The sequence below is a fragment of the Mesorhizobium sp. M8A.F.Ca.ET.208.01.1.1 genome (assembly GCF_004791315.1).
GTDB lineage: Bacteria > Pseudomonadota > Alphaproteobacteria > Rhizobiales > Rhizobiaceae > Mesorhizobium.
On sequence record NZ_SRUT01000004.1, the window covers coordinates 71,526 to 302,211 of the forward strand.

Genomic DNA, 230,686 nt, shown 5'->3' on the forward strand with positions numbered 1-230,686 from the left:
CTCAAGCAGCTAGATACGACAGGTGACCTCAAATGAGGCGTCTTGCATGGCTTCTACACCTGCCTGAATGCCAGAACTGCGTTCGTACCGCCCATGGCGAAGGCGTTGCTCATGGCGACGCGCACCTTGCGCTCGCGCGGCACATTGGGTGTGATGTCGAGGTCGCAAGCGGGATCTGGCTCGCGATAGTTGGCGGTCGGCGGCACGACGTCCTCTTGGATTGCCATCACGCAGGCGATCATTTCAAGCGCGCTCGCTGCGCCGAGGCAATGCGCGTGCGTGGACTTGGTGGAAGAGATGGACATCGAATAAGCGTGGTTTCCAAACACACGCTTGATCGCCGCCGTTTCAGTCTGATCATTGCTTTTGGTACCGGTGCCGTGCGCGTTGAGGTAGTCGACGTCCTCGGCATTCAGCCCGGCATCGGCAAGGCAGGCGCGCATCGCCGACGCTGGCCCCTCGACAGATGGCGCGGCAATGTGGAAGGCATCGGCGGAAAGGCCGACGCCGGCGATCTCGGCAAGAATTGTGGCACCACGCCTCGTGGCATGCTCGTAGCTTTCCAGCACGGCCATGCCCGCACCCTCGCCCAGCACCAGGCCCTTCCTATCGGCGGAGAAGGGCCGGCAGGTATCGGGTGAAAGCACGCGCATTGCTTCCCATGCTTTCAGCACGCCCCATGCGAAGGGTGCGTCGCTGCCTCCGGAAACCATTACGTCGGCCCGGCCCAGCTTGATCTGGTCCACCGCCGAGGCGATCGCATGGTTGGCCGAGGCACATGCGGAGGTCACCCCGAAGACCGGCCCGCGCAAGCCGAGGCTCAAGCTCACCTGGCCGGCGGCGGCGCTTGGCATCGTTTTGGGTACAGCGAGGATGCCAACTCGCCTCGCGCCGTCCAAAAGGAGGGCCCGGTAAGTTTCCTCCATCACATCCCAGCCCAAGCCGCCGACGCCCACTGTCGCGCCGAAGCGATGGGCATTCCCCTCGTCGCAGGAAAGTCCGGCCTGCCGCATGGCTTCGCGCGCTGCAAGCACGGCGAGCAAGCTGAAGCGGGCCATGGAGACGAACTGCTTGCGATTGATGTCGTGCTGGGGCAGCGCCTTGATCTCAGCGCCGGTCATGCCCTCCAGGTCATGAAGCTCGGAATTGGCGATCGGGCCGATGGCGGAGCGGCCTTCGCGCATCTCTTTCCACATAGAGGCGGCGTCGGTGCCCAGTCCGCACAGGCCGCCCACTCCGGTGATAACGACGCGCCTGTCCATTCAAGCCTCCTTCGCAAGCAAGCCGCGGACGGCTTCCACGACGTCGCCGACATTCTTGAGATTGGACCAGGCATCGGCCGTGTTCATGTCGATCTTGATGCCGTAGGCCTGCTCCACATCCCAGAGGACGTCCGCCAAACCCAGCGAATCAAACCCGAGCGCGTCCAGTTCCGTGGCGATTGTTATCTCGCCGACGAATGACGTAGGCATTCCCTCACCGCTCTCCGACTCGGCGCGTTTCTTGATCAGGGCAATGACGTCCGTTGCGAATTGATCGGCCATTCTGTTTCCTGTCTTTCTTTCCCGCGTTTCGACCTGGACGCGGCTCAGTTCCTGAGGCGCGCCGCGTCGCGAAAGCCATCACGCTTGGGCAACTGACAAAGCCCAATGCTCATAAAGCCGGATCAGGTCCGGCCGGTGTGTGGCGTAGGTGCAGTATGACGATGTGAGCCGCTACACCGTGCGCGTCTCCCAGTCTGTCCATAGGCTCGGAAGAAGTCGGACCCGGTCAGTTGCAACTCCCTTTCCCAGCACTCCACTGCCCGGTAGAGCGCATGAAAAATCTCCTTTCGGGCGGTTTCTTAAGACGCTCGCCACGCCATGAGGCAGTGGGGGCATCGGTGTGCGTCAGGTGCTTCTGCCCATGCAGGATTCCAGAACATTGATGAAATCGTTTGTTTCGATGAAAGGCATCCACACTTTGGATAGTTGACCACGCGTTTCAAAGATCGTGAACTACATCTCGTCGTTGTGCTCGACGCACTCCCGACAGAGCGCAACCTCATGGGCGCGGCATGCAGGATTAACCGAGCCCAGCCGGTCATGAGTGCGGCCGGCGCTCGGCTGCTCGATTATTTGCGCGATAAGCTCGCGACCATGTCCGCGGAGGTATTCAAACTTAACGCTGCGTCCGGGAGCTCTTGCCCTCCAGTTCGCGACGCTCTCCCGCCCATCCAGTGCTCGTTTATTTCGTCGGATAGTTTGACCCGGCTCTACCGAATCGCCGCTTCAGGATCATTCTTCCCGATTTCGTCACGCTCGTATTTTCTGCCGCGTCCTACACCGATTGGGCGCGAACAAAACTGAGCGCCTTGGAACCCGAACCCGTGCGTCGTGACCGGGAGCATCCGGGGCGAACTCATCCGCTCGGGGGCATCGCATCACCGGACGGCGACAGGCACGGTCGACCGGCATCTCGGCATCGGCTGGGAATTCGTCCATGGTCTGCATTGGCGACGACGCTTCCTGAGGCCACGTAGCCCTTATGCCAAGCTGGGCGCCCGGTTTGCGGCATCCGTGCCTACCCTCTTCGGACCTCGTGGGTTCCAACCGGCGACGAGGCGTGCATAGGCGCCCTCGGCCTGCTCCACCCAGCGGCGCTCTTCTTCCCGGTGGCTCTTTATGTTGTAGGCGTGCGCTCCCTTTTGGCCGCGCACAGCCTTGCTCCCGGCCTTGAGTTCCACATCGCGCAAGCTTCTTGGCATGCAGGGAGGGTCGAGCCTACGCGTAACTCTCGCCCTTCTCAACAGATGACAGATCACGACAGAGAGTTTGCGTGCGGTTGCCACGGCCGCGACATGCTGTCCGCGCCGGGCTCGCACGCCGCAGGGAGAAGGCTCGCAACGGTCCGGGAGCACGAGCGGCCGCCCAGGCCGCCTCGACGAGCATGCCGCGCGCATGACCACGGCCCTGCTTGGTGATCCGCCCATGGTAGGCCGGACCTGGCCGGACTGCTGGACGCTTGGGTTCAACCCGAGATAGGTCACGAGCTTCTGCGGATCGTCGAAGCGCGACACGTCGCCGATCGCCGCCCTTCATCGCCAGCGCGACGGTGATGTCGACGCCGGGAATGGTCATCAGCCGCTTCACGCCTTCATCCTCGAGAGCCGAGCGGACAAGATCGCGTTCGATGACCTGGAGGTCTTCGCCCAATCGGTCGAACTCGCGCAGATGCCCATCGATCGCGAGGCGCTCGTCCTGCGGTACGACCTGCTCGATTACCAGGTCCGACCCTTGGCGCCGCACAGGTCGGCATGCGGGCAGGACGGATCAGGTGGCTATGAAGGATCGACTGGATGACGCTCTTCAATCGAGATCTCTGTCGGACAATCTGATTGCGCCGTGTCACCTGTCGACGCAGAGCCTGCGTCGGCTCGTCCGCAATCCAGACTTCTGGCAAGAAGCCGCTGGCATAGAGCTGCGCAAGAACGTCGGCGTCGATCGTCGTTTTGATCTTGGCATAGGCAACGATAAACACCTGTTTCGGCTTGGCGATCCCCACCTTCTTCACATGCGGCGCAATCACAGCTGCAGCGGACGTCGCGCTGCCGGTGGCCTCGATCACCCCGACATCGTTCGGCGACAGCTTCGCGGCGAACGCCGCCAGCAGATCGCGCCGCATGTCGACGCGGCCGAGTCGCCTGAGCCTGCCCTCCTCCCATGCCACTGCTTCGGCGAAGGCGCGGTGAATATCCAGTCCGATGATAAGCATGCCCGTTCCTCCTTCTTGGCTCGGTCAAAGACGGGAGCTGGCGGGCAACACGACATCTACTGATCCGCGCTCGCAGCGCATCCGGGAAAGTCGCCAGGGGCGGCCATGTAACGAGCTCGGGCTCTCAGCCCACGGTCTATTGACGGCCTGCCTGCACCTTTGTGCTCCCGGTGCCCCACGTCCCGGATGGGCTCACCATAAGGGCGTTCCAAAACAAGAACAGCAGGACGAGAAGACACCACAGATCACATACCGGATAGCGGCAAGGCCAAGCGCTTCGTTCAGATAGGCTTGCGCCAATGGGCTTAGGCCGAGCCTACAACAGCTCTCAAAAACGCTGCCGGACTGCTGCATTGGCTCGCCGATACAATTGGCACAGGCCTCACGGCAGCTTAGGATCAAACCGCCCATCAGTCGCCTCGGACTGGAAAGGTGCACCCTATTAGATTCCACGCCCAGCTAGGTCGGGGCCGCCGAAGACGCTGGTTGATAGCCCGGCGCCATCGGCCCGGCGTTTCAAACTGCCAATCTCTGACCTGCACAGTACGAACGATTGCTCGCTTCGGCAGATCACGCGGCTCATATGTCGGACCTTAACGTCATCCATCATAAACTTTTTGCGACAAAAGATTGCAAGAATGCTAAATTGTTAAAGTCGTTTGTTTCGGTTAAAGGCATCCATCCCATGGATGGCTGATGACATGCGTTTCAAAGGACTTGATCTAAATCTCCTCGTTGTGCTCGACGCACTCCTGACGGAGCGTAATCTCTCGGCGGCGGCACGCAGGATCAACCTGAGTCAGCCCGCCATGAGTGCGGCCGTCGCCCGACTGCGCGATTATTTCCGCGATGAACTGTTTACGATAAGAGGTCGCGAACGATTTCTAACCCCGCGTGCGGCAGCATTTGCCCCCGCAGTTCGCGACGCTCTCCAGCACATCCAGTGCTCGATTATTTCTTCGGATCCGTTTGACCCAGCTCGAGCCGATCGCCTCTTCAGGATCATTCTTTCCGATTTCGTCACGCTCGTGTTTTTCGAAAAGCTTGTGGAGCGTATTTCACGGGAAGCCCCCGCCGTCAGCTTCGAACTGCTGCCTGTCGACGATAGCCCCGATGAGCTTCTCCGGCGCGGTGACGTCGATTTTCTAATTCTACCGGATATGTTCACGTCGAGTGTGCATTCAAGCATTGCGCTGTTTGACGAGAAGCTCGTGTGCGTAGGCTGTCCCACAAACAAGCAGCTGCCACAGCAGCTTACATTCGAGAGATACATGTCGATGAGGCACGTCGCGGTCAGGTTCGGGCGTACGATGAAGCCGTCTATCGAGGAATGGTTTTTGCTTGAGCATGGCCTTAAGAGACGTGTCGAGGTCGCCGTGCAGGGCTTCAGCATGATTCCACCTATGGTGTCCGGCACAGCTCGTATAGCGACCATGCCCTTACGGCTGGTCAGGCATTTCGAAAAAACGTTCCCCCTGCGGGTTATCGAACTTCCGCTGCCATTTCCCACATTCACCGAGACCCTCCAATGGCCGGCCCTCCACAATAGCGATCCGGCAAGCATCTGGATGCGGGAGATAATGATACAGGAGGCATCTCGGATGGCTGCCCCGCTGTGAACCCTCGGAAAATTCAGGCGCACCTATAGTCACTACACCTGTCACCATCTACTTTGACGACAATAGCCCTCGCCGGATAAAGTCGATGCTGGCGGCAAGTGCGCCTGCGAGATCGTCCAGAGAATGGACTTCCTCGATCAGCTCGAACGAGAAAGGTCCCGCGTAGCCGCCATCCAGCAGCGCCTGAATCTGGCTGCCATTGTCGGAACCTGCAAGAAAGCGATCGGGGTAAATCCAGAAGGTCGGGTCGTTTACGCTTGAAATGTGCACCAGGCCGGTAAGCTCGCAGAACAGGCATGTCTCCCCGGCCAGGGTGTGGTGGAACGTGTCGTGCACGAGGCGAAAGACGGACTGGCCATCAACCGCGGCAACGGCCTCGGCCGCTTCCTTCTTTGATCGAAGCGAGCAGGTTCGGAAACCCAGCGGCTCGATGAGACCGATCAGACCCCGCGACTGGAGGATTGGCTTGATCTCGTTTAGAGCGAAACGAAGATTGTCCTGGCGCTCGCTATTGGTGGGCCACGAGCTGCGGTTGGCCGGCACCAACACGAGCGTCTCTGCCCCGCACGCCGTCGCATAATCGGCGAGGTTGCTTGCCTCGGCCTGACGCGTTGGAGTCCAGTCGTTGAACCGCTGCAAGGCGTTGACAGAGATGATCGTGACGCCCGCTTCGGTAGCGGCAAACCGAACGTCCGCAGCCGGAATGCCGCGTGCGACAGGATTGCTGAAATGAGGGTAACGGATTTGGACGTCGGTCAGGCCTTGGTCACGGGCAAGCGCGAAAAGCGCACTGACGTCAAGGCGGGGCGCCGCCATGTGATCGAGTGCAAAGCGGGGCGATACCTGGCGCATTGCTTGACTTTCCTTCCATGAAGCGCGGCTGCCATTTCGGCATCCGGCTTCTTTCAAGACGGAACCACGCCGGTTCACAGATCGGACAGAGACGGCCGAGTCAATCGAGCTTTCCTTTCATCGGTGAAAGGAAAATGGGCGCTCATGATAGAAATCCATCAAGGTCAAATATTTTCCGGAAGATAAATGTCGAACGGCAGAAATGTCTGCCCCGGGCTCTCCGCGACGCCGGCTTTGATGGCCCGCTCCATTGCCATTATCAGCTCCTGGCAAAGTCGGCGCATTGGCGTGCCGACCGCCATCGTCAAGATGTCATCCGCAAGCGCCCCACGTGACTGCGGCGTCATTTCACTCACGATCGCGACGAGATCCTGACCGCTCCCCTCTTCTCGGAGCGCGGAAATTGCTCCCTCTATACCCCCGCCGGCCATATAGAAGCCGACGAGCTCTGGTTCCCGCTGCATAAGATCCAGCAATTTTTCGTAAGTGAGCTGCCGTTCATCAAGGTTCACGAGCGGATCAAGCACCTCGAATTTGGGCGCGTTCTCACGAAAATAGGCACGAAAGGCCGTTTCCCGCGTCGCATGCGCCTGGAAGCGATGGCTTCCGACAAACACCGCCACCTTGCCGGGCCGTTTTGCGGCCTTGGAAAACACCCAAGCGGCAGTCCGTCCGACCTTGCTGTTGTTGAGGCCGATGTAGCCCTCGCGCACGCCATCGGCGAAGTCGGATAACAGCGAAAATACCGGGATACCTTTCGCCTTGAGCTCCTCGACTGATGCTGTGATTTTCGGGTGATCGGCCGCCACCATGGCGATCGCCTGGCAGCGGCTTCCAAGGTCCTTAAGAAGCGGGAGCAGGTCACGCGGCAAATGTGACTGCGCGAACTCGATGATCGGAAGGCCGTGGAAGGATTTAGCCATACTGACCGACTCTTCAATATTGCGAGCGAAATCTTGGTAAAAATCGTGGGCAGGTTTTCTCAAGATGAAGCCCAGCTTGTAGTGCGGCAGGTGCTGCTGCAAGCGCTGTTTGATGAGACCGGCAGCATGATAGCCGATCGCGTGCGCGGCCGCATGGACCCGCTGGGCGGTCTCCTCTCGCACCGGAAGGCGGACGTTCAGAACCCGATCGACTGTTGCTACGCTGACTCCGGCTTCGCGGGCGAGATCGGCAATTGTGACGCGCTTTCCCCTAGCGATTCTGATCGGCCGGTCCTCCGTCATCCGGTGCGATCCCGCGACGGCTTGGGGCGGCAAGCTGAAATAGTTACCACACCCCACGGTTGATAACGCATTCGACGAACAGCGCTCCATGCGGACCCAGATGAGTTTCCGTGAACCGTTCGTTTGCTTAGGGGCTTCATGGTGTTGTATTACTCTCCGCGTTAGTACACTATTTCCAGCGCTCTTTGGAGGCCGGCAATTCGACTGCTGTGAAGGCCGTGACTTACACGTCGCGCTATTGCTTGCTTGCGGGGAGCCCGTTTGATGTAACCCTAACCGCGGAAAGCGGCTTCCATCCGGGACTGGTCCAATTCGCCTTCCCAGCGAGCGACAACGAGCGATGCCACCGCATTACCGACTAAATTCGTCAGCGCGCGGCATTCCGACATGAAGCGGTCCACGCCAAGAATTAGAGCCATTCCGGCAACGGGAACACTCGGCACGACAGACAGAGTAGCGGCCAATGTGATGAAGCCGGCGCCGGTGACGCCTGCCGCACCCTTCGAGGAAAGCATCGCAATTAGCAGCAGGAGGATCTGATCGGCAATTGACAAATCTGTGTTCGTCGCCTGCGCGATGAAGAGGGCGGCGATCGTCATGTAGATATTGGTGCCGTCCAGATTGAATGAGTATCCAGTAGGGATGACGAGACTTACGACCGAACGCGCGGCGCCGGCCTTCTCCATCTTCTCCATGAGCGAGGGCAGCGCGGCCTCCGAGGAGGACGTTGCCAGGACAAGCAGCAGCTCGTCCTTGATGTAGCGGACAAGAGAAAAGATCGAGAAGCCGTTGCAGCGGCAGACCACGCCGAGAACCCCGAACACGAAGAGGAAGGCGGTCAGATAGAACGTCGCGACCAGTATCGCGAGGTTGGCCACCGAACCGATTCCGTATTTGCCGATCGTAAAGGCCATAGCGCCGAAGGCGCCGATGGGTGCAGCCTTCATCAGAATGCCGACGAGCTTAAAAATGGGGGCGGTGAGCGCCTGGAGAAAGGTAACGACCGGCCTGCTCGTCTCTCCGGTCATCGCCAGAGCAATGCCGAACAAGACCGAGAAGAACAAGACTTGCAGGATGTCGCCTTCCGCGAAGGCACTGGCAATCGTTGACGGGATGATGTTCATCAGGAAGCTGGTCACGGACTGCTCGTGAGCCGTGGCCACATAGCCCTTAACGGCTTCGACATCGAGCGAGGCCGGATCGATGTTGAGGCCGGCGCCAGGCTGAACGATATTCGCGACAATCAGCCCGACAACGAGTGCAAGCGTCGAGAAGGTAAGGAAATAAACCATCGCCTTGGCGGCAACTCGGCCGACCTTCTGCAGATCGCTCATGCCGGCAATGCCGGTCGCAATTGTCAGGAAGATGACAGGTGCGATAATCATCTTGATGACTTTGATGAAGGCATCGCCGAGCGGCTTCAGGCTTTGGCCGGTTTCCGGATAGAGGTAGCCAATTGCGGCTCCAAGGACCATGGCGGCAAGTACCTGCACGTAGGTCCGGGCAAAATGGCGCTTGCGGGGCGCTGCGATCGCGCGGGGGACTCTTGGAACCAACATCGTTTCTCTCTCCCTGACCGGATCGGGGTGGGGGCTCCTCCTTCTCCCATGCTGCGCTCCGGTCGAGCGCTGCTGTCATCTCGGAGCAAGCGCCGTGCCAACTGGACGCCTGTCCCGTCCAGCGAGATTGGTGCAGTTGCGCACTGGAACCCTCCACCTTGCCGGAATTCTGCACTCGAGGCTCGCCAAAGATCGCGTCTGAGGAAGTGCTTCATCAGAGAGGGAATTGACCAGGTCGCCTTGCGCCCGTGCCCTTTGATGTTCGCCGCAGATCGACTGCCGGTTGCCTTGGTGACTTTGGTTTGTCAGTTTTGGAACGGAATGCGCGCAAACTGCAGGATATCCTACACGCCCATCAGAGCACGCGGTACAAGCGATTAAGCGTAGGAGCGCATTGAATCTCCGAGGTCAAAAAATCTTGAATAAGGTCCGCGTGCGAAGTGAATCCGCAACTCGTCAAAGTTCTCCACCGTTTGATCAAGCGGTCGCGTTTCCTGGCGCTGCAAGATGGCGTTATCTGATGGCTCAAGCGCTGGAACGCCCAGGAAATCCCAAACCGCTCCCAAGCATTGGGCAGGTTCGTGAAGTAGGCTCTCGTATTCCATTACAAGCAGGTTGGTCGACGTGAAGGAGTCCATAACGCGAGCGTGAAAATCGTCGGCGGCTTTGAAATAAGCCTCACAGTCGGCGATTGACAACCTGACGCTCGGTGGCCGAGCGGTATCGTTGTCCGAGCTGAACTTCAGCCACTGACCGCTTTCCCTGGCCTGCACAAAGGATCGGAGCGATTCCAATACGTTTCGGCGAACAACGAGGATGACCTTGAGTGCTGGCCAACGAGCTAATTCCGCAAAGAATGCTGGACGCTCGCGAAACTGAGGTTCATTGATCTTGCAGCCAAGATGCGTCACATTCTTGTAGTCGCGCATAGGGCAGCGCACATAGGCAAGCTCAAGAAGCTCGCGATCCGTGCCTAGCAGGCGATCCGTGCTGGGCCAATTGGGATCATATTCGTTTAGCAACTCACCGTTACTCAGAACGGTCGGATGCTCGTTTAGCAATTCTTCTAAATAGTGTGTTCCGGTCCTTGGCATAGCAAGGATCACAAAAGGCTCAGGAGTTGGTTCGTTGTGGGTCATTGCATGTGTATCCAACTAAATAATGGCCGCGACGGTCTGGGGACGCGCACAAGAAGCTTGGCTGCTATCGCTTGAACGCTCCGGGTGGGTCCGCGCGCCTCACCACCCAGCCTGTACTCCGAGGTGTGGTCGCGAAGATGGGCGCGTGCCTGCAGCGGCTGGGTGGCGCCCGGCTTCGGCGTTGTTGTACCACTCGCGATTCCTGGCACACGCATGCCTCCGGGCCGCTGGGGGCAGTTTGCAATCCGGCATTGCGGACCTCCTTCTCGTTGATGGGCGTAGGTAAGCGTCAACGCATTAGTCGTCGATGAAACAGTCCAGCCGACAGAAAAAAAGGCAATACAGCGAACATGCAAAGTGCGCCTATATGCAGCCCTACATTGTCGCCCAGGCGGCCGAGCATCACCGGACGGATTAGATCGATAGAATTCGCCAGCGGCGAGAAGGCCGCAATCTGCTGAAACACTCCTGGCAATTGGCCGACTGGAAAAACCGCGCCCGAAAGGAACAGCATGGGTGTGATGACAAGCGTCTGATAGAAAATAAAATAGTGATAACTGGGCGCGAGCGCGATGACGAGCATGGCCAGGCTCGCAAAGGCGAACCCGGTGAGAGCGATGACCGGCAGCACGTAGAGAACCGACGTCCACGCGGCATAACCTAGCGCGGCGGCAACAATCGCAATTGTCGTACCGGCCAGAAAGGCCTTTGTGGCTGCCCAGGTCAATTCACCGAGAACGATGTCGCCGAGGGTAAGTTGTGTGTGCAGGATTGCTTCCCAAGTGCCCTGATCGCGCATTCGACCGAAAACCGCGTAAATTGTTTCGAAGGTTGATGCTGTCATCGCGCTCGTCGCAACCATGCCGGCTGCCAGAAAGGCGATGTAGGATGCACCTTCGATGCGGCCTACCAACAGTCCAAGGCCAGTGCCGAGCCCGAAAAGGTAAATCATCGGATCAGCAAGGGTGCCGAGCATTGAAGCAAATGCCACCTTCTTCCATGCCAGATGATTGCGGCGCCACACCGCGATCCAGTTCCAGGCGTTGGCGGGTAGAGCGGCCGCAAAACGTTCACCCATTGCTCACTTCTCCATCTCACGTCCGGTTAACCTCAAGAAAACGTCCTCCAGACTGGGTGGACGCTCTAGAATACGCAGACCCGCTCGACCGCGAAGCTGGATGCGCACATCCTCCGGCTCAGGCGCATAGCAAAAGAGCGTCTCGCCGCTTACCTCGACACGCTGAACGTACGGTCTGATCAGCGAAATCAGCTCCTGTGGATTGCCGCCGAAGATCTCGATCACGTTGCACCCAATGTACTCGTCGATCAGCGCATGAGGACTGCCCTCGGCGATCTTGCGTCCCCGCTCGAGAACACACAGCCGATCACAAAGCCGCTCAGCCTCTTCCATGAAATGGGTGGTCAAAATGATCGTTTTTCCGCTCGCCAGCAGGAAACGAAGTCGCTCCCAGATCAGATGGCGGGCATGCGGGTCGAGGCCGGTCGTGGGCTCATCCATCACAAGCAACTGGGGGTCGTTGATCAGAGCACGTGCCAGCGTCAGGCGCCGCTTCATCCCGCCGGATAGCAGGCCGACACGTGAATCCGCCTTGCTCTCAAGGCGAGCGAACTCGAGGAGCCGTGGGATGACGGCGTTGATCTCTCTTGTACTCATGCCGAAGTAGCGCCCGAACACCAACAGGTTCTCGCGTACCGTAAATTCCAGGTCGAGATTGTCGAACTGCGGGACCACGCCTATGCCCTTGCGGGCCAAGCGGCTGCGTGCCGGCACTGGTAGACCGAGGACTGTTATATCACCCGCGTCAGGCCGGGTCATACCGAGGAGCATACGCGCAATCGTGCTCTTGCCTGCGCCGTTCGGCCCCAGCAGACCGAAGCACTCTCCCGATGCAACGGTGAAGGACAGCCCGTCCACAACGAGCTTGTTTCCGAATAATTTGGTTACGCCGGTAAGGTCGATTGCTACATTGGACATGCGTCTATCTCAAGCGGAATGAGTCCGATTGGCCACCGGCAGCTTACTTGCGAATTCTGGTTCAGAGCAGGCCACCGCCTTGAGATGGCACCTTTGGAAAGTCGCGGCCGGAGCGACGCGTGTATCGCTTCCGCCAAAGAATAACGTCAAGATGCCACGTGTCGCTTCCAGATAGTTCCCGTTCTGACCATAGGTAACTCGAAAGCTTCACCCCGTGTCGACTGACACAACTTACTCGGTCACTCGGCGCTGCAAGGCCGTCAGACTTCACCAGCTGTGAGCGAAAGATCTGCAGTATGAAGTGACTCCGCAATTCCAGAATTGCCCGCAGCATTTGCTCCGGCAAGCGGCATCGCGCTTGTGATTTCCTTTGTGCTCCTGTTGGGCAGGGGAACACTTTTACGCGACAGCCAATCGCTATTGCTCAATGTACACAGGGCGTAAGCCTTCAAGGGGATCAACAGGAATATCCTGATTAACGCGTGCATTGAATAGCCGATGAATCGAAGCTGCCGAGTGCGGAAAGATAACACCGTAGATCTGATTATGGTCATCGTGACAATAGCCAGCACCGTCCACCAATTTACTGTATGTGAAAATAGTAGCTCACCGAGCGCCGTTACTACCGCGATGCCGAGCAACAATGGGCCGAGATTCTCTCCCATCACATCCAAAGTTAGATAGCGATCCAGGCCACGCAGTAGACCTCGCGCAAGCATCGTGTCCCGGAAGGTGCTTCGTGCCCAGCGGAGTTGTTGGCGCAAATAAGGTCCCATCTTGTCCGGAACGACTGTCGCCGCGACGGCACCTGGAACGTACTCGGTTCGAAAGCCTGCTTTCAGCATGAGGATCGTAAGATGACGGTCTTCACCGAAGTCGCTTGGTTTCCCCCTGAACAGCTGCGTCTCGTATTGATCCAGCAGAGAAAGGAGACAAGACCGGCGGTACATTGCACATGGGCCGCAGCAGCACATGACCGCACCAAAGCGACCTTGCGCCGCGCGCTCCTCATTGCAAGCCAGCCAGTATTCCATATCGATCAATCGGGTCAACCAAGTGTCGCTGCGGTTGTATGCCGTCAGCTGGCCCATGGCCGCTCCGACCATGGAATCCCGCATTTTTACTGCAAGCTTTGTGATGACGTCGGACGCAAGTGTCGTGTCAGAGTCGACGCTGAGCACGAAATCTCCAGATGAGCGGCGGATGGCGGCGATCTGCGCCTTGCGTTTGCCAACATTCTCGCGGAGCAGAATGAAATTGAATCTCGGGTCGCCCTCGTAGGCGTGATGTACCGGGATGACGGCATTACGATTTCCAGAACCGTCGTCAACCAGATAGACCTGAAATGTTCCGGCGTAATCTTGATTTGCAATGGAAGCTAAACACGCCGCGAGTGTGCGCGGGTCCTCATTGTAGCAGGGGATAATGACATCCACGCTCGGCCAACGGTCGGATCCGAACAAGCTTTCCGACGGCGGCGTAACATTTTCCGGTTGGGAGTAGACCGCTTGCATGCCTCTGTAAACAGTCGAGAGCACCGCATAAGACGAAACGGCAACAGTACTGGCTGTGGTGAGAAGGTCCATAGGATCTCTGTTTGTTCAGGGGTGTTGAGGAAGTGATCGGATTACAAATCCGCGGCCGTGCAATTCTGGAATTAGGCGTGACAACGCTGTCACCGTCTGGTCGCGCAGACTGGCTTGATTGCCTGGTTGCAATTCGTCGGGAGCGCACCCGTCGTGCAACAGCACGATTGCGCCCGGCCGGATATCGGCGAGCACTCTGTCGACGATGGCGTCAACGCCGGGGCGAGACCAGTCGCGTGGATCAATGGACCAATGGACGGGCGCCAATGCCGCACCCGCTGATGCAGCGATTACTTCTTCGGTCCAGATGCCATACGGTGCACGAAAGTACCGAACCATGGCCTGCGGGCAAGCCATCCCTATGACTCTGTTTGCCTCAACTATCTGGCAGTCGACTTCGACGGACCCGCATTTGGCCAGGTCCGGATGAGTCATCGTGTGGTTGGCTATACCGTGCCCGTCTGTAATAATTCGGCGAACGAGTTCCGGCTCGTCGGCCGCGTAGGCCCCAACAACGAAGAAGGTCGCCGTCACCTGATGTTGCGCCAGCACATTGAGTATCTGCGGTGTGAAAAATGAATTGGGACCATCGTCAAACGTCAGATAGACGCTGCGCTCTGCAGTGCCATCGGCATTGTCACTCTGCCCTTCGCATATGTAGTCCAGAGGCTTCATAGTTCCGGACCGTTCCGGTCGATCAGGGTACCGGACGGCCACTCGTCCATCGAGCGTCCGATCGGCGAAACCAACACGAGTACGTCTTCCAGGCGCGTGGGCGGCAGGTCGGGATGCACATCTGGACGGGTCGATCGTACGCGAACGCCCGACACAATGTTCGCGAGGCCGGCTCTGCAGAATCTTTCGACATGGTTTCGCAGCGCGTGCCGAACCGTGCCGAAAGCGAATGGAACACCCAACTGATGGAGCACTGGGTACGCCACGCGCATCGAAAAACCGATTCCGAGCCCTTCAAGATCCGGACGAACCGCGTACAGGCCCAATTCAGCGACGATCAAGTCGACCTCGCCAACTTTGATGAAGCGCCGCAGCATGCCGATGTGAGCCGCTACCCCATGCGCGTCGTAGCCGATTGCGCGGAATTCCGGCCTCGCGCCGGCCCAACTGCGGCCGCCTTCGAATGGCTCCGCGTTGAAGGCGCCAGTCCGTCCATAGGTCTTTCGAAAAAAGTCGGAGAGTTCGACATGGTCGGCCAGTTGCAGCTCATTTTCCCAGCACAACTTCCAATCGACATTCGGGCGCATGGAAGACCTCACCTTGGAGCTGTCTGGTTGAGATAAATGTCCAAGCATTGGTTAAATAATTGGCATCGCACCAACGGGGCGTAACTTGTGGAGACCGCCGAAAGACCAAGCCGTAATGCAGATGCGACTGACTTTGTGCGCCCCGCACACCAGATGATGCTCCTCGGATCCAACGCAACCATGGGAACTACCTATCTTTCCAACTTGAAGCGCCTCTATGGGACCTGCAGCAAAAACGGTAAAATCCTTTGTTTAGATGAAAGGTATCCACGCTTTGGATAACTGGGCGAATGCGTTCCATATGGCTGGTCAATTATCGTCGTCACGCTCGAGGCACTTCTGACGAAGCGCAAAGCTCACGCCCGCGGCACGCGCGGCCGTTGCCGGGCCGCGCGATTATCTCCGTAAGAGCCGAGCGGAGCTCAGACACGACGATTGATCAGAATCTGATTCGCGGGTTCAGTATCTCTTTCGTGTATCCAGCTCTGGGCTGTCCTTTGGCGGGAGTTAGGTTCGCCCAGGTTCTGAGCCTGGGGCGTCGGCCCGTTCGCCGCACAGGCTCCTTCGCACATCGTCGAGGCCGAGAAAGAGGGGGCCACACAGCTCCCCCTGTACTTTCCACCACCCGACACCAGCGCTCACCCAGGGCGCCGGCCTTGCTCACCTCAACGGATAGCGCACTCGCGCCGCTTCACGATTAAAAGAATTCTACAAGCAGATGCCTGTTTGATCGTGAGACGTCCGCTGCCAATTCCCGCATCGCAGAGGCAGCCAATAGCGCTCGCTTCACATAGTGGTCCGGCAAGCAGCTAGATACGACAGGTGACCTCAAATGAGGCGTCTTGCATGGCTTCTACACCTGCCTGAATGCCAGAACTGCGTTCGTACCGCCCATGGCGAAGGCGTTGCTCATGGCGACGCGCACCTTGCGCTCGCGCGGCACATTGGGTGTGATGTCGAGGTCGCAAGCGGGATCTGGCTCGCGATAGTTGGCGGTCGGCGGCACGACGTCCTCTTGGATTGCCATCACGCAGGCGATCATTTCAAGCGCGCTCGCTGCGCCGAGGCAATGCGCGTGCGTGGACTTGGTGGAAGAGATGGACATCAAATAAGCGTGGTTTCCAAACACACGCTTGATCGCCGCCGTTTCAGTCTGATCATTGCTTTTGGTACCGGTGCCGTGCGCGTTGAGGTAGTCGACGTCCTCGGCATTCAGCCCGGCATCGGCAAGGCAGGCGCGCATCGCCGACGCTGGCCCCTCGACAGATGGCGCGGCAATGTGGAAGGCATCGGCGGAAAGGCCGACGCCGGCGATCTCGGCAAGAATTGTGGCACCACGCCTCGTGGCATGCTCGTAGCTTTCCAGCACGGCCATGCCCGCACCCTCGCCCAGCACCAGGCCCTTCCTATCGGCGGAGAAGGGCCGGCAGGTATCGGGTGAAAGCACGCGCATTGCTTCCCATGCTTTCAGCACGCCCCATGCGAAGGGTGCGTCGCTGCCTCCGGAAACCATTACGTCGGCCCGGCCCAGCTTGATCTGGTCCACCGCCGAGGCGATCGCATGGTTGGCCGAGGCACATGCGGAGGTCACCCCGAAGACCGGCCCGCGCAAGCCGAGGCTCAAGCTCACCTGGCCGGCGGCGGCGCTTGGCATCGTTTTGGGTACAGCGAGGATGCCAACTCGCCTCGCGCCGTCCAAAAGGAGGGCCCGGTAAGTTTCCTCCATCACATCCCAGCCCAAGCCGCCGACGCCCACTGTCGCGCCGAAGCGATGGGCATTCCCCTCGTCGCAGGAAAGTCCGGCCTGCCGCATGGCTTCGCGCGCTGCAAGCACGGCGAGCAAGCTGAAGCGGGCCATGGAGACGAACTGCTTGCGATTGATGTCGTGCTGGGGCAGCGCCTTGATCTCAGCGCCGGTCATGCCCTCCAGGTCATGAAGCTCGGAATTGGCGATCGGGCCGATGGCGGAGCGGCCTTCGCGCATCTCTTTCCACATAGAGGCGGCGTCGGTGCCCAGTCCGCACAGGCCGCCCACTCCGGTGATAACGACGCGCCTGTCCATTCAAGCCTCCTTCGCAAGCAAGCCGCGGACGGCTTCCACGACGTCGCCGACATTCTTGAGATTGGACCAGGCATCGGCCGTGTTCATGTCGATCTTGATGCCGTAGGCCTGCTCCACATCCCAGAGGACGTCCGCCAAACCCAGCGAATCAAACCCGAGCGCGTCCAGTTCCGTGGCGATTGTTATCTCGCCGACGAATGACGCAGGCATTCCCTCACCGCTCTCCGACTCGGCGCGTTTCTTGATCAGGGCAATGACGTCCGTTGCGAATTGATCGGCCATTCTGTTTCCTGTCTTTCTTTCCCGCGTTTCGACCTGGACGCGGCTCAGTTCCTGAGGCGCGCCGCGTCGCGAAAGCCATCACGCTTGGGCAACTGACAAAGCCCAATGCTCATAAAGCCGGATCAGGTCCGGCCGGTGTGTGGCGTAGGTGCAGTATGACGATGTGAGCCGCTACACCGTGCGCGTCTCCCAGTCTGTCCATAGACTCGGAAGAAGTCGGACCCGGTCAGTTGCAACTCCCTTTCCCAGCACTCCACTGCCCGGTAGAGCGCATGAAAAATCTCCTTTCGGGCGGTTTCTGTTCTGCCCATGCAGGATTCCAGAACATTGATGAAATCGTTTGTTTCGATGAAAGGCATCCACACTTTGGATGGTTGACACGCGTTTCAAAGATCGTGAACTACATCTCGTCGTTGTGCTCGACGCACTCCCGACAGAGCGCAACCTCATGGGCGCGGCATGCAGGATTAACCGAGCCCAGCCGGTCATGAGTGCGGCCGGCCGGGTCGGGCGATAGGCAGTCATGCCCTGCCCTTCCTGCGGGTCAAGCACTCCGAAAAAACATTTCCCCCATAAATGCTAGATCTTCCGTTGCCTTTTCGCGGGCTTCTGCGTGAGGTGAGGCACGCCATCCATGGCATGTGGCACACGCACGCGATGCCAGTGCACGGTCGTTTTCTCGGCAAGGCCGTTCTCTACCTCGACCCGCACGCGCTCGCCCTGACGGACCCGGATTTCCGGGCCTGGAACGGGCCTTCGGCGCGCAATCGAGCCCGGTTCACCCGGCCCAATGGCGTCCACTTTGGGGGCGCATGCACTGCAGACCCGCTGGACCTGATCCGGGAGAGGATGGGCGCGGCGATTGGAATAGCTATGAAAGCGCATCGGACCGTGGAACTGCGCGCGCAGACTTTCGGAGGAAGGCTCGCTTTTAAACGTTATCGTGCAACTCTGACCGTTCTTCGCCTTGGCGGGTGCCGCGGAAGAATCCCGGGTTCTGCGAGCGCTGCGAGAACACCTGCGGTCGATCCTGTACCACAATCTCGCGAAGCTCGATGCTCTCTACAAACGATGTCTTGGATTCTCACGCCCTTATTTCAGCACTTCGCTCGCTTGCCCGACTCGGCCGCGGTCAGCCTTCACCGCCAATTTTATTGGCGCAGCGACGTTCCTATCGGTTCAGGCGAAGCTTCTTGAACCTGCCGCTCTCTCGTTGCCCTGGCACGATTAATCGTCCTCTCAGTCTGTCATTGGCGGAGTCGCTCCTGAGGCGCGCGCCGGCGAGTTCGAGGAGCGCGTGGCTATCTCCTCGGTCCAGCCGGATTCCGCTGCGCGCTCAGCCAATTCCTGGAAGGCCGATTCCAAGGCGAGCTGGCATTGAAGGCCGCGGTCCGGATGGTCGACTAGCTTGGTTCCACGATCGCAATGCTTGATCGCTTCATTGCAGGCCATGGGCTCTCGCCCTCTCCTTTTGCCACACGAGGCGCCAGCTCACGTGTTGTGCGCCCCGGCAACCGCTTTCACCAGCCGCTCCAGCGATCCCGCGCGCTCCAGCTCCGCAAAGAATGATGCGGCGTGACGCTACCCAGCCGGTGCTTCTCGGCCATTTGCACACATAGGGATAGTCGACCATGAAATCGGACCGAGGCGAGGCGTTGGACGTTTCAGTCTTGGTCTGAATGCGCCGCCCACGAGCCGATCGGCCTTCTCGATGATTTGGCGCACCCTCGTTGTCGACAAGCCATGTTCCTGAGCCAGGTCGGCGAAACTCTTGCCCTTCAGAAAGCCGTCGACCAGGGCTATGTTCCTATCGACGGTCGGCTAAATCCCAGCAGGCGCGCGCAGTTTTCCGGCATCATTCCGTTTGTTCATCCGCTTGTCCGCGCCCCCTGCAAATCCTACCGGGCCAAATCGGTGCTTGGAAGACCCACTCATGTCATGGCCTCGGGAAAGTACAAGGCCGACGGTTATGTGAATACGAAAGATGCTGGCGATCACCATGATCGTTGGTGACCGCTGACCTCCCCAATGTCGGCTTCGACGGCACACCGGGAGCTCTCGGCAATGTTGAATAATTCCGTTTGAAGATGGTTGACTTCGTCGTCGAGGCTCGATCCATCAGGATCGGTATCGACGATTCTATATTTGAGAAACCCAAATTCGTTTGACTCGCGCAATTCGCTGTACGGCGTATCATCGCAAGCGCGGGATTCCGACATCCTGCGAAGTGCCCGCGTTGCTGGAATCGATTTTGCGGAAGTAAAAAGGCCCCGGCGCTGGGTCGGCGCGCAGGGCCTTCAGGCATGTACGAGCTACCAGCATGTCCAGTTATGATCGTGCGCTATCATAATGAACAAACGGTGAATGATCGCTATCCGAGGTGCAGGGCGGGCGAGATGGTGGGGCGGTGGGGGACCTGTACCGCTGCAGCGGGGCCACGAGCAGCGACTCGAGCCATGCGCCACGCTGCAGGACCTCGATTTCGGGCCAAGCCTCGAGCCCGCAACTCGCCTTGCTTCTCGGAAATCATAAGGCTTTGTGGGGCGGTTAAGCAGCGCGATATGGCCGCGGCGATACGAAGTTTTCATCTTTACCCTGTTCAGACGGTCAGGCTGCCTTCGCCGCCGGCTTGGCTGCCTTGACATGGGTTATACTGCGGCGACCGTCGACGCCGATCGGAACGTCACCGTCAACCGTAGCGCGACGCACAACCCGGTGCTGGTCGCCATAGTCGTTGACCGCATAATGCTGGTTAGCACGGTTGTCCCAGATAGCGACGTCGCCTACTTGCCAGCGCCACCGCACGGTATTTTCCGGGGCAGTGACGTAGGACTGGAACACCTCGTAGAGTTTGGCGGAATCGCTCTTGGAAAGGCCGACGAGGCGCTGCACGAAATTGCCGAGCAGCAGCGACTTCTCCCCGGTTTCCGGATGGACGCGCACGACCGGATGCTCGGTCTCGTAGATCGTCGATGTGAAAACTTCCTCGAAGTGCTTCTTCTCTTCGGCTGTGGCGCGCGGGCGCACGGCTGCGTAGTCGTAGGCATTGCTATGAATAGCCCACAGATTGTCCGCCAATATTTTGAGCGGCGCCGGCAGATTCTCGTACGCGGCGTGCGTGTTGGACCAGATCGTGTCGCCCCCCGCCGCCGGAATGACGACGCCACGTAGGACCGAGAATTTCGGATAGGCATCGACGAAAGTCACATCGGTATGCCACTGGTCTGCCCTGCCACCGCCACGGCCGGAATCGAGATTGAGGATTGAGGCCGTGCCGGCTGCCGGCCCCTGCGTGGGATGAGGTACAAGGTTACCCAGACGCCGCGCGAACAATTCCTGCTCCGCATCGTCGAGATGCTCCTGGCCGCGGAAGAAGATCACCTTGTGTTTTAGAAGAAGCTGGTTGATGGCTGCTATCGCTGCGTCCGAAAGGTCTCCACCAAGGCGAACTCCTCTGATTTCAGCTCCAACACGGCTGGTCAGCGGTACAACGTCGGAGTCAGGAATTCTCTTCGTCAAGCTCGAAAGCCAAAATCCCGGCGGATCGATCAAGGATCGCATTGCGTTGTCGATGATCGTTAATGCCGAACAGCGTGGCCAGCTCGCGCCGGGCGGTACAATCATCGAAGCGACCGCTGGCAACACAGGGCTCGGCCTGGCCTGGCGGCACGAAGCGCGTGATCGCGTGTCCAAAAGCTGACAGCGTCAGACAAATGTCAGGTTCATTACAACCAACATCTGGGCACTGACGAGGTTTTTCGAAGCAATGGGCGCTAACTGCGCGCTGAGCGCGTTGGCATGGCTTTTGAGACTGAGTGACTGTGACTGCACTTAATGGGGCAAGACGAGCGATGCGCTCCTCCCTGAACCCGTGTGCCGTCTCTGAGAGGAAACCAGCTCGTGCAGAAACCTTTGGAAATAGCTTTGGACCGCAACGTGGTATTGCAGATGGAGTCCCCGGCTCCTTCGATTAGAGTCGAGAACTGGCTGCATGGCGAGCCCCTCACGAGCTTTGAGCCCGGCAAGTGTACATAGTCGAATTTTGGGCAACTTGGTGCGGCCCATGTGTGGACGGGATGCCCCATCTGATCCAGCTGCAGGGCGTCGCCAGGCGCGCCATCTGGACAGCAGGAGCTGGACTATGGGCAAGGTAACAGGCTTTCTCGAAATCGACCGGCAGGTGCACAAGTACCAGCCGGCCTCCGACCGCATCCGGCATTTCCGTGAATTCACGCTGCCGATGTCGGACAAGGAGGTCGAGAAACAGGCCGCGCGCTGCATGGATTGCGGCATTCCGTTCTGCCACGGGCCAACGGGCTGTCCCATCCACAACCAGATCCCGGACTGGAACGACCTCGTCTACAATGGCGACTGGGACAATGCGATCCGCAACCTGCATTCGACCAACAATTTCCCGGAATTCACCGGCCGCATCTGCCCCGCACCTTGCGAGGAAGCCTGCACGCTGAACCTCGAGGACATTCCCGTCGCCATCAAGACGGTCGAGCAGGCGATCGCCGACAAGGCTTACGAGACCGGCCATATCAGGCCCTATCCGCCGGAGAAGAAGACCGGCAAGCGCGTCGCCGTCATCGGCTCCGGCCCGGCCGGCATGTCGGCTGCCCAGCAGCTCGGCCGCGCCGGCCACGACGTCCATGTCTATGAGCGCGAGAGCCGGCCCGGCGGGCTGATGCGTTACGGCATTCCCGACTTCAAGATCGAGAAGCACTATATCGACCGGCGCATCGAGCAGATGCAGGGCGAGGGCGTCACCTTCCATTGCGGCGTCAATGTCGGCGTCGACAAGCCGGTTGCCGAGCTGCTCGCCGAACATGACGCGGTGCTTTATTGCGGCGGTTCCGAAACGCCGCGCGCGGCCGGCATTCCCGGCGACGATCTCGGCGGCGTGCATGACGCGATGCCCTATCTGGTGCAGCAGAACAGGCGTGTCGGCGGCGAACCGATCCAGTCGGTGGCGTGGCCGTCGCATCCGATCCTCGCCGGCGGCCAGCATGTGGTCGTCGTCGGCGGCGGCGATACCGCGTCCGACTGCGTCGGCACCGCCTTCCGCCAGGGCGCGGTCCGCGTCACCCAGCTCGACATCCGTCCGCAGCCGCCGGAAAAGGAAGACAAGCTTTCGGTCTGGCCCTACTGGGCGACCAAGATGCGCACCTCGTCCTCGCAGGCCGAAGGCGCCGAGCGCGAGTTTCAGGTGGCGACGCTCGAGTTCATCGGCGAAGACGGCCAGCTGACCGGGGTCAAATGCTGCGAGGTCGACGAAAAGCGCAAGCCGATCGCCGGCAGCGAATTCGTCATTCGTGCCGATCTCGCGTTCATCGCCATCGGCTTTGCCGGGCCAGCCGCTCGCGGGCCGGTGTCGGAACTGGCCGGCCAGATGAAGATCGCCATTGACAGCCGCCGCTCGAAGAATGTCGAGGCCAATGACCGGGACTACAGGACCAGCGTCGAAAAGCTCTATGCGGCGGGCGACGTGCGGCGCGGCCAGTCGCTGGTCGTCTGGGCGATCCGCGAGGGCCGCCAGGCGGCGCGCGCCATCGATGAGGCGCTGATGGGATCGAGCGTGCTGCCGCGCTGAGTCCGTCTCGAGACCCTACTTGTGCGGCCACCTGAAGGCGCTTTCCGCCCTTCCGCTGCCCCGGGCAGCTTACGGACTGATCGCCGTGGTCGTTTCGGTTGTGGCCCCGGCCGCAGGCTGCCGCCTTGGCGGCCAAGAAAAATCGTCGGCGCGGCCGGGCGAAGCAGCGCTGGGTTTAAGTGCTTGGGGTGACACGGCGTGATCTCCGCCGTTGGCGGGAACAGGGCAGTGCAATAGTACTGCCCTGTTCCTTTTGATCAGAGGCCAGTGCGGATTTCTTCGGCAAGCGCCCTCAACGTCGTCTCGACGTCATCGCCGTTTGCCATCTTCTGCATCGCCACGGCCCATGCGTTCATGGCTTCGCCGAAGCCGACACGCGGTGTGAAAGCCAGCGCGGCTTGATCCTGTATCTTTTTGAAGCTGTCAACGAAGTTGTTGAACTCGGGCTGCGAAGCGTACTTAGTCTAGGTATCGTCCTGCCAGGTCGACGTGCGCGGCGGATTGACGAGCTGGCCAGCAAGGGCACCCTTGAGCGCCACCTGCTTGGAGGTGGCCCACGGGATGAACAGCCAGGCCGTGCCCTTCTTTTCGGAAGCCGCGTTCATGGCGAGAGCCCAGATCCAGATGTCAGAATCCAAGCTCGTGGCGCTCGGTGCGTGCAGCGGCGGAGCGAAGGCGATCTTGCCGGATGCCGGCTTCCCCGCAACATCGTTCCAGAAGCCGAACATTTTTGAGTCGATCGTCATCGCGGTGCGGCCGGACGAGATGCCGTCCACGACCTGGTTCCAGTTATCATTGGCGAAGGAAGGAGCCGCGCACTTCTTGATCATGTCCGAATGTAGTCGTATCCAGCATCGGTAAGCTTCGGATCACTCAGGTATTTGTCCAGCAGGCGCCACTCGGAGCGAGGTCCTACGCGGGCTGAATGCCAGTGCCGAACACATCCCATGCTGGCGACTTCGTCGTCAGTTGGATCGTCATCTTGTTCCAGTAAGAATCGTCTGGGTAGAGTTCCGGCGTGACCTTGATGCCGGGTCAGCTTCTCGAACTCCGGAAAGTTGCGCAGCGAGAGCATCCGCATAGGGGTGGATGTCGTAGGCCCAAGTTATGCTGGTCCCTTCGAATTGACGCCAGTTCACGGTGTCGGCAGCGGCCGAATTAGTGAGCGATGCCGAAACGGCAAGAAACGCCAAGTCAAAAGCAAGCTGTTTGCGTAGCGACGCGCACCTGTAACGAGTACGGGGAATGAGCGACCCATGTAATCCTCCCTGGGGCATTTTGCCAATTTTTGGGTCCACTCCTCCATCCCGAGTTTGCTCATAGCCACAATAAGCGGTTTCCAACGACCTCGCTCTGAATGCACCAGGCCAACTGGGTAAAAACGGGTAACCGGCACTTAAAGGCGATGTAGTATCGCCACCAGAAATACTGCTCCGTGGTGCTGGCCTTTGCCTGGGGGCGCAACACGGCAACTACCCGCTCAAAACGGTTGGTCCTCTACCTCTTATTCACCGTCGCTTTCCTCGCGGCCTAACCCGGCCGGAATATCCGTTGCCAGAAAAAGGCCTCGCGGCCGGTTCGAGGCGCATCCCTCCTCCGAAGCAGCACGCTCAAGTATCGTCACAAGCCCCGAGCGCTTCGCGTTCGGCGATGTCCAAATTCCGACAATGTCGGATACAGTCAGATCTACTGGATTGCGTTTGAATGGTTTTCTCATTTGGCACAGTACATGCGGGTCATCCGCAAAACACGTGACCGACCAACAAGAGTTCGCATGATCACCTTACCACAACATACAGCCGCCGCGGAACAATCACTTGGCCCCTGATCGCCCGCCCCGGCACCACAACCGGAGTCATCGATGTTCTGACAGGCTGCCCAAGGATACCTGCTGCAACAGGGCTTGCCCTGGTGACGACCACTCCGGCTCCGCCGGTTACCGACGAGGGCAAAGTGACGGATTTCCTGCTTTTCAACGGCATGGAGGTGGCTGTCATTCCCGACCACCGCGCCGCTCGTCACCGATATGGTCTGGTGCAGGATCGGCAGCGCGGATGAGCCGCCGGGGATATCTGCATGTCTTCGAGCATCTGATGCTCAAGGCGCCTCATGACGAGCACGGCTCCGTCGCCTGGAGAGATTGAACCCAAAGGGAGATTCAGATGTCTGAAGCGAATCAGGAAAAGTTGGACGCATTCTTGGGGAAAATGGTCGGCGATCTCGGTGCGATCGCAACGGGCGCGGGAGTCCTGCTGGGGGACAGACTCGGCCTGTTTAAGGCATTGCGCGAAGGCGGCAAGATGACGGCCGCCGAACTTTCGACACGCACCGGCACCCAGGAACGCCTCGTAAGGGAATGGCTTTCCGGGCAGGCGGCGGCGGGTTACGTCGACTACGATGAAGCGAGCGACAAATTCTATCTCAACGCCGAGCAAGAGCTGGTGTTCGCTGATGAAGACAGCCCGGCCTTCATGGCAGGCGCATTCGAGTTCCTGTCCGCGCTGTGGCTCGATGAAGAAAAGGTGAGGCAGGCATTCCAGTCCGGCAAGGGCGTCGGGTGGCACGATCATAGCGCGTGTCGTTTCGCGGTACGGAACGGTTCTTCCGTCCAGGCTACAATGCCAATCTGATCGACTCCTGGCTGCCGGCCTTGGAGGGCGTCGTCGAGAAGCTCGAACGCGGCGTGGACGTCGCGGATGTTGGATGCGGTCATGGTGCATCGACCGTGCTCATGGCACAGGCCTTCCCCAATTCGCGCTTCGTCGGCTTCGACTATCATGCCCCCTCGATTGAGCGCGCCCGCAAGGCGGCCGAGGTAGCCGGCGTCGGCGTTAACACGCGGTTCGACGTGGCGGCCGCCAAGAGCTATCCCGGAACGTATGACCTCGTCACATTCTTCGATTGCCTTCACGACATGGGCGACCCGACGGGCGCCGCCACCCATGTCCACGGATCGCTCAAGCCGGACGGCACGTGGATGATCGTCGAGCCGTTCGCGCATGATCATCTGGCGGCGAACCTCAATCCCGTCGGCCGCGTTTACTATGCCGCTTCCACTTTCGTGTGCACGCCCGCATCCGTGTCGCAGGAAGTCGGGCTCGCGCTTGGAGCCCAGGCCGGTGAGGCGAGGCTGCGCAAGGTTGTGACCGGCGGCGGCTTCAAGCGATTGCGTCGCGCCGCGGAGACACCGTTCAACATGGTGCTGGAGGCCCGCCCTTAGCGTGGCCGTCGCCAGAAATTGCAGCTCATCGCATTTGATTGAAGATCACCGCCAAAAATCCGGACGCATCGGGGACATTTTCAAGGCGCCTGGGTTCACGCAGAGGTCGCTGCCGAGTTGTGTGCCAAGAGTCCCATACGTTGCGGCTCAGAAAGGACCCGACGCACGGCTACGAACATGCCCATAGTGATGGCCGCTATAATCACATATGCCCACCATGGCGCGTTCACAAAGCTGGTAAGCCACGTCGCACCGAACGCGCTTACGACAAAAACGAGAGCCTCGATAAAATGACTGAGCCTGTACACATTCAGTCGTCTCATCCTCATACCACCCATCCAAAGACTGAGCTTGTTGCGCTACTGCGACAGAGCCTAACATATTGGAGAGCGCTCACTATTTCTATGCTAAACAGTCTCGCCTGAGTATATGTTTTGAGTCGCTAATTATGGAATTCTGCCAGTCTGCATTTCCCCTGATCTGATGTAGAGCAGCTTCTAAGTGGGAATTAGTCCCCCATCGACCGGATCGGGCGACACGAACATGCGCTGAAGGCTTGGCGGAACGGCTACTGGGACCATGATGCTACTCGAATGCAAGATCGTGTCAGAACGTCCCGGGAAGGCTGCAGGCAGGGGATGTCAGGTCAATCAGCCTATAGATATGATACCGCCCATTCGCTGAGACTTCACGATGGGCATAGGAGGTGGGAATTCGTGCCTTGAGATGGACGCGGCTGTCGGAGCAGGCGAGCACGGCAGCAGCGATGGCCTGAACCTTCGGGCCGCTGACAAAAACGTTCACCACCGCACGCGAGCCGAACCCGTCGAGATACGTCTCGAAAGCATCGAGGTGGGCCATCAGCCCGAAAGCCTGGATGTCGCGAACTTCGCCATCTTCGAGCCGGTGGGTTTCACGTACCTTGGCCACCTGTTGATCGAGCAAAGCATCGATATGCGCATTCTTCTCGCTTCTTGGGACGAGGAGCGAGATCCGTTCCGGACTGACGATATCGATCAATCCGTAGAATACGTCGGCATCTCCTCCGATCCCCACGAGCAGGACTTTCTCTTCGCCCATTCCTCCGCTGCCTTGAAGATGAGGGACGGTGACGTATCGGTCCAAGCCGCTGGAAAAATCCTCTTTGCCGATCGCGTTCCCGTAGATACCTTCGGCGTACCCGAATTCGAGAGACTGAATCGACATTTTCTTGAATGCCACCGCAATCAGCCATTGGATGTAGATTCGCGGCATCGTCGAGCACTCGACGAAAACCTTCCGCAGGCTTCCTTCGTATGAGCCACATGAAGCGGCCATCTGAGTGAGCAGGTGATCGAGGAGATTGATGTTCTTCTGATACTCGATGGAAGGCTCGAGGGTGATCGCAGTCACTTCGACGCCCCATCGGGTACCCATAGCGATGAGCTTTCGCCGGTTTTCTTCGACGGCTGGGACGTTCGCTTCCTTCAGAGCAAAGTCCAGAACCACGATTTTGCCGACCTTCAGGTCAAGATGGTTTTCGAACGCGGCGAAACGCGTTTCCCATCCAAGCGCGACGATCGCGATATCTGCCTCCATCGTTTCGCAGGTACCTGCATCTCTCGCCTTCTCAGTGACGGCCAGATGGCCGAAGACTCGATACTCGACAGTTGAAGCGGTCATTCGAGATCGCTCTCGAAAAGCGAGTGCTGGAATTCGGTCTTGAGTGCGGGCCGCGCGACGAGCTCCTTAAACACCGAGTCGGCCCAGTCTTCTGGGAGCCGATGCCTGGTAAAAAGCAGGTCGACCATCTGCGCCGCAGGGATTGTGTTGATTTCGTACGGGCCGCGATAGGAGAACCCGAAGTAAGGTGCAAATCGCCGATGCAATCTGATCAGCATCTCCTTCGATGCGGGGTCGGCGCGGTCCACCTCAAAGTTGCCGGCGGCGGAGACCTCCCGGATAAACCCATCCCTTTCCGCCCGACGCAGGACCTCGTCCAGTTTTCCGCTGGGTTGCTCCAGTCGGTTCACCAGCGAGCGCATTTCCTTTAGATCAACCCTGAAAATGCCTCTCTCTGTCGTTCCTAGAGCATTTTCTTCGGCAAACTCTGTCTGGAGGCGAGCGGTCAGGTAACCCAACGCCCGCACCATGCGCACGCTCTCTTCTTCGTACGGATGTGAAAGCGCCTGAAGTCCATCAAGCTTCCGTTGAGAGGCGGCGTTCACAGCCTGTCTCTGCTGTTCGAGATGAATCTGTAAATCCGAGTTGATGAATTCCACCAGTTTTCGTGGATCACTGGAACTCGGAACACTGCGGCGGAAGATCTCTCCCATTATATCAAGGAAATCGCGTATACAGACGTCGCTCAATGATGTGATGATCTGGTGCCCTACGTACGGGTAGTCATGCAGACGCAGCATCTGGCACGCTTTCAGAAAAGCCCATCCCTGTTTCCGGGCGATCGACCTCTTCAGATTTGAAGCATCCGCCTTGCTCATGGGCCGGCGCTTGATTTCCGGGTTCATGAGCGCGAGCGCCAGCCCTTCGGCATAAGGGCGCGCTTTTCGATCAAGAAGGAATTGCTGCTGATCCGCCGTCCTCAAATTCACGGAGAGGAATTCACGTGCTGCATCAGCGAGTGCCACAAGCTCTTCTCTGCCCTCGGAATGACCCGATATGATAACCCGCTCGATGATGTCATTGACGGAAAGCCGCCCCAGCCGGTTTTTGAGCGAAAACGCGCTGAGCGCATCGTTGCGCTTGAGATCACTCCGCAGATGGTCAGGAAGCGCATAGTAGAGCCGAAGCGACGACACGTTCTCGCACAGCGTGGCGAACTCCCTCGGATCGACTGAATCAAGATTCTCGACGTCCCGGTCAGCATTCGAGAGCGACTGGCCGGGTATGATCGTCCGGATCGTGTCGTAAAGGCCGCCGATGTAGGCGAGGACCCATTTCACATTGCCGCGCGTCTTCCTCACCAAGGTGTTCAGGAACTGCTGTTGGAGCGGTGTCAGTGCCTCACAGTCGTCAATCAGGATCTTGAAGAAGGGCGCCCTGTCACCGGCGAAAGATGGGCCATTTAAAAGTGGGGTGATCGCGGTCGCGACCTTGTTAATGATCGCGCCAGGGTCTGTCGCTCTGAAGCCGGTCGCTCCCTCATCGGCGGCAAAGAAGAACGCGTTGAAGCATTCGTCGACGTACCGGGTTATCCCACCCCGCAGCTCATCTATGCTGAAGAAGTCGAGACGGGCAGGTTGGGGTATGAAGTGCAGCACTTCGCGATGCAGTGCCAAGGCGACGTCCCTATCTTCAGAGGCCCGGTATTTCAAGTGGCTGTCGCGTCTGAGCTGGCTGATGCTCTCGAGCAGGCGTTCGACTATCTTCAGCTCCAGATAGTGAGAGAAGATTACGAATTGCCGCGGGATCACGGCGGCCGTGTCGAAGCGTATCCGCTCCGGAATGAGGTTCAGAACCGCGTTGTCGATTAGGGGCGAAAATGTCTCATTGAGCTGGAAGAAGACGCCATACCAGCCGAGCTTGCCGACTTGGTCCGCGAGACTTTTGTCTTCGAGGATATGAACTGTGGAAAGCGAGCGAAGAATACTGGTCTTGCCGCTGCCTCTCGTCCCTGCGACGAAGACCGGCTTGGCGGCGGCAGAAATCAAGGCCGACTTCTGACTGAACCACAGTATCGGGCGACTTTCGTACTCGATCCTGTTGGGGCCGAACGGATTCTCCATCTCTATTCGTCCCTTACCTTAATGCGCCAAGCCGAGTTTGCCTTCGTGAGGCCGTCTATCTCGACGAAGCGCGCCGCTTGGAGCATCAGAAGAGAGTCTTCCAAATCTAGCCCGAGCTCGGCGGAGGCGGCAATCTCAGTGATCTCGTCCCAGAAGAGTAACCCATTCCCGCGCCTGGTGGCATGGTCGCGCAGTCGGCGCATCAGGTCAAACGTGTCGTTGTTCAGAAAGGCCTTGCCGTTGGACATAGTCGAGATGAAGCAATGTTCGCCTTCCATGACCGTCCCGTCGGCGACATTGGTGCGGTAGGGTATAAGTCGGATGCCGACGAGCTCTCCCTGATCGGTCGTGAAGAAGACGAGCTCATTGAAACCTGACTGTATCTCTGGTGCTGAGATGCAGATCAATTTGCCGTCCGGAAACCTTGGATCGTTGACGATCTCGACCGGATCGGCATGTATGTGTCCATGCAGGTAGACGATAGGCTTGTTGCCCTGCAGCAGCTGAGTTCTGACAAATCCGCTGTTGAGCATCTCCGCGTATGGCGTAATGCGCGGAGTCTTTTGTGGCAGCAGATTGTGATGGCCGATCATGATGCCGTAACGCATGTCGGGCTGCTGGAGCAATTCCTGTAGGCCTGCAAGCATCTCACGCGAGATGTATGGCGTGTCCATCTGACCGTAATACTCGTCGTCGGACGCCTCCTTGTCTGGATCGCTGGGAGGTGTCGCGGGCGAATGTCCCGAGGTGTCCGGCGAGCCGAGATCTACAGGTTCTGTAGAAGGACCGAGTGCCTCGAGACGATCACGAAGGAACGCGGGAAGGTTCTGAAGCTCCCAACTGCCTATCGCTGTGTTGACGAGGATGAAGTTTGCGCCTGCGGATCCTGTCGGAAGTCTGAAGTGCACGGGTTGGTCCACGGGAACGGTCTGCCAACCCAAGCGGGCGGCTAAACTCGCCATTTCGCTGAATTTCTCAGTCGGTCCAAGTTCGCGCGCGTCATCACGGTTCACATCGTGATTTCCCGGTACGAATATCAACGGAAGCGCCTTTGAACTGCGCCCCTGTGCGCGGCAGAGCAACGTGAAATGCTGGAATGCCGAAGCAATGAAAGTCTTGTCGCCACGGCTCGTGAAATCCCCCATGAAGGCGATCGAATCCAAGGGCTTCGAAGTCGTCAGCCGCCGAAGCTTCGTCAAGACGGCACGCAGCGAAGACGCGCGTAGCTTCTGCGTTATTTTCGGAGCGAACTTGCTATCCTTGGCATCGATGTTGCTAGAGGAAGGATGCCAATCCGGATAGTGAATATCGCCTACTTGAAGGATTCGCACCCGTCGCATAACTCGCCCCCCCGCCGAGAGCCATAGACTAATCCGTTCGCTTTTGCCAAGCGCGAAACGATCATCCGACCGCATCGCCTGGAAAGCGCGTTTATCTTTTTGTTGGTAATGGAGAGGCACGACGCAATTGTGCCCCCGGTTGCTTGTCTGCCCACCAAATGGGCACTCAATCTGGGCGCATGGCTTATGATTTCTCGAGTTTGTCCCATAACGAGTTTGAGGATTTGGCCCGCGACCTCGTAGGTCGCGAGATCGACAAGCGTTTCGAGGCCTTTCCCGAGGGACCGGACGACGCGATGGATGGTCGACATGCCCTTGCCGGCGGCGACATTGTGCAGGCGAAGCACTACCAGCGGTCAGGCTTCTCGGCGCTGAAATCCAAGATGAAGAGCGAGCGCACAGCCATTGATGGCTTGGCGCCCTCGCGATACTTCCTCGTCACGTCGGCTTCGCCCGCGGCAGGCGGACACCGGCATGCGCAGCAGGATGAAGCCAGTGAGGGCCAGTAATACACGACAATAGTCATTAGGCTAGAGTACAGTCGCCTTGGGAGGCTGTTCGAATTCAATCCGGCGCTTTTCGGCATCCTTTTTTCGTTTGGTGGTGTCGATACGATATTGGTCAATTCCATCAAGATCGCTCTTCATATCGTTTGGTGTTGGAACTGGAATGGCCTTGGCGGACGCCATGTCATGTCCAGAACGCTCCGAAACTCGCTTCATGGCCCAATAGATTCGCTTGTGGTCTTCGTCCTCGACCACCACACCCTTCAGGCTCTGTGTCTTGACATCGCTGTTAAATCGCTCGACGACTTTACCGAGCAGGATTTCTTCAACGAGCCTCTCCCAGGTTTCCCGAAGATCGCTGTAGAAATCCTTCGCTGACCTTCGCCAAGCATCGGTGGTGAAATCAGTGGCGCCGTCGAAGCTCTTCAGGCGCGTCTTGAGAGTCTCGATGCGCTTCGTGACAGACTGTGCGATCCACGGCTCGTCAGTTTCGCTAATCAAGCCAAAACCGGCAGATTCGGACTTGTTGATGTAGTTTCGAACAAGGGGAATCGGCGGATTGGCCTGCGCAGCTGCGTCAACCACCTCGTTGAAGAACAGAAGATTATGGGTGAAAATAATAATCTGACGTCCTGTGGCCGCTTCTTTTACGAGCCTTGCCGCGACCCGCCTGATCCGAACATGGTCGAGAGATGACACGGGGTCGTCGATGATCATGCCTTGACGCGATGTGTCTCCTCCGACCTCGGCTAAGAAACAGGCCAGGGCAAGCGCGCGCTGCTCTCCTTCGCTTAAGACCTTGCTGTTTGAGATCGCTTTTGCCGCGTTGAGCCCGACCTCGAAATAGCTCTGCCCATCTTGACTACGATCATTAACTGCGAACGGGATGTGCGTTAACGCCAGAGTCTCAATCTCGGCGACGACGCGCTTTTCGAGATCCTGCATGACGAGGCTTCGTCGAAGCGACGTCATCTGCCGTGACACCGAGCCTGTTTCGACAGCATCGCAGCATGAGAGAAGCTTGCGCCGCTCTTCGAGATTCGCCAAGCGCGCGAGAACGATGGTGAGATCGTCGCCCAGTTTTTTCCGATCCTTGAGTGTATCGCGACGAGCTCGATCGGTAGCGCGGTTCCCGTCGTCGGCCGCTGCCTTGTCGTCCGTCAGCGCTTCGGCCTCTAGCGCCTCCGCCTCCGTTCGGAGTTTCGATGCAACTGGCGCCGCAAGTTGCGGGAACGCAGCGTACTCGGACAGCGCAGCCGCAACGACAATTGCATCACGCCTTTTACCTGCCTCGACATAATATGCCGAGATCAGGGCCACCATCGCCTTGCGTGCGGCGGACAGATCGCCAAACTCTCCGAGAGCCGCCTCAACCGCCTCCCCGGTCGCAATGGTGAGTCCTTTGATTTGGCGCAGGGCCTCTTCATGGGCAATAGATGCGACTTGCGCCGCCTTATTTGCGGCGCCCGTTACGAAGTCATTGAAGGATTGGATCCGCCCCGCGGCGTCCGCCGTCATCGGCTCCTGGCAGAGCATGCAACGATCGCCTTCCTGATCTGGCAAGTGCTGATGATCGATGCCAGTGACGCTCGCTAAATAGGCTCGTGCATGGTCGAACATATACCGCCAGGGAGAAAGCCCAACGCCGCTCAACGGCATAGTCGCGAACGCTCCTGAGGCGGCAAGTTGTGCAGCCTGCGCTGTAGAATCGGCTGTTGCATATAGATTGCGATAAATCTCGAGGGCCGCCGCTGAGAGAGCCGCGTCGATCTGTTCAGATGCAGTCAGCAGTTTTTCCAAGGCCGCCTTGGCACGCCGACGCTTTGTCGCCATCGTTGAAGGGTCGCTTGCCAGAGCCTGTTCGAGGCCAGCGAGATCAGCCATGTCCTGCTCTGAGAGGGCAGCGAGGTTTTTGATTTCGGCTGCGGAAGGCATCACGTCCTTTGACTTGATTTCGAGACGAGCCAGCAGCTTTACGACCGCGCCGGCAGCTGTGTACCCACTCGGCAATGGTGTCTTTAGGTTCTTTTCGATCGCTTTGATTTCTTCCCGGAAGTCGGCTTCGAGCTCGGTGCGGTGACGTCCATGGCTTTCGAGAAGCGCGATGGCTGCGGGCAGAAAACCGATACGGTTTTGCTTATCGACGTAGAGGCGAGCGTTCGCGGAGTCGAAAACGGAGATCCGTGCAATTGACGCGGGGGGCAGCGTTCCGTCCTTCCAGGTTATGGGGGTCGGTTCCGTAGCACCCTCTTCGAGAAACCGGACAAGCACTTCGGCTGGCGGTTTGGTGCCGATCTCGAACACGTTGCCAAGAAGATCATCCGCCGTCAGACTACGGCAAAGCTTCTTCGCGATCCGGCAATAGCCGCTCTTTCCGCTTCCATTGTCGCCGTAGATAATGGTGATGCCATCGGTGGCGAAACGCAGTTGCTGCTCTTCGGCGAGGCGGTTCAAATGCTTGACGGGGCCGAGTGAGCAAAGCACCGCGCGCGGCTCGTTCGAACTGTTGGCCCTCAAATGCTCCGCCGAGAGCGGAGAGCATTCGGGCAGATCAGCGGTAAATCCACCGACGTGGCGGACCCGAGCTGTTACACCGGCCTTATCCTCCTGCTCGAGGTTGAAGCCCGGCCGCGCGGCGTGTCTTCTTAAGGCATCCCTAATCCAGTCGGGCTGCTTATCCGCCCATTCCAAAAGTCCAACCTCGGCCATTCCTGCCCCCCGAATCTTACCATCATTATACTTATTGATTAGTCCAGATTCGATGAATTCGCTTGTCTGGACAAATTTTCCTCGCGATCGCACATAGAGTGCTGGAGATGTACCCAATAAATGACCTCCCCCCGCGCCGCTAGGTCAGCAAACAAATGCTTCAGCGATCAAACGTCTCCACAACGACATCAGCAATCAAAGGCATTGGACCGCGCGCACGAATTTAGGTAGCCGGCAACGCGTACGAGGAGATAGAGCTGGAAGTGCGTGCCTTTCGATAGTCTATGGGCGGAATTCGACCGCCTCACCGATAGGCCGATCGAGGTTCGCCGTCACTGTCGGGCTGGGTCCGAGTCCGCGATAGGCGCCACGACAGCGCTCGCGATAGGCGCGCAACGCTTGGTCCATGGCGCCCGGACCGCCACACATTTGCGGATGACGTCCTGCCCGTCTTGGGTTTCAGCAGCGTGCGCCGGCGCTCCGATTTCCGCGACTTTTGGATCCCCTCCAATCGTGACGACCGATTATCGCCTGTCTCCATTTCGACCGTTATCTGGGCGGTAACACTTTTAGAAATCTATGCTGCTGGACATAAGCGGCGACCATACCGAGAATTTACTTTCAAATTCTGGCGGCAAAGTTCTATCGTAAATGAAAATAGGGGATGGGGTATGGAAACGAGTTCGGAGACTGGCGATGCTGCCGGTATATCAGCCGCGCCCGTAATAGAAGTCGTGGCGGACATCGCCGCCAGCTTTACATATGCGTCCTTCCAAAATGCTATTCCGGTGATCCGGTCTATCGCGCTCAACAACCCGACCCAGCAGGGTTTCGAAAAATGCACTCTCGAGCTGACATCGAACCCCCCTTTTTTGCGCGCCAAAAGCTGGACAATTGATCGGATCGTTGCTGGCGACCGGCTTCCCTTAAGCGATCGAAAAATCGATCTCGACGCCGGCTATCTGGCCGGTCTCAACGAGGCTGAGCGCGGGGAGATAACGTTGCGCCTAACCTCAGGAGGCGCAGTGCTGGCCGAGCAGCGCGTTGCGGTGCGCCTGCTTGCCCGCGACGAATGGGGTGGCGTCGTCGATATGGCGCAATTGCTCGCCGCATTCGTCATGCCGAACGACCCGGCGATCGCAGGACTGCTGCGTTCCGCAGCGGAGCTGCTCGCAGCGCATGGTCATCCTTCCAGCCTCGATGGCTATCAAAGCGGCAATCCGCAACGCGCATTCATGCTGGCGGCCGCAATTTATTCGGCCATTGCTGGCCTATCGCTGCATTATGCAGAGCCACCTGCGAGCTTCGAAAGCCGCGGCCAAAAAATTCGACGTCCCTCAATTATTACGGCAGAAAAGCTGGCAACCTGTCTCGATACCAGTCTGTTATTCGCGTCCGCCCTGGAGGCGACGGGCTTGCATCCCGTCGTTTTGATGTTTCAGGGACACGCGGCCGTCGGCGTCTGGATGACACAAAGGACGCTCGCCAACGCCATTGAACCCGATGCCATGGAGGTCCGCAAGGCGCTGGCATCGCGCGAACTCATCGTGTTTGAGACGACAGGCGTGACGCATCGGCCGGCGATGACGTTGGAGGCTGCCCAACACGCAATCGAACAGCGGCTCGACGAAACGCAGGTAGCCACCTTTGTCGCAGCCATCGATATACGCCGCTCGCGCAGCGGCGGCATCACACCGCTTGCTTCGCACGAACCGACGCGCCGCAGCGTGGATGCAGAGGCGGCAACCGAAATCGCGTTGCCGTTGCCAGCCGCACCGGCCGTGGTAGCCCTGCCGGTCGAGATCGTCGAGGTAAAGCCGACGACAGCGGCCGGACGGATCGACCGCTGGCAGAAAAAGCTCCTCGATTTGACACTGCGGAACCGCCTGCTCAATTTTCCGGACTCCAAGAAGACAATTCCGTTTCTTTGTACTGACGTCGGCTACCTCGAGGACCGTCTGATGGCAGGCGCTTCGATCCGGCTGATTTCGCTCCCCGAACAGAATCCACTGGGCGAGCGGGATGCTGTCCTCTATCGCGAGGTGCACGGACGTGACCTCCAGCGTGGCTTTGCCGCGGAAGCGCTTCTGCGCGACGAGCTCCCGTCGACGCTCGATGGGCGTCAATTGGAATCCCGGCTGATCGATCTTTACCGGCAAGTGCGCAACGATTTTGCCGAGGGCGGCGCGAATACGCTCTTCCTGGCGGTCGGCTTCCTGCGCTGGAAGAAGAAGGCCGAGGACGAGCGCAGCTATCGCGCGCCATTGCTGCTCGTACCGGTCAAAATCGAGCGCCGCAGCGCAACATCGCATTTTACCTTGCGCTTCCATGAAGATGAACCGCGATTCAACGCAACCTTGTTGCAGTTTCTCGAACGCGACTTCGAGCTCAAACTGCCACAGTTTTCCGGTGAGCTGCCCGAGGACGAAAGCGGCGTTGATGTGCCGAGGCTGCTCGGTCTTATGCGCCAGGCAGTGCGCGACGTCCCCGGCATGGAGGTGGTGGACGAGACGGCGCTGTCGACCTTTTCCTTCGCCAAGTTTCTCATGTGGAAGGATCTGGTCGAGCGTACCGATGCGCTGCGCGAAAACCGTGTCGTGCGCCATCTGATCGACACGCCGGAGATAGCTTTCGAGGGCAATGGCGCATCATTCCGCGACGAGCGCGAACTCGACCGGCACTATGCCCCGTCCGACATGGTTTTGCTGCTGCCGGCCGACTCCTCACAGACCGCCGCAAGTCTTGCCGCCGCTGAGGGTCGCGATTTTGTCATCATCGGTCCTCCCGGCACTGGCAAGAGCCAGACCATTGCCAACATGATTGCCAACTGTCTTTCAGTTGGCAAAACCGTGCTGTTTGTGGCCGAGAAGACGGCGGCGCTCGATGTGGTGTATCGCCGCCTGCGCGAACATGGCCTGGGCGCGCATTGTCTCGAACTCCATTCCAGCAAGGCGGACCGACGCAACTTTCTCACCCAGCTCAGGATCAGCTGGGAAAGCGGCGTGCGCGTGGACGCAGCGGAGTGGATTGCGATCAACGAGCGGCTTCGCGTCCGTCGCGACGAACTGAATGCCTATGTCGAAGCGCTGCATCGGCACCATGTCAATGGTCTGACGCCTTATCTGGCGCTCGGCATCGCTCTCAAGAACAAGCGGCAGCACGCTCCGAGATTGTCCTGGCCATCGCGCGATTCCCATGACGAGGCAAACCGGCTGGCGCTGGAGCATATTGCCGCCGAAACAGGTCTCGCATTTCAGTCGGTGGAGATGCGGTCGGTCTTGCGTCTTATAGATGTCACCGAGTGGACGTCAGGCTGGCAGGACAATTTGCTCGAAGGGGCAAAGACCCTCAAGAATGCGTCCGAGGTTCTAGCGACCGCACTCGACGCCTTCCTGGTGAGCATCGGCCTGCGCGCCAAAGGCGACGCGTCAAAAGCGGAGCTCGAAGCGCTGCGAAAACTAGCAGCGGCACTCCAGGACAGTGCCGGCTATGACGTCAGCATTGTCTTTGATCGAGATTTCGCCCAGTTGCGGGGAGCCCTCGCCACTCTCAATGAGGCAATCGGAGACTATCGCAAGTCTCGCAAGGACCTGTCGGCCCGCTATGACGAGGCTGCCGTTGCGCGCATACGGGTGGAGGACATAGAGCAGCAATGGCAGCAGGCCGCTTCTGCATTCTGGCCAAACAGTCAGTTGGGCAAACGCAAAGTCCAGAAGCTGCTTCAAGGCTATGTCACAGAGGGGGTAGCCGATCCTCAGCACGACTTGCTGCTGTTGCGCCTGATGCAGGACCGCCGGGCCACTGTCGAAGCCAACATCCTATCTGGGAAGCCGATCGGATTTGCCGCACTTGATACCGACACCCACCGTATCGATCAGATACTCTCGATGGCCGAAAGGCTTCGACAGACGCTACGCCTGCCCGGCCTCGGCACGGAGGATTTCAAAGCGCTCCTGCAAGCAACCGCCCCGAGCCTGCGAAGCGGTGCAGCAGATAGCACGATGCGCTATGGGGCAGCCCGCTTCCTTGCGGCTTCTGCAGCATTCGAGGCTGCCAAGACCCAATTTGCGATCCCTGCTGGAAAGACGCCTTCTTGGGCAGAACATGATAACCCGCTGACCGAATTGACGACTGCGATGGGAGACTTGCTCGACGCCCGTCATCTTCTCCGGGACTGGACTTCGTGGTGCGGCATTCGTCGCAGGGCTGTCAGTCACAATCTGGGAGCGTTGGTCGACGATATCGAGGCGGGTCTAGTGCGACCAGCTGAAGCTCAATCCGCGTTCCGCCTGGCCTATGTACGCTGGTGGCTGCCGGCCACGCTGGATGCCGATCCGGTGCTGCGGAATTTCCGTCGCTTCCAGCACGAGCACGCCATCGAAGATTTCCGGGAAATCGACGATCTTGTCCGCGCTCAAGCAAGCCTTCGCGTCATCAGTGCCATCGCTCATGGTTTGCCGGCTGTGCAAGGCGTCCCGCGCAATTCCGAGTTGGGCCTGTTGCGCCATCAGATGGAATTGCAGCGGCCCAGCCGGTCAATCCGCGAGATGATTGGCGCGATGCCGACGAGCTTTGCCAAGCTCGCGCCGTGCATGCTGATGTCCCCTCTTTCAATCGCTCAATATCTACCGCCCGACCAAGCCCTGTTCGACGTGGTGATTTTCGACGAAGCATCGCAGATCACCACCTGGGACGCCGTCGGTGCCATCGCGCGAGCCCATCAAACCATAATCGTAGGCGATCCCAAGCAGTTGCCGCCCACCAATTTCTTTGGCCGCAACGAGGAGGACGAGGAAGTCGTCGAACACGAAAAGGATCTTGAGAGCATTCTCGACGAAGCCAAAGCGGCCGGCATCCCGGTACGTGACCTGCGCTGGCATTATCGTAGCCGCAATGAGTCGCTGATCGCCTTTTCCAACCATCACTACTATCAGAACCGGCTCATCACATTCCCTTCGCCAACGGTGGAAGATCGGGCAGTTCAGCTGCGAAAAATCACGACCGGCATCTATGACCGTGGCAAAAGCCGCACCAATCGAATCGAAGCCCAAGCGGTAACCGACGAGGCGGTCAGCAGGATGCGGCGTTGGCTGGCCCTACCGGAAAAGGACCGACCCACGCTCGGAGTCATCACTTTCAACGCGCAACAGCAGTCGCTCATCCTCGACCTTTTCGACAAGGCACGCCAGACAGAGCCGGAGCTTGAATGGTTCTTTGCCGACGAGCGTATTGAGCCCGCCATCGTCAAGAATCTGGAAAATGTCCAAGGGGACGAGCGTGACATAATCCTGTTTTCGATCACCTTTTCGCAAGATAATGCCGGCAAGCGCAGCATGGATTTCGGCGCGCTGAATCGGGACGGCGGCGAACGCCGGCTGAATGTCGCGGTGACGCGTGCGCGGCAGGAACTGATCGTATTTTCAGGTTTTGCCGCCGACCAGATCGACCCCAACCGAACCAAAGCGATCGGCGTACAGCATCTCAAAGCCTTTCTCGATTTTGCCGAACGCGGCGCTGTGGCATTGCCAGCGCAGGAACGCGGATCGGTCGGAGCCCTGGAATCCCCTTTCGAGGAGGCCGTCGCTGCCGAGCTTGAGAAGCGCGGATGGACCATCGTTCCTCAAGTCGGCATTTCGGGCTTTCGAGTGGATATAGGGATCCGGCATCCCGATCTCGCCGGCGCCTATCTGGCTGGGGTCGAATGCGACGGCGCGACCTATCACAGTTCTGCCACGGCGCGAGATCGAGACAAGGTCCGCGAGCAGGTCCTGCGCGGCCTCGGGTGGAACATTGTCCGGGTATGGTCAACCGATTGGTGGTTTGATCTCGAAGGTTGCACCGAGAGGCTTCATGCCAGCCTGGCCGCGCTGCTCGAGGAAAGCCGTCGCAAACAGGCTGAACAACAGGAAAGTGAAGCCGCGATCCATTGGGACATGGGACATAAGGTCGACCCCATGGACCCATTGCCAGCCGAAGACCTAGCATCGGCCGGCGAACCGGAACATCCGTCGATAAAATCAGAGCCAGAACTTGTCGCCGCTCCCCTCGCGACGGGAGAGCGCCCATCGGCATCTGCAGGAATTTTGCCTGCGGCCGCGCATTCGACGCATGATACCGTACCGACGGGCGGCCGTTATCGCCTGACTGATCTAACCGGATTTTCCACCAGCCCGGATCAGTTTTATGACTTCGTCTACCGAGGCACGCTGCGGTCCATGGTCGACGCGGTGATCGAGCAGGAAGGACCTCTGCGAGATGACGTCCTTGCGCAGCGCATCGCACGGGCGCATGGCTGGCTCAGAACGGGCAACAAGATTCGGGAGCGGATCGACCTGCATCTGCGCGAGTTCGATAGAACTGAAGAATCCAGCGGCAGCTTCCTATGGAAGAGAGGGACGGTGGTCGACCTGCTTGATTATCGCATGCCGTTCGATGCCGATGCCCGCCGGTCCATTGCCGACATTCCAATCGCCGAGCTGGCCGCTGTCGTCGTTGCGAACGAGGACATTCTGGAACAGTCCGACCCCGCTCTCGACCTTGCACGTCTGCTCGGTGTCGAGCGACTTGCGGCGATTTCACGCTCCCGGCTGGATGAAGCCATCGATCGCGCCCAGCGCAACCTGGCATCGACATAGTCTCGGAGACTCCATGTTTCGATTCATCCACAGCTCCGATCTTCATATCGGCAAGCGGTTCGGCAACATGCCAGAGGATCTGCGCGGGCGGCTCCGTGAAGCGCGCCATGGCGCGATCAGCCGGCTGGCAGAGCAGGCACGCGTCCATGGTGCATCCACCATACTTCTGGCCGGCGATACGTTCGATACCGAAACGCCCACTCCAGCGATGTTGCGGCAGGCCATGGCCGAGATGAGCCAGAGCGCGCCTCTGCGCTGGATATTGCTGCCTGGCAACCATGATTCCCTGTTGGCTGATCAATTGTGGAGTGCAGCGGACAGCGTTGTGCCGGACAATGTCCTGCTGGCGACGCGGCCCGAAACCCTGACCATTGGCGCGGACGTGGCGCTGCTGCCTGCACCTTGCACCACCCGCAGACCCGGTCGCGACCTTACCGAGTGGATGAACAGCGCCGCGACGCCGCAAGGCGCCATCCGGCTCGGCCTTGCTCATGGCGCTATTCAGAACTTTTCCGAAGATTCAGCAGCGTCCGATGTCATTGCACCAGATCGCGCGACTAAGGCCGGCCTCGATTATCTGGCACTTGGCGACTGGCACGGACCCGTCACCATCAATGAGCGCAGCCGTTATAGCGGTGCGCCCGAACCTGACCGTTTCAAGCATGATACACCCGGTCAGGCCCTTGTCGTTTCCATTGCCGGGCCTGGCGCCGTGCCCGAGATCGTGGCCGTTGAAACAGCTAGCTTTTCCTGGAAAACCGCTCCCCTGCATCTGCTGTCTGGCGACGACAGCGCCGCGGCATTTGAAGCGTTGCTTCCACCGGCTCATCTGCGGCGTCAGACTTTGCTGCGAATTGCCGCGTCTGGCCGGGTGCGGTTAAGTGGGCGAACGATCCTTCAAGCGGCGATCGCGGTAGCCGCGCCCGACTTCGCCTATCTGGAACTGGACGGGGACGGGCTCGCGACCGACTGCGAAAGTGGCGATTTGGATCGGATCGACCGCTCTGGTGCCCTTCGCGAGGCAGCGCAGGCACTGTTGGATGAAAGCAGCGACGAAACCCGGTCGGCTGTCGAACGCGACATATCGCGAGAAGCACTGGTTCGGTTGTTCAGCTATTGCGAGGCGATGGGATCATGAAACTTACGGCCCTTCGGCTCCACAACGTCAAACGGTTCGCCGGGCAAGGCGTCGCCATCGAAAACATCGGCGACGGCGTCAACGTGCTTTGCGCGGTCAATGAGTTCGGCAAATCAACCTTCTTCGAAGCGCTGCACGCACTCTTTTTCCAGCCTCACACGGGCACACCCGAAGGCGTGCGACTGTTGCGGCCTTACAGTGGGGGCAATCCGGTGGTGGAGGCCGACATCACCACTTCAGAAGGACGCTATCGACTTGCCAAGCAGTTTTATGGCGGCAGGCTGGCCAGCGTTATTGACCTCGACGGCGGGCGACTGTTGGCTCAAGCCGATGAGGCCGAAGCCTTTATCGGCAAACTAATCCATGGCGGAAGCGCAGGACCGGCAGGATTGCTCTGGGTTCGCCAAGGGGTCACCGGCATCGAAAGGCGCAGCAAAAGCGAGGAGGACGGCGAAAAACGCGTGCGCGAAAGCCTACTGTCCTCGGTTCAGGGGGAAGTTGAAGCCCTGACCGGCGGGCGACGCATGGCCGAAATCGCCGCGGCATGTGAAGAAGAACTCTATAGCCTGGTTACGTCAACGCTGCGTCCCAAGAGCGGCGGTCTCTATGCGGCAGCGCTCGACGAGCGTGACAAGCTGGTGAAAGACGAGCAGCGTCTCAGCGCCGAAGTCACCGGTCTGCGCGATTCGCTCGACAAGCGGCGCATGGCGTTGGCGCGTCTGTCTGAGCTTGAAAACCCCGAAGAAGGCGCCACTCGGCGGGAAGCCATCTCGGCCGCGGAAGCCGCAGTCGAGGCCGCCAAATCGCACAGCGAAGCCTTGAAAGCCGCCGAGGCGGAAGCTGCCCTTGCCGCAATTCACCACGACGCGGCGCAGCAGGCCCTCGATAGTTTTCGGACCGCGCTCAAACGAGCCACGGATTTGCGCCAGCAGTCGACGATTGCGCAGCTTCGCCGCAGTGAGGTTCTCGATCGGCGCGCTTCTGCCATTGCCGAAAACGAACAAGCGATGGGCGAAGTTCAAGCAGCCGAACTGGAAGAGCGCGAAGCACGCGAATTGCTCGCGCGGCTGGATGCGACTCTTTTGGCGCGTGACGCTGCCGAACAACTGGCCGGCTCGGACAACCGGTTGAAACAAGCCGAAGTCGCCAGAACCCAGATCGAAGATGGAGAGGCAGCACTGGCGATGCTGGCGGTGCCGGAACAAGCTGTCGAGCAACTCCAGGCGCTCGAAATCGAGATCGCCAGCCTTCGTGCAGCTCACCTGGCAACCCTGCCGACGCTATGCATGGAATACCGGGACGGCGCCGCCGATTTGGTGACCATCGATGCCAAGCCCTTGCCCCATGCAGAAGACCAAAGCTTTGCTGGCACCGTACGCCTGGATATTGCCGGCATCGGAGCCTTGACCCTGCGATCGAATCGGCCGCAGCAGGCCGACCGGACCATCGAAGACGCCGAAGCGAAGCACCGCAGCCTGCTTGCGTCCCTCGGTGTCGATAGCCTCAGGACGGCACGCCAGCGCCTAGTGGAAGCGCGCGACAAAGCTACCGAACTGGGCTTGGCGCGTCAGCGACTTGCCGATCTCGCGCCCAAGGGGATACAGCAATTACACGAGGAGCTTGCTCGTCTGAGTGCCCTCGGGGCCGGGGACCTCGAACTCAAAGTCGATCCAGAACAGATCCGGCAACATCATGCCGCAGCCGAGCAGCGTGTGGCGACAACACGCAACAGCGTGCGCGAGGCCTTGCCTTTGCGCAGCCATGCCGACGAGGCTGTCATGGCTGCGGAGACGGCTTATGTCACCATCCAGGCGGAACTGACCAGCCTCGAGGTCATATTGGGACCCGATGCAGCGCGCGAGGAAAAGGGGCGCTTGCTGCTCACCGAGGCCACCGCACGACAAAAGCTGCGCGAAGCGGCCGAAATGCGCGCTGCTCCCCTGCGCGACGGCGCTCGCGATCTCACCAGCGCTGAAGCCGTTCTGCGCCGCGCCCGTTCGGTTCAGGATGCCGCCACACAGGAAGCAAGTCAGTTGCGTGTAACCCTGGCCGATCTCAATGGCCATATTCGCACTCGGTCCGACGACGCGGTGGAAGAAGCTTTGCGCGAGGCCACAGAAAAATTGGAAATCGCTGGAGAGCGAGCGAGACGCTTCGAATTCGAAAAAGCCGTCCTCGACCGGCTGCGCACGACGCTGGTCGCTGCGCGCTCGACGGCACGCGATCTTTATCTGAAGCCGGTCATGTCCGAGCTGCGACCGCTGCTTGGATTGCTATTCGATGACATCTCCATAGTGTTCGACGAGAACACACTGTTGCCACAGACCGTTCGCCGCAATGGTCAGGATGAGGATGTCGATAGGTTGAGTGGCGGCATGCGAGAACAGCTTTCGGTTCTGACACGTCTGGCCTTCGCCCGTTTGCTTGCCCGCGACGGCCGACCCACACCGGTTATCCTGGATGACGCTTTGGTTTATTCCGATGACGACCGCATCGAGCGCATGTTCGACGCTTTGCATCGTCAATCACACGATCAGCAGATTCTCGTTTTCTCCTGCCGCCAACGCGCGTTTGCAAAACTCGGCGGTAACATTTTGCAGATGAGCGACTGGCAACCGGGTCGGTCATAAGCGGAGATCGCGCAGCCTCAGCTAGGGCGACGGCAGATCGTATCGTGTTACGATTGCAATGCCGTTTTCGATCTCGATTTCGATAACTTCATTAATCAGGAATTCCTCTGGGCCAAGATCCTCGAGGAGAGCATCGAAGAGCTCTCTCTGTTTTTCAGGCCCGACCTGAGGGACGACGATAATCAGGCCGGCGTGAACCGGTTCTTTGGCATAGAGCTTCCTGAAGTCCTTAGCATTGTTGGTGACGAAGGTGAAATCCTCATCGATAATGAGCGGCATGAGGTCCCAGTCGGTTTCGCCGCTTAGCCCAAGCCAGTTGACGTGGTTTGCTTCATGTCCGCGTTCTTGGGCTACCGCAACCAGAGACGTGTGCAGGCACTCATCGATCAGAAACCTCACGAGGTCACACGCGTCTCGACCTGGCCGACGGACCTGGGTCGCCCTTCAAAACCACGCGCTTCGACGACTTTATTTTCACGCCCTGCTCGACCAGCTTCTTAGGCCGCCCACGAACCGGGTGCGCGGCGACCCACATTCTGGCGAGCTCAATCACGCGCGGCGTTAGCTTCGGATATCCCTCCAGAACCTCCGCTTCATCTGCGCCCTGCGCTAGCATCGTCGTGATCATACGAACAGGGATGCGGGTTCCTTTGAAGACAGGCTCTCCGCCCATCACCCCTTTAACGCGGCCGATGGCGGCCTCCGCTTCATCAAGATCCACGATGCGCGCTTTGAGCTGTTTACGTGCCTCGGCGACGTCGACGATCAGCAGGTCGTCGGCCCTTACGGTCTTGGCCCTTGGGGCAGCTTTGATTTCCTCGAACAGGCGGTAGCGACGATCAGCGGGCAATGTCGCACCCACGCCATACCAAAGCTTGAGCCGCAGCAAATCCTCGCCGGTCAATGCCCGTCGGACGACCCCACCGATGCGCCGAGCAGTGCTTGGCACAGTATCGACAATGCGTTTGTCGATCGCATTGTGCACGGCCTTGATTCCTATCCCGCTGACGGCGGCTGCCTCTGCGGGGGTGTAGATGCGAGCAAGTGTGCCCATTATTCTTCTCCTTATAAAGAATAATATAGGCCGTTTGACCCCCTCCGTAAAGGCACGCGTCTTTGGAATCACGGCGGTTAGCAAAGGCGGTGGTGAGCCGAGAGGCCTCACAAACCCTTGGGGCTCGAGATGGCAGACTCGGCGCAGTATAATTGCGCTAACTATCGAATTTGCAGTTGGCGACAAACGACACACGAGTTCGTCGCGGACTTTTAACTCTGCGAAGGCGCGTCTTCGAGCGCTTTGAAACCCTACACCCATCTGCAGGCCATCTGTATCAAGCTTTGGACCAAAACCGTTTCCATCGCTCACGAGCGTTCTCTCTGGGGGTCTCAAGTGGGGCTTGCCCATGGCCACGAATTTTTGGGCGACAGCGGTGCAGAGGCCGCATACCGCTGCCTGCTTGACGTCGCTGACCGTGTCCATGTCCGAAATTTGCCTACAAATTTCGGACGCCCTTGGGCGCGCTAGATTCGCTATGGAAAGCTGGAAGCACTCGCAAGCCCGGTGGCCACAGCGTCTGCAGCGCCAAGCTATTCCTCCGTATCCAAACCCGCATCCTCATGGCCACTAGCCAACTCTGGCATAATTTCACCAGCAAGCAGCTCATCTCTGCTCAGCAGCCCGGCATCCTCGAGCGCCTCGCAGTCCGGGAGATCGCGAAGCGTGTCGAGGCCGAACTCGAGCAGGACGCTTTTGTCGTCACATAGGTGTAGGGAGCGCCGGGCGTCGGACTGCGCGGGTTCGACGCGATCAGGCCGGTGCCGCAGATGGCCGATCAGGTCGCGACTGATTACTTCCCGAAAACCGACGACAATTCGGCGCGGGTAATCGGCTGGAAGTGCCGATGCACATCAGCATCAGCACGTCCGACCACGTCAGGTCCACGGCACGCCCGCTGCTTCCGCAGGCGCGGATGGCATCGGCATAGGCCGGCCGTGTCAGGTGCTTCCAGCCGCCGGCGACAGCGACGAGGTCATAGGGCCGTCCGCGCAGCTCTCGGATGTCGTCGATGAGAAGGTCACGGGCGAGCTCGCGGGAGAGACTGCACCGCAAGCGCGTCCCGCGCGCGCGAACTGCTCGATCAACTGATCTCAGACGACGACGAATCTCGTCCAGATTCCAAAAGCGGTGGCCGCAGCGGCGCTTTGCGGGCTCGCGTTACCACAGATCGCAGAACTGTGATCTCGCCTTGTGCCCGAGACCGCAATCTGGGCTCGCGACGAAGCATATCGCTTGCGATCATCAAAGGACGCGTCGACGCCGTCGGTTGCCTTTTCCACCGCCGCCTCACACATCGTGTTGGGGCTGAAGAGCTACCTGCAAATCCTCGCAACGGGCGCGGCCGCATCCTTGATTTTACAAATTGACACGTCTTGGTTTTTAGAAAATGCCACGTGCGATGATGGCGCCAAAAAAAAATGTCACGCGAGATGATCATGCCTGAGGTAAATGGTCCGCCAAAGTTGGGAAAGGTATACCGGTTGAATGGTGGATAGGTACGCCGGATAAAAAGGGCTTCGGGTTCCGGAAGACGAACTAATCGACGGATAGGCGCTGCTCGTGAGGGAAACTGCATGCGCATTACGGTTATGACCATCCAGGGATGTCGGATATGATCTTGAATAGTGACATTGCAGGCCAAAGAGCGGCCGAGAAGCTAGCAGAGGGCCTGAAATCGCAGGGCAAGCAGCAATACGAAGAAAGGTCGAGGGAACGCGAACGAGATGTGTCTCGTTAGGTCGCACGTTGCACCAGGGGTGCGTCGGAAGGCACTCCGCCGTGTCCTGAAGAGGTAGCCTGCACTTGAGAATAGCCACGGTGGTACCTTATTTTCGGCTGTGAAGCACACGAGACCCGCGACGTGAGACCCAGTTGCTCAATACCCAGTTGCTGGGTGAGCGTGCATGACTGCCAACGGAAGGTCTTGCACGCACCCTCGCGATCTTGAGCAATGGTCGCCATGACTTTCTTCTTGCAGGCTTTTGAGTGGCCCAGCCTGCAATCACCAGACCCCACCGACTCTAAAGAGCGTGGCAGACGGGATAGTCGAGGTTGCCCGGCACAATTACGCTCAAGGCTTGCGCCGCCCAGAGGACACGCTGAAAAGGCAGCATGGGCGCGCAAGCACGCCATTCACGAGAGGTTCGACATGAAGACTATGCAAGAAAAAGACATTCCGGCATTCGTGCAAGCAGTTGTGGAGGCCGGCTGCAACATTTGCGCGATTGGCAACTTGGGATATGTCTTTGGCGATGCTGATTTGACGCCGGCGCAACGGAGGTCCGTCGAGCCACAGCTGCGCAGGATTGCTGAGATCTACGGCGAACGCGATCATCTCATGGACGAGATAGCTGTATATCTGCGGTCGATCGGACGCCATGTCGAGGTTGAGCCGAAGACAGGTGTTTCCTGATGGCCGCGATCGATCGCGTTCCGTAGTCGCCATTTCTATTGGGTAACGAGCAGCCGTCTTCCAACCTCTGAAACAAAAAAGAGGTGACCCCCAAAGGCCGCTCTCGAGACCGCAAGTCTGAGCCGCTAACGCATTGCGATAACCAGGCTGTCCGAACTGGGCGTCGATGCCTTCCTCGACCAGGTCGCGGTAGGCGGCGATCTCATCTACCGCATGCATAGCCAAGCCAGAGAAGTTTTCGGCAGCGGAATTCTCGGTCGCTTCCCCTTTTATGACTAGAGGGTGCGGCCGATCCGGCCGCGACGATCTCGCAGGGATTGCCATATACGGCAACACGAACACCGGCGGATCAATACTCGGATAATGGCGGCCGGCTATGTAGCGATCGATCGCGCACCAACATATCAATGCAATAGCTTAGTTGCTTTCAAAGGCGGGTCTCTACGAACTGCAAGCAAGCTAAACGATTGCGTCAACTCTTCCTCGCAGAGCGAAAACTCCGCGCCCACGCGATTTCTCTGCTGGAACAGCGGCACATCCTCAGCGCCAGGACACGGCCGCCGCCGTCGGGTTTTACGAAGCCGGTGATTGCATAAGTTGCCCGCAAGATATCATTGGTATCGGGAACGCCGCCGATGCCGCATCCTGAATAGAGCGGCCGCTTGCACCTGCCAGCCCGACGACCAGATCATATCTGCAACTCCATCTACCTGGACGTGGTGCAAATCACCTCGCTGAAGCCGCAAATCGTCGCCTTCGACCAGGATAACCACATCCGTGACCGCCTGAGCTACTCGGTCGATCTCGACGCACATGGCCGATACAGTTTTTCCATCCTTCACGAAGCGAATGAGACTTTGGCCATTCCAGCCCTGGTCTACGGGGCGTGACTTGTCCCCGATGCATGCGCGAGCTCTCCGCTCGGCCGGCCGCCGGACGTCGCCACCGGCCGAAGGCGCCCGAAGGCGCCCGAAGGCGCTTGACAAAGCAGCACCGGCCCATTCAACTTGAGGCATTCACCAGGGGAGTCCCGGTAAGGGGCTGAGATACTGCTGGCTTTCGCGGCGCAGTGACCCGTTGAACCTGATCCAGTTCATACTGGCGTAGGGACGGTGCAAGCGCTTTGCGGGAGTTTACGCCCGAGGTCCTGCTGCAGCAGGTCTACAGAAGCGTCTTTTCATCCTTCCGGCACAGAACTGGGTCTCCAATGCATGAGCAAAGGAGCCTCACGATGAATGCCCTCACCCCCGCCGTGTCGACGGGACCACTGCCCGCCTCGCGGAAAATCCACAAGCCCGGCGTCCTCTACCCGCAGATCAGGGTGCCGATGCGCGAGATTTCCGTCCATCCGACGGCCGGCGAACCGCCCGTCACCGTCTACGATCCGTCCGGCCCCTACACCGATCCATCAGTCCAAACCAGCATCGAAAAAGGCCTTGCCCGGCTTCGCCACGAATGGGTCACGGCGCGTTGCGATGTCGAAGCCTATGACGGCCGCCACGTCCGGCCGGAAGACAATGGATTCGCCACCGGCGAGCGCCTGACACCGGAATTTCCGATACGCAATCGGCCGCTCAAGGCCAAGCAGGGCAAGGCGGTGACCCAACTTGCCTATGCGCGCGCCGGCATCATCACGCCAGAAATGGAGTTCGTAGCCATCCGCGAGAATCTCGGCCGCGAGGTGATGCGCGGCAAGCTGCAACGCGACGGCGAAGCCTTCGGCGCGGCGATCCCAGATTTCGTCACACCCGAATTCGTGCGCGACGAGGTGGCGCGCGGACGCGCAATCATTCCCGCCAACATCAATCATCCCGAGAGCGAACCGATGATCATCGGGCGAAATTTCCTGGTGAAGATCAACGCCAACATCGGTAACTCGGCTGTCACATCGTCGATGGCCGAAGAGGTCGAAAAGATGGTGTGGGCGATCCGCTGGGGCGCCGATACGGTGATGGACCTGTCGACCGGCCGCAACATCCACAACATCCGCGACTGGATCGTGCGCAATGCACCGGTGCCGATCGGCACGGTGCCGCTCTATCAGGCGCTCGAAAAGGTCGGCGGCATCGCCGAGGACCTCAACTGGGAGGTCTATCGCGACACGCTGATCGAGCAGGCCGAGCAAGGCGTCGACTATTTCACCATCCACGCCGGCGTGCGGCTGCACTACATACCGCTGACCGTCGACCGGGTCACGGGCATCGTCTCGCGCGGCGGCTCGATCATGGCCAAATGGTGCCTGCACCATCACCGGGAGAGCTTCCTCTACGAGCATTTCGAGGAGATCTGCGACATCGCCAGAGCCTATGACGTTTCCTTCTCGCTCGGCGACGGCCTTCGTCCCGGTTCAATCGCCGATGCGAACGACGCGGCGCAATTCGCCGAACTGGAAACACTTGGAGAACTCACCAAGATTGCCTGGGCAAAGGACTGCCAGGTGATGATCGAAGGCCCGGGCCATGTCCCCATGCACAAGATCAGGCAGAACATGGACAAGCAGCTCGCAGTGTGCGGTGAGGCGCCGTTCTACACGTTGGGGCCGCTGACGACCGACATCGCGCCGGGCTATGACCACATCACCTCAGGGATAGGTGCCGCCATGATAGGCTGGTTCGGCACCGCAATGCTTTGCTACGTCACGCCGAAAGAGCATCTCGGCCTTCCCGACCGCAACGACGTCAAGATTGGGGTGATCACTTACAAGATAGCCGCCCATGCAGCCGATCTGGCGAAGGGCCATCCGGCAGCGAAAACCAGGGATGATGCCCTTTCGCGCGCGCGCTTCGAGTTCCGCTGGGAGGACCAGTTCAACCTGTCGCTCGACCCCGAAACCGCACGGTCCTTCCACGACCAGACCTTGCCCAAGGAGGCGCACAAGCTGGCACATTTCTGTTCGATGTGCGGGCCGAAATTCTGCTCCATGCGCATTTCCCACGACATCCGTGCCGAGGCTCAGAAGGAAGGCATGGCGGCAATGGCGGCAAAATACCGGGAGGGCGGCGATCTCTACATGCCGGCGGACGAGACTGGCGTACCGGTCGTGCCGGAGGCTCCCAAACCATCATGAGGGTGCTCGTCAAAGGGGCCGGCGTTGCCGGCCTCACCGTCGCTTTCGAACTCGCCGCCCGCGGCGCGACGGTCACAGTCGCCGAGATGCGGCATGGCCTTGGCGGCAACGCGTCGTGGTTCGCCGGCGGCATGCTGGCGCCATGGTGCGAGCGCGAAAGCGCGGAGCAGCCGGTGCTGGATCTCGGACGCGACGCTGCCGACTGGTGGGATGCGGTGCTGTCGGGTCAGGTGACACGGGCCGGGACATTGGTCGTGGCCGCGCCGCGTGATGCCGGTGAGCTTGACCGGTTCGCCAGTCGCACGTCAGGGCATAGGCGCGTCGATGAAAACGAAATTGCGCTCCTGGAACCCGACCTCGCCGGCCGCTTCCGGCGTGGATTGCTCTTCCCCAACGAGGCTCACCTCGACCCACGCCAGGCGATGGCGGCACTTCATGACAACCTTGCGACCATGGGTGTCAAATTCCACTTCGGCTGCGACGCCCGGCCTGTTTCGGGTTTCGCCCGTCAGATAGACTGCATGGGAATGGCAGCGGCCGATGACAGGCTGCGCGGTGTTCGCGGCGAAATGCTGATCCTTCGCACGCCTGATGTCTCGCTGTCGCGGCCGGTCCGTTTGCTTCATCCACGCTTTCCGCTTTATGCCGTGCCGCGCACCGATCACCGTTTCATGATCGGAGCGACGATGATTGAAAGCCAGAGCGCCGGACCGGTGACGGCGCGTTCCATGATGGAGCTGCTGGGCGCCGCCCATGCCCTCCATCCGGCCTTTGGTGAGGCCGAGATCGTTGAAACCGGTGTGGGTGTCCGTCCGGCATTTCCCGACAATTTGCCACGCGTCGAAACAGACGGTGAGATCATCGCGATCAACGGTCTTTATCGTCACGGTTTTCTCCTCGCCCCCGCCATGGCGCGCCAGGCTGCCGGCCTGGTTTTCAGTCAAGACAGAACCAAGGAGCATGCTCATGAAACTGATGGTCAACGGCGAGGCGCGTGAGATTGCCGCCACCACGCTGGCCGAGTTGCTTGCCGCGCTCGACTATGAGGGCGATTGGCTCGCCACCGCCGTCAACGGCGACCTCGTGCACAAAGCCAACCGCACGGAGTTCCAGTTGAGCGACGGCGACCGGATCGAAATCCTCTCGCCCATGCAGGGCGGCTAGCATGTTGGAGCTTTATGGAACCGAGCTTTCGTCGCGCCTGCTTCTCGGCACCGCTCAATATCCTTCGCCGGCCATCCTTGCCGATGCAGTCAAGGCGTCGGGCACGTCGGTGGTGACCGTCTCGTTGCGGCGTGAGATGGCGGGCGGTAGAGCCGGCGAACAATTCTGGTCGTTGATCCGCTCGCTGGGCGCCAGAATCCTGCCCAATACCGCCGGCTGCCTCTCCGTCAAGGAAGCCGTCACCACCGCGAAAATGGCGCGCGAGGTCTTCGGCACCAACTGGATCAAGCTCGAAGTGATCGGCAATCACGACACGCTACAGCCGGATGTGTTCGGTCTGGTTGAAGCCGCCCGCATCCTGTGCGAGGACGGCTTTGCGGTATTCCCCTATACCACCGACGATCTCGTTGTCGCCGAGCGGCTGCTGGAAACGGGCTGCAAGGTCCTGATGCCGTGGTGCGCACCGATCGGTTCCGCCTTGGGACCGGTCAACATGACGGCGCTGCGCTCGATGCGCGGATATTTCCCTGGCGTCCCGCTGATTGTGGATGCGGGGCTCGGACGGCCGTCGCACGCGGCCACCGTCATGGAACTCGGCTTTGACGCCGTGCTCCTGAACACAGCGGTCGCCAAGGCGGCATATCCGGTCGGCATGGCGCGTGCTTTCGGTAAGGCGGTCGACGCCGGTCGTGAGGCGTTAAGTTCGGGAATGCTCGAACCGCGCGACGTCGCCGTGCCATCGACACCGATGGTCGGCAGGGCCGTTTTTTCATGAAGCTCGATCCCTTTTATCTGATCGTCGACAGCGCTGCCTGGATCGAACGGCTGGTCCCACTCGGAGTCCGGCTTCTGCAACTGCGCATCAAGACCGTGGATGAGGCTGGGTTGCGCGCGGAGATCCGCACCGCGAAGGCCTTGTGTGCTCGATACCAGTGCCAACTCATCGTCAACGACCACTGGCGCCTGGCAATCGAGGAAGGCTGCGACTTCATACATCTCGGCCAGGAGGATTTGCAGACCGCTGACCTCTTGGCGATACGGGCAGCCGGCGTAAGGCTCGGACTGAGCACACATGATCATCAGGAGCTGGAAACGGCGATGGCCGCCGAGCCTGACTACATAGCGCTTGGACCCATCTATCCGACCATCCTGAAGAAGATGAAATGGGCGCCGCAAGGGGTCGAACGGATCAGCGAATGGAAGCGCCAGGTCGCGCCGTTTCAATTGGTCGCCATTGGTGGCCTCAACCCTGAGCGGCTCGACGGTGTCTTTGCGGCTGGCGCGGACAGCGCGGCGGTGGTGACCGACATCACGCTCAACGACGACCCCGAGGCGCGCACGCGAGAATGGATCGAAAAGACGGACCAATGGCGCTGAGGCGAGAACCACATGTGCTTGTCGTCGGTGGATCGGACTCCAGTGGCGGTGCTGGAATTGCACGCGATATCGAGACGATCTCTGCCATTGGCGTGCGCACCTGTCTCGCCGTCACAGCGCTAACGGTGCAAACGCATGACGCCGTGATCGAAATCTATTATTCGCCACCTAGCCTGGTGGCCAATCAGATGTGCGCCGCGCTGCAGGCCAACGACGTGGCCACAATCAAGATCGGCATGCTGGCGACTGCCAAGATCATTGTTGCCGTTGCCGCAGTGCTGCGCAAATTTCCGCATGTCCCCGCAGTACTCGACCCTGTGCTGGCCTCCACCTCAGGCCGCGCACTTCTGCAAGCAGGCGCTATCGCTGCCATGAAGCGCGATCTTATGCCGCTTTGCTGCATTGTCACGCCCAACCTCCCTGAACTGGCGCTCCTTAGTGGCTCCGAACTGGCAGTGGATGAGGACGGAGCGCTCCAACAAGGAAAAAGACTGCTGGCCGCCGGCCCTCAAGCCCTGCTGATCAAGGGTGGGCATGCGTCGGGAACCCGGTCGACCGATATTCTGTTACGCTCCGGGCACGAACCCATCCGCTTCGATGCACCGCGCCTTGCCACATCGATGCGCGGGACAGGTTGCATGCTGGCCAGCGCGATTGCGGCGCATCTGGCGAAGCCGAAGCCGCTCGAAGACAGCGTGCGCGAAGGCAAGCTGTTTGTCTTGGAGAGGCTTCAGAAATGCCGGCTGAATAACCACAGCGTTCTGCGTCCAGCCAAGCAGACCCATTTTCCAGAATTTTTCCCGTAGCGAGACTAGAGAAGGGGCTACTGCTTCTCTATGCCATCCTCACAACGCGTTGAGTTTCTCACTGCCAATTATGCGACTTTCGAGGTGCAAATAGCGAATATCGAGTTCTTAGTGACAGAAACGACCGGAATTGGTTGCGTGGATCACCAGGTCGCTACCGATTGGGTCAGCGACTCAATAGAACGTCACATCTCTGTCCACACTCGAGCTTATTTGCCGCAAACGCGTCGAGCCCCGCGTCAATCGGTCTTATAATAGTATCCGGGGCAGCTCCAAAGCTGTGGCATCGGCTACCCGCCGGCCGTGGCGCTTGCTGTTCGAGCGTCGGACGCCGCCTGCCATTGAACATCTGATGGGCTATTGGGTGGCGGCGACACACTCATCCAGGTGCAACTGGCTTTTTCAACTCGGGAACCAGCAGAAGCCTTCGCTGCGTCGCAACATTTGGATTATGTCGTACAGCCCGATCTTCCAGAGAAAACAAGACCTAACGTTCGAAACCTGTCACGCAACCAACCACCGAATGAAAGATCCAGCGTGCGATCGCAGGGAGGTAAGAATAACCGGTCTGGCTTTCCTATCGCCGGTCCAGGTTAAGACCAACGACGTCGTCACGACATCAACACAGTGCGCGAAGCGCTCGTATTCCTGAATCAGTGGCCAAAAGCGCGTCGGGGACCGGTATTCAGTTGCGCGGTGAGAAGCAGCAACGCAGCGATCGCCGGACAGATGACACCCGAGCAGGCGCGGCAAGCATTGTGGGATTTGCCAGGATTGCCGGCGTGCTGGCCAAATCTGATTTCGTCGTTGGTGGCGACTGATTTAAAGCTGCAGGAAGATCACCGCCGGTAACGCGTTGGCCCGCTGCTCGCCAAGACGGAAAGAACGCCGCCTTGTGAGTTCCAATAATGGGCGATGCGGGAATTGCACATGTCTGTGCCCATCTGTCCGGCCGAAATGCAAATGGCGTCACTGGCGAAGGTCAGCGAACGCGGCACGCAGGGCTGGATTCTTTTGACTTGCGGCAAGCCGACATAGGTGCTGGCTTGATGTCTCGGTCACTGCGACGTGTCATGCCGATTCATTCGTCAGCTACCATGACGATGCGGCGCGTCGCCTGCGATCAGTTGATCGAACCGCGGTGCAATTCGGGACGCTTCGTCGATCCCGACAGTTGCGCAAAGGGAAGCCAAATCAGCGACTAGAGGCAACGTGGCTACGGATTCGAAGGGACCCCGCTGTTGCCGAAGAGGTGACTGGTGGAATGTCAAAGATCACCTCGTGAAAGGCCATTTGGGGCCACCTAATGATAAAGCCGGATGCCGCTATCGGGTCCTGGCACGGGAATGACGGTCCGGCCCTACGGTGGATCGAGTTCGGTTCATGTCGCTTCGCAAGGAGGATGTGTTCCGGCGTCTGCCCGAACCCCTCTTTCTCGCATTCTGCGAGGTTGCGCGATCGGGCCGCTCGGTCTCTGTGCTGATCGCCCCTCCTGTTGCCATCGATCGATTCCGCTTCCGGTGCGCACGCACGTGTCGCGCGTGGCAATCATGCAAGGTCGTGAATCATAGGAGGATGTACATGCTTTTGTCGGATTTCGGCCGCATCGGGTTCGATCCGTTTGTGGAAATGCGGCGCATGCAACAGGAAGTAAACCAGCGTTTGGCCGGGCTGACCGCCAGCGCCGCTCAGGAGTTTCCGCCGATCAATCTTTGGACTGGCGAGGACAGCGTGGCGGTGGCCGCGGAACTGCCGGGGATATCACCTGACGAAATCGGCCTCACGGTGCGCGAGAACATTCTGACATTGAAGGGAACGCGCGAGCCTCGAACGGAGGACGAGAAATCCGTCTGGCACCGCCGTGAGCGCGCCTATGGGACCTTCTCCCGGACAGTGCAATTGCCATTCCGCGTCGACCCGGAACGGGTCGAGGCGCGTTTCGCCAACGGGCTGCTCGAAGTCGAGTTGCACCGGCCGGAGGCGGATCGGCCGAAGAAGATCCAGATCAAGGGATAGAGGGAGGCAAGCATGGCTCAGGAACGCGGATCGGCCGTCGCACCATGCTGCTCAATGCCCGCAAGGTGCTTTACGACCATAGTTCGGCCATCACCATCCTTCTCGCCTTCAATGACATAACGGCCCGTCGTATCATCGAGCGGGAGAAGGAAGAACTGCTCGGTCGCACCGAAGACCTGCTTCGGCAGAAAGACGTCCTGCTGCGCGAGATGGAGCATCGGGTTGCCAACAGCCTGCAGATCATTGCCTCGATCCTGTTGCTGAAGGCACGCTCGGTGACGTCGGAAGAGACGCGCCAGCATCTCAAGGACGCCCATCAGCGCGTTCTGTCCGTGGCCGAGGTGCAACGCCATCTCCACACCTCCGCCGGCGTCGACGAGATCGATGTCGGCTCTTACCTACCGAAATTGTGCAGCAGCCTCGCCTCGTCGATGGTCGGCGAAGCCCAGCCGATCACGGTCACCGTAATGGCCGAAGGCGGCAGGATAGATTCGCAAAGGGCAGTCAGTCTGGGACTAATTGTCACCGAACTCGTGCTCAACGCCATCAAATATGCTTTCCCCAAGAAGAGAACCGGCGCTCGCATCCAGGTGAGCTACGAGACCGCGGGCAGTGACTGGAAACTGACGGTTTCGGACAATGGCGTCGGCAAGATCGCCAACGACGTACCGGCTACCGGACTTGGAACAGCCATCGTCGAAGCACTGGTGAAACAACTGGAGGCCAGGGTGGAGATTATCAGCGATATTGACGGCACCAGCGTGTCGGTCACCCGGGCGACGTTCACCTCGCGCGTGCCGCGAGCGGCGTAAAAACCGTTACTACGATGCTGCCTTCCGGACATCGCCTGATGTCCAGGGGATCTTCTGCCGCCACGGCCTTGTCCCCGGAGCGCAGGACTGCCAGTCGCATCGCATAAGCCGAAACCTCTCAGTCGGTTGAGGGCGCTTCCGATGGCCAAGATCCGCTTTTTTGGCGTTCAGCCGGTGGGACCAAGCTCTGAAGCTGACGCTGCGCAGGTCTTTGCGTGGATGACTCGGTGCGGTCGGTAAACTCGAAGTGGCGGTTGTGTGCGTCAAGTTCTGCAAAATGGGGCGGCCACGATGCTGGTCATGCGGCTTGGCGTAGAGCGAGCTTCTTGTGCTCGCGCAGGTCGTCAATGTTGATGTAGGGCCTCCATCCAGTTTTCGTTGGTTTCGACAGCCGGCGCCCTGACGAGGCGCAGGCAGCTTTCGGCGTTGGGGAAGATGCGCACGACATAGGTGCGCCGGCGGATTTCCTCATTGAGCCGTTCAAGCATGTTGGTGCTCTTGAGATGCTTGTGATGCTGGCGCGGCAGGCAAAAGAAGGTCAGCGTGCGCTCGATGGTCTCCTCCACCGTCGTCCATCTCGGCCTCGAGCACCTCCTGCATCACCGCACGGATCATTTCGTGAAGTCCGTCCGGGTCTGAAAGCAGAATGTCTTTGACGGCAGCGCTGGCGGTCTTACTTTCAATCTTGGTCATGGTGGCGTTCCTTCGCGGGAATCGGCGACATGAACAATCACCAGATCCCATGGCGACGGATGGATAGCGGCGCGTGCTCTGGCAGAGTGACGCTGCTAACAAACACCCCGCGGAGGAACACCATGCATGTAGTGGCCGACCGATCCGAAACTCTGACTGCTATCCGGACTGGTCTGGGCGCAATCTTCGTATCGCTGGAGCTCAGCCGTTCAACCTGGCTGATCTCGTCGTTGTCGCCAGGTGGCGGCGAGAAGTTGTCGAAACACAGTGTCCCCAGTGGTGATTTATCCGCCTTGTTCCGTCGCTTCGATAGCGTGCGAGAGAAGGCAAGAGCACGCATGGGGCCAGACTTCCCCGTCGTCGCTATCCAGGAAGCCGGGCTCGATGGCTCCTGGATCCATCGGGTTCTGAGCAAGGCGGGGATCGAGAGCTACGTCGTTGATCCCGCTTCTATCGCAGTGTCTCGTCGCAGTCGCCGAGCCAAAACCGATAAGATCGATGGTGAAACGCTCGTCTCTCCTTGCCTTCAAGCGAGGCGAACCGCGCATATGTGCAATGGTCAAAGAGCCAACACCGGAGCAGGAGGATCGCCGGCGTATCTGTCGTGAACGCAAGGTACTGACGACCGAACGGGTATATAAAACGCCGCTCACTCAGAATGGTCTCGTCGCCCGAGCCCAGCGGCCGTAGGCGGGATGTTGGTGCAGCCGTGAAGAGCAGCGACCGAATGTGAGGTTGATCTGCTCGGTTACGAGCAGAGTCCTGCAAGTCGGGTTCAACCTGGATCCCATAATCGATATGACAAGCTAATCCCACTTTGACCGGCGCTCAGCACACCTAATTTCGAGCCGCGCCGACCTACACACCCGCTATCGACATGATCCGAGTGGCGGCCTGAACTAGGCCGGCAAACTCATGTTCGTTGGCACTGTTTTTCGCTTGCATCCCGGTTAGGCGGGGACAGACGCCCTACTGCGACGCCTGCCCGGCTTGTCCGTGTCTCGCTCGCCTGACGTTTCGGGTTCGGTCTCAATGATCTCGCCCGCCACCACGGCGCGGGTCCGCTCCAGCATCGCGGGGATGTCCCGCGCGGGCAGCGGGCGGCTGAGCAGGAAGCCCTGCGCCTCGGTGCAGCCTTCTCTTCGGACCCGTTCCAGCTGCTCCACGGTCTCGACGCCCTCGGCGGTGGTCTGCATCCCGAGGCTGTTGCCGAGGCTCGTGACCGCTCGAATGATGGCGACGGAACTGTCGATATCTCCGGCGTCCGTGATGAAGGATTGATCGATCTTGATCTTGTCGAATGGGAACGAGCGCAGATAGCTCAAGCTCGAATATCCGGTTCCGAAGTCGTCCATCGCGATATGAACGCCGAGCATGTGGATATGTTGCAGCATCGAGAGAGTCGCCTGGCTGTTGGCCAGCAGCACTGTCTCGGTGATCTCAAGCTCAAGCCGGCTGGGGGGCAGTCCCGAGATATCCAATGCCTCGACGATGGTGGAGAGCAAGCGCGCGTTGCGAAATTGCGCCGGGCACAGATTGACGGCGACCTTGATGCTACCGGGCCAGCTTGCCGCGTCGAGACAGGCTTGCTTGATAACCCATTCACCGATCGGGACGATGAGGCCGATGTCCTCGGCCAGCGGGATGAATTCTCCCGGGGATACGATGCCGCGCGTCGGGTGATGCCAGCGCAGCAGCGCCTCGAAGCAGCTGACCTCGCCGCGGTCGAGATTGAGGAGCGGTTGGTAGTAGATTTCGAACTGCTGCCGCACCACCGCTTCGCGCAGGTCGAGTTCGAGAAACCGCCGCGCCTGCATGCGCGCATCCATTTCCGGTTCGAAGAACCTGTAGGTTCCGCGGCCTTCCGCCTTCGCCCGGTAGAGCGCCATGTCGCCGGTCTTGAGAAGTTGGTCGGCGTCAATGCCATCGTCCGGCGCGATCGAGATGCCGATGCTGGCGCTGATCATAACCCCGTGGCCATCGACGACATAAGGTGCGCTCAGCCCATCAATGACCCGTTGGGCAAGAGCTGTCGCCTCGACCGGCTGATCAACCGCGGTTTGAATGATCACGAACTCATCGCCGCCGAGCCTTGCCACGGTGTCGCCTTCACGGGCCACCTGTTTCAGTCTGGCGGCGACCTCCTTCAGCAAGGCGTCGCCAACCGGGTGCCCCAGCGTGTCGTTGACCATCTTGAAATGATCGAGATCGAGGCAGTGGAAAGCAATCTTGCTACCATCACGCCGCATCTCGACCAAAGCCTCCTCGGCGCGTTCGCGGAACAATATGCGATTTGGAAGCTCGGTAAGTCCGTCGTGGCGCGCCATGTATGAAATCTTGGCTTCGCTCCGCCGCAAGTCGGTCACGTCATGGTGAGTGGCAAGCCACCCGCCGCCCGGCAGTGGCTGATGGATGAGGTCGATGGTGCGTCCGTCCCTGAGTTCCACCAGGCTCACCGTCCGCTCTGCGCGATCGATGGTCTCCGTCAGCTGCTGCACATACTTTTCCGGGTCATGGCCGGCATAGAGGCCCGCCGCGATCCGGAACCGCATCAAATCGATCCACGGCGTGCCGGGACGAGTCAGGGGCTCCGGCACATGGTAGAGATCGGCGTAGCTTTGGTTGCACAGAACCAGCCGCCTCTCCGCATCGAACATGCAAAGCCCTACGGGCATATTGGCGGCGGCCGCGGCCAATTGCTGCCGCTCCAGCTCGGCTTCTCGGGCCAAGGCATCGCTGCGCTCCAGGCTGGCCCGGTAGCCGGCAAAGGCCGAGAACAGCACTCCAACCTCGTCCTGCCGATCCCTTTTCAGCGCAATGAGACTCGAACGGCGCTCGCCCTGCGCCAAGCAACGCATCGCCTCGGTCACGGCGAGGATCGGCTTGCTGACATTGTGGCGTATCCAGGCGACAAGCCCACCAAGACACCCGGCGGCAAAAAGAACTGCCAGCCAAGTCAATCTTTGCGCAACGGTGTAGGTCCTGTCCGCCATCACCGCCGCGGCCGTGCTGCGCTCGTTGGTGAGGGCCAGCAGGTCGTCCAATCGCTGCGTGGCGGCGGCAACGGTCGGGAGCGATACCGTCTCGAACTCCTTGACAGCCATTGTTCGCCCTCCTGTTTCGAGGAGCGGGAAAATCGATGTCAGGGAATCTTCGTAGGCCGTCCATAGGTTGACGAACTGGTCGAACAGCTGCTGCTCGGCCAGCGATCCGGCACTCCGGCGATAGGCGCGCCGACCTTGCAGTATTTCGTCGCTTTCCCTCGCCATCTCCTTCTCAATGCCGGCTATCTGCGCAGCCTCGGCAGTGCGCACGCGCAACGTCGCATAGAGCTGGTGTTCCGCGAGGTTGCGCTTCATCTCGCCGACGATCTGGACCTGGGGCAACCAAACGCTGGTGATCTCGCTCGTGACCTTGTTGAGTGATCGCAGTTGCGCGACCCCAAATACTCCCACGGCCACGACGCACAGCAGCGCCAGCCCAAAGCCCAACGAGAGCTTGGTCCCGACGCTAATGTCCTTTAGCCCTCTCATCTAGAAAACTGCAAACGCAAGACCAGTCCTCGTCAAATAGCATCGAGCTTTAGCGAATAGTAAAAGTATTCCTAGTGTCGCGTCTAAGGTATTAATGCTGGCTTAAGACTGCGTAATCCCCTAGAGGATCGACCAAACCACGTTGTAAAAGGCCGGCGGATGAAGCTCACCGATTTCCATATGATCCGATGACGGGCCTACAATGAGATCGAGGTGCTCGCACCTAGTCTTGGAAGCCGCTTGCAGCTTCTTTCACCGCACCGTGGGATCGGCCTTCGATCCCCTTCGAATGTAGCGAGGCCAGCCCATATTATGCACGACGATGGGGCTTTGAGGCTGGCAGTCGAATCTATGATCGGCAGTGTTCATCAGCCGAGGAAGGAGCGCCGCGGCGCGCGCCGAGGCGGTGCGCGAACTCGAGCGTGATCGCCGAGATCGAGGCGAAGGAGCCGCTCGAAGCGCTCGACACCTTCATGGCGCAGAACGCATCGATGATCCAGGCCCAGCATGCAGCCTCCAGCTTCGATGTCCATCGGGTCCTTCAGGCCATGGACCACGAGCCGAGACCGCCGCAAGGCGATGCCGGACTGATGCGGCTGCCGGTGGTCGACATGCAAGGCCGGCCGCTGGCCAGCGAAGCCGAGTTGCGCTATTCCATTTTCCACCGCTTGACCTCGGGCGCGGTGAAGGTGGTGGCGGTGCAGCTAAAGGGAACTCCGACTGGAGCCATGCTGACACGCACGTTCACCGTGGAGGGCGTGCCCTACCGCATGGACCTGTTCGGCGGCAGCAAACTGAAGCCGCCGCAAAAGAGCCTGAACCAGCTTGCCTCTCACCTGCCTTTCACGGCCGCAGAGGCCCCAAGCGGCAAGCTTTTGGCGATCCCCTATGCCGAGACGGCTCCGGGTACGGCCTTTGAGCAGCTGTCGCGGGCCTGGGCGCCGTTCAAGGAAGCCTATTACTATACCCAGCGCCGCGGATTTGCCGCGCCGCCGGGCATCCCCGACATTGGCCCCCATGATTATGCGCTGGAAGGGTGCTTCAAGCTGTCCCTTCTGCCCGACCATCCCGCAGGCGCAGTGCATCCCTTCCGGTTCGAGGGGCGAGACGGCGAGATCGCCTTGCGGCCGCATGACGGCTGCGGCTTCATTAGGGCCTCACTGGCCGAGCGCATGCCGTCCATTGCCCGGGCTCGCCACGACGCTCCCGAGCGGATGCCTGCCTATGCCGATAAAAGGCAATCGGCGGTACCGCCCTCGGCGCTGCAACATTATCCGCGTAGCGTCGAGGTAGCACAGGAGACCCGCGAGAAGGCTCAGGCTTGGCTCGAAACCCATCAAAGCCTCACCGCCGAGGAGCTGTTCCGGACGGTCACGGGCGGGCATATCGAGGGTTCGAGCGCTATCGCCGTGCCGTCCAGCGACGAATGCCTGCATGTGCCGACGGGCAAGAGCAAGACCTTGACCCGTGACGCTGGCGTGCTTGTCGGACGCTCCCCCTATGACAAGCCCAACCTGCGCCCGTTCGCCGCCGACCGGGTCAGGTCGGCGCGCGATGGCGACCGGACCGCGGCGTTCCTGGATCGGTGCGTGGCCTTCCAATATAGCTTCAACTTCGCGCACAGGTCGGGGGCTGGGCTTGCCGCCGACGATCCGACCTTCTTTGCCAAAGGCATCTTGATCGTTGTGCCCGACGAAATGTGGCCGGCGGACTTCGCCGAGCGCGGGGTCGTGATGTCTGCCGAGGACGTAAAGTGCCATTCGTACTGGCTGGAGGAAAAGGACCGGGTCAAGGCCGACACCGCGCTCGAGTGCGTCGGCATCCTGCAGGCGACGGAGGTGTTCGCGCCCGGCTCTTTGGTTGCGGTTCCAAGCGTCGAACAAAAAATGCTCGACGGCGATTTTGATGGCGACACCGTCGTCATCATTGGCGACCAGCCTCGCCTTTACGAGCATGTGCGCCAGTTCGACGCGCAGCTGCAGGCGCGCGGCATCGCCTCGATGAAGCCGCCGAAGTCGCACACGCCGGCCATTGAGAAAAGCGGCTACCAGTTCACCCGGTCCAAGCAGATCCTGTCGGCCACCGGGCTGGTGCTGGAGACCTACAGCTGCCTGCAGCGCAACGTGCTGGCGCAGCCGCTGGAGGCGCAACGCTGGTTTGCCGAGCGTGCCATCTTCGGCACCTACGAGGGCATTCATAATGAGCTCAAGGCCGACATCCGCGCACTGTTGCAGGAAGATCGGCCGGATGGCCAGGCCCTCCATGAGCTCATCGCCAGGGCGAGGGAAGACAGCAAGGCCGCCAGGCATCCGGTGGCCTGCGAACTGGCCGCGTTGTTAGTGGCCGAGCTCCAGGACTGGAACCTGCAGCTCAATAGCGAGCCGGCTCATGAGCAGTCGGAAGTCAAGCTGCATGAAAGCGCCATCAATCTGTTGAGCGTCGGCATCAAGGTCGGCACTGACGCCTACAAGTCCGATACCGGTGCGCGGGTGTTCATGCAAAAAACCACCGAATTGCAGCGGCTCTTGGAGCAGAGGCCGGGCTTCAAGTCGGCGCCATATGTCAAGGCGCAGGCGGCAAAGCTCCACCAGGGCCGGTTCGACGTCGATGGCAGCCTGGCGGATCTGAAGGACAACCCCACGCTGGCGGCATCGGTCATGGAGGCCTCGATCAGACTCGCCGTCGAAAAGCGCATTCTGCTCAGCGCCTTAGCAATCTCGGCCGAAGACGACCGCGCCAGCACGATAACGCTGAGCAGCGAACAGGCCCTTGAGCGGGCCAGGCTCGAAGCCGCCCCCGCCGAAGCGCAAGAAAGCGCGATTACCAAAAATTGTGCATGCGGTTGCCGAGCTTTTGCGGCAGGACGGCATCGAGGTGAAGGTGCCGCATCTTGACCAACGGTCGGGCGGGCAGGTCTGGATAGCCGACGAGTTGACCGGCCAGAGCGTGAGCACGGCGCCGGAGGCCCAACTGGTCACCAATGCCGTGCGCCATGTCTTCGAGATCCCGGACGAGGCTTTTACGCGCGCCTTCAGGAAGGCGGCACTGGCCTTCGAGGAGCGGGACTGCAGCGAGGTCGAGACCACCAACTGGGTCATCAGGATGGACAGGCCGCGGTTACGCGGCGTTCACACGGCGTTCAGAACCGCGCAGAACTATCGCTTCGAGGTCGAGTTCCCTACGCCGGCCAGTTATCGGGCCGAGCTCGCGCACCGCGCGCAGAGCTCACAGCTAGTCCCCATTCCCCGTGGTGCCTGGGAGATATTACACTGGGACTCGTCAGGAGAAAGCAGGTCGAGGGCGGCAGGGACCTCCAGGTCGCCCATCGTCGCAAGACAACAGATTGCGGTCGCTCGCTCGCCGCAAGCCGGCGAGATCCTCGCGGCCCTCGGTACGCGGCCGGTCGTGCTCGTCGGCATGCCGGCGAGCGGCAAGTCGACCATCGGCGCCCAGCTTGCCAAGGAGTTGGGGGTGGAGTTTGTCGACATCGATAAGCATATCGTCGCCGATCACGGCAATCTGATGGAGATGTTCGCCGACCCTGGCCGTGGCGAGGCGCACTTCAGGGACCTGGAGACCAAAGAGCTCGCCAAGCAGCTGGAGAGAGGCCCCATCGTCATCGCAACCGGCGGCGGCTGCTTTGGCAAGGAGTCCAATCAAGCCCTGATTCTTAATAAGGCGAGGTCGATCTGGCTCGACACCCGAGCTGAAAGAGCTCCGCAGGCGCCTCGAGAGGGACACCAGCCGGCCGCTGCTGCAAGGCGCCGACATCGAGCAGAAGGTTGACCAGCTGTACGAAGAGCGCAGTCCGTTCTACCAAAAGGCCGATATCAGGTTGCCCCTCGTCCCGCCCTTTCAAAAAGACAAGAAGGACGCCCGCATTTGCGTGAAGGAACTCTACGCTTTCCTGTGCAGCGACAGAGAAGCCGCTCTGCCCGCTGCCGAGATATCACATGTCTCCGGTGCTTCCGGCACCGCCATCAGCATGTCCCCAACAGCTCAGCGCATGCACGATGATCATCACAACGGCTACGATTGCGGGGGCGGCGTCGTGGAAACCATCCAGGCGCCGGCGGCACTATTGAGTGAAAGGGAACGGCCGCCGCTCCTCGACACCCTCACCGCCGACCCGCAGCCTTTGCTGGCCGGCAATAACGCACGAGCGAATTTAGCGTCTTCCACGAGAAGCAGGGAACGCTCAAGTCGAGGACGATAGCTTAGGCGTCGCAGGTTTGGTGCAGGGTGCGGGTTCGCACCGAATGCTAATAAAAGTGGGAAACGCATGCATAAGTCGTGAGAAGCCTGATGGCCGAGTTGATCCGGCCTGGATGACACAAACGTACAAAGACGAACCGCCGGTGCCGGGTCGCGCGCCAAATCCTGGTGATCGACCGGAAAGGATCAGCTCCGAGTCTAAACGGCATCGTCAACTTAATGAAGCGCGGATACTATGACAGAGTGACCCAATCCACCGCCGCGCCATTGCGTCGGTTTCGACAGATAAGATGGATTGGGCAGGCGAGCTCAAAAGAGCGATTGTAAATCGCAGTTGTAGCAGTGTAACAAACTGCGTAACAAAAAGCGCGAAAAGATTAGCATTTTCAGCAGGATAGGCGTGAAACCGAATCCCTCCCTCTCCGCCACATCATTCCCTTAAGTTGCTGGTCTTGCGGCCTAAATTCGGGCGCGAATAGTTCTTCCCCACGCGCTTCCCCATTATGAGGCTGTGCGGCCGAGCTGGACCCGGCCGCACAGCAGGGAGCCTCTACCCGAACTTTGAGTTCTCAGGATCCCATTCGTCGATCAGGTCGAAGAGCGGACTGAAGTCGAGATAGCGCTCGCGCAGCCTGTCCGCCAGATCGGCGTCACCGCCGTCGGATATGGCAGTCACAATCGCCTCAAGGCTGACTGCGCCAAAGGGCAGCGCATCGGTACCTGACGGTGCCAGATGCCCTTTGTAAGCATCGATCGCCGTTGACATTTCATAATTGAGCGACGGCGACACGATGACGAAAGCTCCTCGATCGAAATGACGACGCTCGTGAACCATCGTAAAGCAAAGCGCATGCTCGGCGAAAAATTGGCGGAGTGGTGCTTGATGCAGAGCGGGGTTCTCTGGATCAATGAACAGCTTCGAGCGGCGGGCCACTTCGAGGTGCCGTTCTTTGACGGGAGTCGACGTTCCGGGCCGGCACTCCGAGTACTTGACCTCAACGCCGACGAAGCACGACTTTCCGTCGTCACCGGTGTACGCGATCAGCACGTCCAGGGCAGTATGATCGCCGATGTAGGCCTCGTCGCCTCGCCCTGGCGAGGTCTCGAAATATATCCCATCCACCTGTTTGGCCTTGATCCCGAAGGCCTGCTTCAGAACCTTTTTCGATAGGGCTGTGTCCAACTTCAGAGCGCCGAACAGGTTGAAGACGAGAGCTGAACTACTCAGCAGATTTTCCCAGGCGCGGGCCTCGTCGATCAGCGCGCCGCGCTCCCGATAGGCGATTTCTCGCCTGGTTAGCTTGGCGATATCTGGTCGAAGGTAGTTGACGCCCGCACGTGCGGCGGCAGGCTCCAGTCGGCTTCCGAGCAGCCGAGAGATTTGCTGGCCATTTGTATAGCTCCCGACTCCGAAGCCCCTGCGCGCCCGCCAGACGGATTGGAGCAGGCGTGCGCAGGACTGGAAACGCGTGTCCAAGGGCTCATGACACTCAAAGCGCTCAAGGACTTCACGGGGAGGGATGGGCAGGGTAGCCTTTTGATAAGGTAGCATTTTTTCTCCTTCTCGCCATTTGGCGAGAAGGGATTCGCCGATGTCCCCAATAAGTACACAGCGGGGTATTCATTTAGGCCAAGGTTATCTGCCCAACGGTCTGGCCTTTATACATGCAAGTGCGACCGTTCGCACGCCAACCCGAACGGAGATAATCATGAACGATCAGGATAACGAGGATAGCGACTGCGAGCTTAACGGGGATGAGCGAGCCTGGGCAGACCTTGAAGGAGGCACTCCTGCTTATGGCAAGGGCTATGGGTCCGGTTTTCGGAGCCAGCTGCAGCGCGCGATTTGGGGAGATAACGAAGATGATCTTCTTTATGACGCGCCGTCTGCCAAGCGGCGGCGAGAAACGAAACGCGAGAAGCTCAGGTACATAACTAAGGACCAGTTTTACGAACTCTTCGACGCGGTCTGCTTTGCAAATTTAAGCGGCCGGGTCATGAATGTCGAGTTTACTCTCCAGCTTGGCAACCTAGGTATCCTTGGCGAAAGCGCGGCGTTTGGGGCTCTCGGAATTTGGATGAAACGTTATCGCGACTGGTGCTCACAGCGTGACATTGAGCGCGTGTACATCTACGTTTGGGAGCGCCCCCCGGGCAGAAGCCTACATCTGCACATGCAGTTTCATATACCGGCTGAATATCTGACTGACTTCAAAGGCTGGGCGCGTGGCTCTGTTCAATCGTTGTGCAAACCAGCGGCCTATGCATCTCATACGCAACCCCAGATCGAACTCCGGCGAACAGCCAGAGTGAAAAGCCAATGGAAGTGGTTTGAGTACCTGATAAAGGGCTTGTCGCCTGAGATATGTCTGCCCGGAACCGGACCCAGAAAGACTCTCGTCGATCAACTCGGCATTCGCGCAGAGCCTCAAGGCGAAATCGCTGGAAAGCGGGTCGGGTCTTCTCGCTCCATATCTTGGCAGGCCAGGAACGACGCGCAAATTGCCGGCACGTTCGCTCCGTGGCGCCCCGACCGGGATGCCCCGGCCGAAGCGTTCTGGACCGACGTCTACTTGAAGATGTGGCAATCTCGCACGGAGGACCCTTTGTTCTGACAGCGGCCCTGCGTTTTTGAAAAACACAGACAAGGATCGGCGCAAACGCAGAATGGGTCTGTTCAACCCGTTGAAATCGCGAACTAAAACAAGTGCCACTTCGGTAAAGAAGGCCGATCTTGCTTAACGGACTATCCTGATTTTGAGTGGCGGAGGTAGCGACTGGACCGCCGGGACGCTTGTCAGCTTAGGTGAAGTCACGACCTCGGGAGCCAAGGTAAGTGGCTTGCCGCGTTCAGTCGCGACCAGTTTGATAAACGCCTCCGCCCCCTTATCGGGCTCGGCTGACTTCGCACCATCGCGGGTTATCTTGCCGCCTGAGGGATAGAAATTCAGGCTTCCAATTTTCAGGTGATGCCCGTCGTTTAACCTATCGCATCTCAGCGCGACCTGAGCTGCCCACGATAAAACTCGGTCACGCTCATTGTTGATCCGTTCTTGGCGGGACAGTGGTCGGCTGCCGGACATCAGATTCCCTTTTTGGCCATATCTTCTCTGCGATCGTCCCCGATGGTCCAAAGGCGAAAAGGAGTTGATAGAGAGGATTGAGAAGAGAGGGATAAGGAGAGAGGGATTCGACAGAGGTCTCTTTTTATCGCCCCGTGAACTTAGGGTGATAACCCTGGGTCGAAAACGAAGCTCCACCCACCTACCGATCGGCCGTTGCCTCCGGCAGGGAATGCAGCCAATCCACAGCACTGTCGAAAATGACGAGACGCCGCTTCCCTACCTTCACGCTACGCAATCGCCCGGAGCTTATTTCCTTGTATGCGAGGCTTCGACCGATGCCGGCCCATTCGCAGAATTGCTGTAACGTCATAGCGCCCCGCTGGGCTTGAACTGCTTGATTTGACATAGGTTGCTCCGCCGTCGATTGACGATGGCTATGGAGCCGCTACGCCCGCCACGATAATCCGCCCGAGCCATACTCTCACCGATTTAGTGGACTGAACGTCGACGATCATCATGTTGGAATGCATAGCCATGAAACCAGGATAAGCGGCAGAGTTGAGGACCCCGCCCCGGCATGCTGGCCAGCAACGCAAGGGCCCCGACCAGCGTGGCATTGTAGCCACACACCATGTTTTTCGCGGCCAGGTGTAAATTCCTCGACGGTTCCAACGTATCTATAGAGGCGAGCGAACTCGCCGCGACTTCGAGACGAGGGCTTCCCGTTGGAACCGAGCAACTGCTTCACCAGCCAGATCGGCATCTTCTGGTGCGTAAGATGGAAAGCCGAACTCAGGCTTTTGGCTGCATCATGTCTTGTTGCTGACGGGGAGCCATATGGCGAGATGATAACCTATGGCTCCGGGCACTACACCACATGGAATAGATGGCGGAAGTCCGGGACCGCGCACCTGGAGCGCGTCATCGCGAATGCTTTCGAATACGAGGAATGGCCGCGAGGGCGCGTTTCCTTTGACACCAACAGGAAAAGGCCTCTTCTGCTTTGCGATGCAAAGGTGATGAAGGGCGGTCCCATCGGCCTCGTTTTGTCACGATTCAGTTTATCATTTCCCAATCTGACGACGGGTACAGATCCCCATTACAAGAGCACCCTGAACCTCGAAAATGTTTAAGCCACGGGGTCGGCGTAAATGAGCTCAAAATCGGCCAAGCGGTGAGCTGCAGGAGGCGGGAATACCGAGCGCGGTCATGGGGACCCAGGAAGCGGAAACGAGCTCTGGCGGGCTCTATTTTTCTCAGGCGTGGGGCGGCCGCTATTCCGGTGCGATCTCTACAAAAGGCTGAAACCCCAGGTATGATGATCCGCCCTTGAGGTAGTCGCCGTACCAAGCCTCACACGGCAGCTCGTCCATAAGCTTGTTATTGTCGTCAAACCTCAAGCCACTCTCCTCTGAAGCGTATTGCGCGTCAAAAAGGTGAGGGTTCGCCTTGTACGTTTTGGCGAGAAACCTCTTGCCGGCTGGCGTCAGCGTCAGGTGGCAGTAATCAGCGACGAACTTCAGTTCACCGCCAGCGACAGGGCCACCCTTTTCCGCAGGGAAAGCCGGCGTCGCCAAAGCGATCGCGAAAACGAGTCCGCAAACCAGTTTCATATCCATATCCCAACATAGAGTCGCTAGAGGCTGATCCTGGCCACGCCGGGGCTAAGGCTGGCGCCACAGGCTGGGCTCACAGGGAGCACCGATAGCTGCCCTCGCTCCCTTGAGGGTGAATTTGACCGGATCGATGTTGGGGACAACGACACTCACCGATCGAGAGCTACGCAGTTGCTTCATAACCTCTTGGTACCAAGAGATGCCGGCTCGGTTGTCGGTGGTGATAACGCCCGTGTACGGGCTGAGCGATTTTGAACCGTCAAAGATAAGCGTAAGCGGCTCGTTGATTTCCTGATCGGCGATTTTAATCGTGATTCCGGTGCCGCCGGGATTGGTAGCCCCACGATTGCATGTCACCATTATCTCATTGCCTGGACCGTGGGTAATAATCGCCTCATCGAAACCCTGCCCTGAGCCAGAGACCCAATGATCATCGTTGCCAAAGGCGAACGCCTGGTTGGCGATCATTAACAGCATGGCAGCGCTCATAAGAGCACGTGCAAACGTCCCAATTTCTACACTCAAGCTCAGTCCTCGCCTCTCGCCTGAATAATAGGTCAGCCTAGACACATCTGTTGTCGCACGAGGGCAGAATGCAATTCAACGATCGTTGCGGGACATCATGGCCCCAAACAGCACCAGCAAGAGAAGAAGGACCAGCGAGAACGCTAGCTGGACCGCTGTCAGGAATAAGCCAAACACAACGTTTGTTTTGATGACACTCATCCCCAGGGCGGCGATTCCGAATATAGCAGCGAGAACCGCCACAAGCACCTCACCGTTCCCAGGAGCGCCCTGTGCGTGGTGATTGATCCAAACTAGAAGAACTAGACAAATAACCGCTAAGGACGACAGAACAACGCCACCAAACATATGGCCCAAGCTAAGGCCGTATCTGCCGCAAAGGCTGATTGTCCATGCCAAACTAACAGTCAGCGAGACAATCGTGGCAACCCAATACGCGGCCTTCCACATCGGCACGAAGTCGTTCGTGGCGCTTTCATAAAGAAGATACACGCCGAGAGACAGGGTCGCCATCAGGAACAGCGAGCTTATGGTGCCGCCGAATGGCACCCCACCAGAAGATTCGTTGTCCAGAGTGTCTTCAACCTGGTTAGGCATCCGCCCCCCCTTTTTACTGGCCCGCCTCAATCATGATGCTCAATTGAACCCTTGTCCGCCTAGCCAGATATCCGGCGAACAAACTTTTCGAGCCAAAGGTTGCCGTTATGTCCACCACCACCTGAACTCAGAACGGTAGCTCTTCGAACTGCACCCAATACTGGCCGTCACGGAAGGTTTTGGAATAGCTGATGCGACTATTTCGCCCCGTACTCCAAGTCGCTCTCCCGATACAAGAAACCGTCGTTGGCGATTGGGATGACGTCGACATGTAAACTATGTCTTTGATGGCAATGCCATCATTTTGTGCAGCACTGTTTACAGAGACAGAGATGACATCGTCGTGGATGCTTTGACAGTCCAAATTCCCTACCGGAACACCAGCCTGCCGGAGTAAATCTACAACCATATAGACGGGATGAGGCGGTTTACCGTGCGCCAACCAGTTAAGACCATACGTGAGAATGTAGGACCCAACAGCTATACTAACCACCGCCTTGAAAAGGCCAACGAAGAATCCAGGACCTCCAGTTTGGGGATCGGCCTTATGATGGACCGCTCCGCAGTTAGGACAGCTCGGCGCTTTGTTAGAAATCTCTTTTCCGCATTCAGAACAAATCACAAGTGCCATGCGCCATCCAATAATTTCAGTCGTTTGATCTCGCGTGCACCGTCGTTCAAGTCGGAGCCCGGTAGCCGTCCGCCTGGCATTTCGTGTTACGCCGCGACGATGATGATATTGTCAGCCAAGAAGCCCCTGCCCCTGGTGTTGCGAGGCCCCGCCGGTTAGTGAAGCGCAACATACATACTATAGTTGATAACGTTAAGCAGCAAATTCCGCAACGCAGAAGCGCATGGACATGCGCGCGCTCGTGGGAGAGAACTTCGCCCGTCTTCGGCGGGAAAAAGGCCTGACTCAGGAAGAGGTCGCAGCGCGCTCTGGCTTTAGCCAGCAATATCTGAGCGGACTGGAGAAGGGTAAGAGGAACCCCACTGTCATCACACTGTTCGAGCTTGCTCAGGCCATTGGAGTGAGTCACCTTGATCTGCTAAGGCCCAGTGATGAGAAGTGTCGTCGATAGTTCTCATCCTGGCAGCATCTTTATCTGGGCCAAATGGCAGTCGAAGAACGCAAATATCCCGGTGAGCTTGCATCCCCGCAGCAGGTTTACGAGCTGGCGGAGCAGTACCGCAAGGCGGCCGACCTGCTCGTTAAGCTTGGCCGACCCGGCAAGCCGCTCACCAGAGCGCCGTTCCGACTATCGGCCATCCATGCGATCGAACTCTATCTGACCGCACTTTTGCTCGATCGTGGGCACAGTCCCAATCAGATACGCAAAATGCAGCACGACTTGTCGGCGCGGACGGAACAGGCGCTTGAGGCAGGTCTTCGCCTTCGCGCGAAAACCGCCAAGCACCTCCAGTCCCTCAGTCAGAACCGGGAATATCTCATCACACGCTACGGCCCGGAACTGGCAGCAACCGCGTCGCAGATTAATCGCCTCACCGCCACCCTTGAAGAGGTGGCGGCAAAGGTCACGCTCTTGATCGGACCGGCCCCCAGGTTACAGCAGGTGGACCCAGCCGCCGCCCGCGAAGTTCAAGGCCGCGATTCGGCGGCCTCGCTGTCGGCGGCGACTGCCAAATCAACAACATGATGCAATACGAAGACATCAACAAGGTACGCGGCCTCGTCTCGTGAAATCGGCAACATGTCTGCGGTGATTTCACTGTCGATATAGGCTTCCGGGTCCCAGAGGGTTCGAGTCAGCTTCTCGTTGGCCGGCTCAATTCGCTCTATAACCCTTTCAAACGCCGAGTTTGCGGCATCGATAAGCACGGCACGGTCAGCACCAGTGAGTGGCAGGGAGGCAATCACGGCATGGGTATCCATGACGGTTTTCCTTATGGAATGGCGACCTCTTGCCTCAGCATATCCGGCTCGCCATGCCGATGCTGGTTCTTGAAAAGTGGCTAATCGAAGCGCCAGGCGCCACCTTATGCTCACATGCGCGGAACCATGATACGCCGGAATTTGGCACATGCAATCCAAAGCGAGCAAACCATACCGCAAGGCTGCACAACAAAATGGCGGCGATTTATTGAGCCCATTCCTACTTGGTCATCGTCGGATTGCAGCCATTTGCGTCAAAGCGACCTCGGCGCAGGTGAACATCCCCTAGGTGGTTAGCGCCCCTTAACCTTCGCTAGATCTAGGGAGATGGTCGCCTGGGAAACACCTATCAGATTGGCGATCGCAGTTTGCCGCATACCCTGCCTATCGAGCTGATTTACCAGCCGGCGGCGGGCAGATGGGGACATTTCCGGTTCGAAAGCGGTCATCTGCCGAAATTGTCCATCCAACATCATGGAAGCCGACTGCACACGGCCGTTAGCCCTCTTCACGTGAGCGGTGGCGAACCCGGCTTGGATGGTAAGCTTTACGCTGTCGCGCCGTCCGATATTAAGGTCTTCGAGAAGCGTGGAGACCGCGCTATAGTCGAGCTTCTTTGGCTTCAGAACGAGGTTCGGCATGAGCGCTCCTTCATAATAGAATTCATAACAATCTTATAAATGAGGATGATGAGCCGGTCAATGACAGCCGAGCACAAACCAAACCTCGCGCGTGAGGAGTCCCAGCTGACCGAGGAGGAGAGGAATGCAAAGTGGCAGGCCATGTGCGACGCTGTTACCGACCGAATGAAGGTCTTTACCCGGCCCTATGTGTGTATCCTGGCGGGCGGCACCCTCGGTGAGGCAACCGAAATAGGCACAGGCACTTTCATCGACAGCTGCGGCGTGGAATTACTCACTTGTGAGCACGTGGCTCAGTTCAATCCCACCGCCATTTACGTCGACGCTAACGGTAGCTCAAAACTTGATCCCGGCGCCTGGCGCTCGGAGTCCAATCCAAATAGGGATGTGGCTCTTGCACCCGTCCCTGCTACGAAATGGAGCGATATCTCCACAAGCGCGCGGGCACTGCCGATGTCGAAGTTCGCGCCACTTCATGCACCCGTGGAGCACGAAGTTCTGTTCTTTCGAGGGGTCGCCGGAGAGAACGCTTATATTAGCAACTTCGGAGCCGACGCAATTCTCACCGGATACTGCTCCCAGGAAGAAATTGGTACAGGTGACGCGGACATATTTGAAATTATGTGGGAACCACCAAATACCATCGTGACCGCTGGCACAAGTGATGAAGTCCGAGCGCGCGTCAAGTACGACAACCCAGCAGGCTTCAGTGGTTCGCTTGTCTGGAACACTCGCTTCGTCGAACTCGGCTGCGACTTGAGAAGGTGGAGCCCCAACCAAGCGGTCGTTACTGGGTTACTGCGCCGCTTCGACAGCACTAGCAAGACCCTGCTCGCGTGGCGCGTGGAGCACTTACGTGGGTGGCTGTGATTGACCGCGTGCGCACGTTCTCTCGAACAGAACCGAGTCTAGGACGAGGGCTTGGGCAGAAACGCCGACTCCCATCGGGTTTGTACGCCGGTCGAGATGAGTTGCAGACCAATAGGAAGGCGTCATGAAAGAGCTCATGGAGGCGGTCCCCGACGTGGAGGTCCTGCTGGCCCTTGAGCTAAAATGATGTCGGCAGTCAGGCTAAGGGCATGAACTAGCCGATTGTCCAGTCCTCGGCGTCGAACAGCTGCATGAGGTTGCACCACGGGATCTTCATATCGTTGCAGACACCCGGAATCTTGCGCAGGCTATCAGGGCCGGTTTCCTCGGTAACGAGCGTGTGGCCGTGGACCTTCGATGTGGCGATCACAAAGCTGTCGGCCGCGAACTTCTGTTTTCCAGCCATGACGAGACCGGTGTAGGTATTGAGGACATGCTGCACGCCTTGCTGGATAGCCTGGTCAGGCGCGAGGAACATGTGCTCCCGGTCTTTCAGCCATTCATGCAGCTCGGGTGAGCGCTTGGCGCATTCGGCCAGCACCAGCTGGCTGGACACCAAGCGACCCTGGCCTATGAACTTGTCGAATTCGTCCCACAGCTTCGGGAAGCGCTTCGGCTTATAGCGTTCGTACCAGGCAGCAATCAGCGCCGATGTATCGATGCAATAGACCGTTGCCACTCGGCGCTACCCTGCCATTCCAAAGGCAGCGCGTTCGATGCTGGGAACGGCGGTGACTTGCATGTTGAGGTGGTTGGCGACGTCGCGCAGCGTAAGCTGGCGGTCGTAATACCCTTGGAACACGAGCCGCGTGAAGCCGCGGCCGAGTTGGCTGAGAACCGTCAAATGATGCGGCGGCCCACCGGTGCTGGTGCGATCCTCAAGAGCGGCATATTCGGCAAGGAAGCTGGCGCGGCGGCTGTCATAGAACGCTTTGGTAGTGCGGCCGAGAGACAGAAGCCGGCGCAAGACAACTTCGCGGCTGACGCCGAAACGGGTGGCGAGGGCGGCCAGCTCGTCCTCGGCCCAAGTCTTCACCTGGCCCTTGGCGCGCACAAGGTACTCGCTGAGGAGCCAGTCGGCTGGCACAAGTGCGGCGCCGGCGACCGCATTACAGAACTGCTCGACCACGGCGCTGGCCGGCTCTGGAGCCTCGAAATCGAGCCCGCTGATACCGCTGGCACGCACAACCAGGTGGCTGAACTCGTGCAGCAAGGTGAAAGTGCGGCCGTTGGTGCGGTCCTTGGAGTTGATGAGGATGAGCGGTAGCTTGGAATCGGCAATGGCAACGCCGCGCATTTCCACAAGCGGGAGGCGCGGGACCATGAACACCAGGACATCCGTAGCCTCGATCGCACTGCGCCAGTTATCGAAGGCTTTCGCTCGCCAGCCCTGCTGATCGGCTTGGGTGACGCCAAGATACTTGCGGATGGCGGTGCCGACGGCTTCGGGGTCGTCCTTGATGCTGGCCTGCAGCCTGAAATCATGGATAGGCTCGCCCAGGTCGGCGCGAAGCTCCAATGCCAGCTCACGGCGCTCTCTGGCTTGGCGGATCGCCCATTCCAGCCCGGATTTGAAAGCCTCTTCGGGGCTTTCCGGCAGGCGCCGAAAATCCTGAATCGGCTGAAACTCGTGCGGCGGCTCGTTAAGGTAGAAAATGGCGGGCGCCCGCTTGTAGAAGTTGGCCGCCCTCAGGAATTGCGGAAAGGTCAGGTGGTTGTCACCGGCTTCGCACTCACTCAGCTTGTCGACAGACACGCCGATACCCTCGGCCGCAGCGTCGATGCTGAGGCGTGCCTGTTCCCTGGCCCATCTGAGAACAGCCGGGTTGATGTAGGCGAGAATGCTCTTGCTCATGTCCGGATCACTCTAACACGGCTGTCAATATGGCCGCTGCAACTCTTTCATCGGGTTAACGCGCTCCTGACAGGGCGGGGTTGCATGTCGGCCACGCTTTTTCGAGCCGCCCTGCCTAGTGTCGCGGAGGGCTCAAGCCTCCCTGGCGCTGTCCTCCTTCAAGCTCTCCTCCTGGGTATCTGGGGCTGACGAGACCCATTCTGGGGGCGGACCGCTAGGGAAGATCCATTCGCGACCCGTTTTCTCCCTCAATTTCTCGAGTTGGGCGTGGAGCCGCTCGAACATCAAGCCGTCAAGGAATTCAACAAGAGGCTTCCATTCAAGCGCGCCTCCCACGTGGACGCCCATATTGAATTTGACGCCGATATCGAACTTCCCGTCTTCGAAGCCGATCTCGAGGATGCCGGTTATCGAGTCATGACCAGCGTTGTGGGCATAGCGTTTGTTGCGGAGCTCGATGATCTTGTCATGCACGGGGCGCAGCTCGGCAGGCAGCGCGCTGCGGGCGACGCCACTGCCATGGCCCCCGCCGATAAGACGAGCGTATGTCGTCACGAACGCCAACGTCAGCATGTCGTTCTCCAATGCCCATTCCGTGGTGGCGGCGAACTTGGTGGACGAAAGCCGATGATGGATGTAGCGAAGGCTAGCCATGGTCGGAAACGCCTGGACAAGCCGGTTTAACATTTTCAGATTTTTATCGGCCGCCTCCAGAACTCCCTGTCCCTCTTCCTTTAGGGCAAGGATATGTTCCTGCCATTCCTCGGGCAGGTATTGGATGGCTTCCTCAGGAAAGACCACGTATTCCGGCGGCTCTTCTTTCTTTGCCATGGTGCCCCGCTTCTGATTACTCATACCGCACCGATAAAGAGGTCACCGATCGCCCGGCGCTTCTTATAGGTCCAATCCCGCTAGCGCAGATGTTCGGGCTTGTCATGCAACATATGGCAGCGCTGACAGAACGCCCGCAGGTTCTTCGGCCGGCAGTCGCTGGCGTCATGATCAGATGTGCCGCACCGATAAAGACCTGGTGAGGTGCAGCGTGCAGCCGATGCATTGGGGCAAGGGGGGGGAAGGTTTTTGATCGCCCGGCCATCGCCATCGCGTCAGTGGCACTCCTCCTGATCCCACCAGACGTCGCTGGACAAACGGGAGCTAGACCGTTTGGCCAAACAGTACACAAACCAATTCAAAACGTTTGACATCTAGTTTGGAATACCGTATATACCGTCACAGAGGATGCTCATGGGGAGTATGCCAAATGCACGGAGAACGTAAAAATGACTAATTTGTTGAGCGAACTTTCTGAATCGGTACGCTGGCGCCTGATGGTGGACGCCGCCAAGAAGGGTATGGGTGGTCAGGGCTACTCCCTCACGCGTGTGCCGGGGCGCGGTCTGTCCAACATCTGGACCGTCTCCAAAGACGGCAAGAGCAAGCTCGCGTCGATCCGTACCACGCGCGACCGTTACATCGCCTTTCCGCCGCTTGAGGGTGGCGCAAAGTGGAAGACGTTGGACGATGTTGAGCTGGTCGTGGTGGCCACGGTCGATTCCAAGGACGATCCGGGGAACGTCGAGGTCTATTTGTTTCCGGCCGACGACGTGCGCAAGCGCTTCACCGCCCACTTTATCGCCCGGTCCAAGGACGGCCAGACCATCAAGGACAATTTCGGCATGTGGGTGGCGCTCGACCATGACGATCGCGGCATCGCCGCCAGCGTCGGGACCGGCATCATCGACCATTATAAGCCGATCGCTATCTACCCGATCGCCGATCTGCTCGCCGACAACCCGCATGCCGAAGCAGGCGACGAGGAGCCTGAGGAGGGGGCAGGGGAGACGGCTGCGGCGCCGAGCCTGTCCACGATCGCTGAAGTGATGGCCTGGGCGCGCGATCGGGTAGCGCAGCTCGCCGGGGTGCAGACCGAAGCGGTCAAGCTCGACCTCAAGATCGAGTACTAGCAAGACGACGACGAACAGCGGGGGCGCAACGCCCCCGCTTTCCTTCGTGCGCCATATCGCGGCCGAGCAAAAATCTGCGAAGGAATTCCCGAATTCTTGTCCGGGCGCTAAGCGGTCTCGAACAAGGCAAACGAAACCCGACCGTGATAACGCTTTTCGAACTCGCCGAAGCAATCGGGGTGAGTCACCTCGACCTTTTGGCTCCTCACGATTAGGCCGAGCAACAATCGCGTAAATCCTGACCAGGCCTGGCTCGCTAATTCCCTGTCCATCGTAGACAGAATCCTCGCCACCTAGGTTGTCTTTTCGACGCCAGTCGTCGATCAATCTGTTAGAGGGGCCGCATGAGCACGTTCGAAGACATTAAGCCAGGTGCGCGTATCAAGGGGCTCGACCCCACAGGCATTGCTGAGGTCGTTTCGGTTTCGCGCTTTGGAGCCGATGCTCTAAATCTGGTTTTCCGAGTTGGCGGAAGAGTCGCCGAGCGGCTTGTTTACCGGGGCGAAGAAACTGGTTTTGACTTTGCAAGTGGCGGGCGGACCTATGCATTCGACGCAGATGGCGGCCTCCTGCGACTCGCGTCCGAGGCTTATCGCATTCGGCTCGCCCATTTGTTCGATCCCTACCTGGCCGTGAGCGCCTCACAGATCGAAGCGCTGCCGCATCAGATTACCGCAGTTTATGGGGAGATGTTGCCGCGCCAGCCGCTCCGCTTTCTGCTGGCAGACGATCCAGGCGCAGGCAAGACGGTCATGGCAGGCCTACTAATCAAGGAACTCCAGATTCGAGGCGATCTTGAACGTTGCCTGATCGTCGCGCCAGGAAGCCTGGTCGAACAATGGCAAGAGGAAATGGCCGAAAAGTTCGGCCTCAATTTCGATCTCCTCACCCGCGATCAGATTGAGGCGTCTGTCACTGGCAATCCATTCGTCGAAAAGAATCGCCTCATCGTTCGTCTGGATATGGCGGCACGTTCCGAAGAACTGAAGGCTAAGCTCGACGCCGCAGGCGATTGGGATTTGATCATCTGCGACGAGGCACATCGCATGGCCGCGTCCTATTTCGGCGGCGAGGTGAAGGAAACCCGGCGCCACAAGCTCGGCAAACTGCTGGGCACGCGCACCCGGAATTTCCTTCTGATGTCCGCGACTCCGCACAACGGCAAGGAAGCCGACTTCCAGCTGTTCATGGGATTGCTTGACGCAGACCGGTTCGAGGGTCGGTTCCGCGAAGGTGTTCACAAGGCCGATGTATCGGACATGATGCGTCGGTTGACGAAAGAAGAACTCTACCGCTTCGATGGGACACCGCTATTTCCCGAGCGTCGGGCCTATACAGCCAGCTTCGCTTTGTCGCCGGTCGAGGCCGATCTTTATCAGGCTGTGACGACCTATGTGCGCGAGGAAATGAACCGCGCGGATCGGACTGGCGACGATAAACGTCGGTCGAACGTTGGCTTCGCGTTGCAGATCCTTCAGCGCCGCCTTGCCTCTTCGCCGGCCGCGATCCATCGCTCGCTGGAACGGCGTCGCAAGCGCCTGGAAGACCGCCTGCATGAAGAAAGGCTGATGCGCCAGACCGGTTCGGCGCCACTGACCCATACGCCTGTTCTGCCGAGCTATGATCCTGACGACATCGATGAGGTGCCGGGCGCGGAGGCTGAAGCCGCAGAAGAACAGATCGTCGACCAAGCAACAGCCGCTGCCACGCTTGCTGAGCTTGAGGCTGAAATCTTCATTCTGAAGGATCTCGAAGAGCGAGCGCTACGGCTCAAGCTCTCCGGCCAGGACGCCAAATGGCGCGAGCTGGAATCCATTCTCGATGAGCCGCTGATGCTCGACGCCACAACCGGCCTGCGCCGCAAGGTGCTGATCTTCACCGAGCCGAAGGACACACTCGAATATCTGCAACAGAAAATCGCAGCACTTGTGGGCGATCCTTCCGCTGTGGTCGTGATCCACGGCGGGATCGCGCGCGAAGCACGGCGCGGCGCTATCGCCGCCTTTAATTCCGACCCGCAAGTGCGTGTGATGATCGCGAACGACGCTGCAGGTGAGGGCGTGAACCTTCAGCGCGGTGCGCATCTGATGGTCAACTACGATCTGCCCTGGAACCCGAACCGCCTCGAACAACGTTTCGGCCGCATCCATCGCATCGGGCAGACAGAGGTTTGCCACCTTTGGAACCTCTGTGCTGCGAATACGCGCGAAGGCGAAGTCTATCGCCGCCTGCTTGAGAAGCTGGAAGAGGCCCGTGCCGCACTTGGCGGTAAAGTCTATGACGTGCTCGGCGAATTGTTCGAAGGCCATGCGCTGCGCGACCTCCTTGTCGATGCAATTCGCTATGGTGACCAGCCAGAAAAGAAGGCCGAGCTTTTCCGAAAGGTCGATGGCGCGGTCGATGTCTATGCCATCGAACAGTTGGTCGCCGAACGCAAGCTAACCTCCGAAGGCATGAGCCCGAGTTCGGTCGCCGAAATTCGCGAGCAGATGGAGCGCGCGGCAGCTCGTCGCCTGCAACCGCATTTCATCGGCTCGTTCTTCTATGAAGCCTTCACAATGCTAGGCGGGAGGATTGCCGAACGCGAAAAAGGCCGATTCGAAATCCTACGGGTTCCGTCGATCCTGAAAGAACGTGACAGGCTGATCGGGCGTTCCGATCCGGTGCTTGATCGCTATGCGCGGATCACCTTTGAAAAATCTTTGATCGTCGGCCAACCGCAGGCCGAACTTGTGGCCCCAGGGCATCCGCTGCTCGAATCTTTGGTCGACGTCATCCTCGAACGTTTTCATCCGCTCCTCAGCCAAGGCGGCGTGCTTGTGGACGATGCAGATGAAGGCGTCGACCCGAAGCTCCTCGTTTATCTCGAACACGCGATCTGCGATGCGCGGGTCGGTCGATCAGGTGAACCGCGCGCTATTTCCCAGCGGCTTCAGTTCCTATTCCTGAAGGAAGACGGTTCGGCGACCGAAGGTGGACCCGCACCTTATCTGGATTGCCGCCCGATCACCCCCGAGGAGCGGGTAGCAGTTGCCGACGCTATCATCGCGCCCTGGCTTTCGGACAACGTTGAGGTGCAAGCGCTCAGTTATGCCGTGCGGTCTTTGGTTCCTAATCATCTTAACGAGGTACGGGAACGCCGAATCGCCGAGGTCGATAAGGTCGAGCGCGAGGTGCGCGCGCGCCTCAATCGCGAGATTAACTATTGGGACGCTCGCGCCGCCCGACTTCGCGAAGAAGAGCGCGCAGGCAAGGAACAACGTATCAACGCCCAGAACGCGGAAGCAACAGCCGCGCGTCTAGTGGAGCGGCTTCATCGGCGCCAATCGGAGCTGGACCGCGAGCGGCAGATTTCCGCGTTGCCGCCGGTGCTGAAGGGCGCCGCCCTCGTGATCCCGGGCGGGCTCTTAAAGGCGAGGACTACAGCTATCCCTGCCCCCAGGCCAAACGTATTCGAAGAAGACCCTATCCTGCGCGCCGAAACCGAATGCCTTGCTATGGAAGCCGTGTTTGCGGCCGAACGCGCGCTCGGCCATGAGCCTCGGGATGTCTCGGCCGAGAAGAAGGGCTGGGATATCGAAAGCCGCGATCTCAAGGCCGGCCATTTGCGCTTCATTGAGGTCAAGGGTCGGCAGGCAGACGGGCGCGACATCATCCTAACCAAGAATGAGATCCTGGCCTCCCTGAATGCGGCCGAAGCCTTTATTCTTGCGATCGTTCAAATCGACGCCGGTTTCGTGCGTGAGCCCGTCTATGTGCGCCGTTTCTTCAACAGGGAATTGGGTTTTGCGGAAACGGCGGTAGTGTTCGACGTGCGTGATCTGCTATCGCTAGGTTCCGGGCCGGCTTGAGGCGCTGATTCCCTCGGAGGCCTTCCGTGTCGTGCCGGCCCATGTAGGGAAAAAATAAGGTTTGGCATGACGATAGCTGTCCCGCGCAAGAAACTCATAGAGGTATCGATCCCGCTCGAAGCGATCAATGTTGCCTCCGCCCGGGAAAAGTCGATCCGGCACGGGCACCCTTCGACGCTGCATCTCTGGTGGGCGCGAAGACCTTTGGCAGCGTGCCGGGCCGTCTTGTTCGCGCAGCTGGTAGACGATCCCTCCGGCTGGCCCGAACGTTACCCGACCGAAGAAGCCCAAGACATCGAACGCCGGCGCCTTCATCGCGTCATCGAGGATATGGTGCCTTGGGAAGCCTCGAACAACGAAACGATTCTGAACGCCGCCCGCTGGGAAATTGCGCGATCGGTCGCTTGGGGAATCGGCGAAGAGCCGCCTGCAAAGGGGAACGGCAAAGCGATCCTCGACTACCTTCAAGCCAAGGCTCCGCCGATTTACGATCCTTTCTCCGGCGGCGGATCTATCCCGCTCGAAGCCCAGAGACTGGGTTTGCGCGCCTACGGATCTGACCTGAATCCAGTTGCGGTGCTAATCGGCAAAGCGTTGGTGGAGATTCCTCCGAAGTTTGCGGGTTTACCCCCCGTGAACCCCAACTCTCGGTCCGAACTTGAGCGCGGCGGCAAGTGGAATGGCAAGGCTGCCCAGGGCCTGGCTGAGGATATTCGCTACTACGGTCAGTGGATGCGCGACGAAGCTGAGAGACGGATCGGTCATCTCTATCCGAAAGCCAAGTTGCCGGACAAATCGGAAGCAACAGTCATCGCGTGGCTCTGGGCTCGAACAGTGCGATCTCCCGATCCTGCAGCCAAAGGTGCGATGGTGCCACTCGCTTCCTCGTTTATGCTTTCAAGTAAGGCTGGTCAGAAGACATGGGTACAGCCGATTATTGATCCTGCCGCACCCGAGGGCTACCGATTTGAAATTCAGACTGGTAACCCTTCGAAAGCGGAAGAGGAGAAACTCAAACAGGGCACGAAGACCGGTCGAGGCACGCATTTTTATTGCCTAATTACGGGAGCAGCGATCTCGCCGGAATATGTCCGAGAGCGAGGTCTGGCCAAAGAACTTGGCGTCCGTCTAATGGCGATTGTTGCAGAGAGCGACCGTGGGCGTGTTTACCTATCTCCAACGCCTGAACAAAGCGCAATCGCACTTTCAGCTACACCAGGCGACACTTCAGGCATTGAAGTGGAAATGCCCAAGAATCCACGCTGGTTTTCGCCCCCGGGATACGGTTTTTTGAGGTATGTTGATCTTTTTACGTCTCGGCAGCTAACAGCTCTGACAACTTTTTCCGATCTTGTCAGCGAAGTTCGAGAATTGATTGTTTCCCACGCCATTGCAACTGGCATCTCTGGAAAGGGATTGCCACTTCATGGTGGAGGAAGTGGGTATGTCGCATATGCCGATGCCGTGGCGACTTATTTGGCGTTTGGGGTTGATCGGTTAGCAGATCGGGCCTCTACCGTATGCTCGTGGGATACGGGTGCCGAAGGTAAATCTAGTACTGGTTCGCCAGGTAGAAGCGCTGCGATCCGAGGTACTTTTTCCAGGCAAGCAATCCCTATGATGTGGGACTACGCTGAGGGTAATGTTTTCAGCGAGTCGGCAGCTAACTTCAGCGACGCAATTGGCTGGGTTTTAAAGCCATTTGATTTTGGACGTATCCCCGCTGCAGGCGTTGGCCGTGTAGAGAATCTAGACGCAGCGAAAAACGGATATCCTGTCAAACCTATAGTTATTTCGACGGATCCTCCATATTACGATAACATTGGCTACGCAGATTTATCGGACTACTTTTACGTTTGGATGCGACGCTCGCTAATCAATGTTTGGCCAGATTTGTTTAGAAGGCTTACAACGCCGAAGGACGAGGAGCTTGTAGCTACTCCCTATCGGCACGGGGGCAAAGCAGAAGCTGAAAAGTTCTTTATGGAAGGTATGGCAGAGGCGCTCACGGCTATGCGCAAGGCATCGACCGACAATGATCCTTTAGCGATCTATTACGCGTTCAAGCAAGCAGAGGCGTCGGTTGAGGGCGTTACGTCAGCGGGATGGGCTTCCTTCCTACAAGCCACAGTCGACTCCGGCTTAACGATAGACGGAACGTGGCCCCTTCGGACTGAGCTGGCGAGTCGAATGATTGGAAGTGGAACTAACGCGCTTGCGTCGTCGATCGTTCTGGTGTGTCGCAAAAGGCAAAGCAATGCTGACGTTATCGCTCGAGCGGATTTCGTTAGAGCCCTCAAGCGAGAAATGCCCGACGCTATCGAAGACATCCGCAAAGCGGGTGTTGGCCCTGTTGATATGCAGCAGTCGGTAATCGGTCCGGGGATGGGCGTGTTTTCCCGCTACGCCAAAGTCCTAGAAGACGACGACAGCCCGATGACCGTGAAGACGGCCCTCTCTCTCATTAATAGGGTGTGGGAAGAAATCGACCAGGAACTCGATGCTGCATTCGACGCCTCAACCCAAGTTGCACTCGCCTGGTTCGCATCCTTCGGTTTTGACGCAAAGCCGTCTGGCGATCTGATCACTGTTGCAAACGCCAAAAACGTCCCATTGGGCGCACTTTTCAATTCTGGAGTATTTCAGGATCTGCGCGGCAGAGCTGCACTTATGCCAAGAGGAGAACTTCCGCCTAGTTGGAGCCCTCTAGACGACACAACGCTCACCGTTTGGGAATGCGTGCAGCACACAGCCCGCGTTTTAAGCGCTCCCGATGGCGGTAGCGAATCTGCTGCAAGGCTAATAGCCCAGATGGGAACAAAAAGCTCGGATGCCAGAACGCTTGCTTATCGTCTCTTCGAGATTGCAACTCAGAAGGGTTGGGCGGCGGAGGCGCTCGTTTACAACGAGCTCGCTCAGGAATGGCCGAAACTTGAGGACCTCGCCCTAAGCGTTGCCAACGGCACGGGTCCAGGTCGCAAAACGCAGCTCGATCTTCTGTGAGGATTTAGAACGTGCTTAGTGCTTTGGATCTTCGGAACTTCAAGGCTTGGCGCGAGGCCAAAATCGACTTCGCTGGCATCACTGGGCTGTTTGGAACCAACTCATCGGGCAAGTCGAGCCTCGTCCAATTTCTACTAATGTTGAAGCAGACCCGTGAAGAACGAGACAGAGCCACGGTGTTACAGCTCAATGGCCCTTATGCCGAGCTCGGGCAATTTTCCGACGTCATCAATGACGGTGACATCAGCAAGCGCTTGCAGTGGGATATTCGATTCACTCGCCAGAATAACATTACGCTCCAAGATGCAGCGGAATCGAAGGCGGCAATAGCAGCGAGCAGCAAGGTTTTTAGCATCAGTTCTGAGGTCGCGGCTGAGCGATTGTCGAGGACGCACACGTTCTCAATGCGCACCATCTTTCTTGAGTATTCGCTGAGCGGCATTAGCTTTCGCCTCGCAACCAAGGGCGACAGTTCTTCAGAATACGAGCTCATTTCGGCGGGGGGCAATTTCAAATTCGTGCGCAACCAGGGTCGAGCCTGGACCTTGCCAGGCCCGGTCAGGTCCTATGCGTTTCCCGATCAGGCTCGTACCTATTTCCAGAATGCGCAGTTCCTTGCGGACCTTGAGACAGCCTACGAAGAGGAGTTCGACCATCTCTATTATCTCGGACCACTGCGAGTACGTCCCTCGCGCGACTATGTATGGACCGGGACACGGCCAGTTGACGTCGGGACAGTTGGCGAACGCACGATTGAGGCGCTTGTAGCTGCCACTGCTGTTGAAGAAATGCGAAGTCTCGGGCCTAAAAAGAAACGCCGACCGCTGCAGGAGGTAGTCGCTCACTGGCTGAAGCATCTGGGTCTAATTGACAGCTTTTCAATCGACGAGGTCGCACCAGGGTCAAATCGTTGGATGGCAAGGGTACGTGTGCACAACGGCGGGCCGTCCGTGCCTTTGACCGATGTCGGAACTGGTGTTTCCCAGGTGCTTCCGGTCATCACGTTGCTTCAGTACGTCCCGGAGGGGTCAACTGTGATGCTGGAGCAGCCAGAAATACATTTGCATCCGTTAGCGCAGGCCGGATTAGCTGACGTCATAATCCAAGCCGCGAGCCATCGGCGCGTTCAAGTCATCCTAGAAAGCCATTCCGAACACCTGCTACTGAGGTTGCAGCGCCGAATAGCCGAAGCCGTAATTTCCTCGGATAGAGTGAAATTGTACTTTGCGGAGGGGAAAACGGGAGCTTCCTCTCTCGTGCCTTTGGATGTCGACCTATTGGGAAACATACGAAATTGGCCAGATAAGTTCATGGGGGATGCCTTTAACGAAGTCGCGGCAGCAGAATTGAAACGCATTCAGAGACGAACAGAGAAAGTCTCTGATGCCTGAGGTCATAATCGACACCAATGTAGCGGTGATTGCCAACCGCCAGAATAGCAATGTGATTACATCCTGCGTCGATGCTTGCGTCGTTTTCCTAGCTGCGGCCCGGAATAATCATGTCATACTGATCGACGCCGGTGACGAGATAAGAGCTGAATATGCTGGCGCCTTGAAAATGCGCCGACCTTATGAGTTAGGCGCTCAATTCTTGATATATGTCCTGCAACAGCAACATAATCCCGATCGCGTAAAGCGCGTCCAGTTAGACAAAACGGCGGGGGGCGCTTTCTCTGACTTTCCGACTGCCGTCGAATTAGCGACTTTCGATCAATCAGACCGGAAATTTGCAGCCCTATCCGCTAAGACGAAAGTCGCGGTTACAAACGCAACAGACAGCGATTGGTCCGATCATGCGGCCGCGCTCGGCGCGAACGGAATTGTTGTGGACTTTCTCTGCGGCTGCGACAAGACGAAGTGGTTTACGGCATGAGCGCGGAAAAAGAGACATTAGAACGTGTTCAAGGCGGACTCTTCCATCTGCACAAGGGCCTCACGCCATTCGTCGAAGCGCGAATGAAGGCGGTCCATGGTGCAACTTGGCTGCAGTATGCCAGCCGAGCCTCCGGTGGAGCACCGAATGCACCACTCGACACCTATGGCCTCGTGAAGACAATGATCGATCGCTGGCGTGAGGTGTTCGATGATGCTTTCGCCCGTGCCGACAAGCACAAGGCGCGCAATTTCGTCTCTATGGCGCTTGAAGCCCGAAATGCCATCTCGCATCTCGCTCTCGGCTTGCAGGACGACGAGGCGCTTCGGTACCTCGACGCTATGCACCAGCTTTCGAAATTGGTGAAAGCTCCAGAAGGGGAAGTCGCAGAGTTAAGGAAGTTATATGACGTTCAGCGCCAGTCGGGGCTGACACGCGCGCCTGACGAAGAAACTGCACCTGCGCTGACGCCGTCCCAGTCGACATTAACACTGTCGCGAAACGTTGATGAGGATCCTCAACCCGGCAAAGCCTTGAAACCCTGGATCGAAGTCGCGCTACCGCACCCCGATGTTATCGCAAACCGTTTCAAGGAAGCTGAATTCGCCGCAGATCTGTTCGCCGTCGACGCCGGTTATGCCGGCGAGGGCTATGCAACGCCGAGCGCATTCTACGGCATAACCTTTCTCACTGAAGGCTTGAGGCGTGTCCTGACTACGGCGGCGCAAAGGCTTGGAGGCAGCGGTGGCGATCCGGTGATTGGCCTGCAAACCGCCTTCGGCGGCGGCAAGACGCACACAATGTTGGCGATATTCCATCTCGTAAGACATCTCGGGGACGGCGGCGATCCGCGCGGACTCCCCGGCCTGGCGGAGGTTCTTGATCGGGCGGGCGTGAAGTCGCTGGCGAAGCCGAAGATTGCGGTGTTTGTTGGCTCTTCCAAGGGCGCTGACGTTTCGCTGAACCTCAAGGATGGTCCACGCGTCAAAACGCTCTGGGGTTATATCGCGTGGCGAATTGCTGGCGATGCTGGTCTTCAGCTTGTCGCCGAGGCCGAAGCCGCACGAACAAGCCCCGGCTCGGAGCTGATGGTCGAAGTGTTCAAGCTCGCCGGGCCGAGTGTGATTCTCCTCGACGAACTGACCATGTTCGCTCGCCAACTTGACGACGATCGCTTCGAGGCTTTCCTGTCCTTCATCCAGTCGCTCACCGAAGCGGCAAAGATGGTGCCAGGCATCTTGATTGTCGGTTCACTGCCTGAAAGCCATGCGGAAGCCGGCGGGCCGCGCGGCGAGGCGGCGCTGCTTCGGCTTGAAAAAATCTTCGGCCGCGTGCAATCGGCTTGGCTTCCAGCATCCGGGGACGAAACATATGAGATCATCCGGCGACGTCTGTTCCAGCCTCTTGATTCGGAAGGCGAGAAGGCACGCGACGAAACCGTTAAAGCTTTCCATGATCTTTACAAAAAGAACCCTGCCGAGTTCCCACCGGAGGCCAAGGAACCGCGCTATCTCGAATTGCTACGCCTCTCCTATCCGATCCATCCGGAGCTCTTCGATCGCTTATCGAAGGATTGGGCTAGCCTCGAAAAGTTCCAGCGTACACGCGGCGTATTGCGCTTCATGGCGAACGTCATCGGTGTCCTCTGGCACGGCCAGATGCGTGATCCGCTAATCACGCCGGCGCGGGTGCCGGTTGCGCACGAGCGCGTGCGGGTGAGCGTCCTGTATCCGCTCGATCCAGCGTTCGGCTCAGTCGTCGATAAGGAAGTCGATGGAGACGGCTCTCTGCCGAACCGGATGGAAGCAAATCCATCGCGACGGATCTCTCAGCTGCGCGCGGCTACCCGCGCCGCGCGGTCTGTGTTCATTTGCTCGGCCCCATTGGTTGGCCAACCAAATGCCGGTCTCACCGGCCAGGGTTTGCGTCTCGCCTGTGCTGAACCCGGCGATCAGTTGGCGATCTTCGGTGAAGCACTTCGCGAACTGACGGAAAGGGCTACCTACCTCTATGAAGAGGCCGGCCGATATTGGTTTTCGACACAGCCCACACTGAACCGGCTGGCCGATGACCGTGCAAAAGCGCTGCCGGATCACGAAGTCGACGCTGCAATCACTGACGTGCTGCGCGAAGACGCTAGCAGCAAGGCTGGCTTCCATCGCGTCTTTGCATCGCCGGACGATCCTGTGGCGATTGATGAGGCGCAGTCGCTTTCGCTGGTAATCCTGAGCCCGGCCATGGCCCATGCCGGGAGAGGTGCCGTAAAGTCGCCGGCGACAGGCGCCGTGGTCGATGCGCTAATGCGGTGCCGCGCATCCCAGCGGCGCCTGCGGAACACGCTCATCTTCGTCGCTCCTGATGAGGTGAACCTAGACACCGCACGCGAAGTGATGCGCAAGGCGATTGCCTGGACATCCATCGATAGGGACGAACGCCTTCAGCAGCAAATGACGCAGGCGCAAGCCGCCGACGCGAAGGACAAAGCTAAGACGAACCGCGAGTCGGCGTTGAAAGCAATCCGCACGGCCTGGAGCCATATTCTCTATCCGGTGAAAAGCGAAACAGCGGGAAGACCTTTCGATCTCGAACACAACCTAATCTCGTCTCGCGACAGGGCCGCGATCCCACATGTCGTCTACGACAAGGCAAAGGCCGATGGCATTGTCCTTGAGAAGCTCGGCACTGAGCGCCTCTGGCTTGCGCTGAGGCCGATCTGGCCAGAAGATCGCCCGCACCTATCGATCGCCGAGATCGCTGATTGGTTTGCGGCTTATGTCTATCTGCCAAAGGTGCGCGATGGAGTCGTACTGGAGGGCTCGATTCGCGATGCTGTTGCGAAATTCGATCCCCAGTTCGGTTACGCCGATGGCTTCGACGAGGCGACAGGAAAGTACCATAAGCTCATCTGGGCAAGAAACCCTCCCGAATTCCTCCCCCCTATGGCGATGATCGTCCGTGAAGCCGAGGCACAGAAGCAACTAAAGGACGAAGGCGCGGCGGCGGCCCAGCCAAAGCCGGGGTCATTCCCTGGTTCAACGCCTCAGCCGGGCACCTCCCACCTCGGCGTGACGCCATCCTCTGCGCCGGGCAAACCTCGACGTTTCTATGGCTCTGTCGAGCTTGACATGGTTCGTCCTGTCAAATCGTTCGACGCGATCCTCAACGCCGTGGTGATGGAGCTTCAGCGAACCCGGGGTGCGAAGGTAAAACTGACACTGGAGATCGAAGCCGAAGCCAGCGACGGCTTTGCCGACGGCGAAGTTAGCGTCGTCCGCGACAACGCCCGGCAGCTCAAGTTTAAATCTGAATCGACTGGGTTCGAGGATTAATTCTCGTGGCTTGCCAATGCCTTTTTAGGCAGTCGTCTCCCGTAGTTCAGGCCGACCGAGGTAACCTTACGCATAAATCAACGGGAGCTGTGCCGAAAAAGACGTTTGTGTACCTTACGGTCTGCATTCGATAAACCGCACGAAAGTTGTCATGGCAAAGCTCCCTCCACACTTTAGCGACGTCATCAGTTTGGCTATCCTAGATATGGAGGTCGATGAAGTTCGACACGCATATTCGGCTGCGACGAATTCGCTCAAAAACGAGAAAAAAACCTCGGAGGAATCAATCCGTCGCGCATTGCGACTAGGGCCGAACGATCCGCTTCCAGAACCAGAAACTGATGAGGAAGGTGACTATCTGGACGACGTTTACGACAGGGTCGCAGAGCAGGTAGCGAAAGCCCAGAACGTTTTGCCGTTTGTGAGGAAGGCATTTGTGATTGCTCTCTTTCATCTCTGGGAAAGACACTGCAATCAACGAATGAGTGTTGGACATTATGATCATCAAAAGGCGATGGCTTGGATGGCAGCCAAAGGGCTCAACCTTCAAAGCTCGACGCTAAGCCAGCTGCAGTTGGCATGCAATTGCGCAAAGCACGACCGTGGCCGCTCTTGCTCCGATCTCTGGAAACTACGTCCTGATTTCTTCAACGGGGTCCAAAGCGAGGATAAGGCCAGTGAACCCCGGCTCATTATCACCGATGAGACCTTTGACCTGTTCTTGCGTGCTGTCGAGAGGCGATAAACGTCGCCAGAGCGGCGATGCTGCGCGAGAGACTATTGAAGCATGGCTCTCGCAATCAATAGGTTCGCAAACTCGTTCGCTTGTCGCGCGATCTGGGCGTGAATGGCCTTATCCGACACTCGGACTGGATTCTCTATCCATAGCCGCTCATCCCAATCTAGAAGTGAGATTTCTGCGGCTTCATTGGTATACGCGTTGCTGAAAAAGACAGCAGCGACGTTGTAAGCGCGTAGCCTTAACTCCCGAATCATGTCACGCAAATGGGTCGCAGCCGGCTCATGTGCGTGAGACGACAGAATGGAAACGTCGCCTTCCTGGAAGTAGTTTTCAAAGAAACTCGTCACGTCGCCATACTCTGCAATCTTCCCCTGATAACTGCGATTCATGGTCGAAAGTGTAGCGACTCCACGAGGCATTCGAGGATGGCTTATATCGGTCAGAAGGTTTCGGGGAAGCCGTCGGTATTGTCGATTGCTGAGTTCGGACACGAGGTACTTCTGGAAGCTAGTCTTTCCAGAGTCGTTGTTGCCGATGAGGATGTAAGCCCAGTACGAAAACACGTTCTCTCCCACGCGGTGCTGCTCGTATCGAATTTCTCGAATCCATTTAGCACATTGGAACCAATTTTATGATCAGTTCCAAAGTTGCGAATATAAAACGCCTGCATATCTCTCAGCGACGCACGCAGTCCGCAGCCAATCTTCGGAGGGTATCATCGGCAAACTAGTTGAGGGGGACGACGGCCTAGCCGCTGAGGATGTTGGCTCGTGGGCAAAGCAGAAGCATGACTATCTCTGCCGCTATATAGACATTTCGCGAAATGTTCGTGCCCGTTGGACAGGGCCTGGCAAGGCCGGAGCTACTTTCATAGATCCATTTTGTGGCCCCGGCCGATCGCGGGTCCGTGTAACCGGGGAATTCATAGACGGAGGAGCCGTTGCGGCGTGGAAGCAGAGTGTTGCCAGTGGGTCGCCTTTTACCAAAGTCTACATCGGGGATCTCGATCCAATTCGGGTAGAGGCAGCAGAGGAGCGTCTTATACGGTTAGGTGCCCCCGTAGAAACGTTCGTCGGACCGGCCGTGGACGCTACTGAAAGCCTTATAGGAAAGCTCCATCCGCTTGGGTTGCATTTCGCTTTCATCGATCCCTACAACTTAGAAGCACTCGATTTCAGAATCGTCGCAGCCCTTTCTGAACTGAAGCGCATCGACATGTTGGTGCACGTCAGCAAGATGGATCTCCAGAGGAACCTGGGTTTCAATTTGACAGGCCAGCAGCGGGCCTTCGACGTGTTTGCCCCAGGCTGGCGAGATGCGGTCCAGCTAAACCAATCTCAGAAGCGCATTCGCGGTGAAGTCTTTGAATACTGGCAAGGCCTGATCATTGCCCTGGGCGTGTGGCCGTCCACCGAAATGCGCCTGATCGTGGGCAAGAACAATCAGCCCCTGTACTGGCTTCTCATGGCAGCCAAACACAACCTCCCTCAACAGTTTTGGAAAGTCGCATCGCAGCCTAAACAGCAGTCATTTATCTAGAAATGCAACGACGCAGGCATCTCGTCGTAGGTCCGACCATTGAGCTTACGCCCGGTGAGCTTCTTGTTTCTGCCGCCCCACTGTTTGAAAAAGAACGCCGTTCCGGCGCGGCGGCACATAACCTCAATCTCGTCGACCCAGCGCGGGTCCATATCGCGCGCGCCCGGTCCGCTTTCGCCTCCGACGATTGCCCAGTGAATATCTGACAAATCGGCACCTTCCACGGAGCCGATCAGAGGCTCCAGCGAAACGAAGCGGATGGCGGCTGGCACCCTGCGAAGGTCGTCCAGCCGGTCAAGAACTCGACTGTCTTCTACGCTCGTTCCCAGCCAGACATTCGACAATACCGGAAAGCCGCCTTGAGTCAGGACTTCGGCCATGACTTTGGGACGCTTGGTCAAAATTTGATAGGTGTGGCGCGGCGTCTCTTCCATGACCGTCCAAACTTTGCGGATAAAGTCAGTGCGAACATCGACATGGAAAAGGTCGGACATCGAATTCACGAACACGCGACGCGGTTTCGACCACGTTGCGGGGATCAAAAGCGCCTGCGGATCGGCAACGACCTTGCCGGTCCATTTCGCGCGGCCGGCGGTCTTCCGTGTGAGGCCACGGTATTTTTCCATGCCCATCGCTTCAAGGCGGGCAGCCATTCGCATTGCATAGCAATTCGTGCAGCCGGCGGTGAGGATTGTGCAACCCGCCACGGGATTCCACGTCGCATCGGTCCATTCAATTGATGTTTCGGCCATGAATGATTCTCCATCGGAACAATGGTGAATCGTCGGTCATTAAGCTTCCGTTTCACATGACACCGCCCCAACAAGCCGTCTATCTGAAACGATAACCCAAGCTTCAAGATTTGTACTCGGAAGTCTCATCTGCGGCACAGCATTGCCATCGGCGCTCAAGCCCGTCGTGATCCATCGAGCTTTGCGACGTTGCCTGACTTGGTGGCCGCAAGATAATCGGACCAAGCCTGCATCAGCTTTCGACGCTTCTCGATGGCGTCGGCCCGGCGATAAGCCCGCTCCACAGCGTTGCCAACCTCGTGCGCCAGAGCCGCCTCCGCCACCTCACGGGGGAAGTGCGTCTTGTCACCCGCCCAGTCTCTGAATGAAGAACGGAAGCCATGAACTGTCACGTCCACGTCCAATCGCCGCAGCAGCATTTCCATCGCTGATGTCGATAGTGGGTGATCTTTTTTCTGCCCAGGGAAGACGTAGTCGGACACTCTCAGGTCATAAAGACTCTTCACGAGGCTCAACGCACGATCCGACAATGGCACTCGGTGTTCCTTGGCAGCCTTCATTCGCTCAGCGGGGACCGTCCAAAGACCTGCGATCAGATCAATCTCGGCCCATTTTGCGCCGTAGACCTCCCCCGATCTGGTGGCAGTCAGGATAAGGAACTCCAAAGCTCGCGCTGCCATTGCTTCAGCGGACCTCAGTCGCACGACGAACGCTGGAACCTCATGGAAAGACATCGCAGCATGATGACCTCGGGTCAGCTTCCTCCTTGCCGGCAGTACATTCTTTAGATGACCGCGCCACAGGGCGGGATTTTCCCCTGCCCTCCAGCCTTTGGTCTTTGCGAAATCCAAGACACGCTCAATGCGCCCTCGCAGCCGAGAAGCTGTCTCCGGTTTAGTCGTCCAGATCGGCTTCAGCACCTGCAAGACCTCCTCGGTGCCAATTGTCGAAACCCTCTTGGAGCGGATAGGCTTGCAATACTCCTCAAGTGTCATCTTCCACTGCGCGCGATGCTTCTCGTTCCGCCAAGAGGCCTCCATCGACGCTAAGAATTTATCCGCGCAGTCCCCGAAGGTCGGCTCGGCTTCTTTGGCCCGTTCGGCGATAGGGTCCCGGCCCTCCGCAACAGCTACGCGACATTCACCGGCTTTCGCTCTCGCTTTCGCCAGTGACACCGCCGGGTAGGCGCCCAGGCCCATTTCCCGCCGCTTGCCGCCGGCTGGCGTCCACATGAAGAGCCACGACTTGGTGCCGACGTCAGACACGTTGAGATATAGGCCGCCGCCGTCGCTATGACGGCCGGGGTTCCACTTATCTGACTTAACTTTCACGTCCGTCAGTTTTTGAAGCGAACGAGCCATTGTCCCCACTTTCTTCCCCACTTTATATTGCGGATAATAGGGAACATCGGCGGACGGTGGAAGACACATGCCGCCGAAAAGCGTTTCGAATCTTGGGCTTCTGAGAACGTTGAGGAACATCGGAGGACATTAGTATGGCGGACTCCCTCTCCGCCACAACATCAATAACAACCGTCGCATGCCCACAAAAAGTCCGGAAGCCGAGGCCGCCGGGCTAATTCGTTTCGCTAGCATAATGATATTACTTCGCTTAACCGGATTTTGATTAACCAGTTGTGGTCCGCGAGATCACTGCTAAAACCGTCTTGACCGCCCCGTCCGGGTTCGATGACGCCATATCGAGGGGATTCACAGATTCCCGGTTTCGATCTATGTTGCTCGGCATGGAACGCAGTTTCGACATTCCTGCTGTCCTGAGAGCCCCGCCAGCGTGTTTGCGCGAGCGCTACGGCGCCTTTGTCATCCGCATTGCCGAAAGCCTCGCCACGGGCCTTGCGATCGGCGTGGGCTTCGCCATCGTGCGCGCCTTGGCGGGTTAGAAAGTGGTGCGGGTATTGCCGGTCTACACCGCGGAAGATTACCCACTTATCCGGCAACTTCCTGGTGCCGATGATATGCCCCCGACTTGGGAAGAGTGGCACGCGAATTTCGATGCGACGCATATGGAGAGCTTGGAGGGGCTAAGCTACGCTACCATGCGCATCAAGCCCGACTTGTTCAAAGTTTGGTTGGACACCAATTCGCAGGTCGCTTCGGAAGACTCCAGACAACTCTACGCCCATGAGTTGCTTGATGCGTGCAAGGCGAAATCTGAAACTCGCCAAGAGGACGAACGTGCCCGACGGTTGATCGCTCGCATGGCGAACGACCCGCTCCCCACTGACCCCCTGATGTATAAATTGGCTGAGGTCGGTGCGCTGTTCATGATCGTGATGGCGATCGTTTCAGCCGCGTTGATCATACTGGCGAGGCGCTGACGTGGTCGCGCTAAGGATACCTCCTATTTCATTCATTCGGATAACTTCGCTTCTATTGGAGGAAGGCGCATGATCATCCTGGCCAGCGGGATGCCGTGCCCCCTACCAGTCTCTCGCCGGTTAGGCTCGGCGCCATCAGGCAACTCTTGCAAGGACGCCGAGCCGCTGCATCGCTATCGGGCCGGCGCTGCTCTGGTGGACGAGGCCACGTAGCCGTTCGCGCCTTCATAATCCTCTGCCGGACTAACCTGAGCATCTAATTTAGCCGATACCTGCGCTCGCGCCTTGATTACGCGATGCTGAGTTGGCGCAATAATGAGGGGCGGGTTTTGCGTAGATTCCGACACGTCGCTGCGGCGGCGCATGATCACTAACCTATTGGCGTCGCCGCCTTGGCAATCCTCATCCCGCTCTACATCATCCTCAAATGACAATCCCATAGAAACGCCTCAGATCCCGTCTGCCGAAGACGCATGTCGTCGTCTGGGAGAAGAGAGCGGGTGGGTAAGTTCGATCCGCAAACAATCGGTACACCGTCGGAAGTATGGCGGTGGCCGTCGTTTCGGCGGAGGCGGGGTAGCCTAACAGCAGCTGAAGGCAGTCCCATCGCCAAGCCTGATCCTCAGCCTGCCCCGTCGGGCCGATGCCCCGCAATCGCGGCCAGAAAAACCGCCCCGAACTCCTTGAGTTTCGCCCCGCCCACGCCATTCACCTCGGTGAAGGCGTCGAGGTCGCGCGGGCGGCGGGCGGCCATGTCGATCAGCGTGCGGTCGGAAAACACCACATAGGCCGGCACCTGACGCTCCTTGGCGAGCCGCAGCCGCAGCGCCTTCAGCGCCGCCAGCAGCGAGGCATCCACGCCCTCGGCATCGGCGGGAGAGCCTTCCCCGGAACGCTTCCTGCCGCGCACGAGAGGGTCCCGCGTCTCGACGCGATACCGGAATTCAATCTCGCCGCGGTCGAGCGCGCGGCCGCTTTCGGAGATGGCGAGACCGCCATGGCCCTCGGGATCCGGCATCAGGAACCCGCCGGCGACAAGTTGCCGGATCAGCGACAGCCACACGGTCTTCCTGTGCGCGGCGCCGGCGCCAAAACTGCTCAGCGCCTGATGGCCTCGCGCCAGCACCTTCTCGGTCTCATGGCCAAGCAGGATGTCGATGACATGGGCCGCGCCGAAGCGCTCGCCGCTCTGCGCGACCGCCGCGAGAATTTTCCGCGCCTCGTCACTGCCATCGGCGCGCGGCGCCTGATCGAGGCAGTTGTCGCAATTGCCGCAGGCTTGAGCCTCTTCGCCGAAATAGCCGAGCAGCACCTGGCGGCGGCATTGCGCCGTTTCGCAATAACCGATCAGCGTGTCGAGCCGGCGATGCGACCGTCTCTTGTGCTCGGGCGAGGCGTCCTCGTCATCGATGAACAGCCGCCGCATGCGGATGTCGCCAAGACCGTAGAGCATATGCGCCTCGGCCTCGCGTCCGTCGCGGCCGGCACGACCGATTTCCTGATAATAGGCCTCCAGGCTGCCCGGCATATCGGTGTGGAAGACATAGGCGACATCGGGCTTGTCGATGCCCATGCCGAAGGCGATGGTCGCCACCATGACGACGCCGGACAAGGTCATGAAGGCGTTTTGATTCGCCTCGCGCGCCTCCTTGCTCATGCCGGCGTGATAGGCAAGCGCTCTGACGCCGTTCCTCTCGAGGAAGGCCGCCATCTCCTCGGTCTTCCTGCGCGACAGGCAATAGATGATGCCGCTCTTGCCCGCATGGCGCTCGATGAACCGCAGCAATTGCCGCTTGCTGTCCTGCTTGGACTCGATGGCCAGCTTGATGTTGGGCCGGTCGAAACCCAGCACCAGCGTCTCGACCCGCTCGGCGAACAGCCGGGCGGCGATGTCGGTGCGCGTGCTCTCGTCGGCCGTCGCCGTCACCGCGATGATCGGCACATTGGCAAAGATGCCGCGCAACCGAGACAGATCTTCATACTCGGGCCGGAATGCCGGCCCCCATTGCGAGATGCAGTGCGCCTCGTCTATGGCGATCAGGCTGACGTCGAGCCTGGAGAGCGCCTCGAGCATGCGCTCGGTCATCAGCCGCTCCGGCGCCAGATAGAGCAGCCGCGTCTGGCCCGAAGCGACGCGACGCCAAGCCGCGACATTGGCCTCGCGATCGAGCGAGGAATTGATCGTATCGGCCGCTACCCCGGCAAGCCGCAGCGCCGCCACCTGATCCTGCATCAGCGCCACCAGCGGCGAGACGACGAGGGTGAGCCCGCCCAGCACCAGCGCCGGAACCTGGTAGCAGAGCGATTTTCCGGCCCCCGTCGGCATGACGGCCAGCACATGGCGCCCGCCGAGCAGCGCGTCCATCACGTCGGCCTGGCCGGGGCGGAAATCGTCGAAGCCGAACACGTCCTTCAGCACGCGCCGCTTGGGATCCTCGGCGCGGATGCTCGCTGCCATTACCTGCATCAGGCGGCCGCCGGACTGGGAACGGCTTTTCGTGGATTGGAGGATAGGCAAACCGGTCAAAGCGACCTCCGGGTGAGGGCCTGGAGTAGCGCAGCCCTCATCCGATCACAACGGTCGATATCGCCGATCTGCACCAGTGCCGCGCACGACCGCCTGACAGGTCAGACTAAGGTGATACAGGGATATAGCTCCCTCCCAGGCATCACTCGCCGCTGCCGCCTTGCTCCAATTCGTCATAATAGCGCTGGGCGGCCTTGCCCTTCTCCAACCGATATGTCTCGGACCGGCGATCGAATTCGGCCTTGAGAGCCTTCGACAGTTGCAGCGCATGGAAGCAATAGCCGGTAAGGACCGCCAGCAGCATGATAAACAGGCCTATCGGCACCTGGCCATCGCTCAGCATGAGGATGCCGATGACGGCTTCCAGCAGCGTGGCGAGAGCCGCCATGACCGTCAGGAAAATCTTCGCCGGCCTTGACCCTTTCAGGAAGTAGTAGCCACCGATGACGTAGGCCACGCTTGAGGCGGAACCCACAATATTCGGCGAATGTCCAAAGGCCAGCAGGACGATCGCGGACAGGATGCCGATCGCGCCGGTTACTAAGAAAATGCCGGCCACTGCCAGCATGTGGTGTTTTCCGCTCATTCGAACCCCCTTGGTGTCGAACTCTTGCCCGTCCAGCATTGCAGCAAGCAACCAAGGATTGCACAAGGCCTGCCGCACCACCTTCTGCAAAATCGCCAACGCCGCTTATGGCATCGGGGCATCATCGCGCCTCCTTCCCCAACGACACCATCGCTCCCGCTGGATTCCTTCGCTCTGCGATGTAAACTTGGCCAATCAGGCCGGGAGGGCACGATGCTGCAGGTAAGACAGGATGCTCTCGACGAGCGGTTCCGGCTACAGCGCGCCGCTTTCGAGAAGCAACCCTTTGCGGACCTTGGCCTGAGGAAAGACCGTCTCAAACGCCTGCTGGCGCTGACCGAGCGGCATGAGAGCGAAATCTGCGCCACGATCGACGCTGACTTCGGCGGCCGCTCGGCGCATGAGACCCGTCTTGCGGAACTGTTCGTCGTGCGCGCCGGCATTCGCCATGCGCTTGCGCATGTCGGCGGCTGGATGCGGGAGCGTCGTGTCGCCACCACCTTGCCCTTCCTGCCAGGCAAAAACCGCCTTCTGCCGCAGCCACTTGGGGTGGTCGGCGTCGTATCGCCGTGGAACTACCCCTTTCAGCTCGCCGTGGCGCCGGTCACGGCGGCCCTCGCCGCCGGCAACCGCGTCCTGGTAAAGCCTTCCGAATTGACGCCTGCTTTCTCCGAACTGCTGGCCAGATTGGCCGGCGAGCACTTCGCCCCGGATGAACTCAGCGTCATCACCGGCGATGCCGAGATGGGCAAGGCCTTCGTCTCGATGCCCTTCGACCACCTGCTGTTCACCGGCTCGACCGCGGTCGGACGCCAGGTCGCCATCGCCGCCGCCGCCAACCTGACCCCGGTCACGCTCGAACTCGGCGGCAAGTCGCCGGCGATCCTCGACCCTTCCTGCGATCTCGACGCGGCAACAGCCAGCGTCGCCTATGGCAAGCTGCTGAATGCCGGGCAGACCTGCATCGCGCCGGATTATCTGCTGGTGCCCAAGGGACAGGCAGCCACGGTCGCTGCCAAGCTCGCAATCGCGGTGGCGCGGCTCTATCCCTCGCTGCGCGACAACCCCGACTATACCGCCATCATCAGCGACCGGCATTACCAGCGCCTGCGCGCCATGATCGCGGAAGCCCGCGAGGCCGGCGCCGATATCACCGAGATCAACCCGGCCGGCGAAGACCTCGGCACCACGGGGCGGAAGCTTTTGCCGACCCTGGTCAGCAACGCCGGGCCGGACCTGCGGCTGATGCGCGAGGAGATTTTCGGCCCGGTGCTGCCGATCGTCGAATACGCCACGGTCGACGACGCCATCGACTATGTGAACCGGGCCGACCGGCCGCTGGCGCTCTACTGGTTCGGGCGCGACAGCGGCAACCGCCGGCGCATCCTGCGCGAGACCGTCGCCGGCGGCGTCACCATCAACGACTGCATGCTGCATCTGGTGCAGGAGAACCAGCCCTTCGGCGGTGTCGGCGCCAGCGGCATGGGTGCCTATCACGGCGAGTGGGGCTTCCGCACCTTCAGCAAGGAGAAGCCGGTCTTCCAGCAGTCGCGCTTGAGCGCGGGAGCCCTTCTGCGCCCGCCCTATGGCAGGACGTTCGAACGGCTTTTCGGCCTGCTCAGGCGCATCACCTGACACGCATTAAGTTTATATTCACCATGATCCGGCAGGTTTCCGGTCCTGCGGTGATGTTTTGAGTACCGCGGCGCCATTGGCGCCCAGGCAACAAACCCGCGCTTCCTTGGAAGTGCGGGTTTTTTCATTGGCCGGGAAATCGCCGGCGGCCCGGTCAGGCGAGAAAATCGGCGCGGTGTGGCGTGAAAATGTCGACCAGCCGTCCCGCCTCCAGCGCCCTGACGCCGTGCACCAGGCCGGACGGCACGATGAAGCTGCCGCCGGTCTCGAGGATTGCGGTCCGTCCGTCGATGGTCACCTCGAAACGGCCTTCGGCGACGTAGCTTGCCTGGACGTGCGGGTGCGAATGCAGCGCGCCGACGCCTCCCTTGTCGAAGCCGAATTCGACCATCATCAGTTCGTCGGTGGACAGCAGCACGCGCCGGCGATTGCCGTCTGGCGTCGGCATCCAGGCACCCTCGCCGGCTTGCGCGAAAGTCTTAGGCTCGGTCATTTTCATCTCCTCATCGCGCCAGCCAGCCGCCGTCCACTGGCACCACCGCGCCATGCATGTAGTTCGAGGCCGGCGCCAGCAGGAAGACGGCGGCATCGCCAATGTCTCCCGGCTCGCCCCAGCGCCCGGCGGGAATGCGCCCGAGGATGGCGGCACTGCGGTCGGGATCGGCGCGCAGCGCCTGCGTGTTGTTGGTCTCGATATAACCCGGCGCTATGCCGTTGACGTTGATGCCTTTCGCCGCCCATTCGCAGGCGAGCAGACGGGTGATGCCGAGCACGCCATGCTTTGACGCCGTATAAGACGCGACGCGGATGCCGCCCTGGAAACTCAGCACCGAGGCGATGTTGACGATCTTGCCCCGGCCCCCGTCGGCAAGGACGCGCCGGGCAAAGGACTGGCTGAGCAGGAAGACCGTCTTCAAATTGACGTCGATGACATCGTCCCAATCGGTCTCCGTCAGGTCGACGGCATCGGCGCGCCGGATGATGCCGGCATTGTTGACCAGCCCGTCGAGCGGCCCGCTTTCGTCCCAGACACGATCGAGCATCGGTCCGGCCGCTCCGGTGTTGGCAAGGTCGGCGGCGACCGCCTTGAATTCGCCGTCCAGAGCCGCGACCTTGCTCGCCGTATCGGCCATCGACGAGCGGCCGACGCCGATCACCGCGCCGCCGGCGCGCGCGATGGAGACCGCGATGCCTTGGCCGATGCCGGTGTTGGCGCCGGTGACCAGGATGCGCTTGCCGGCCAGGCTGAAAGCTGTGAGGTCGCTCACCGCAGCGCGTCCATCGCCACGGGATCGACATCGGTGTAGTCGACATTGTCGCCGGCCATCGCCCAGATGAAGGCGTAGTTGGACGTGCCGGCGCCCGAATGGATCGACCAGCTTGGCGACAGCACCGCCTCTTCATTGCGCATGACGATATGGCGCGTCTCGTCCGGCTCGCCCATGAAATGGAAAACGCGCGCCGCCTCGGGCAGGTCGAAATAAAGATAGGCCTCCATGCGCCGGTCATGCACATGGCACGGCATGGTGTTCCAGATAGAGCCCGGCGCCAGCTGCGTCATGCCGACGACGAGCTGGCAGGTCTTTGTTCCCCCGGCATGGATAAACTGGAAGATCGAGCGCTCGTTGCAGGCCTCCTTGCTGCCGAGATCGAGGCGCTTGGCGTCATCGAGGCGGATCAGCCGGCCGGGATGAGCCTGATGCGCCGGGGCGCTGAGCAGATAGAACTTGGCGGGGTCGTCTTTATCTGCCGAAGCGAATGCCACATCGCTGGAGCCCATGCCGAGATAGAGCATGTCGCGCGCCCGCAGGTCGAAGGACTGGCCGCCGGCTTCGATCGAGCCGGCGCCGCCGATATTGACGGCGATCAGTTCGCGCCGATCGAGAAAACCTTTGGTGCCGGTCGGCTTGATCGCTTCCAACGGCAATGCCGTCGCCACCGGCACGGCACCGCCGACGATCATCCGGTCGTAGTGGGTGTAGGTCAGGCTGATCCGGCCAAGCTGGAAGAGATCGTCGATATGGAAATTATGGCGCAGTTCGTCCGTTCCCATGGCGGCGGCGGCCGCCGGATCGATGGCGAAGCGCGATGTGTAGTCTGTGTGGTTCTGGCTCATCTCTGTCCTGACTTCCGGTGGATCATTCGCCGGCGGCGGCCCTGGTCGAACTGGCGTAATAGGCCTGCCGCGCCTGCAGGCGTTCGCGGTAGCGCTGCTGGCTGGCGCCGAGATGGGCACGCATCGCCTCGCGCGCGGCCTCGGCATCGCCCGCCGTGATCGCGTTCAGGATCACCAGATGCTCTCGCTGCAGCCCGCGCTGGTAGCTGTCGGACTGCACCAGCTCGGTCGACCAGGGCGAGGTCACGTCGCACGGAATGGCGCGCCGGCCGAGCACGTCGAGCATCTCGACATAGAACGGATTGTTGGTGGCGCTGGCGATGGCGCGATGGAAGGCGAGATCGGCGGGTCCGGTCGGCTGGCCGTCGAGTAGCAGCCGCTCGAACTCGAAGAAGGCTTCCTGGATCGCCGCTTCCTGCGCGGCGTTGCGGCGGATGGCGGCGAGCCCGGCCGATTCGATCTCGATCGCCAGCCGCACCTCGAGCACGTTGAGCGCGATCGAATCCTTGGCCCCCATGTCGGCAGCCAGCGCCCCGAACATGGTCGAGATGTGCTCGGTGACGAAGACACCCGCCCCCTGCCGCGGCTCGACAAGGCCGTCAGCGGCAAGCTTGGCCATCGCCTCGCGGATGACGGTGCGACTGACGCCGAAGGTCTCGGTCAGCTGGCCCTCGGTCGGCAGCTTGTGGCCGGGCAGGATTTCACCCGCATGCAACTGCTTGCGGATCGCCGCCACGACGGTTTCCGACAGTTTGGGTTTTCTCTCGACCCTGAGGTCGTTTGCGATATCGGACACCTGTGTGATCTCCTAATGGAACAGGCTCGGCAGCCACAATGAGATTTCCGGTATGTAGGTGACAAGCATCAGCACCACGAAGGCGGCGCCATAGAATGGCCAGATCGAGCGCATCGCCGTCCAGATCGGAATGCGGCCAATGGCGCAGCTGACGAACAGGACCGCGCCAACCGGTGGCGTGCAAAGGCCGATGCCGAGATTGAGGATGAGGATCACGCCGAAATGCACAGGATCGACGCCATAGGCCATGACCACCGGCAGGAAGATCGGCGTCGTGATGATGATCAGCGGCGACATGTCCATGAAGGTGCCGAGAATGAGCAGCACGATGTTGATCAACAGCAGGATGACCAGCTTGTTGTCGGATACCGACTGCAGAAAGGCGACTAGCGCCGCCGGCACTCTGAGATAGGCGAGCAGCCAGCCGAAGGCCGCCGCGCAGCCGATAATCATCAGCACCATGGCGGTGGTCCGTACCGAGGCCGTCGTCGCCGCGACGAAGTCACCCCAACTCATCGAGCGGTAGATGATCAGCGTGACCAGGAAGGCGTAAACGATAGCGATGCAGGAGCTCTCGGTCGCGGTGAAGATGCCGGACCTGACGCCGCCGAAGATGATGGCGATCAGGATAAGGCCCGGAATGGCGGCGACAAGCAGCTGCAAGGCCCGACCGAAGCCCGCGAAGGGCTCCGTCGGGTAGCCGCGGCGGCTGGCGACCCAATAGGCCGTTATCATCAGCGACAGCGCCAGCAGCAGACCCGGCAACACGCCAGCCGTGAACAGATCCGCGATCGAGATACGGCCGCCGGCCGAAATCGAGTAGATGATCATGTTGTGCGAGGGCGGGATCAAAAGCGCGATGATGGCGCCGACCGAGGTGATGTTGACGGCGTAGTCGATGCCGTAGCCGCGCGCCTTCATCTGCGGGATCATCAGCCCGCCGACTGCCGACGCATCCGCCACCGCCGAGCCGGAAATGCCGCCGAACATGGTCGACGCCGCGATGTTGACCTGCCCCAGACCGCCACGCAAATGGCCGACCAGTGAGCCTGCCAGCGCGACCAGCCGCGCGGCGATGCCGCCACGCACCATGAGGTCGCCGGCGAAGATGAAGAAGGGTATGGCCATCAGCGAAAAAACGCTGACGCCGGAATTGAGCCGCTGGAACACCACGACCGGCGGAAGGCCTAGCGTGAGGATCGTCGCGAAGCTGGCGACGCCCAGACAGAACGCGATCGGCGTGCCGATGACCAGCAGGAACACGAAGGTGCCGAAAAGGACCATCAAGGCCATGGTTCAGACCTCCTCGCCGGTTGCATGGATGTCGGCGTCGACGGGCAGGCCGGCAAAACGCCCGGCCAGCCGTTCCAGTGAAAACAGGCAGACCAACGCGCCTCCCAGAATGACCGGCAGGAAGCTGACGCCGCCCGGCAGGGCGAGCGAAGGCATCACCGTATTCCAGGTCAGCCTCGCCAGTTGCACGCCGTAGACGATCATGCCGGCGCCGAAGGCCAGCACGACAAGATCGGAAATGCTGCGCAGCACCGCCTTGGCCGAAACAGGCAGGACATAGAGCAATACGTCGAAGCCCAGATGCGTGCGCTCGCGCACGCCGACGGCCGCACCCAGGAAGATGAACCAGCCCATCAGCAGCACCGAGAAGGATTCCGTCCAGCTCGGCGAGCGGTTCAGCATGTAGCGCGAGAAGACCTGCCAGAAGATGATGATCGTCATCAGCGTCAGGCCGGCGCCGCTGACCCACAACGCCAGCCGGGCAAGCCCGGAGAGAACGCGCTCGGCAGCGAGCCAGAAGCCTCTCGTGGCAGGGGCGTCCGAAGGCAGCGCAGGAGTCCTCGCGCTGCCTGACCTGTTAGCCCCGTTCATTTCTCGGCCTGTATCTTCGCCGCCAGATCCTTCAGTTCCGGCGTCGACAAATATTTGTCGTAGACCGGCTTCATTGCGTCGATCAGCGGCTGCTTGTCGATCTCGCTGACCTTGACGCCGGCCTTCTCGACGATGTCGCGAGACTTCTTCTCCTGCGCGTCCCAGAGCTCGCGCATCTTCACGACGCTGTCCTTGGCCGCCTGCCGCACGATCGCCTGGTCTTCCGGCGACAGCTTCTCCCAGCTTGCCTTCGACATGACCAGCACTTCCGGCACGATCTGGTGCTGGTCCATGGTGTAGTGCTTGGCCACTTCGTAGTGCTTGGCGGATTCGAAACTCGGCCAGTTGTTCTCGGCGCCGTCGATGACGCCGGTCTGCAGCGCCGAGTAGACCTCGCCATAGGCCATCGGCGTGGCATTGGCGCCAAGCGCGTTGACCATGTCGACGAACACGTCGGACTGGATGACGCGGAACTTCATGCCTTTCATGTCCGCCAACGAGGTGATGTCCTTCTTGGTGTTGTAGAAGGAACGCGCGCCGGAATCGTAGAAGGCGAGGCCGACGAGGTCATGCGCCTCGAACGCCTTGAGTATCTGGTCGCCGATCGGCCCGTCCATGACATGGCGCATGTGCTCGACCGAGCGGAACATGTAGGGCAGCGACGGCACGGCGGTTTCCGGCACGATACCGTTGAACGGTCCCATCGAGACACGGTCGAGGTCGATGACCCCGGCCTGGGTCTGCTCGATCGTGTCCTTCTCCTCACCGAGCTGCGCCGAGTGATAGACCTCGATCGAATAGCGGCCGGCGGTGCGCTGCTTGATGAGGTCGCCCATGTACTTGACCGCTTCGACGGTCGGATAGCCGTCCGGATGGGTATCCGAGGATCGCAGCACGGTCTCGGCATTTGCAATGCCGATCAGCAGCGAACCGAAGGCGAATGTGGCCGCCGTCAATTTCGAAAAATGCAACATGACTTCCTCCCTTTGAAAAATCGGAGCGTGCCGTTCAGAGCCGGTACGCCGTCTTGGCGAGCGTGTAGGCAAGCTCCTTCGCGAGTTCATGAGCCTCGTCCTCGCGCAGCCTGTGCTCGGCGACGAGGCGCGCCAGGAACGCGCAGTCGACCCGCCGCGCCACGTCGTGACGGGCCGGGATCGAGGGAAAGGCGCGCGTGTCGTCGTTGAAGCCGACGGTGTTGTAGAAGCCGGCGGTCTCGGTGGTCATCTCGCGGAAACGGCGCATGCCTTCCGGGCTGTCGTGGAACCACCAGGCCGGCCCGAGCTTCAGCGCCGGGTAGACGCCGGCCAGCGGCGCCAGCTCGCGCGGGTAACTGCTCTCATCCAGCGTGAACAGAATGACGGTCAGGTCGCGCTCGAGCCCGACGCAGTCGAGCAGCGGCTTCAGCGCCGCCACATAGTCGGTGCGGGTCGGGATATCGAAGCCCTTGTCCCTGCCGAATTTCTGGAAAATTCCAGGCGAATGATTGCGCCAGGAGCCGGGATGGATCTGCATCACCAGTCCGTCGTCCCGGCTCATCTTGGCCATTTCGGTCAGCATCTGGGCGCGAAACAGCTTTCGTTCACGCTCGTCCTGCGAGCCGGCGCGAATCCGGTTGAACAGCTCCTGCGCCGCCGCATCGGAAAGATTGGCGGTGTCGGCCGTGGGATGGCCATGATCCGACGAGGTCGCGCCGAAGCTCTTGAACAAGGCGCGGCGCTGGCGGTGCGCATCGAGATAGCCGGCCCAGGTCCCGGTGTCGCAGCCGGTGACCTCGCCTAGCCGGTCGAGATTGACTGAAAACCCTTCGAAATCGGGATCGACGACGGCATCCGGCCGATAGGCGGTGACGACGCGGCCCTCCCAGCCGCTGTCGCGGATCATCTGGTGCCATTTGAGATCGTCGAGCGCGCCTTCGGTCGTTGCGATGACCTCGATGTTGAAGCGCTCGAACAGGGCGCGGGGGCGGTAGTTCTCCCACTGCAGCACCGTCGCGATCGTGTCGTAATGGCGATCGGCGGTTGCGGCGCTCAACGGCTCTTCGATGCTGAACAGATGCGCAAGCACATGGTCGAACCACAGCCGGGTCGGCGTGCCACGGAAGAGATGATAGTGCTCGGCGAACAGCCGCCAGATCGCCCTGCCGTCGGTCTCGACGGGCGCGCCATCGAGCGTCGGCACGCCGAGAGCCTCCAGCCGCACGCCCTGGCTGAACAGCATGCGAAAAATATAGTGGTCCGGTACGATGAGCAGTTGCGCGGGATCGGGGAACGGCTCGTTCAGCGCATACCAGCGCGGGTCGGTGTGGCCGTGCGGGCTGATGATGGGCAGGTCCTTGATGCTGGCGTAGAGATCGCGGGCGATCGAGAGCGGACGCGCCTCGGCTGGAAACAGCAAATCCGCATTCGTCAGTGCCACGGCATCCTCCCAGGGTCGCTATCGGTAGGATCGGCTGGAAATAATGTCAACATACAAAAATCGGATTGTTGTATGATGACTTTTGAGCAATGCTGAGCATTGTCGGCAACCGCCGCCGATGTTACGCCGTTTTGCGATCCGCCCGCGGATTAGCAGCCATTCCCTGACCAGCCGTCCCACGAGATGAGTGCCGCAAACCGATGACAGCCCTTCGCCTTTCCAACCGCACGGCGCAGGCATTGCCGGCCAAGGTCGCCGCGCCTCGATACGATCGTGGCACGGTTACGCCGGGCATTGTGCATCTCGGCGTCGGCGCCTTTCACCGCGCCCACCAGGCTGCTTACATCGATGAATGCCTGGCCGCTGGCGAGACGGGCTGGGGCATAACAGGCGTGTCGTTGCGCAGCGCCGACACCCGCGACGCGCTGGCGCCGCAGGATGGGCTGTACACACTGGCGGTTCGAGGCAGCGGCGGCGAGAAGCTGCATGTCATCGGTTCCATCGGCTCGCTGCTGGTGGCGCCGGAGGACCCGGCCGCGGTGCTGGCCGCGCTGATCGATCCGCGCACCCGCATCGTGACGTTGACCATCACCGAGAAAGCCTATTTGCGGGCGGCCGGCGGCGGGCTGGACACGGCCCATCCCGACATCGTCCACGACCTGGCCAATCCACAAAAGCCGAAGACGGCGCATGGTTTTCTGACCGAAGCGCTCGCCCGGAGGCTGGCCGCCGGCACCCCGCCCTTTACCGTGCTTTGTTGCGACAACCTGCCGGCCAACGGCGCCACCTTGCACAGGCTGCTGGTCGAATTCGCCTCACTGCGCGATGCCAGACCTGGTTCGGCGGGCGGTGCTGGAATTGCCGGCCACATCGCCGATCAGGTCGCATTTCCCTCCAGCATGGTCGACCGCATCGTGCCGGCCACGACCGATGCCGACCGGGCGCGGATATCGGGCGAACTTGGCATCGAGGACGCCTGGCCCGTGATCACCGAGCCTTTCCGCCAATGGGTGATCGAGGACGATTTCCCGGCAGGCCGTCCCGCCTGGGAAAAATTCGGGGTCACCATGGTCGGCGATGTCGCCCCCTTCGAGGACATGAAGCTGAGGCTGCTCAACGGTGCGCATTCGGGCATCGCCTATCTTGGCCTGCTCAGCGGCCATGCCACGGTCGACGGCGCCTTCGCCGATCCGGCGATCCGGCGGTTCGTCGATGCGCTTTGGGAGGAAGCCAAATCGACATTGCCTGACGATGCCGGCCTCGACACATCGGCCTATACGGCCGAGCTTGCCGAGCGTTTTTCGAACACGGCACTTGCCCACCGTACCGCGCAGATCGCCAATGACGGCAGCCAGAAACTGCCGCAGCGCATCATTGCCTCGGCTATCGAGTGCCTGGAAGCCGGCACCGAGCTGGTCCACCTCACGCTGGTGGTGGCAGCCTGGATCGCCGCCTGCGCGGCGCGCGGAAAGAGCTTGCCGAGGGGCCATTTCACCGATCCGCTCGATGCGGAGCTGACGGCGCTTTTGGACCAGCAGCTGCCGGCGAACGAAACCGTGACGGCGGTGTTCGATCTGGCCGGCTTCGCCGGGGATCACGCCGAACGCCAGACGCTGATCGAACTCGTGGCCATCCATCTTGTCCATCTGCGGAGGGACGGCACGACCTTGGCCTTCGCCGCGCTCGGCATAGACGGCGAAGGACCGTAAGACGGAGCTGGACGGGGTCAACAGGCGGTAGAGGACTTCGATGTCGGCGGTACGATATCGCCGCCGTAGCTGAACACTTGCCGCCCCAACAAACAAAAAAGCGGGGCAGGCCCCGCTTTCAATCCGTCTTCCGGGACAAGCCTCAGGCCGGCAGGATTGCGCCTTCCAGCGTGGTGAGCTGGCTGAGGAACTGTTCCGCCTTGCTGCGCGACTGATCGTCCTTGGCGTCGGCCGCGTCTTCCCTGGCTTCCTGGATGCGGCGGGCGAGGTCGGCGCGGTCGACATCCTTCACCGCCACAGCCGATTCCGCCAGCAGCGTGCAGCCGGCCGGGACGATGTCGGCGAAGCCGCCGAACACGACATAGCGTTCTTCGCTGCCCGAGGCATTCTTCACCGTGACGACGCCCGGCTTGATCGTGGTCATGACCGGCGCGTGATGAGCCATGACGGTCATCTCGCCCTCGGCGCCCGGAATGACCACGGATTCGACCTCGGCGGAAACCAGCAGGCGCTCCGGCGAGACCAGTTCGAACTTGAAAGCTTCAGCCATGTCAATTTAGCGAGTAGGGAATAGTGAGTAGGAAGTAGGGAGAGAGGACAACCGCCCCGATCACCCAGCTGCTATTCACTACTGACTACTGACTACTCCCTATTCCCTTGATTAAGCCGCTTCAGCCGCGAGGCGCTGTGCCTTCTCGACCGCTTCGTCGATGCCGCCGACCATGTAGAAGGCGGCTTCCGGCAGGTGGTCATAGTCGCCGTTGCAGAGGCCCTTGAACCCCTTGATGGTATCGGCGAGGTCGACCAGTTTGCCCGGCGCGCCGGTGAACACTTCGGCGACAAAGAACGGCTGCGACAGGAAGCGCTCGATCTTGCGGGCGCGGGCCACGGTCTGCTTGTCCTCTTCCGAGAGCTCGTCCATGCCCAGGATGGCGATGATGTCCTGCAGCGACTTGTAGCGCTGGAGGATCGACTGCACCTGGCGGGCAACGGCATAGTGCTCGTCGCCGACGACCAGCGGGTCGAGCATGCGCGAGGTCGAGTCCAGCGGATCGACAGCCGGATAGATACCCTTTTCGGCGATCGAACGGTTCAGCGTCGTCGTCGCGTCAAGGTGGGCGAACGAGGTCGCCGGCGCCGGGTCGGTCAAGTCGTCGGCCGGCACGTAGATCGCCTGCACCGAGGTGATCGAGCCCTTGGTGGTGGTGGTGATGCGTTCCTGCAGCGCGCCCATGTCCGTGGCGAGCGTCGGCTGATAGCCCACGGCCGACGGGATACGGCCGAGCAGAGCCGACACTTCCGAACCCGCTTGCGTAAAGCGGAAGATGTTGTCGACGAAGAACAGCACGTCCTGGCCCTGGTCGCGGAAATATTCGGCGACCGTCAGGCCGGTCAGGCCGACGCGGGCGCGCGCGCCCGGCGGCTCGTTCATCTGGCCGTACACCAGCGCCGCCTTCGAACCTTCGCCGCCACCCTTCTTGTTGACGCCGGATTCAATGAACTCGTGGTAAAGGTCGTTGCCTTCGCGGGTGCGCTCGCCGACGCCGGCGAACACCGAGTAACCACCATGCGCCTTGGCGATGTTGTTGATCAGTTCCTGGATCAGCACGGTCTTGCCGACGCCGGCGCCGCCGAACAGGCCGATCTTGCCGCCCTTGGCGTAGGGCGCGAGCAGGTCGAGCACCTTGATGCCGGTGATCAGGATCTGCGCTTCCGTCGACTGTTCGATATAGGCCGGAGCCGGCTGGTGGATCGAGCGCAATTCGACCGCGTCGACCGGGCCTGCCTCGTCGACCGGCTCGCCGATGACGTTGATGATACGGCCGAGCATGCCCGGGCCGACCGGCACGGCGATCGGGCCGCCGGTGTCACGCACTTCCTGGCCACGCACCAGGCCTTCGGTGGAGTCCATGGCGATGCAGCGCACGGTGTTTTCACCCAGATGCTGCGCAACTTCGAGCACCAGGCGATTACCGACATTGTTGGTCTCGAGCGCGTTCAGGATCGGCGGCAGATGCTCGCCGAACTGCACGTCGACGACGGCGCCGATGACCTGGCGGACCTTGCCGACAACGCCGGTCGCCTTGGTGGCCACGGCCTGGGTCTTGGCAGCGGCGGCCTTGGCCGGCGCTGCTGCCGCCTTGGCCGGAGCCGCCTTTGCTGCCGGAGCCTTGGCCGCCTTCGCGGGAGCTGCTGCCTTGGGGGCTGCCGTCTTCGGGGTCGCTGCTTTCGCCATCGTCTTTACCCTTTTCGTCCTTTGTTTCTCACGCGGTCCGGTTCGCGGGCCAATGACCCGCTGACCGCGCCTAGAGCGCCTCGGCGCCCGAAATGATTTCGATCAGTTCCTTGGTGATCTGCGCCTGCCGCTGGCGGTTGTAGGTGATCGACAGCTTGTTGATCATCTCGCCGGCGTTGCGCGTCGCATTGTCCATGGCGCTCATCTTGGCGCCCATTTCGCCCGCCGCGTTTTCGAGCAGCGCACGGAATATCTGCACCGCGATGTTGCGCGGGATGAGGTCGGACAGGATTTCGCCCGGCTCCGGCTCATACTCGTAGACGGCGCTGGCGCCATCCGCCGTTTCGGGCTGAGCCGAAGAGGCGGACGCTGCCGGAATGATCTGCTGCGCGGTCGGAACCTGGCTGATCACCGACTTGAACTGCGAGTAGAACAGCGTGCAGACGTCGAAGGCGCCCTCGTTGAACAGATGGATGACCTTGCGGGCGATCGCATCGGCATTGACGAAGCCGAGCGTCTTGACCTCGCGCAGATCGACGCGTTCGATGATCATCGCGGCATAGTCGCGGCGCAGGATGTCGAAACCCTTCTTGCCGACGCAGATGATCTTGACCTGCTTGCCGTCGGCCAGGAGCCTGCGGATATGGTCGCGGGCATGACGGGCGATCTGCGAATTGAAGCCGCCGCACAGGCCACGCTCGGCGGTGCAGACGACGAGCAGATGCACGTCGTCCTTGCCGGTTCCGGTCATCAGCGCCGGGGCATCGCCACCGCCACCGACAGCCTGGGTGATGTTGGCCAGCACGGAACCCATGCGCTCCGAATAGGGACGCGCCGCTTCCGCCGCCTCTTGCGCACGGCGCAGCTTCGCCGCGGCGACCATCTGCATCGCCTTGGTGATCTTCTGCGTCGCCTTGACCGAGGCGATACGGTTACGAAGGTCTTTTAATGAAGGCATGCTTCAAACCTGATCCCGTCTTGTCTCATCCGGACTGGCACTTCGCTCAGGCGAAGGTCTTGGCGAAGGCGTCGATCTCGGCCTTCAGCTTGGCGCGCAGATCATCCGACAGCGCCTTTTCCTTGCGGATGGCGTCAAGCACGTCCTTGCCGGCCGAACGCATGTGGCTGAGCAGGCCGTGCTCGAACTTGCCGACCTGGTTGACCGGCAGCTTGTCGAGATAGCCGTTGACGCCGGCGAAGATCACCGCGACCTGCTCATCCGTCTTCAGCGGCGAGAACTGCGGCTGCTTCAAGAGCTCGGTCAGGCGCGAGCCGCGGTTGAGCAGGCGCTGCGTGGCGGCATCGAGATCCGAGCCGAACTGCGCGAAAGCAGCCATTTCGCGGTACTGCGCGAGCTCGCCCTTGATCGAGCCGGCAACCTGCTTCATCGCCTTGATCTGCGCCGACGAACCGACGCGCGACACCGACAGGCCGACGTTGACGGCCGGACGGATGCCCTGGAAGAACAGGTTGGTTTCGAGGAAGATCTGGCCGTCGGTGATCGAGATCACGTTGGTCGGGATGTAGGCCGACACGTCGTTGGCCTGCGTCTCGATGACCGGCAGCGCGGTCAGCGAACCGCCACCGAGATCGTCGTTGAGCTTGGCGGCGCGCTCGAGCAGGCGCGAGTGCAGGTAGAAGACGTCGCCCGGATAGGCTTCGCGGCCCGGCGGACGGCGCAGCAACAGCGACATCTGGCGATAGGCGACGGCCTGCTTCGACAGATCGTCATAGCTGATCAGCGCATGCATGCCGTTGTCGCGGAAATACTCGCCCATGGTGCAGGCCGTGAACGGCGCCAGGAACTGCATCGGCGCCGGGTCGGAAGCGGTGGCGGCGACGATGATCGAATATTCGAGCGCGCCGCGCTCTTCCAGCACCTTGACGAACTGCGCGACGGTCGAGCGCTTCTGGCCGACGGCGACGTAGACGCAGTAGAGCTTTTCCTTCTCGGGGCCGTTGTCGTGCACCGACTTCTGGTTGAGCATCGTGTCGAGGATGATGGCCGTCTTGCCGGTCTGGCGATCGCCGATGACCAGCTCGCGCTGGCCGCGGCCGACCGGGATCAGCGCATCTATGGCCTTGAGGCCGGTCGACATCGGCTCGTTCACCGACTTGCGCGGGATGATGCCGGGTGCTTTGACGTCGACGCGCTTGCGCTCGACCGCCTTGATCGGGCCCTTGCCGTCGATCGGATTGCCGAGCGCGTCGACGACGCGGCCGAGCAGGCCGGGGCCGACAGGCGCGTCGACGATGGCGCCGGTGCGCTTGACGGTGTCGCCTTCCTTGATGTCGCGGTCGGCGCCGAAGATGACGACGCCGACATTGTCGGCTTCGAGGTTGAGCGCCATGCCGCGGATGCCGCCGGGGAATTCAACCATTTCGCCGGCCTGGACATTGTCGAGGCCGTAGACACGGGCGATACCATCACCGACGGACAGCACCTGTCCGACTTCGGAGACCTCGGCCTCCTTGCCGAAATTCTTGATCTGGTCTTTCAGAATTGCGGAAATTTCCGCGGCGCGGATGTCCATCAGCCGACCTCTTTCAGTGCAAGCTTGAGCGAATTGAGTTTGGTTTTGAGCGACGTATCGATCTGGCGCGAGCCCATCTTGACCACCAGCCCGCCGAGCAGCGACGGGTCAACGGTGACGGAAATGGCTACGTCCTTGCCGGCAACGATTTTCAGCGCCGCCTTGAGTTCGGTCTGCTGGGCCGCGGTCAGCTCATGAGCCGACGTCACTTCGGCCGCAGCCTCGCCACGGGCTTCGGCCGCGATCTGGCGGAACGCCTTGATCATGCCGGGCACCGCGAACAGGCGGCGATTCTTGGCGACGACGCGCAGGAAATTGCCGGTCAGGCCGGTGATGCCTGCCTTGTCGGCGATCGCCGCGATGGCCTTGGCCTGGTCCTCGCTGGAGAACACCGGGCTGTTGATCAGCCGGGTGAGGTCCGCGCTGCCCGCGAGCAGTGCCTCGAAACCGTTGAGGTCGGCCTCGACCTTGGCCACGGAATTTGCTTGCGATGCCAGTTCGAACAGCGAACCGGCATAGCGCTCTGCGACACCTGAGATTGGCGATGACGATTGGGCCACGGACCGTCTTTTCTCTTGTCTGACAGGCCGCAGATTGTTGGCGCGAGCAAAAACTCTGGCTAAATCTTTGACCTTACTGCATTTTTCCAAGCACGGAGGCGCGGCTTCCGCTATCCCCGGCCGAAAGTCGATTGCCGTCTAGCACAGGCATTTTAAGACCGCAATGCGTCGTTCCGCATGGTTTTCAGGCACTATTGTCGCATCCGGCGAAAGATCAGCGTCCTGCGCGCCGGAATACCCTTGGATTCAGGGCACAAAGCCGAAGGCAAAGGCGAGCGGCAAGGCCGCGAGCGCCAATTCCACCACAATGGAAACCCAATTGAAAGGTGTATTGGCGCCATCCGACATCATCGACAGCAGCCGGCCGAAGGCAGTGAACAGCCAGGAGAAGCCGAGCGCCATGTAGACCAGCGGCTGCGCGAGCAGGATGCAGCACAGGCCGACCCCGAGATAGAAGCCCGACATGCGGCCTCGCCCTTCGGCGATCGCCGCCGCCTTCTCGGGTTTCGCCTGCAGGCGCAGGATGCGGAACGCCAGACCCGGCGCCAGGAAAAACAGAAGGCCGAGCAGCACGGTGAAGACCGCGCTCGACCAGGCCAGCCATTCGCCCTGGCTCGTCGGCCATGGAAGCGCAAAATCCATCGTGTCCCTCGAAATGCCTATTTTGAAATCGCGGGCATTCTAGCGGAGGAAAAATGCCGCGCCAGATGGCTCAAGGCACTTTAGGAGACCCGCATCAACCGAGCGCGAATTCCACCGCCGCCTCGGCATGGATGCGGGTCGTGTCGAAAACCGGAATGTCGAAATCGCCCTGGCCAATGAGCATGGTGATCTCAGTGCAGCCCATGATCAGGCTGTCGGCGGCCTCTTCGCGGCGCAGGCGGTTTGCCTCGGCGACATAGGCGGTCTTCGAGGCTTCGGAGACAATGCCCTGGCAAAGCTCGTCATAGATGACGCCATGCACCATGTCGCGGCCGGCCGCATCGGGTACGACCGGTGAGAGGCCGTATTTGTCGGCGAGCCGGCCCTTGTAGAAGTCCTGCTCCATGGTGAACCGCGTTGCCAGCAGCGCCGGCCGCTGCAGCCCCGCGCGCTTGATCGCCAACGCAGTGGCATCCGCGATGTGAATCAGCGGGATCGATACGGCCGCCTGCACCTGGTCGGCCAGCTTGTGCATGGTGTTGGTGCACAAGAGCAGGCCTTGCGCGCCACCGGCCTCGAGCTTGCGCGCGGCATCGACCAGCAGCGCGCCGGCGCCGTCCCAATCACCATGATGCTGCCGCTCGGCGATCTCGGCGAAATCGAACGACCACATGAGAAGCTTGGCCGAGTGCAGGCCACCGAGCCGCTCGCGCACGATCTCGTTGAGCAAGCGGTAGTAGATTGCGGTCGATTCCCAGCTCATGCCGCCGAGCAGGCCAAGGGTTTTCATGTGATCTTTCCGTTTCTCTCGCCGAGACAGCTGTAGCTGAAATTGCGTCGCTACAAAAAGCTCTGCGGGTCGATGTCGACCTGCACCCGGACCGAGCCGCGCTGCTTCGGTCCATTGGCGAGCATGGCCCTGATAAACCCTTGCATGTCGGCGCGCCGTTCGCCCTGGATCAGCAGGCGGAAGCGGTGGCGGCCACCGAGCAGGGACAGCGGCGCTTCCGCCGGCCCGAGCACGAACAGGTCCGACGCCTCGGGCGCCGCGCGGCGCAGGCCGCGGGCATGGCCTTCCGCCTCCGCCCGCGTCACGGCGCTGACGATGACGCCGGCCAGCCGGCCGAAGGGCGGCAAGGCAGCGCGTTCGCGCTCAGAAATCTCACGCTGGTAGAAAGATTCGGCGTCGCCGGAGACGATCGCCCGCATCACCGGATGGTCGGGCTGGAACGTCTGCAGCAGGCCCAGGCTCTTCTTGCCGGTGCGGCCGGCACGGCCGGTCACCTGGCTGAGCAGCTGGAAGGTGCGCTCGGCGGCGCGCGGATCGCCATTGGCAAGGCCGAGATCGGCATCGACGACGCCGACCAGCGTCATATCAGGGAAATTGTGGCCCTTGGCGACCAGTTGCGTGCCGATGACGATATCGGCCTCGCCATTGGCGATTGCCTCCAGTTCCAATCGCAACCGTCGTACACCCCCCATGATATCCGACGACAGCACGATGGTGCGCGCGTCAGGGAAATGCGTGACGACCTCTTCGGCAATGCGCTCGACCCCCGGCCCGCAAGCAACCAGGTGGTCGAGCGTGCCGCATTCCGGGCAGGCTTCGGGGCGGCGCTCATTGTGACCGCAATGATGGCAGACCAATTGCCCGCGAAAGCGGTGTTCGACCAGCCAGGCCGAGCACACCGGGCAGCCGAAGCGATGGCCGCAGACCCGGCACAGCGTCAGCGGCGCGTAGCCGCGCCGGTTGAGGAACAGCAGCGACTGCTCCTTCTTCTCAAGCGTCCGGCGCATATGGTCGATCAGCACCGGCGACAGGAAGCCGCCACGTGCCGGCGGCGCGCGCCGCATGTCGATCGACTTGAGGTCGGGAAGGGCCGCCTCGGCGAAGCGGGCGGAAAGCACAGCCCTGGCATAGCGGCCCTGGCTGGCATTGACCCGGCTCTCGACCGACGGCGTCGCCGACGCCAGGACCACGGGGAAGCCGCGTATATGGCCGCGCACGACGGCCATGTCGCGCGCATTGTAGAAGACGCGGTCTTCCTGCTTGTAGGCGGGGTCGTGTTCCTCGTCGACGACGATAAGGCCAAGCTCCTTGAATGGCAGGAACAGCGCCGAGCGCGCGCCGGCGACGACGCGCACGCCGCCTTCCGCCACTTGCCGCCAGACTTTTTCGCGCATTCGCGGCGGCAGGTCGGAATGCCACTCGGCCGGCTTGGCGCCAAAACGCTGCTGGAAGCGTTCGAGGAAGGCATGCGTCAGCGCGATTTCCGGCAGCAGGATGAGCACTTGGCCGCCCTGCTCGAGCACGGCCGCCACCGCCTCGAAATAGACCTCCGTCTTGCCCGAGCCGGTGACCCCGTCGAGCAACGCGACATTGAACTCGCCAGCCGCGACATTGGCGCGCAGCATCGACGCGGCCTCGTTCTGGTCCGGCATCAGTTCGGGAACGGCATAGCTTGGGTCAGGCGCGGCCACCACCGGGCGCGGCGGGATCATCACCGTCTCGAACACGCCTTGCGCCTTGAGCCCCTCTATCACCGTCGACGACACGCCGGCGGCGTGCGCGAGGCCGGAGCGCGTCCAGGCCAACCCACCCTCGGCCGTCTCCAGCACGCGCGCCCTGGCATCCGTCATCCGGTCGGGCACAAGCAGGGTGCGCTGCAGCCCCTCGATCCAGGGTTCGGGATCAAAGGCCTCTGGCGCCCTGAGCAGCATGCGCGCCACCATGCCCGGCGCCGACAGCGTATATTGCGCCACCCAGTCGACGAAGCGGCGCATGGCGCGGTCGATCGGCGGGCAGTCGAAAACCTGCTCGATCGGGCGCAATTTCCTGGCATCGACCTGCTCGACCGCGCCGTCCCAGACGATGCCGGCGACCTGGCGCGGCCCAAGCGGCACGCGCACGATCGAACCCGGCACCACCCGCATGCCGGCCGGCACGGCATAGGTGTAGGGACGTTCGGCCGGCATCGGCACCAGCACCGGTGCGGCCGCGACAAAGGGCGAATCTTCGATCATGAGGCGTGACCTTGCCCTGACTTTGGTCTAGATCAAAGAGCAACGCTGAACGCGCCTTCCCAAGCACGACGAAATCGTCAGGAGACCCGCCATGAAATTTTTTGCCGACACCGCCGATATCAAAGAGATCAAGGAACTGAACGATCTGGGACTGCTCGATGGCGTCACCACCAATCCCTCGCTGATCCTGAAATCGGGCGGCAAGATCATTGAGGTCACCAAGCAGATCTGCGACATCGTCGAAGGCCCGGTCTCGGCCGAGGTCGTGGCGACCGAGTTCAAGCAGATGATGGCCGAGGCCGAGGTGCTGGCCAAGATCGCGCCCAATATCGCCATCAAGGTGCCGCTGACGCTGGACGGCCTGAAGGCCTGCAAGACCATCCGCACCGAGATGAACCGCATGGTCAACGTTACGCTGTGCTTCTCGGCCAACCAGGCGCTGCTCGCCGCCAAGGCCGGCGCTTCCTTCATCTCGCCCTTCGTCGGCCGCATCGACGACACCGGCTCGGACGGCATGGAACTGATCCAGGAGATCCGCCAGATCTACGACAATTTCGACTTCCAGACCGAAATCCTGACCGCTTCCGTGCGAACGGTGAACCACGTCAAGCAGGCGGCTCTCATCGGCGCCGACGTCATCACCGCGCCGCCGGCGACGCTGAAGGCGCTGGTCAACCATCCGCTGACCGACAAGGGCCTTGCCGCTTTCCTCGCCGACTGGGCCAAGACCGGCCAGAAGATCGGCTGAGCGGTCCGACACCAGATACTAAAAAAGGCCGGGCAACCGGCCTTTTTTACGCGCTGCGGATCAGGGGCAGCCTGCCCGGTCAGTCCGTGCCGTCATCGGGGAGCGCGGCCGCCGGCTGGCGCTTGCCCGCCATGATCTCGCGCTTGCCGACATGGTTCGGCGCCCCGACCAGACCTTCCTTCTCCATCCGTTCGACCAGTGACGCGGCGCGGTTGTAGCCGATGCCGAGGCGGCGCTGGATGTAGGACGTTGAACATTTCTTGTCGCGCAACACCACCTTGACCGCCTCGTCATAGCTGGAATCGCCATCCTCGGCGGCAACGGCTCCCTTGTCGAAGACCGCTCCCTGGTCGCCTTCCTCTTCCTCTTCATCCTCGTCGGCCGTCACCGTCTCCAGATATTCGGGGCGGCCCTGCGCCTTCAGATGCGCCACGACATGCTCGACCTCGGCGTCGGACACGAAGGGGCCGTGCACACGGGCGATGCGCCCGCCGCCCATCATGTGCAGCATGTCGCCCTGGCCGAGCAGCTGTTCGGCGCCCTGCTCGCCCAGGATGGTGCGGCTGTCGATCTTGGAGGTGACCTGGAAGGAGATGCGGGTCGGGAAATTGGCCTTGATCGTGCCGGTGATGACGTCGACCGAAGGCCGCTGCGTCGCCATGATCAGGTGGATGCCGGCGGCCCGCGCCATCTGCGCCAGGCGCTGGATGGCGCCTTCGATCTCCTTGCCGGCGACCATCATCAGGTCGGCCATCTCGTCGACGATGACGACGATGTAGGGCATCGGCGCGAGGTCGATTTCCTGCTGTTCGAACAGCGGTTCGCCGGTGCCCTTCTCGAAGCCGGTCTGCACGGTCATGACGACCGTCTCACCCTTGTCGCGGGCTTGGGCGGCGCGCTCGTTGTAGCCGTCGATGTTGCGCACGCCGAGCCGCGCCATCTTGCGATAGCGGTCCTCCATCTCGCGCACCGCCCATTTGAGCGCGGTAACGGCCTTCTTGGGGTCCGTGACGACAGGGGTCAGAAGGTGCGGGATGCCGTCATAGACGGACAGTTCGAGCATCTTCGGGTCGACCATGATCAGCCGGCATTCTTCCGGCTTCAGCCGGTAGAGCAGCGACAAGATCATGGTGTTGATGGCGACCGACTTGCCGGAGCCGGTGGTGCCGGCGACGAGGAGATGCGGCATCTTCGCCAGCTCGGCAATGACGGGTTCGCCGCCGATCGTCTTGCCAAGGCAAAGCGCCAGCTTGCAGCTGGTCTTGCGGAAGCCCTGCGATTCGATCAGTTCGCGGAAATAGACGGTTTCACGGGTCTCGTTCGGCAACTCGATGCCGATGACATTGCGGCCGGGCACCACGGCGACGCGCGCCGAGACCGCCGACATGGAGCGGGCGATGTCGTCGGCGAGACCAATGACGCGCGAGGATTTGACGCCAGGTGCCGGCTCGAATTCGTAGAGGGTGACGACCGGACCGGGGCGTACGTGGATGATCTCGCCGCGCACGCCGAAATCCTCCAGCACGCTTTCCAGGAGATCGGCATTCTGCTCGAGCCGCTCCTGCGACATGTAGAAGCCTTGGCCCTCGGGTGGCTGCTGCAACAGCTCCTCCGAGGGAAGCTCGTAGCCTTCGCCCGTCTCCGGCTGAGCAACCTTGCCAGCCATGGGCAGCGACGGTGCACGCGCTGCGGGAACGGCTTCGCCCACGCGTTGCACAATCGGCGCCGAGGCGGCGCTGCTTGCGGCAGGTGCGACTGCGGTCGCCATCCGAGCCTGCCGGGCAGCCCTGCCAGCCGGAACGGACGGCTCGGCCACGGCCTTGTTGGAGTTGGCCGGAAAGACGTCGGGCTGGGCGGACGGTGCCTGGCCGGGAAGGCATTCGATGACACGGAACAAGGCGGTGACATCGGCCGCGGCGGACGCGGAGACGTCGGCTCGCGCCGCGGCAAGCGGTGGAGCCGCGACCGGTGCGCGCGGAGCCGGGCTGACCTGCCGGACCGGCGACGTCACATCGACCAGAAGGGGCGCCAGGCCCTCGAAGAAGGCGTGATCCGAAAGATAGGGCCGCCGGGCTTTTTCAGCGGTGGCTGCTTTGGCCGGCGCGCCATTCCCGGCGACGGGTGCCGGACGCGTGGCCGCTGGTGCCGTTGCGGGCACCTTCGGAGCCGCCGGCACAACGCCTTTCGACGTCTCGCCGCCGCGCGCTGGCTGAGCGGACCCGGCCGGTGACGCCCCGCGATGCATGACGGCGCCAGGCCCGGCCTGCTGCGTCGGGAGCGCCTGCGGGCGACCCTCCCCGGCAACCTCGTCCTGCTGGCGATGCTTGGGCTCATAGTCCGGCGTGCGTGTAAAACGCACATTGGGCGCAAGGAAAAAATACTCTTGCCAGGCAGGGCTTTCGGTGTCGCCGCCGAAATCGGCGGCCCGCTCGGAATGACCTGCGTGAGAAGCGCCGGGCTGGCGAACATCCGCCTTGCCGCGCGGGCCGCCGGAACGCTCTCCTTGGGGGTCATCGGGCGAAACTGCGTGCAACGAATTGACCCGAGAAAAACGCCTGGCTTCCATGCTCAAGACTCACTGTGAAATGTCTGCTGAGCAATAGGGAGCGAGTGGTTAACAGTTGCTTCCTGTCAGCGTCGCTGGAGCGATCGAGACGCATCTTTCGCGGCGACGCCGCACGATGAGGATTCGAGCAGCCGATCGTGTTTCCACGACCGGTTGCTCATCCGAATGCGGCTATTGGAAAAAGGGCGAGCCTTTGCTCGCGTGACAACCAGCGGGCGGAGATTTACATGCCGCCAAACAGCACGGCTGCCGACGAGTCCGATCGCCGGGAACAGGAAATGCGATCAAGGAGAGAGGGGCGATTCGGCCTCTTCTGATGCGGCGACTCGCGCTAGCTGGCCGTCTTGCCGTGCCGGGCCAGATCCTGGGCGATGGACAGTTGCAGGGCTTCGGCCAGTTCGCGCGCGGCACGGTTCTCGGCGTCGATCTGCGCCCGGTAGGAAGCAAACTCCTGACGCGGCCTGTCGAAGGACGAGGTGATCGCCCGCTTGCCGACCGCGATCACCGCGCCGGTTTTCGCATCGGTTAGCGTGTAGCCGGCGGTCAGTGTCACCGAACCGGCGGTCGGCTCGTCTTGATCGGTTCCAACCTGGACCAGCGCCGAGGATTCAACGGCTTCGGTCACGCCGAGATCGAGCGAATAAAGCGGCGAGGCCGGTTCGCCGGCGCCGCGCCCGAACCCGAAGATCAGATTGTTGCGCACCTGCTGGGCATAACGCGTCCGGACCGGCTTGACGGCAATCGACGCCAGCTCGGCATTGGCGGTCGAGCCGGTCGACAGCGGCGCGCTGGAATAGAGCGGCCGCACCTGGCAGGCCGAGACGAGCGCAAGCGAACCGACAAGACCGGCAAGCGCGATGCGGCGCAGCAGACCGCTCAACTCTGTCTTTTCCCGATCAGGCAACGACATTGACGATCCTCTGCGGCACGATGATCACCTTGCGCGGAGCCTTACCTTCAAGTGCTTTCTGCACGAAGTCGAGAGCCAAGACCGCTTTTTCGACCGCACCTTGGTCCGCGTCGCGGGCAATTGTCAAATCGCCCCGCTTCTTGCCGTTGACCTGCACCGGATAGGTGACTTCGTTGTCGACGACCAGCGCCGGATCGAAGACCGGCCACGGCCGTTCGGCGAGCAGATCGGTGCCGCCCAGCACCTCCCAGCACTCTTCGGCAAGGTGCGGCATCACGGGCGCGATCAGATGCACCATGATCTCCACGGCCTCGCGGCAGGCGCTTTTCAGCGCCGTATCAGCCTTGCCTTCCGTCACCTCGTTGAGCGGAGTGGTCAGCGCGTTGGCCAGTTCATAGATGCGGGCGATGGCACGGTTGAAGGCGAGCTTCTCGATGTCTTCGCCGACCGCCTTCAGGATTTTGTGCGCGGCCTTGGAAACCGCTCCGGCGTCGCCATCATTGGCGGCCTTCGGTGCGATGCCTGCCAGCGTCTCGGCCGCCGTCGACACCAGCCGCCAGATGCGCTGCATGAAGCGATGCGCGCCGGCCGCACCATCGTCGGTCCACTCGACATCGCGTTCGGGCGGCGAATCCGACAGCATGAACCAGCGCGCCGTGTCGGCGCCGTAGCCATCGGTGATGTCTTCCGGGCTCACCGTGTTCTTCTTCGACTTCGACATCTTTTCGAGCGGGCCGATGGTGACCGCCTCGCCGGTGGCGATGTCGATGGCGCGGCGCTTGCCGTCGACATCCTCCAGCCGCACTTCGGCCGGCGCCAGCCAGCGGCCGTTCGATGCCGAACCGACACGGTAGGTTTCGTGCACGACCATGCCTTGCGTGAACAGGCCCTTGAACGGCTCGGCCAGGTCGACATGGCCGGTCTCGCGCATGGCGCGGGTGAAGAAGCGTGAATAGAGCAGATGCAGGATCGCATGCTCGATGCCGCCAATATACTGGTCGACCGCCAGCCACTCGTTCGCTGCCTTGGGATCGGTCGGGTCATGCGCCCACGGCGCTGTGAAGCGGGCGAAATACCAGGACGAATCGACGAACGTGTCCATCGTATCGGTTTCACGGCGCGCGTCCTTGCCGCATTGCGGGCACTTCACATGCCGCCAGGTCGGGTGACGGTCGAGCGGATTGCCCGGCCGGTCGAAATCGACATCGTCCGGCAGCTTGACCGGCAGGTCGGCCTTCGGCACCGGCACCACGCCGCAATCCTCGCAATGGATCATCGGGATCGGGCAGCCCCAGTAACGTTGCCGCGAAATGCCCCAGTCGCGCAGGCGGAAGTTCACCTTGCGCTCGGCCATGGGGCGATTACCGATGGTCTTTTGTTCCAGCAGCCTGGCGACCTCGTCGAAAGCCCGGTCCGGAGTCATGCCATCAAGGAAGCGCGAGTTGATCATCGCCCCATTGTCGGTATAGGCCACGTCGATCACCTGGAAAGCCGACGGGTCCTCGCCGTCCGGCATCACCACGGGCACCACCGGCAAGCCGTATTTGTTGGCGAAGTCGAGGTCGCGCTGGTCATGCGCCGGGCAGCCGAAGATGGCGCCGGTGCCATATTCCATCAGCACGAAATTGGCGACATAGACCGGCAGCGTCCAAGTACCGTCGAAGGGATGGACGACGCGGATGCCGGTGTCGAAGCCCTTCTTCTCAGCCGTCTCCAGCGCCGCCACCGAAGTGCCCATATGGCGGACTTCGTCGATGAATTTCGCCAGCGCCGGATTGGTCTCGGCGGCCTTTTTGGCCAGCGGATGATCGGCGGCGATCGCCATGAACGAGGCGCCGAAAATGGTATCGGGCCGCGTCGTGTAGACCTCAAGCTCGTGCTCGCCGGCAATTTCCGAGGCCAGCGGCCAGCGGATCAGCAGACCTTCCGAACGGCCGATCCAGTTCTGCTGCATCAGCTTCACTTTTTCGGGCCATTCGTCGAGGCCGTCGAGCGAATCCAGCAGGTCCTGCGCGAAATCGGTGATTTTGAAGAACCACTGCGTCAATTCGCGCTGCTCGACCAGCGCGCCGGAGCGCCAGCCGCGTCCGTCGATGACCTGCTCGTTGGCGAGCACCGTCATGTCCTCCGGGTCCCAGTTGACCTTGGAGGATTTGCGCGTCACCAGCCCCTTCTCGACGAAGTCGAGGAACAGCATCTGCTGGCGGTGGTAGTAATCGACATCGCAGGTGGCGAATTCGCGCGCCCAGTCCAGCGACAGGCCCATCACCTTGAGCTGCTCGCGCATGGTGGCGATGTTCTGGTAGGTCCACTCCTTGGGATGAACCTTGTTCTGCATGGCGGCGTTTTCGGCCGGCATGCCGAAGGCGTCCCAGCCCATCGGATGCAGCACGTTGAAGCCCTTGGCCCGCTTGTAACGCGCCACCACGTCGCCCATCGTATAGTTGCGGGTGTGGCCGATATGGATCCGCCCCGACGGATAGGGGAACATTTCCAGCACGTAGTATTTCGGGCGCGGATCGTCATTGTGCGCTTCGAAAAGCTTCTTTTCGGCCCAGGCCTTCTGCCATTTGGGTTCTGACGCGCGCGGATTGTATCGTTCGGTTGCCATGGGACGTTTTTCACTTAAAAGCATGCGGACTGCGGGCAAGAGCCCGGCAGTTCACGAAATGTGGTCCGGGTGTTCACCATGGTTTGGCAAACCCGTCAACCATATGGGCATCGCGGCGGTCAAAAACGCGGGTCAAAACAGCGGGATTTGCATATGGGCGACACCGTTCAGCAGTTTTTCGCGGTCAAGGCGAGGATCGCCGCCGCCGAGCAGGAGGCTGGCCGTGAAGCCGGCGCGGTGACGCTGGTCGCGGTCTCCAAGACCTTCGACGCCGTCGATATCCAACCGGTGATCGAGGCCGGCCAGCGCGTCTTCGGCGAGAACCGCGTCCAGGAAGCACAAGGCAAATGGCTTTACCTGAAGGAGGCCTTCCCCAACATTGAATTGCACCTGATCGGCCCACTGCAGTCGAACAAGGCCAAGGAGGCGGTGGCACTGTTCGACGTCATAGAAACGGTGGATCGCGAAAAGATCGCCGCCGAACTCGCCAAGGAAATTGCCCGGCAAGGCCGGGCGCCAAAACTCTATGTCCAGGTGAATACCGGTTCCGAACAGCAAAAGGCCGGCATCGAACCGCGCGAGGCGGTCGCCTTCGTCAAACGCTGCCGGGACGTCCACGGCCTCACCATCGAAGGCCTGATGTGCATCCCGCCGGCCGACGAGAATCCCGGTCCGCACTTCGCCTTACTGGAGAAGCTCGGCAAGGAAGCCGGCGTCGCCAGACTGTCGATGGGCATGTCGGGCGATTACGAAACGGCGATCGCCTTTGGCGCCACCAGCATACGAGTCGGCTCCGCCATCTTCGGCAGCCGCTAGCCGTTGGGCCAGATCAACGAGGTCGCTGCACCAGCACTGGAAACGAAACGTACCGTTCTTATTTGTTTCGTGTCATCACACATTTCTCTGGAGCTTTCGCCATGCGCTACAATCAGCTTGGAAATACCGGGCTTTTCGTTTCCGAACTTTGCCTCGGCACCATGACCTTCGGCGCCGCCGGCCAGAACGCCCAATGGGGCCTGATCGCCAGCCTCGACCAGAAGGGCGTCAACGAGATTGTCGGCCACTCGATCGCCGCCGGCGTCAACTTTTTCGACACGGCGGACGTCTATTCGTTCGGCGAGTCCGAACGCCTGCTCGGCCAGTCGCTCCGGGATCTCGGCATTGCCAGGTCGAGCGTGGTCATCGCCACCAAGGTCCATGCCGCCACGGGCGACGGGCCGAACCAGCGCGGCTCCTCGCGCGGCCACATCATGGATTCGGTCGATGCCAGCCTCGAACGGCTGCAGCTCGACCATATCGATCTCTATCAGTTGCACGGCACCGACGCTGTGACGCCGATCGACGAAACGCTGCGGGCACTCGATGATCTCGTCTCCAGCGGCAAGGTCCGCTATGTCGGCGTGTCCAACTGGCAGGCCTGGCGCATCGCCAAGGCGCTCGGCATCGCCGACCGCAAGGGCTTTGCCGGCTTCGAGACCATCCAGTCCTATTATTCGATCGCCGGCCGCGACCTCGAACGCGAGATCGTGCCGCTGATCAACGAGGAGAAGCTCGGCCTGATGGTGTGGTCGCCGATGGCCGGCGGCCTGCTCTCCGGCAAATACGGCCCTGGCGCGCCGGGCAATGGCGAGGGTCGCCGCGCCTCCTTCAACTTCCCGCCGGTCAACGAGGAGCGCGCCTGGGCAGCGGTCGCCGTCATGCGCGAGGTCGCCAGGAAGCATGATGTCAGCGTCGCCACCGTGGCGCTCGGCTATGTCCTGGCCAAGCCTTTCGTCATGAGCGTGATCATCGGCGCCAGCCGCATGGAGCAGCTCGAACAAAACCTCGCCGCCACCAGCCTCAAGCTCGATGCCGACGATCTCGCCAGGCTGGATGAGGTGAGCGCCTTGCCGGCCGAATATCCCGGCTGGATGGTCGAGCGCCAGGGCGCCGGCCGGCGTCCGGCGCCCTTCGTCCCTAAGGCATAGCCTGCGGGAAAGCCGGCCTTTTCGAAGCCGCGTATCCCATGGACGCGCGGCTCCAACTACAGCCGAACCGTCTCGGCCAGGAAATCGAGAAAGGCCCGCACCCGTGCCGGCAGATGGCGGCCTTGGCCGACATAGACGGCGTGCGTCGCCTCCTCGTCGCCCGGGTTGAAATCCTCCAGCAGCGGCACCAGCCGCCCGGCGGCGATATCGGCCGCCACATGCCAGCGCGCCAGCCGGGAAATGCCCACCCCGGCCAGCGTCATCAGCCGCATTGCCTCGCCATCGCTGACCAGCGCGTTGCCGGTGATCGGGATCATGACGGCATTGCCCTGCGCGTCGAGGAACGGCCAGCCGTCAATATGCCTGACGAAGCCGAAGCCCATCCGGTTGTGTGTGTCGAGATCGGCTGGCGTCAGCGGCGTGCCATGCGGCTCGAGGTAGGAAGGGGCCGCAACGAGGACCACCGGGCTCTGCCCGAGCTTGCGCGCCACCAGCCGTGATTCGCCGAGCGGCCCGGCCCGGATCGCTACATCGGCGCGTTCGGCCATCAGGTCGATGACACTGTCGGTCAGCACCAGATCGACCGAGATTTCGGGATAGCGTTCGAGGAAGCGCGGCAGCAGCGGGATCAGCCGGTGCACCCCGAACGGCACGTAGGTGTTGACGCGCAGCCGCCCGCGCGGCGCGGCGCCCGCGGCCGCCTCACGCTCCGCCGCCGCCATGTCGGCAAGGATGCGTAGCCCGCTTTCATAAAACGCCGCCCCTTCCGGCGTCAGCAGCAGCTTGCGCGTCGAGCGGCTGACCAGCCGCGCGCCAAGCCGGGCTTCCAGCCGCGCGATCAGCTTGCTGACGGCCGACGGCGTCATGCGCAGCGCGCGCGCCGCGGCGGAAAAGCTGCCTGCCTCGACAACGCGCACGAAGACTTCGATCTCGCCGGAACGGTTTATGTCGGGTCTGGCCATCTGTGAATCTATTTCACAGAAAATATGCCCTGATCAAGTCTGGTTCACAGCACTCGGCAACACGATCTTCCCGGTCGGGGCGCGGGTTGGACAGGCGCTCATCGCCTGAACGGCCCGTCTTTCAAAGTGGAAACGCCATGCCTCTTGCTCTCTACGCCCTCGCCGCCGGTGCCTTTGGCATCGGTGTCACCGAATTCGTCATCATGGGCCTGCTCATCGATGTCAGTAAGGATCTTGGTGTGTCGATCTCGGCCGCCGGCCAATTGATCTCGGGTTATGCGCTCGGTGTCGTCATCGGTGCACCCCTGTTGACCATCGCCACCGGCAACTGGCCGCGCAAAACCGTGCTGCTGGCGCTGATGGCGATCTTCACGATTGGCAACCTCGCCTGTGCGCTGGCGCCCGATTACTGGACGCTGATGGGTGCCCGCATCATCACCGCCTTTGCCCATGGCACTTTCTTCGGCGTTGGCTCGGTGGTCGCCACTGGTCTGGTCGCGCCCAACAGGAAGGCTTCGGCGATCGCGCTGATGTTCACCGGCCTGACCATCGCCAACATCCTCGGCGTACCTTTCGGCACCTGGCTCGGCCAGGCTTTTGGCTGGCGCGCGACCTTCTGGGCAGTGACCGCGGTCGGCCTCGCGGCCTTCGCCGTCATCCTGGCCCTGGTGCCGCGTGGCCAGGCGACGCCGGAGAAGAGCGACTTGCGCGCCGATCTCGCCGTGCTGCGCCGAACGCCCGTCCTGCTCGGCCTCGCCACTACGGTGCTCGGCTATGCCGGCGTCTTCGCCGTCTTCACCTACATCGCTCCGTTGCTCACCGAGATCAGCGGCTTCGGGGAAGCAGCCGTGTCGCCGATTCTGCTCGTCTTCGGCGGTGGCCTCATCGCCGGCAATCTCGCAGGCGGCAAGGTCGCCGATCGCTGGCTGGTGCCGGCGGTGCTCGGCAGTCTCGTGGTGCTGGCGCTGGTGCTTGCCACGATGAGCTTCGCCATCCACAGCCAGGTCATGGCCGTGATCTATGTCGGCCTGCTCGGTGCGGCCGCCTTCGCCACCGTGGCGCCACTGCAGATGTGGGTGCTGGAAAAGGCGCAAGGCGCCGGCCAAAGCCTGGCCTCATCGTTCAACATCGCCGCCTTCAATCTCGGCAATGCCGCCGGCGCCTGGCTTGGCGGCGCGGTCATCGCCCATGGCCTTGGACTGGGTTCGCTCACTTGGGTCGCTGCCCTGCTGCCGCTCGCGGCACTCGCCGTGGCCGGACTGGCGCTGCGCCTCGATCGCGGCGCCACATCAGGCGCGCCCGCCTCCGTCCGGTTGTGACATCAGCCGACATCCGAATCGCCTCACTTCTTCACAAACCACCAGGAGCAAGAAAATGGACTATCGACGTCTCGGCGCATCGGGTTTGAAAGTCCCGGCGCTTTCATTCGGCGCCGGAACCTTCGGCGGATCCGGCCCACTGTTCGGCGCCTGGGGCAACAGCGACGCGCAAGAAGCGCGGCGGCTTATCGACATCTGCCTCGAGGCCGGCGTCAACCTCTTCGACACCGCCGACGTCTATTCGAACGGCGCCTCGGAAGAGGTGCTCGGCGAGGCGATAAAAGGCCGCCGCGACGCCGTTCTGATCTCGACCAAGACCGCGCTGCCGATGGGCGACGGCCCGGCCGACCACGGCTCGTCACGCTCGCGGCTGATCAAGTCGGTCGATGCCGCGCTGAAGCGTCTCGGCACCGACTATATCGACCTGCTGCAGCTGCACGCCTTCGATGCCGGGACGCCGATCGAGGAAGTTCTGGCGACGTTGGACGGCCTCGTTCGCTCCGGCAAGCTGCGTTATGTCGGTGTTTCCAACTTCTCCGGCTGGCAAGTGATGAAGTCGCTCGGCTTGGCGCAGACGCACGGCTACCCACGCTATGTCGCGCACCAGGTCTACTATTCGCTGCTCGGCCGCGACTATGAATGGGAGCTGATGCCGCTCGGCCTCGACCAGGGCGTCGGCGCGTTGGTGTGGAGTCCGCTCGGCTGGGGCCGCCTGACCGGCAAGATCCGCCGTGGCCAGCCCTTGCCGGAAAAGAGCCGCCTGCACGAGACCGCGAGCTTCGGCCCGCCGGTCGAGGACGAACATCTCTACAGGGTCATGGAGGCGCTTGACGCGGTGGCTGAGGAGACCGGCAAGACGGTTCCGCAAATCGCCATCAACTGGCTGCTGCAGCGCCCGACCGTTTCATCTGTTATCATCGGCGCCCGCAACGAGGAGCAACTGCGCCAGAACCTCGGCGCCGTCGGTTGGACGCTGACGCCGGAGCAGGTCAAAAAACTCGACGCGGCAAGCGAGGTCACCGCGCCCTACCCGTACTTCCCCTATCGGCGGCAGGAAGGCTTTGCCCGGCTGAACCCGCCGGCGGTGTGATTGATAGGCGCTAACAGGTTACGTCGCGGGACAGCGCCCCCCTCTGTCCTGCCGGACTGTCCGGCAGGACAGAGGGGGGCGCCGTAGGACGCCTTCCTCGACAGCCATCGTCGCCCTATCCGACCCTCAGTGCAGGACGAACTCTCCATCCACCTTGCGCCATTCATTCGGGGCGATCAGCTTCTGGTGCGTATAGACCACCGAATGCAGCGGCCCATCCAGCTTGGCTTTCCAGAATTCGATGAACCGGATCAGCACTGGGAACTTCGGAGCGATGTCGTAGTCCTGCCAGACGAAGCTCTGCAGAAGATGCGGGTGGTCGGGAAAATGATAAAGAATCTTGGCCGTGGTCAGGCCGTAGCCTTTGAGCATCAGGTCCATTTCAAGATGGTCGCGCATTGCGGTCCCCAAGGTTGATTCTCCTTTCCTCCCAGGCACCAATTGTGCGCGCCGTTACTTAACTGTCTATTGATTTTTCTTGATCGCAAAACGAACTTTTCCCACAAAAACATGCAGTTAGCAGCGAACCGTTTCGAGTGCTGACAGTCTCGAAAAGCGCCCCTGCGGCATCCCGCCGCGCGAATCCAACGTCTAATGTTGCCGTCGCGGCGGAACTGGTAATAATGCCGCCGAATTCGCGGCTGCGTCGCCGCGATCCCGCAGGCGTTTCAAGCTGGCGGATTGGTTCGGGAGGAAAGCCAAGAAATGTCCGAGGTTCATGTCCATCGCGTCAAGCCGGCGTGGAAGAAGAACGCCCTGATCGACAATGACACCTACCTAAAATGGTATGCCGACAGCGTGAAAAACCCGGACAAGTTCTGGGGCAAGCACGGCAAGCGCATCGACTGGTTCAAGCCCTTCTCCAAGGTTAAGAACACCTCCTTCGACGGCAAGGTCTCCATCAAGTGGTTCGAGGATGGCCAGACCAATGTCTCGTACAATTGCATCGACCGCCACCTGAAGAAGCGCGGTGACCAGACCGCCATCATCTGGGAAGGCGACAACCCTTACGACGACAAGAAAATCACCTACAGCGAGCTCTACGAGCATGTCTGCCGGCTCGCCAATGTGATGAAGAAGCACGGCGTCAAGAAAGGCGACCGCGTCACCATCTACATGCCGATGATCCCGGAGGCGGCCTACGCGATGCTGGCCTGCACGCGTATCGGCGCCATCCATTCGGTCGTCTTCGGCGGCTTTTCGCCGGATGCGCTTGCCGGCCGCATCGTCGACTGCGAATCGACCTTCGTCATCACATCGGATGAAGGCCTGCGTGGAGGAAAACCCATTCCTCTCAAGGACAACACCGACAAGGCGATCGACATCGCCGCCAAGCACCACGTCATGGTCAAGAACGTCGTGGTCGTGCGCCGCACGGGCGCCAAGATCGGCTGGGCGCCGGGCCGCGATGTCTGGTATCACGACGAAGTCGCGACGGTGAAGTCCGAGTGCAAGCCGGAGAAGATGAAGGCGGAAGATCCGCTGTTCATCCTCTACACGTCGGGCTCGACCGGCAAGCCGAAAGGCGTGCTGCACACCACCGCCGGCTATCTCGTCTATGTGTCGATGACGCACCAATATGTCTTCGACTATCATGACGGCGACATCTACTGGTGCACCGCCGATGTCGGCTGGGTGACCGGCCACAGCTACATCGTCTACGGGCCACTCGCCAACGGCGCCACCACGCTGATGTTCGAAGGTGTGCCGAACTACCCCTCACAGTCACGCTTCTGGGAGGTCATCGACAAGCACAAGGTCAACATCTTCTACACCGCGCCCACGGCGCTGCGCGCGCTGATGGGCGCCGGCAACGACCCGGTGAAGAAGACGTCGCGCAAGTCGCTGCGCGTGCTGGGCTCCGTCGGCGAGCCGATCAACCCGGAAGCCTGGGAGTGGTATTTCAACGTCGTCGGCGACGGCAAGGTGCCGATCGTCGACACATGGTGGCAGACCGAAACCGGCGGCATCCTGATCACGCCGCTGCCCGGCGCCACCGACCTCAAGCCGGGTTCGGCGACGCGGCCCTTCTTCGGCGTCAAGCCGCAGCTGGTCGACGGCGAGGGCAAGGTGGTGGAGGGTGCGGCCGATGGCAATCTCTGCATCACCGATTCCTGGCCCGGCCAGATGCGCACCGTCTATGGCGATCACGACCGCTTCGTGCAGACCTATTTCTCGACCTACAAGGGCAAGTATTTCACCGGCGACGGCTGCCGCCGCGATGCGGACGGCTATTACTGGATCACCGGCCGCGTCGACGACGTCATCAACGTCTCCGGCCACCGCATGGGTACCGCCGAGGTCGAATCGGCGCTGGTCAGCCATGAGAAAGTCTCGGAAGCCGCAGTCGTCGGCTATCCCCATGATATCAAGGGCCAGGGCATCTACAGCTACGTCACCTTGATGAGGGGCGTCGAAGCGACCGAAGATCTGCGCAAGGAACTTGTCGCCCATGTCCGCAAGGAGATCGGCGCCATCGCCACGCCCGACAAGATCCAGTTCGCGCCCGGCCTGCCCAAGACCCGCTCGGGCAAGATCATGCGCCGCATCCTGCGCAAGATCGCCGAGGACGATTTCGGCGCCCTTGGCGACACCTCGACGCTTGCCGATCCGGCCGTGGTCGACGACCTCGTCGCCAACCGGCAGAACAAGAAGGGCTGACGCCGGCCATGGCCGCGATCGGCTGCGTTGCCGAACTCTGGCGCTATCCGGCGAGTTCGCTCGCCGGCGAGCGGCTGGAGGCGATCGCGGTCGGCACCGACAGTATCGAGGGCGACCGTATGTTCGGCCTCGTCGATACGTCGGACAACGAGATCGCCCGGCCCGATCGTGACGCCAAGTGGCACAAGGTGCCGCGCATCAGGACCCGGTTGAGCCATGATCGCGTCCTGGAAATCGCCGTTCCCGGCGGCGACTGGCTCAGCGCGCCAGGCCCCGAATGCGACCGCGCGGTGTCGAACTATCTTGGCTTTGCCGCCTCGATTCGACCGTTCGGCCGCGAGAACGCCCCGCCCGCCTATGCCGGCCCGCTGACGCAGGCGCGCTACAAGAAGGCGCCGATCCATCTCCTGACCACGGCCTCGCTGGCGCGGCTGAAGGCACTGCATCCCGATGGTGCCGCCGATCCGCGCCGCTTCCGCCCCAACATCGTCGTCGACATGGCTCCAGTCGACGGCTCGTTTCCCGAAACCGAATGGATCGGCCGCAAGCTCGCCATCGGCGACCTCGTCTTGACCATCTCCGAGCCGTGCCGCCGCTGCGGCTTCACCATCATTACCCAGGACGGTTTCGATAACGATCCCGGCATCCTGCGCAACCTGGTGCGTTACAACGCCCACAATCTCGGCGTCTATTGCACCGTCGACCAACCCGGCCGTGTCGATATCGGTGCGCCGATGCGTTTCGTGGCGGCATAGCCCCGTAGCGCGCCGCCCTGGTGCGATAGAGATGTGGCCCCCCTTCTTCACGCTGCCTGTAATACGCATGACAGAAAACCGCGCCATACAGCTGGCGCGGCTCGCCTTGCCGCTTCCGTCGTCCGCCAATTTCAGATCCCACCAATCGGAGTGCCTATGACTTCCCTGCCCATCCTTGGCGCGGCCATGACCCTGGACGACCTCGAGATCCACCGCGACTGGCTTTTCGAAAAGCAGCGTGACCTCGAATTGCAAAGCTTCGCCGAGGCCAGCGTTCTTAACGGCGACTGGGCACCGCTCGCCGCCCGCGCCAGAAAGCTTCTCGACGGCCACAAGGGGCGGCTCGGGATTCACGGACCTTTCTGGGGCTTCACCATCGCCTCGCAGGACCCCGATATCCGCGGCGTCGTCGGCAAACGCCTGCTGCAAGGTCTCGATGTCTGCGCCGCCGTCGGCGCGACGCACATGGTCGTCCATAGCCCCTACACGACCTGGTCCTACAACAACCTCGACAACAATCCCGGCGAGCGCGAAAAAATCACCGAGTACTGCCACCTGACACTGCGCGACGCCGTCAAGCGGGCCGAAGACATCGGCTGCACCATGGTGCTCGAAAACATTGAGGACAAGGATCCGCACATCCGCGTGGCCTTGGCCGACAGCTTCAAGTCGCCCGCGGTCGCGGTCTCCATCGACACCGGCCACGCCTACTATGCCCATGGCTCGACCGGCGCTCCGCCGGTGGACTACTTTGTGCGCGCCGCCGGCAACCGCCTGCAGCATGTCCATCTGCAGGATGCCGACGGCTACGCCGATCGTCATTGGAGCCTCGGCGAAGGCACGATCCAATGGCGTTCTATCTTTGCCGCGCTCGCCAGGCTCGAAAGCAATCCGCGCCTCATCATCGAGATCAGGGACAAGTCCCGGATACCGGCTTCGGCGGCCTATATCGCCTCGCTCGGCATCGCCGAATAAAGCCCGAGCTCGGCGCGCCGCGCTACCGGTAGAGATCCGCCCGCGTCGGCGGCAAGCCACTTGGACCCCGCGCGCGCTTTGTGGCGACGGTCTGGAATATCTGAGCCGAGGCGCGTTCGAAGGTGATGGAGCAACCGCTCAGGTAAAGCAGCCACAGCCGCGCCTTGGCTTCGCCGACCTCGGCGATCGCCTCGCCGAACCGCGCCTGCAGACGCTCGGCCCACAGCCTGCAGGTGCGGGCATAGTGCTCGCGCAAATTCTCGACATCGTAGACGAGGAAGCCGTGTGCTTCGAGATTGCCCAGCGTCATGCCGATCGTGTCCAGCTCGCCACCCGGGAAGATGTATTTGATCAGTGCCTTGTATTCCGGCCCCTTGCGCAGGGTCTTCTTGATGTCGCCCTTGCTGCGCCTTGTGATGGCGTGATGCAGATAGATGCCGCCCGGCTTCAGCAGCCGGTGGACGGCGGAGAAGTAGGCTGCATGGTTTGCCAGGCCTAGATGTTCGAACATACCGATGGACGATATCTTGTCGAAGGTGCCGGTCAGCTCCGCGTAGGACTTTATCTCGATGGTGATCTTGTCCTCCAGACCCTCGGCGCGAATGCGCTCGCGGGCTAGCGAGGTCTGGGCTTGCGACAGCGAAACGCCGTGTCCGACGACACCATAATTTTTCGCGGCGTGGATCAGCATCGCGCCCCAGCCGCAGCCGATATCGAGCAATCTTTCACCGGGTTTCAGCCGAAGCTTGCGGCAGATATGGTCGAGCTTGTCGACCTGCGCCTCGTCGATGCCGTTTGCGAAATCCTGGAAATACCCGCAGCTATAGACCATGCGCTCGTCGAGAAAGAGCCCATAGAAGGCATTCGAGATATCATAGTGATGCTGGATCGCCTCCTTGCTGGAGCCGCTGACGAACGGGTTGCGACCGGCGAGATCTACCCGCGACGTCATCTGCTTTCTCGAAAACAACACCGCCGGCAAGTCACGCAGAAGCGCCCGTTTCGGCAAAGTCTTCAGCTTCGGCCGCAGCTTGCCCGTCGAAGGCAGGGCATAGAAATCGAACAGCGATCCGTCTTCGATGTCGACTGCCTTGGAAATCCACATCTCGATAAGGGTCGACAGGGACGGTCGGCGAACGATCTGCCAGACAATGTCGTGGTCGTTGATGATCAGCACGGGGCCGGTGGCGGGGCCGATCCGCTCACCTGTCCACAGCCTGACCGCGAAGCTGGGTTTCACCGCCTCGACTACCGTTCTAACGATGCGCGCCGCTCTTTCGGTGGCGTCCATGTCCTTCCCCCGCGGTCGATGGCTCAATCTTGTCCGTTTAAGACCTGGATCGCAAGCCGGAGCATGCGGCGCCATCTTCCGGCAAGGACGCCTTTTTCAGCAGGGCACTTGTCATTTGCTGCAACGCACCCCATCATGAAGGTGTGTTCAACGAACTGAAAGGAGGTGATCCGATGTCGAGTGATTTCGTTTTCCAGAACGTGGCCTCAGCGGATTGCACTTTCGGGAAGCAGTCTTCCCGTTAAGGCGCGAGATGCGCGGCGGGTGACGTGAACGTCACCGCCATTGAGCCGCGCCATGGACGGAAACACGGAAGGCCGCCGGCTTCGAAAGAAGCGGCGGCCTTTTCCTTTTCGCGGATTATTGGGTCAGTATGACCTTTTCGGTGTTGCGGATGATTTCCTGAAAGGCATCGTCCAATTCACTTCCGGTGGACACCTCGAAATAATGTTTCTCGGTGGCGGAGGAGTCTTTCGACGAACAATCCTTTAGCACCGCCTTTGCCTGGTCCCGCTCGGTTGCCGACATGTCCTTATCGTTCAGGTCGAAGCCGATGGTGAAAATCTCGATGCCGTCATTTTTCATGTTGCCGCACAGCGTTTCAGCATTGCCGCGCGCAAGGTTACCCTGGCTGTTGTAGCTCCCGGCGGCACCCGCGAAGGCCGTATTGAACTGGCCATCGGTCATCAGGATTGCGACCTTGGCAATCTTCTTTCCATTGGCATTCGAAGCGCCGTTGCCGAGGCCGGCATTCTTGATCGCGCTGCGCCATTGCGGCGACAGCATATAATAGGTCCACTGAATGGCGATTGCGCCGGCTGTATAACCACCGGCCCGGAAGTCGTCGATCGAATCAAGCAATGCATCGGAATCCGCGGTCAGCGGGATCACTTGCGCGTCAGGACACCTGTTCATTCCTTCGCCGCCGAGATGATCATCCCGATTGACCAGGGCATAATATTTCTTGCCGTTCCTGTCTGTGCGAACAGTGTCTGGGCCGTCGGCGCTCAAATCCGCGTCGCCGTTTTTGTTCTTGCGCTCCGTAGCGCAATTATCCGGGCGCGGCATGGCCGCACCAACAATGGAGATGTAGTCGCTGAAGGACGGCAGCAGATTTTTGCCCGTCTTGGCAACCAGAAGCGAACTGCCGGCGACGGGTGGCAGCTCAGAACTCCCTTGCTTTTCGGCATAGACGTTCTCCGCCAGTTTGCCGGCGTTCACGCCAGATGCATAAGGCACAATCGCGACACGAACGCGGGGGTTCTTCGAGTCCTGGTTCTCGAGCATCGTCTGGACGGCATTTCGCGCAGCTGCTTTCAGGTCGCCGATCTTGTTGACGTTGCCCCGTTTGGCCATCGATCCCGTTATGTCGAGCATCATGGCCACCTCTATCTGCTTGTCGGAATAGAGCGCTGTGGTGGAAGCGCCGACGCGCTGCATGGCACCGGTGCTGAACAACGGGAAATAGAGGCCGACATCGACGTGGGCATCCGCCTGGACCGTATTGGCGGTCCTGTCGACGATCAGCTTGTCGAGCACGATCTGGCCGGCGTGCAGCATGCCCGCCGTGCTGTTGGCTTCCAGAAAAGCCTGCACGGATTTGTTGGCGTCGGCTTCCTTGATGGCACCGGTGGTCAGGTCACGCGCCGTCGATGTTACAGCCGCATCGACCACGCCCTGCAGGCTCGATTTGGCATTGTAGAGCTGGGTCACATTGACCGAAAAGCCCGCGACCAGCGCCAAGACCGAGGCGGCAAAGCCGAACAGGACCGCGAAATTTCCACCGCGATCCCTGGCCAACTCGCCGACCGCGTGAACAAGACCCCCGTAATTCCGCATCCAACAGCCTCCGCTTGCCTCGGCCTCGTCGCCGCGAACAGGGCAGTGCAGGATTCCAGCCGGATGACGCGGCGATCGGACCGCAGACCAGGAGTTCGCCAGCAAAACATTGTTTTTGTTGGATTTTCACAGCGCAGGAAGGTGAATGACCGGTAAACGTCGGACTGTATTCGCGCGCGCGTTTACCGGACGCTTACCATGCGAGACCAAAGACCTCGTGGGGTGTGCGGCGACGTCTTGTTGCGGAACAGCGTCTCTGTGCCGCAACGGGTCAACTGTACCAGGACAGCTGTGTTGAGATTCAGGTGAGGCAATTGCAGGCCGCCTCATCCGAATATCGACATGCCTAGGCCAGCATCTGTGCGCTGGCCGTCCTGTCGATACCGTGGTGGGGTGGATTGAACAGCCTGCCTTCCTGCTCGTAGGTCCATACCTTGAACAAGGTAAGCCGGTGCGGGCCGAAACTGTGCAGCAAGGGAACGTCGGTGGCATCGCGGCCGCGCGCGATGACGACGCGACCAATCCTGGGCCGGTTATGGCGCGGATCGAACGTGTACCACTTGCCGTCGAGGAATGCTTCCATCCAGGCTGAAAAATCCATCGGCGCCGGATCGGCCGGCACGCCGATGTCGCCGAGATAGCCGTTCACGTAGCGCGCCGGAATGTTCATGCAACGGCAAAGCGTGATCGCCAGATGGGCGAAGTCGCGGCACACTCCGACACGTTCCTCGTGCGCCTGCGCGGCGGTGCGAGTCGAACGCGCATAGCCGTAGCCGAAAGACAGCCGGTTGTGGACATAATCGACGATTGCCTGTACCCGCGCCCAGCCGGAGGGAAGATGGCCGAAAAGCTGCCAGGCGAGATTGCTCAAATGATCTGTCTCGCAATAGCGGCTGCCGAGGAGATAGCCGAGCACCTCGTCGGGCAATTCGGCGACCGGCATTTCCCTGGCCAGCGTATTGATCTCGTCCGTCTCGCCGCTGTCCTCGATCACCGCGTCGTAGAGGATGCGAAAGCCGCCGGCGGGGGCAGTGAAGCGGCGGCAGGCATTGCCGTGCAGGTCATGGTAGAGCCGAGTCGGCACCGAAGGCGACGTCAGCACCCGCGTCTGCCGCTTGATATCGGCCTGCCTGTCCCGGTGAATCTCGAGCAGCGAAATCACCGGCGTCGGCTCTGTGCATTCAATGGCGATTTCGTAGCCGAGCCGTATCAGCATCGCGTCCCCCTTCGATGGTCATGGAGATAGTGTGGCTGAAACGCGGTTGGGGGATGGTGGTTCCCTGGACCGTCCGAAAAGGCGTTCTCGCGCCTTTCCATGCCGGCGCCTGGAAGATACGGTTGCGCTCTTCCCCAAGGCACACCCCGCAATCCAAGGAAAATCATGTACCCAGGCAAGAAATTCGCCGCCTTTCTCTTTGACATGGACGGCACGCTCATCAATTCCATCGCCTCGGCGGAGCGGGTATGGAGTGATTGGGCACGACGTCACGGCCTCGACGTCGCCGCCTTCCTGCCGACCATCCATGGCGTGCGGGCGATCGAGACCATCACCGCCCTGGCGCTCCCGGGCGTCGATCCGACGCACGAAGCCGACCTGCTCCTGAAGGCGGAAGCGGCCGATCTGGATGGCATTCTCCAGATCGCCGGCGCCGTTGCGTTCCTCAATTCGCTGCCACCGGAGCGCTGGGCGATCGTAACCTCGGCGCCACGCTCGCTGGCGCTTGCACGCATGAAGGTCGCCGGCATTCCTGTCCCAGCGGTCCTCGTCGCGGCGGAGGATGTCTCCCGCGGCAAGCCGGCGCCCGATTGCTTCCAGCTCGGCGCGAGACGGCTTGGCTTCGACGCGCGCGATTGTCTGGTGTTCGAGGATGCGCCGGCCGGCATTGCGGCGGCCGAGGCGGCGGGCGCTTCGGTCATGGTGATCAACGCCACGCACCAGCACGCGCTGCAGACCCCGCATGCCGCGATATCGGCCTATGATATGGTCGGCCTCACGGTCGACGAGCAAGGCTGGCTGGCGCTCGAGCCACAGCGTAGTGCCGCTTAGTCTGGGCGCACCAGGTATGGCGAGATTCGCAGGCCGGCCTCAGCTGAGTATCGACACACCCTAAAAGTCGCTGGTCAGGCCTTTGATCTCCCAGTCGCCATAGCGGCCGGGCTCCTTGCCGCCACGGCCACCGATCTCTTTCGGCAGGGCGGCTTCCTGGGCGAGATAGTCGGTGCGTCGTGCGTCGGCTTCCGCCAACGCGCGGCGGGCGGCTGGCGTCAGATCTTTCCGCAACGCATTGCCATCGCCGGCGGGCGTTTTACTGGTTTCGTCGTTCATGCGATATTTCCCGCGGATTGAAACAGGAACAGGCGTTTCCCATCATATAGCGATGACCTCGCAAGGATCGACCCTTTTTCACCACCATCGCGACAGGAGCAGACGATGAACACCATTCGCACCGCCATGCTTCTCGCCGCCATGACGGCGCTGTTCATGGGCGTCGGCTTTTTGATCGGCGGCTCGGGCGGCATGATGGTCGCGCTGGTGGTCGCCGCCGGTACCAATCTGTTCAGCTATTGGAACGCCGACAAGATGGTGCTGTCGATGAACCGCGCCGTCGAGGTCGACGAGAAGAACGCGCCGGAATATTACGCCATCGTCCAGGCACTGGCCAAGCAGGCCGGGCTGCCGATGCCGAAAACCTATCTGATCGACAATCCGCAGCCGAATGCCTTTGCCACCGGCCGCAACCCGCAGAACGCGGCGGTGGCCGCCTCGACGGGCCTGTTGCAGCGGCTGACCCACGAAGAGGTCGCCGCCGTGATGGCGCATGAGCTCGCCCACGTCCAGCACCGCGACACGCTGACCATGACCATTGTCGCCACCTTTGCCGGTGCCATCTCGATGCTCGGCAATTTCGCCTTTTTCCTCGGCGGCAACCGCGAAAACAATCCGTTCGGCTTTGTCGGCGTGCTGGCGGCGATGATCGTGGCGCCCTTCGCGGCCATGATCGTGCAGATGGCGGTCAGCCGCACCCGCGAATATGAGGCCGACCGGCGCGGCGCCGAAATCTGTGGACACCCGCTGTGGCTGGCCTCCGCGCTTGACAAGATCGCCCGCGGGGCCGAACGCATTCCCAACCCCGACGCCGAGCGCAATCCGGCGATGGCGCATCTCTTCATCATCAACCCCCTGCATGGCGAGCGCATGGACAGTCTGTTCTCCACCCATCCGAGCACCGACAACCGCATCGCCGCGCTGCAGGCGATGGCGCGCGAAATGGGCGATGGCGCTACGCGGGCCACGCAGCGCCAGACACAGACGCCGCCGCGGGCGGACGAGCCGCAGGCGGCCGGACCGTGGGGCAAGCCGGCCGAACCGGAACAACAGGCCGAACCGGCCAGCCCGAAATCCAATCCGTGGGGCCGTAACCCGACCGGACCCAAGGGCCGGTGGTCGTGAGCGTGGCGGGCAGAGCACCTCGACGCACGGTTTCAGGCGATCAGGAACACAATGCCGGCGGCGAGTTCGTTGCCGGCCTTGCCGCGCGCAAGGCGGCGGCGCGGCTGCTGGCCGCCGTCATCGACGCCCGCACGCCGCTTGATGGCCTGACCGACCACGAGAACGGCCATCCGCAATACAAGGCGCTCGATTTGCGCGACCGTGGCCTGGTGCGCGCCATACTGGTCACCGCGCTGCGTTACCGCATGACCATATCGGGATTGCTGGCGCGGCGCCTGGAAAAGCCGCTGCCGCCCAACGCGACCGCCTTGTCGCACATACTGCATGTGGCGGCGGCCCAGATCCTGTTCCTCGACATTCCCGACAGCGCGGCCGTCGACCTCGCCGTGACGCACGCCAAGTCCGACCCCCGCACGCAGCGTTTTTCCGGCCTGGTCAACGGCGTGCTGCGCACGCTCGCGCGCGCCAAGGAGGCCGAACTTCCGGCAGTGCTTGCCGCCACCGACGAAGCGCCGAAATGGTTTTCCGACCGGCTGAAGGCGGCCTGCGGCGCCGAGAAGGCTGGGCAGATCCTGGCCGCCCATCGCCACGAGGCGCCGGTCGACTTCTCGGTCAAGGCCGATGCCGAACTCTGGGCCGAAAAGCTCGGCGGCATAGTCCTGCCAACCGGCACGGTGCGCGTGGAGAAGCTTGCCGGCCCTGTCACCGAACTGCCTGGCTTCGCCGAAGGCGCCTGGTGGGTCCAGGATGCGGCCGCCAGCTTGCCGGCAAGACTGTTCGGCGATGTCGGCGGATTGCGCATCGCCGATCTCTGCGCCGCGCCCGGCGGCAAGACAGCTCAGCTGATCCTGGCCGGCGCCAGGGTCACCGCCGTCGATACCTCGAAGAACCGGCTTGCGCGGCTGGAGCAGAACCTCGACCGCCTCGGACTGTCCGCCGAAATCGTCCAGGCAGACCTGCTCAAATACGAGCCGGCGGCGTTGTTCGACGCCGTGCTCCTCGACGCACCATGTTCCTCGACCGGCACGGTGCGGCGGCATCCCGACGTGCCGTGGACCAAGACGGCGGCGGACGTCGAAAAACTTGCCGACCTGCAGCGCAGGCTGCTCGCCCGCGCCGTCACGCTGGTCAGGCCCGGCGGCCGGATCATCTTTTCCAATTGCTCGCTCGACCCGCTCGAAGGTGAAGAACTGCATCGTTCCTTTCTCAAGGACACGGCTGTGGTCATTGACGATCCGCTGCATCAGGGCGAGATCGCCGGCATCGATTCGTTCCTGACGCAGCAAGGCACGCTGCGCACCACGCCCGCCGACCTCGACCTCGGCGCGCCGGAGCGCTCCGGTCTGGACGGCTTCTTCGCCGCGCGTATGCGCCGCGCCGGCTAAGCGTGTAACCGCCCGGATTTGTTGACTTTTTTAGGGCAAGTCAGGGTTAAGACCGGGTTAACTGGACCCGTTGCCAGGAATTCGCCTTCGCACGCTACGTTCAATCATGTAAACTTGTGCCGGGGTAGAGGACGACCAGGAGGGCTTTTGGCACTTGCTGCCGGCAACACGACGCGTCTGTGGACGCTGGTCGCGAAGGAGTTCTGGCGCAAGACACGCCGGCGCCTGCGCGCCGGGCCGGTCTATCGCTGGCGCTATTCCGGCCGCACGCCCGAACGCGTCCTGATCGCGCCGCCTGACCTGCGCCTCGCCGATCCGCAGATCGCACTCGAGATCTATTACGGCCGCTATCCCCTGTCTGGCCATCTGGTCGAGACCGGCGGCAAATCCCCTTTCCAGATCAATGTCGCCAATCACGGTTGGCAGAAGACCCTGCATGGCTTCCGCTGGCTGCGCCACATGCGCGCCGCCGGCACGGAGCTGGCCGCGGCAAACGCCCGCGCGCTCGTTTCCGACTGGATCACCATGCATGGCAGCCATATTTCGGGCATTGCCTGGGAGCCAGGCACGACGGCCAAACGCATCATCGCCTGGCTGCAGCATTCTTCCGTCGTGCTGCAGGGCGCCGAATTTCCCTTCTACCGGGCCTTCCTGAAATCGCTGGCGATGCAGATCCGCTATCTCAAGTCCATGGCGCGCGAAATGCCCGACGGCAAGGACCGGCTACGCGCTCGCATCGCGCTGGCATTCGCCGCACTGTCCCTGCCGGCGCCGGCCTCGGCGCTGCGCGGCGCCACCCGCAACCTCGCCGACGAACTCAATCGCCAGATTCTTGCCGACGGCGGCCATGTCTCGCGCAACCCGATGGCGGTGCTGGAAATCCTCGCCGACCTTCTGCCGCTGCGGCAGACCTATGCCAACCAGGCCGAAGCGCCGCCGCAGGCGCTGATCGGCGCCATCGACCGCATGCTGCCGGCGCTGCGCTTCTTCCGCCATCAGGACGGCAGCCTCGCCCGCTTCAACGGCATGGGCGCCACCATCCATGACCGCATCGCCACGATCCTGCGCCACGACGACACCGCCGGCTCGCCGCTGCTGCATGCGCCGCATTCGGGCTATGAGCGGCTGGCGATCGGTGGCACCACCGTCATCGCCGATACCGGCCTGCCGCCGCCGGTCGACGTGTCCAATGCAGCCCATGCCGGCTGCCTCGCCTTCGAACTGTCGTCCGGGCGCCAGCATTACATCGTCAATGCCGGCATCGACACCTACGGCGCCGCCGAGTTCAGGCCGCTGGCCCGCGCCACCGCCGCGCATTCGACAGCCACCATCAACGACACGTCTTCGGCGCGTTTCACCCATGCGCTGCGGGTCAACGACCAGTTGGGTTCACCGCTAATCGGCGGCCCGCAGCAAGTGCAGTGCAAACGCATCGACCAGAAGGGCGTCCACGGCTTCATCGCCCGTCATGATGGCTATCTCCAGCGTTTCGGCTTCCTGCATGAGCGTGAACTGAAACTCTCCTCGGACGGCAATGTGCTGGCGGGCCGGGACCGGTTCCAGCGACCTGGCAACGCCGCGGTCCGCAACAACGGCCGCGATTTCATCACCGTGCGTTTTCACATCCATCCGGACATCAATCTGCTGCAGGACGAACAGGAGCGGCTGATCCTGACCGCCGATCAGGCCGACATCTGGGTGTTCACCTCCAGCGAAGTGATGCCCGAGGTGGAGGAATCGATCTATTTCGCCGGTCTGGGCGGTCCACGCCGCAGCCGCCAGATCGTGCTCGCTTTCAGGGCGTCCGAAATTGCCGAAGTCCATTGGCAGCTGACGCGGACAAAGATCACCGGTTATCCCGAAAACAACTGAGCTTGCGGCGGCAATGGCATGCCGTGAAAAAGCGAACGCTTGATTTCCGGGCCTCATGTGCTACGGCGCGGGCTTGCTCCTCCAGACTTGAAAGGCCGCCAGCCCATGGCCGTTCCTGCCAAGAACATTCCCGCCCCCGACCTCGTTCCGGTCCGCCGCGCGCTGCTGTCTGTCTTCGACAAGACCGGCATGCTCGACTTTGCCAGGGCGCTGGCCGCGGCCGGCGTCGAGCTGGTCTCCACTGGCGGCACGGCAAAAGCGATCGCCGAGGCCGGCATGGTGGTACGCGACGTCTCCGAGCTCACCGGCTTTCCCGAGATCATGGACGGCCGCGTCAAGACGCTGCACCCGTCGGTGCACGGCGCGCTGCTAGGCGTGCGCGATGATCCCGAGCATGCATTGGCGATGCGCAAATATGGCATCGAGCCGATCGATCTCGTCGTCTCCAATCTTTATCCCTTCGAGGAAGTCCGCCGCTCCGGCGCCGACTACGCGGCGATTGTCGAGAATATCGACATTGGCGGCCCGGCGATGATCCGCGCCTCGGCCAAGAACCATGCCTACGTCGCCATCGTCACCGATCCCGGCGACTACGCCGCGGTGCTCAACGCGCTGGAGATGAACATCGGCTCGCTGTCGCTGGATTTCCGCAAGAAGCTGGCGGCCAAGGCCTTCGCCCGCACCGCCACCTATGACGCGGCAATCTCGGGCTGGTTCGCCGAGGCGCTGGAGATCGAGCATCCGACCTGGCGCGCCTTCGGCGGCAGGCTGGCCGAAGTCATGCGCTATGGCGAGAACCCGCATCAGGGCGCCGGCTTCTATGTCAATGGCGACAAGCGGCCGGGCGTCGCCACGGCGCGGCAGCTGCAAGGCAAGCAGCTATCCTACAACAACATCAACGACACCGACGCCGCCTTCGAACTGGCCGGCGAGTTCGACCCCAACCGCTCGGCCGCCGTCGCCATCATCAAGCACGCCAATCCCTGCGGCGTCGCAGAGGGCGCGTCGCTGAAGGCGGCCTACGCCAAGGCGCTCGCCTGCGACCCGGTCTCGGCCTTCGGCGGCATCGTCGCCTTGAACCGCACCCTCGACGCCGAGGCGGCGCAGGAAATCGTGAAAACCTTCACCGAGGTGATCATCGCGCCCGACGCCACCGACGAGGCCGCGGCAATCATCGCCGCCAAGAAGAATTTGCGCCTGCTGGTCACCGGCGGCCTGCCCGATCCGCGTACAGCAGGCACGACGGTCAAGTCCGTCGCCGGCGGCCTGCTCGTCCAGGGCCGAGACAACGCCGTGGTCGACGACCTCGAACTGAGGGTGGTGACGAAGCGCGCGCCGACGCCAGCGGAAATGGCCGACCTCAAATTCGCCTTCCGCGTCGCCAAGCACGTCAAGTCGAACGCCATCGTCTATGCCAGGGACGGCGCCACTGTCGGCATCGGCGCCGGCCAGATGAGCCGCGTCGATTCCTCACGCATCGCCGCCCGCAAGGCGCTCGACGCGGCGGAGGCCGCCGGGGTGACTGAGCCGCTGACCAGGGGCTCGGTGGTCGCTTCGGACGCCTTCTTCCCCTTCGCCGACGGCCTGCTGTCGGCCATCGAGGCCGGTGCCACGGCCGTGATCCAGCCGGGCGGTTCGATGCGCGACGACGACGTCATCGCCGCCGCGGATGAACATGGCATCGCCATGGTGTTCACAGGCGTGCGGCATTTCCGGCATTGAGCTGCTGCACGGCGCCGAGATGCTTCAAGAATTCGCGGAGCGGACATTCAAGTCCGTGAGCACCGGAAGCACAGAAAATCGCGGCAGGCGGCCAGTGGGGTGAATTATCGAAGCATCTCTACTCAACCGGCCGATCCGCCGGATATGGCGTTCCAACCAGGATCGCCATGCCGATGCCGAGGAACAGGATGATCGCGGCCATGCCGAGCCGTGGCGAATCGCTGAGCGTGGTGATGGTCGCCACCATGAACGGCGCCAGGAAGCTGGTGGCCCGCCCGGCCAGCGCGTAGATGCCGAAATAGCGCCCGGATTCGGCCGCGGTGACGCTGCGCGCCATGTAGGAGCGCGACGAGGCCTGCACCGGACCGAAGGCGAGGCCGATCAGCAAGCCGTACAGGATGTAGGCCTTTTCCGCGGCCGTGCCGAACAGCCCGCCTGAATCGGCGGTCGACAGCGGTATAAGGCCGAGCAGTGTGAAGCCCGGTCCGGTCGAGACGACGCCGACGGTGGCGACCGAAAGCATGACCAGCGCAACCATCACGACGTGCTTCGAGCCGAGCGCGGTATCGAGCCGCGCCGCGATCCAGCAGCCGAAGATGGCGACGACGTTGAGGATGATGCCGAACAGGCCGATCTCGGTGATCGACCAGTGGAACATGCCGGCCGCGAACGTGCCGCCCAGCGCCAGCAGCGCGTTGACGCCGTCCTGATAGATCATCCGCGCCGCGAGGAAGCGCAGGATGCCGCTGCGGTTGCGCACTTCGGCGAGTGTCGACTTGAGTTCCGACAGGCCCTCGCGCACCGCCGGCCCGATCGGGATGCCCTTGACGGCGTCGGGCGTGAAGAAAAACATCGGCAGGATGAACAGGAAATACCAGCCGGCCGACATCGGTCCGGTGAAGCGCGCGTCCTCGCCAAGCTTCGGATCGAGCCCGAACAGCGGGTCGATGCCGATAAGCGTCTTGCCGGTCTCCAGATTGCCTGCCAAGAACAGGACGACGAAGATCAGCGCGATCATACCGCCAAGATAGCCAAGTCCCCAGGCCATGTTGGAGATCCTGCCGATCTCGGCCTTCGGCACCAGGCGCGGCATCATGGAATCGTTGAACACGGTCGAGAACTCGGCCGCCACCGAAGCCAGCGAGAACAACAGCACGACCAGGAACAGGTTCGAACCGGGCGCGGCGAACCACAGCAGGGTGAGGCTGACGATCTTGATCGTCGCGAAGAAGGCGATCCACGGCTTGCGCGGCCCGGTCTGGTCGGCGATCGAACCGAGGATGGGCGACAGGATCGCGATGACCAGCCCCGCCGCGGCGATACCATAACCCCAGGCCGCCTGTCCGGCGGTCGGGTCGCTCGCCATGCGCGAGACGAAATACGGTCCGAAAATGAAGGTGGTGACGACGGTGAAGAACGGCTGCGCCGCCCAGTCGAAGAACATCCACCCCCAGATGCCGCGCCCCGACGCCCGCTGCACTGTCTCTACCGCCGCCATGCTGATTCCCCCGGCCCGCCCGCGTCGGGCGTCATGTCTGCATGTTTTTCATGGGCATGCAAACTGGCAAATGTTCGTGCCGCCCCTCACCTGCCTGCCGGCATCCTCTCCCCGTATAGAGACGGGGAGAGGGGCGCCGTCACTGCGGATTTCGCCAATCACCAGCGTCCCAAAAGAAGGCGCCGAGGCCGCGGCCAGCCCTTTCTCCCCGTCACTATGCGGGGAGAAATGCCCGGCAGGGCAATGAGGGGCGGCGCCGGCGTTTCGGAGATGCTCACATCCCCGTCAGATCGCTCATCAGTCCCGACGCGACCGACAGCCGGGACACGGTGATGTCGCCGCCTTCGGTCAACGCCTGCAGCCGTTCGCGGATGCGCGCCACCCGCTCGCCGCCCGCTTCCAGCCAGGCCGCCACCGGATCGGCCGCCTTGGCATGGCCGGTGAGCGCGGCGACCGCGATGCCGCGTCGAGCCGCGCCGATCGTGTCGGTGGCGCGGGACAGAGCGAGTTGATCATAATAGTCCGATGGCGTGATCGAGCGCGCCGCATCCTCGACGCGTGGGATGCGGAAGGCATCGCTGACGGCGAAGAACGCCTTGGCGGCCGCGACGATATCGGCACCGGCGGTGCGCGCCGTCAGCGCGATGTCGGGAATGAGCTCCGCCGCCTCGCTCATCGCCAGCTGCTCGGCGAGCTTTTCCGGAGCGCCCGCCTTGAACAGCCCGTGCCGCTTCTCCTCGATCCGCTCGCGCGAAAAAGCCGGCAGCAGCGATACCAGTTTGGGCTCCAGCGCCTTGCGTGCATCCTGCAGTTCGGCGATGCGTTGGCCAAGCGATGCCGTGCCGGCATCGTTCTTCAGATACCAGCCGCTGCTCATATAGATAAGCCGGCTCACCATCTGGTAGAGATCGAGCTGCACCTGGCCGTCGATCTGGTTATCCAGCGCGTCGATCTCGCGATAGAGCGCCGGCAGCGCAAAGCCGTCGCGCACCAAGGCGAAGGTGCGCACCACGTCGGCGGCGGTGCGCCCCGTCGCTTCCTGCAGCCGGTTGACGAAGGATGGGCCGCCGCGATTGACCAGATCGTTGGCGAGTACTCGGGCGATGATCTCGCGGCGCAGCCGGTGGCCATGAATCTCGGAAGCGTATTTCTTCGCCATCCGGTCCGGGAAATAGCCCATCAGGTCGCGGTCGAAATGCGCATCATCCGGCACGTCGCTGGCGACGATGTCGGAAAACAGCACGATCTTGGCATAGGCGAGCAGCACGCCGAGTTCGGCCCGGGTCAGCGGCTCGCCGCGCGCCTCGCGCTCGGCAAGGGCCGCCGGCGACGGCAGCGTCTCGACCACGCGGTCGAGCAGGCCACGCGCCTCCAGCGCGGTCATGAAGCGGCTTTGATGCGCGATGTCGGCGAGGCCGCGCTTGCGGGCGATCGAAAGCGCCAGCGTCTGCTGGTAGTTGTTGGACAACACCAGGCCGCCGACCTCGTCGGTCATCTCGGCCAGCAGCTTGTTGCGCGCCGGGCGCGTCAGCGATCCCTTGCGCATGGCCGACGCCAGCGCGATCTTGATGTTGACCTCGACGTCGGAGCAGTTGACGCCGCCCGAATTGTCGATAGCGTCGGAATTGCAGCGGCCGCCATTCATGCCGAACTCGATGCGTGCCCGCTGGGTGACGCCGAGATTGGCACCCTCGCCGATCACCTTGGCGCGGACGTCGAGCGCCGTGATGCGGATGGCATCGTTGGCGCGGTCGCCGACCTCGGCATTGGTTTCGGTCGATGCCCTGAGATAGGTGCCGATGCCGCCGAACCACAGGAGATCGACGGGCGCCTTGAGGATGGCGGTCATGATCTCGACCGGCGTGGCGGTCGTCTTGGCGAGGCCGATCGCGGTCGCCGCGGCAGCCGGCAAGGTGATCGACTTCTGGCTGCGCGAGACGATGACGCCGCCTTCCGACAGCTTGGTCTTGTCATAGTCCTGCCAGCTCGAACGCGGCAACGCGAACATCCGCTCGCGCTCGGCCATCGAGGCAGCCATGTCAGGATCGGGATCGATGAAGATGTCGCGATGGTCGAAGGCTGCGATCAGCCGCGTCTTCGGCGACAACAGCATGCCGTTGCCGAACACGTCGCCCGACATGTCGCCGACACCGACGACGGTGAAGGACGAGGTCTGGATGTCGCGGTTCATCTCGCGGAAATGCCGCTTGACCGCTTCCCAGGCGCCCTTGGCGGTGATGCCCATCTTCTTGTGGTCGTAGCCGGCCGAACCGCCGCTGGCGAAGGCATCATCGAGCCAGAAGCCATGCTTTTCCGAGATGGCGTTGGCGGTGTCGGAGAAGGTTGCCGTGCCCTTGTCGGCGGCGACGACGAAATAGGGATCGTCCTGGTCGCGGCGCACGACACCGGCCGGCGGAATGACACCGTCCAGCCCGATATTGTCGGTGATCGACAAAAGGCTGGAGACGAAGTTCTTGTAGGCGGAGGTGCCGGCCTCGAAGATGGCGTCGCGTCCGGCGCTCATCGGCAGTTTCTTGGGATAGAAGCCGCCCTTGGCACCGACCGGCACGATGACGGCGTTCTTGACCTGCTGCGCCTTGACCAGGCCGAGCACTTCGGTGCGGTAGTCCTGGGCCCGGTCCGACCAGCGCAGGCCGCCGCGTGCGACCGGGCCGAAGCGCAGATGCAGGCCTTCGACCTCGGAACCGTAGACGAAGATTTCCCGCCATGGCCGCGGCGCCGGCAATCCCTCGACCGCTTGCGACTCGAGCTTGATCGCCAGCGACTGGCCTTTCTCTTTCGTATCGGCAACGAAATGATTGGTGCGCAGCGAGGCTTCGATCAGGTTCAGGTAGCGCCGTATGATCGTGTCGTCGTCGATATTGGGGACATCTTCGAGCGCATCCTTGATCTTGGCCTTGAGGTGCTTGGCCGCCACCACGCCTTCCGTTTCCGCCGTCGGGCCGAGGCGGGCGATGAACAGGTCATGCAGGCCGCGCGCGATTTCGGGATAGCGGTTGAGGGCGGCGGCGATGAAATCCTGGCTCTGCGGAATGCCGACCTGCTGCAAATAGCGGCCATAGGCGCGCAGGATGGTAATCTCGCCCGACCACAGGCCGGCGGTTTGCGCAAGGCCATTATAGCCGTCATTGTCGACGTCGCCGCGCCACACCGACAGGAACGCGTCCTCGAACAGCGCGCCGCCATCGGCGAGGTCTATTCGCGCGCCGTAGCTGTTCTCCAGCTCCATGTCGTGGATGAAGACCATCCCGGAGGCTTGGTCGCCGACTGCGAAAGTCCGCTCGCTGATGACGCGGAAGCCGATGTTCTCCAGCACCGGAACGCGCCGCGACAACGCCACCGGACTGCCATGGTGATAGATTTTCAGCGCCGCCTGCTGCGGTTTCTGCCCGGTATGGCGGTAATAGTCGATGGCGATCGGATTGCTGGCGCTGATCTTGGCGATGCGCCCGGCATCGGCCAGCGCCACCGCCGCGCTGAACGAATCCCGGTAGCTTTCCGGCAGCCGCGCGGCGATGGCTTTCAACGCCGGGTCGCTGCCGTCGGCTTCGGCCGCATCGGCAAGCGCATCTTCCCAGGTGCGCACGATGTCGCGTATCGCCGCTTCGATCGTCGCCTGCTCGACCTTCGGCGTCTTGCCGCCGGAGCGGCCGATGATGAAGTGCACACGCGCCAGCCCACCTTCCGGGAAGGCCGGGTAATAGGCCGACAGCCGGCCCTCGAACACGGTTTTCAGATAGGCGCCGATCTTCTCGCGCACGACGCTGTCGTAACGGTCGCGCGGCACGAAGACGAGGATCGATACGAAACGGTCGAACTGGTCGGCACGCACCAGCGCCCGCACGCGTGGCCGCTCGATCAGGCCGAGAATGGCAGCGGCATGCTTGCGCAGGATCGGCACCGGCACCTGGAACAGCTCGTCGCGCGGATAGCTTTCCAGCACGTTGATCAGCGCCTTGCCGGAGTGATCGTGCCGGTCGAAGCCCGACTTGGCGATGATGGTTTCGGCCTTGGACCTGAGATACGGGATCTTCATCACCGAGCGCGTGTAGGCGGTCGAGGTGAACAGGCCGACGATGCGCAGTTCGCCCGCCAAGGTGCCCTTGGCGGTGTAGGTCTTGACGCCGATATAGTCGAGATAGATGCGCCGGTGCACCAAGGACTTGGCATTGGCCTTGGTGACGATCAGCGGCTCCGGCCCATGTAGGAAAGCGCGGATTTCCGGTGTCGTCGTCACTGCCTCGGTGCCGCGCCTCAGCACCAGCACGTCCGGGTCGGTCAGGATGCCGAGGCCGGGTTTTTCGGAGCGCTCCAGATTGCCGCTTTCCTCGCCGCCGGTGTACTTGAATTCACGCATGCCGAGGAAGGTGAAATTGTCGTCGCGCAGCCACTCCAGGAAGGCGATGGCCTCGGCGACGCTCTTCTTGTCGAGCGGCACCGCAGAATAGCGGAATTCGGAGATGGCCTGATCGAGCCGGGCGAGCATCGGCCGCCAGTCGTTGACCGCGGCGTGGACCTGGCCAAGCATCTTGCGCAACCGCTCGGTCAAGCCATTTGCCTGTTCTGACGTCAACCGGGGAATGTGCACATGGATCACGCTCAGCCGGTCGTGGCTGCCGTCGTCCTTGGCGAAATTGCCGTCGCCGAGGATTTCGTCCACACCCGTTTTGCCATGGCGAACCGTGATCACCGGATGGGTGACCAGGGTCGGTCCCCCTGATGTCTCCGTGACTTCGCCGAGGATGGAATCGAACAGGAACGGCATGTTGTCGTTGACGACCGTGATGACCGTCACCGGGCGGCCTTCGCGAACGACGCCCGAATCGGCTTCGACGGCGACGACGCACTCACCCTTTTTGTGGCCGGCGACCGCCTTGCCGGCGAGATCGGCGGCGCGCTCGAGGTCGGCCACGTCATAGGCGGCGATATCCTCAGCCGGCGCGCGGGCGAGCAGATAGTCGGCAAGCCTGGCCGGTCTGTCCTCCGTCTTCGCCGCAGTTGCCTTCTTCTTCGACTTAGCTGCGGACTTCACGCTGGCCATGACGCTTCTTCCCTCCCGTCGCATGCTTTTGCGACTATGGTAGCAGATGACCGCTGTTTGGCGACAAAGGTTTGACGGCTTGCCAAGAATTATCGGAATTCGGCGGCTAGGCATCGCCTGACGAGGAGAAATGATCCATGACCGGCAAAATCACCGCGCTTGACCTGGGCTCGGCAGAGCCGAGCGAACCGACAAAAACCTATTTCGCCAAATGCGAGGAGAAGCTCGGCCTCGTCCCCAACGTGCTCAGGGCCTATGCCTTCGACGACAAGAAGCTGCGCGCCTTTACCGACATGTACAATGATTTGATGCTGGGCGAATCCGGCCTGTCGAAACTGGAACGCGAGATGATCGCCGTCGCCGTCTCCTCCATCAACCACTGCGACTATTGCCTGACCGCGCATGGCGCGGCGGTGCGCCAGCTCTCGGGCGACCCCTTGCTCGGCGAGACGATGGTGATGAATTTCCGCGCCGCCGACCTTTCGCCGAAGCAAACGGCGATGCTCGAATTCGCCGTCAAGCTGACCGAGGAACCGGCCAGGATCGTCGAGGCCGACCGCGCGGCGCTGCGCCAGGCAGGCTTCAGCGACCGCGACATCTGGGACATCGCGTCGACCGCGGCCTTCTTCAACATGTCGAACCGCGTCGCGGCGGCAATCGACATGCGGCCCAACGACGAATACCACGCCATGGCGCGATAGGGCCACGCGCGCTGCACCGTCAGTCCTGCTCTCATCAAGCGTTGACAGGCGAATGCAGCCAGTTAGTTTTCCGGGAAACAAAATTTCCGAGGGGTGAAACTTCGTGCCCGAGGCTAACGCTTCGAGAATGGGAGCCCTTATGCTTGAGCGAATTGCCAAACCCCGGATTTTTCTCTGCGCCCTGACCATGACGCTGGCGCTCGCCACCCCACCCGCTCATGCCTTCGAGGCAGCGACCACCTATCAGCCCATTTTCGAGACCGCGGCAGCCAAGACAGTAACGTTGACCGGGCATGACCTGACTATCGATCAGGTCATCGACATCGCCCGCAACGGCGCCAAGGTCGAGCTTAGCCCGGAAGCGCTGCAGCGCTCGGCGGATGCCTATGGCCTGCTGCTCGAGGGTGCGGCCGAAGGTATCACGATCTACTGGTTCAACCGTGGCGCCGGCGATCAGCGCGAAACGGTGATCTTCTCCGGCGATCCGACGACGCCGGAAAACAGCAAGCTCCTCAAGGAGCAGCAGCTCGCCCGCTTCAAGGGCGGGGTCAACAGAGGCTACGGGCCGGAACTGCAGGAAGAAGCGCTGGTGCGCGCGATCATGGCGATCCGCGCCAACACCATGTCCTACGAAGCCGCCAGCCCGCAGCTGACGCATATGCTTGTCGACATGCTGAACAAGCGGGTGACGCCGGTGGTGCAATCGCGCGGCACGCTCGGCGAAGGCGACCTCGCGACACTCGGCAATATCGGCGCGACGATGGTCGGCGAGGGCGAGGCCTATTTCAACGGCACACGCATGCCCGCCTCCCAGGCCCTCTCCCAGGCCGGCCTGAAGCCGCTCGAACCCTTCGCCGCCGACCAGGCCGCGCTGATCAGCACCAATGCCTATGCCCAGGCGCAAGCCGTGCTCTTGCTCGAGGACGCGCGAAAACTTCTGGAATGGACCGACCTCAGCTACGCCATGGGGCTCAACGGCATGAACTCCAGCGTGACGCCGATATCGGTGCCGGTGCAATCCATGCGGCCTTACCCGTGGCTGACATGGGACGCGGCGAGGATCATGGACATGATCAAGGGCAGCTATCTCTTCGACGAGGATCCGGCCCGCATCATCCAGGACCCGGAAAGCATGCGCGCCTCCAGCCAGCGCCAGGGCTCGGCCTGGCATGCCTGGGCGGATCTGCGCCAATCCGTGCTGCTTTCGATCAATTCGTCGGATCACAATCCGGCCATCCTGCCGGGCCTGACGCCGCAGAGCTCGCCGGAGCTGAGCACGCCGCAATTCATGAAATATTACATCAAGGGCGGGCCGCTGAGTAACGGCAAGTCCGGCTATATCTTCTCCAACGCCAACTGGGATCCCTATCCCATGGCCAATCAGGTCGAGGCTTTCACCATCTCGCTGACCAATCTTGGCGTCGCGGTGGCGCAGCGCATCGAGCGCTTCCGCAACCCCTTCTTCACCGTGGTCAAGCCGGCCGATGTGCTGAAGCCCGAAGAGCGCAAGGACATCCCGACCTTCGACGGTTATCTGCCGACCGATCTCTGGCAGGAGCTGGCCGACCTCGGCACCCCGGTGACGCCGAACGGCCAGGCGATCGTCGCCACCGTCGAGGACTTGGAAGCGCAAACCCGCATCAAGACGCAACGCGCCCGCGAGGCGGTCGACGTGTCGTTCCACCTGCTGGCGCAGGACCTGTTGACGGCAAGCTATTGGATGGAAATCCGCAAGGCGCAGAACCCGCAGCGGAAATTCGGCGCAGCGCCAACCGCGGCACTCGAGGCGCTGCGCCAGGTAATCCCCTGGCATCAGGCGGCATCGGAACGGCAAAAGCGGCCGCTCGGCATGGTCGCCTACGATTTCATGCAGGAGAACCCGGCTTCGAAATTCTATTCCGGCGGGCCGCTGGCCCCGAAGAGTGCTTCACTTCCGACGGCCGGCGTTCTGCCCAACTGATGAAGCTTGCCGCAAGGCGGTATTCCAGGAGCCGGCGCGCCACCCTTCAGAATGGCAGGAGGGCGCAAGGCGATCACCTCGCGGCAGCACGAATATCAGCGATTGGGTATTTTCGTCGCCCACTCGTCATTTTGGTCTGATGATCGGCATGCGGCATGACCGCGTGCCGGTTCGATGCCGCTCATCAAGGGAGGAGAACATGGCGAAGTTTCTCTACGTCTATCACGGCTCCGGCAAGATGCCGACGAGCGACTCCGAGCGAAAGGCGATGACCGACGCCTGGACAGACTGGTTCGGAAAACTCGGCTCGGCCGTGGTCGAGCGCGGCAATCCTGTCGGCATGTCGAAGACGGTGCTGCCCGGCGGCAAGGTCGAAAACAATGGCGGCAGCAACCCGACCGGCGGCTACTCGATCATCGAGGCCAGGGATATCGACGAAGCCGCCGAGAAGGCCAAGGGCTGCCCGATGCTGGCCATGCCAAACTGCAACGTCGAGATCGCACCCATCATCAACATGATGGGCTGACGGGTCGCCTCAAGAGCGCGCCGCGATGGCCGCCGCGGCACCGGCCATCGTCGTGGCGCTGACGCGGTTGGCGATCTTCATGGCGCGCTTGCTCCTGAGCAGTTTGCGTGCCTGCGAGGCGGCGAGCACCCAGGCGAGATCGATGGCGATCAGCACCACCGCCATGGTCGCCGTCAGTTCGACCCAGCCGACGAGACTGACCGAAGCGAGGTCGATGATGGTCGGCAACAGCGCCAGGTAGAACATCATGATCTTGGGATTGCCGAGCGTGACAGCCATGCCGGCGAAGAAAAGCTTCGCCGGCGAGTCTTCACGCGGCATCTCGCCCTCCTTGGCGTCGACGGGCGCCGTCCACATCTTCCAGGCGAGGTAGGCCAGATAGGCGACGCCAGCCCATTTCACCGCGACGAAAGCGAGATGGAAGGTCTGCGCCACCACGGCGAGCCCGAACACCGCCAGCGAAAGCCAGATGCCTTCGCCGATCCACATGGCAAGCAGGAACGGGAACACGTCGCGAAAGCCCTTCGAAATGACGCGCGCGACAAGTGCCGCGATCGACGGACCGGGCGAACCGGCGGCCACGAACAAGGCGGCGGCGAAGATCAGCAGCGAGGTGAGGTGCATGGCGAGGGTCTCTGTCTGGCAACCTTTGAAACCTGACACTAGCGCAAGCCATCGAGCTGCGGTAGCGCCGACAAAATGACGCTTGTCCGCGCGGCGTCACGCCGCTAGAAGGGCCGCCGCGAAACAATTTCGAGCTTCACTTTGCCTCAGTAACCGCCGGTCTCGTCAACTCCCCCGACACACCTGCATGGCGCCGCATCAGCAGTGCCTGTTTCATTTTTCATGTGTTCCTCTGGGCGGCGGTTCGAGACCGGTTTGGCACTGCTGAACCGCTGTCGCGCGCTTTTCGCCCAGCGACACCCGACTTCACGATCTGCGCAGCCACCCGCCACGCCGCGCCCGCACGGGCATCTCGACATCGCCGACCGGATGAACTTCCCGACGGGAAGGATTTACCGGCATGTCTTCTATCCTGCGCATCCACTGGACGATCGCGCCTAAAATCGCACCGCGCCCATTGATCAACTGCAATCGCTGCGGCGGCGTGAAAGCCTATCGCTGCAGCGGGAAATTCCGCGTCAACGCCAATGGCAAGCGCATCGACGTCTGGCTGATCTATCGTTGCGTCGACTGCGACAATTCCTGGAATTTCGGCATTTTCGAACGCTGCAACCGCCGTGACATCGGGTCGGCGCTTCTCGCGGCGCTCGAGAGCAACGATCCGGAGCTGGCACGTCGCCATGCCTTCGACATCGTCGCCCTGCGCAACCAGGTTGGGCGTGTCGAGGAATTCCCTGATGCCGCCGTGCGCAAACAGGTGATCGGCGGGATGAAGCAGAGCGCGACGGCGCTGGAACTCCGGCTGGGTTTGGAAGTGCCGATATCGCTGAGGCTCGACCGCTTGCTGGCCAGCGAATTCGGCATCTCGCGATCGCGGCTCCAGGCGCTGGAGGAGCGACGGCTGCTGGCCGTTGATCCCGAGGGGGGCAAAGCCCTTCGCAAGCCAGCCCGCGAGGGGACGACGATCCGCGTCAATCTTGCCAGCGAACCAGATCGGCAGGCCATCATCCTGGCCGCTGGGGGATGAAAAAGGGGTGAGGCACCGATGTGCCTCACCCCTTCCGTCAGTTCCGTAAAATGGAAAATTACGCCGCGCCGACCGCCTTCGACGACTTCTCGAAGCGCTTGCGCTCGTTCGGGTCGAGATAGAGCTTGCGCAGGCGAATAGTCTTCGGCGTCACCTCGACCAGCTCGTCGTCCTGGATCCAGGCCAGCGCGCGCTCCAGCGTCATGCGGATCGGCGGGGTGAGCTTGACCGCTTCATCCTTGCCGGCGGCGCGGATGTTGGTCAGCTTCTTGCCCTTCAGCACGTTCACTTCGAGGTCGTTGTCCCTACTGTGGATGCCGATGATCATGCCCTGATAGACCTTGACGCCCGGATCGATGACCATCGGGCCACGGTCTTCCAGGTTCCACATGGCGTAGGCGACCGACTCGCCCTGCTCGTTGGAGATCAGCACGCCGTTGGTGCGGCCGGGCAATTCGCCCTTGTAGGGCTCGTAGGCATGGAACAGCCGGTTCATCACGGCGGTGCCGCGCGTGTCGGTCAACAATTCCGACTGGTAACCGATCAGGCCGCGCGTCGGCGCATGGAAGACGATGCGCTGGCGGTTGCCGCCCGAGGGCCGCAGCTCGACCATTTCGGCCTTGCGCTCCGACATCTTCTGCACGACGACGCCGGCATGCTCCTCGTCGACGTCGATGACGACTTCCTCGACCGGCTCCAGCAATTCGCCGTTCTCGCCCTTCTGCATGACGACGCGTGGACGCGAGACGGCGATTTCGAAGCCTTCGCGGCGCATGGTCTCGATCAGCACGGCGAGCTGCAATTCGCCACGTCCGGAGACGAAGAACGAATCCTTGTCGGGCGATTCCTCGATCTTCAGCGCGACATTGCCTTCGGCCTCGCGCAGCAGCCGGTCGCGGATGACGCGGCTGGTCACCTTGTCGCCTTCGGTACCGGCGAGCGGGCTGTCGTTGACGAGGAAGGACATGGTCACGGTCGGCGGGTCGATCGGCTGCGCATGCAGCGCCTCGGTCACCGCCAGGTCGCAGAACGTGTCGGCGACGGTCCCCTTGGACAGGCCGGCAATGGCAACGATGTCACCTGCCTGCGCCTCTTCGATCGGCTGGCGCTCGAGGCCCCGGAAAGCAAGGATCTTCGAAATGCGGCCGGTTTCGATCTGGGTGCCATCATTGTGCAGCACCTTGACCGCCTGGTTCGACTTCAGCGTGCCGCTCTCGATGCGGCCGGTGATGATGCGGCCGAGGAACGGGTTGGCTTCCAGGATGGTGCCGATCATGCGGAACGGGCCGGGATGAACGGTCGGCGCCGGGACATGCTTGATGACGAGGTCGAACAGCGGCGCAAGCTGCTGGTCCTTCGGGCCTTCGGGATTTTCCGACACCCAGCCGTCGCGGCCCGAACCATAGAGGATCGGGAAGTCGAGCTGCTCGTCGGTGGCATCGAGCGCGGCGAACAGGTCGAACACCTCGTTGACCACCTCGACATGGCGGGCGTCGGGACGGTCGATCTTGTTGATGACGACGATCGGCTTCAAACCGACCTTCAGCGCCTTGCCGACGACGAACTTGGTCTGCGGCATCGGCCCTTCGGCGGCGTCGACCAGCACGATGGCCGAATCCACCATCGAGAGGATGCGCTCGACCTCACCGCCGAAATCGGCGTGGCCGGGGGTGTCGACGATGTTGATGCGGGTGTCCTTCCAGTCGACCGAGGTCGCCTTGGCCAGGATGGTGATGCCGCGTTCCTTTTCGAGGTCGTTGGAATCCATGGCGCGCTCGGCGACGCGCTGGTTGTCTCGGAAAGACCCGGATTGCTTCAAAAGCTGGTCGACCAGGGTGGTCTTTCCATGGTCGACGTGCGCGATGATCGCGATATTACGGAGGTTCATGATTCTGGTCTCGGAAGCGTTGCAGGCAGCAGGCCAAAGGCGCTGCCTCTTTCGGTTGCGCGGCTCATACAGGGTTTTTCGCAGTTGCGAAAGGGGAAGCGCGACACCAAATACTCATCAAATCTTAAGCATCTGCGTGTGAAATGATTTTGTTAACCAAGGCGGGAACCTTTGAGGGCCCGGACAGTTCGAACGTCATGACCGATAAACTCAACCGATTTTGGCCGCTGATCGCGTCCGCCGCCTTTGCCGTCCTGCTGGCGGCCAATGCCGCGCAATCAGCCGCGACGCTGAAGGAAGCGCGTGCCGTCCTGCCGGCTGACGCGCCTTCCGCGCAACAGGCCTTTGCCGACGCGCCCGATGGCGTCGACCCGGTGGTGACCGGCCCGGTCAGCGCCGCCTTCAAGCAGAGACAGGCCAGCGCCAATTGTGATGCGGCGGTTTGGCCCAACATTCCGATGGTCTGCTATCCCGACTGAAAGTTCGCGCCGTTCCGCGAACCTGCCGATCTCCCCCTCGTGGGAAGATCGGCCATTCTGCCTGCCGCCTCAAGCCGGCTGCGGTTCCGGATCGAAAGCCGGCCGGCTGGTGTTGATCAGGAGCGAAATACAGGCGGCGGCGATCGCCGTCATGCCGGCAATCAGGAACGCCAGTTCGTAATTGCCCTGCAGTTCGCGCATCGTACCGCCGAAGGCGGCGGCGGTGGCGGCACCCACCTGGTGACCGGCGACGATCCAGCCGAACACGATCGGCCCGCTACGGTCGCCGAAGGCTTCGTTGGCGAGCCGCAGCGTCGGCGGCACGGTGGCGATCCAGTCGAGACCGTAGAGCACCGCGAAGATGATCAGGCTGGTCGCCGAGAAGCCGGAATAGGGCAGGTAGATGAGCGAGAGACCACGCACCGCGTAGTAGACGCCAAGCAGTTTGCGCGGGTCGTAACGGTCGGTGAGCCATCCTGACAGCGTCGTGCCGATCAGGTCGAAAATGCCCATCATCGACAACAGGCCGGCCGCTTGCACCTCCCCGATGCCCATGTCGCCGCAGAACGCGATCAGATGTGTGCCGACGAGACCGTTGGTGGTGAAGCCACAGACGAAGAAGGTGGCGAACAGGTACCAGAACACCCGCGTGCCGGCGGCCCGGCGCAACGTGTTGAGCGTATGCGCCAGGAAGTTGCCTTGTGACGCGGGCGAAGTCGGCGGCACATCATCCGCCTCTGCGCCATAACGCACCATGCCGATCGAGGCCGGGCGCTCCGGCACCAGCAGCCAGACCAGAGGGATCAACGCCGCGGTCGCGATCGCGACGGCGATGACGACAGGCTGCCAGCCGCCTGCCTGCGCAAGCGAGGCGATCAGCGGCAGGAAAATCAGCATGCCGGTGGCACTGGAGGCCGACATCAGCCCCATGACAAGGCCGCGATTGGTCTTGAACCAGCGGTTGACGATGGTGGCACCCAGCACGCTGGCGACGGCGCCGGATCCGATGCCGGAAAAAACGCCCCAGGTGATGAACAGATGCCAGGGCTTGGTCATCAGCAGGCTGAGCCCGGTCGAAGCCGACATCACCACCAGCGACGCAAGCAGCGTGCGGCGCAGCCCGATGCGTTCCATCAGCGCCGCGGCGAACGGACCGGTCAGCCCATAGAGCAGGATGCCTACGCCTGCGGCCAATGAAATGACGTCGCGCCGCCAGCCGAAGCTGTTTTCCAGCGGCAGCATCATGACGGACGGCGCGGAGCGCAGGCCGGCCGCGATCAGCAGGCAGAGGAAGATGACGCCAACCACGACGAAAGCGTAGCGCTGGCCAAACGGACGGGATTGAGCTATCATGTTACTGACCGGTACGTTGCAAGGTGGGAGTATGTATACGTACCGATCGGTAACATTGTCAATCGAGTCCCATGATGCCAAGCGACAAAAATATTGAACTGACCATCAGCGACGGTCATGCGTCGGCGCCACCCAAGGCCGCCAAGAAGATCCTCGACGTGGCCTATGACCTGTTCTACCGGCGAGGTATCAGGGCGATCGGTGTCGACGAGATCGTCAAGCGCGCCGGCGTCACCAAGCCGAGCCTCTATCGCAGCTTTCCCTCCAAGGACGAACTGGCCGCCTCCTACCTCAGGCAATACGATCTTGAATACTGGGAGCGTTTCGATGAGGCGGTTGCCGCCAATCCCGGGGACCCTCGTGCGCAGATCAAGGCTTTCCTGACCCGCATCGGCAAGCGAACGCAGGTGGCGGACTATCGCGGCTGCGGCATGACCAATGCGGCGGTCGAATATCCCGACCACAGCCATCCGGCCCGCGTCGTCAGCGAGGCCAACAAGCAGGAATTGCGCCGCCGCCTGCGCGCCATGGCGGCTGCGATGGGCGCGCATGATCCTGACGCGCTGGGCGACGGGCTGCTGCTGCTCATCGAAGGCGCCTATATCAGCGGCCAGCTGTTCGGCCTCGGCGGACCGGCACAGTCGGTCGCCCGCAACGCCGACCTGCTGATCGAGGCGAGCTTGAAGAAATAGCGATTGGCGATACGCTGGGACGACCGCCAACGGAGATCCCCGCGATGCGCAGCCTGTTGATCCCGCTCATCCTCGCCGGCCTCTGCCAGGCGGCACAAGCCGGCGAGATATCCAGCGCCTACACCGACCTCGACTGGAAGAAGGACTGCGTGACCTATGCGCAGGCCGAGCAGGGCGACGGCGATTGGGCCGACCTCGCCTGCTCCGGCTATCGCGGCTATTCCGTGCTGATCGGATATGACGACGCCCGCGAATCGCTGTTCTACGGTTTTCCGCCCGGCGGCGACATGACGTCCGCCTGGGAAAGTTTTTCGGCCTTCAATTCGTCCGGGGCCAAGGTCGAGTGGCGCATCGAAACCAATGGCGACAAGGCGGTGCCATTCGCGGTCATCCACCGCCGCTCGATCAGCAATCCCGAGGACGAGACCAGGAAGACCGAGGTGCTGCTCGTCGCCAAGGTCGCCCAGATGGACGCCCGTGACGGCTGCACCGTCGGCCTGGTGCTGGCCACCGGCAACCCTACCGCCAACGACCAGGCGCGCAAGATCGCCGACGAGAAGGCGAAAGGCTTCGCCTGCGGCAAGGACAAGCGCGTGGTGATCGGCGACGTGCCGGCTTTCGGCCGGGTTGATAACTGACCGCTCGAGCTACTTGCTCGCCTTTGCCCGTGCAACCGCGTCGATGATCATCCTCTTGGCGTATTTGGAATCGTGCCAGCCTTCGATCTTGACCCATTTGCCGGGCTCGAGATCCTTGTAGTGCTCGAAGAAGTGTTGCACCTGCTGGCGCGTGATGTCGGGCAGCTGCGTGTATTCGGTGATGTTCTCGTAGCGCAGTGTGAGCTTCGGTGACGGCACCGCGATGATCTTCTCGTCCTGGCCGGCATTGTCTTCCATGATCAGCACGCCGATCGGCCGCACATTGATGACGCAGCCCGGCACCAGCGCACGCGTGTTGCAAACCAGCACGTCGATCGGGTCGCCGTCGCCCGACAGCGTGTGCGGCACGAAGCCGTAATTGCCGGGGTAGCGCATCGAGGTGTGCAGGAAGCGGTCGACGAACAGCGTGCCGGCCTCCTTGTCCATCTCGTACTTGATCGGCTCGCCGCCGATCGGCACCTCGATGATGACGTTGACGTCCTCAGGCGGATTCTTTCCAGTGGCTATGGCTTCGATGCGCATGGCTTTTGTCCCTCTCTCGATTGGCAGGAGATAGCGGGCGGCGCAAAATGGTGCAATGCGGCGAATGGTGCTTACATGCATCCGGCGGGACGCGATGGCGTTCGGCGCGTTCAATCATCGGCACAAGATGTTTCAGCGTCGTGATTTACGTGAGCCCGGGACTTCGCCTTCCGCGATCGTGCCCGGCAGTCACTCCCAGACGAAGGCGACCTTCTTCAGCGCCTTCTGCTCGAAAATCTCGACCCCTTCGGCGATGTCGCGTCCGCCGGCACCTGCGTAGAAGGCGAGTGCGTTCTGGTTGTCTTCCAGCGCCCACACCACCATGCCCTTCAGCCCATGGTCGGCAAGCCGCGCCCTGGCCGCTGAAAACAGCCGCCTGCCCAGCCCGATGCCCTGATATTCCGGGCGCAGGTACAATTCGTAGATCTCGCCTTGCTGCTTGAGCTCCTTGGCGCGGTTCTTGCCGATCGTCGCATAGCCGGCAATCGTGCCGCCGATCTCGACGACCAGCACGGTCGCCGCGCGGCGTATGGCATTCGCCCACCAGTCGGTTCCCCGGCGGTTGATCATCGACGTCAGCGTGCGGTGCGGAATGATTCCGCTATAGGCGCCGCGCCAGGCTTCCAGGTGCACCTCGGCAATGGCGCCGGCATCGCGCGGGTCTGCCTTCCGAATGTCGATCGTCAGCGTATTCATGATTTGTTAACCATAAACCCGCATCGGCCGATTGCAAGAGTCCGGGCGGCCCGCCAACCGCTTTCTCACAGCCGATCCTGACATTGCCGACATTGGATAAGGCCCGTCCCGAAATGGGCTTGATCGGCAAGGTGGCGTCTGCTGGCAGACTTAGATTTCGACCAGATGGTCGTCCAGTTCGTTGGGATCGCCCGGCGTAACAGGGAAATGCTCGGCCAGCACCGCCCCCACCTGCTCGATCGCCCTGACGAAGCCGTCGGCGAGCCGGTCGTCGCCGGCACGGCCGGTCAGGTCACGCACCACTCCGTCCCAGACATGTTGGCCGGCCTTGGCGTCGATGCCTGAATCGGCGACCACCTCGGCGTAGCGCTCGGCGATCGAGACGAAGATCAGCACGCCGGTGCGCGCCGTGGTGCGGTGAACGTTGCGGGCGAGGAACTGCTTGACCGCGTTGGCGTGCGCGGCCTGATAGCGCAGCCTGCGTGGCACCATATGGATACGCAGGCCGGGCAGCGTCCATAGCAGGGCCAGCACGCAGGCCAGCGCCAGCAATTCGGCAATGACGAAATGCGGCAGGCGTATGGTGAGCCACCAGGCTTCCAGCCCGTAGGCGACGGCAAGGCTGACGATCAGCATGCCGAGCGTCGCCATCAGCGCGGCGGGGGCGAAATAACCGTCGCTGGCATGCGCCACGACGCAATAGATCTCGCCATCGGTTTGCGCTTCGGCGGCGCGGATCGTAGCGGCGACGCGCTCATGATCCTGCGGGCTGATCGGTCGTGTTGCCATGATCTTGTCTCACCAGCTTCCTGAAGAACCGCCACCGCCGGACGAGCCGCCGCCACCCGAAAACCCGCCGCCGCTGCTGCTTGACCCCGAGGACCAGCCGCCGCCGGAACCGCCCGAGGACCAACCGCCGCCCGACGACCCTGTCGTCCAGCCGCTGCCGCCGGTGGATCCGCCTGCTCCCTGACCGTAACGAAACGTCATGCCCAGCCATCTATACACGCCCGGCGACAGCTTCGTGCCGAACATCGGCGGCAGGAATGCCATTGCCAGGCCACCGAAGAACATTGTCGCCCAAAGGATCAGGAACACGGCGACGATCGGGTCCATGGGAGTGCTGCTGTCGGCGGGATTGCGCTTGCCGCGCGCCTCAAGTTCCTCCGGATTGCCTTCCAGCACCATGATCATGTCGTCGACGGCCTTGGAGATACCGCCCGGGAAATCGCCGGCGCGGAACGCCGGCACCATGTCGTTCTCGATAATCAGCTTGGTGTGCAGATCGGTCAGTGTGCCTTCCAGCCCATAGCCGACCTCGATGCGCATCTTGCGGTCGTTTGGCGCGACCAGGAGCAGGACGCCGTTGTTCTCCTTGGCCTGGCCGAGCTTCCAGAAGCGGAACAGCCGGTTGGCGTAGGGTTCGATCTCCTCGCCGCCGAGGCTGGGGATGGTGGCGACGACGATCTGGTCCGAGCCCTTGGTTTCGAAATCGGCGAGTTTTTGGGTCAGTGCCGCCTTGGTCGCGGCATCGATGATACCGGCATTGTCGACGACGCGGCCGGTGAGGGCTGGAAGGTCGGCGGCCACGGCGGCGATCGAGGCAAGCAGCAGGGACGCCAGGGTGATTAGGGCCAGGCGCAATCCCGTGGCGCATCGGCCGGGCATCGATGGGACGGCGGCTCTTACCATGGCCTACCAGCTTCCCGAGGAGCCGCCGCCGCCGGACGAACCGCCGCCGCCCGAAAAGCCGCCACCCCCGCCACCCGAAGACCAGCCGCCGCCGGAGCTTCCGGACGACCAGCCGCCCCCCGATGAGGACCGCCGGTGCGGCTCGAAGGTCATGCCCAGCCAGCGATAGCGTCCGGGCCCGAGCTTCTGGCCGAAGATCGGCGGCAGGACCGAGGCCGCGATGCTGCCGAAGAAAATGATCGCCCAGATGCTGATGAAGACGGCGAAGAACAGGTCGTCGGCATTGAACGGAGCCTGCTCGTTGCGCTTGCCGCGCGCCTCCAACTCCTCCGGATTGCCCTCCAACACCATGATCATGTCGTCGACGGCCTTGGAGATACCGCCCGGGAAATCGCCGGCACGGAACGCCGGCACCATGTCGTTTTCGATGATCAGCTTGGTGTGCAGGTCGGTCAGCGTGCCTTCGAGCCCATAGCCGACCTCGATGCGCATCTTGCGATCGTTCGGCGCGACCAGGAGCAGGACGCCGTTGTTCTCCTTGGCCTGGCCGAGCTTCCAGAAGCGGAACAGCCGGTTGGCGTAGGGTTCGATCTCCTCGCCGTCGAGGCTGGGGATGGTGGCGACGACGATCTGGTCCGAGCCCTTGGTTTCGAAGGCGGCGAGTTTTTGGGTCAGCGCCGCACGTGTGCCGGCATCGATGATGCCGGCATTGTCGACCACGCGGCCGGTGAGCGCCGGCAGATCGGCGGCGAAGGCGCTTAGGGGGAGGAGAAGAAAACCGAGAAGAAACCCAAGAAGAGTGAGGTACGCGCGAGGCGCCCCTCTCTGTCCTGCCGGACATCTCCCCCACGAGGGGGGAGATCGGCGGCTTGACCGCCGGCTCTCCCTTTTAGGCGTTGGAGATTGGCGAAAGCCAACGCGACATGTGATCTCCCCACTCGTGGGGGAGATGTCCGGCAGGACAGAGGGGGGCGCCACGGAACGCAATGCTTTCAGGCCCCGCGAAACAATGGCCCACTCACCCGCCCTGCTTCGTGCCGAAATCGACCTTCGGCGGCTGCATCTTGTCCTCGTCGACGGTGAAGTTGGCGAACGGCTCGCTGCCGCGGAACCAGAAGGTCGCCCACAGCACCGACGGGAAGGTCTTCAGCGTCAGATTGTAGTCCCTGACGGCCTGGATGTAGTCGCGCCGCGCCACCGCGATGCGGTTTTCGGTGCCTTCGAGCTGTGCCTGCAGCGCCAGGAAATTTTGATTGGCCTTGAGGTCGGGATAGGCCTCCGAAACCGCGATCAGCCGCGACAGTGCGCTGGTCAGCCCTGCCTGGGCATCCTGGAACTTCTTGAGCGCTTCCGGATCCTTCAGCGTTTCCGGCGTCACCGTGATCTGCGTCGCCTTGGCGCGCGCCTCGACCACCGCGTCGAGCGTGTCCTTTTCATGCGAAGCATAGCCTTTGACCGTCTCGACCAGATTGGGAATGAGATCGGCGCGGCGTTGATACTGATTCAACACCTCGCTCCATGCCGCCCTGGCGTTTTCTTCCGCTGTCGGGATGGTGTTGTAGCCACAGCCAGCAAGCAGCGGCAGCACGATTGCCATCATCAGGAAGGCGGGCAGCGTGCGGAATGTCGATGGTCGGGCAAGGCGCTGGGCAAGCATGATGGGGTTCCCTCGATAGAAGTTGCAGGCGAAGCATTACCACAATCGGCGCGCAAGAAAACGGCCTCGACCTCTGGAACAGGCTCTGCGTGAATCGGGCCCGCGCAAGGCCCTGTGATTGGGTCCGCGAACGCGATAAGGTCCGATCAGAACGGGACATCAACATGGCGCAACGCCAGAACAGCGACAGCGAATCGCGCCGTATCCTCCAGCGCGTCGCGCAGGAGACCGATCCGGCCGGCAACTCTTTCGTGGCACGGACGACGAAAGGCATGCGCGACCACGTCTCCGCGGCCGACGCCGATCGCACGGATCCGATCGAAGTCTGGGGTACGCGCGTTGGCCGGATACTCGGACTGCTTCTGGCGCTGGGCCTGATGGTCTGGCTCGTGCTTTTCCTCACCCGGGACAGCTAGGAATCAAGAAACAATGAGCGCCGAAAAAGCCGACGCGCCGAGCGCGGTCATCGTCATTTCCAGCCATGTCGCCCGTGGCTCCGTCGGCAACCGCGCCGCCGTCTTCGCGCTGGAGACCTTGGGCTTTCCGGTGTGGGCGGTGCCGACAATCATCCTGCCCTGGCATCCCGGACATGGCCGCGCCACCCGCATCGTGCCGCCGCTCGACCAGTTCAAGGCGCTGATGGCCGATCTGGAGCGCGCGCCGTGGCTGGGTGAAGTCGGCGCCGTGCTCTCCGGTTACCTCGGCGAGGCCGGCCAGGCCGAGGCGGTCGCCTCGCTGGTCGCCGCGGTCAAGGCCAGGACGCCCGACGCCGTCTATATCTGCGATCCGGTGATGGGTGATTCCGGCGGCCTCTATGTGCCCGAGCCCACCGCCGCCGCCATGCGCGACCGCCTGATGCCGATCGCCGACATCGCCACCCCCAACCGCTATGAGCTGGAATGGATGGCCGGCGCGCCGCTGCCCGACTTGAAATCGGTGATCTCGGCGGCGCTCCATGCCGGACCGTCGACCATGCTGGTCACCTCGGCACCGGCGATGATTTCAGGCGGCACCGGCAATTTGCTGCTCGACGGCACCCAGGCGCTGCTCGCCGAACACCGCCTGATCGACAAGCCGCCGAACGGCCTGGGCGACCTGACGGCCGCCGTCTACCTGGCGCGCATCCTGTCCGGTCAGCCGGCGATCAAGGCGCTGCAGTCGACCACGGCGGCGGTCTACGAGATCCTGGCGCGCACGGCCAAGCGCGGCGGCGACGAATTGCAGCTCGAAACCGATGCGCAGAGCCTGTCGCACCCGATGGCCATGGTCCAGCTTCGCCACCTGACGCATCCGGGGCGGGACCGCCGGGCGTGACCCCCGCCGAAATCGTGCTCGTCGGCGCCGATGGCTGCAAGGCCGGCTGGATCGCCGTGCTGCACGAACCCGGTTCGACACCTCGTGACGCCAGCCCCGCGCCTTCGGTCGATGTCTTCCCCACCTTCGCCGCCCTGCTGGCGGCGATCCCCGATGACGCGATCGTCGCCGTCGACATGCCGATCGGCTTGCCGGAATTTTCGCAAAAGGGCGGGCGCGGACCGGAAGCGCTGGTGCGGCCGCTGCTCGGCGCGCGCCAGTCCAGCGTCTTTTCGATCCCGTCCCGCGCCGCGCTCTATGCCGACACCTGCGGCTTCACCACGATCGAAGCCTGGTACGCCGCGCATCGCAGCGCAAGCGAGGTGGCCAGGACCACATCCGATCCACCGCGCGGCGTCTCGATCCAGGCCTTCGGCATCTTCTCGAAAATCCGTGAGATCGACACACTGCTGATCGCGCGGCCCGAACTGCGCGGCCGCGTCTTCGAATCGCATCCGGAAGTCGCCTTCTGCCGCCTGAATGGCGACCAGGCCATGCTGTTGCCGAAGAAGATCAAGGGCAGTGTCAACCCGGCCGGCATGGCGGAGCGCAAGGCACTGCTTTGCCGGCATGGCTATGAAATGGATTTCCTCGACCAGCCGCCGCCACGTGGTGCGGCCGCCGACGATTTCCTCGATGCGGCGGCGATGGCGCTGATCGCCGGCCGCATCGCCAGCGGCAAAGCAAAACCGTTTCCCGACCCGCCGCTCGCTGACGGTTTTGGCATACCGGTCGCCATCTGGGCATGACAATGTCGGCGGGCGTCACGCTTTTGGCGCATGGCATTTATGGCCAGCCCCTACAATTCTGCATTGCTCGTAGCGGGCTTTTGCCGTTAGAGCCTTTCCTCGACCGCAACGTATCGGCCCGAAAGCCGGAATCGGCTTTCGGAAAGCACGATGCGTAAACAAAATAGCAGAGCTGCCGCCTCCAACCCGGAAAGGCCTTAGCCGCCCATGCCTCATCTTCCCGAACACCTCCTCGCCGGCTACCGCAATTTCATGAACGGCCGCTACCTGACGGAGAGCGGCCGCTATCGCGAGCTCGCCCGCGAAGGCCAGGCGCCCGAGACCATGATCGTCGCTTGCTGCGACTCGCGATCCGCGCCCGAGGCGATCTTCGACGCCGGCCCCGGCGAACTCTTCGTGCTGCGCAATGTCGGCAATCTGGTGCCGCCTTACGAGCCGGACGGCGAGTTCCATTCGACTTCGGCGGCACTCGAATTCGCGGTGCAGAGCCTCAAGGTCAAGAACATCGTCGTCATGGGCCACGGCCGCTGCGGCGGCATCCGCGCCGCGCTCGACCCCAATTCCGCGCCGCTGTCGCCCGGCGACTTCATCGGCAAGTGGATGAGCCTGATCGCGCCCGCCGCCGAGACGGTGTCGGCCAGCACCTTCATGACGGCGACGGAGCGCCAGACGGCACTCGAGCGCATCTCGATCCGCTATTCCCTCGCCAATCTCAGGACCTTTCCCTGCGTCTCGATCCTCGAAGGCAAGGGGCGGCTGTCGCTGCACGGAGCCTGGTTCGACATTTCGACCGGCGAGCTCTGGGTGATGAACAAGGAAACCGGCGATTTCGAGCGCCCGGTGCTGGAATGACCGGTACGGCGCGCCAGGCGATGAGCGTCCGGCCGGTCGTTTTCGCGGCCGCCGCACTGCTGATGGCGATCGTTGCCGCTCGCGCCGATGACCGCGCCGTCATCAGCCGCTGGTATTCGGCGCTGCTGGTCGCCGATCGCACCGAGTTGTCGGACCTGCTCGCCGACGACGTCCGCATCAAGCTCGACGACCTCGGCGTCGTCCAGAGCAAGCGGGAGTTCATCGCTTCGCTCGACGAATGGAAAGGCGCAGTTGCCGGTGCTGCTATCCGGCACCGCATCGAGAAGAGCGAGGGCGGGGTCACCACCGTGATCGCCTGCTACGATTTCCCCGACAATGACATGCTGATGCAGGAAACCTTCGCGGTGAGCAACAACCGCATCACCGCCAGCTCGCAAGCCGCGATCGCCGAAAACTGCGAGGGCTACTGAGGCGGATCGGCCAACTGGCATATTGCGGGCCCGCGGGCCACGCCCTACATCGGTGACACCCTCCTTCTGATGCCAGCGAAAGACCCTCCATGCCCTCTCCGAAAGCCGTCGATCTCGCCGCCCATCCGTTGACCGCGTGGCGAGGACCGCTCGGCCTGCCCGATTTTGCCCATATTGGCGACGGTGATTTCTCCCCTGTCTTCGACGCCGCGCTGAAGGCGCATGAGGCCGAGATCGACGCGATCGCCACCAACAAGGATGCGCCGACCATCGACAACACGCTTGCCGCGCTGGAACTGGGCGGCGAGGCGCTCGATCACGTCTCGTCGATCTTCTGGTGCCGCGCCGGCGCCTTCACCAACGAGACGATCCAGGCGCTGGAGCGCGACATTTCGCCGAAAATGTCGAGGCACTTCTCGGCGATCTCGATGAACGAAAAACTGTTTGCCCGCATCGACGACCTCTATCAGCGCCGCGAGAGCCTGAAGCTCGATCCCGAGACGCTGCGCGTCCTGGAGAAGACCTGGAAAGGCTTCGTCCGTTCCGGCGCCAAGCTCGACGCCGACGGCAAGAAGCGGTTGGCGACAATCAGCGAGGAGCTGTCGTCGCTCGGCACGACTTTCGGTCAGAACGTGCTGGCCGACGAGCGCGACTGGGCGCTCTTCCTCGACGAGGCCGACCTCGCCGGGCTGCCGGATTTCGTGAAAAGCTCGATGGCCGAGGCCGCCGAGATACGTGGCCAGAAGGGCCGCTACGCCGTCACCCTGTCGCGCTCGATCTACGAGCCGTTCACCACCTTCTCCGAGCGCCGCGACCTGCGCGAGATCGCCTTTCGCGCCTTCACCATGCGCGGCCAGAACGGCGGTGCGTCCGACAACACGACCGTGGTGCGCGACATGCTGAAACTGCGGGCCGAGAAGGCGAAGCTGCTCGGCTATGCCTCCTTCGCCGCGCTCAAGCTCGACGATACCATGGCCAAGACACCGAAGGCGGTGCATGCGCTGCTCGACCCGGTCTGGGAAAAGGCGCTGGAAAAAGCCGCCGCCGACCAGAAGGAATTGGAGCGGCTGGCGGCCGAAGCCGGCAGCAACGAAAAATTCGCCGCCTGGGACTGGCGCTTCTACCAGGAGAAGCTGCGCGCGGAAAAGTTCGCCTTCGATGAGGCCGAACTCAAACCCTACCTGCAGCTCGACCGCGTCATCGACGCCTGCTTCGACGTGGCGACGCGGCTGTTCGGCATCACGTTCGAGGAAAAGAAGGGTATTGCCGCCTGGCACCCGGACGCGCGTGTCTTCGTGGTGAAAAACGCCGACGGCAGCGAGCGCGGCCTGTTCCTGGCCGACTATTTCGCGCGGCCCTCGAAACGCTCCGGCGCCTGGATGAGCGCGCTGAAGTCCGGTTATAAGCTCGGCCACGGCGCGAAGCCGGTGATCTACAACGTCATGAACTTCGCCAAGCCGCCGGCGGGCGAACCGGCCCTGCTGTCGGTCGACGAGGCGAAGACCTTGTTCCACGAATTCGGCCATGCGCTGCATGGCATGCTGACCGACGTCACCTGGCCATCGGTTTCCGGAACCTCGGTCAGCCGCGACTTCGTCGAACTGCCCTCGCAGCTTTACGAGCACTGGTTGACGGTGCCGGCGGTGCTGGAAAAGCATGCATTGCATGTCAAGACCGGCAAGCCGATGCCGAAGGCGCTGCTCGACAAGATGCTGGCCGCGCGCACTTTCGGCGCCGGCTTCGCCACGGTCGAGTTCACCGCCTCCGCCTTGATCGACATGGCCTACCATGCACGGCCCGACGCGCCGGAACAGCCGCTTCGTTTCGAGGGCGAAACATTGGAAAAGCTCGACATGCCCGACACGATCGCGATGCGCCATCGCACCCCGCATTTCGGCCATGTCTTCTCGGGCGACGGTTACTCGGCCGGCTACTATTCCTACATGTGGTCGGAGGTGCTCGACGCCGATGCCTTCGCCGCCTTCGAGGAGACCGGAGACCCCTTCAACCCGGCGCTTGCCGAGCGGCTGAGGAAGCCGGCGGCTCGAAGGATCCCGAAGAGCTGTACACGGCGTTTCGCGGCAAGATGCCTTCGCCCGACGCGATGATGATGAAGCGCGGGCTGGTTTAGAGCTGATAATCTCCCCCCTCGAGGGGGAGATGGCCGCGAAGCGGCCAGAGGGGGTCGGTCCGACCGGACGCGGCCTCCTGCGGATGAAGGTTGGCGCTTCACGTGAGGCGACCCCCTCTGTCGCCTTTGGCGACATCTCCCCCTCAAGGGGGGAGATCGGCAGCGTCACACCTTCCACGGATCCTTCACCCTCGGCCACACCGGCCGTGTCAGCTTCCTGTAATCGGTCACCGCAGGATTGCTCGGATAGGAACTCGGCGCCGAGACATAGATGATCTCGGCGCCGATCGGTTCGAAGCCGGCATAAAAGTGGTTGGTCGACTTGATCAGCAGCATGTCCTTGGCCAGCGGATCGACGCCGATGTTGGAGAAAATGTCCGGCTCGAAAGTCTGCGTGCGATTGGTGTTGAGGATCACGTCGACCTCGGTGCCTTCGATGCGCACCACCGCTGACGGTCCCAATGTCACGCGGCTCGGCCCGAAACTCTGCCAGCTTTCGCTGACAGCCTTCAGCACCTTGACGCGCGCGTCGATCGGCTCACCCGCTTGAGGCCCGGCCTTGCCGCCGAAACGCAGGTCTATGACAGCGCCCTCGCCGGCTGCCAGGCAGAAGGTCACCGCTATCGGATCCCAGATCGTCGCCACGCCAAGCTTGTCGAGGCCGCGCGCCAGCATCTGGCGCAGCACGAAGGTGCCGTCGCCGGGAACGCCGCCGCCGGGATTGTCCCAGACGTCGGCGATGACCACGGGCTTGCCGGGATTCCCGGCACGTACGGCCAGCGCCCGGTCGATGCCGTCGGCGGCATCAAGCATCGTCATCGCTGTCTTTTCGCGCATGGCATAGAGTTCGCGCCCCAGCCGCTCGGCCAGCGCATCGCCCCTGGCCTTGTCATCGTCGGTGACGACCAGGATGCGCGTGCCCATTTCCGGCACGTCGGCGGCCATGAAGCCGTGGATGACCGAGACCGACAGCACGCCGTCCTTGCCGTGTAGCGCCTTGATGCGGTCGACGAAGGAGCGCATCGGCTCGCGGCTGGTCGGCAGCACCTGGATCATGCGGCAGTCGAAGGTCGAGATGACGGGCTTGATCTCGCCACGCGCCGCGGCAAGCCCGAGTTCGACGACGTGTTTGCCGCGCTCGTAGAAATCGGTGTGCGGGAATTCGAGGAAATAGGCCATGATGTCGGACGCCGCCACGCGCTTGGGCGTCAGATGGCTGTGCGGATCGAACTCGCAGGCGATCACCACGCCAGGCCCAATGATGCCGCGCACGCGCTCCAGCAGGTCGCCCTCGCAGTCGTCATAGCCTTGCGCCACCATGGCGCCATGCAGGCCCAGCATGACGGCATCGACCGGCAGGGCAGCCTTGAGCTGGCCGAGGATTTCGTCGCGCAGCGCCTCATAGGTCTGCCGCTGCACGAGACCGCCGGGCTCGGCCCAGGTCGCGGTGCCTTCGATCACGGTGAGACCTTCCGCGGCCGCGCGGCGGCGCAGCGCCACGATCGGCGAAGAGCACAGGGTCGGCGTTTCCGGATGCTTGCCCGGACCGGCATAGAAAGCCATCTCGAACGAGGCCCGGTCTGTCGGCACCGGCGAGAAGGTGTTGGTTTCCGTCGCCAGCGAGGCGGTGAAGATACGCATGAAAGCTCCGTGGACTTCTTGTTTTTTCGCAATTCCGCGCGGAAAACCGCTGGGAACTTTTCCTGAATTGCTGGAATGCTATTTGACCGCCCCGAGCGCCAGCCCCCGGACGAGATAACGCTGCAGCCAAATGAACAGAATCGCCACCGGCAAGGTGGCCAACAGCGTCGCCGCCATGACGTGATGCCATTCGATCGTGTAGCGGCCAGCGACCAGCGAGAACACCTGGATCGGCAGCGTGTAGCTCTCCTGGCTGCGCAGCATGGTCAGCGCCACGACGAACTCGTTCCAGGCGTTGATGAAGGTGAAGATCGCCGTCACCGCGATCGCCGGCAGGCAAAGCGGCAGGAACACTTTTCGCAAGGTCAGCCAGCGCCCGGCCCCTTCCATCCAGGCCGCCTCCTCGAGGTCACGCGGAATGGTGTCGAAATAGCTCTGCAGCATCCACACGGTGAAGGCGACGTTGAAGGCCATGTAGATGAAGCCGAGCGCCGTGGTGCTCTCGACCAGCCCCCAGGCGGCCATCAGCCGGAACAGGCCGAGCACCAGCACGATCGGTGAGATCATCTGCGAGATCAGCAGGAACTGGCGGAAGGCGCCGTAGCCGGCGAAGCGGAAGCGCGACATCGCGTAAGCCGCGGGCACCGAGATTAAGATGGCGCCGACGGTAGCGATCACCGAGACGTAGAGCGAATTGGCAAGCGCCTGGCCGAAGCCGGTCGCCACCCACATGTCGGAAAAATTCGACCAGCGGAACTCGCTCGGCCACCAGGTGGGTGTCAGCACTTCGGTCCGAGGCTTCACCGCTGTCAGGAACATCACCGCGAAGGGAAAGATCGTCACCACGATCAAAGGCGCCAGCAGCAGCCACGCGATGGCGGTACGCTTCAGTTTGCTGCTCATGCGCGCTGCTCCCGCATGGCGAGGCGCACATAGATCATGGTGAAGACCAGCAATATGGCGAACATCACCAGCGACACCGCCGACGCCTCGCCCAGCTTGCCGATGCGGAAGGCGAGCTTGTAGAGGTGGGTCACCAGGATGTCGGTCGAATTGGCCGGCCCGCCCTGCGTCATCACCCAGATGATTGGGAACGAATTGAAGACGTAGATCGTGTTGAGCACGATGGCGATGTTGATGAACGGTTTCAGCAGCGGAAAGGTGATCTCGCGGAACTGCTGCAGCGGCGTTGCCCCCTCCAAGGCGGCCGCCTCGTAGAGATCGTCCGGGATCGACGACAGGCCGCCGAGGAAGATCGTCGTGGTGAACGGCACCGTCACCAATATGCCGATCAGCACCTGCATCGGAAAGGCGGTTCCGGCCTGTGCCAGCCATTGGATGTTGTGGTCGATCAGGCCGAGCCCGATCAGCGCCGAATTCAGCATGCCACTTTCGCCGCTCAGCGCCCAGCGCCAGACCACCGCCGTCATGGTCAACGACACCGCCCAAGGCAGCATGATGATGACGCGCGCAAGGCCACGGCCATAGAAATCGGTGTTGAGGATCATCGCCACCGGGATCGAGACCAGCAGCGCGCCGCCGACCACCAGCACCGTCCACAGCCCGGTACGCCAGAGGGCCGCGATGAAATCGGGATCGGCGGTGAGCGCGGCGAAATTGGTCAGGCCGCTGAACTCCCGCAACTGGCCAAACCGATTGACGTCGTGCGTCGCGATCTGGATCAGGTCCCAGACCGGCCAGAAAATGACCACCGCAGCCAGGAACAGGCTGGGCAGGGTCAGGAGATAGGGCAGGAAGCGATTTTGCATCGGCTGGTTTGTACCGCTTTGCGAGGCATCAGTAGCGCTGGTTGGCCAACAGACCTGTTCTTCCCAGGCGCCCGGTTTCGAACTCTTTCCCGCCGTCGGCGCCGCCCCTCACCTGCCTGCCGGCATCCTCTCCCCGTATAGTGACGGGGAGAGGGGGTGCTTTCGTCACCGCTTTCGCCAGTCACCAGCGTCCAAGAAGGGCGCCGAGATTGCGACCAGCCCTTTCTCCCCGTCACTATACGGGGAGAAATGCCCGGCAGGGCAATGAGGGGCGGCGCTGACATTGGAGAGCAGCCGAACACTTCTAGAAGTGTGGCGCGCCCCGCCTGAGTCGGGGGCGCGCCACGGGCGCAGGGAGACACGCCCTATTTCTTGAACACGGCCCTATTTCTTCAGCACCGCATTGGCCTTGACTGCCGCCTCCTTCAAGCCTGCCTCGGGGTCGCCGCCGAGATAGATCTTCTGCATGGCGTCCGAGGTGATCTGGGCGACTTCTTCCCAGCCCGGGATGATCGGCGCGAAACGGGCATCCGGCAGCAGTGCGGTAAAGGCGGCGAGATCGGCGTTGTTGACGTAATAGTCCATCTTGGCCTCTTCCTTGTTCACCGGCAGGAAGCCTTCGCCTTGCGTGAACTTGGCGCGCTGCTCCGTGGTGAACAGGAAGTCCATCAGCTTCCAGGCCTCATCCTTGTTCTTGGAGTTCTTGAACATGATCATGGAATCGGTGACGCCATAGGTGCCGCGCGCGCCGGTCGGCCCGGCCGGAATGGCGGCCACGCCGTATTTGAGGCTCGGCGCCTCATCCTTGATCTGGTTGGACAGGAAGGGCGCGGTGATCATCATGCCGACCTTGCCCTGCTTGAACAGGTTCTGCACGTCCTCACGGTTGTTGGAGGTGACGCCGGGCTCCGTCAGCCCCTCGTCGATCATCGACTTGTAGAGCTTGGCGGCTTCGAGCGCGCCCGGCGTGCCGAGGCCCGACGTGCCGTCCTTGTTGAGGATCTCGGTGCCCTGCGACCACATGGCGTAGTAGTAGTAGACGTCGGTCTCGATCTCCTTGCCCTGCAGGCCGAAACCGAAGGCACCCTGCGCCTTGATCTTGCGGGCATCCTCCTGCAGTTCGGTCCAGGTTGCCGGCGGCTTGGCGATGCCGGCCTTCTCGAACAACTCCTTGTTGTAATACATGGCGCGCGCCGAAGCGGCGATCGGCAACCCATAGGTCTTGCCGCCCATGATCGAGGGCGACAGGAAGGTGTCGATGAAGCGGCCCTTGAATTCGGGCGTGATATAGCTGTCGAGCGGCTCGGCGACATCCTGCTGGACGAAGTCGATCAGCCAGCGCGTGCCGATGATGGAGAGATCAGCATTGGTGCCGGCGGTGATGTCGGTGGTCAGCTTCTGCAGGAGCACATCCCACGGCACCACCTCGAACTTGACGGTGATCCCGGGATTCTTCGCCTCGAACTCTTTCTTGACCTCTTCGAAGTAGGGGCCGGTCTTGGCGCTGTATTCGGCGACGGTAACCCGCACTTCGCCAGCTTCTGCCTGCGCCGCGAAGGCCAGAATGCCCATTCCGGCCATCAGGCCGGCAGTCCATTTCGCAAGGTTCATCTGATCTCTCCCATTTGGTCCACGCTTTTGCGCTCCCTGTGCCGGTGCTGACACAAGATTTATGTGACTTTCCTACATTATCGATGAATTTGCCGCATGCAAGCGGATTATGATGTTGCTTAATTACATTCCATTCTTTAGCCTGCCGGCATCTGCCTGACCTGCCGGAGGAGCAAGCGCCGTGGTTTCGAGAGCCGAATTCGAAGGCAGGACGGTCGTCATCACCGGCGCCGGTGGCGGCCTTGGCTCCGCGATCGCCGCACTGCTGGCCGGCAGGGGCGCACGGGTGGTCGGCTGCGACCAGTCCGAGGAGGCGCTGGCGAGCCCGCACCTTGCCTCGCGTCATGTCTTCGATCTTCTCGACCGGGCCTCGGTCGAAGCCGCGGTCGCCGCAGTGCTCGAAAAGGACGGCGTCCCCGACATTGTGATCAACAATGCCGGCTGGACGCGCGCCGAGACGCTCGATGCGCTGACGGCGGACAGGATCGAGCATGAACTCGACCTCAACCTGACCGGCGTGATGATTTTCGCCGATCCCATTGCCAAGGCGATGGCCGCGCGCGGTTCGGGCAGCGTCGTCTTCATTTCGTCCGTCAACGCCATCGCGCATTTCGGCAACCCCGCCTATGCCGCTGCCAAGGCCGGCATCAACGCCTATGCCAAATCGATCGCCGTCGAGCTCGGCCGCAGCGGCGTGCGCGCCAATGTGGTCTGCCCCGGATCGATCCGCACCGCCGCCTGGGACCATCGCCTCGCCAAGAACCCCGACATAATCGGCAAGCTGCAGCGGCTCTATCCGCTCGGCCGCATCGTCAACGCCTCGGAAGTGGCCGAAGCGGTGGCTTTCCTTGCCTCCGACCGGGCCTCGGGCGTAACAGGCGTGGTGATGCCCGTGGACGCGGGATTGACCGCCGGCTGCCTGCCGTTCATCGACGACATATTGGGAGCGTGACCATGACCGACGTCGAGTTTCGCAACCTGTCGAAATCCTTCGGCCAGCACAAGATACTCGAGAACATCAGCCTCGACATCACGAGCGGCGAATTCGTGGTGCTGGTCGGCCCGTCCGGCTGCGGCAAGTCGACCTTGCTGCGCATGCTGGCGGGCCTGGAGACCATCAGTTCCGGCGATCTCCTGATCGGCGGCACACGCGCCAACGACCTGCCGCCACAGCAGCGCAACATCGCCATGGTGTTCCAGTCCTATGCGCTGTTTCCTCACCTCAAGGCCTCGGACAATATCGGCTTCGGTCCGAAGATCCGGGGCGAGGACCGCACCGCCATCGACCAGAAGGTCAAGAAGGCGTCCGGCGTCCTCAACCTGTTCTCCTACCTCGACCGTTATCCCCGCCAGCTCTCCGGCGGCCAACGCCAGCGCGTCGCCATGGGCCGCGCCATCGTGCGCGAACCCTCCGTCTTCCTGTTCGATGAGCCGCTCAGCAATCTCGACGCGCAGCTGCGCGTGCAGATGCGCACCGAGATCAAGGCGCTGCATCAGCGGCTGAAGTCGACCATCGTCTACGTCACCCACGACCAGATCGAGGCCATGACCATGGCCGACCGCATCGTGGTGATGGATCGCGGCAGGATCCAGCAGGTCGGAGCGCCGCTGGAGCTCTATGACAGGCCGGCCAACAAGTTCGTCGCCGGCTTCCTCGGCTCGCCGTCGATGAGCTTTGTTTCCGGGGCGCTCAAGACGACGCCCGAGAGAACCTGGTTCGAGTCGACCGGCGGCGGACGGCTTGCGCTCGCCGGCAAACCGGTGCCGGCAGGCAGTGCCGTGGAGGCCGGCATCCGGCCCGAACATTTCATCGTCGGCGAGGCCACTGATGCCATGGCGCTCAAGGTTGATGTCGTCGAGCCGACCGGTTCCGAAACCCATGTCTACGGCACCATTGGCGCCGACACTGTGCGCGCCGTGTTCCGCGACCGGGTGCCGGTCCGGCCTGGCGACCTGCTGCCGGTCTCGGTCGCCCCCGGCAACATCCATCTGTTCGACACGGCGACGGGCCTGCCGCTGAGATGACGACGGAAACTCGAATATGAAGACGCCGGCCGACATCATCACGCGGCTGCAACTGATGTCGCAGGACGGCACCAAGTCGGATCGCCGGCTGGCAAGCCTCGTTCTGTCCGATCTTGACTTCGCCTCCAAGGCAGCAATCTCGGAAATTGCCGCGCGCGTCGGCGTCAGTGAGCCGACAGTCACCCGTTTCTGCCGCAACCTCGGCTGCGAGGGCCTGCGCGACTTCAAGTTCTATCTGGCGCAGGCCATTGCCATCGGCGGCCAGTATCTGTCGCCGGAGCCGCTGAGCCGCGATGCCCGCGAACAGCGCATCGCATCGGCCATCACCGAAGCCGCGATCGCCTCCATCCAGCGCGTCAGCGAAAACCTCGACATGACGACACTGGTCGACGTCGCCGCGCGCCTCGCGGCGTCAGGCAATGTTCTGTGCATCGGTTCGGGTGGCATTTCCTCGATGATGGCGACCGAGATGCAGAACCGGCTGTTCAGGCTGGGCCTGCCGGTCCTGGCGCAGATCGACGGCCAGTTGCAGCGCATGTACGCCGCCGTTGCCACGCCGGACACCACCGTCGTCGCCTTCTCGGTCTCTGGCTATGCGCGCTCGGTCATCGAGGCGGTGCAGGTCGCCCAGCAATATGGCGCCGCTACGGTGGCCGTCACCGCGCCCGACTCCGCGCTGGCCAAGGTCGCCGACACGGTCATCCACCTGCAGCCGCTCGAGGACGGCAACATCTACAAGCCGACATCGTCGCGCTACGCGCTGCTGGCGATCGTCGACATGATCGTGACATCGGTCGCCGAGACGCGCGGCCCGAAGGTGCTGGAGAACCTGCGCCGCATCAAGCAGAGCGTGAACACGCTGAAGGTCGACGATCCGCGTTTGCCGCTGGGGGATTGAACTTCAGGTAGAGGATAGACGGCAGAGCGCATCGACACTTCTTGCCAGCGCCGCCGGTTCGCCTGAAATGCGCAGCGTCTTGAGACGGGCCGTGCCGCCGGCAACGACCGAAACCGAAGATGCCGGCACGCCCAGCGCCTTGGCGACCAGCTTCTCCAGCGCTTGATTGGCGGCGCCATTTTCCGGCACGGCGCGGACCCGCGCCTTCAAATGGCTTCGTCCGTCCGCCGATGTTTCGACGCCTTCCAGCCGGTCCACGGAAGACTTCGGTGTCAGCCGGACGAACAGATCGACGCCGTTCTCGCGAATGCGGTACGGCGCGCTCATGCGATCGTCAGGCCAGCAACAGCGGCGCCACCGTGGTGAGAATGAACTGCCTGAGGAAGAACAGGATCAAAAGCAGGATGATCGGCGAGATGTCGATGCCGCCAAGGTCGGGCATGAAGCGGCGGATCGGCCGCAGCGCCGGCTCGGTCAACCTGTAGAGCATGTTGCCGATGCTGCCGACGAACTGATTGCGCGAGTTGACGACGTTGAAGGCATAGAGCCAGGAAAAGATCGCCGAAGCGATGATGACCCACCAATAGAGGTCGAGCGCCATGACGATGGTTTGAATGAGGGCGAGCATGCCGGTCTCCAATTGTTGCCGACATGTAGCCACTACGCGCCGAACCGGCAAGGGCAGGGTTCAGCCACGCGACCGGCGGGCGGGTTTTTGGTGAAGCGCCGCCTTGACAGGAAACCGCGTCGCCCGATAAATGCGCCATCCGCTGGACGGGGCTGTAGCTCAGCTGGGAGAGCGCGTCGTTCGCAATGACGAGGTCAGGAGTTCGATCCTCCTCAGCTCCACCAGCGGAATAATCCTTTCCCGCGCGGTAACGCCCAAACATCATCCGATACGTCGCGATGCGTCACACGGCGTCAATGCCCCCAAAAATGGCCAGATGCGATTTCGCCTTCCCAAGGCGAAATGGTTGTCAATTGGACTTATGGCGATGGCCGCAGTCCGGTCGGCGCTATTTTTTTTGGAAGCCGCCGCATTAGACTGGCGTTCTCAAATCAGTTTTTTCTGTGTGTTGTGACAAGGCGTTTCGGCGGGGGAGACCGAAGGCGCTATACGGATTTCGAGTCGAAATGAAGAAGCCGCCCGCGGAAGCAAAAAAGTGTCCATTCGCGACAATCTCGCTGCAAATCTCAGGCGGCTCTGCAAGGACCATGCTTCCGTCAGCGCGGTGTGCCGCGAGTTGGGCATCAACCGCACGCAGTTCGAGCGTTATCTGCAGGGGCAGACCGTCCCCAACAAGGCCACCGCCAAGCTGATCTGCGACTACTTCCGAATCGACGAAGCCGAACTGTACCGCGACCCCGGCACCCCCGAGCCCACGGCTCCCGGCCTGCCGCCGATTTCCGAAAGCCTGTTCACCCAGATGATCCGCCCGCCCGCCCCGTCGATCGCGGGCGGCACCTATTTCACCTATTTTTCGATCCCGAGCCGCGCCGACCTCCTGATGCGATCGGTGACCTTCGTGCGTCGCGAGGCCGAACTGGTTACATTCCGCAGGGTCACCGGATGGTCGGAGCGCCGCGGTTCGACATGGGCGCGGGCGCGCGGCAACCATTATGGCGTGACGATCTCGCGCCTCAACTGGATCTATTTCAGCGGCGTCAACCGCCGCCAGACAGGCGAGCCGTCGCTGATCTCGGTGCAATGGGCGCCTATCTCCGAACCGGTGCTGACAGGCAAGGCCATGCTTCTGACCGAAGCCGGGCCGGCATTCGTGTCGGTCATCATGCGGCAGGACATGACCAATATCCCGCCCAGGCATGCGATCCGCATGGCGCATGTCGTCAGGCTCGATGATCCCGGCATCGATCAGCTCGTGGTCAGCCTTGCCCGGGACGGGTCGGATTAGCCGCTTGCTTACGCTAAATAAGAACAAGAATATCCCGAAAAAGCGTACGCTAGCGATTGCCTACTCCATATCTGAGTAAAATCGATTTTTTAGACTTTTACGGCCAAGAAAGATATTTTAGATCATATTTGATTTACTACAATTTTAACAAAGCATTAACTCTTCGGACCTTACCTTTCTTCTCGCGGGTACGAACTTGGCCCGCATTCGGCGGGCTCGACCATCAATTGGCCGACTCGACATGTCCAGTGTAGCCCATACGCATTCCTAGAGTTCCATCCGATGACAGGAGCAGCAGGTGTCAAATCAGTCACTACGTCAGTCAGAGCTCGATAGTCTGCAATATATCGCGACGATGACCAACGAACTGGTGCAGATGGCCGAAGCAAGCCGTTTTCCCATGATCTCCTATCTGCTCGGCATGGCCTATGCCGAGGCCTTCGATGTCTTGCGCGGCGCACGCCCGGCCAGACATGCGCAGCTCAGCGGCAACCCGATGCATCCCAAGGCACACGCGAAAGACAACCACGCTCAACCAAGAACAGCGTAGCGCGACGGGGCGGCGCTAGTCCTGTAGACTGAACACGAACGGCGCCGTACGGATGACGCGCGAGCCGAGTTCCGGCGGCGGCGCCGGCACGGTGGCGCCCTGCAGCACCGCGAGCGCTGCGCGGTCGAGCTCGGCATCGCCGGACGAACGCACGACCCGCGCCGACAGCACCCGGCCGGACGGGTCCATGGTGAAAGTCACATTCACATTGCCTTGCGCCCGACGGGATTTCGCGGCGCTCGGATAGCGCTTGTGGCGATTGATCCATGCCGTCAGCCGCGATTCCCATTTGGCGGTGCTGACACCCGAAAACCCGGCCGCCGATCTCGGCGCCGCTGCCTTGGCGGCGGGCTTGGCTTCGGTATTCGCGGCACTTGCCGTCTTCGGTGGTTCGGCCTTTTCCTTCTTCGGCCTTGGCTTGGGCTTGTCGGCAGGCTTTTTGACCTTGGCTTCGGCAGGTTTCTTGTCCTTGTGTCTTTCGGCCGGCTTTGACCGCGGCAGCGGAACGACGACCTCCGGCGCGATAGTCTCGACAATATCGGGGACGACATCCTCCAAGGGCGGCTGGACGACCGGTTCGACCTCCGTCATCTCCGTGGGTTCGTCCGGCGGCACCGTCTCCAGCTCGGCAGCAGGTTCGGCTTGCTCGACTACCTTGTCGGGCTCGGCGGTCTTCTCCGTCTCCTCGACCGGCTCGGTCTGGTCGGGAATCGCTGCATCGAGCATCGCCGCCTGTTCGGGTGCCGCCGGCGTCATCATCATCGGCGCCATTTCGATCACCGGCGCCGGCGGCGGCCCGCTATCCGACGGTTCTACTGGACTGAAATTCTGCACGGCATAAGCGACGGCGACATGCGCCCCAAGCATCAGCACGGCCGCACATGCCCATAGGGCAAGGTCGCGCAAGCCGAAGCGCGACAGCCCCATCGTGGGCGAGGCGGCCGATCGTGTCATGGGGCAGCCGTTCCGCCTGGCACCGGTGCGGCGGCATCACCGGCGGGCGCCGCCTCCAGGCCGACCAGGGCGACCTTCAGATAGCCGGCGGCACGCAGCAGGTTCATCGTCTCCATCAGGTCGCCATAGGCCACCGCCCTGTCGGCGCGCAGGAAGATCCGCGTCTGCTTGTCGCCCTTGGTGCGGCTGTCGAGCGTGGCGGCAAAAGCCGGGCGCGGCACGGTGTCGTTGCCGATCGCGAGCGTGAGATCATCCTTCAATGTCAGGAAAATCGGCGTTTCTGGCCGCGGCGCCGGCATCGCGGTCGAGCCGGGCAGGTCGACATTGACATCCACCGTCGCCAGCGGCGCTGCGACCATGAAGATGATCAACAGCACCAGGATGACATCGATGAACGGCGTGACATTGATCTCGTGGCTCTCCTCGAGATCGTCGTCCATGGTCTGTCGAAGCCTGCTTCCCACGGCACCGCCCCCTCTACTCTGCCGCCAGCACCGCCGCGGGTGCTATCGCGCGGAAATCGAGGTCGCGGCTGACCAGCCGTTCGACGCCCGCCGAGGCGTCGGCCAGTGTCTGCCGGTAGCCGGCTATCGAGCGGGCAAAGACGTTGTAAATCACAACCGCCGGAATTGCCGCGACCAGCCCCATCGCGGTGGCCAGCAACGCCTCGGCGATGCCCGGCGCCACCACGGCGAGATTGGTGGTCTGCGCCTGCGAAATGCCGATGAAGGCGTTCATGATGCCCCAGACTGTGCCGAACAGGCCGACGAAAGGCGCCGTGGACCCGATCGTCGCCAGCAGGCCGGCGCCGCGCGACATGCGCCGCGACGCTGCCGCCTCGATGCGCGACAGGCGCGAGGCGACCCGTTCCTTCAGTCCCTCACCGCCGACATGGTCGAGCGCGCCGGCCGAAAGCGCGGTCTCTTCCTCGGCGGCCCGCACCAGGAGCGCGCCGGGGCCGCCACTGCGGTCGAGCGCGCGGCTCGCCTGCTTCAACGTCGCGGCATCGCCGATCGCGCGGACGGCATGGCGGACACGCAGCTTGCCGGCGAAAATTTCCAGCGACTTGGCCAGCCATATCGTCCAGGTGACGAGCGACGCGAACGCCAATCCGATCATCACCGCCTTCACGATGATGTCGGCGGCCATGAACATGCCCCATGGCGACAGGTCGTGCGGCAGGTTCAGCTCCATCGTCCCCGCAAGGCCCGTCCCCGCCGGCTGCGGCTGCGCAGGCATCGCTGGTACTTCAGCCGCCGGCGGGGCGGGTGCCGGTACAGCTGGAGCAGCTTGTGCCGCTTCTGCCGGCGCGGCAGGGGCCCCGACTACTGCAGCAGCGACGGCCGGTTGCTCCTGGGCCACCGCGCCGGTCGCCGCCAGGATCACCGATGCGACCAACGCCGCCAACAAACCATGTCTCGACACGAGCTTCTTCCTTGCTCTCACGGCGGCCAGAATGCGGTCTGGGTATCGGCTTCGGCCCCGGCCATGGCATTTCTCCAGCGCGGCCGCCGTTTTCCAATCCTGGTTACGGCAGGTAGGTGCCCGGGTTGACTATAAAACATGAACTTACTAGTCAACATTGAAGATGACAACGGCACTCAACAAATCTTGGGAATGTGCCGGTCAAAACCCTGAAGCGCCGTGACGGCTTGTTACCGATTATGGGCGATCCGCGCCGGCGATATCCACCGCACGATACCGGACTTCCGGTGTCGCGGCATCGATGCGAAGTCGCTAGAATGATCCGGCGGCAAGGAGCTCCGGATGATCAAGGCAATACCCTTCGACTACCCTTATGATGGCAGGCTGGTGGCCCAAAACACTGCGTTGATCGTCATCGACCTGCAACAGGATTTCCTGTCGACATCAGGCTATTTCGCCAGGAAGGGATATGACCCCTCGCCGCTGCGGGCGATCCTGCCCACGGTGAACCGCCTGATCGCGGCCGCGCGCAGGGCCGGCCTCACCATCGTCCACACCAGGCAGGGTTACCGCGCCGACATGGCCGACATGACGCCCTATGAGAAATGGCGCCGCAAGCGCGCCGGTCTCGACGGCACCGACGTCCTGCTGCGCTCGGGCGCGGGGTTCCAGATCGTTCCGGAGATCGATGTCGCACCGCACGACATCATCGTAGACAAGACCTGCAACAGCGCCTTCACCTATACGGATTTCGAGCTCGTGCTGCGCGCGCGAGGCATCACGCATCTGATGTTTTCCGGATGCACGACGGATGTCTGCGTTCACACCACGCTGCGCGAGGCCTGTGACCGCAATTTCCAGTGCCTGACCATTTCGGACGCCTGCGCCAGCGGTGATCAAAAGGCGCATGAAGCGGCGTTGCACATGGTGACGGTCGAGGACGGCGTCTTCGGCGTGCTGGCCGATTCGGACGCCGTCATCGATGGCCTGTCGCGGCTTGCCGGCAGACATCATGCAACAGAAGATTGACGGGCCTCAGCCCACTGCTCGCGTCTCCAGCCCAGCGCCAGGCGCATAAGCTCCGTGGTGGAATTCGTTAGCCTCCCGGCGCGCCAGGGAGTTGCGCAGCAACGCAATGGTTTCCCGGCCAGCCGTCGCGATCTCGTGTGGCGTGTCGACGCCGATGACCATGAACTCATCGATGCCGAGAGCCGCATAGGCAAGCAGCGACAGCGCGACCTGGGCCGGAGGCCCGGAGAGGTCGACCGTCTTTTGGCCGGCGACGGAAACACCTTGGTGGATCCTGACCGGAAGCGCGAAGCGCAGTTTGCCGGCGCGGCCATGTTCGGCCGCGGCGCGACGCGCCCGCTCCATCAATTGCCTGATATCGTCGATCGGACCCGGCGCCAGTTCGAAGACATCGGCATGCCGGCCTGCCACCTTCAGCGCAGTTCCGGATTGCCCGCCCATACGGATCACGAGGTCGGCGCCATGCGGACCCTTGCGCTCGATATAACCACCCTTGATGCTGTAGAACGCACCTTCGTGGTCGAAGGGCCGGTCGTTCGACCACAGCCGCTTCAACAGCACCAGATATTCGTCGATCCGCTGCCAGACGACGCCATGTCCGACCGGCCGTGTCTCGGCATCGTCGTCGTTCAACGGCTCGCTGATCATCCTGAGGGCCAGCCGTCCGCCGCTCCCCCTGTCGATGGACGCCAACTGGCGGGCAGCCACCGTCGGTTCGATCACGCCGGCCCAATGGGTGAGCACCACTTCCAGCGAAGCAGTGCGGTTGAGCACCTGGGCGGCAAGATCCATGTTGGTCAGCACTCCGGCCGAATCGTCGACGACGATCTTCTGGAAACCGCCGTCCTCGATCAGCCCGAGTTTGGTCGCGGTCTCTGCGAAGTCATAGAAAAAGGGAACCGTCGCGTCGGCGGTCTTGCCGGGAACATGCGTGAATTCGATCGGCATTGTCATCTCCTCCATCACTGGAATCACTGATGCTGTGAAATGCGAATCCACAGGCGCGAAAGCGCTCCGGGATCCGGTTCATTCAACTCCGATTGCCTGACAACTGTGGGGCAGCTACCCCTGCCGATCTGGTGCCTTAGGGAATAAGGCCCAGCACGACTGCCCCGGTGAACACGAACGCAAGGGCAAAGACGAGATAGGCGAAAGCGCCGGCATAGGCCGGGCGAAAGCCCTGGGCATTGGCCAGCCTCTGGCCGCTGCTGTCGGTCTGGGCGTTCTGGATATAGGACATATCGACCTCCGTCTCGCCGGTTAATCTATAAAACTTGTAGACTTTGTCGATTGCTATTTTTCGATCATCGGCAGAATTATTTTCTCATCGATCGCCAAAAATTGGTGTGAAATTGCTGTTGAAGCCGATCTGAGCGATCGACTGACGCAGCATGGCGGCATCCCTAGCGATGCAGGAAGGTTCTTGCCTACCGCTCTTCTCGTCGAAACGGCTTCAGCAGCGCCGAAGGTGCCACCGCGTTGCGCGACATGACCGCCATGGCGACAATCGTAAAGATGAAGGGCAGCATCAGGAACGCCTCGTAAGGGATATGCCCGAGCCCGCTCGCTTGCATGCGCAGCTGGAGCGCATCGACGAAGGCAAACAGCAGCGCCGCACCCGCCGAGCGCCACGGATCCCAGCGGCCGAACACGACCAGCGCGATCGCCACCCAGCCGCGTCCGGACACCACGCCGAAGGTGAAGGCGTTGAACTGCGCCATCGACAGGAAGGCGCCGGCGAGCCCCATCAGTGCACCGCCAAGGATGACGGCCTGGAAGCGCGTGGCAATGACGCTGACGCCGGCGGAATCGGCGGCACGCGGGTTCTCGCCGACCATGCGCACCGACAGGCCCCATGGCGTGCGGTAGAGCACGAAGGCAGCGAGCGGGATGGCCAGGATCGCCATGTAGACCAGCGCGAACTGGTTGAACACCGCCGGCCCGAGCACCGGAATATCGGACAGAACCGGGATCGGCAGCGTCTGAAAACCCTTGATGCTTGGCGGCAGCGATTGCTGGCCGAAGATCAGCCGGTAGAGGAAATAGGCAAGCCCCGATGAGAACAGCGTCACGCCGATGCCGCAGACATGCTGGCTGAGGCCGAGCGCCACCGTGAACAGCGCATGCAGCGCGCCCATCAGCATGCCGGTCAGCACCGCCACCAGCACGCCAAGCCACAGGCTGCCACTGAGGCTGGTGGCGGTGAAGCCGGTCATGGCGCATAGCAGCATGATGCCTTCGATGCCGAGATTGAGCACGCCGGCCCGTTCGGAGAACATTTCGCCGAGCGTGGCAAAGGCCAGCGGCGTGGCGATGCGGATGATGGCGGCGAGAAAGCCGACCTGAAAAATCTGTTCCAGCACGGCGCTCATCGGGCGACCCCGACGCGGCGGATGCGATAGGCGGTGAACAGCAGCGCGACCAGCATGGCGAGCAGAGCCGTGCCCTGGATGACGTCGCTGAGGAACGCCGGCACGCCGGTCGCGCGCGACATCGCTTCCGCACCGGTCATCACGGCGGCCAGGAAGATCGCCGCCGGCACCACGCCGAGCGGGTTGAGCCGCGCCAGCATGGCGACGACGATGCCGGAATAGCCGTAGCCCGGCGAAATATCGCTCATCACCTGGAAGTGCACGCCGCCGACCTCGCCGACACCGGCGAGGCCGGCCAGCGCGCCGGAAAGCAATGCTGTCGAGATCAGCACCCGCTCGACATGGATGCCGCCATATCTGGCGGCTTCCGGGTTTTCACCGGTGACGCGGATGCGGAAACCGAGCGTCGTGCGCACGATCAGGAACCAGATCAGCGGCGCCGCGACCAGCGCCACGATGACGCCGAGATGCAGCCGCGTGCCTTCGATCAGCACCGGAAAATTGGCCGAATCCTCGATCGGCGGCGAGATCGGGTAGCCGCTGAAGCTATCCTTCCACGGCCCTTCGATCAGCGCCATCAACGCGTAGTAGATGACCGAGTTGAGGAGCAGCGAACTGACGACGTCGTCGACCTTGAATTTGACCCGTAGCGCCGCGGGGACAAGCGCCACCGCCGCACCGGCAGCAGCACCGGCGATTGCCATCAGCAGCATGGCGAGTGGCCCCGGCATCGGGATCGCGCCGACGAAGCAACTGGCCACCGCGCCGGCCAGCAATTGCCCCTCGGCGCCGATGTTCCAGAACTTGGCCCGGAAGGCGACGGCGACCGCCAGCCCGGTGAAGATCATCGGTGCGGCGCGCACCAGCGTTTCGGTGATGGCATAGCTGTCGCCGAGCGAAGCGGTGAACATGACGCCATAGGATTCGAACACACCAGCCCCGGCCAGCGCGATCAGGCCGCTGCACGAGACGAGCGTGGCAGCGATCGCCAGCAACGGCAGTGCCAGGTTGAACCAGGCTGGCGTGGAGGTCCGGACTTCGAGGCGAAACATCAGCCTTGGCCCTCCGCTCTTGGACTAGCCGCGGAACGTTGGCGCCGCCCCTCATCCGCCTGCCGGCATCCTCTCCCTGTACAGTGACGGGAAGAAGGGGACTGGCGGCAACGTCGGCGACTGTTTTCGCGACCTTGATGGTTGGCGAAACCATCGACGAGAGCGCCCCTCTCCCCGTCACTATACGGGGAGAGGATGCCGGCAGGCAGGTGAGGGGCGGCGGCGACCTCCCAAGCGAAACGTCGAGGCAAACCCATGCTACGCCTTCCCCTCCGCGCCGGTCATCAGCAGGCCGAGTCGCGCAACACTCGCATCGGAGCTGTCGAGCGTGCCGGCGATGCGGCCCTCATACATCACCGCGATGCGGTCGCAGAGCACCATCAGTTCCTCCAGATCCTCGCCGATGACGACGATGCCGCAGCCCTTGGCGCGCATGTCGAGGAATTTCTCGTGGATGAAACGGGCCGCGCCAATGTCGAGGCCGCGCGTCGGCTGTGAGACGATCAGAACCTTTGGGTCAAAGGCAAGCTCGCGCGCCAGCAGCGCCTTCTGCAGATTACCGCCGGACAGCGCGCCGGCCCGCGTCATCGGCCCGGGACATCTGATATCATAGGCCTTGATCTGCGCCTCGGCGAAAGCGCGGATCGCATCCGGCTTGAGCAGCCCCCTGGCGGAGAAAGCTGATGTGCCGATGCGCGGCAGCACCATCGAATCGGCGAGCGGCAGATTGGTGACCAGCCCCGTCGTCATGCGGTCTTCCGGGATGCGGCCAAGGCCCAGCGCCTGCACCTCGCGCGGCGAGAAGTGCACGACCTGTTTGCCGGCTATCGTCATTTGGCCGTTGTCGGGCGCGCGCACGCCCGAGATCACCTGCGCCAGCGCTCGCTGGCCATTGCCCGAGACTCCGGCAATGCCGAGAATCTCGCCAGCACGCACCACAAGCGACACATCGCGCAACGCGGTGCCCGAATGCCGTGAGGTCGAAATGCGGTCGAGGATCAGCACATCGGCGCCCGGTGTCGATGGCCCACGCGCCGGCGGCACGATTTCATGGCCGCACATCAATTGCGCCATTGCAGCCGACGTCGTGTTTGCCGGATCATCGACACGGCCGGCGACGCGGCCATGCCGCAGCACGGTGCAGCGATGCGTCAGCGCCCGCACCTCGTTGAGCTTGTGCGAGATGAAGATGATGCCGAGCCCCTGCGCCGCCATCGACCGCAACGCCGAAAACAGCCCGCCGACCTCGCTCGGCGCCAGCACCGCGGTCGGCTCGTCGAGGATCAAGAGCCTTGCGCCGCGAAACAGCGCCTTGACGATTTCGAGCCGCTGCTGCTCGCCCACCGACAGCGCGGAGACCGGCAGGTTGGGGTCGAGTGTCAGCCCATGCTGGCTGCTGATTTCGGCGAGCCGCACCAGCCCGCCGGCGCGATCGATCCGCCCCGCCTTGCCCGGAATGCCGATGAGCAGGTTTTCCAGCACGGTCAGCCGTGGCGCCAGATGAAAATGTTGATGCACCATGCCGATGCCGGCGGCCAGCGCATCCGCCGAACTGGTGATCCGCGCCGGCCGGCCCTGGATCAGGATCTCGCCGGCATCCGGCGCATAGGCGCCGAACAGCACGTTCATCAATGTGGTCTTGCCGGCGCCGTTCTCGCCGAGCAAACCGAGGATTTCTCCTGGCGCCACGCTGAGATCGACAGCCTCGTTCGCCTTGACGGCGCCGAAGCTCTTGGTGATGCCGCGCATTTCGATGAGTGGGGCGGGCAAGGGTGCTCCTGACTTGCGATCCGGTGACTAACCGCAGAGGGCAACGCTGCACCCCCTCTGGCCTGCCGGCCATCTCCCCCTCAAGGGGGGAGATCAGATGTCATCGGCGCTTTCGCCAATCTTCCACGTCGGAGGAAAGGCGCAAAGACCGAAGCTGCCAATCTCCCCCCTTGAGGGGGAGATGTCCGGCAGGACAGAGGGGCGCCTAGCACCAACCCCTAAAGATCAGAACTCAATCCGAAACCGGCGTATTCTCGTCGACATCCACCCGGAAATTGCCTTCCAGGATCTCGGCCTTCTTCTTCTCGACCAGATCCTTGACCTCGGCGGGCAAGGCCTTGTCGAACTTGTGGAAGGGCGCGAGATAGGAGCCGCCCTTGGCCATGCGCGAGAAATCGCCGTAGTCCTGCGCCGTGTAGACGCCGGCCTTGACCAGCTTGATCGCTTGCTCGACCGTCGGGTACATGTCCCAGACCGGGCCGGTGATGACCGTATCGGGGCCGAGGCTCGACTGGTCGGACATGTTGGAGATGGCGAGGATCTTCTTCTCGACCGCCGCCTCGATGACGCCGAAGCGTTCCGCATAGATGACGTCGACGCCGGCGTCGATCTGCGCCACCGCCGCTTCCTTGGCCTTGGGCGGATCGAAGAAGGAACCGATGAAGGCGACCTTCTTCTTGACGTTCGGATTGACCTCCTTGGCGCCGGCGAAGAAGGCATTGACCAGCCGGTTCACTTCCGGAATGCCCATCGCCGCCACCGCGCCGACCGTACCCGACTTCGACATCTTGCCGGCGATCATGCCGGAGAGATAAGCAGGCTCGTGGATCCAGTTGTCGAAGACGCCGAAATTGGGTTCGGCCGGCCCCGCGCCTGAGCCGAACAGAAATGCGGTCTTGGGGAACTGCTTGGCCGTGCGGCGCGATTCACGCTCGGCGGCGAAGGCGTCGCCCAGCACCAGCTGGTACCCGCCCTGCGCATATTCGCGCATGACGCGGCTGAAGTCGGCGGTCTGCACCTTCTCGGACCATTTGTATTCGATGCCGAGTTCCTTTTCGGCCTTCTGCAGTGCGACGTGGATCTGGTTGTCCCAGGGTTCCTCGATCGGCGTGGCGAAGATAGCCGCCACCTTCAGTTTCTTGCCCGCCGCGAAGGCCGCACCCGGCAGCATCGCCGCAGCGAAACCCAGCGCGCCCAGTTCGAGCACGTTGCGCCGCGAGAGCCCTTCGCGGATCAAATGAGATTTGTTCTTCCGGTCTTCCATTGAAGTGCCCCTCTGTTCGACAGCCGTGTCGAGCCGGCCGTTCCCTAAGAATGTCAGACGAGGAACTATGGAACGGGTCTAGACTTTTGTCCACATGGTCAAATTTGAGAGCGGCCAATCGCTTCAGGTTGCCGCCGCCCCTCACCTGCCTGCCGGCATCCTCTCCCCGTATAGTGACGGGGAGAGGGGCCTGTCATTGCCGGTTTCGCCAATCACCGGCGTTCAAAGGAGGGCGCCGGCATTGCCGCCAGCTTCCTTCTCCCCGTCACTATACGGGGAGAAGTGCCCGGCAGGGCGATGAGGGGCGGCGCCAACCCTGGCAATTTGCAGTCTCCGATCAGGCCCGTTCGAGCGCGATGGCGATGCCCTGGCCGACGCCGATGCACATGGTGGCCAGCGCATAGCGGCCGCCGCGTTCCCGCAGCTCCAGCGCAGCCGTGCCGGAGATGCGGGCGCCCGACATGCCCAGGGGATGGCCGAGCGCGATGGCGCCGCCATTCGGATTGACGTGCGGTGCGTCCTCGGCGATGCCGAGTTGGCGCAGCACCGCGATGCCTTGCGAGGCGAAGGCTTCGTTGAGTTCGATGACATCGAATTGTTTCGGCGTCAGCCCGAGCCGCGCGCATAGCTTTTGCGTTGCCGGCGCCGGACCGATGCCCATGATGCGCGGCGCGACCCCGGCGGCGGCACCGCCAAGGATGCGCGCGATCGGCGTCAGCCCGTATTTCCTCACCGCTGCCTCGGAAGCAACGACCAGCGCCGCCGCGCCGTCATTGACGCCGGAGGCATTGCCGGCCGTCACCGTGCCGCCTTGCCGGAACGGCGTCGGCAGTTTGGCCAGCGCCTCGACCGTGGTGCCGGCGCGGGGATGCTCGTCCTTCGACACGACGACCGCATCGCCCTTGCGCTGCGGGATCGTCACCGGGGTGATCTCCTTCGCCAGCCGGCCATTGGCTTGTGCCGCGACCGCCTTGTCCTGGCTGCGGACGGCAAAGGCGTCCTGGTCCGCGCGGGAAACAGCGAAGTCTTCCGCCACGTTCTCGCCGGTCTCCGGCATGGAATCGACGCCATACAGCTTGTTCATCAGCGGGTTGACGAAGCGCCAGCCGATGGTGGTGTCGTAGATCTCGGCATTGCGCGAAAAGGCGGTGTCGGCCTTCGGCATGACGAAGGGCGCCCGGCTCATCGATTCGACGCCGCCTGCGATCATCAATTCCGCTTCGCCGGCCTTGATGGCGCGCGCGGCGATGGTCAGCGCGTCCATGCCCGAGCCGCACAGCCGGTTGACGGTCGAGCCCGGAATCTCCTGCGGCAGGCCGGCCAGCAGCAGCGCCATGCGCGCCACGTTGCGGTTGTCCTCGCCGGCCTGGTTGGCGCAGCCATAGACGACGTCGTCCACCGCCTGCCAGTCGATCCCGGCATTGCGCTCAAGCAAAGCCTTCAACGGGATGGCGCCAAGGTCGTCGGTGCGTACCGAGGATAGCGAACCGCCGAAGCGGCCGATCGGCGTGCGGATATAGTCGCAAATATAGGCCTCGGCCATGTCAGGCTGCTTTCCCTTTTCCGGTCCCCTCATGCGCCGCCTTGGTGCGGGCCTGCAGGTCACGCAATGTCTCGAGTTCGAGTTCGCTTGGCGCCGGCGTTTCGTCAAGCGCCTCGGCGAACTTAACCACCCAGCCACAGCTTTCCTGCACCTGCTGGCGGGTAACGCCGGGATGTAGGGACACGACCGTGAATTCCTTGGTCAGAGGATCCGGCTTCCAGATGGCCAGGTCGGTGATCAGCAAGGTCGGGCCCGCTGTGTCGATGCCGAGCCGCCTGCGATGATCGCCGCCCTCGCCATGGCCGAACGAGGTGAAGAAGTCGATCTTTTCGACCATGCCGCGCTTGGTCTGCGCCATGGTGATGTAGATTTCCTTCGACGACGTCGCGATCTCCGGCGCGCCGCCGCCACCCGGCAGCCTGGTCTTGGGATGAAAATAGTCGCCGATGACCGTGGTGTTGATGTTGCCGAACTTGTCGAGCTGGGCGGCACCCAAAAAGCCGATCGAAATGCGGCCGCCCTGCAGCCAGTAGCGGAACATCTCCGGCACCGCGACGGTGGTCACCGCCGTCTCGCACAATTCGCCGTCGCCGATCGACAGCGGCAGCACGTCGGGCGCGGTGCCGATCGTGCCGCTCTCGTAGATCAGCGTGATGTCGGGCGCATGCGTCAGCCGCGCCACGTTGCAGGCGGCGGACGGCGCGCCGATGCCGACGAAGCAGACATCGTCATTCCCCAACGCCCGGCTGGCGGCGATCGTCATCATCTCGTTGGGCGTGAAGCCCAAGCGCTTTTGATCGTCGCTCATGCCGCTTTCCTCAGATGCTCGACCCGCGCCGCGAAATCGTCGGCGTTCTTCTCGATCACGTTCGCCTGCATCCATGCCTGGAATTTCTCGCGGTCGGCGGCGATCTCGTCCCATGAGAGATAGGCGGCATTGTCCCTGGCATAATAGCCATGCGCGTAGGACGGATGCGAGCCGCCCGGCACCACCGAGATCGCCGCGATGGTCCAGCGCGGCAACACGGTGAGGTTCGGGTGCAGGTCGTCGAAATTGTCGACCACTTCCTCGACCGTCACGACGGCGCGCCTGGCCGCCAGCACGGCTTCCTTCTGGATGCCGATGATGCCCTCGACCAGCACATTGCCTTTCTTGTCGGCCTTCTGCGCATGGATGAAGGTGACATCGGGCCGGATCGACGGCACGGCCGCCAGCACCTCGCCGGTGAACGGACAGGTGACCGATTTGATGTTCGGATTGACTGCGGCCAGCCCGGCGCCGCGATAGCCACGGAACACCGCGCAAGGCAGGCCGGCCGCGCCCGCCTCATAGGCGTTGGCCATTCCGGCATGGCTGTGCTCCTCGACCTCGATCGACCGGGGAAAAGCGTTCTCGATCGCATCGCGGGCGCGCCGCAGCAGGCCGACACCGGGATTGCCGACATAGGAGAAGACGATTTTCTTCGCCATGCCCATGCCGATCATCTGGTCGTAGATCAGATCGGGTGTCATGCGGATCAGGGTCAGGTCGCGAAACCCCTGGCGGATCGCCTCATGCGCGGCAGCTGTCGGGATCAGATGGGTGAAGCCTTCGAAGGCGACGGAGTCGCCATTGTTCAGGTTCTCCGCGACGGCTTGCTTGAGCGACAGGAACTTGACCATCACCTAGACTCCAACTCCAAAAGTTCGTATTGCGAACTTTTGTTTTATATGTGATACTTTTTAAGCTACCCTATGACGCGGAGTCAATCCTGACGTCGCCCGGAGATGAGATGGACGAAGAGGCCGTTTCCCGTGATCAAGTCGGCTCGCTCGGGCGCGGTCTTGCCGTGATGGAAATCCTGGCCCGGCATCCTGCGGGCATGACCCTGACCGAAATGGCCGAGGAAGCCGGCCTGACCCGCGCCGGCGCCCGTCGCTTCCTGCTGACCTTGGTCGCCACCGGCTACGCGACTCAATCCGGCCGTGTGTTCTCCCTGTCGCCGCGCCTGCTGACCGTCGCTCGCACCTGGCTCGGAGGCGCCTCGCTGTGGAGCTTCGCCGCGCCGATCATGCGTGCGGTGGCGGCGCAGTTGAACGAAGCTTGCTCGGCGGCGATCTTGTCGGGCGAGGATGTCGTCTATGTCGCCCGTATTCCTGGCCGCCGTATCCTGAGCGTCTCGCTCGATGTCGGCACCAGGCTGCCCGCCTATTGCACCTCGATGGGCCGGATGCTGCTCGCCGGGCTGACGGCGGATGAGCTCGACGGATTTCTAAGGCAAGCAACGATCGAACGCCGGACGCCGAAGACGATTGTTGAAAGGCCGTTGCTGGCGAAGGCCATCGGCAAGGCTGGAACGGATGGCTTTGCCATCGTCGACGAGGAACTGGAACTCGGCCTGCGCTCCATCGCCGTGCCGATCCGCGACAGGTCCGGACGCACGGTCTCGGCGATCAATGTCTCTACACAGTCGGCACGGTTTTCGGTCGCGGAGATGGAACGGGAGATCCTGCCGGCGCTGCTGGATGCCAGGCAGCGTATCGAGGATTTTTTTGTGGTGTAAGAGGCCTTGCTAGCCTTCCGACGTCGGCGGGCCAGCGCCCCCCTCTGCCCTGCCGGGCATCTCCCCCACTTGGGGGGAGATCGGATGCTACGCCGGCTTTCGCCAAATTTAACATTTGCAAGGAAAAGGCGGGGCGCCAAAGCTGCCAATCTCCCCCCTCGTGGGGGAGATGTCCGGCAGGACAGAGGGGGGCGCGGTCCCGCCAGCCTCTGATCGTTAGCCCCTCAATGCTTCATCCGATCCCGCATCGCGTACCACAACATCCCCAGCACATAGAGTGGCCCGCGCAGCGCCGTGCCGCCCGGGAACGGCATCGGGGTCAGCGTCGAGAACAGGTCGAGCCGCGACGCATCGCCGGTGATCGCTTCGGCGAGCAGCTTGCCCGACAGTGTCGACAGGATGACGCCCTTGCCGGAATAGCCATGCGCGAAATAGACCTCGCCATAGTGCCCGACATGCGGCAGCCGCGACGTCGTCACCGACACCAGCCCGCCCCAGGCATGATCGATGCGGCATCCCTTGAGCTGCGGGAAGGTGCCTTCCATGTGCGGCCGCACGAAGCCGGCTATATCGGCCGGCGGTGACGGCGTGTAGCGCTCGCCGCCGCCGAACAACAGCCGCCCGTCCGCGGACATCCTGTAATAGTTGACGACGAAGCGCGTGTCGGACACCGCGACATTGGCGGGGATGACGTTGCGTTTGCCCTCCAGCGGCTCGGTGGCGACGATGTAGTTGCCGACCGGCATGATGCGGCTGTTGACGCGTGGCTCCAGCCCGTTGAGCAGCGCGTCTCCCGCCAGCACGACGTGTCTGGCCCGCACCGATCCCTTTGCCGTCGAAACCCGGATCGACGGCTTCCGCTCCAGTTTCACCGCCACCGAATTCTCGTGGATGGTGACGCCGGCCGCGACAGCCGCGCGGGCAAGCCCGAGCGTATAGTTGAGTGGATGCATGTGGCCGCCGAGCGGCTCATACATCGCGCCCTGATAAGGCGTGTCGACCTTGGCCCGCGCGTCCGCCGCCGACAGGATCTCGACGTCGCGGAATTTCATCACGCTCTTGAGGCATTTGGCCTCTTCCTCGAGATCCCTGAGGTCGGAGCCGTTGACCGCGCCGACCAGATGGCCGGTCAGCCTGAGGTCGCAGTCGATGGCATGGCGCTCGATGATGCCGAGCACCAGGCCGCGTGCCTCGAAGGCGAGGTCGAACAGCACCTTCGCCCGCTCGGGTCCGTAGAGCTTGACCAGACCCTTGGCGCCCTTGCGCAGGCCGGGGATCATCTGGCCGCCATTGCGGCCCGACGCGCCCCAGCCGATCCTGCCGCCTTCGAGCAGCACCACTTTGAGGCCGCGCTCGGCCGCGTGAAGGGCGGCCGACAGGCCGGTGCAGCCGCCGCCGACGACGACCAGATCCGCCTCGACATCGCCCGCAAGGGCCGCGTGTTCCGGCGCCGGATTGGCGGTCGCGACATAATAGGATTTGCCGATATCGAGACCGGAATTGAAACCCGTCGAAGATGCCATGATCACACCTTCAGCAAGAGGTGGTCGCGTTCCCAACTCGTCACCACGCTCTGGAACAGGTCGAGCTCGACGCTCTTGACGCGCAGATAGGTCTGGAAGAAGTCCTCGCCCAGCAATGCCCGCACCGGGTCGCACGCGGTGAAGCGGTCGAGCGCCTCCTCCATGGTCTTCGGCAGCGTGCTCTTGATCTTGTAGGCATTGCCCGACGCCTCGGCCGAGCGCGCCTGCTTCTGCTCGACACCGAGATAGCCGGCAAGCAGCGAACCGGCGATCGCCAGATAGGGATTGGAATCGGCACCCGGCAGCCGGTTCTCCACCCGCCGCGCCATGCGCCCGCCGGCCGGCACGCGCAGGCCGCAGGAGCGGTTGTCATGCGACCACTCGATGTTGGCCGGCGCGCTGTGGTTCGGCCTGATGCGGCGGAACGAGTTCACGTTCGGCGCGAACAGCGGCATGATTTCGGGAATGTACTTCTGCAGGCCGCCGATGAAATGGCCGAACATCCCGGTGTCGGCATCGTCGCTGCCGGCGAAAAGCGCGTTGCCGGCCTCGTCGACAACGGACATGTGCAGATGCATCGAGCTGCCCGCCTGGGCCGCGATCGGCTTGGCCATGAAGGTCGCATGCATGCCGCATTGCTGCGCGGCCTGCCGCGTAAACCGCTTGAACAAAAGCACCTGGTCGGCGAGCGGCAGGGCGTCGCCATGCAGCAGATTGATTTCGAGCTGCGCCGTGCCCGATTCATGGATCAGCGTGTCGAGGGGCAGTCCGGCTGCCGCTGAATAGTCATAGATACGCCGGATCACCGGCTCGAATTCTTCCAGCGCCGCCATGTCATAGGGATGCTGCACGCCCTCGGCGCGGCCATTGGCACCGACCGGCGCGGTCAGCGGCTTGTCCGGGTCGGGATTGGGCGCGGTAAGGTAGAATTCGAGCTCGGGTGCGACCACCGCGCGCCAGCCGCGCTGGCGATAGAGATCGAGCACGGCGCGCAGCACATGACGCGGCGAAGCCATCCACGGCCTGCCATCCATATGAAAGGCATCGGCGAAAACATAGGCCTTCCCCGCCCCGGCGCCCGGCGCCAGGCACAGCGTCGAGACATCGGGCACCATGCGCATGTCGGGGTCCGAATAGGCAAAACCCTCGTCGATCGAGCCGGAATAACGGCCGTCGATGCTGACCAGGAAGGCGCTGCTCGGCAGGTAGAGCGCGCGGTCTTCCAGCGCCTTGAGGAATTTGGCGGACGGCAGCGCCTTGCCGCGCAGCACGCCGTTCATGTCGGGCACCAGGCACTCGATCTCGGTGATGCCATGCTGCGTAAGCCAGGCCTTGGGGTCGTTGCCATTGAAGAGGTTTGCGGTATTCGTATTCTTATCGAGCATTTCGTTCATGTCCGTATCAGGGAGAGAATGGCTTGCGCGGCCACGTCCGTTCCGGGTTTCAGCGCCATCTCGGCTGCATTGTCCCTGAGGCGGGCGCGCATGGCGTCATCGGCCAGCAGGCCGAGAATGGCTCTCTCCAATCCCCCTTCGGTCCAGCCGTCACGGCCGATATGGTCGCCGACGCCGGTTTCGCCGGCGCGTTGCGCATTGTCGTGCCCGTCCCAGCAATAGGGCATGATCAGCGAAGGCACGCCGAAGCGCAGCGCTTCGCAAAAGCTGTTGTTGCCGCCGTGGTGGATGAACAAGTCCGACTTCGCCACCACGGAGGGCTGCGGAAACCAGGCGTCGAGGTAGACATTGTCGGGCACCGCGCGGTAGGCATCGCGCAGGCCACCGACATTGACGATGAAGCGGGCCGGCAGCCGGTCGAATACGGCAAGCATGCGCTCGATCAGGCCGACATCCATTGCGCCGAGACTGCCGAAGCTGACATAGACCAGCGGCCCGCCATTGCGCGGGAAAACCGGCACCTCGAATGGCCCTTCCGACCGCACGCAGCCTTCGAGATAGACGAAGCGCTCGGGGTCGAGCGGCTCGGCGCGTTCGCGGCGCACGATCGCCGGCGTCAAGAGCAGATTGAGATCGGGTGAGGTTTCAAGAAACAGGCCCTTCGGCAGCGGCGCTAGGCCGCAATCGGCGCGAAAGCGGTTGAAGCGGTCATGCGCCGGCGCCGAGGCTGCGAGATATCGCGCCTCGAACGCCGCGCGTTGCGGATCGCCAGCGCCGAGGCCCGAGAGATAGGGCGGCACTTCAGCGTCAGGCAGCTCCGTCTCGGCGCAGGAAACGACGCGCGCCCACGGGCAGCCGGCTGCCGCTATCGCCGGGAACATGATGACGTTGTCGAGCACCACCGCGTCGGGCTTCAGCCGCGCCAGCAATTGGCGCAGCGGCGCCTCGGCATTGACCGCCGTGTCGACGATCGCCTGCCAGGTCGGCGCGACATAGGTTTCGAGCTGGTCGATCGGGCTCAGCCTGAAATGCGGCAGATGCCGGCGCACGAACGCCTGCCAGTAGCTCTGGCGCTCGCTGTCGCTCAGCGGCTCCTCGGTCGGCAGCTGGTATTCCTGGAAACCATAGTCGGCAAAGACGCCGGAGAAGCCGGCATGGCAGATGAACACCGGCCGCGCGCCCTTCGCGCGCAGCGCCTGCGCGATGCCGACGCAATTCAACGCCGCCCCGAAACTGGCCTCGGGAAACAGCGCGATGGTGGGGCTCGCTCTACGCGTCAATTAAATCCTCTTCATTCCGGCCGGCTGATCATGCCGAACAGCGCGGGAGCGCCGCGGCTGGCCGCCTGCGGCCGCTGGCTGCGCGACAGCCGCAGGTGAATGCGCAGCAGATCGGCAGCAACCTCATACTGCCGGCTTTCAAGATGGTCGAGTATGTTCAGGTGTTCGCGCAACGATTGCTTCAGCCGGAAGACGTTGACGCCCGCATAGATGCCCGGAAGCCGCCGCAGCCTGAGGTGATCGGCCAGCGCGTCGGCGACGAAGCGGTTGGCGCTGCCTTCGGCGATCATGCCGTGGAAATCGATGTCGAGCCGCTGGAACTCGCGTGTATCGAACGCGGCGTCGGGCAGCGCCGATAGCGCCTCCATGCCCTGGCGCAACATCGCGGCGCGCGCGCCATCGAGCCGGAAGCCGGGCGTCAGGATGGCGGCGGGCTCCAAAAGCAGCCGGAACTCGTAGCTCTCGCCTTGCGCCTCCGGGTCATCAGGGGCGCGCCGGAACAACCAGGACTGACCTGGTGCGCGATCGAGAAGATTCTCCTCCGTCAGTCTGTTCAGAGATTTTAGTACCGTTTTCCGTTCGGCACTGTACCGCCGCATCAGCCCTGCGACGGTCACTGTCTGGTCGAGGCGCCGCGCCGAACGGTCGCGCAGGATGGCTTCGGCAAGCTCGTCTTCCTCGGCGGCGGGCAATTCGGCTGATATCGCCGGCTGCGCGGCGAGGTCGATCGCCAGGTGATATCCGGTGTCCGCCTCCCAGCAAACGACACCCTGCTCCGCGAGCAGGCTGAGCGCCGCCCGGACCGGAGTGCGCGAGACATTGCACAGCGAGGCGATCTGTTGCTCGGGCAGGCGTGCGCCGGGCGCGAAGCCACGCTGCCGCGCCACATCCAGGATGCGCTGGGCCAGATCGAGATGGTTGGTGCGAGGTCGTCGGGTTGCGGCTTGCATGACATTCTCGTGGAACGGACGTGACCTCGTTGATTTGACCGATCGCCGGCGTGGACGCAATCGGCCAGATTCCGAGGCCGGTTGTCAAATTATGGATTGACGTACTTTTTTCTGCAATAGTACTGTCGGTGCAATCGGCGACAAAAGACCGAGGGAACAGGATCGATGCAGCGGCGCATGTCGCGCGGGTCCAGCACGAATTCGACGAACCAACCGGAATGGGAGCCTGCCATGACTGCTACCAGCCTGCGGCGCCGTGCGCTGAGAATGCCTTCGATCGCCCTCGGGCTTGCCGTGGCGCTGTCCGCGCCGGCGATGGCCGCCGACCTCGTCATTTCCAATTGGGACGGCTACATGGCGCCCGACGCCATGGCCGCCTTCAAGACCGCGACGGGCGTTTCCGGCGAAGTCGTGGTGCACGCCACCAATGAAGAGATCATGGGCAAGCTGATTGCCGCCGGCGGCAAGGGCTATGACGTGGTTTTCGTCTCCTCGCCCTTCGCCGAGGTTCTGAACAAGCTCGGCCTGACCGAGCCGGTGGACCACGCCAAGATCCCCAATCTCGCCAACCTCTATCCCGAAGCGACCAAGCTGCCGCACGATGTCGGCAACACTTTCTCCGTGCCCTACACCTGGGGCACGACCGGCCTCTGCTACCGCTCGGACCTGGTCAAGACGGCGCCCACGAGCTGGAGCGACCTGCTGGCGCCGTCGGATGAGCTGAAGGGCAAGACCACCATGCTGGCGACTGATCGCTGGCTGCTCGCCGCCGGGCAGCTCGACAAGGGTTTCTCCGTCAACGAGACAGATCCGGCCAAGATGGCCGAGGTCAAGAACCTCTTGATCTCGGCCAAGAAAACCCTGCTCGCCTATGACGACACCACCTTCTATTCGAAACTGGTCTCCGGAGAAGCGCTGATGGTCCAAGCCTGGGACGGCTGGTGCAATTACGGCATCGCCGACAAGCCGGAGATCAAATACGTGATTCCCAAGGAAGGTTCGGATCTCTGGGTCGACACGATGGTGGTGATGAAGGCCTCCGACCACAAGGACGCCGCCTTCCAGTTCATCAACTTCATGCTCGACGCCAAGAACCACGCCTGGGCGGCGCAGAACATCGACTACAAGGTTCCGAACAAGCCGGCGATGGAAAGCCTGCCGGCCGATTTCCTGGCAAAATTCCCCAACATGGCGATGCCGGTGGCCGACCTCGTCAAGTTCGAGCAGCTGCGTGACGTCGGCGAAGCCCAGCGCGACTATTCCAAGATCGTCAGCGAGATCAAGGCCGCGCAGTAAGATCGATTGCTGGAATCACGCTTGCGTTCCTTCACGCCCCCCTTTGACCTGCCGGCCATCTCCCCCTCGAGCGGGGAGATCGGCTGGCTCGCGGGCCTTCGCCAATCTCCAGCGCAGCGCCCCCTCATCCGGCCGCTTCGCGGCCACCTTCTCCCCGGCGGGGAGAAGAGGCTGGAGCCAGCACTGGCGCGCTCCTCTCCCCTCGGGGAGAGGTCGGATTGTCCCGAATTGCCCTTCGCAATTCGGTTGGCAATCCGGGTGAGGGGGAACTCGCCTGCTGCCGGCGAGGGCGCGGCGTGACACGACCCTCCCGCTCCTCCTTGCTGATGGCCCCGGCGCTGGTCTGGTTGACCGCGCTGATGGTTGTGCCGTGCGCGCTGGTGCTGGCGCTCGCCTTCTTCCGGCGCGGCATCTATGGCGGCATCGACTACACCTTCACGCTGGAGAATTTCGGGCAGGTCTTCGACCCGCTCTATGCCGGCATTTTCCTGAACTCGGCGCGCATTGCCGGCATCGCCACGCTGATCGCGGTGGTGATCGGCTATGCCGCCGCCTATGCCATCGCGGCCGCCCCGCGCCGCTGGCAGCCGATGTTCCTGTTCTTCGCCGTGCTGCCGTTCTGGTCCAACTACCTGATCCGCACCTATGCATGGATCGTGCTGCTCAACCGCGAAGGGCTTGTCACCCAGCTCCTGCGCTGGGCGGGCTACACCGGTGAACCGCCCTCGATGCTCTACACCGAAGGCGCGGTCATCGCCGGCCTGGTCTACAACTATCTGCCCTTCGTCATCCTCGCCTGCTACGCGCCTTTGTCGCGGCTCAACCCGGAACTGGCCGAAGCCTCGCGCGATCTCGGCGCTTCGGCGATGACGACGTTTCGCCGTGTCATCCTGCCGCTGACCGTGCCCGGCATCGCCGCCGGCGCCGTCTTCGTCTTCGTGCTGTCGATCGGCAATTTCGTCACCCCGGCGCTGCTCGGCGGCGGCCGCTTCCAGATGATCGGCAACCTTGTCTACGACCAGTTCCTGACCGCCAATGACTGGCCGTTCGGCGCGGCCCTGGCGATGGCGCTGATCGCCGTCATGCTGCTGGTGCTGATGGCGCAAGCGATCGCCGCGGATCGCGCCTCCGGACGGGCGGCTGAAGTGAAAGCCGATGGCTGAGCGCAGCGCGACCCTTCCCTTCTCCCCGTTTACGGGGAGAAGGTGCCCCGAAGGGGCGGATGAGGGGCGGCGCCAACGCCTGCAAGGTTGGGCGCTGCCCCTCATCTGCCTGCCGGCATCTTCTCCCCGTGAACGGGGAGAAGGACGCTGTTTTGGGGGCCGGCGATGAACCACTCCCTGACCCGCGCTTTCAGCATGCGGACGATTCTCGTGCTCGTCTTCGCCTTCCTCTACATCCCGATCGCCGTGCTGGTGGCGCTGTCCTTCAACGAAGGCGGGCTGCCTACGGCATGGTCGGGCTTTTCGCTGAAATGGTACGTCTCGCTGGCCGGCAATTCCGCCATCCTCTCCGCCGCCCTCAACACGCTGATCGTCGCGCTGGTCTCGACAGCGATCGCCACCTTGCTCGGCACGCTGCTGGCGATCGGCGTCGAGATGCGCCGGCAATATGGCAAGGGGCTCGAGGCGCTGATCTTCGCGCCGATGATCATCCCCGACATCGTGCTGGCGATCGCGCTTCTGTCCTTCTTCTCGATGATCAACCTGACCATGGGCCTGCACACCATCATCCTCGCCCATGTCGTCTTCAACCTCGCCTTCGTCTGCTCGGTGGTCCGCGCCCGGCTGAAAAGCTTCGACTGGTCGATCGTCGAGGCTTCCGCCGACCTCGGCGCTTCCGCCATCACCACCTTCCGGCGGATCACCTTGCCGGTGATCGCGCCGGCCGTGATTGCCGGCGCACTGCTCGCCTTCACGCTCTCGGTCGACGAGTTCATCATCGCCTTCTTCACCGCGGGCGCCGGCCGCGCCTCGACCACGCTGCCGATGCAGATCTACGCCATGATCCGCTTCGGCATCACACCCGAGATCAACGCCCTGGCCACCATCGTCATGGCGGTCTCGGTCACCGCGCTGACCCTGTCGCAGCGGCTCAACCGGGGAATAACAGGCCAATGAGCGAACCGCGCACGCTGCTGGCCATCGATCACGTGTCGAAGAATTTCGGCCGCGTCGCCGCCGTCGATGGCATCTCGCTGGATATCCGCGAGAACGAGTTCTTCGCGCTGCTCGGTCCCTCGGGCTGCGGCAAGACTACGCTCCTGCGCATGCTGGCCGGCTTCGAGACGCCGAGCGACGGGCGCATCCTGCTCGACGGCAAGGACATCGCCAGGACGCCGCCCAACAAGCGGCCGGTCAATCTGATGTTCCAGTCCTACGCGCTGTTCCCGCATATGAGCGTGCGGGCCAATGTCTCCTATGGGCTGGAGATGGAGCGCTTGCCGGCTAAAGAAATCCGCGCGCGCGTCGACGCCATCCTGGCGACCACCGAACTCGTGCCCTTCGCCGACCGCAAGCCGGAGCAACTATCGGGCGGTCAGAAGCAGCGCGTGGCGCTCGCCCGCGCCCTGGTCAAGCGCCCGCGCTTGCTGCTGCTCGACGAGCCGCTCGGCGCGCTCGACAAGAAGCTGCGCGGCGCCATGCAGCTGGAATTGAAGCGCCTGCAGCACGAGGTCGGCATCACCTTCGTCATCGTCACCCATGATCAGGAGGAATCGCTGGTCATGGCCGACCGCATGGCGGTGCTGAAAGACGGCAAGCTGCTGCAATGCGACACGCCGCATGCGGTCTATGAGCATCCGGCTGAGCGTTTCGTCGCCGACTTCATCGGCGTGATGAATTTTATCCCGGGCAAGGTGTCAGCCGATGGCGTCGTGGCCGCGAATGGCGCGCGCATCGCCGGCAAGGTCCCCGCAGCGCTTTCGTCCGGGGCGGCTGCCGTCGCGTCGGTGCGGCCCGAACGCGTCCGGCTGTTCCCGTCAGCGGATACCGCGAACCGGACGACCGGAACGGTCGAGGTGCTGGCCTATCAGGGGCTCGACCTGCAGCTGCATGTCCGCACGCCGCTGTCGCCAAAACCGTTCCTAGTGCGTGTAACCGCCGACGCAGCCGACCGGCGGCCGGTCGCATCGGGCGACCAGGTCGAACTCGGCTGGGATGCCGCCGACGTCAGAATTTTCGCAGAGTGAAGGAGAAGCCTGATGGCGCAGAAGACGATCGCGTTTTTTCCCGAAGCCGCCTACGGCCCGGCGCTCAATTCCGTCGGCATCGCGCAAGCCGTGGAGGCGCGCGGACACAAAGCGGTGTTCCTGTCCGATCCGGGCTTTGTCGATGTCTACAAGGGCTATGGCTTCGAGGCGCATCCGGTGAACCTTTCCGAACCGATGCCGCCCGAGCAGATGGCCAAGTTCTGGGAGGATTTCATCAACGGCCACATCCCCAACTTCCGCAAGTCGCCCTACGACCAGGTCGACAATTACGTCAAGGATTGCTGGACGGCGATCGTCGACAGCGCCAAGTGGGCGCAAAAGGACCTGCCGCGCGTGCTTTCCGCCATCAAGCCGGATGTGATCTGCGTCGACAACGTCATCCTGTTCCCGGCGATCAAGCAGTTCGGCAAGCCGTGGGTGCGCGTCATCTCCTGTTCCGAAAACGAGATCGAGGACGAGGGCATCCCACCGCATCTCTCCGGCTGCGGCGAAAACGACCATACCGGACACCAGCGCTACCGCGATCACTTCAATGCCGTGATCAAGCCGATCCATGATGACTTCAACGCGTTCCTCGGCGCCAATGATGAGGCGCCCTATCCGATCGGCCAGTTCTTCGAGGCTTCGCCCTATTTGAACCTGCTGCTTTATCCCGAAGCCGCGAAATTCAAGCGCCGCCATCCGCTCGACCCGGCAAAATTCCAGTATTTGGAAGGCTGCGTGCGGCAGGAAAAGTCCTATCCCGTCCCGGCCTTCGCCAAAAACAACGACGGGCCGCTGCTCTACGTCTCCTTCGGCAGCCTGGGGGCCGGCGATGTCGACTTGCTGAAGCGGATCATCGCGACGCTGGGCAAGATCCGCTACCGCGCGCTGGTCAATGTCGGCGGCTACAGGGATCAGTACACCGACGTGCCCGGCAACGTCATCGTCGACAGCTGGTTCCCGCAGCCTTCGGTGATCCCGCAGGTCGATGCCGTGATCCACCATGGCGGCAACAACTCCTTCACCGAGTGCCTCTATTTCGGCAAGCCCGCGATCATCATGCCCTATGTCTGGGACGGCCACGACAACGCCACCCGGGTCCAGGAAACCGGCCATGGCTTCGGCATGCCGCGCTACGATTGGACGGACGCGGAGTTGATCGCGAAGATCGAAGCCTGCCTGACCGATCCGAAAATGAAGGCGAAGCTGGCGCAGACATCGGCACAGATGCACGTGCAGAATGGACCTGAGAAGGCTGCGGGTTTGCTGGAGGTGTTGCTGTGATTGCGATGTTTGACACGCCGAGCCAAGGCGCCCCCCTCTGGCCTGCCGGACATCTCCCCCACGAGGGGGGAGATTGGATGTCGCGACTGCCTTCGCCAATTTTCGACGTCGATGACGAAACGCCGAGGCCGAAGTTGCCGATCTCCCCCCTCGTGGGGGAGATGTCCGGCAGGACAGAGGGGGGCGCCGTAGAGCACGAGCTTCTCAGGCGGCGCGCAGGAGCATCAGCATGACTTCCTCCGCCCCGCACCTCCACCAGGCCTCGACCCGCACCGACCTCGTCGACTGGGGCGTCCAGCCCGATGCCCTGTCGGGCGTCTCCCACTCCACCGGCAAGCTCGTGCACAAAGGGCCGAACAATCAGCCGGAATCCGGCATCTGGGTCTGTACGCCCGGCCGCTGGCGGCTCTCGATCCCGCGCGACGAACTGTGCCACTTCGTTGCCGGCCGCGCGACCTACCGGTCGGATGTCGGCGAGGTTATAGAAATCTCCAGGGGAAGCGTGATCATGTTCCCCGCTGGCTGGACTGGCGAATGCACCGTGCATGAGACCATGCGCAACGTCTACATGCTGGCCTGAAAGCATAGGAGCAAGACATGTCGACACCGCATTGGCCTGAGGCCTCGACCGTGGAGCTGGAAGATTGGGGCGCGGGCGCCAACACGCTCGCCGGCGCGCCGCGGGCCTCAGGCAAGATCCTCTCCAGGAATCCGGACGGGTCGAACGAATGCGGCCTGTGGTCGTGCACGCCGGGCACCCGCAAGGTCAGCTTCGCCGCCGACGAGTTCTGCCATTTCCTGTCGGGGCGCGGCAGCTATGTCAGGGACGATGGCGAGGACATCCCGGTCGGAGCCGGCACGCTCGTCTTCTTTCCCGCCGGCTGGACCGGCATCTCCATCATCACGCAAACGCTGACCAAGGCCTTCATGTGCCGGTGAGCACTTACCAGGAAAATCCTATGACCACGCCGATCATGCAATCGCCGCTTGCCATCACGGACCTCGTCGACTGGGGCGTCATCCCGACAATGATCGAGGGGCAATCCCATACGTCGGGCAAACTGCTCCACAAGGGGCCGGAAGGCCGTTCGGAATGCGGCCTCTGGGTCTGCACGCCAGGCAAGTGGCACTGCCACGTCACCCGCGACGAGTTCTGCCACTTCCTGGAGGGGCGCTGCACCTACGTGCATGAGTCCGGCGAGGTCATCGAGATCGAGCCGGACACGGCGGCCTTCTTCCCGCAGGACTGGAAAGGCGTCTGCACCGTCCATGAGACGATCAAGAAGGTCTACATGATCCGTTGAGCGGATCCGAGAGGATGTCCATGCATTTCTCCCCCGGCCGGCCGATTTTCTTCGTCAATCCGGACTACCGGCCAATGACCGGCGCGAACAGGCCGGTAATCGATCCGGCGACGCTGGAAACCGTCGGCGCGATCGCGGCGGCCAGCGACGGCGAGGTCGACACCGTGCTCACCGCCGCGACCAAGGCGCAGCTTGCCTGGAAAAAGCTCGACGCCAAGAGCCGGGCAAAGCATCTGCACGCCGTCGCCAACGCCATCGAGGCGGCGGACTTCACGCGCTGCGCCGAACTGATGGTGCGCGAGATGGGCAAGCCCTATCCCGAAGCCATCGGCGAGATCGCCAATTGCGCGCCGATCTTCCGCTACTATGCCGAGATGGCGCGCGACGATGCCGGCAAGATCGCCGGCACGACGCAGGCCGGCTCGTTCCAGTATGCGCGCTACGAGCCCTATGGTGTCTCCGTCCACATCATGCCCTACAACTTTCCGATCCTGCTGATGTGCTGGACCGTCGCGGCCTCGCTCGCCGCCGGCAACGCCTGCGTCATCAAGCCGGCGGAAGCGACGACGCTCTCGACGCTGGACTACATGACCGTATTCCGGTCGCTGCCCGAGGGCCTCGTCTCCTGCTTGCCTGGTGGCGCGGCCACCGCGCAGGCACTGATCACTGCCGATCGCACCCATGCGGTCGCTTTCACCGGCTCGGTCGCGGCCGGCAAGGCGGTGGCCGTGGCCTGCGCGGAACGCATGAAGCCTTGCGTCATCGAGGCCGGCGGCAGCGATCCGCTGATCATCAGCCAGCACGCGCCGCTCGACGTGGCGGCGGCTGGCTCCGTCACAGCCGCCTTCCACCTCACAGGCCAGGTCTGCACGTCGGCCGAGCGATTCTTCGTCGTCGATTCGGTCCACGATCGCTTTGTCGAACTGTTTGCCGAGAAGACACGGGCGCTGCGCATCGGCAACGGCATGGACAGAACCGAGATCGGCCCGCTGGTCAGCGAGGCAGCACGGGCCAAGGTCATGCGGCTGGTCGACGATGCCATCTGCAACGGCGCCACGGCCATTACCGGCGGCCGCATCCCGCCGGAGCACAACACCGGCTGGTTCTACGAGCCGACCATCCTGACTGGCGTCACCCCAGACATGGCGATCGTGCGCGAGGAGTGTTTCGGCCCAGTCGCCGCCATCTGCCGGGTTAGGGATTTCGACGAGGCGATCCGGCTCGCAAACGACAGCCCGTTCGGGCTCGGCGCTTCGGTCTTCACGACGGATCTGGCGGAAGCGCATGAGGCGGCCGAACGGCTCGAGGCCGGCATGGTCTGGGTCAACAATCCGCTGATCGACAATGACGCCCTGCCCTTCGGCGGCTGGAAGGCTTCCGGCCTCGGCCGCGAACTCGGGCGCCAGGGGCTCGACGCCTTCCGCCGCTCCAAGATGGTGATCATCGACCACAGGCCGGCCATCCAGGACTGGTGGTACCCCTATCCCGACAGCTGGTTTCGCGAGACCGGTGGCCGCAAACACGTATGAAGAATGGCGCGCGGCAACACCGCGCACCCATATTCCTAAGCCTCGATCGCTACGACCAGGACGTGCGAGCAGGAAAAGCAATGTCGCCGGGCAAAGCCCAGCGGCATCTTCTTCGACTGGCTACCGCCTTTTTCAGGGACGATCCGCTACGGCGTCGTACCCGCCTGAAGCTTGGCCGCCATCTGATCGATCTTGTCGGCAAGGACGCCTTGGGCCCAGGCCGTGACATCGGCGTCGACGGGCTTGTTGGCCATATCCGCCAGTGCCGCGTCGAGCGCCGCCGGATCCGTGCCGACCGCTGCCGCGGCAGCGTCGGCCTCGGCCTGGTCGGCCGCCGCATTGTCGGCGGCCACCACGGCCTCCTGTGCGGTGACATCTGCCTGCAGGGCCGCTATCTGGCCAGGCAAGGCCGCCTGTTCTTCGGGCGTCATGGCGGCGATCTGATCCGGCGTCAGCGACGTCAGCGCGCTCAGCTGCGAATTCAGGTCATCTAGCTGGGCTTGGGCGGCGGCGGCCGTGGCGGCGGCGGCAGCGGCCGCTGCTTGCGCATTCTTGGCCGTCGCCGATTGCGTCACGAAGGCCTGAATGCCGGCGAACTTCTTGCTCTTGGAATTCATGTAGGCGTTGATGTTGCGCTGCAGCGAGTTCAGCCGGCCGAGTTTGGCGTGAATGTTCTTGTCCTTCGGTACGGACGAGACTGTTGTGGTCGTATCGACCGTGGTGTCGGTGGTTGTGTCGGTTTCCGTCTTGGCTGCATGTCCCGGTGCCGACGACGACTTGCCATGCGAAGCACCGCTGTTGCCGTTGCTATTACCGTGGGTGCCGCCGTTGCCATTGCCACCGCCATTCCCGTTGCCGCCGCCGTTACCTCCGCCATTGCCATTGCCGCCATTGCCACCATTGCCGGCGAGCGCCGGAGACGCCAGAAGCGCCAATGCGGCCAGCGCCGCGAACAGAGTTTTCCGGTTTGTCATGTTAATCTCCTTGGGAATCGCCTACTCGCCCACCGCTGAACCATCTGGGTATGAGAAATCGCTAATTATACCCGGTAAACTTTAGACAAACTCGGTCGCAATCCGAGAGCGGACGCCGTTACCAAGCTGTAACGAGTTGAAAAGTCACAGAAATTGCCGCTCTGGTCCTGCCATGGCACTGAAGTCCCATGACAACCAGACCATAGTCCTGTGCCGTCCGACGCCACGCAAACCGCAGCAAAAAGGGGGCTGAAATGGGAAGGTCGATAGATGACAGCGTCGGTGTCAGCCGATACTTTCGCCGCCATCGATCACCAGCGCCTGCCCGGTCATGAAGGACGAGCGGTCCGAGACGAGGAACAGGATCGCCTCGGCGATCTCTTCGGCCACGGCCCAGCGCCCCATCGGGATCTTGGTGCGGACATAGGTTTCGATCGCCTCGCGTCCGCCCATCTGGGCGATGAACGGTTCGTTGAAGGGCGTGTCGACCCAGCCCGGGCAGAGGGCGTTGACACGCACATTGTGCCGGGCATAGTCGAGCGACATCTGCCTGGTCATCGCCACCACGGCATGTTTCGATGTCGCGTAGGCGATCATCTCGCGGTCATAGAAGACACCCGAATTCGAAGCCGTGTTGAGGATGACGCCGCCGCCTTGCGCAATCATCGACGGCATGACGATCCTTGCCGCGAGAAACTGCGCCCGCACATTGACCCGCCACGAGGCGTCCATGCCGGCGGTCTCGACCTCGGTCAGCGTGCCGCCGACCTGGATGCCGGCATGATTGTGCAGGATGTCGATGCGCCCATGCTTCTCGAGCGTGCCGGTTATCAGGTGCTCGACAGCCACGTCCTCCCCGACATCGGTGGCGATGGCCTCGGCCCGGCCGCCCACTGCGCGGATGCCTGAGGCTGTTGCCTCGCCGGCGGCCGCATCCCGGTCGGCGATGACGACCACCGCACCTTCCCTGCCCATGATCATGGCGCCGGCACGCCCGATGCCGGATCCGGCGCCTGTCACCACGGCGATGCGGTCTTTGAGGATCATGGAGCAGCAGCTTTCAGTTGGATGGCTTGCGCTGGCGCAGCTGCCATTGGGCAAGCACCACGAGCAGGACGGAAGCGACGAGCACGATCGTCGCGATGGCGTTGATCTCCGGCGTCACCCCGCGCCGGATCGACGCGAACACATAGATCGGCAGCGTCGTCTGCGCGCCGGCGACGAAGAACGCGACGATGAAATCGTCGAAGGAGAAGGTGAAGGCCAGCAGGAAGCCGGCGACCACCGCCGGCATGATCTGCGGCAGGACGATCGAGCGGAACGTCGTCAGCGGCGTCGTGTAGAGATCGCTCGAAGCCTCGACCAGATTGCGGTCGAGGCTGCCCAGACGCGTGCCGACGATCATCGTCACCAGCGCCATCGAGAACAGGCCATGCGCGGCGATGATCGAGCCGTAGCCGAGCGACAGGCGCGGTGTCTGGTCACCGGGCCAGACCGAGGCGAGGAACGGGTTGACGACGGCGAACAGCTGGACGAGCGCGACCAGCGTCGAGATGCCGATGACGACGCCGGGAACGACGATCGCCGCGCCAAGCAGCCCATCGAAGACGGCGCGGGTTCTGACGCCGACACGCGCCAGGCCAAGGGCTGCCGCGGTGCCGAACACCGCTGCCAGCAGGGCGCTGGTGGTGGCAATGAACAGGCTGTTCTTCAGCGCCTCGACCAGGAACGGGTTGGACAGCGCCTTGCCGTACCATTGCACCGAGAAGCCGGTGAACTCGCTGGCATGGTGGCCGGCGTTGAAGGAAAACAGCACGACCAGCACGATAGGCAGATAGAGGAACGCGAAGACGGCAATGACGAAGGCGCGCATCAGATGAGGTCCACCCGGCGGGCGCCCGCAACCCGGTTCGAAATGCGGTTGGCGACAATCAGCACCACCACCGAGACCAGCACCAGCGTGATTGCGATGGCCGATCCGAACGGCCAGTTGCGCGACTGCAGGAACAGGTCGACCAGCGCGTTGCCGATGAAGAACACCTTGCCGCCGCCGAGCAGCGTCGGGATCAGGTACTCGCCAAGCAGCAGGATCATGACCAGCGAAAAGCCGGTCATCACGCCCGGCAGCGACAGCTTCAGGGTCACACGAAGGAAGGTGGAGAGCGGGGTCGCGCCGAGATCGGCCGAAGCTTCCAGCAGCCTTCGGTCGAGCCGCTCGAGGCTGACATAGATCGGCAGGATCATCAGCGGCAGATAGCCGTAGACGATGCCGAGCAGGACGGCACCCGGCGTGTTGATCAGCCTGACATCCTCGATGCCTACGAAGGCGAGCAGCGCGGGGATGCCTCGTCCGCCCAGAATGTACATCCAGGCATAGGTGCGCATCAGCAGGCTCGTCCAGAACGGAATGACGACCAGCGCAAGCAGGATCAGCCGCCAGCGCTGCGGCGCCTGCAAGGCAAGATAATAGGCGACCGGATAGGCAACGAGCAGGCAGGCAAGCGCGCCCACCGGCGCCAGCACCATGGTGTTCCAGAACGCGGTCGCCCGCGCCGGAAGATTGGCGTATTGCGCCAGCGTGAAGGCCGCCTGGTATCCGCCCTCGGGGGCCCGCTCGCCGACGCTGAACACGGCTATGGCGATGAACGGCAGCACCAGGAACACCACCAGCCATACTGTCGCCGGCGCGAGCAGCAAGGCGGTCAGGAAATTATGCCGAAATCTGTTGCCGTGCATCGAAACCGTCCCGGTACCGGCGGACATGGGCCCGCCGGTCGTTTGTCTTTGTCCAGGCCAGTCTCAAGCCGATTTGAAGCGCGCCATCAGTTCGGCACGGCCCGGATCGGTCAGCGTTGCCGCCGCGCCGAATTCGAGCGGCGTCAGCAGGTCCGCCGCCGGATAGAGGATCGGATTGTCGAGCACTTCCTTGGGCAGCAGCTTGTTGACGCGCGCATCGGTGGAAGGAGCGCCGTTGGCGAGGTGCTCCTTCACCGCGACCTGCGGGTTCATCAGATAGTTGAGCAGCGCGTAGCCGGCGGGCTTGTTCGGCGCGTCCTTCGGGATGGCATAAAAATCGGTCCAGATCTCGCCGCCTTCCTTGCCAAGCACATAGGCGATCTCGGGAATGTCGCGATGCAGCTGCGCGCCGTCATTGGTCCAGCACATCGTCATCCACGCGTCGCCCGCGCGCATGCCCGGCTGGTAGTCGGACGAGACGGCGAACAGATGCGGCTTGACCTTGAGCAGCAGTTCCTCCGCCTTGGCGAGCTCGTCCTGCTTCAGCGAATTGAACGAATAGCCGTAATATTTCAGCGCGTTGCCGATGGTGGTGAGCTGGTAGTCATGCACCATGGTGCGGCCATCGCCCTCGGCCATGGCGGTGTCCCAGAACTCCTTCCAGCTCGTCATCGGCTTGGCGAGCTTCTTGGTGTTGACGGCAAAACCCGTCGTGCCCCAGTTCTTCGGCACGGCGTAAATAGTGCCATCGATGGTACCCTCGGAGGTGAAACGCGCATCTTCCTGGGTGCCATCGAAGTTCGGCAGCTTCGCCATCTCCAGCGGCTCGATGATGCCGAGCTTCTTGTAGGTCGAGATCGTATAATTGGTCGGCACGAACAGGCTCCAGCCCGAGGCGCCGGCCTGCAGCTTGGCCAGCATCTCCTCATTCGAGCCGAACACGTTGACCTCGACGGCGACGCCCGTGTCCTTCTTGAAGTTCTCGAAGGTCTGCGGGTCATGATAGTTCGGCCAGGTGGCGATCGACATGCGGTCGCCAAGGCTTTCGGCGGCGAAGGCCGGCGTCGGCATGATGCCGATCTCGCGCGCCATCACCGCCGTTGCGATGCCGAGGCCGGTGAGGCCAAGGAAGTCGCGGCGGCCGATCGAGCCGCGCTTCAAGCGCATCAGCTGGTCGACGAAATTCTCGGGGCTTATCGGCAGTCCGTCACGATATGATTTCGACATGTTTGTTTACCCTCTGGTTGGTCCCGTTGTTCTTGGTCTCCGGAAACGCGAGCGGCGTCCCGGTGGCAAAGCCGATGGCGACGGGTTCACCCGGCTTGAAGAGATTGCCTTGGCCGATCAAATGGTCGGCCTTGGCGAGTAATGTTCCGATGCCCTGGACCTCGATCGCGTATTCCGCCGTCGATCCCAGGAAAATCCGGTTGCGGACGACACCCTTGAGCGGGCCGCTTGCCGGAGCGCCGAGGCTGAGTGATTCAGGACGCAGGCTGACCGAGACGGTCTCGCCCTGTTGCAAGGCGGTGCGTTTGCGCGCCGCGATGATGGTGCCGTCCGCCAGCGCAACGTCCACCAGTTCGCCCGTATGCCCCGCGACCTTGCCGGCAAGCAGATTGGTCTTGCCGACGAAATCGGCCACGAACAGATCGGCCGGCTCGTCGTAGATCTCATTGGGCTGTCCAAGCTGGACGATGCGGCCGCCATTCATGACGCAGACGAAATCGCTCATCGACAGCGCTTCCTCCTGGTCGTGCGTCACCAGCACGAAGGTGATGCCGATCTCGCGCTGCAGGTTCTGCAGCTCGATCTGCATGTCGGTGCGCAGCTTCTTGTCGAGCGCCGCCAGTGGCTCGTCGAGCAACAGCACCGCCGGCTTGTTGACCAGCGCGCGCGCCAGCGCGACACGCTGCTGCTGGCCGCCGGACAGTTCGTGGATCTTGCGGCCGCCATAGCCGGCGAGCCGCACCATTTCGAGCGCTTCGCCGGCCCGCTGGCCGATCTCGCGCGACGACAGCCGTGGCCTTGCCTGGCGCAGGCCATAGGAAACATTGGCTTCGACGTCGAGATGCGGGAACAGCGCGTATTGCTGGAACACCATGTTGACCGGCCGCCGGTAGGGTGGCGTGCCGGCCATGTCCTGGCCGCGGATGAACACCTGGCCTTCGCTGGGCTGTTCGAAGCCGCCGATTATGCGCAGGCAGGTCGTCTTGCCGCAGCCAGACGGTCCAAGCAGCGCAACGAAGGCGGAGGGCGGCACGGCAAGGTCGATACCGCTGACCGCAGTCACCGCGCCATAGCGCTTGGCCACGCCGCGAAATTCGATGTCGGGCACTGCGGTCAAGGCTGCGGGCTCCAGGACGATGCGATTTCAAGACGCTACCAGAGCCAATGGCAGCTAGTATATACCTCGCGGGTGGTATATCTGATCTATTTTCTCGTTTAAGGGGGTATTGATTGAGCACTTCCCGCAGCGACGAATACAGCCGGCTCGCCGCCCTTGTCGCGGCGACGCGGGAGACGAGCGGCGGCCTGTTCGGCCACGCGATGGTCGATTGGCTGCGCCAGCATGTCGGCTTCGACCACTGCGTGATCTTCGGCTATCGTGGCGCCTCACGACCGCCATTGCTGTTCGAGACGTTCACACCGGCCGAAAGCCACGTCTTCGTCGCGCTCTACCAGGAGGGGCCTTACCTGCTCGACCCGTTCCATCACGCGGCGGTCGAGCGCAAGGAAGGGTTCTGGCGCATGCGGGAACTCGCGCCCGATCGTTTCTACGCCAGCGAATATTTTCGCTCCTACTACAGCCAGACCCGGTTGGCCGAGGAAGTCGGCTTCTTCGTGCCGCTGCCAGGCAAGGACGCGCTGGTGCTGTCGTTGATGCGGCTCAGTGCTTCCGGCCCGTTCGGCACCGCCGATGCCAGGCTGCTGCGCGACATGGCGCCCGCGGTGATCAGCTTCATCAGATCGCGCTGGCCTGCCCTCCCCGCCGACGAACCGGCCGTGACGAGGCAGGACGAGGAAATAGCCGCGGTCAACGAATTCGACCGCGCCCATATCTGGAAAAGCCTGTCACTGACGCCGCGCGAAAAGCACGTCGTCGACCTGGTGCTGCAGGGGCATTCGACGGAATCGATCGCCAGGGCCATGCGCATCGTGCCGGGAACCGTGAAGGTCCATCGCCGCAACATCTACCGCAAGCTCAAGATCAAGTCGCAGGCCGGCCTTTTCGCCCGCTTCGTCGAGATCATCGACGCGCGGATCCGATGATTCCGCTACCCGGATCAGGCTGTTGAGCCGGCTTCCCAAGAGCCGCTCTCAGCCATCCGCTTGAGCAAGGACGCCGGCTTGAAAACATCCTTGCCGGTCCGCTCCAGCCAATATTCGAGCCGCTCGATGATCTTGCCCGCGCCTACGAGACCGGCCCAGAACATCGGGCCGCCCTTGCCGATGGGAAAGCCGTAGCCATTGACCCAGACGACATCGATGTCGGAGGCGCGGGCTGCAATCCCTTCCTCCAGAATTTTCGCGCCCTCGTTGATCAGGGGATAGAGCGTGCGTTCGATGATCTCGTCTGCGGCTATCGTGCGCGGCGCGATGCCCTTCTCGGCGGCCTTGTCGCGGATCAGCGCCTCGACCTCGGGATCGGGTATCGGCGTGCGCGAACCGTTCTCGTAGAGATAGAAGCCACGGCCGGTTTTCTGGCCGAAACGGCCCTGCTCGCACAGCGTGTCGGCGATGACGGCCGTCAGCCCACGCGCCTTGCGGTTGCGCCAGCCGATGTCGAGGCCGGCCAGGTCGCCCATCTGGAACGGCCCCATCGGCCAGCCGAAATCGGTGAACGCCTTGTCGATCTGGCTGGGTGTCGCGCCCTCCAGCAGCAGCGCTTCCGATTCCGAGCCACGCGCGGCCAGCATGCGGTTGCCGACGAAGCCGTGGCAGACGCCGACGACGACTGCCACCTTGCCGATCCTGCGTGCCAGGTCGACGACGGTCGCCAGCGCATCCGGCGCCGTCTTTTCGGCGCGCACGATCTCCAGCAGCTTCATGACGTTGGCCGGCGAGAAGAAATGCAGGCCGAGCACGTCCTGTGGTCGCGAGATCGAGGCGGCGATCTCGTCGATGTCGAGATAGGACGTGTTGGTGGCAAGGATGGCGCCTGGTTTCGCCACCGCGTCGAGCTTGCCGAAGATTTCCTTCTTGACCGCCATGTCCTCGAACGCCGCCTCGATGATCAGATCGCAATCGCCGAGATCGGCATGGTCGATCGAGCCTTTGAATTGACCGAGCCGCTGCTGCCTGGCGTCTTCGCTCAAGGAGCCGCGTGTGACCGAGACGGCATAATTCTTCTCGATCGTCGCCAGCCCTCGCTGCAGCGCTTCCTGACTGGTTTCCAGCAAGGTGACGGGATGGCCGCCATTGGCGAAAGCCATGGCGATGCCGCCGCCCATCGTGCCGGCGCCGATGACGCCGACGCGGCTGATCCTGCGCTTGACGACATCCTTGCCGGGGAGCTTGGCCGCCTCGCGCTCGGCGAAGAACAGATGCCGTTGCGCGCGCGACTGGTCGCTGGCGACGAGTTTCACGAACAGCGCCCGCTCGACCGCCAGCGCCTCGTCGAAGGGCAGCGTGACGGCATTGCGCACCGCCTGCGCACAGGCAACAGGCGCCTCGAGCCCGCGCGCCTTCCTGGCAAGATCCGCCGCCTCGGCATCGAAGGCGGCAAGGTCGGTTTCCCCCAGACTTTCATCGCGTTCGCGCACCGGCGTGAACGGACCACCCTTGCGGGCGATCTCGCGGGCGAAATTCACGGCATGCGTGGTCAGATCACCCTCGAAAACGGCATCGACCAGACCGGCGCCATGCGCCTCTTGCGCGCCAATCGGGGTGCCGGAAACGATCATCCTCATCGCCTTTAAAGCGCCCACGAGACGCGGTAGCCGCACCGTGCCGCCGCCGCCGGGCAACAAGCCGAGCTTCACCTCGGGAAGGCCGAGCTTCGCGCCTTGATCGGCAACACGGAAATGACAGCCGAGCGCCAGTTCCAGCCCGCCGCCGAGCGCGGTGCCGTGAATGGCGGCGACCGTCGGCTTGGCGATGGCTTCAAGTGTCGCCACGATGGCGCGCAGGTCTGGCTGCTGCACCGGCTTGCCGAATTCGGTGATGTCGGCGCCGGCGACGAAGGTCCGGCCGGCGCAAGCAATGACGATTGCCGCGACCGATGCGTCATCGCGCAGGGCGACCAGGGCCTGCATCAGCGGCTCGCGGACGTGAAAACTCAGTGCGTTGACCGGCGGATTGTCGATGGTGACGATGGCCACGCCACCCTCGTTCGCGACGCTGACAGTATTGGACAAGCGGAGGCCTCCCGGGACCGACTGAGATCGCGGACCGGTTTACTAGGCCACGCCGCGAATGGGAACCGGATGTTGAACTGGTCCAATGATTGGCCCGACAGGCCGCGGTCGCGCCGTCGACGTTGCAGTCAGCGCACCGCCTTCTCGCCACCCGCCGCCGTGATCACCCCTACGATGATCAGCCCGGTAAGCAGAAGCCGCACGCCGGCGCTGACGCCGAATGTGTTGAGCATGGTGAGCAGCAGCACCAGGAACAGCGCCGCGCCCCAGACGCCGGGCACATTGGCTTTGCCGCCGGCCACCGACGTGCCGCCGATGACGACGACCGCGATCGAAGCCAGCAGATATTCATTGCCGATATCGACATTGGCGCCGCGGAAATAGCCGGCGAGCAGCGCGCCGTCGATGCCGCCGAGCGCCCCCGACAGCGTGTAGGTGAGGAAGCGGATGCGGCCGACATTGACGCCGGCGAGCCAGGCGGCGCGGATGTTCTGGCCGATCGCCAGCACCGAGCGGCCATAGATCATGCGCTGCAAGGCGATGGCCGCGCCGATGGTGAACAGCACGGTGAGCATCGCCAGCACCGGAATGCCCAGCACCTGCCAGTTGGTGAAATCGGCGAAGCCCGGCGGCGGCTTGATCTGCAGCCCGCGCCCGTAGCTGATGTCGACCGACTGGATGATGAAGCTCGCCGACAACGTGGCGATGATCGGCGGAATGCGCAGCGCCCAGATCAGCAGGTAGTTGATGGCGCCGATGGCGGCACCACAGGCGAGCGCCGCCAGCAATCCAACCACGATCATGGCATCGCTGCCGCCCATCACCTTCATGGCAACCGCGCTTGCCAGGCCGATATTGGCCGGCAGCGACAGGTCGACATTGCCGGGCCCGAGCGTGATGACGAACATCTGGCCGACGCCGACGATGACCGTGAACACGGCAAGCGAGAGCGCCGCCGTGACCATGCCGCCGGCGCCATAGCCGCCGGTGAAGGCGATCGTCGCCAGCCACACCAGCAGCGCACCGGCAAACGACCAGATCCAGGGTTTTGTGAGCAGCGTTTTCAGCGAAGCCATCGCTCACCTTTCCCTGCGGCTGATCAGCACCCGCGCCGCCAGCACGATGATCAGGATGGCGCCGTTGGCGGCCACCTGCCAGTCGGGCGGAATGTGCATGAAGGTGAGCAGCGGCGAGGCGGCCAGCGCCAGCGTCAGCGCGCCGATGACGGCGCCGATCGGCGAGACCCGGCCGCCGACGAACTCGCCGCCGCCGAGGATGACGCCGGCGATGGCCAGCAGCGTGTAGCCATTGCCGATATTGGCATCCGCCGAGGTGGTGATGCCGATCAGCGCCATGCCCGACAGCACGCCGAACAGGCCGGCCAGCGCAAACAGCACGATCTTGGTCTTGAGCAGCGACCAGCCGGCGCGCCGCAGTGCTGCCGGATTGCCGCCGGAGCCGCGCAGGATCACGCCGTAGGAGGTGCGCATCAGGCCGAAATGCACCACCGCCGCGATCAGCAGCGCGGCGATGATCGGGAACGGAATGAAGAGCGGCTTGAACGACATGATCGCCAGCAGCCAGTCCGGCGCCTTACCGCCGGGCTTTGGCAGGACGAGGATGGCCAGGCCCTGCCAGACGAAACTCATGCCCAGCGTCACCACGATGGAAGGCAGGTTGCGCAGATGGATCAGCGCGCCGAGCAGCGCATAGATGCCGATCGACCCGGCGAGGATGAGGACGCCGATGAGCGGCGCGTCCTTCAGCCATGTCGCCGTGACGCAGCCGACAAAACCGACAAAGGTGCCGATCGACAGATCAAGCTCGTTGCCGGCTATGACGAACATCTGCGCGATCGTCGCCAGCGCGATCGGGATAGCCAGGTTCAGCATCAGGCTGAAGCCGAAATAGCTGATGGCGCGCGGGTTGAGCCAGGCGATTGCGGCCAGCACCAAGGCCAGCGACAGCGCTGGCAGCAGGGCGCGCAACAGCCGCGCCCGCGCCGCCGCATTGCGCGCCGCCGATCCCTTGAAGCCATTGTCGATTGGCGTCGCCGTCATCTCAGGCCGCGTCGCCGAAGGAGGACTGGATGATCTTCTCCTCGGTCAGCTCGTCGCGCGTCAAATTGGCGACGATGCGGCCGTTCTTGAAGACATAGATGTGATCGCAATTGTCGAGCTCTTCGGTTTCGGTCGTGTACCAGAGGAAGGTGCGTCCGCGGCCAGCCTCCTCGCGCACGAGGTCGTAGACCTCCAGCTTGGTGCCGATGTCGACGCCGCGCATCGGATCGTCCATCAGCACGATTTCGGCATCGGAGCCCAGTGCGCGGGCAAACAGGGCCTTCTGCTGGTTGCCGCCCGACAGTGAAAAGATGTTGTTGTCCATGTCGGGCGTGCGGATGCCGATCTTCTTCTTCCAGGCATCGGCGAGTTCCGCCTCGCGTCGCGGCGAGATCAGCAAGCCGTTGCGCAGACGCGCCAGCGAGCGGATGCCGATATTCTGCGCAATCGACCATTGCGGGAAAATGCCGTCCGACTGGCGGTCGCCCGCCACCAGCGCCACCGGCGCCGTGACCTCGATGCCGGCTTTGGCGCGTGCGGTGGCACCAAAGATCCGCAGCAGCAAGTCGGTCTGTCCGTGACCGGCCAGCCCGGCAAGGCCGATGATCTCGCCGGCACGGGCGACAAGCTCCTTGCCGTCAGTCTGCCCGGCGGGCCGCGCCCGGACGCGCAGCGGGCTGGCGCCTGGCTTTGCGGCAGCGGCCTGCGCGGCGGTCTTCTGGCGCGCCTCAGCCCCGCCCATCACCGTCACCAGCCGGTCGCGGTCGAAGGCGCCAGCCGCGTCCGACGCCACCATCTTGCCGTCGCGCATCACCACGATCCGGTCGGCGTTGCGCAACACCTCGCCCAGCACGTGCGAGATCAGGATGCAGCTTTTCCCGCCAGCGACGAAGCGGCGCACGAAAGCCAGCAGCTGGCCTGCCGTGTGCGCGTCGAGCGAGGAGGTCGGCTCGTCGAGGATGACCAGGTCGAGCCGGTCCTGCGTCACCGTGAAGGCGCGCGCCACCTCGACCATCTGCCGCCGGCCGATCGACAGATCGCCGACAATGTCCCAGGCCGAGATGCCATGGTCCGGGAATATCTCGTCTAGCTTGGCGGCGATCAGCTCGGCCGCCTTGCGCCGCCAGCCGAAGCCGGACAGCGAGGCATGGTTGATGCGGGTGTTTTCGGCGACGCTGAGATTGGGACACAGCGACAGCTCCTGGAACACGCAGCGTATGCCGAGCTGCTGCGCCCGCGAAACCGAGTAGTTCTCCTCGATGACGCCATGCACGCCGATGGTGCCGCTGTCGGGCGTCAAGGTGCCGGCCACCATATGCATCAGCGTCGATTTGCCGGCGCCATTATGGCCGACGAGGCCGACGCATTCGCCGGGTCCGACATGGAAATCCACCCCGCCCAGCGCTCTGACGGCGCCGAAATGCTTTTCGGCACCGTCAAGTCTTACGACGTCAAGAGTGGCGGCGCCGAACTGTTTTTCGGCGCCGCCCAGCCTGATGATGCCCGTGTTGCCTGCAGCCATGCTCAACGATATCCGTTCAGTGATGCGCTAGGCAACGCGGATGCGGCTTTCACTTGATGTTGGCTTTGATGGCCGCGATGGCATCTTCCTGGGTGTATTCGTGAGTGGCGACGCCACCCTCCTTGATCTTCGGCAGGGCCGCCTCGAAATCGTCCTGGGTGAAGGCGAGATACGGCACCAGCAAATCGTGCGGAATGTCCTTGCGGCCATCGAGCACCTGCTGCGCCACCCAGAAGGCGAGCGTCGACACGCCGGGCGCGATCGACGCCGACCAGGTCTTGTAGCCGTCCTTCTCCTTCTGTTCCTTCCACCACTTCAGCTCGTCCTGCCGGTTGCCCATGATGATGGTCGGGCGCGGCTTGTTGGCGGCGGCGAAGGCTTGCGCGGCGCCATAACCGTCGCCGCCCTGGTCGACGATGCCGACGATGTCGGGCAGCGACGGCAGGATGGTCGCGACCGCCTTCTGCGCCGTGGTCTGGTCCCAGTCGCCGGTCACCGAACCGACGATCTTGAATTCGGGATGGGCAGCGACCCCTTCCAGGATACCGGCATGGATGGCGTCGTCGATCGAGGTGCCGGCCAGCCCGCGGATTTCAAGCAGATTGCCGCCCTTGGGCTGGAACTTCGCCATCTGCTCGACTTCCTGCTTGCCCATGTCCTTGAAGTCGACGACGACGCGGTAGGCACATGGCTCGGTCACCGTGCCGTCGAAGGAAACGACGGTGATGCCGGCGTCGCAGGCCTGCTTGATGGCGCCGTTGAGCGCGTCCGGCGAAGCGGCGTTGATGACGATGGCGTCATAGCCCTGCAGGATCAGGTTCTGCACCTGGGCGGCCTGCGTCGGCACCTCCTTGTCGGCGGTGGTGAAGACATCGGCCGCGCCGACGATCTTGTCGTCGACCGCCTTCTTGGTGACGATGCCATAGCTGTCGAGCATGGCCTGGCGCCACGAATTGCCGGCGTAATTGTTGGAGAACGCGATCTTCTTGCCGCTGGTGTCGGCGAAAGCCGTACCGGCTGCGAGCACCGCCGCAAGCGTGCCGAGAACCAATAATTTCTTCATAGGATACTCCTCCCGAGAGTTGTTGATCAGTTGGCTGTCGATGAATTTTCGCGATTGCGATCCTGTTTTTTATCTATTGTCAGACAAAAGTGCAGAAGGCCGCCGAGCTGTCAACTGCAATCCGATGCGCGCCGGCGATCAACTTGCAGTGCGCTGATTGAAATGGTTTCGGTTGATGGCTAGGCAGGCGGGCCAGGAGACCGAACAAGCATGGCAGTGACGCCGACTGTGCCGACGGGCGCACCGGGAATTCCCGCGCGCTGGACCTCTAGCGCCAAGAGCGGCGTCGGCTCGGCGCTTTCGCCGTCCAGTCGCGTCTGGTTCACCATCAGCCACGGCATCCTGAACGAAGTGTATTATCCGCGCGTCGACAGCGCCTGCACGCGCGACCTCGGCCTGATCGTCACCGGCAAGGATGGATATTTCTCCGAGGAGAAGCGCGATGCCGCGCACGGCATCGAGCCGTTCGGAGATGGCGTGCCCGCCTACAGGCTGGTCAACACGGCTGATGACGGCGCCTACCGGATCGAGAAGCGCATCGTGGCCGATCCGGCTCGTCCGACGTTGCTGCAGGAGATCACCTTCAGCCCGCTCAAGGGCTCCGCGGCCGACTACCGCGTCTACGCGCTTCTGGCGCCGCATCTGGTCAATGCCGGCATGGGCAACACCGCCTGGGTCGGCGAGCACCGGAGAAAGCCTGTCCTGTTTGCCTCGGGGCGCGGCACCTGCCTGGCGCTGGCCTCGTCGCTGCCCTGGCGGGACTGTTCGACCGGCTATGTCGGCTTCTCCGACGGCTGGCAGCAATTGAACCACACCGGCAAGCTTGATCCGGCTTGCCGGCGCGCCGAGGACGGCAATGTCGCGCTGACCGGCGAGATCGGCTTCACCGCCACGAAGACAAATGCCGTGCTGGCGCTGGGTTTTGGCGCGACACCGGACGAGGCCGCCGAAAACGCCTTCGCCAGCCTGAAGCGTGGTTTTGAGCCGGCAGCGAGATCCTATGTCGAAAGATGGCACGAATGGCAGGCGGGGCTGCTGCCGCTGGACCGGACGCCCGGAGTGCCCGGGGTGAACAGCTACCGCGTCTCCACCGCGGTGCTGGCAACCCACCGGTCATTGGCCAAGCCGGGCGCGGCGGTGGCCAGCCTATCGATCCCGTGGGGATTCAACAAAGGCGATGATGATCTCGGCGGCTACCATCTGGTCTGGCCGCGCGACCTGGTCGAAACGGCGGGCGGCTTCCTCGCCGCCGGCGATGCCGCCTCGGCCCTTCGGATCCTGGAATACCTCCGCTCCATCCAGCAGCCTGACGGCCATTGGCCGCAGAATGCCTGGCTCGACGGATCGGCCTATTGGCCGGGCATCCAGATGGACGAATGCGCCTTTCCCTTGCTGCTGGCAGACGCCCTGCATCGCGCCGGCCATTTGCCGCAGGCGCGACTGAAGGCCTTCCTGCCCATGATCGAGCGCGGCGCTTCCTATGTCGTGCGCAACGGCCCTGTCACCGGCGAGGACCGCTGGGAAGAAGACGCCGGCTATAGCCCGTTCACCCTGGCCGTCGAGATCGCTGCACTGCTCGCCGGCGCGGACCTGCTCGACGCCTGCGGCCGGACGGCGGAGGCGGCCTATCTGCGCGAGACCGCGGACTGCTGGAACGATCAGGTCGAGCGCTGGACCTATGTCACCGGTACCGCCACCTGCAAGGTGGCCGGCGTCGCCGGCTACTACGTCCGCATCGCGCCGCCCGACAGCGCCGATGCCGGCTCGCCGAAGGACGGCTATGTGCCCATCAAGAACCGTCCGCCCGGCGACACGGAACGACTGGCCGAAGAAATCGTCAGCCCCGACGCCCTGGCGCTGGTGCGCTTTGGCCTGAGAGCCGCCGACGATCCGCGCATCGTCGATACAGTGAAGGTGATCGATGCGCAGTTGCGCTGCGAGCTGCCGCAAGGGCCGCTCTGGTACCGCTATAACAGTGACGGCTATGGCGAACACGAGGATGGCGCGCCCTTCGACGGCACCGGCCAGGGCCGGCCGTGGCCGTTGCTCGCCGGCGAACGGGCGCATTATGAGCTGGCGGCCGGCCGCAAGGACGAGGCGGCCAGCCTGCTCGATGCGCTGGAACGGTCGGCCGGACCCGGCGGCCTGCTGCCCGAACAGGTCTGGGATGGCGCCGATATCCCGGAGCGCGAGCTGCTGCATGGCAAACCATCGGGCAGCGCCATGCCGCTGGTCTGGGCGCACTCCGAGCATATCAAGCTGCTGCGTTCGCTGCGCGACGGCGCCGTCTTCGACATGCCGCCGCAAGGCGTGAAGCGCTACATCGAGAACAAGACCATATCGCCGTTCAGGCCATGGCGCTTCAACAACAAGATCCGCACGCTGCCGGCCGGCAAGGCGCTGCGTATTGAATTGATGGCAGCAGCCACTGTCCACTGGAGCACCGACGATTGGGCAACCGCGCATGACAGCCAGACGGTGGAAAACGCGTTCGGCATCCACCTTGTCGATCTGCCCACGGCCGGCCTCCCCGAGGGAAACACGCTCGTCTTCACTTTTTTCTGGCCCGGCACCGGCGATTGGGAGAATGTCGACTTCTCTGTCATATCTGGCGGGCAGGATAGCCAGTAGACCCTTCTCCAGGGATACCCGAGACTCTTCAGCAAACAGGGACGAAACCATGCAGATCGGAATGATGGGACTGGGCCGGATGGGCGCCAACATGGTGCGGCGTCTGATGCGCGACGACCACGAATGCGTCGTCTACGACATCAACCCGGCCAGCGTCGCGGCGCTGGTGAGCGACGGCGCGTCTGGAGCGGCCTCGATGGCGGAATTCGTCGGCAAGCTCACCAAGCCGCGCTGCGTGTGGCTGATGCTGCCGGCGGCGATCACCGGCAAGATCATCGACCAGGTCTCGGCGCTGATGGAGCCTGGCGACATCGTCATCGACGGCGGCAATTCCTATTATCACGACGCCGTCGACCAGGCCGCGAAACTCGCCACCAAGGGCATCCACCTTGTCGATGTCGGCACCAGCGGCGGTGTCTGGGGGCTGGAGCGTGGCTACTGCCTGATGATCGGCGGCCCCGACGTGGCGGTGCAGCATCTCGATTCGGTCTTTGCCACGCTGGCGCCTGGCGCCGATGCCGGCGCACCCACCCCGGACAAGACCGTCGGCACCGCACCCTTCGGTTACTTGCATTGCGGACCGAGTGGCGCCGGCCACTTCGTCAAGATGGTGCACAACGGCATCGAATATGGCGTCATGGCCGCCTATGCCGAAGGCATGAACATCCTGAAGTCGGCCAATGCGGGCAAGCGGCAACGAACGGCGGACGCCGAGACCAGCCCGTTGGAAAACCCGCAATACTACCAGTTCGACATCGATCTTCCGCAGGTGGCCGAGGTGTGGCGGCATGGCAGCGTCATCGGCTCCTGGCTGCTCGATCTCACCGCCGGCGCGTTGAAGAGCGATCCGGGCCTGGCGCAATTCGGCGGCCGGGTTTCGGATTCCGGCGAGGGCCGCTGGACGCTGAAGGCGGCGATCGACACCGGCGTGCCGGCGCCGGTCCTGTCCTCGGCCCTGTTCGACCGCTTCTCCTCGCAAGGCGAATCCGAATTCGCCGACAAGCTGTTGTCCGCCATGCGCTACGCCTTCGGCGGCCACATCGAAAAGCCGAAGGGCGGCAAGTGACGGCGACAGGGGAGACGCAGGCATGAGCCAGGAACGGTCCGACACGCTGGTGCTCTTCGGAGCGACCGGCGACCTCGCCCACAAGAAGATATTTCCAGCCCTCTACCAGATGGTCGCCAAGGGCACGCTCACCGAACCGGTGATCGGCGTCGCCTTCGACGCCTGGGATTTGAAGCAATTGCAGGACCGTGCCCGCGACGGCATCGTCAACGCGCTCGGCACGATCGACGAGAAGGTGTTCGCCAAGCTGGCGTCGCTGCTGCGCTATGTCAGCGGCGACTACCGCGATCCGGCCACTTTCGAGAAGCTGAAGACCGCACTCGGCAGCGCCCAGCGGCCGCTGCACTACATGGCGGTGCCGCCGACCATGTTCGAGACTGTCGTGCAAGGCCTGGAGCAATCCGGCACCGCGCACGGCGCCCGGCTGATGGTCGAAAAGCCCTTCGGCCACGATCTGCAGTCGGCCCGCTGGCTGAACCGTGTGCTGCATTTGGTGTTCGACGAACAATCGATCTTCCGCATCGACCACTATCTCGGCAAGGAAGCGATTCAGAACCTGCTCTATTTCCGCTTCGCCAACGCTTTGCTCGAGCCGATCTGGAACCGCAATTACGTCGAGAGCGTCCAGATCACCATGGCCGAGGATTTCGGCGTCGAAGGGCGGGGGCGGTTCTACGACGATGTCGGCGCTATCCGCGACGTCATCGAGAACCATCTGCTCAACATCCTGCTGCTCTTGGCCATGGAGCCGCCGGTCGGCCGCTCGGCGGATGACTTGATCGACGAGAAGGTGCAGGTGCTGCGCGCCATCCGCACCCTGACCAAGAGCGATGTCGTGCGCGGCCAGTTCACCGGCTATCTCGCCGAGCCCGGCGTCGCGCCGAACTCGCCGGTCGAGACCTTCGCGGCGGTGCGTTTTTTCGTCGACACCTGGCGCTGGCAGGACGTGCCGTTCTTCATCCGCGCCGGCAAGAACATGCCCGTGCATGTCACCGAGGTGGTGGTGCGGCTGAAGCGGCCGCCGCTCGACGTCTTCGACCCGATCAAGCCCGCCGACCAGAATTATGTCCGTTTCCGCATCGACCCGCAGGTGATGATCGCCATCGGCGCCCAGCGCAAGGCGCCCGGCGACGACATGATCGGCGAGCAGGTGGAACTGACCGCGCTCGACGACTCGAAGGGCGACATGCCGCCCTATGAACGGCTGATCGGCGACGCCATGAACGGCAATGGCCAGCTCTTCACCCGTCAGGACGCGGCGGAACTGGCCTGGCGCATCGTCGGCCCGGTGCTCGGCGACACCACGCCGCCACATCTTTACGAGCCGAAGACATGGGGACCGGAGGACGCCATGGCCGGCTTCGGGCCGCCCAATGGCTGG

189 protein-coding genes, 1 tRNA gene, 13 pseudogenes and 1 riboswitch (1 of these 204 running past the window's edge) are annotated in these 230,686 nt (G+C 62.0%); of the genes and pseudogenes, 91 read left to right on the forward strand and 112 right to left on the reverse strand.

Going from position 1 to position 230,686, the window contains the following annotated elements; genetic code table 11:
- Positions 1-53: 53 nt before the first annotated feature.
- The 4 genes and pseudogenes from EN851_RS19925 to EN851_RS37855 form a co-directional block, all read right to left on the reverse strand.
- Entirely contained in the window at positions 54-1,262 is a 1,209-nt protein-coding gene (locus EN851_RS19925; protein ID WP_126057636.1) for a beta-ketoacyl-[acyl-carrier-protein] synthase family protein, read from the reverse strand.
- Positions 1,263-1,544, reverse strand: a complete 282-nt coding sequence (locus EN851_RS19930) for an acyl carrier protein (RefSeq protein ID WP_126057635.1) — start codon at positions 1,542-1,544, stop codon at positions 1,263-1,265.
- A gap of 1,218 nt (positions 1,545-2,762) precedes the next feature.
- Positions 2,763-3,287, reverse strand: coding sequence for a transposase (locus EN851_RS37850; protein ID WP_245265439.1), 525 nt, complete (start codon positions 3,285-3,287; stop codon positions 2,763-2,765).
- Between the two features lie 91 nt (positions 3,288-3,378).
- Positions 3,379-3,753: pseudogene (locus tag EN851_RS37855) on the reverse strand (IS110 family transposase); the annotation flags it as partial.
- A gap of 701 nt (positions 3,754-4,454) precedes the next feature.
- Between EN851_RS37855 and EN851_RS19940 the strand changes: the two are divergent.
- Positions 4,455-5,372: a LysR family transcriptional regulator gene (locus tag EN851_RS19940; protein ID WP_024505887.1), complete on the forward strand. Its 918-nt coding sequence runs from the start codon at positions 4,455-4,457 to the stop codon at positions 5,370-5,372.
- A 48-nt stretch (positions 5,373-5,420) separates the two neighbouring features.
- Here the strand turns inward: EN851_RS19940 and EN851_RS19945 are convergent, their stop codons facing one another.
- From EN851_RS19945 to EN851_RS19995, 11 genes are all read right to left on the reverse strand, one after another.
- Positions 5,421-6,224 carry a TIM barrel protein gene (locus EN851_RS19945; RefSeq protein WP_024505888.1) on the reverse strand — a complete coding sequence of 268 codons (804 nt, stop codon included), beginning with the start codon at positions 6,222-6,224 and terminating at the stop codon, positions 5,421-5,423.
- Between the two features lie 164 nt (positions 6,225-6,388).
- Complete coding sequence (locus EN851_RS19950) at positions 6,389-7,450, reverse strand: LacI family DNA-binding transcriptional regulator (protein WP_024505889.1); 1,062 nt, start codon at positions 7,448-7,450, stop codon at positions 6,389-6,391.
- Between the two features lie 272 nt (positions 7,451-7,722).
- Complete coding sequence (locus tag EN851_RS19955; protein ID WP_126063813.1) at positions 7,723-9,009, reverse strand: dicarboxylate/amino acid:cation symporter; 1,287 nt, start codon at positions 9,007-9,009, stop codon at positions 7,723-7,725.
- 377 nt (positions 9,010-9,386) lie between these two features.
- Positions 9,387-10,148 (reverse strand): sulfotransferase, encoded by a 762-nt coding sequence (locus EN851_RS19960; RefSeq protein WP_024505871.1) that lies wholly within the window; start codon positions 10,146-10,148, stop codon positions 9,387-9,389.
- Between the two features lie 289 nt (positions 10,149-10,437).
- Positions 10,438-11,226, reverse strand: a complete 789-nt coding sequence (locus EN851_RS19965) for an ABC transporter permease (RefSeq protein WP_029356621.1) — start codon at positions 11,224-11,226, stop codon at positions 10,438-10,440.
- A gap of 3 nt (positions 11,227-11,229) precedes the next feature.
- On the reverse strand, positions 11,230-12,144 hold the full coding sequence (gene nodI / locus EN851_RS19970) for a nodulation factor ABC transporter ATP-binding protein NodI (protein WP_024505873.1): 915 nt from the start codon (positions 12,142-12,144) through the stop codon (positions 11,230-11,232).
- A 260-nt stretch (positions 12,145-12,404) separates the two neighbouring features.
- A complete protein-coding gene (nodC, locus tag EN851_RS19975; RefSeq protein ID WP_032899868.1) occupies positions 12,405-13,730 on the reverse strand; it encodes a chitooligosaccharide synthase NodC in 1,326 nt (441 codons plus the stop codon).
- 15 nt (positions 13,731-13,745) lie between these two features.
- The gene (gene nodB, locus EN851_RS19980) at positions 13,746-14,405 is read right to left on the reverse strand and encodes a chitooligosaccharide deacetylase NodB (RefSeq protein ID WP_126057632.1); all 660 of its coding nucleotides are present in this window, start codon (positions 14,403-14,405) and stop codon (positions 13,746-13,748) included.
- A complete protein-coding gene (locus EN851_RS19985; RefSeq protein ID WP_024505875.1) occupies positions 14,402-14,992 on the reverse strand; it encodes a NodA family N-acyltransferase in 591 nt (196 codons plus the stop codon). The genes nodB and EN851_RS19985 overlap by 4 nt, the downstream gene beginning before the upstream one ends.
- A gap of 853 nt (positions 14,993-15,845) precedes the next feature.
- Positions 15,846-17,054 (reverse strand): beta-ketoacyl-[acyl-carrier-protein] synthase family protein, encoded by a 1,209-nt coding sequence (locus tag EN851_RS19990; RefSeq protein ID WP_127276661.1) that lies wholly within the window; start codon positions 17,052-17,054, stop codon positions 15,846-15,848.
- Positions 17,055-17,336, reverse strand: a complete 282-nt coding sequence (locus tag EN851_RS19995) for an acyl carrier protein (RefSeq protein ID WP_029356603.1) — start codon at positions 17,334-17,336, stop codon at positions 17,055-17,057.
- Positions 17,337-17,706: 370 nt separating this feature from the next.
- Here EN851_RS19995 and EN851_RS37245 point away from each other — a divergent pair.
- A pseudogene (locus tag EN851_RS37245) lies at positions 17,707-17,835 on the forward strand (LysR family transcriptional regulator); the annotation flags it as partial.
- Positions 17,836-17,939: 104 nt separating this feature from the next.
- Here EN851_RS37245 and EN851_RS20000 read toward each other — a convergent pair.
- Positions 17,940-18,086, reverse strand: a pseudogene (locus EN851_RS20000) (multicopper oxidase domain-containing protein); the annotation flags it as partial.
- Between the two features lie 993 nt (positions 18,087-19,079).
- Between EN851_RS20000 and EN851_RS36385 the strand changes: the two are divergent.
- Positions 19,080-19,349 (forward strand): hypothetical protein, encoded by a 270-nt coding sequence (locus tag EN851_RS36385; protein ID WP_024504272.1) that lies wholly within the window; start codon positions 19,080-19,082, stop codon positions 19,347-19,349.
- Between the two features lie 594 nt (positions 19,350-19,943).
- On the opposite strand, the gene EN851_RS20010 is transcribed toward EN851_RS36385, so the two are convergent.
- Positions 19,944-20,885 (reverse strand): TauD/TfdA family dioxygenase, encoded by a 942-nt coding sequence (locus EN851_RS20010; RefSeq protein ID WP_127389303.1) that lies wholly within the window; start codon positions 20,883-20,885, stop codon positions 19,944-19,946.
- Between EN851_RS20010 and EN851_RS37250 the strand changes: the two are divergent.
- From EN851_RS37250 to EN851_RS20025, 3 genes and pseudogenes are all read left to right on the forward strand, one after another.
- Positions 20,791-20,997 (forward strand): annotated as a pseudogene (locus EN851_RS37250) (pyridoxal-phosphate dependent enzyme); the annotation flags it as partial. The gene EN851_RS20010 and the pseudogene EN851_RS37250 sit on opposite strands and share 95 nt — an antisense overlap.
- A gap of 275 nt (positions 20,998-21,272) precedes the next feature.
- Positions 21,273-21,436: pseudogene (locus EN851_RS20020) on the forward strand (thioredoxin domain-containing protein); the annotation flags it as partial.
- A 41-nt stretch (positions 21,437-21,477) separates the two neighbouring features.
- A complete protein-coding gene (locus EN851_RS20025) occupies positions 21,478-22,932 on the forward strand; it encodes a glutamate synthase subunit beta (protein WP_024504270.1) in 1,455 nt (484 codons plus the stop codon).
- 464 nt (positions 22,933-23,396) lie between these two features.
- Here EN851_RS20025 and EN851_RS37255 read toward each other — a convergent pair whose 3' ends face one another.
- Complete coding sequence (locus EN851_RS37255; protein WP_245454714.1) at positions 23,397-23,762, reverse strand: extracellular solute-binding protein; 366 nt, start codon at positions 23,760-23,762, stop codon at positions 23,397-23,399.
- Between the two features lie 1,054 nt (positions 23,763-24,816).
- Between EN851_RS37255 and EN851_RS20035 the strand changes: the two are divergent.
- Positions 24,817-25,037, forward strand: a pseudogene (locus EN851_RS20035) (insulinase family protein); the annotation flags it as partial.
- A 57-nt stretch (positions 25,038-25,094) separates the two neighbouring features.
- Positions 25,095-26,152 (forward strand): annotated as a pseudogene (locus EN851_RS20040) (class I SAM-dependent methyltransferase).
- 606 nt (positions 26,153-26,758) lie between these two features.
- Here the strand turns inward: EN851_RS20040 and EN851_RS20045 are convergent.
- The 3 genes from EN851_RS20045 to EN851_RS20055 are packed head-to-tail and all read right to left on the reverse strand — an operon-like array spanning position 26,759 to position 31,337.
- On the reverse strand, positions 26,759-27,814 hold the full coding sequence (locus tag EN851_RS20045) for a hypothetical protein (RefSeq protein ID WP_126057630.1): 1,056 nt from the start codon (positions 27,812-27,814) through the stop codon (positions 26,759-26,761).
- A complete protein-coding gene (locus tag EN851_RS20050) occupies positions 27,811-29,877 on the reverse strand; it encodes a hypothetical protein (RefSeq protein ID WP_126057629.1) in 2,067 nt (688 codons plus the stop codon). The genes EN851_RS20045 and EN851_RS20050 overlap by 4 nt, the downstream gene beginning before the upstream one ends.
- A gap of 2 nt (positions 29,878-29,879) precedes the next feature.
- A complete protein-coding gene (locus EN851_RS20055; protein WP_126057628.1) occupies positions 29,880-31,337 on the reverse strand; it encodes a metallophosphoesterase in 1,458 nt (485 codons plus the stop codon).
- A 59-nt stretch (positions 31,338-31,396) separates the two neighbouring features.
- On the opposite strand from EN851_RS20055, the gene EN851_RS20060 reads away from it, so the two are divergent.
- On the forward strand, positions 31,397-31,726 hold the full coding sequence (locus EN851_RS20060) for a hypothetical protein (protein ID WP_186815491.1): 330 nt from the start codon (positions 31,397-31,399) through the stop codon (positions 31,724-31,726).
- Positions 31,727-31,747: 21 nt separating this feature from the next.
- Here EN851_RS20060 and EN851_RS20065 read toward each other — a convergent pair whose 3' ends face one another.
- Positions 31,748-34,432: an AAA family ATPase gene (locus EN851_RS20065; protein WP_126063811.1), complete on the reverse strand. Its 2,685-nt coding sequence runs from the start codon at positions 34,430-34,432 to the stop codon at positions 31,748-31,750.
- Positions 34,433-35,103: 671 nt separating this feature from the next.
- Here EN851_RS20065 and EN851_RS20070 point away from each other — a divergent pair.
- The 3 genes from EN851_RS20070 to EN851_RS20080 are packed head-to-tail and all read left to right on the forward strand — an operon-like array spanning position 35,104 to position 44,835.
- Complete coding sequence (locus EN851_RS20070) at positions 35,104-41,067, forward strand: DUF3320 domain-containing protein (protein WP_126057627.1); 5,964 nt, start codon at positions 35,104-35,106, stop codon at positions 41,065-41,067.
- A gap of 13 nt (positions 41,068-41,080) precedes the next feature.
- Entirely contained in the window at positions 41,081-42,205 is a 1,125-nt protein-coding gene (locus EN851_RS20075) for a DNA repair exonuclease (protein WP_126057626.1), read from the forward strand.
- Positions 42,202-44,835: an ATP-binding protein gene (locus tag EN851_RS20080; protein ID WP_126063810.1), complete on the forward strand. Its 2,634-nt coding sequence runs from the start codon at positions 42,202-42,204 to the stop codon at positions 44,833-44,835. The genes EN851_RS20075 and EN851_RS20080 overlap by 4 nt, the downstream gene beginning before the upstream one ends.
- 21 nt (positions 44,836-44,856) lie before the next feature.
- Here EN851_RS20080 and EN851_RS20085 read toward each other — a convergent pair whose 3' ends face one another.
- From EN851_RS20085 to EN851_RS37260, 3 genes and pseudogenes are all read right to left on the reverse strand, one after another.
- Complete coding sequence (locus EN851_RS20085; RefSeq protein WP_126057625.1) at positions 44,857-45,234, reverse strand: DUF5615 family PIN-like protein; 378 nt, start codon at positions 45,232-45,234, stop codon at positions 44,857-44,859.
- Between the two features lie 4 nt (positions 45,235-45,238).
- Positions 45,239-45,889 carry a DUF433 domain-containing protein gene (locus tag EN851_RS20090; protein ID WP_126057624.1) on the reverse strand — a complete coding sequence of 217 codons (651 nt, stop codon included), beginning with the start codon at positions 45,887-45,889 and terminating at the stop codon, positions 45,239-45,241.
- A 533-nt stretch (positions 45,890-46,422) separates the two neighbouring features.
- Positions 46,423-46,945: pseudogene (locus EN851_RS37260) on the reverse strand (SMC-Scp complex subunit ScpB).
- A gap of 898 nt (positions 46,946-47,843) precedes the next feature.
- Here EN851_RS37260 and EN851_RS37860 point away from each other — a divergent pair.
- The 11 genes and pseudogenes from EN851_RS37860 to EN851_RS20155 form a co-directional block, all read left to right on the forward strand.
- A complete protein-coding gene (locus EN851_RS37860) occupies positions 47,844-48,305 on the forward strand; it encodes a hypothetical protein (protein WP_306283303.1) in 462 nt (153 codons plus the stop codon).
- Positions 48,306-48,967: 662 nt separating this feature from the next.
- Positions 48,968-49,195, forward strand: a complete 228-nt coding sequence (locus tag EN851_RS20105) for a hypothetical protein (RefSeq protein WP_245454713.1) — start codon at positions 48,968-48,970, stop codon at positions 49,193-49,195.
- 121 nt (positions 49,196-49,316) lie between these two features.
- Positions 49,317-49,433, forward strand: a riboswitch (TPP riboswitch).
- Between the two features lie 103 nt (positions 49,434-49,536).
- Positions 49,537-51,372 carry a phosphomethylpyrimidine synthase ThiC gene (gene thiC / locus EN851_RS20110; protein WP_126063809.1) on the forward strand — a complete coding sequence of 612 codons (1,836 nt, stop codon included), beginning with the start codon at positions 49,537-49,539 and terminating at the stop codon, positions 51,370-51,372.
- A complete protein-coding gene (gene thiO, locus EN851_RS20115) occupies positions 51,369-52,370 on the forward strand; it encodes a glycine oxidase ThiO (protein ID WP_126057621.1) in 1,002 nt (333 codons plus the stop codon). Before thiC ends, thiO begins: the two co-directional genes overlap by 4 nt.
- Entirely contained in the window at positions 52,339-52,536 is a 198-nt protein-coding gene (gene thiS, locus EN851_RS20120) for a sulfur carrier protein ThiS (RefSeq protein WP_126057620.1), read from the forward strand. Before thiO ends, thiS begins: the two co-directional genes overlap by 32 nt.
- Before the next feature lies 1 nt (position 52,537).
- Complete coding sequence (locus EN851_RS20125; RefSeq protein WP_128192801.1) at positions 52,538-53,311, forward strand: thiazole synthase; 774 nt, start codon at positions 52,538-52,540, stop codon at positions 53,309-53,311.
- Positions 53,308-53,913 carry a thiamine phosphate synthase gene (locus EN851_RS20130; protein ID WP_126057618.1) on the forward strand — a complete coding sequence of 202 codons (606 nt, stop codon included), beginning with the start codon at positions 53,308-53,310 and terminating at the stop codon, positions 53,911-53,913. The genes EN851_RS20125 and EN851_RS20130 overlap by 4 nt, the downstream gene beginning before the upstream one ends.
- Positions 53,904-54,719: a hydroxymethylpyrimidine/phosphomethylpyrimidine kinase gene (locus EN851_RS20135; RefSeq protein ID WP_126057617.1), complete on the forward strand. Its 816-nt coding sequence runs from the start codon at positions 53,904-53,906 to the stop codon at positions 54,717-54,719. The genes EN851_RS20130 and EN851_RS20135 overlap by 10 nt, the downstream gene beginning before the upstream one ends.
- A gap of 627 nt (positions 54,720-55,346) precedes the next feature.
- Positions 55,347-55,571: a DUF982 domain-containing protein gene (locus tag EN851_RS20145; RefSeq protein ID WP_245454712.1), complete on the forward strand. Its 225-nt coding sequence runs from the start codon at positions 55,347-55,349 to the stop codon at positions 55,569-55,571.
- 531 nt (positions 55,572-56,102) lie between these two features.
- The gene (locus EN851_RS20150; protein WP_126057616.1) at positions 56,103-56,735 is read left to right on the forward strand and encodes an Hsp20/alpha crystallin family protein; all 633 of its coding nucleotides are present in this window, start codon (positions 56,103-56,105) and stop codon (positions 56,733-56,735) included.
- A 29-nt stretch (positions 56,736-56,764) separates the two neighbouring features.
- A pseudogene (locus EN851_RS20155) lies at positions 56,765-57,547 on the forward strand (sensor histidine kinase); the annotation flags it as partial.
- Between the two features lie 298 nt (positions 57,548-57,845).
- On the opposite strand, the pseudogene EN851_RS20160 reads toward EN851_RS20155, so the two are convergent.
- A pseudogene (locus EN851_RS20160) lies at positions 57,846-58,128 on the reverse strand (transposase); the annotation flags it as partial.
- Positions 58,028-58,240: a hypothetical protein gene (locus EN851_RS20165; RefSeq protein WP_126057615.1), complete on the reverse strand. Its 213-nt coding sequence runs from the start codon at positions 58,238-58,240 to the stop codon at positions 58,028-58,030. The pseudogene EN851_RS20160 and the gene EN851_RS20165, both read right to left, overlap by 101 nt.
- Positions 58,241-58,362: 122 nt before the next feature.
- Here EN851_RS20165 and EN851_RS36395 point away from each other — a divergent pair.
- Positions 58,363-58,876 (forward strand): annotated as a pseudogene (locus EN851_RS36395) (transposase); the annotation flags it as partial.
- A 314-nt stretch (positions 58,877-59,190) separates the two neighbouring features.
- On the opposite strand, the gene EN851_RS20175 reads toward EN851_RS36395, so the two are convergent.
- Positions 59,191-61,773 carry an EAL domain-containing protein gene (locus tag EN851_RS20175; RefSeq protein ID WP_126057614.1) on the reverse strand — a complete coding sequence of 861 codons (2,583 nt, stop codon included), beginning with the start codon at positions 61,771-61,773 and terminating at the stop codon, positions 59,191-59,193.
- A 422-nt stretch (positions 61,774-62,195) separates the two neighbouring features.
- Between EN851_RS20175 and EN851_RS20180 the strand changes: the two genes are divergently transcribed.
- The 3 genes from EN851_RS20180 to EN851_RS37270 are packed head-to-tail and all read left to right on the forward strand — an operon-like array spanning position 62,196 to position 65,989.
- The gene (locus EN851_RS20180) at positions 62,196-64,667 is read left to right on the forward strand and encodes a hypothetical protein (protein WP_245455307.1); all 2,472 of its coding nucleotides are present in this window, start codon (positions 62,196-62,198) and stop codon (positions 64,665-64,667) included.
- Positions 64,654-65,559 carry a shikimate kinase gene (locus EN851_RS37715; RefSeq protein ID WP_245468412.1) on the forward strand — a complete coding sequence of 302 codons (906 nt, stop codon included), beginning with the start codon at positions 64,654-64,656 and terminating at the stop codon, positions 65,557-65,559. The genes EN851_RS20180 and EN851_RS37715 overlap by 14 nt, the downstream gene beginning before the upstream one ends.
- Positions 65,528-65,989 carry a hypothetical protein gene (locus EN851_RS37270; RefSeq protein WP_245454879.1) on the forward strand — a complete coding sequence of 154 codons (462 nt, stop codon included), beginning with the start codon at positions 65,528-65,530 and terminating at the stop codon, positions 65,987-65,989. Before EN851_RS37715 ends, EN851_RS37270 begins: the two co-directional genes overlap by 32 nt.
- Positions 65,990-66,538: 549 nt before the next feature.
- Here the strand turns inward: EN851_RS37270 and EN851_RS20185 are convergent.
- Positions 66,539-67,540: a hypothetical protein gene (locus tag EN851_RS20185; RefSeq protein WP_135929897.1), complete on the reverse strand. Its 1,002-nt coding sequence runs from the start codon at positions 67,538-67,540 to the stop codon at positions 66,539-66,541.
- A 157-nt stretch (positions 67,541-67,697) separates the two neighbouring features.
- Here EN851_RS20185 and EN851_RS20190 point away from each other — a divergent pair, with 157 nt between their 5' ends.
- Entirely contained in the window at positions 67,698-68,603 is a 906-nt protein-coding gene (locus EN851_RS20190; RefSeq protein WP_135929898.1) for a hypothetical protein, read from the forward strand.
- 1,724 nt (positions 68,604-70,327) lie between these two features.
- Here EN851_RS20190 and EN851_RS20200 read toward each other — a convergent pair.
- From EN851_RS20200 to EN851_RS20215, 4 genes are all read right to left on the reverse strand, one after another.
- The gene (locus EN851_RS20200) at positions 70,328-70,666 is read right to left on the reverse strand and encodes a hypothetical protein (RefSeq protein ID WP_135929900.1); all 339 of its coding nucleotides are present in this window, start codon (positions 70,664-70,666) and stop codon (positions 70,328-70,330) included.
- A gap of 51 nt (positions 70,667-70,717) precedes the next feature.
- Positions 70,718-71,146: a hypothetical protein gene (locus tag EN851_RS20205; RefSeq protein ID WP_135929901.1), complete on the reverse strand. Its 429-nt coding sequence runs from the start codon at positions 71,144-71,146 to the stop codon at positions 70,718-70,720.
- Positions 71,147-71,269: 123 nt separating this feature from the next.
- A complete protein-coding gene (locus EN851_RS20210; RefSeq protein ID WP_135929902.1) occupies positions 71,270-71,791 on the reverse strand; it encodes a hypothetical protein in 522 nt (173 codons plus the stop codon).
- A gap of 127 nt (positions 71,792-71,918) precedes the next feature.
- Complete coding sequence (locus tag EN851_RS20215) at positions 71,919-72,422, reverse strand: zinc ribbon domain-containing protein (protein ID WP_135929903.1); 504 nt, start codon at positions 72,420-72,422, stop codon at positions 71,919-71,921.
- A 223-nt stretch (positions 72,423-72,645) separates the two neighbouring features.
- Between EN851_RS20215 and EN851_RS20220 the strand changes: the two genes are divergently transcribed.
- Complete coding sequence (locus EN851_RS20220) at positions 72,646-72,873, forward strand: helix-turn-helix transcriptional regulator (protein WP_135929904.1); 228 nt, start codon at positions 72,646-72,648, stop codon at positions 72,871-72,873.
- A 33-nt stretch (positions 72,874-72,906) separates the two neighbouring features.
- On the forward strand, positions 72,907-73,449 hold the full coding sequence (locus tag EN851_RS20225) for a hypothetical protein (RefSeq protein ID WP_245520780.1): 543 nt from the start codon (positions 72,907-72,909) through the stop codon (positions 73,447-73,449).
- Here the strand turns inward: EN851_RS20225 and EN851_RS20230 are convergent.
- The gene (locus EN851_RS20230) at positions 73,392-73,685 is read right to left on the reverse strand and encodes a hypothetical protein (RefSeq protein ID WP_135929905.1); all 294 of its coding nucleotides are present in this window, start codon (positions 73,683-73,685) and stop codon (positions 73,392-73,394) included. The genes EN851_RS20225 and EN851_RS20230 overlap by 58 nt on opposite strands.
- Before the next feature lie 293 nt (positions 73,686-73,978).
- The gene (locus EN851_RS20235; protein ID WP_135929906.1) at positions 73,979-74,326 is read right to left on the reverse strand and encodes a hypothetical protein; all 348 of its coding nucleotides are present in this window, start codon (positions 74,324-74,326) and stop codon (positions 73,979-73,981) included.
- Between the two features lie 60 nt (positions 74,327-74,386).
- Here EN851_RS20235 and EN851_RS20240 point away from each other — a divergent pair, with 60 nt between their 5' ends.
- Positions 74,387-75,196 (forward strand): hypothetical protein, encoded by an 810-nt coding sequence (locus EN851_RS20240; protein ID WP_135929907.1) that lies wholly within the window; start codon positions 74,387-74,389, stop codon positions 75,194-75,196.
- A gap of 214 nt (positions 75,197-75,410) precedes the next feature.
- Here EN851_RS20240 and EN851_RS20245 read toward each other — a convergent pair whose 3' ends face one another.
- The 3 genes from EN851_RS20245 to EN851_RS20255 all read right to left on the reverse strand — a co-directional run bounded on the left by EN851_RS20245 (position 75,411) and on the right by EN851_RS20255 (position 77,882).
- On the reverse strand, positions 75,411-75,875 hold the full coding sequence (locus EN851_RS20245; RefSeq protein WP_135929908.1) for a DUF4411 family protein: 465 nt from the start codon (positions 75,873-75,875) through the stop codon (positions 75,411-75,413).
- Positions 75,876-75,881: 6 nt separating this feature from the next.
- On the reverse strand, positions 75,882-77,051 hold the full coding sequence (locus EN851_RS20250; RefSeq protein WP_135929909.1) for an XRE family transcriptional regulator: 1,170 nt from the start codon (positions 77,049-77,051) through the stop codon (positions 75,882-75,884).
- A gap of 132 nt (positions 77,052-77,183) precedes the next feature.
- Positions 77,184-77,882 (reverse strand): hypothetical protein, encoded by a 699-nt coding sequence (locus EN851_RS20255; RefSeq protein ID WP_135929910.1) that lies wholly within the window; start codon positions 77,880-77,882, stop codon positions 77,184-77,186.
- Positions 77,883-78,331: 449 nt separating this feature from the next.
- Between EN851_RS20255 and EN851_RS20260 the strand changes: the two genes are divergently transcribed.
- The 8 genes and pseudogenes from EN851_RS20260 (at position 78,332) to EN851_RS20295 (ending at position 91,818) form a co-directional block, all read left to right on the forward strand.
- Complete coding sequence (locus EN851_RS20260) at positions 78,332-79,015, forward strand: hypothetical protein (RefSeq protein ID WP_135929911.1); 684 nt, start codon at positions 78,332-78,334, stop codon at positions 79,013-79,015.
- A gap of 101 nt (positions 79,016-79,116) precedes the next feature.
- Positions 79,117-79,230 (forward strand): annotated as a pseudogene (locus EN851_RS20265) (helix-turn-helix transcriptional regulator); the annotation flags it as partial.
- A gap of 129 nt (positions 79,231-79,359) precedes the next feature.
- Complete coding sequence (locus tag EN851_RS20270; protein WP_135929912.1) at positions 79,360-82,866, forward strand: helicase-related protein; 3,507 nt, start codon at positions 79,360-79,362, stop codon at positions 82,864-82,866.
- Between the two features lie 66 nt (positions 82,867-82,932).
- Positions 82,933-85,869 carry a DUF1156 domain-containing protein gene (locus EN851_RS20275; RefSeq protein WP_135929913.1) on the forward strand — a complete coding sequence of 979 codons (2,937 nt, stop codon included), beginning with the start codon at positions 82,933-82,935 and terminating at the stop codon, positions 85,867-85,869.
- An 11-nt stretch (positions 85,870-85,880) separates the two neighbouring features.
- Positions 85,881-87,260, forward strand: a complete 1,380-nt coding sequence (locus EN851_RS20280; RefSeq protein ID WP_135929914.1) for a DUF3696 domain-containing protein — start codon at positions 85,881-85,883, stop codon at positions 87,258-87,260.
- The gene (locus EN851_RS20285) at positions 87,253-87,744 is read left to right on the forward strand and encodes a hypothetical protein (protein WP_135929915.1); all 492 of its coding nucleotides are present in this window, start codon (positions 87,253-87,255) and stop codon (positions 87,742-87,744) included. Before EN851_RS20280 ends, EN851_RS20285 begins: the two co-directional genes overlap by 8 nt.
- Entirely contained in the window at positions 87,741-91,073 is a 3,333-nt protein-coding gene (locus EN851_RS20290; protein ID WP_135929916.1) for a DUF499 domain-containing protein, read from the forward strand. Before EN851_RS20285 ends, EN851_RS20290 begins: the two co-directional genes overlap by 4 nt.
- A gap of 151 nt (positions 91,074-91,224) precedes the next feature.
- On the forward strand, positions 91,225-91,818 hold the full coding sequence (locus tag EN851_RS20295; RefSeq protein WP_135929917.1) for a hypothetical protein: 594 nt from the start codon (positions 91,225-91,227) through the stop codon (positions 91,816-91,818).
- A 32-nt stretch (positions 91,819-91,850) separates the two neighbouring features.
- Here EN851_RS20295 and EN851_RS20300 read toward each other — a convergent pair whose 3' ends face one another.
- A complete protein-coding gene (locus tag EN851_RS20300) occupies positions 91,851-92,390 on the reverse strand; it encodes a hypothetical protein (protein ID WP_135929918.1) in 540 nt (179 codons plus the stop codon).
- 142 nt (positions 92,391-92,532) lie between these two features.
- Here EN851_RS20300 and EN851_RS20305 point away from each other — a divergent pair, with 142 nt between their 5' ends.
- Positions 92,533-93,354: a three-Cys-motif partner protein TcmP gene (locus EN851_RS20305; RefSeq protein ID WP_135929919.1), complete on the forward strand. Its 822-nt coding sequence runs from the start codon at positions 92,533-92,535 to the stop codon at positions 93,352-93,354.
- Here the strand turns inward: EN851_RS20305 and EN851_RS20310 are convergent.
- Positions 93,351-94,106 carry a DUF5131 family protein gene (locus EN851_RS20310; RefSeq protein WP_135929920.1) on the reverse strand — a complete coding sequence of 252 codons (756 nt, stop codon included), beginning with the start codon at positions 94,104-94,106 and terminating at the stop codon, positions 93,351-93,353. The two genes, EN851_RS20305 and EN851_RS20310, sit on opposite strands and share 4 nt — an antisense overlap.
- A 155-nt stretch (positions 94,107-94,261) precedes the next feature.
- On the reverse strand, positions 94,262-95,467 hold the full coding sequence (locus EN851_RS20315; protein WP_135930045.1) for an integrase arm-type DNA-binding domain-containing protein: 1,206 nt from the start codon (positions 95,465-95,467) through the stop codon (positions 94,262-94,264).
- Between the two features lie 371 nt (positions 95,468-95,838).
- On the opposite strand from EN851_RS20315, the gene EN851_RS36400 reads away from it, so the two are divergent.
- Positions 95,839-96,006 carry a hypothetical protein gene (locus EN851_RS36400; protein WP_189587326.1) on the forward strand — a complete coding sequence of 56 codons (168 nt, stop codon included), beginning with the start codon at positions 95,839-95,841 and terminating at the stop codon, positions 96,004-96,006.
- Between the two features lie 15 nt (positions 96,007-96,021).
- Positions 96,022-96,444, forward strand: a complete 423-nt coding sequence (locus EN851_RS20320; RefSeq protein ID WP_135929921.1) for a hypothetical protein — start codon at positions 96,022-96,024, stop codon at positions 96,442-96,444.
- 622 nt (positions 96,445-97,066) lie between these two features.
- On the opposite strand, the gene recQ is transcribed toward EN851_RS20320, so the two are convergent.
- Both recQ and EN851_RS20330 read right to left on the reverse strand, forming a co-directional pair.
- A complete protein-coding gene (gene recQ, locus EN851_RS20325; RefSeq protein ID WP_135929922.1) occupies positions 97,067-98,911 on the reverse strand; it encodes a DNA helicase RecQ in 1,845 nt (614 codons plus the stop codon).
- A 202-nt stretch (positions 98,912-99,113) separates the two neighbouring features.
- A complete protein-coding gene (locus EN851_RS20330; RefSeq protein ID WP_135929923.1) occupies positions 99,114-99,656 on the reverse strand; it encodes a hypothetical protein in 543 nt (180 codons plus the stop codon).
- Positions 99,657-99,770: 114 nt separating this feature from the next.
- On the opposite strand from EN851_RS20330, the gene EN851_RS20335 reads away from it, so the two are divergent.
- Positions 99,771-101,192, forward strand: coding sequence for a coniferyl aldehyde dehydrogenase (locus EN851_RS20335; RefSeq protein WP_127873383.1), 1,422 nt, complete (start codon positions 99,771-99,773; stop codon positions 101,190-101,192).
- Positions 101,193-101,346: 154 nt separating this feature from the next.
- On the opposite strand, the gene EN851_RS20340 is transcribed toward EN851_RS20335, so the two are convergent.
- Genes EN851_RS20340 through uxaC form a run of 8 tightly spaced genes read right to left on the reverse strand, consistent with a single transcriptional unit; the run spans position 101,347 to position 108,403 of the window.
- On the reverse strand, positions 101,347-101,685 hold the full coding sequence (locus EN851_RS20340) for a cupin domain-containing protein (protein WP_135929924.1): 339 nt from the start codon (positions 101,683-101,685) through the stop codon (positions 101,347-101,349).
- Positions 101,686-101,695: 10 nt separating this feature from the next.
- Positions 101,696-102,460, reverse strand: a complete 765-nt coding sequence (gene kduD / locus EN851_RS20345; protein WP_135929925.1) for a 2-dehydro-3-deoxy-D-gluconate 5-dehydrogenase KduD — start codon at positions 102,458-102,460, stop codon at positions 101,696-101,698.
- Positions 102,457-103,308 carry a 5-dehydro-4-deoxy-D-glucuronate isomerase gene (gene kduI, locus EN851_RS20350; RefSeq protein ID WP_135929926.1) on the reverse strand — a complete coding sequence of 284 codons (852 nt, stop codon included), beginning with the start codon at positions 103,306-103,308 and terminating at the stop codon, positions 102,457-102,459. Before kduI ends, kduD begins: the two co-directional genes overlap by 4 nt.
- A gap of 22 nt (positions 103,309-103,330) precedes the next feature.
- Positions 103,331-104,104, reverse strand: coding sequence for a FadR/GntR family transcriptional regulator (locus tag EN851_RS20355; RefSeq protein WP_127275634.1), 774 nt, complete (start codon positions 104,102-104,104; stop codon positions 103,331-103,333).
- Positions 104,105-104,116: 12 nt separating this feature from the next.
- Positions 104,117-105,397: a TRAP transporter large permease gene (locus tag EN851_RS20360; RefSeq protein ID WP_127275635.1), complete on the reverse strand. Its 1,281-nt coding sequence runs from the start codon at positions 105,395-105,397 to the stop codon at positions 104,117-104,119.
- A 3-nt stretch (positions 105,398-105,400) separates the two neighbouring features.
- Positions 105,401-105,988 carry a TRAP transporter small permease gene (locus EN851_RS20365; RefSeq protein WP_189343590.1) on the reverse strand — a complete coding sequence of 196 codons (588 nt, stop codon included), beginning with the start codon at positions 105,986-105,988 and terminating at the stop codon, positions 105,401-105,403.
- Positions 105,985-106,962: a TRAP transporter substrate-binding protein gene (locus EN851_RS20370; RefSeq protein WP_135929927.1), complete on the reverse strand. Its 978-nt coding sequence runs from the start codon at positions 106,960-106,962 to the stop codon at positions 105,985-105,987. The genes EN851_RS20365 and EN851_RS20370 overlap by 4 nt, the downstream gene beginning before the upstream one ends.
- A gap of 34 nt (positions 106,963-106,996) precedes the next feature.
- The gene (gene uxaC / locus EN851_RS20375) at positions 106,997-108,403 is read right to left on the reverse strand and encodes a glucuronate isomerase (RefSeq protein ID WP_135929928.1); all 1,407 of its coding nucleotides are present in this window, start codon (positions 108,401-108,403) and stop codon (positions 106,997-106,999) included.
- Positions 108,404-108,603: 200 nt separating this feature from the next.
- Here uxaC and EN851_RS20380 point away from each other — a divergent pair, with 200 nt between their 5' ends.
- Positions 108,604-110,112 (forward strand): mannitol dehydrogenase family protein, encoded by a 1,509-nt coding sequence (locus EN851_RS20380; protein WP_135929929.1) that lies wholly within the window; start codon positions 108,604-108,606, stop codon positions 110,110-110,112.
- Between the two features lie 142 nt (positions 110,113-110,254).
- Here EN851_RS20380 and EN851_RS20385 read toward each other — a convergent pair whose 3' ends face one another.
- The 8 genes from EN851_RS20385 to EN851_RS20420 form a co-directional block, all read right to left on the reverse strand.
- Positions 110,255-110,662 carry a F0F1 ATP synthase subunit epsilon gene (locus tag EN851_RS20385; RefSeq protein WP_127873378.1) on the reverse strand — a complete coding sequence of 136 codons (408 nt, stop codon included), beginning with the start codon at positions 110,660-110,662 and terminating at the stop codon, positions 110,255-110,257.
- A 111-nt stretch (positions 110,663-110,773) separates the two neighbouring features.
- Positions 110,774-112,348 carry a F0F1 ATP synthase subunit beta gene (gene atpD, locus EN851_RS20390; RefSeq protein WP_167531538.1) on the reverse strand — a complete coding sequence of 525 codons (1,575 nt, stop codon included), beginning with the start codon at positions 112,346-112,348 and terminating at the stop codon, positions 110,774-110,776.
- A 70-nt stretch (positions 112,349-112,418) separates the two neighbouring features.
- Positions 112,419-113,306, reverse strand: a complete 888-nt coding sequence (locus EN851_RS20395) for a F0F1 ATP synthase subunit gamma (RefSeq protein ID WP_127275642.1) — start codon at positions 113,304-113,306, stop codon at positions 112,419-112,421.
- A 46-nt stretch (positions 113,307-113,352) separates the two neighbouring features.
- Positions 113,353-114,882: a F0F1 ATP synthase subunit alpha gene (gene atpA, locus EN851_RS20400; RefSeq protein WP_135929930.1), complete on the reverse strand. Its 1,530-nt coding sequence runs from the start codon at positions 114,880-114,882 to the stop codon at positions 113,353-113,355.
- The gene (locus tag EN851_RS20405) at positions 114,882-115,442 is read right to left on the reverse strand and encodes a F0F1 ATP synthase subunit delta (protein WP_135929931.1); all 561 of its coding nucleotides are present in this window, start codon (positions 115,440-115,442) and stop codon (positions 114,882-114,884) included. The genes atpA and EN851_RS20405 overlap by 1 nt, the downstream gene beginning before the upstream one ends.
- A gap of 246 nt (positions 115,443-115,688) precedes the next feature.
- A complete protein-coding gene (locus EN851_RS20410; protein WP_127275645.1) occupies positions 115,689-116,084 on the reverse strand; it encodes a DUF4345 family protein in 396 nt (131 codons plus the stop codon).
- Between the two features lie 94 nt (positions 116,085-116,178).
- Complete coding sequence (locus EN851_RS20415; RefSeq protein ID WP_135929932.1) at positions 116,179-116,874, reverse strand: aspartate/glutamate racemase family protein; 696 nt, start codon at positions 116,872-116,874, stop codon at positions 116,179-116,181.
- Between the two features lie 50 nt (positions 116,875-116,924).
- Entirely contained in the window at positions 116,925-119,108 is a 2,184-nt protein-coding gene (locus tag EN851_RS20420) for a primosomal protein N' (RefSeq protein ID WP_135929933.1), read from the reverse strand.
- Between the two features lie 91 nt (positions 119,109-119,199).
- On the opposite strand from EN851_RS20420, the gene fsa reads away from it, so the two are divergent.
- On the forward strand, positions 119,200-119,856 hold the full coding sequence (gene fsa / locus EN851_RS20425; protein WP_135929934.1) for a fructose-6-phosphate aldolase: 657 nt from the start codon (positions 119,200-119,202) through the stop codon (positions 119,854-119,856).
- A 79-nt stretch (positions 119,857-119,935) separates the two neighbouring features.
- On the opposite strand, the gene EN851_RS20430 is transcribed toward fsa, so the two are convergent.
- The 3 genes from EN851_RS20430 to leuS all read right to left on the reverse strand — a co-directional run bounded on the left by EN851_RS20430 (position 119,936) and on the right by leuS (position 125,943).
- The gene (locus tag EN851_RS20430; RefSeq protein ID WP_135929935.1) at positions 119,936-122,422 is read right to left on the reverse strand and encodes a DNA translocase FtsK; all 2,487 of its coding nucleotides are present in this window, start codon (positions 122,420-122,422) and stop codon (positions 119,936-119,938) included.
- A gap of 331 nt (positions 122,423-122,753) precedes the next feature.
- Positions 122,754-123,332 carry an LPS assembly lipoprotein LptE gene (gene lptE, locus EN851_RS20435; RefSeq protein ID WP_127279371.1) on the reverse strand — a complete coding sequence of 193 codons (579 nt, stop codon included), beginning with the start codon at positions 123,330-123,332 and terminating at the stop codon, positions 122,754-122,756.
- Positions 123,319-125,943 (reverse strand): leucine--tRNA ligase, encoded by a 2,625-nt coding sequence (leuS, locus tag EN851_RS20440; protein ID WP_127873374.1) that lies wholly within the window; start codon positions 125,941-125,943, stop codon positions 123,319-123,321. The genes lptE and leuS overlap by 14 nt, the downstream gene beginning before the upstream one ends.
- A 153-nt stretch (positions 125,944-126,096) precedes the next feature.
- On the opposite strand from leuS, the gene EN851_RS20445 reads away from it, so the two are divergent.
- Together EN851_RS20445 and EN851_RS20450 are read left to right on the forward strand one after the other, a co-directional pair.
- A complete protein-coding gene (locus EN851_RS20445; RefSeq protein ID WP_135929936.1) occupies positions 126,097-126,759 on the forward strand; it encodes a YggS family pyridoxal phosphate-dependent enzyme in 663 nt (220 codons plus the stop codon).
- Positions 126,760-126,860: 101 nt separating this feature from the next.
- The gene (locus tag EN851_RS20450) at positions 126,861-127,910 is read left to right on the forward strand and encodes an aldo/keto reductase (RefSeq protein ID WP_135929937.1); all 1,050 of its coding nucleotides are present in this window, start codon (positions 126,861-126,863) and stop codon (positions 127,908-127,910) included.
- A gap of 56 nt (positions 127,911-127,966) precedes the next feature.
- On the opposite strand, the gene EN851_RS20455 is transcribed toward EN851_RS20450, so the two are convergent.
- On the reverse strand, positions 127,967-128,872 hold the full coding sequence (locus tag EN851_RS20455) for a LysR family transcriptional regulator (protein ID WP_127873371.1): 906 nt from the start codon (positions 128,870-128,872) through the stop codon (positions 127,967-127,969).
- Between the two features lie 137 nt (positions 128,873-129,009).
- Between EN851_RS20455 and EN851_RS20460 the strand changes: the two genes are divergently transcribed.
- Positions 129,010-130,191 (forward strand): MFS transporter, encoded by a 1,182-nt coding sequence (locus EN851_RS20460; protein ID WP_127277733.1) that lies wholly within the window; start codon positions 129,010-129,012, stop codon positions 130,189-130,191.
- A 55-nt stretch (positions 130,192-130,246) separates the two neighbouring features.
- Positions 130,247-131,281: an aldo/keto reductase gene (locus tag EN851_RS20465; RefSeq protein ID WP_127277734.1), complete on the forward strand. Its 1,035-nt coding sequence runs from the start codon at positions 130,247-130,249 to the stop codon at positions 131,279-131,281.
- A 126-nt stretch (positions 131,282-131,407) separates the two neighbouring features.
- Here EN851_RS20465 and EN851_RS20470 read toward each other — a convergent pair whose 3' ends face one another.
- Positions 131,408-131,680 (reverse strand): usg protein, encoded by a 273-nt coding sequence (locus EN851_RS20470; protein ID WP_023784217.1) that lies wholly within the window; start codon positions 131,678-131,680, stop codon positions 131,408-131,410.
- Positions 131,681-131,986: 306 nt separating this feature from the next.
- On the opposite strand from EN851_RS20470, the gene acs reads away from it, so the two are divergent.
- The 3 genes from acs to EN851_RS20485 all read left to right on the forward strand — a co-directional run bounded on the left by acs (position 131,987) and on the right by EN851_RS20485 (position 135,672).
- Positions 131,987-133,942 carry an acetate--CoA ligase gene (gene acs, locus EN851_RS20475; protein ID WP_127873370.1) on the forward strand — a complete coding sequence of 652 codons (1,956 nt, stop codon included), beginning with the start codon at positions 131,987-131,989 and terminating at the stop codon, positions 133,940-133,942.
- A gap of 8 nt (positions 133,943-133,950) precedes the next feature.
- Positions 133,951-134,697 carry an MOSC domain-containing protein gene (locus EN851_RS20480; RefSeq protein ID WP_135929938.1) on the forward strand — a complete coding sequence of 249 codons (747 nt, stop codon included), beginning with the start codon at positions 133,951-133,953 and terminating at the stop codon, positions 134,695-134,697.
- A 156-nt stretch (positions 134,698-134,853) separates the two neighbouring features.
- Positions 134,854-135,672 carry a sugar phosphate isomerase/epimerase family protein gene (locus EN851_RS20485; protein WP_135929939.1) on the forward strand — a complete coding sequence of 273 codons (819 nt, stop codon included), beginning with the start codon at positions 134,854-134,856 and terminating at the stop codon, positions 135,670-135,672.
- 22 nt (positions 135,673-135,694) lie between these two features.
- On the opposite strand, the gene EN851_RS20490 is transcribed toward EN851_RS20485, so the two are convergent.
- The 3 genes from EN851_RS20490 to EN851_RS20500 form a co-directional block, all read right to left on the reverse strand.
- Positions 135,695-136,963 (reverse strand): cyclopropane-fatty-acyl-phospholipid synthase family protein, encoded by a 1,269-nt coding sequence (locus EN851_RS20490; RefSeq protein ID WP_135863311.1) that lies wholly within the window; start codon positions 136,961-136,963, stop codon positions 135,695-135,697.
- Positions 136,964-137,323: 360 nt separating this feature from the next.
- Positions 137,324-138,802 carry a pilus assembly protein gene (locus EN851_RS20495; protein ID WP_135929940.1) on the reverse strand — a complete coding sequence of 493 codons (1,479 nt, stop codon included), beginning with the start codon at positions 138,800-138,802 and terminating at the stop codon, positions 137,324-137,326.
- 346 nt (positions 138,803-139,148) lie between these two features.
- Positions 139,149-140,018, reverse strand: a complete 870-nt coding sequence (locus tag EN851_RS20500; protein WP_127277740.1) for a transglutaminase family protein — start codon at positions 140,016-140,018, stop codon at positions 139,149-139,151.
- 165 nt (positions 140,019-140,183) lie between these two features.
- Between EN851_RS20500 and EN851_RS20505 the strand changes: the two genes are divergently transcribed.
- A complete protein-coding gene (locus tag EN851_RS20505; RefSeq protein ID WP_127277741.1) occupies positions 140,184-140,849 on the forward strand; it encodes an HAD-IA family hydrolase in 666 nt (221 codons plus the stop codon).
- Positions 140,850-140,909: 60 nt separating this feature from the next.
- On the opposite strand, the gene EN851_RS20510 is transcribed toward EN851_RS20505, so the two are convergent.
- The gene (locus EN851_RS20510) at positions 140,910-141,128 is read right to left on the reverse strand and encodes a DUF1674 domain-containing protein (RefSeq protein WP_135929941.1); all 219 of its coding nucleotides are present in this window, start codon (positions 141,126-141,128) and stop codon (positions 140,910-140,912) included.
- Between the two features lie 105 nt (positions 141,129-141,233).
- On the opposite strand from EN851_RS20510, the gene htpX reads away from it, so the two are divergent.
- From htpX to purH, 4 genes are all read left to right on the forward strand, one after another.
- Positions 141,234-142,253: a zinc metalloprotease HtpX gene (gene htpX, locus EN851_RS20515; protein WP_135916624.1), complete on the forward strand. Its 1,020-nt coding sequence runs from the start codon at positions 141,234-141,236 to the stop codon at positions 142,251-142,253.
- A complete protein-coding gene (locus EN851_RS20520; RefSeq protein WP_189521902.1) occupies positions 142,250-143,638 on the forward strand; it encodes an RsmB/NOP family class I SAM-dependent RNA methyltransferase in 1,389 nt (462 codons plus the stop codon). Before htpX ends, EN851_RS20520 begins: the two co-directional genes overlap by 4 nt.
- A gap of 147 nt (positions 143,639-143,785) precedes the next feature.
- Positions 143,786-145,510, forward strand: a complete 1,725-nt coding sequence (locus EN851_RS20525) for a heparinase II/III family protein (RefSeq protein WP_135929943.1) — start codon at positions 143,786-143,788, stop codon at positions 145,508-145,510.
- A gap of 105 nt (positions 145,511-145,615) precedes the next feature.
- On the forward strand, positions 145,616-147,232 hold the full coding sequence (gene purH, locus EN851_RS20530) for a bifunctional phosphoribosylaminoimidazolecarboxamide formyltransferase/IMP cyclohydrolase (RefSeq protein WP_135929944.1): 1,617 nt from the start codon (positions 145,616-145,618) through the stop codon (positions 147,230-147,232).
- Positions 147,233-147,350: 118 nt separating this feature from the next.
- Here purH and EN851_RS20535 read toward each other — a convergent pair whose 3' ends face one another.
- Both EN851_RS20535 and EN851_RS20545 read right to left on the reverse strand, forming a co-directional pair.
- A complete protein-coding gene (locus EN851_RS20535; protein ID WP_135929945.1) occupies positions 147,351-148,730 on the reverse strand; it encodes an MFS transporter in 1,380 nt (459 codons plus the stop codon).
- 274 nt (positions 148,731-149,004) lie between these two features.
- Positions 149,005-153,792 (reverse strand): NAD-glutamate dehydrogenase, encoded by a 4,788-nt coding sequence (locus EN851_RS20545; RefSeq protein WP_135929946.1) that lies wholly within the window; start codon positions 153,790-153,792, stop codon positions 149,005-149,007.
- Positions 153,793-153,929: 137 nt separating this feature from the next.
- On the opposite strand from EN851_RS20545, the gene EN851_RS20550 reads away from it, so the two are divergent.
- From EN851_RS20550 to EN851_RS20560, 3 genes are all read left to right on the forward strand, one after another.
- On the forward strand, positions 153,930-154,493 hold the full coding sequence (locus EN851_RS20550) for a peroxidase-related enzyme (protein WP_135929947.1): 564 nt from the start codon (positions 153,930-153,932) through the stop codon (positions 154,491-154,493).
- Positions 154,494-154,632: 139 nt separating this feature from the next.
- Complete coding sequence (locus EN851_RS20555) at positions 154,633-156,453, forward strand: aromatic amino acid ammonia-lyase (protein ID WP_135929948.1); 1,821 nt, start codon at positions 154,633-154,635, stop codon at positions 156,451-156,453.
- A gap of 199 nt (positions 156,454-156,652) precedes the next feature.
- Entirely contained in the window at positions 156,653-156,979 is a 327-nt protein-coding gene (locus EN851_RS20560) for a YciI family protein (protein WP_127278718.1), read from the forward strand.
- A gap of 9 nt (positions 156,980-156,988) precedes the next feature.
- Here EN851_RS20560 and EN851_RS20565 read toward each other — a convergent pair whose 3' ends face one another.
- Positions 156,989-157,603 carry a LysE family translocator gene (locus tag EN851_RS20565; RefSeq protein WP_127278719.1) on the reverse strand — a complete coding sequence of 205 codons (615 nt, stop codon included), beginning with the start codon at positions 157,601-157,603 and terminating at the stop codon, positions 156,989-156,991.
- A gap of 400 nt (positions 157,604-158,003) precedes the next feature.
- Between EN851_RS20565 and EN851_RS20570 the strand changes: the two genes are divergently transcribed.
- Positions 158,004-158,630 carry a DUF1062 domain-containing protein gene (locus EN851_RS20570; protein ID WP_135929949.1) on the forward strand — a complete coding sequence of 209 codons (627 nt, stop codon included), beginning with the start codon at positions 158,004-158,006 and terminating at the stop codon, positions 158,628-158,630.
- Between the two features lie 58 nt (positions 158,631-158,688).
- Here the strand turns inward: EN851_RS20570 and typA are convergent, their stop codons facing one another.
- On the reverse strand, positions 158,689-160,518 hold the full coding sequence (gene typA / locus EN851_RS20575) for a translational GTPase TypA (protein WP_027145159.1): 1,830 nt from the start codon (positions 160,516-160,518) through the stop codon (positions 158,689-158,691).
- Positions 160,519-160,715: 197 nt separating this feature from the next.
- Between typA and EN851_RS20580 the strand changes: the two genes are divergently transcribed.
- Entirely contained in the window at positions 160,716-160,997 is a 282-nt protein-coding gene (locus EN851_RS20580; protein ID WP_245464393.1) for a hypothetical protein, read from the forward strand.
- A 69-nt stretch (positions 160,998-161,066) separates the two neighbouring features.
- Here the strand turns inward: EN851_RS20580 and EN851_RS20585 are convergent, their stop codons facing one another.
- Positions 161,067-162,350, reverse strand: a complete 1,284-nt coding sequence (locus EN851_RS20585; RefSeq protein ID WP_167531439.1) for an MFS transporter — start codon at positions 162,348-162,350, stop codon at positions 161,067-161,069.
- A 74-nt stretch (positions 162,351-162,424) separates the two neighbouring features.
- Here EN851_RS20585 and EN851_RS20590 point away from each other — a divergent pair, with 74 nt between their 5' ends.
- Together EN851_RS20590 and EN851_RS20595 are read left to right on the forward strand one after the other, a co-directional pair.
- On the forward strand, positions 162,425-163,042 hold the full coding sequence (locus EN851_RS20590) for a TetR/AcrR family transcriptional regulator (RefSeq protein WP_135929950.1): 618 nt from the start codon (positions 162,425-162,427) through the stop codon (positions 163,040-163,042).
- Positions 163,043-163,086: 44 nt separating this feature from the next.
- On the forward strand, positions 163,087-163,680 hold the full coding sequence (locus EN851_RS20595; protein ID WP_127278723.1) for a hypothetical protein: 594 nt from the start codon (positions 163,087-163,089) through the stop codon (positions 163,678-163,680).
- Positions 163,681-163,689: 9 nt separating this feature from the next.
- Here the strand turns inward: EN851_RS20595 and ppa are convergent, their stop codons facing one another.
- The 6 genes from ppa to EN851_RS20630 form a co-directional block, all read right to left on the reverse strand.
- Entirely contained in the window at positions 163,690-164,223 is a 534-nt protein-coding gene (gene ppa / locus EN851_RS20600; RefSeq protein WP_127278724.1) for an inorganic diphosphatase, read from the reverse strand.
- 189 nt (positions 164,224-164,412) lie between these two features.
- Positions 164,413-164,919, reverse strand: a complete 507-nt coding sequence (locus tag EN851_RS20605; protein WP_127278725.1) for a GNAT family N-acetyltransferase — start codon at positions 164,917-164,919, stop codon at positions 164,413-164,415.
- Between the two features lie 150 nt (positions 164,920-165,069).
- Positions 165,070-165,708, reverse strand: coding sequence for a TPM domain-containing protein (locus EN851_RS20610; RefSeq protein ID WP_135929951.1), 639 nt, complete (start codon positions 165,706-165,708; stop codon positions 165,070-165,072).
- 9 nt (positions 165,709-165,717) lie between these two features.
- On the reverse strand, positions 165,718-166,587 hold the full coding sequence (locus EN851_RS20615) for a YgcG family protein (protein ID WP_245520790.1): 870 nt from the start codon (positions 166,585-166,587) through the stop codon (positions 165,718-165,720).
- Positions 166,588-166,614: 27 nt separating this feature from the next.
- Positions 166,615-167,352: a YgcG family protein gene (locus EN851_RS20620; RefSeq protein WP_335930843.1), complete on the reverse strand. Its 738-nt coding sequence runs from the start codon at positions 167,350-167,352 to the stop codon at positions 166,615-166,617.
- Positions 167,353-167,629: 277 nt separating this feature from the next.
- Positions 167,630-168,268 carry a LemA family protein gene (locus EN851_RS20630; protein ID WP_135929953.1) on the reverse strand — a complete coding sequence of 213 codons (639 nt, stop codon included), beginning with the start codon at positions 168,266-168,268 and terminating at the stop codon, positions 167,630-167,632.
- Between the two features lie 164 nt (positions 168,269-168,432).
- On the opposite strand from EN851_RS20630, the gene EN851_RS20635 reads away from it, so the two are divergent.
- The 6 genes and pseudogenes from EN851_RS20635 to EN851_RS20660 all read left to right on the forward strand — a co-directional run bounded on the left by EN851_RS20635 (position 168,433) and on the right by EN851_RS20660 (position 173,784).
- The gene (locus EN851_RS20635) at positions 168,433-168,684 is read left to right on the forward strand and encodes a hypothetical protein (protein ID WP_135921688.1); all 252 of its coding nucleotides are present in this window, start codon (positions 168,433-168,435) and stop codon (positions 168,682-168,684) included.
- 13 nt (positions 168,685-168,697) lie between these two features.
- Positions 168,698-169,582: a pyridoxal kinase PdxY gene (pdxY, locus tag EN851_RS20640; RefSeq protein WP_135929954.1), complete on the forward strand. Its 885-nt coding sequence runs from the start codon at positions 168,698-168,700 to the stop codon at positions 169,580-169,582.
- On the forward strand, positions 169,579-170,370 hold the full coding sequence (locus EN851_RS20645) for a DUF429 domain-containing protein (RefSeq protein ID WP_135929955.1): 792 nt from the start codon (positions 169,579-169,581) through the stop codon (positions 170,368-170,370). Before pdxY ends, EN851_RS20645 begins: the two co-directional genes overlap by 4 nt.
- Before the next feature lie 207 nt (positions 170,371-170,577).
- Positions 170,578-171,222, forward strand: coding sequence for a carbonic anhydrase (locus EN851_RS20650; protein WP_023771805.1), 645 nt, complete (start codon positions 170,578-170,580; stop codon positions 171,220-171,222).
- Positions 171,219-171,653, forward strand: a complete 435-nt coding sequence (locus EN851_RS20655) for a nuclear transport factor 2 family protein (RefSeq protein WP_135929956.1) — start codon at positions 171,219-171,221, stop codon at positions 171,651-171,653. The genes EN851_RS20650 and EN851_RS20655 overlap by 4 nt, the downstream gene beginning before the upstream one ends.
- An 89-nt stretch (positions 171,654-171,742) precedes the next feature.
- Positions 171,743-173,784 (forward strand): annotated as a pseudogene (locus EN851_RS20660) (M3 family metallopeptidase).
- 165 nt (positions 173,785-173,949) lie between these two features.
- Here the strand turns inward: EN851_RS20660 and EN851_RS20665 are convergent.
- The 4 genes from EN851_RS20665 to EN851_RS20685 form a co-directional block, all read right to left on the reverse strand.
- Entirely contained in the window at positions 173,950-175,425 is a 1,476-nt protein-coding gene (locus EN851_RS20665; protein WP_135929957.1) for a M81 family metallopeptidase, read from the reverse strand.
- A 78-nt stretch (positions 175,426-175,503) separates the two neighbouring features.
- Positions 175,504-176,328 carry a carbohydrate ABC transporter permease gene (locus tag EN851_RS20670; RefSeq protein ID WP_127277072.1) on the reverse strand — a complete coding sequence of 275 codons (825 nt, stop codon included), beginning with the start codon at positions 176,326-176,328 and terminating at the stop codon, positions 175,504-175,506.
- Positions 176,325-177,194, reverse strand: a complete 870-nt coding sequence (locus EN851_RS20675) for a sugar ABC transporter permease (RefSeq protein ID WP_127277074.1) — start codon at positions 177,192-177,194, stop codon at positions 176,325-176,327. Before EN851_RS20675 ends, EN851_RS20670 begins: the two co-directional genes overlap by 4 nt.
- A 384-nt stretch (positions 177,195-177,578) precedes the next feature.
- Entirely contained in the window at positions 177,579-178,805 is a 1,227-nt protein-coding gene (locus EN851_RS20685; protein ID WP_127277076.1) for a sugar ABC transporter substrate-binding protein, read from the reverse strand.
- A gap of 181 nt (positions 178,806-178,986) precedes the next feature.
- Between EN851_RS20685 and EN851_RS20690 the strand changes: the two genes are divergently transcribed.
- From EN851_RS20690 to EN851_RS20700, 3 genes are read left to right on the forward strand one after another with little or no spacing between them, the layout of a single operon-like run.
- Positions 178,987-179,757, forward strand: a complete 771-nt coding sequence (locus EN851_RS20690; RefSeq protein ID WP_135883248.1) for an SDR family oxidoreductase — start codon at positions 178,987-178,989, stop codon at positions 179,755-179,757.
- A gap of 2 nt (positions 179,758-179,759) precedes the next feature.
- Positions 179,760-180,830 carry an ABC transporter ATP-binding protein gene (locus EN851_RS20695; protein WP_127872888.1) on the forward strand — a complete coding sequence of 357 codons (1,071 nt, stop codon included), beginning with the start codon at positions 179,760-179,762 and terminating at the stop codon, positions 180,828-180,830.
- Between the two features lie 16 nt (positions 180,831-180,846).
- Complete coding sequence (locus EN851_RS20700) at positions 180,847-181,728, forward strand: MurR/RpiR family transcriptional regulator (protein WP_127277082.1); 882 nt, start codon at positions 180,847-180,849, stop codon at positions 181,726-181,728.
- 3 nt (positions 181,729-181,731) lie between these two features.
- On the opposite strand, the gene EN851_RS20705 is transcribed toward EN851_RS20700, so the two are convergent.
- Positions 181,732-182,055: a DUF167 domain-containing protein gene (locus EN851_RS20705; RefSeq protein ID WP_135929958.1), complete on the reverse strand. Its 324-nt coding sequence runs from the start codon at positions 182,053-182,055 to the stop codon at positions 181,732-181,734.
- Between the two features lie 7 nt (positions 182,056-182,062).
- Positions 182,063-182,356, reverse strand: coding sequence for a YggT family protein (locus EN851_RS20710; RefSeq protein WP_015315112.1), 294 nt, complete (start codon positions 182,354-182,356; stop codon positions 182,063-182,065).
- A gap of 148 nt (positions 182,357-182,504) precedes the next feature.
- On the opposite strand from EN851_RS20710, the gene EN851_RS20715 reads away from it, so the two are divergent.
- From EN851_RS20715 to EN851_RS20725, 3 genes are all read left to right on the forward strand, one after another.
- Positions 182,505-182,580: transfer RNA gene (locus tag EN851_RS20715), tRNA-Ala, on the forward strand.
- A gap of 311 nt (positions 182,581-182,891) precedes the next feature.
- Positions 182,892-183,641: a helix-turn-helix transcriptional regulator gene (locus EN851_RS20720; protein WP_135929959.1), complete on the forward strand. Its 750-nt coding sequence runs from the start codon at positions 182,892-182,894 to the stop codon at positions 183,639-183,641.
- 298 nt (positions 183,642-183,939) lie between these two features.
- Complete coding sequence (locus tag EN851_RS20725) at positions 183,940-184,191, forward strand: hypothetical protein (RefSeq protein ID WP_127277088.1); 252 nt, start codon at positions 183,940-183,942, stop codon at positions 184,189-184,191.
- Between the two features lie 15 nt (positions 184,192-184,206).
- Here EN851_RS20725 and EN851_RS20730 read toward each other — a convergent pair whose 3' ends face one another.
- From EN851_RS20730 to exbB, 3 genes are read right to left on the reverse strand one after another with little or no spacing between them, the layout of a single operon-like run.
- Positions 184,207-185,145 carry an energy transducer TonB gene (locus EN851_RS20730; protein WP_135929960.1) on the reverse strand — a complete coding sequence of 313 codons (939 nt, stop codon included), beginning with the start codon at positions 185,143-185,145 and terminating at the stop codon, positions 184,207-184,209.
- Entirely contained in the window at positions 185,142-185,609 is a 468-nt protein-coding gene (gene exbD / locus EN851_RS20735; protein ID WP_135929961.1) for a TonB system transport protein ExbD, read from the reverse strand. The genes EN851_RS20730 and exbD overlap by 4 nt, the downstream gene beginning before the upstream one ends.
- A 13-nt stretch (positions 185,610-185,622) precedes the next feature.
- Positions 185,623-186,570, reverse strand: a complete 948-nt coding sequence (gene exbB, locus EN851_RS20740; RefSeq protein WP_135916603.1) for a tonB-system energizer ExbB — start codon at positions 186,568-186,570, stop codon at positions 185,623-185,625.
- Between the two features lie 342 nt (positions 186,571-186,912).
- On the opposite strand from exbB, the gene EN851_RS20745 reads away from it, so the two are divergent.
- Positions 186,913-187,599: an isochorismatase family cysteine hydrolase gene (locus tag EN851_RS20745; RefSeq protein ID WP_135929962.1), complete on the forward strand. Its 687-nt coding sequence runs from the start codon at positions 186,913-186,915 to the stop codon at positions 187,597-187,599.
- Between the two features lie 6 nt (positions 187,600-187,605).
- On the opposite strand, the gene EN851_RS20750 is transcribed toward EN851_RS20745, so the two are convergent.
- From EN851_RS20750 to EN851_RS20805, 9 genes are all read right to left on the reverse strand, one after another.
- Complete coding sequence (locus tag EN851_RS20750; protein WP_127872881.1) at positions 187,606-188,547, reverse strand: LLM class flavin-dependent oxidoreductase; 942 nt, start codon at positions 188,545-188,547, stop codon at positions 187,606-187,608.
- Between the two features lie 136 nt (positions 188,548-188,683).
- Positions 188,684-188,839 carry a hypothetical protein gene (locus EN851_RS20755; protein ID WP_127279725.1) on the reverse strand — a complete coding sequence of 52 codons (156 nt, stop codon included), beginning with the start codon at positions 188,837-188,839 and terminating at the stop codon, positions 188,684-188,686.
- 187 nt (positions 188,840-189,026) lie between these two features.
- On the reverse strand, positions 189,027-189,971 hold the full coding sequence (locus EN851_RS20760; protein WP_127279726.1) for an ABC transporter permease: 945 nt from the start codon (positions 189,969-189,971) through the stop codon (positions 189,027-189,029).
- The gene (locus tag EN851_RS20765; protein WP_135929963.1) at positions 189,968-191,023 is read right to left on the reverse strand and encodes an ABC transporter permease; all 1,056 of its coding nucleotides are present in this window, start codon (positions 191,021-191,023) and stop codon (positions 189,968-189,970) included. The genes EN851_RS20760 and EN851_RS20765 overlap by 4 nt, the downstream gene beginning before the upstream one ends.
- 258 nt (positions 191,024-191,281) lie before the next feature.
- On the reverse strand, positions 191,282-192,793 hold the full coding sequence (locus EN851_RS20775; protein WP_135929964.1) for an ABC transporter ATP-binding protein: 1,512 nt from the start codon (positions 192,791-192,793) through the stop codon (positions 191,282-191,284).
- 232 nt (positions 192,794-193,025) lie between these two features.
- Positions 193,026-194,057: a BMP family protein gene (locus EN851_RS20785; protein WP_135929965.1), complete on the reverse strand. Its 1,032-nt coding sequence runs from the start codon at positions 194,055-194,057 to the stop codon at positions 193,026-193,028.
- A 337-nt stretch (positions 194,058-194,394) separates the two neighbouring features.
- Positions 194,395-195,600 carry a 3-oxoadipyl-CoA thiolase gene (pcaF, locus tag EN851_RS20795; RefSeq protein ID WP_135916597.1) on the reverse strand — a complete coding sequence of 402 codons (1,206 nt, stop codon included), beginning with the start codon at positions 195,598-195,600 and terminating at the stop codon, positions 194,395-194,397.
- A gap of 1 nt (position 195,601) precedes the next feature.
- Complete coding sequence (locus EN851_RS20800) at positions 195,602-196,408, reverse strand: CoA-transferase subunit beta (protein WP_135916596.1); 807 nt, start codon at positions 196,406-196,408, stop codon at positions 195,602-195,604.
- Positions 196,405-197,262, reverse strand: coding sequence for a CoA transferase subunit A (locus tag EN851_RS20805; protein ID WP_135916595.1), 858 nt, complete (start codon positions 197,260-197,262; stop codon positions 196,405-196,407). Before EN851_RS20805 ends, EN851_RS20800 begins: the two co-directional genes overlap by 4 nt.
- Before the next feature lie 110 nt (positions 197,263-197,372).
- Here EN851_RS20805 and EN851_RS20810 point away from each other — a divergent pair, with 110 nt between their 5' ends.
- On the forward strand, positions 197,373-198,143 hold the full coding sequence (locus EN851_RS20810) for an IclR family transcriptional regulator C-terminal domain-containing protein (protein WP_135883239.1): 771 nt from the start codon (positions 197,373-197,375) through the stop codon (positions 198,141-198,143).
- 224 nt (positions 198,144-198,367) lie between these two features.
- Here EN851_RS20810 and EN851_RS20815 read toward each other — a convergent pair whose 3' ends face one another.
- From EN851_RS20815 to EN851_RS20830, 4 genes are read right to left on the reverse strand one after another with little or no spacing between them, the layout of a single operon-like run.
- Positions 198,368-199,666, reverse strand: coding sequence for an FAD-binding oxidoreductase (locus tag EN851_RS20815; protein ID WP_189521903.1), 1,299 nt, complete (start codon positions 199,664-199,666; stop codon positions 198,368-198,370).
- A gap of 2 nt (positions 199,667-199,668) precedes the next feature.
- Positions 199,669-201,051, reverse strand: coding sequence for a glutamine synthetase family protein (locus EN851_RS20820; protein WP_135930047.1), 1,383 nt, complete (start codon positions 201,049-201,051; stop codon positions 199,669-199,671).
- A gap of 5 nt (positions 201,052-201,056) precedes the next feature.
- Positions 201,057-202,340, reverse strand: coding sequence for a glycosyltransferase (locus EN851_RS20825; RefSeq protein ID WP_135929966.1), 1,284 nt, complete (start codon positions 202,338-202,340; stop codon positions 201,057-201,059).
- 11 nt (positions 202,341-202,351) lie between these two features.
- Positions 202,352-203,290: a GntR family transcriptional regulator gene (locus EN851_RS20830; RefSeq protein WP_127872872.1), complete on the reverse strand. Its 939-nt coding sequence runs from the start codon at positions 203,288-203,290 to the stop codon at positions 202,352-202,354.
- Positions 203,291-203,521: 231 nt separating this feature from the next.
- On the opposite strand from EN851_RS20830, the gene EN851_RS20835 reads away from it, so the two are divergent.
- The 9 genes from EN851_RS20835 to EN851_RS20885 all read left to right on the forward strand — a co-directional run bounded on the left by EN851_RS20835 (position 203,522) and on the right by EN851_RS20885 (position 211,896).
- Positions 203,522-204,586, forward strand: coding sequence for a spermidine/putrescine ABC transporter substrate-binding protein (locus EN851_RS20835; protein WP_135929967.1), 1,065 nt, complete (start codon positions 203,522-203,524; stop codon positions 204,584-204,586).
- Between the two features lie 326 nt (positions 204,587-204,912).
- Positions 204,913-205,749 carry an ABC transporter permease gene (locus EN851_RS20845; RefSeq protein WP_135930048.1) on the forward strand — a complete coding sequence of 279 codons (837 nt, stop codon included), beginning with the start codon at positions 204,913-204,915 and terminating at the stop codon, positions 205,747-205,749.
- A gap of 165 nt (positions 205,750-205,914) precedes the next feature.
- Positions 205,915-206,706: an ABC transporter permease gene (locus EN851_RS20850; RefSeq protein WP_135929969.1), complete on the forward strand. Its 792-nt coding sequence runs from the start codon at positions 205,915-205,917 to the stop codon at positions 206,704-206,706.
- Complete coding sequence (locus tag EN851_RS20855) at positions 206,703-207,776, forward strand: ABC transporter ATP-binding protein (RefSeq protein WP_135883233.1); 1,074 nt, start codon at positions 206,703-206,705, stop codon at positions 207,774-207,776. The genes EN851_RS20850 and EN851_RS20855 overlap by 4 nt, the downstream gene beginning before the upstream one ends.
- Positions 207,777-207,788: 12 nt before the next feature.
- Entirely contained in the window at positions 207,789-209,063 is a 1,275-nt protein-coding gene (locus EN851_RS20860; RefSeq protein WP_135929970.1) for a glycosyltransferase, read from the forward strand.
- A gap of 229 nt (positions 209,064-209,292) precedes the next feature.
- Positions 209,293-209,643 (forward strand): cupin domain-containing protein, encoded by a 351-nt coding sequence (locus EN851_RS20870; protein ID WP_135929971.1) that lies wholly within the window; start codon positions 209,293-209,295, stop codon positions 209,641-209,643.
- Between the two features lie 17 nt (positions 209,644-209,660).
- Complete coding sequence (locus tag EN851_RS20875) at positions 209,661-210,002, forward strand: cupin domain-containing protein (RefSeq protein ID WP_135929972.1); 342 nt, start codon at positions 209,661-209,663, stop codon at positions 210,000-210,002.
- Between the two features lie 20 nt (positions 210,003-210,022).
- A complete protein-coding gene (locus EN851_RS20880) occupies positions 210,023-210,367 on the forward strand; it encodes a cupin domain-containing protein (protein WP_095202811.1) in 345 nt (114 codons plus the stop codon).
- 20 nt (positions 210,368-210,387) lie between these two features.
- On the forward strand, positions 210,388-211,896 hold the full coding sequence (locus EN851_RS20885; protein ID WP_127278198.1) for an aldehyde dehydrogenase family protein: 1,509 nt from the start codon (positions 210,388-210,390) through the stop codon (positions 211,894-211,896).
- A 146-nt stretch (positions 211,897-212,042) separates the two neighbouring features.
- On the opposite strand, the gene EN851_RS20890 is transcribed toward EN851_RS20885, so the two are convergent.
- The 6 genes from EN851_RS20890 to EN851_RS20915 form a co-directional block, all read right to left on the reverse strand.
- Positions 212,043-212,870, reverse strand: coding sequence for a hypothetical protein (locus tag EN851_RS20890; protein WP_127872865.1), 828 nt, complete (start codon positions 212,868-212,870; stop codon positions 212,043-212,045).
- Between the two features lie 285 nt (positions 212,871-213,155).
- Complete coding sequence (locus tag EN851_RS20895) at positions 213,156-213,917, reverse strand: glucose 1-dehydrogenase (RefSeq protein WP_127278200.1); 762 nt, start codon at positions 213,915-213,917, stop codon at positions 213,156-213,158.
- 13 nt (positions 213,918-213,930) lie between these two features.
- Positions 213,931-214,743, reverse strand: a complete 813-nt coding sequence (locus EN851_RS20900) for an ABC transporter permease (RefSeq protein WP_135929973.1) — start codon at positions 214,741-214,743, stop codon at positions 213,931-213,933.
- Positions 214,743-215,606, reverse strand: a complete 864-nt coding sequence (locus tag EN851_RS20905) for an ABC transporter permease (RefSeq protein ID WP_135929974.1) — start codon at positions 215,604-215,606, stop codon at positions 214,743-214,745. The genes EN851_RS20900 and EN851_RS20905 overlap by 1 nt, the downstream gene beginning before the upstream one ends.
- A 63-nt stretch (positions 215,607-215,669) precedes the next feature.
- Entirely contained in the window at positions 215,670-216,833 is a 1,164-nt protein-coding gene (locus tag EN851_RS20910) for a spermidine/putrescine ABC transporter substrate-binding protein (protein WP_127280014.1), read from the reverse strand.
- Complete coding sequence (locus EN851_RS20915; RefSeq protein ID WP_135929975.1) at positions 216,814-217,950, reverse strand: ABC transporter ATP-binding protein; 1,137 nt, start codon at positions 217,948-217,950, stop codon at positions 216,814-216,816. The genes EN851_RS20910 and EN851_RS20915 overlap by 20 nt, the downstream gene beginning before the upstream one ends.
- Positions 217,951-218,063: 113 nt before the next feature.
- On the opposite strand from EN851_RS20915, the gene EN851_RS20920 reads away from it, so the two are divergent.
- Positions 218,064-218,876: a LuxR C-terminal-related transcriptional regulator gene (locus tag EN851_RS20920; protein WP_135929976.1), complete on the forward strand. Its 813-nt coding sequence runs from the start codon at positions 218,064-218,066 to the stop codon at positions 218,874-218,876.
- Positions 218,877-218,890: 14 nt separating this feature from the next.
- Here the strand turns inward: EN851_RS20920 and EN851_RS20925 are convergent, their stop codons facing one another.
- The 5 genes from EN851_RS20925 to EN851_RS20945 form a co-directional block, all read right to left on the reverse strand.
- Positions 218,891-220,963 carry a 3-hydroxyacyl-CoA dehydrogenase NAD-binding domain-containing protein gene (locus EN851_RS20925; protein ID WP_135929977.1) on the reverse strand — a complete coding sequence of 691 codons (2,073 nt, stop codon included), beginning with the start codon at positions 220,961-220,963 and terminating at the stop codon, positions 218,891-218,893.
- 128 nt (positions 220,964-221,091) lie between these two features.
- On the reverse strand, positions 221,092-222,039 hold the full coding sequence (locus EN851_RS20930; RefSeq protein WP_135863386.1) for an ABC transporter permease: 948 nt from the start codon (positions 222,037-222,039) through the stop codon (positions 221,092-221,094).
- A gap of 3 nt (positions 222,040-222,042) precedes the next feature.
- Entirely contained in the window at positions 222,043-223,023 is a 981-nt protein-coding gene (locus EN851_RS20935) for an ABC transporter permease (RefSeq protein ID WP_127872856.1), read from the reverse strand.
- 1 nt (position 223,024) lies between these two features.
- Positions 223,025-224,545, reverse strand: a complete 1,521-nt coding sequence (locus EN851_RS20940) for a sugar ABC transporter ATP-binding protein (protein WP_245512015.1) — start codon at positions 224,543-224,545, stop codon at positions 223,025-223,027.
- A gap of 49 nt (positions 224,546-224,594) precedes the next feature.
- The gene (locus tag EN851_RS20945; protein WP_127280402.1) at positions 224,595-225,608 is read right to left on the reverse strand and encodes an ABC transporter substrate-binding protein; all 1,014 of its coding nucleotides are present in this window, start codon (positions 225,606-225,608) and stop codon (positions 224,595-224,597) included.
- Between the two features lie 210 nt (positions 225,609-225,818).
- On the opposite strand from EN851_RS20945, the gene EN851_RS20950 reads away from it, so the two are divergent.
- The 3 genes in view from EN851_RS20950 to zwf are tightly spaced (at most 49 nt apart) and all read left to right on the forward strand, a layout consistent with a single transcriptional unit that may run on beyond the window.
- Positions 225,819-228,239: a glucan 1,4-alpha-glucosidase gene (locus EN851_RS20950; RefSeq protein ID WP_135929978.1), complete on the forward strand. Its 2,421-nt coding sequence runs from the start codon at positions 225,819-225,821 to the stop codon at positions 228,237-228,239.
- A gap of 49 nt (positions 228,240-228,288) precedes the next feature.
- The gene (gnd, locus tag EN851_RS20955) at positions 228,289-229,305 is read left to right on the forward strand and encodes a phosphogluconate dehydrogenase (NAD(+)-dependent, decarboxylating) (protein WP_127277935.1); all 1,017 of its coding nucleotides are present in this window, start codon (positions 228,289-228,291) and stop codon (positions 229,303-229,305) included.
- Positions 229,306-229,327: 22 nt separating this feature from the next.
- Positions 229,328-230,686, forward strand: the 5' portion of a protein-coding gene (zwf, locus tag EN851_RS20960) for a glucose-6-phosphate dehydrogenase (RefSeq protein ID WP_127872854.1). It continues 18 nt past the right edge of the window; 1,359 of the gene's 1,377 nt are visible here — the first part of the coding sequence; it begins with the start codon at positions 229,328-229,330; its stop codon lies off the right edge, out of view.

Coding starts and splice junctions, on each gene's coding strand:
- EN851_RS19925 (WP_126057636.1), bottom strand. CDS start 1,262: ATGGACAGGCGCGTCGTTATCACCGGAGTGGGCGGCCTGTGCGGACTG.
- EN851_RS19930 (WP_126057635.1), bottom strand. CDS start 1,544: ATGGCCGATCAATTCGCAACGGACGTCATTGCCCTGATCAAGAAACGC.
- EN851_RS19940 (WP_024505887.1), top strand. CDS start 4,455: ATGCGTTTCAAAGGACTTGATCTAAATCTCCTCGTTGTGCTCGACGCA.
- EN851_RS19945 (WP_024505888.1), bottom strand. CDS start 6,224: ATGCGCCAGGTATCGCCCCGCTTTGCACTCGATCACATGGCGGCGCCC.
- EN851_RS19950 (WP_024505889.1), bottom strand. CDS start 7,450: ATGACGGAGGACCGGCCGATCAGAATCGCTAGGGGAAAGCGCGTCACA.
- EN851_RS19955 (WP_126063813.1), bottom strand. CDS start 9,009: ATGTTGGTTCCAAGAGTCCCCCGCGCGATCGCAGCGCCCCGCAAGCGC.
- EN851_RS19960 (WP_024505871.1), bottom strand. CDS start 10,148: ATGACCCACAACGAACCAACTCCTGAGCCTTTTGTGATCCTTGCTATG.
- EN851_RS19965 (WP_029356621.1), bottom strand. CDS start 11,226: ATGGGTGAACGTTTTGCGGCCGCTCTACCCGCCAACGCCTGGAACTGG.
- nodI (WP_024505873.1), bottom strand. CDS start 12,144: ATGTCCAATGTAGCAATCGACCTTACCGGCGTAACCAAATTATTCGGA.
- nodC (WP_032899868.1), bottom strand. CDS start 13,730: ATGGACCTTCTCACCACAGCCAGTACTGTTGCCGTTTCGTCTTATGCG.
- nodB (WP_126057632.1), bottom strand. CDS start 14,405: ATGAAGCCTCTGGACTACATATGCGAAGGGCAGAGTGACAATGCCGAT.
- EN851_RS19985 (WP_024505875.1), bottom strand. CDS start 14,992: ATGCGCCCGAATGTCGATTGGAAGTTGTGCTGGGAAAATGAGCTGCAA.
- EN851_RS19990 (WP_127276661.1), bottom strand. CDS start 17,054: ATGGACAGGCGCGTCGTTATCACCGGAGTGGGCGGCCTGTGCGGACTG.
- EN851_RS19995 (WP_029356603.1), bottom strand. CDS start 17,336: ATGGCCGATCAATTCGCAACGGACGTCATTGCCCTGATCAAGAAACGC.
- EN851_RS36385 (WP_024504272.1), top strand. CDS start 19,080: ATGTTCCTGAGCCAGGTCGGCGAAACTCTTGCCCTTCAGAAAGCCGTC.
- EN851_RS20025 (WP_024504270.1), top strand. CDS start 21,478: ATGGGCAAGGTAACAGGCTTTCTCGAAATCGACCGGCAGGTGCACAAG.
- EN851_RS37255 (WP_245454714.1), bottom strand. CDS start 23,762: ATGATCAAGAAGTGCGCGGCTCCTTCCTTCGCCAATGATAACTGGAAC.
- EN851_RS20045 (WP_126057630.1), bottom strand. CDS start 27,814: ATGACCGCTTCAACTGTCGAGTATCGAGTCTTCGGCCATCTGGCCGTC.
- EN851_RS20050 (WP_126057629.1), bottom strand. CDS start 29,877: ATGGAGAATCCGTTCGGCCCCAACAGGATCGAGTACGAAAGTCGCCCG.
- EN851_RS20060 (WP_186815491.1), top strand. CDS start 31,397: ATGGCTTATGATTTCTCGAGTTTGTCCCATAACGAGTTTGAGGATTTG.
- EN851_RS20065 (WP_126063811.1), bottom strand. CDS start 34,432: ATGGCCGAGGTTGGACTTTTGGAATGGGCGGATAAGCAGCCCGACTGG.
- EN851_RS20070 (WP_126057627.1), top strand. CDS start 35,104: ATGGAAACGAGTTCGGAGACTGGCGATGCTGCCGGTATATCAGCCGCG.
- EN851_RS20075 (WP_126057626.1), top strand. CDS start 41,081: ATGTTTCGATTCATCCACAGCTCCGATCTTCATATCGGCAAGCGGTTC.
- EN851_RS20080 (WP_126063810.1), top strand. CDS start 42,202: ATGAAACTTACGGCCCTTCGGCTCCACAACGTCAAACGGTTCGCCGGG.
- EN851_RS20090 (WP_126057624.1), bottom strand. CDS start 45,889: ATGGGCACACTTGCTCGCATCTACACCCCCGCAGAGGCAGCCGCCGTC.
- EN851_RS37860 (WP_306283303.1), top strand. CDS start 47,844: ATGGTCGCCATGACTTTCTTCTTGCAGGCTTTTGAGTGGCCCAGCCTG.
- thiC (WP_126063809.1), top strand. CDS start 49,537: ATGAATGCCCTCACCCCCGCCGTGTCGACGGGACCACTGCCCGCCTCG.
- thiO (WP_126057621.1), top strand. CDS start 51,369: ATGAGGGTGCTCGTCAAAGGGGCCGGCGTTGCCGGCCTCACCGTCGCT.
- thiS (WP_126057620.1), top strand. CDS start 52,339: ATGAAACTGATGGTCAACGGCGAGGCGCGTGAGATTGCCGCCACCACG.
- EN851_RS20125 (WP_128192801.1), top strand. CDS start 52,538: ATGTTGGAGCTTTATGGAACCGAGCTTTCGTCGCGCCTGCTTCTCGGC.
- EN851_RS20130 (WP_126057618.1), top strand. CDS start 53,308: ATGAAGCTCGATCCCTTTTATCTGATCGTCGACAGCGCTGCCTGGATC.
- EN851_RS20135 (WP_126057617.1), top strand. CDS start 53,904: ATGGCGCTGAGGCGAGAACCACATGTGCTTGTCGTCGGTGGATCGGAC.
- EN851_RS20150 (WP_126057616.1), top strand. CDS start 56,103: ATGTCGCTTCGCAAGGAGGATGTGTTCCGGCGTCTGCCCGAACCCCTC.
- EN851_RS20165 (WP_126057615.1), bottom strand. CDS start 58,240: ATGACCAAGATTGAAAGTAAGACCGCCAGCGCTGCCGTCAAAGACATT.
- EN851_RS20175 (WP_126057614.1), bottom strand. CDS start 61,773: ATGAGAGGGCTAAAGGACATTAGCGTCGGGACCAAGCTCTCGTTGGGC.
- EN851_RS20185 (WP_135929897.1), bottom strand. CDS start 67,540: ATGCTACCTTATCAAAAGGCTACCCTGCCCATCCCTCCCCGTGAAGTC.
- EN851_RS20190 (WP_135929898.1), top strand. CDS start 67,698: ATGAACGATCAGGATAACGAGGATAGCGACTGCGAGCTTAACGGGGAT.
- EN851_RS20200 (WP_135929900.1), bottom strand. CDS start 70,666: ATGAAACTGGTTTGCGGACTCGTTTTCGCGATCGCTTTGGCGACGCCG.
- EN851_RS20205 (WP_135929901.1), bottom strand. CDS start 71,146: ATGCTGTTAATGATCGCCAACCAGGCGTTCGCCTTTGGCAACGATGAT.
- EN851_RS20210 (WP_135929902.1), bottom strand. CDS start 71,791: ATGCCTAACCAGGTTGAAGACACTCTGGACAACGAATCTTCTGGTGGG.
- EN851_RS20215 (WP_135929903.1), bottom strand. CDS start 72,422: ATGGCACTTGTGATTTGTTCTGAATGCGGAAAAGAGATTTCTAACAAA.
- EN851_RS20220 (WP_135929904.1), top strand. CDS start 72,646: ATGGACATGCGCGCGCTCGTGGGAGAGAACTTCGCCCGTCTTCGGCGG.
- EN851_RS20225 (WP_245520780.1), top strand. CDS start 72,907: ATGGCAGTCGAAGAACGCAAATATCCCGGTGAGCTTGCATCCCCGCAG.
- EN851_RS20230 (WP_135929905.1), bottom strand. CDS start 73,685: ATGGATACCCATGCCGTGATTGCCTCCCTGCCACTCACTGGTGCTGAC.
- EN851_RS20235 (WP_135929906.1), bottom strand. CDS start 74,326: ATGCCGAACCTCGTTCTGAAGCCAAAGAAGCTCGACTATAGCGCGGTC.
- EN851_RS20240 (WP_135929907.1), top strand. CDS start 74,387: ATGACAGCCGAGCACAAACCAAACCTCGCGCGTGAGGAGTCCCAGCTG.
- EN851_RS20250 (WP_135929909.1), bottom strand. CDS start 77,051: ATGAGCAAGAGCATTCTCGCCTACATCAACCCGGCTGTTCTCAGATGG.
- EN851_RS20255 (WP_135929910.1), bottom strand. CDS start 77,882: ATGGCAAAGAAAGAAGAGCCGCCGGAATACGTGGTCTTTCCTGAGGAA.
- EN851_RS20260 (WP_135929911.1), top strand. CDS start 78,332: ATGACTAATTTGTTGAGCGAACTTTCTGAATCGGTACGCTGGCGCCTG.
- EN851_RS20270 (WP_135929912.1), top strand. CDS start 79,360: ATGAGCACGTTCGAAGACATTAAGCCAGGTGCGCGTATCAAGGGGCTC.
- EN851_RS20275 (WP_135929913.1), top strand. CDS start 82,933: ATGACGATAGCTGTCCCGCGCAAGAAACTCATAGAGGTATCGATCCCG.
- EN851_RS20285 (WP_135929915.1), top strand. CDS start 87,253: ATGCCTGAGGTCATAATCGACACCAATGTAGCGGTGATTGCCAACCGC.
- EN851_RS20290 (WP_135929916.1), top strand. CDS start 87,741: ATGAGCGCGGAAAAAGAGACATTAGAACGTGTTCAAGGCGGACTCTTC.
- EN851_RS20295 (WP_135929917.1), top strand. CDS start 91,225: ATGGCAAAGCTCCCTCCACACTTTAGCGACGTCATCAGTTTGGCTATC.
- EN851_RS20310 (WP_135929920.1), bottom strand. CDS start 94,106: ATGGCCGAAACATCAATTGAATGGACCGATGCGACGTGGAATCCCGTG.
- EN851_RS20315 (WP_135930045.1), bottom strand. CDS start 95,467: ATGGCTCGTTCGCTTCAAAAACTGACGGACGTGAAAGTTAAGTCAGAT.
- EN851_RS36400 (WP_189587326.1), top strand. CDS start 95,839: ATGTTGCTCGGCATGGAACGCAGTTTCGACATTCCTGCTGTCCTGAGA.
- recQ (WP_135929922.1), bottom strand. CDS start 98,911: ATGCAGGTAATGGCAGCGAGCATCCGCGCCGAGGATCCCAAGCGGCGC.
- EN851_RS20335 (WP_127873383.1), top strand. CDS start 99,771: ATGCTGCAGGTAAGACAGGATGCTCTCGACGAGCGGTTCCGGCTACAG.
- EN851_RS20340 (WP_135929924.1), bottom strand. CDS start 101,685: ATGACCGAGCCTAAGACTTTCGCGCAAGCCGGCGAGGGTGCCTGGATG.
- kduI (WP_135929926.1), bottom strand. CDS start 103,308: ATGAGCCAGAACCACACAGACTACACATCGCGCTTCGCCATCGATCCG.
- EN851_RS20360 (WP_127275635.1), bottom strand. CDS start 105,397: ATGGCCTTGATGGTCCTTTTCGGCACCTTCGTGTTCCTGCTGGTCATC.
- EN851_RS20365 (WP_189343590.1), bottom strand. CDS start 105,988: ATGAACGGGGCTAACAGGTCAGGCAGCGCGAGGACTCCTGCGCTGCCT.
- EN851_RS20370 (WP_135929927.1), bottom strand. CDS start 106,962: ATGTTGCATTTTTCGAAATTGACGGCGGCCACATTCGCCTTCGGTTCG.
- EN851_RS20380 (WP_135929929.1), top strand. CDS start 108,604: ATGACAGCCCTTCGCCTTTCCAACCGCACGGCGCAGGCATTGCCGGCC.
- EN851_RS20385 (WP_127873378.1), bottom strand. CDS start 110,662: ATGGCTGAAGCTTTCAAGTTCGAACTGGTCTCGCCGGAGCGCCTGCTG.
- atpD (WP_167531538.1), bottom strand. CDS start 112,348: ATGGCGAAAGCAGCGACCCCGAAGACGGCAGCCCCCAAGGCAGCAGCT.
- EN851_RS20395 (WP_127275642.1), bottom strand. CDS start 113,306: ATGCCTTCATTAAAAGACCTTCGTAACCGTATCGCCTCGGTCAAGGCG.
- atpA (WP_135929930.1), bottom strand. CDS start 114,882: ATGGACATCCGCGCCGCGGAAATTTCCGCAATTCTGAAAGACCAGATC.
- EN851_RS20410 (WP_127275645.1), bottom strand. CDS start 116,084: ATGGATTTTGCGCTTCCATGGCCGACGAGCCAGGGCGAATGGCTGGCC.
- EN851_RS20415 (WP_135929932.1), bottom strand. CDS start 116,874: ATGAAAACCCTTGGCCTGCTCGGCGGCATGAGCTGGGAATCGACCGCA.
- EN851_RS20420 (WP_135929933.1), bottom strand. CDS start 119,108: ATGATCGAAGATTCGCCCTTTGTCGCGGCCGCACCGGTGCTGGTGCCG.
- fsa (WP_135929934.1), top strand. CDS start 119,200: ATGAAATTTTTTGCCGACACCGCCGATATCAAAGAGATCAAGGAACTG.
- EN851_RS20430 (WP_135929935.1), bottom strand. CDS start 122,422: ATGGAAGCCAGGCGTTTTTCTCGGGTCAATTCGTTGCACGCAGTTTCG.
- lptE (WP_127279371.1), bottom strand. CDS start 123,332: ATGTCGTTGCCTGATCGGGAAAAGACAGAGTTGAGCGGTCTGCTGCGC.
- leuS (WP_127873374.1), bottom strand. CDS start 125,943: ATGGCAACCGAACGATACAATCCGCGCGCGTCAGAACCCAAATGGCAG.
- EN851_RS20445 (WP_135929936.1), top strand. CDS start 126,097: ATGGGCGACACCGTTCAGCAGTTTTTCGCGGTCAAGGCGAGGATCGCC.
- EN851_RS20450 (WP_135929937.1), top strand. CDS start 126,861: ATGCGCTACAATCAGCTTGGAAATACCGGGCTTTTCGTTTCCGAACTT.
- EN851_RS20455 (WP_127873371.1), bottom strand. CDS start 128,872: ATGGCCAGACCCGACATAAACCGTTCCGGCGAGATCGAAGTCTTCGTG.
- EN851_RS20460 (WP_127277733.1), top strand. CDS start 129,010: ATGCCTCTTGCTCTCTACGCCCTCGCCGCCGGTGCCTTTGGCATCGGT.
- EN851_RS20465 (WP_127277734.1), top strand. CDS start 130,247: ATGGACTATCGACGTCTCGGCGCATCGGGTTTGAAAGTCCCGGCGCTT.
- EN851_RS20470 (WP_023784217.1), bottom strand. CDS start 131,680: ATGCGCGACCATCTTGAAATGGACCTGATGCTCAAAGGCTACGGCCTG.
- acs (WP_127873370.1), top strand. CDS start 131,987: ATGTCCGAGGTTCATGTCCATCGCGTCAAGCCGGCGTGGAAGAAGAAC.
- EN851_RS20480 (WP_135929938.1), top strand. CDS start 133,951: ATGGCCGCGATCGGCTGCGTTGCCGAACTCTGGCGCTATCCGGCGAGT.
- EN851_RS20485 (WP_135929939.1), top strand. CDS start 134,854: ATGACTTCCCTGCCCATCCTTGGCGCGGCCATGACCCTGGACGACCTC.
- EN851_RS20490 (WP_135863311.1), bottom strand. CDS start 136,963: ATGGACGCCACCGAAAGAGCGGCGCGCATCGTTAGAACGGTAGTCGAG.
- EN851_RS20495 (WP_135929940.1), bottom strand. CDS start 138,802: ATGCGGAATTACGGGGGTCTTGTTCACGCGGTCGGCGAGTTGGCCAGG.
- EN851_RS20500 (WP_127277740.1), bottom strand. CDS start 140,018: ATGCTGATACGGCTCGGCTACGAAATCGCCATTGAATGCACAGAGCCG.
- EN851_RS20505 (WP_127277741.1), top strand. CDS start 140,184: ATGTACCCAGGCAAGAAATTCGCCGCCTTTCTCTTTGACATGGACGGC.
- EN851_RS20510 (WP_135929941.1), bottom strand. CDS start 141,128: ATGAACGACGAAACCAGTAAAACGCCCGCCGGCGATGGCAATGCGTTG.
- htpX (WP_135916624.1), top strand. CDS start 141,234: ATGAACACCATTCGCACCGCCATGCTTCTCGCCGCCATGACGGCGCTG.
- purH (WP_135929944.1), top strand. CDS start 145,616: ATGGCCGTTCCTGCCAAGAACATTCCCGCCCCCGACCTCGTTCCGGTC.
- EN851_RS20535 (WP_135929945.1), bottom strand. CDS start 148,730: ATGGCGGCGGTAGAGACAGTGCAGCGGGCGTCGGGGCGCGGCATCTGG.
- EN851_RS20545 (WP_135929946.1), bottom strand. CDS start 153,792: ATGGCCAGCGTGAAGTCCGCAGCTAAGTCGAAGAAGAAGGCAACTGCG.
- EN851_RS20550 (WP_135929947.1), top strand. CDS start 153,930: ATGACCGGCAAAATCACCGCGCTTGACCTGGGCTCGGCAGAGCCGAGC.
- EN851_RS20555 (WP_135929948.1), top strand. CDS start 154,633: ATGCTTGAGCGAATTGCCAAACCCCGGATTTTTCTCTGCGCCCTGACC.
- EN851_RS20560 (WP_127278718.1), top strand. CDS start 156,653: ATGGCGAAGTTTCTCTACGTCTATCACGGCTCCGGCAAGATGCCGACG.
- EN851_RS20565 (WP_127278719.1), bottom strand. CDS start 157,603: ATGCACCTCACCTCGCTGCTGATCTTCGCCGCCGCCTTGTTCGTGGCC.
- EN851_RS20570 (WP_135929949.1), top strand. CDS start 158,004: ATGTCTTCTATCCTGCGCATCCACTGGACGATCGCGCCTAAAATCGCA.
- typA (WP_027145159.1), bottom strand. CDS start 160,518: ATGAACCTCCGTAATATCGCGATCATCGCGCACGTCGACCATGGAAAG.
- EN851_RS20580 (WP_245464393.1), top strand. CDS start 160,716: ATGACCGATAAACTCAACCGATTTTGGCCGCTGATCGCGTCCGCCGCC.
- EN851_RS20585 (WP_167531439.1), bottom strand. CDS start 162,350: ATGATAGCTCAATCCCGTCCGTTTGGCCAGCGCTACGCTTTCGTCGTG.
- EN851_RS20590 (WP_135929950.1), top strand. CDS start 162,425: ATGCCAAGCGACAAAAATATTGAACTGACCATCAGCGACGGTCATGCG.
- EN851_RS20595 (WP_127278723.1), top strand. CDS start 163,087: ATGCGCAGCCTGTTGATCCCGCTCATCCTCGCCGGCCTCTGCCAGGCG.
- ppa (WP_127278724.1), bottom strand. CDS start 164,223: ATGCGCATCGAAGCCATAGCCACTGGAAAGAATCCGCCTGAGGACGTC.
- EN851_RS20605 (WP_127278725.1), bottom strand. CDS start 164,919: ATGAATACGCTGACGATCGACATTCGGAAGGCAGACCCGCGCGATGCC.
- EN851_RS20610 (WP_135929951.1), bottom strand. CDS start 165,708: ATGGCAACACGACCGATCAGCCCGCAGGATCATGAGCGCGTCGCCGCT.
- EN851_RS20615 (WP_245520790.1), bottom strand. CDS start 166,587: ATGCCCGGCCGATGCGCCACGGGATTGCGCCTGGCCCTAATCACCCTG.
- EN851_RS20630 (WP_135929953.1), bottom strand. CDS start 168,268: ATGCTTGCCCAGCGCCTTGCCCGACCATCGACATTCCGCACGCTGCCC.
- EN851_RS20635 (WP_135921688.1), top strand. CDS start 168,433: ATGGCGCAACGCCAGAACAGCGACAGCGAATCGCGCCGTATCCTCCAG.
- pdxY (WP_135929954.1), top strand. CDS start 168,698: ATGAGCGCCGAAAAAGCCGACGCGCCGAGCGCGGTCATCGTCATTTCC.
- EN851_RS20650 (WP_023771805.1), top strand. CDS start 170,578: ATGCCTCATCTTCCCGAACACCTCCTCGCCGGCTACCGCAATTTCATG.
- EN851_RS20655 (WP_135929956.1), top strand. CDS start 171,219: ATGACCGGTACGGCGCGCCAGGCGATGAGCGTCCGGCCGGTCGTTTTC.
- EN851_RS20665 (WP_135929957.1), bottom strand. CDS start 175,425: ATGCGTATCTTCACCGCCTCGCTGGCGACGGAAACCAACACCTTCTCG.
- EN851_RS20670 (WP_127277072.1), bottom strand. CDS start 176,328: ATGAGCAGCAAACTGAAGCGTACCGCCATCGCGTGGCTGCTGCTGGCG.
- EN851_RS20675 (WP_127277074.1), bottom strand. CDS start 177,194: ATGCAAAATCGCTTCCTGCCCTATCTCCTGACCCTGCCCAGCCTGTTC.
- EN851_RS20685 (WP_127277076.1), bottom strand. CDS start 178,805: ATGAACCTTGCGAAATGGACTGCCGGCCTGATGGCCGGAATGGGCATT.
- EN851_RS20695 (WP_127872888.1), top strand. CDS start 179,760: ATGACCGACGTCGAGTTTCGCAACCTGTCGAAATCCTTCGGCCAGCAC.
- EN851_RS20700 (WP_127277082.1), top strand. CDS start 180,847: ATGAAGACGCCGGCCGACATCATCACGCGGCTGCAACTGATGTCGCAG.
- EN851_RS20705 (WP_135929958.1), bottom strand. CDS start 182,055: ATGAGCGCGCCGTACCGCATTCGCGAGAACGGCGTCGATCTGTTCGTC.
- EN851_RS20710 (WP_015315112.1), bottom strand. CDS start 182,356: ATGCTCGCCCTCATTCAAACCATCGTCATGGCGCTCGACCTCTATTGG.
- EN851_RS20730 (WP_135929960.1), bottom strand. CDS start 185,145: ATGACACGATCGGCCGCCTCGCCCACGATGGGGCTGTCGCGCTTCGGC.
- EN851_RS20745 (WP_135929962.1), top strand. CDS start 186,913: ATGATCAAGGCAATACCCTTCGACTACCCTTATGATGGCAGGCTGGTG.
- EN851_RS20750 (WP_127872881.1), bottom strand. CDS start 188,547: ATGCCGATCGAATTCACGCATGTTCCCGGCAAGACCGCCGACGCGACG.
- EN851_RS20755 (WP_127279725.1), bottom strand. CDS start 188,839: ATGTCCTATATCCAGAACGCCCAGACCGACAGCAGCGGCCAGAGGCTG.
- EN851_RS20760 (WP_127279726.1), bottom strand. CDS start 189,971: ATGAGCGCCGTGCTGGAACAGATTTTTCAGGTCGGCTTTCTCGCCGCC.
- EN851_RS20765 (WP_135929963.1), bottom strand. CDS start 191,023: ATGTTTCGCCTCGAAGTCCGGACCTCCACGCCAGCCTGGTTCAACCTG.
- EN851_RS20785 (WP_135929965.1), bottom strand. CDS start 194,057: ATGGAAGACCGGAAGAACAAATCTCATTTGATCCGCGAAGGGCTCTCG.
- pcaF (WP_135916597.1), bottom strand. CDS start 195,600: ATGGCCGAGGCCTATATTTGCGACTATATCCGCACGCCGATCGGCCGC.
- EN851_RS20800 (WP_135916596.1), bottom strand. CDS start 196,408: ATGAGCGACGATCAAAAGCGCTTGGGCTTCACGCCCAACGAGATGATG.
- EN851_RS20805 (WP_135916595.1), bottom strand. CDS start 197,262: ATGGTCAAGTTCCTGTCGCTCAAGCAAGCCGTCGCGGAGAACCTGAAC.
- EN851_RS20810 (WP_135883239.1), top strand. CDS start 197,373: ATGGACGAAGAGGCCGTTTCCCGTGATCAAGTCGGCTCGCTCGGGCGC.
- EN851_RS20815 (WP_189521903.1), bottom strand. CDS start 199,666: ATGGCATCTTCGACGGGTTTCAATTCCGGTCTCGATATCGGCAAATCC.
- EN851_RS20820 (WP_135930047.1), bottom strand. CDS start 201,051: ATGCTCGATAAGAATACGAATACCGCAAACCTCTTCAATGGCAACGAC.
- EN851_RS20830 (WP_127872872.1), bottom strand. CDS start 203,290: ATGCAAGCCGCAACCCGACGACCTCGCACCAACCATCTCGATCTGGCC.
- EN851_RS20835 (WP_135929967.1), top strand. CDS start 203,522: ATGACTGCTACCAGCCTGCGGCGCCGTGCGCTGAGAATGCCTTCGATC.
- EN851_RS20845 (WP_135930048.1), top strand. CDS start 204,913: ATGGCCCCGGCGCTGGTCTGGTTGACCGCGCTGATGGTTGTGCCGTGC.
- EN851_RS20850 (WP_135929969.1), top strand. CDS start 205,915: ATGAACCACTCCCTGACCCGCGCTTTCAGCATGCGGACGATTCTCGTG.
- EN851_RS20855 (WP_135883233.1), top strand. CDS start 206,703: ATGAGCGAACCGCGCACGCTGCTGGCCATCGATCACGTGTCGAAGAAT.
- EN851_RS20860 (WP_135929970.1), top strand. CDS start 207,789: ATGGCGCAGAAGACGATCGCGTTTTTTCCCGAAGCCGCCTACGGCCCG.
- EN851_RS20870 (WP_135929971.1), top strand. CDS start 209,293: ATGACTTCCTCCGCCCCGCACCTCCACCAGGCCTCGACCCGCACCGAC.
- EN851_RS20875 (WP_135929972.1), top strand. CDS start 209,661: ATGTCGACACCGCATTGGCCTGAGGCCTCGACCGTGGAGCTGGAAGAT.
- EN851_RS20880 (WP_095202811.1), top strand. CDS start 210,023: ATGACCACGCCGATCATGCAATCGCCGCTTGCCATCACGGACCTCGTC.
- EN851_RS20885 (WP_127278198.1), top strand. CDS start 210,388: ATGCATTTCTCCCCCGGCCGGCCGATTTTCTTCGTCAATCCGGACTAC.
- EN851_RS20890 (WP_127872865.1), bottom strand. CDS start 212,870: ATGACAAACCGGAAAACTCTGTTCGCGGCGCTGGCCGCATTGGCGCTT.
- EN851_RS20895 (WP_127278200.1), bottom strand. CDS start 213,917: ATGATCCTCAAAGACCGCATCGCCGTGGTGACAGGCGCCGGATCCGGC.
- EN851_RS20900 (WP_135929973.1), bottom strand. CDS start 214,743: ATGCGCGCCTTCGTCATTGCCGTCTTCGCGTTCCTCTATCTGCCTATC.
- EN851_RS20905 (WP_135929974.1), bottom strand. CDS start 215,606: ATGCACGGCAACAGATTTCGGCATAATTTCCTGACCGCCTTGCTGCTC.
- EN851_RS20910 (WP_127280014.1), bottom strand. CDS start 216,833: ATGTCGAAATCATATCGTGACGGACTGCCGATAAGCCCCGAGAATTTC.
- EN851_RS20930 (WP_135863386.1), bottom strand. CDS start 222,039: ATGGCTTCGCTGAAAACGCTGCTCACAAAACCCTGGATCTGGTCGTTT.
- EN851_RS20935 (WP_127872856.1), bottom strand. CDS start 223,023: ATGACGGCGACGCCAATCGACAATGGCTTCAAGGGATCGGCGGCGCGC.
- EN851_RS20940 (WP_245512015.1), bottom strand. CDS start 224,545: ATGGCTGCAGGCAACACGGGCATCATCAGGCTGGGCGGCGCCGAAAAA.
- EN851_RS20945 (WP_127280402.1), bottom strand. CDS start 225,608: ATGAAGAAATTATTGGTTCTCGGCACGCTTGCGGCGGTGCTCGCAGCC.
- EN851_RS20950 (WP_135929978.1), top strand. CDS start 225,819: ATGGCAGTGACGCCGACTGTGCCGACGGGCGCACCGGGAATTCCCGCG.
- gnd (WP_127277935.1), top strand. CDS start 228,289: ATGCAGATCGGAATGATGGGACTGGGCCGGATGGGCGCCAACATGGTG.